Source organism: Telluria sp. ZB2R32, from assembly GCF_059685715.1.
Map to the genome: position 1 here is coordinate 1 of NZ_JCASIG010000004.1, position 230,686 is coordinate 230,686.

At 62.9% G+C, this 230,686-nt stretch carries 179 protein-coding genes, 2 tRNA genes, 2 rRNA genes and 3 pseudogenes (1 of these 186 cut by a window edge); 84 read left to right on the forward strand and 102 right to left on the reverse strand.

The genetic code is table 11. The features are described from left to right. The 6 genes from AC56LG_RS12510 to rrf form a co-directional block, all read right to left on the reverse strand. Positions 1-106: ribosomal RNA gene (locus tag AC56LG_RS12510) — 16S ribosomal RNA — on the reverse strand; the annotation flags it as partial. 460 nt (positions 107-566) lie between these two features. Continuing rightward, complete coding sequence (locus AC56LG_RS12515) at positions 567-2,999, reverse strand: penicillin acylase family protein (protein ID WP_497166421.1); 2,433 nt, start codon at positions 2,997-2,999, stop codon at positions 567-569. Between the two features lie 157 nt (positions 3,000-3,156). Continuing rightward, a complete protein-coding gene (locus AC56LG_RS12520) occupies positions 3,157-3,969 on the reverse strand; it encodes a M48 family metallopeptidase (protein WP_497166422.1) in 813 nt (270 codons plus the stop codon). Next, complete coding sequence (locus AC56LG_RS12525; protein ID WP_497166423.1) at positions 3,966-4,415, reverse strand: YbjQ family protein; 450 nt, start codon at positions 4,413-4,415, stop codon at positions 3,966-3,968. Before AC56LG_RS12525 ends, AC56LG_RS12520 begins: the two co-directional genes overlap by 4 nt. 1 nt (position 4,416) lies before the next feature. Beyond that, positions 4,417-4,725: a YbjQ family protein gene (locus AC56LG_RS12530; RefSeq protein ID WP_197986469.1), complete on the reverse strand. Its 309-nt coding sequence runs from the start codon at positions 4,723-4,725 to the stop codon at positions 4,417-4,419. Between the two features lie 147 nt (positions 4,726-4,872). Then, positions 4,873-4,985, reverse strand: a 5S ribosomal RNA gene (gene rrf, locus AC56LG_RS12535). Between the two features lie 144 nt (positions 4,986-5,129). Between rrf and AC56LG_RS12540 the strand changes: the two genes are divergently transcribed. From AC56LG_RS12540 to AC56LG_RS12590, 11 genes are all read left to right on the forward strand, one after another. Continuing rightward, positions 5,130-6,629 carry a B12-binding domain-containing radical SAM protein gene (locus AC56LG_RS12540; protein WP_497166424.1) on the forward strand — a complete coding sequence of 500 codons (1,500 nt, stop codon included), beginning with the start codon at positions 5,130-5,132 and terminating at the stop codon, positions 6,627-6,629. A gap of 55 nt (positions 6,630-6,684) precedes the next feature. Continuing rightward, entirely contained in the window at positions 6,685-7,821 is a 1,137-nt protein-coding gene (locus AC56LG_RS12545) for an MlaE family ABC transporter permease (protein ID WP_497166425.1), read from the forward strand. Next, a complete protein-coding gene (locus AC56LG_RS12550) occupies positions 7,821-8,714 on the forward strand; it encodes an ABC transporter ATP-binding protein (RefSeq protein ID WP_497166426.1) in 894 nt (297 codons plus the stop codon). Before AC56LG_RS12545 ends, AC56LG_RS12550 begins: the two co-directional genes overlap by 1 nt. Before the next feature lies 1 nt (position 8,715). Continuing rightward, positions 8,716-9,663, forward strand: a complete 948-nt coding sequence (locus AC56LG_RS12555; protein WP_497166427.1) for an MlaD family protein — start codon at positions 8,716-8,718, stop codon at positions 9,661-9,663. 8 nt (positions 9,664-9,671) lie between these two features. Then, positions 9,672-10,298, forward strand: coding sequence for an ABC-type transport auxiliary lipoprotein family protein (locus AC56LG_RS12560; RefSeq protein ID WP_497166428.1), 627 nt, complete (start codon positions 9,672-9,674; stop codon positions 10,296-10,298). Beyond that, positions 10,295-11,455: a VanZ family protein gene (locus tag AC56LG_RS12565; RefSeq protein ID WP_497166429.1), complete on the forward strand. Its 1,161-nt coding sequence runs from the start codon at positions 10,295-10,297 to the stop codon at positions 11,453-11,455. The genes AC56LG_RS12560 and AC56LG_RS12565 overlap by 4 nt, the downstream gene beginning before the upstream one ends. 53 nt (positions 11,456-11,508) lie before the next feature. Beyond that, positions 11,509-11,835, forward strand: coding sequence for a (2Fe-2S) ferredoxin domain-containing protein (locus tag AC56LG_RS12570; protein ID WP_497166430.1), 327 nt, complete (start codon positions 11,509-11,511; stop codon positions 11,833-11,835). A gap of 31 nt (positions 11,836-11,866) precedes the next feature. After that, positions 11,867-12,502 carry an alpha/beta hydrolase gene (locus AC56LG_RS12575; protein WP_497166431.1) on the forward strand — a complete coding sequence of 212 codons (636 nt, stop codon included), beginning with the start codon at positions 11,867-11,869 and terminating at the stop codon, positions 12,500-12,502. Between the two features lie 125 nt (positions 12,503-12,627). Then, positions 12,628-13,773, forward strand: a complete 1,146-nt coding sequence (locus AC56LG_RS12580) for a D-alanyl-D-alanine carboxypeptidase family protein (protein WP_497166432.1) — start codon at positions 12,628-12,630, stop codon at positions 13,771-13,773. A 278-nt stretch (positions 13,774-14,051) separates the two neighbouring features. Continuing rightward, positions 14,052-14,966 (forward strand): aldo/keto reductase, encoded by a 915-nt coding sequence (locus AC56LG_RS12585; protein ID WP_497166433.1) that lies wholly within the window; start codon positions 14,052-14,054, stop codon positions 14,964-14,966. 7 nt (positions 14,967-14,973) lie between these two features. Further along, positions 14,974-15,285 carry a metal-sensitive transcriptional regulator gene (locus AC56LG_RS12590; protein ID WP_497166434.1) on the forward strand — a complete coding sequence of 104 codons (312 nt, stop codon included), beginning with the start codon at positions 14,974-14,976 and terminating at the stop codon, positions 15,283-15,285. A gap of 2 nt (positions 15,286-15,287) precedes the next feature. Here the strand turns inward: AC56LG_RS12590 and pssA are convergent, their stop codons facing one another. Further along, positions 15,288-16,079, reverse strand: coding sequence for a CDP-diacylglycerol--serine O-phosphatidyltransferase (gene pssA, locus AC56LG_RS12595; RefSeq protein WP_192056879.1), 792 nt, complete (start codon positions 16,077-16,079; stop codon positions 15,288-15,290). A 136-nt stretch (positions 16,080-16,215) separates the two neighbouring features. On the opposite strand from pssA, the gene AC56LG_RS12600 reads away from it, so the two are divergent. Then, positions 16,216-17,262 carry a CAP domain-containing protein gene (locus AC56LG_RS12600; RefSeq protein ID WP_497166435.1) on the forward strand — a complete coding sequence of 349 codons (1,047 nt, stop codon included), beginning with the start codon at positions 16,216-16,218 and terminating at the stop codon, positions 17,260-17,262. A gap of 4 nt (positions 17,263-17,266) precedes the next feature. Further along, positions 17,267-17,863 carry an Hpt domain-containing protein gene (locus AC56LG_RS12605; protein ID WP_497166436.1) on the forward strand — a complete coding sequence of 199 codons (597 nt, stop codon included), beginning with the start codon at positions 17,267-17,269 and terminating at the stop codon, positions 17,861-17,863. A 28-nt stretch (positions 17,864-17,891) separates the two neighbouring features. On the opposite strand, the gene AC56LG_RS12610 is transcribed toward AC56LG_RS12605, so the two are convergent. Next, positions 17,892-18,098, reverse strand: coding sequence for a hypothetical protein (locus AC56LG_RS12610; RefSeq protein ID WP_497166437.1), 207 nt, complete (start codon positions 18,096-18,098; stop codon positions 17,892-17,894). Between the two features lie 351 nt (positions 18,099-18,449). After that, positions 18,450-19,028 carry a DUF1439 domain-containing protein gene (locus AC56LG_RS12615; RefSeq protein ID WP_497166438.1) on the reverse strand — a complete coding sequence of 193 codons (579 nt, stop codon included), beginning with the start codon at positions 19,026-19,028 and terminating at the stop codon, positions 18,450-18,452. A 442-nt stretch (positions 19,029-19,470) separates the two neighbouring features. Here AC56LG_RS12615 and AC56LG_RS12620 point away from each other — a divergent pair. Beyond that, positions 19,471-20,049 (forward strand): annotated as a pseudogene (locus tag AC56LG_RS12620) (DUF932 domain-containing protein); the annotation flags it as partial. A 125-nt stretch (positions 20,050-20,174) separates the two neighbouring features. On the opposite strand, the gene AC56LG_RS12625 reads toward AC56LG_RS12620, so the two are convergent. The 15 genes from AC56LG_RS12625 to rpmH all read right to left on the reverse strand — a co-directional run bounded on the left by AC56LG_RS12625 (position 20,175) and on the right by rpmH (position 39,242). Next, positions 20,175-21,272, reverse strand: a complete 1,098-nt coding sequence (locus AC56LG_RS12625) for a hypothetical protein (protein WP_497166439.1) — start codon at positions 21,270-21,272, stop codon at positions 20,175-20,177. Then, a complete protein-coding gene (locus AC56LG_RS12630; RefSeq protein WP_497166440.1) occupies positions 21,265-23,067 on the reverse strand; it encodes an AAA family ATPase in 1,803 nt (600 codons plus the stop codon). The genes AC56LG_RS12625 and AC56LG_RS12630 overlap by 8 nt, the downstream gene beginning before the upstream one ends. Next, positions 23,067-24,992, reverse strand: coding sequence for a restriction endonuclease subunit S (locus AC56LG_RS12635; protein WP_312438509.1), 1,926 nt, complete (start codon positions 24,990-24,992; stop codon positions 23,067-23,069). Before AC56LG_RS12635 ends, AC56LG_RS12630 begins: the two co-directional genes overlap by 1 nt. Then, on the reverse strand, positions 24,989-27,448 hold the full coding sequence (locus AC56LG_RS12640; protein ID WP_497166441.1) for a type I restriction-modification system subunit M: 2,460 nt from the start codon (positions 27,446-27,448) through the stop codon (positions 24,989-24,991). The genes AC56LG_RS12635 and AC56LG_RS12640 overlap by 4 nt, the downstream gene beginning before the upstream one ends. Before the next feature lie 19 nt (positions 27,449-27,467). Then, positions 27,468-30,197: a type I restriction endonuclease subunit R gene (locus AC56LG_RS12645; protein ID WP_497166442.1), complete on the reverse strand. Its 2,730-nt coding sequence runs from the start codon at positions 30,195-30,197 to the stop codon at positions 27,468-27,470. Further along, positions 30,194-30,397: a helix-turn-helix domain-containing protein gene (locus AC56LG_RS12650; protein ID WP_497166443.1), complete on the reverse strand. Its 204-nt coding sequence runs from the start codon at positions 30,395-30,397 to the stop codon at positions 30,194-30,196. The genes AC56LG_RS12645 and AC56LG_RS12650 overlap by 4 nt, the downstream gene beginning before the upstream one ends. A 334-nt stretch (positions 30,398-30,731) precedes the next feature. Beyond that, the gene (locus tag AC56LG_RS12655; protein ID WP_497166444.1) at positions 30,732-31,937 is read right to left on the reverse strand and encodes a YagK/YfjJ domain-containing protein; all 1,206 of its coding nucleotides are present in this window, start codon (positions 31,935-31,937) and stop codon (positions 30,732-30,734) included. Between the two features lie 257 nt (positions 31,938-32,194). After that, positions 32,195-32,524: a helix-turn-helix transcriptional regulator gene (locus AC56LG_RS12660; RefSeq protein WP_497166445.1), complete on the reverse strand. Its 330-nt coding sequence runs from the start codon at positions 32,522-32,524 to the stop codon at positions 32,195-32,197. 67 nt (positions 32,525-32,591) lie between these two features. Beyond that, positions 32,592-33,659, reverse strand: a complete 1,068-nt coding sequence (locus AC56LG_RS12665) for a hypothetical protein (RefSeq protein ID WP_497166446.1) — start codon at positions 33,657-33,659, stop codon at positions 32,592-32,594. Between the two features lie 28 nt (positions 33,660-33,687). Further along, positions 33,688-34,905, reverse strand: a complete 1,218-nt coding sequence (locus tag AC56LG_RS12670) for a tyrosine-type recombinase/integrase (protein ID WP_497166447.1) — start codon at positions 34,903-34,905, stop codon at positions 33,688-33,690. 176 nt (positions 34,906-35,081) lie between these two features. Beyond that, on the reverse strand, positions 35,082-36,461 hold the full coding sequence (gene mnmE, locus AC56LG_RS12675) for a tRNA uridine-5-carboxymethylaminomethyl(34) synthesis GTPase MnmE (RefSeq protein ID WP_497166448.1): 1,380 nt from the start codon (positions 36,459-36,461) through the stop codon (positions 35,082-35,084). A 264-nt stretch (positions 36,462-36,725) separates the two neighbouring features. Further along, positions 36,726-38,399, reverse strand: a complete 1,674-nt coding sequence (gene yidC, locus AC56LG_RS12680) for a membrane protein insertase YidC (protein WP_497166449.1) — start codon at positions 38,397-38,399, stop codon at positions 36,726-36,728. 11 nt (positions 38,400-38,410) lie between these two features. Further along, entirely contained in the window at positions 38,411-38,671 is a 261-nt protein-coding gene (yidD, locus tag AC56LG_RS12685) for a membrane protein insertion efficiency factor YidD (protein WP_192056872.1), read from the reverse strand. Then, a complete protein-coding gene (gene rnpA, locus AC56LG_RS12690; RefSeq protein WP_497166450.1) occupies positions 38,668-39,078 on the reverse strand; it encodes a ribonuclease P protein component in 411 nt (136 codons plus the stop codon). Before rnpA ends, yidD begins: the two co-directional genes overlap by 4 nt. A gap of 29 nt (positions 39,079-39,107) precedes the next feature. After that, the gene (gene rpmH, locus AC56LG_RS12695; RefSeq protein ID WP_040378179.1) at positions 39,108-39,242 is read right to left on the reverse strand and encodes a 50S ribosomal protein L34; all 135 of its coding nucleotides are present in this window, start codon (positions 39,240-39,242) and stop codon (positions 39,108-39,110) included. A 346-nt stretch (positions 39,243-39,588) separates the two neighbouring features. Between rpmH and dnaA the strand changes: the two genes are divergently transcribed. From dnaA to AC56LG_RS12730, 7 genes are all read left to right on the forward strand, one after another. Continuing rightward, positions 39,589-40,977, forward strand: a complete 1,389-nt coding sequence (gene dnaA / locus AC56LG_RS12700) for a chromosomal replication initiator protein DnaA (protein ID WP_192056870.1) — start codon at positions 39,589-39,591, stop codon at positions 40,975-40,977. A gap of 94 nt (positions 40,978-41,071) precedes the next feature. Beyond that, complete coding sequence (gene dnaN / locus AC56LG_RS12705) at positions 41,072-42,178, forward strand: DNA polymerase III subunit beta (RefSeq protein ID WP_192056869.1); 1,107 nt, start codon at positions 41,072-41,074, stop codon at positions 42,176-42,178. Between the two features lie 90 nt (positions 42,179-42,268). Further along, complete coding sequence (gene gyrB, locus AC56LG_RS12710) at positions 42,269-44,770, forward strand: DNA topoisomerase (ATP-hydrolyzing) subunit B (RefSeq protein ID WP_497166451.1); 2,502 nt, start codon at positions 42,269-42,271, stop codon at positions 44,768-44,770. A 507-nt stretch (positions 44,771-45,277) separates the two neighbouring features. Beyond that, positions 45,278-47,185: a hypothetical protein gene (locus tag AC56LG_RS12715; protein ID WP_497166452.1), complete on the forward strand. Its 1,908-nt coding sequence runs from the start codon at positions 45,278-45,280 to the stop codon at positions 47,183-47,185. After that, the gene (locus AC56LG_RS12720; protein WP_497166453.1) at positions 47,182-48,741 is read left to right on the forward strand and encodes a hypothetical protein; all 1,560 of its coding nucleotides are present in this window, start codon (positions 47,182-47,184) and stop codon (positions 48,739-48,741) included. The genes AC56LG_RS12715 and AC56LG_RS12720 overlap by 4 nt, the downstream gene beginning before the upstream one ends. Continuing rightward, positions 48,735-54,152, forward strand: coding sequence for an FtsK/SpoIIIE domain-containing protein (locus AC56LG_RS12725; protein WP_497166454.1), 5,418 nt, complete (start codon positions 48,735-48,737; stop codon positions 54,150-54,152). Before AC56LG_RS12720 ends, AC56LG_RS12725 begins: the two co-directional genes overlap by 7 nt. A gap of 15 nt (positions 54,153-54,167) precedes the next feature. Further along, positions 54,168-56,522, forward strand: a complete 2,355-nt coding sequence (locus AC56LG_RS12730; RefSeq protein WP_497166455.1) for a GmrSD restriction endonuclease domain-containing protein — start codon at positions 54,168-54,170, stop codon at positions 56,520-56,522. Between the two features lie 45 nt (positions 56,523-56,567). Here the strand turns inward: AC56LG_RS12730 and AC56LG_RS12735 are convergent, their stop codons facing one another. The 6 genes from AC56LG_RS12735 to AC56LG_RS12760 all read right to left on the reverse strand — a co-directional run bounded on the left by AC56LG_RS12735 (position 56,568) and on the right by AC56LG_RS12760 (position 65,490). Then, positions 56,568-57,512 carry a hypothetical protein gene (locus tag AC56LG_RS12735; RefSeq protein WP_497166456.1) on the reverse strand — a complete coding sequence of 315 codons (945 nt, stop codon included), beginning with the start codon at positions 57,510-57,512 and terminating at the stop codon, positions 56,568-56,570. 85 nt (positions 57,513-57,597) lie between these two features. Then, complete coding sequence (locus tag AC56LG_RS12740; RefSeq protein WP_497166457.1) at positions 57,598-58,440, reverse strand: phosphoadenosine phosphosulfate reductase domain-containing protein; 843 nt, start codon at positions 58,438-58,440, stop codon at positions 57,598-57,600. After that, positions 58,433-61,768 carry an ATP-binding protein gene (locus AC56LG_RS12745; protein ID WP_497166458.1) on the reverse strand — a complete coding sequence of 1,112 codons (3,336 nt, stop codon included), beginning with the start codon at positions 61,766-61,768 and terminating at the stop codon, positions 58,433-58,435. Before AC56LG_RS12745 ends, AC56LG_RS12740 begins: the two co-directional genes overlap by 8 nt. After that, positions 61,761-62,684, reverse strand: coding sequence for a DUF4007 family protein (locus tag AC56LG_RS12750; RefSeq protein ID WP_497166459.1), 924 nt, complete (start codon positions 62,682-62,684; stop codon positions 61,761-61,763). Before AC56LG_RS12750 ends, AC56LG_RS12745 begins: the two co-directional genes overlap by 8 nt. 265 nt (positions 62,685-62,949) lie before the next feature. After that, positions 62,950-64,236: an MFS transporter gene (locus tag AC56LG_RS12755; protein WP_497166460.1), complete on the reverse strand. Its 1,287-nt coding sequence runs from the start codon at positions 64,234-64,236 to the stop codon at positions 62,950-62,952. Positions 64,237-64,371: 135 nt separating this feature from the next. Beyond that, on the reverse strand, positions 64,372-65,490 hold the full coding sequence (locus AC56LG_RS12760; RefSeq protein WP_497166461.1) for an acyltransferase family protein: 1,119 nt from the start codon (positions 65,488-65,490) through the stop codon (positions 64,372-64,374). Positions 65,491-65,790: 300 nt separating this feature from the next. Between AC56LG_RS12760 and AC56LG_RS12765 the strand changes: the two genes are divergently transcribed. Continuing rightward, positions 65,791-67,482 (forward strand): diguanylate cyclase, encoded by a 1,692-nt coding sequence (locus AC56LG_RS12765; protein ID WP_497166462.1) that lies wholly within the window; start codon positions 65,791-65,793, stop codon positions 67,480-67,482. A gap of 5 nt (positions 67,483-67,487) precedes the next feature. Here AC56LG_RS12765 and AC56LG_RS12770 read toward each other — a convergent pair whose 3' ends face one another. Together AC56LG_RS12770 and AC56LG_RS12775 are read right to left on the reverse strand one after the other, a co-directional pair. Further along, positions 67,488-68,006, reverse strand: a complete 519-nt coding sequence (locus tag AC56LG_RS12770; protein WP_497166463.1) for a hypothetical protein — start codon at positions 68,004-68,006, stop codon at positions 67,488-67,490. Positions 68,007-68,094: 88 nt separating this feature from the next. Continuing rightward, positions 68,095-69,723: an ATP-binding domain-containing protein gene (locus AC56LG_RS12775; protein ID WP_497166464.1), complete on the reverse strand. Its 1,629-nt coding sequence runs from the start codon at positions 69,721-69,723 to the stop codon at positions 68,095-68,097. A 132-nt stretch (positions 69,724-69,855) separates the two neighbouring features. On the opposite strand from AC56LG_RS12775, the gene AC56LG_RS12780 reads away from it, so the two are divergent. The 10 genes from AC56LG_RS12780 to AC56LG_RS12825 all read left to right on the forward strand — a co-directional run bounded on the left by AC56LG_RS12780 (position 69,856) and on the right by AC56LG_RS12825 (position 81,691). Continuing rightward, on the forward strand, positions 69,856-70,317 hold the full coding sequence (locus tag AC56LG_RS12780) for an Rrf2 family transcriptional regulator (protein ID WP_497166465.1): 462 nt from the start codon (positions 69,856-69,858) through the stop codon (positions 70,315-70,317). Further along, positions 70,295-71,209, forward strand: coding sequence for an NAD(P)/FAD-dependent oxidoreductase (locus AC56LG_RS12785; protein WP_497166466.1), 915 nt, complete (start codon positions 70,295-70,297; stop codon positions 71,207-71,209). The genes AC56LG_RS12780 and AC56LG_RS12785 overlap by 23 nt, the downstream gene beginning before the upstream one ends. Before the next feature lie 79 nt (positions 71,210-71,288). Further along, positions 71,289-73,751, forward strand: coding sequence for a PAS domain S-box protein (locus tag AC56LG_RS12790; RefSeq protein WP_497166467.1), 2,463 nt, complete (start codon positions 71,289-71,291; stop codon positions 73,749-73,751). Between the two features lie 115 nt (positions 73,752-73,866). Continuing rightward, positions 73,867-75,738 (forward strand): AI-2E family transporter, encoded by a 1,872-nt coding sequence (locus tag AC56LG_RS12795; RefSeq protein ID WP_497166468.1) that lies wholly within the window; start codon positions 73,867-73,869, stop codon positions 75,736-75,738. 66 nt (positions 75,739-75,804) lie between these two features. Continuing rightward, on the forward strand, positions 75,805-76,446 hold the full coding sequence (locus AC56LG_RS12800) for an HAD hydrolase-like protein (protein WP_497166469.1): 642 nt from the start codon (positions 75,805-75,807) through the stop codon (positions 76,444-76,446). A 214-nt stretch (positions 76,447-76,660) separates the two neighbouring features. Then, on the forward strand, positions 76,661-77,128 hold the full coding sequence (locus AC56LG_RS12805) for a MarR family winged helix-turn-helix transcriptional regulator (RefSeq protein WP_497166470.1): 468 nt from the start codon (positions 76,661-76,663) through the stop codon (positions 77,126-77,128). Further along, the gene (locus tag AC56LG_RS12810) at positions 77,125-79,176 is read left to right on the forward strand and encodes an FUSC family protein (protein WP_497166471.1); all 2,052 of its coding nucleotides are present in this window, start codon (positions 77,125-77,127) and stop codon (positions 79,174-79,176) included. Before AC56LG_RS12805 ends, AC56LG_RS12810 begins: the two co-directional genes overlap by 4 nt. After that, on the forward strand, positions 79,173-79,379 hold the full coding sequence (locus AC56LG_RS12815) for a DUF1656 domain-containing protein (protein ID WP_497166472.1): 207 nt from the start codon (positions 79,173-79,175) through the stop codon (positions 79,377-79,379). Before AC56LG_RS12810 ends, AC56LG_RS12815 begins: the two co-directional genes overlap by 4 nt. Positions 79,380-79,382: 3 nt before the next feature. Further along, positions 79,383-80,267, forward strand: coding sequence for an efflux RND transporter periplasmic adaptor subunit (locus AC56LG_RS12820; protein ID WP_497166895.1), 885 nt, complete (start codon positions 79,383-79,385; stop codon positions 80,265-80,267). Continuing rightward, complete coding sequence (locus tag AC56LG_RS12825) at positions 80,264-81,691, forward strand: efflux transporter outer membrane subunit (RefSeq protein WP_497166473.1); 1,428 nt, start codon at positions 80,264-80,266, stop codon at positions 81,689-81,691. Before AC56LG_RS12820 ends, AC56LG_RS12825 begins: the two co-directional genes overlap by 4 nt. Before the next feature lie 276 nt (positions 81,692-81,967). On the opposite strand, the gene AC56LG_RS12830 is transcribed toward AC56LG_RS12825, so the two are convergent. Genes AC56LG_RS12830 through AC56LG_RS12840 form a run of 3 tightly spaced genes read right to left on the reverse strand, consistent with a single transcriptional unit; the run spans position 81,968 to position 85,735 of the window. Beyond that, positions 81,968-84,178 carry a xanthine dehydrogenase family protein molybdopterin-binding subunit gene (locus tag AC56LG_RS12830; protein WP_497166474.1) on the reverse strand — a complete coding sequence of 737 codons (2,211 nt, stop codon included), beginning with the start codon at positions 84,176-84,178 and terminating at the stop codon, positions 81,968-81,970. Then, on the reverse strand, positions 84,175-85,158 hold the full coding sequence (locus AC56LG_RS12835; protein ID WP_497166475.1) for an FAD binding domain-containing protein: 984 nt from the start codon (positions 85,156-85,158) through the stop codon (positions 84,175-84,177). Before AC56LG_RS12835 ends, AC56LG_RS12830 begins: the two co-directional genes overlap by 4 nt. Positions 85,159-85,168: 10 nt before the next feature. Then, positions 85,169-85,735: a (2Fe-2S)-binding protein gene (locus AC56LG_RS12840; RefSeq protein WP_497166476.1), complete on the reverse strand. Its 567-nt coding sequence runs from the start codon at positions 85,733-85,735 to the stop codon at positions 85,169-85,171. Between the two features lie 173 nt (positions 85,736-85,908). On the opposite strand from AC56LG_RS12840, the gene AC56LG_RS12845 reads away from it, so the two are divergent. Continuing rightward, positions 85,909-86,331, forward strand: a complete 423-nt coding sequence (locus AC56LG_RS12845) for a hypothetical protein (protein ID WP_497166477.1) — start codon at positions 85,909-85,911, stop codon at positions 86,329-86,331. A 103-nt stretch (positions 86,332-86,434) separates the two neighbouring features. On the opposite strand, the gene AC56LG_RS12850 is transcribed toward AC56LG_RS12845, so the two are convergent. The 3 genes and pseudogenes from AC56LG_RS12850 to folE all read right to left on the reverse strand — a co-directional run bounded on the left by AC56LG_RS12850 (position 86,435) and on the right by folE (position 88,184). Continuing rightward, a complete protein-coding gene (locus AC56LG_RS12850) occupies positions 86,435-87,040 on the reverse strand; it encodes a phosphatase PAP2 family protein (RefSeq protein WP_497166478.1) in 606 nt (201 codons plus the stop codon). Positions 87,041-87,270: 230 nt separating this feature from the next. After that, a pseudogene (locus tag AC56LG_RS12855) lies at positions 87,271-87,546 on the reverse strand (transposase); the annotation flags it as partial. Between the two features lie 71 nt (positions 87,547-87,617). Next, the gene (gene folE, locus AC56LG_RS12860) at positions 87,618-88,184 is read right to left on the reverse strand and encodes a GTP cyclohydrolase I FolE (RefSeq protein ID WP_192054621.1); all 567 of its coding nucleotides are present in this window, start codon (positions 88,182-88,184) and stop codon (positions 87,618-87,620) included. Positions 88,185-88,332: 148 nt separating this feature from the next. Between folE and AC56LG_RS12865 the strand changes: the two genes are divergently transcribed. Next, positions 88,333-89,256 carry a hypothetical protein gene (locus tag AC56LG_RS12865; RefSeq protein WP_497166479.1) on the forward strand — a complete coding sequence of 308 codons (924 nt, stop codon included), beginning with the start codon at positions 88,333-88,335 and terminating at the stop codon, positions 89,254-89,256. On the opposite strand, the gene nudC is transcribed toward AC56LG_RS12865, so the two are convergent. Then, positions 89,257-90,075, reverse strand: a complete 819-nt coding sequence (gene nudC, locus AC56LG_RS12870; RefSeq protein ID WP_497166896.1) for an NAD(+) diphosphatase — start codon at positions 90,073-90,075, stop codon at positions 89,257-89,259. A gap of 311 nt (positions 90,076-90,386) precedes the next feature. Here nudC and AC56LG_RS12875 point away from each other — a divergent pair, with 311 nt between their 5' ends. From AC56LG_RS12875 to AC56LG_RS12890, 4 genes are all read left to right on the forward strand, one after another. Next, positions 90,387-91,748 carry a N,N-dimethylformamidase beta subunit family domain-containing protein gene (locus AC56LG_RS12875; protein ID WP_497166480.1) on the forward strand — a complete coding sequence of 454 codons (1,362 nt, stop codon included), beginning with the start codon at positions 90,387-90,389 and terminating at the stop codon, positions 91,746-91,748. Between the two features lie 54 nt (positions 91,749-91,802). Then, positions 91,803-92,855: a glycosyltransferase family 9 protein gene (locus AC56LG_RS12880; protein ID WP_497166481.1), complete on the forward strand. Its 1,053-nt coding sequence runs from the start codon at positions 91,803-91,805 to the stop codon at positions 92,853-92,855. A 454-nt stretch (positions 92,856-93,309) separates the two neighbouring features. Next, entirely contained in the window at positions 93,310-95,094 is a 1,785-nt protein-coding gene (locus AC56LG_RS12885) for a glycoside hydrolase family 2 protein (protein ID WP_497166482.1), read from the forward strand. 139 nt (positions 95,095-95,233) lie between these two features. Further along, on the forward strand, positions 95,234-96,064 hold the full coding sequence (locus AC56LG_RS12890; protein ID WP_497166483.1) for a cupin domain-containing protein: 831 nt from the start codon (positions 95,234-95,236) through the stop codon (positions 96,062-96,064). Between the two features lie 65 nt (positions 96,065-96,129). Here AC56LG_RS12890 and AC56LG_RS12895 read toward each other — a convergent pair whose 3' ends face one another. Further along, complete coding sequence (locus AC56LG_RS12895; protein WP_497166484.1) at positions 96,130-97,305, reverse strand: MFS transporter; 1,176 nt, start codon at positions 97,303-97,305, stop codon at positions 96,130-96,132. A 477-nt stretch (positions 97,306-97,782) separates the two neighbouring features. Here AC56LG_RS12895 and AC56LG_RS12900 point away from each other — a divergent pair, with 477 nt between their 5' ends. Beyond that, complete coding sequence (locus AC56LG_RS12900) at positions 97,783-98,811, forward strand: lysozyme inhibitor LprI family protein (protein ID WP_497166485.1); 1,029 nt, start codon at positions 97,783-97,785, stop codon at positions 98,809-98,811. Here the strand turns inward: AC56LG_RS12900 and AC56LG_RS12905 are convergent, their stop codons facing one another. Both AC56LG_RS12905 and AC56LG_RS12910 read right to left on the reverse strand, forming a co-directional pair. Beyond that, positions 98,812-100,767, reverse strand: coding sequence for a DEAD/DEAH box helicase (locus AC56LG_RS12905; protein WP_497166486.1), 1,956 nt, complete (start codon positions 100,765-100,767; stop codon positions 98,812-98,814). A 2-nt stretch (positions 100,768-100,769) separates the two neighbouring features. Then, positions 100,770-102,566 carry a DEAD/DEAH box helicase gene (locus AC56LG_RS12910; RefSeq protein ID WP_497166487.1) on the reverse strand — a complete coding sequence of 599 codons (1,797 nt, stop codon included), beginning with the start codon at positions 102,564-102,566 and terminating at the stop codon, positions 100,770-100,772. A gap of 150 nt (positions 102,567-102,716) precedes the next feature. On the opposite strand from AC56LG_RS12910, the gene AC56LG_RS12915 reads away from it, so the two are divergent. The 9 genes from AC56LG_RS12915 (at position 102,717) to AC56LG_RS12955 (ending at position 111,042) form a co-directional block, all read left to right on the forward strand. Further along, complete coding sequence (locus AC56LG_RS12915; RefSeq protein WP_497166488.1) at positions 102,717-103,262, forward strand: glutathione peroxidase; 546 nt, start codon at positions 102,717-102,719, stop codon at positions 103,260-103,262. Positions 103,263-103,635: 373 nt separating this feature from the next. Then, positions 103,636-104,544 carry a universal stress protein gene (locus AC56LG_RS12920; protein ID WP_497166489.1) on the forward strand — a complete coding sequence of 303 codons (909 nt, stop codon included), beginning with the start codon at positions 103,636-103,638 and terminating at the stop codon, positions 104,542-104,544. Between the two features lie 5 nt (positions 104,545-104,549). Further along, positions 104,550-107,462, forward strand: a complete 2,913-nt coding sequence (locus tag AC56LG_RS12925) for a monovalent cation/H+ antiporter subunit A (protein ID WP_497166490.1) — start codon at positions 104,550-104,552, stop codon at positions 107,460-107,462. Next, positions 107,462-107,806, forward strand: a complete 345-nt coding sequence (locus AC56LG_RS12930) for a Na+/H+ antiporter subunit C (RefSeq protein ID WP_497166491.1) — start codon at positions 107,462-107,464, stop codon at positions 107,804-107,806. Before AC56LG_RS12925 ends, AC56LG_RS12930 begins: the two co-directional genes overlap by 1 nt. Further along, a complete protein-coding gene (locus AC56LG_RS12935; protein WP_497166492.1) occupies positions 107,803-109,422 on the forward strand; it encodes a monovalent cation/H+ antiporter subunit D in 1,620 nt (539 codons plus the stop codon). The genes AC56LG_RS12930 and AC56LG_RS12935 overlap by 4 nt, the downstream gene beginning before the upstream one ends. Further along, a complete protein-coding gene (locus tag AC56LG_RS12940) occupies positions 109,419-109,949 on the forward strand; it encodes a Na+/H+ antiporter subunit E (protein WP_497166493.1) in 531 nt (176 codons plus the stop codon). Before AC56LG_RS12935 ends, AC56LG_RS12940 begins: the two co-directional genes overlap by 4 nt. Further along, a complete protein-coding gene (locus AC56LG_RS12945; RefSeq protein WP_497166494.1) occupies positions 109,933-110,211 on the forward strand; it encodes a K+/H+ antiporter subunit F in 279 nt (92 codons plus the stop codon). The genes AC56LG_RS12940 and AC56LG_RS12945 overlap by 17 nt, the downstream gene beginning before the upstream one ends. Then, positions 110,208-110,612, forward strand: a complete 405-nt coding sequence (gene mnhG / locus AC56LG_RS12950) for a monovalent cation/H(+) antiporter subunit G (protein ID WP_497166495.1) — start codon at positions 110,208-110,210, stop codon at positions 110,610-110,612. Before AC56LG_RS12945 ends, mnhG begins: the two co-directional genes overlap by 4 nt. 70 nt (positions 110,613-110,682) lie before the next feature. Further along, on the forward strand, positions 110,683-111,042 hold the full coding sequence (locus AC56LG_RS12955) for a DUF1428 domain-containing protein (RefSeq protein ID WP_497166496.1): 360 nt from the start codon (positions 110,683-110,685) through the stop codon (positions 111,040-111,042). Positions 111,043-111,100: 58 nt separating this feature from the next. Here the strand turns inward: AC56LG_RS12955 and ssb are convergent, their stop codons facing one another. Then, positions 111,101-111,604 (reverse strand): single-stranded DNA-binding protein, encoded by a 504-nt coding sequence (gene ssb / locus AC56LG_RS12960; protein WP_497166497.1) that lies wholly within the window; start codon positions 111,602-111,604, stop codon positions 111,101-111,103. A 452-nt stretch (positions 111,605-112,056) separates the two neighbouring features. Between ssb and uvrA the strand changes: the two genes are divergently transcribed. Together uvrA and AC56LG_RS12970 are read left to right on the forward strand one after the other, a co-directional pair. Further along, positions 112,057-114,906: an excinuclease ABC subunit UvrA gene (uvrA, locus tag AC56LG_RS12965; RefSeq protein ID WP_497166498.1), complete on the forward strand. Its 2,850-nt coding sequence runs from the start codon at positions 112,057-112,059 to the stop codon at positions 114,904-114,906. 221 nt (positions 114,907-115,127) lie between these two features. Further along, a complete protein-coding gene (locus AC56LG_RS12970) occupies positions 115,128-115,586 on the forward strand; it encodes a DUF2214 family protein (RefSeq protein ID WP_497166499.1) in 459 nt (152 codons plus the stop codon). 1 nt (position 115,587) lies between these two features. On the opposite strand, the pseudogene AC56LG_RS12975 reads toward AC56LG_RS12970, so the two are convergent. Then, positions 115,588-116,611 (reverse strand): annotated as a pseudogene (locus AC56LG_RS12975) (MerR family transcriptional regulator). Positions 116,612-116,720: 109 nt separating this feature from the next. Between AC56LG_RS12975 and AC56LG_RS12980 the strand changes: the two are divergent. Beyond that, positions 116,721-117,200 (forward strand): P-loop NTPase family protein, encoded by a 480-nt coding sequence (locus tag AC56LG_RS12980; RefSeq protein WP_497166500.1) that lies wholly within the window; start codon positions 116,721-116,723, stop codon positions 117,198-117,200. 3 nt (positions 117,201-117,203) lie between these two features. Here AC56LG_RS12980 and AC56LG_RS12985 read toward each other — a convergent pair whose 3' ends face one another. The 4 genes from AC56LG_RS12985 to AC56LG_RS13000 all read right to left on the reverse strand — a co-directional run bounded on the left by AC56LG_RS12985 (position 117,204) and on the right by AC56LG_RS13000 (position 122,546). Then, a complete protein-coding gene (locus tag AC56LG_RS12985) occupies positions 117,204-117,653 on the reverse strand; it encodes a hypothetical protein (RefSeq protein WP_497166501.1) in 450 nt (149 codons plus the stop codon). 67 nt (positions 117,654-117,720) lie between these two features. Then, a complete protein-coding gene (locus AC56LG_RS12990) occupies positions 117,721-120,126 on the reverse strand; it encodes a CHAT domain-containing protein (RefSeq protein WP_497166502.1) in 2,406 nt (801 codons plus the stop codon). Between the two features lie 122 nt (positions 120,127-120,248). After that, positions 120,249-120,566, reverse strand: a complete 318-nt coding sequence (locus AC56LG_RS12995) for a CU044_2847 family protein (protein WP_497166503.1) — start codon at positions 120,564-120,566, stop codon at positions 120,249-120,251. A 114-nt stretch (positions 120,567-120,680) separates the two neighbouring features. Beyond that, positions 120,681-122,546, reverse strand: a complete 1,866-nt coding sequence (locus tag AC56LG_RS13000; protein WP_497166504.1) for a phosphoenolpyruvate carboxykinase (GTP) — start codon at positions 122,544-122,546, stop codon at positions 120,681-120,683. A gap of 345 nt (positions 122,547-122,891) precedes the next feature. Between AC56LG_RS13000 and AC56LG_RS13005 the strand changes: the two genes are divergently transcribed. Then, a complete protein-coding gene (locus AC56LG_RS13005) occupies positions 122,892-123,884 on the forward strand; it encodes a D-2-hydroxyacid dehydrogenase family protein (protein WP_497166505.1) in 993 nt (330 codons plus the stop codon). Between the two features lie 149 nt (positions 123,885-124,033). Here AC56LG_RS13005 and AC56LG_RS13010 read toward each other — a convergent pair whose 3' ends face one another. Continuing rightward, the gene (locus AC56LG_RS13010) at positions 124,034-124,789 is read right to left on the reverse strand and encodes an L-asparaginase (RefSeq protein ID WP_497166506.1); all 756 of its coding nucleotides are present in this window, start codon (positions 124,787-124,789) and stop codon (positions 124,034-124,036) included. Between the two features lie 137 nt (positions 124,790-124,926). Between AC56LG_RS13010 and AC56LG_RS13015 the strand changes: the two genes are divergently transcribed. After that, on the forward strand, positions 124,927-125,412 hold the full coding sequence (locus AC56LG_RS13015) for an asparaginase domain-containing protein (protein WP_497166507.1): 486 nt from the start codon (positions 124,927-124,929) through the stop codon (positions 125,410-125,412). A gap of 90 nt (positions 125,413-125,502) precedes the next feature. Continuing rightward, positions 125,503-127,104, forward strand: a complete 1,602-nt coding sequence (locus tag AC56LG_RS13020; protein ID WP_497166508.1) for a catalase — start codon at positions 125,503-125,505, stop codon at positions 127,102-127,104. A gap of 319 nt (positions 127,105-127,423) precedes the next feature. On the opposite strand, the gene AC56LG_RS13025 is transcribed toward AC56LG_RS13020, so the two are convergent. The 4 genes from AC56LG_RS13025 to AC56LG_RS13040 form a co-directional block, all read right to left on the reverse strand. Beyond that, positions 127,424-128,320, reverse strand: coding sequence for a recombination-associated protein RdgC (locus tag AC56LG_RS13025; RefSeq protein WP_497166509.1), 897 nt, complete (start codon positions 128,318-128,320; stop codon positions 127,424-127,426). An 86-nt stretch (positions 128,321-128,406) separates the two neighbouring features. Beyond that, positions 128,407-129,483, reverse strand: coding sequence for a DNA polymerase IV (gene dinB / locus AC56LG_RS13030; protein WP_374001179.1), 1,077 nt, complete (start codon positions 129,481-129,483; stop codon positions 128,407-128,409). Positions 129,484-129,799: 316 nt separating this feature from the next. After that, positions 129,800-131,611, reverse strand: a complete 1,812-nt coding sequence (locus tag AC56LG_RS13035; RefSeq protein ID WP_497166510.1) for a S8 family serine peptidase — start codon at positions 131,609-131,611, stop codon at positions 129,800-129,802. 382 nt (positions 131,612-131,993) lie between these two features. Then, a complete protein-coding gene (locus AC56LG_RS13040) occupies positions 131,994-134,216 on the reverse strand; it encodes a TonB-dependent receptor (RefSeq protein WP_497166511.1) in 2,223 nt (740 codons plus the stop codon). A gap of 331 nt (positions 134,217-134,547) precedes the next feature. On the opposite strand from AC56LG_RS13040, the gene AC56LG_RS13045 reads away from it, so the two are divergent. From AC56LG_RS13045 to AC56LG_RS13055, 3 genes are all read left to right on the forward strand, one after another. Continuing rightward, positions 134,548-134,623 (forward strand) — tRNA-Val (locus AC56LG_RS13045). 37 nt (positions 134,624-134,660) lie between these two features. Next, positions 134,661-134,737, forward strand: a tRNA-Asp gene (locus AC56LG_RS13050). A gap of 169 nt (positions 134,738-134,906) precedes the next feature. Next, positions 134,907-137,651, forward strand: a complete 2,745-nt coding sequence (locus AC56LG_RS13055) for a PAS domain-containing hybrid sensor histidine kinase/response regulator (RefSeq protein WP_497166512.1) — start codon at positions 134,907-134,909, stop codon at positions 137,649-137,651. 136 nt (positions 137,652-137,787) lie between these two features. Here the strand turns inward: AC56LG_RS13055 and AC56LG_RS13060 are convergent, their stop codons facing one another. The 7 genes from AC56LG_RS13060 to AC56LG_RS13090 form a co-directional block, all read right to left on the reverse strand. Further along, entirely contained in the window at positions 137,788-138,939 is a 1,152-nt protein-coding gene (locus AC56LG_RS13060; RefSeq protein ID WP_497166513.1) for a GGDEF domain-containing protein, read from the reverse strand. Positions 138,940-139,256: 317 nt separating this feature from the next. Then, on the reverse strand, positions 139,257-141,521 hold the full coding sequence (locus AC56LG_RS13065) for a YgiQ family radical SAM protein (protein ID WP_497166514.1): 2,265 nt from the start codon (positions 141,519-141,521) through the stop codon (positions 139,257-139,259). Positions 141,522-141,612: 91 nt separating this feature from the next. Continuing rightward, positions 141,613-141,897 carry a DUF4404 family protein gene (locus tag AC56LG_RS13070; RefSeq protein WP_497166515.1) on the reverse strand — a complete coding sequence of 95 codons (285 nt, stop codon included), beginning with the start codon at positions 141,895-141,897 and terminating at the stop codon, positions 141,613-141,615. Positions 141,898-141,913: 16 nt separating this feature from the next. Next, the gene (locus AC56LG_RS13075; protein ID WP_497166516.1) at positions 141,914-142,132 is read right to left on the reverse strand and encodes a VF530 family protein; all 219 of its coding nucleotides are present in this window, start codon (positions 142,130-142,132) and stop codon (positions 141,914-141,916) included. A gap of 185 nt (positions 142,133-142,317) precedes the next feature. Next, positions 142,318-144,483, reverse strand: coding sequence for a M3 family metallopeptidase (locus AC56LG_RS13080; RefSeq protein ID WP_497166517.1), 2,166 nt, complete (start codon positions 144,481-144,483; stop codon positions 142,318-142,320). Positions 144,484-144,693: 210 nt separating this feature from the next. Then, positions 144,694-146,817: a M3 family metallopeptidase gene (locus AC56LG_RS13085; protein WP_497166518.1), complete on the reverse strand. Its 2,124-nt coding sequence runs from the start codon at positions 146,815-146,817 to the stop codon at positions 144,694-144,696. A gap of 92 nt (positions 146,818-146,909) precedes the next feature. Then, positions 146,910-149,048: a M3 family metallopeptidase gene (locus tag AC56LG_RS13090; protein WP_497166519.1), complete on the reverse strand. Its 2,139-nt coding sequence runs from the start codon at positions 149,046-149,048 to the stop codon at positions 146,910-146,912. Between the two features lie 233 nt (positions 149,049-149,281). On the opposite strand from AC56LG_RS13090, the gene AC56LG_RS13095 reads away from it, so the two are divergent. From AC56LG_RS13095 to AC56LG_RS13105, 3 genes are all read left to right on the forward strand, one after another. Continuing rightward, the gene (locus AC56LG_RS13095; RefSeq protein ID WP_497166520.1) at positions 149,282-150,169 is read left to right on the forward strand and encodes an alpha/beta hydrolase; all 888 of its coding nucleotides are present in this window, start codon (positions 149,282-149,284) and stop codon (positions 150,167-150,169) included. 101 nt (positions 150,170-150,270) lie between these two features. Next, positions 150,271-150,777 (forward strand): peptide-methionine (S)-S-oxide reductase MsrA, encoded by a 507-nt coding sequence (gene msrA, locus AC56LG_RS13100; protein WP_497166521.1) that lies wholly within the window; start codon positions 150,271-150,273, stop codon positions 150,775-150,777. A gap of 9 nt (positions 150,778-150,786) precedes the next feature. Continuing rightward, the gene (locus AC56LG_RS13105) at positions 150,787-152,097 is read left to right on the forward strand and encodes an FAD-dependent oxidoreductase (protein ID WP_497166522.1); all 1,311 of its coding nucleotides are present in this window, start codon (positions 150,787-150,789) and stop codon (positions 152,095-152,097) included. Positions 152,098-152,204: 107 nt separating this feature from the next. On the opposite strand, the gene AC56LG_RS13110 is transcribed toward AC56LG_RS13105, so the two are convergent. Both AC56LG_RS13110 and AC56LG_RS13115 read right to left on the reverse strand, forming a co-directional pair. After that, on the reverse strand, positions 152,205-152,411 hold the full coding sequence (locus AC56LG_RS13110) for a SlyX family protein (protein ID WP_497166523.1): 207 nt from the start codon (positions 152,409-152,411) through the stop codon (positions 152,205-152,207). 37 nt (positions 152,412-152,448) lie between these two features. Further along, positions 152,449-154,530 (reverse strand): UvrD-helicase domain-containing protein, encoded by a 2,082-nt coding sequence (locus tag AC56LG_RS13115; RefSeq protein ID WP_192054539.1) that lies wholly within the window; start codon positions 154,528-154,530, stop codon positions 152,449-152,451. Between the two features lie 69 nt (positions 154,531-154,599). On the opposite strand from AC56LG_RS13115, the gene modA reads away from it, so the two are divergent. From modA to AC56LG_RS13130, 3 genes are all read left to right on the forward strand, one after another. Next, complete coding sequence (modA, locus tag AC56LG_RS13120; protein ID WP_497166524.1) at positions 154,600-155,382, forward strand: molybdate ABC transporter substrate-binding protein; 783 nt, start codon at positions 154,600-154,602, stop codon at positions 155,380-155,382. After that, entirely contained in the window at positions 155,379-156,077 is a 699-nt protein-coding gene (modB, locus tag AC56LG_RS13125) for a molybdate ABC transporter permease subunit (protein ID WP_497166525.1), read from the forward strand. Before modA ends, modB begins: the two co-directional genes overlap by 4 nt. 63 nt (positions 156,078-156,140) lie before the next feature. After that, positions 156,141-156,626 (forward strand): SRPBCC family protein, encoded by a 486-nt coding sequence (locus tag AC56LG_RS13130; RefSeq protein WP_497166526.1) that lies wholly within the window; start codon positions 156,141-156,143, stop codon positions 156,624-156,626. 162 nt (positions 156,627-156,788) lie between these two features. Here the strand turns inward: AC56LG_RS13130 and AC56LG_RS13135 are convergent, their stop codons facing one another. From AC56LG_RS13135 to hemE, 3 genes are all read right to left on the reverse strand, one after another. Next, positions 156,789-158,228, reverse strand: coding sequence for a dihydrolipoyl dehydrogenase (locus AC56LG_RS13135; protein ID WP_497166527.1), 1,440 nt, complete (start codon positions 158,226-158,228; stop codon positions 156,789-156,791). 42 nt (positions 158,229-158,270) lie between these two features. Then, positions 158,271-160,277 (reverse strand): primosomal protein N', encoded by a 2,007-nt coding sequence (locus AC56LG_RS13140; protein WP_497166528.1) that lies wholly within the window; start codon positions 160,275-160,277, stop codon positions 158,271-158,273. A 569-nt stretch (positions 160,278-160,846) separates the two neighbouring features. Next, complete coding sequence (gene hemE / locus AC56LG_RS13145) at positions 160,847-161,938, reverse strand: uroporphyrinogen decarboxylase (RefSeq protein WP_497166529.1); 1,092 nt, start codon at positions 161,936-161,938, stop codon at positions 160,847-160,849. A 133-nt stretch (positions 161,939-162,071) separates the two neighbouring features. On the opposite strand from hemE, the gene AC56LG_RS13150 reads away from it, so the two are divergent. The 6 genes from AC56LG_RS13150 to AC56LG_RS13175 all read left to right on the forward strand — a co-directional run bounded on the left by AC56LG_RS13150 (position 162,072) and on the right by AC56LG_RS13175 (position 173,600). Next, positions 162,072-164,009 (forward strand): dipeptidyl-peptidase 5, encoded by a 1,938-nt coding sequence (locus AC56LG_RS13150; protein ID WP_497166530.1) that lies wholly within the window; start codon positions 162,072-162,074, stop codon positions 164,007-164,009. A 20-nt stretch (positions 164,010-164,029) separates the two neighbouring features. After that, complete coding sequence (locus AC56LG_RS13155; protein ID WP_497166531.1) at positions 164,030-168,163, forward strand: DEAD/DEAH box helicase; 4,134 nt, start codon at positions 164,030-164,032, stop codon at positions 168,161-168,163. A gap of 160 nt (positions 168,164-168,323) precedes the next feature. After that, on the forward strand, positions 168,324-170,258 hold the full coding sequence (locus tag AC56LG_RS13160) for a DUF885 domain-containing protein (protein ID WP_497166532.1): 1,935 nt from the start codon (positions 168,324-168,326) through the stop codon (positions 170,256-170,258). A gap of 199 nt (positions 170,259-170,457) precedes the next feature. After that, positions 170,458-171,942: an alpha/beta hydrolase gene (locus AC56LG_RS13165; RefSeq protein ID WP_497166533.1), complete on the forward strand. Its 1,485-nt coding sequence runs from the start codon at positions 170,458-170,460 to the stop codon at positions 171,940-171,942. Positions 171,943-172,057: 115 nt separating this feature from the next. Next, the gene (locus AC56LG_RS13170) at positions 172,058-173,338 is read left to right on the forward strand and encodes a ferritin-like domain-containing protein (protein ID WP_497166534.1); all 1,281 of its coding nucleotides are present in this window, start codon (positions 172,058-172,060) and stop codon (positions 173,336-173,338) included. A gap of 19 nt (positions 173,339-173,357) precedes the next feature. Continuing rightward, positions 173,358-173,600, forward strand: coding sequence for an MbcA/ParS/Xre antitoxin family protein (locus AC56LG_RS13175; protein ID WP_497166535.1), 243 nt, complete (start codon positions 173,358-173,360; stop codon positions 173,598-173,600). A gap of 9 nt (positions 173,601-173,609) precedes the next feature. Here the strand turns inward: AC56LG_RS13175 and tatC are convergent, their stop codons facing one another. The 30 genes from tatC to AC56LG_RS13325 all read right to left on the reverse strand — a co-directional run bounded on the left by tatC (position 173,610) and on the right by AC56LG_RS13325 (position 203,808). Beyond that, complete coding sequence (gene tatC, locus AC56LG_RS13180) at positions 173,610-174,365, reverse strand: twin-arginine translocase subunit TatC (protein WP_497166536.1); 756 nt, start codon at positions 174,363-174,365, stop codon at positions 173,610-173,612. Then, complete coding sequence (gene tatB / locus AC56LG_RS13185; protein ID WP_192055719.1) at positions 174,366-174,857, reverse strand: Sec-independent protein translocase protein TatB; 492 nt, start codon at positions 174,855-174,857, stop codon at positions 174,366-174,368. A gap of 15 nt (positions 174,858-174,872) precedes the next feature. Beyond that, positions 174,873-175,121, reverse strand: coding sequence for a Sec-independent protein translocase subunit TatA (tatA, locus tag AC56LG_RS13190; RefSeq protein WP_497166537.1), 249 nt, complete (start codon positions 175,119-175,121; stop codon positions 174,873-174,875). Between the two features lie 116 nt (positions 175,122-175,237). Then, positions 175,238-175,612 (reverse strand): histidine triad nucleotide-binding protein, encoded by a 375-nt coding sequence (locus tag AC56LG_RS13195; protein ID WP_497166538.1) that lies wholly within the window; start codon positions 175,610-175,612, stop codon positions 175,238-175,240. A 99-nt stretch (positions 175,613-175,711) separates the two neighbouring features. Then, complete coding sequence (locus tag AC56LG_RS13200; RefSeq protein WP_497166539.1) at positions 175,712-176,053, reverse strand: phosphoribosyl-ATP diphosphatase; 342 nt, start codon at positions 176,051-176,053, stop codon at positions 175,712-175,714. Further along, positions 176,050-176,478, reverse strand: coding sequence for a phosphoribosyl-AMP cyclohydrolase (gene hisI / locus AC56LG_RS13205; RefSeq protein WP_497166540.1), 429 nt, complete (start codon positions 176,476-176,478; stop codon positions 176,050-176,052). Before hisI ends, AC56LG_RS13200 begins: the two co-directional genes overlap by 4 nt. 2 nt (positions 176,479-176,480) lie before the next feature. Continuing rightward, positions 176,481-177,242, reverse strand: a complete 762-nt coding sequence (gene hisF / locus AC56LG_RS13210; protein ID WP_497166541.1) for an imidazole glycerol phosphate synthase subunit HisF — start codon at positions 177,240-177,242, stop codon at positions 176,481-176,483. A gap of 16 nt (positions 177,243-177,258) precedes the next feature. Beyond that, positions 177,259-178,035, reverse strand: a complete 777-nt coding sequence (gene hisA / locus AC56LG_RS13215; protein WP_192055704.1) for a 1-(5-phosphoribosyl)-5-[(5-phosphoribosylamino)methylideneamino]imidazole-4-carboxamide isomerase — start codon at positions 178,033-178,035, stop codon at positions 177,259-177,261. 48 nt (positions 178,036-178,083) lie between these two features. Continuing rightward, the gene (gene hisH / locus AC56LG_RS13220) at positions 178,084-178,725 is read right to left on the reverse strand and encodes an imidazole glycerol phosphate synthase subunit HisH (RefSeq protein WP_497166542.1); all 642 of its coding nucleotides are present in this window, start codon (positions 178,723-178,725) and stop codon (positions 178,084-178,086) included. A gap of 2 nt (positions 178,726-178,727) precedes the next feature. Then, the gene (gene hisB / locus AC56LG_RS13225) at positions 178,728-179,318 is read right to left on the reverse strand and encodes an imidazoleglycerol-phosphate dehydratase HisB (protein ID WP_305822221.1); all 591 of its coding nucleotides are present in this window, start codon (positions 179,316-179,318) and stop codon (positions 178,728-178,730) included. Positions 179,319-179,346: 28 nt separating this feature from the next. Beyond that, positions 179,347-180,444: a histidinol-phosphate transaminase gene (hisC, locus tag AC56LG_RS13230; protein WP_497166543.1), complete on the reverse strand. Its 1,098-nt coding sequence runs from the start codon at positions 180,442-180,444 to the stop codon at positions 179,347-179,349. After that, positions 180,441-181,286, reverse strand: a complete 846-nt coding sequence (locus tag AC56LG_RS13235) for a DNA-methyltransferase (protein ID WP_497166544.1) — start codon at positions 181,284-181,286, stop codon at positions 180,441-180,443. The genes hisC and AC56LG_RS13235 overlap by 4 nt, the downstream gene beginning before the upstream one ends. Further along, positions 181,283-182,599 carry a histidinol dehydrogenase gene (gene hisD, locus AC56LG_RS13240; protein WP_497166545.1) on the reverse strand — a complete coding sequence of 439 codons (1,317 nt, stop codon included), beginning with the start codon at positions 182,597-182,599 and terminating at the stop codon, positions 181,283-181,285. The genes AC56LG_RS13235 and hisD overlap by 4 nt, the downstream gene beginning before the upstream one ends. A gap of 2 nt (positions 182,600-182,601) precedes the next feature. Then, on the reverse strand, positions 182,602-183,285 hold the full coding sequence (gene hisG / locus AC56LG_RS13245; protein ID WP_497166546.1) for an ATP phosphoribosyltransferase: 684 nt from the start codon (positions 183,283-183,285) through the stop codon (positions 182,602-182,604). Positions 183,286-183,302: 17 nt separating this feature from the next. Then, complete coding sequence (gene murA / locus AC56LG_RS13250; protein ID WP_497166547.1) at positions 183,303-184,553, reverse strand: UDP-N-acetylglucosamine 1-carboxyvinyltransferase; 1,251 nt, start codon at positions 184,551-184,553, stop codon at positions 183,303-183,305. Continuing rightward, entirely contained in the window at positions 184,554-184,790 is a 237-nt protein-coding gene (locus AC56LG_RS13255) for a BolA family protein (RefSeq protein ID WP_056341013.1), read from the reverse strand. Between the two features lie 40 nt (positions 184,791-184,830). After that, the gene (locus tag AC56LG_RS13260; protein WP_497166548.1) at positions 184,831-185,598 is read right to left on the reverse strand and encodes an ABC transporter permease; all 768 of its coding nucleotides are present in this window, start codon (positions 185,596-185,598) and stop codon (positions 184,831-184,833) included. Next, complete coding sequence (locus tag AC56LG_RS13265; protein ID WP_497166549.1) at positions 185,595-186,515, reverse strand: ABC transporter ATP-binding protein; 921 nt, start codon at positions 186,513-186,515, stop codon at positions 185,595-185,597. Before AC56LG_RS13265 ends, AC56LG_RS13260 begins: the two co-directional genes overlap by 4 nt. Before the next feature lie 225 nt (positions 186,516-186,740). Continuing rightward, entirely contained in the window at positions 186,741-187,016 is a 276-nt protein-coding gene (locus tag AC56LG_RS13270; RefSeq protein ID WP_497166550.1) for an STAS domain-containing protein, read from the reverse strand. Positions 187,017-187,018: 2 nt separating this feature from the next. Next, positions 187,019-187,666, reverse strand: coding sequence for an MlaC/ttg2D family ABC transporter substrate-binding protein (locus AC56LG_RS13275; RefSeq protein ID WP_497166551.1), 648 nt, complete (start codon positions 187,664-187,666; stop codon positions 187,019-187,021). Positions 187,667-187,741: 75 nt separating this feature from the next. Next, positions 187,742-188,542, reverse strand: coding sequence for an MlaA family lipoprotein (locus tag AC56LG_RS13280; RefSeq protein ID WP_497166552.1), 801 nt, complete (start codon positions 188,540-188,542; stop codon positions 187,742-187,744). An 11-nt stretch (positions 188,543-188,553) separates the two neighbouring features. Next, positions 188,554-189,027 (reverse strand): outer membrane lipid asymmetry maintenance protein MlaD, encoded by a 474-nt coding sequence (gene mlaD, locus AC56LG_RS13285; protein ID WP_497166553.1) that lies wholly within the window; start codon positions 189,025-189,027, stop codon positions 188,554-188,556. A gap of 67 nt (positions 189,028-189,094) precedes the next feature. Beyond that, positions 189,095-189,877 (reverse strand): lipid asymmetry maintenance ABC transporter permease subunit MlaE, encoded by a 783-nt coding sequence (gene mlaE / locus AC56LG_RS13290; RefSeq protein ID WP_497166554.1) that lies wholly within the window; start codon positions 189,875-189,877, stop codon positions 189,095-189,097. Next, a complete protein-coding gene (locus AC56LG_RS13295) occupies positions 189,874-190,677 on the reverse strand; it encodes an ABC transporter ATP-binding protein (protein ID WP_497166555.1) in 804 nt (267 codons plus the stop codon). The genes mlaE and AC56LG_RS13295 overlap by 4 nt, the downstream gene beginning before the upstream one ends. A gap of 352 nt (positions 190,678-191,029) precedes the next feature. Next, positions 191,030-192,493: a glutamate synthase subunit beta gene (locus AC56LG_RS13300; RefSeq protein WP_497166556.1), complete on the reverse strand. Its 1,464-nt coding sequence runs from the start codon at positions 192,491-192,493 to the stop codon at positions 191,030-191,032. 150 nt (positions 192,494-192,643) lie between these two features. After that, complete coding sequence (locus AC56LG_RS13305) at positions 192,644-197,365, reverse strand: glutamate synthase-related protein (RefSeq protein WP_497166557.1); 4,722 nt, start codon at positions 197,363-197,365, stop codon at positions 192,644-192,646. Positions 197,366-197,594: 229 nt separating this feature from the next. Further along, positions 197,595-198,299: a transposase gene (locus AC56LG_RS13310; RefSeq protein WP_497166558.1), complete on the reverse strand. Its 705-nt coding sequence runs from the start codon at positions 198,297-198,299 to the stop codon at positions 197,595-197,597. 234 nt (positions 198,300-198,533) lie between these two features. Further along, complete coding sequence (locus tag AC56LG_RS13315; protein ID WP_497166559.1) at positions 198,534-199,214, reverse strand: response regulator transcription factor; 681 nt, start codon at positions 199,212-199,214, stop codon at positions 198,534-198,536. A gap of 18 nt (positions 199,215-199,232) precedes the next feature. After that, entirely contained in the window at positions 199,233-200,435 is a 1,203-nt protein-coding gene (locus tag AC56LG_RS13320; protein WP_497166560.1) for a PAS domain-containing sensor histidine kinase, read from the reverse strand. Positions 200,436-200,691: 256 nt separating this feature from the next. Further along, positions 200,692-203,808 carry a DEAD/DEAH box helicase gene (locus tag AC56LG_RS13325; protein ID WP_497166561.1) on the reverse strand — a complete coding sequence of 1,039 codons (3,117 nt, stop codon included), beginning with the start codon at positions 203,806-203,808 and terminating at the stop codon, positions 200,692-200,694. A 214-nt stretch (positions 203,809-204,022) separates the two neighbouring features. Between AC56LG_RS13325 and AC56LG_RS13330 the strand changes: the two genes are divergently transcribed. Further along, entirely contained in the window at positions 204,023-206,377 is a 2,355-nt protein-coding gene (locus AC56LG_RS13330; RefSeq protein ID WP_497166562.1) for a Tex family protein, read from the forward strand. A gap of 2 nt (positions 206,378-206,379) precedes the next feature. Then, the gene (locus tag AC56LG_RS13335) at positions 206,380-206,826 is read left to right on the forward strand and encodes a GNAT family N-acetyltransferase (RefSeq protein ID WP_497166563.1); all 447 of its coding nucleotides are present in this window, start codon (positions 206,380-206,382) and stop codon (positions 206,824-206,826) included. Positions 206,827-207,016: 190 nt separating this feature from the next. Here AC56LG_RS13335 and AC56LG_RS13340 read toward each other — a convergent pair whose 3' ends face one another. Continuing rightward, positions 207,017-207,325, reverse strand: a complete 309-nt coding sequence (locus AC56LG_RS13340; RefSeq protein ID WP_497166564.1) for a hypothetical protein — start codon at positions 207,323-207,325, stop codon at positions 207,017-207,019. Between the two features lie 122 nt (positions 207,326-207,447). Between AC56LG_RS13340 and grxD the strand changes: the two genes are divergently transcribed. After that, positions 207,448-207,765, forward strand: a complete 318-nt coding sequence (gene grxD, locus AC56LG_RS13345) for a Grx4 family monothiol glutaredoxin (RefSeq protein ID WP_497166565.1) — start codon at positions 207,448-207,450, stop codon at positions 207,763-207,765. Continuing rightward, positions 207,758-208,363: a UbiX family flavin prenyltransferase gene (locus AC56LG_RS13350; RefSeq protein ID WP_497166566.1), complete on the forward strand. Its 606-nt coding sequence runs from the start codon at positions 207,758-207,760 to the stop codon at positions 208,361-208,363. Before grxD ends, AC56LG_RS13350 begins: the two co-directional genes overlap by 8 nt. Positions 208,364-208,381: 18 nt before the next feature. Here AC56LG_RS13350 and AC56LG_RS13355 read toward each other — a convergent pair whose 3' ends face one another. The 3 genes from AC56LG_RS13355 to AC56LG_RS13365 form a co-directional block, all read right to left on the reverse strand. Next, positions 208,382-208,552: a hypothetical protein gene (locus AC56LG_RS13355; protein ID WP_192055648.1), complete on the reverse strand. Its 171-nt coding sequence runs from the start codon at positions 208,550-208,552 to the stop codon at positions 208,382-208,384. A 115-nt stretch (positions 208,553-208,667) separates the two neighbouring features. Beyond that, positions 208,668-209,081 carry a hypothetical protein gene (locus AC56LG_RS13360; RefSeq protein WP_497166567.1) on the reverse strand — a complete coding sequence of 138 codons (414 nt, stop codon included), beginning with the start codon at positions 209,079-209,081 and terminating at the stop codon, positions 208,668-208,670. A gap of 285 nt (positions 209,082-209,366) precedes the next feature. After that, positions 209,367-210,419 carry an MBL fold metallo-hydrolase gene (locus tag AC56LG_RS13365; protein ID WP_497166568.1) on the reverse strand — a complete coding sequence of 351 codons (1,053 nt, stop codon included), beginning with the start codon at positions 210,417-210,419 and terminating at the stop codon, positions 209,367-209,369. A gap of 136 nt (positions 210,420-210,555) precedes the next feature. Between AC56LG_RS13365 and AC56LG_RS13370 the strand changes: the two genes are divergently transcribed. From AC56LG_RS13370 to AC56LG_RS13405, 8 genes are all read left to right on the forward strand, one after another. Next, complete coding sequence (locus tag AC56LG_RS13370) at positions 210,556-210,969, forward strand: MerR family transcriptional regulator (protein WP_192055642.1); 414 nt, start codon at positions 210,556-210,558, stop codon at positions 210,967-210,969. Positions 210,970-211,083: 114 nt separating this feature from the next. Beyond that, the gene (locus tag AC56LG_RS13375; protein WP_497166569.1) at positions 211,084-212,268 is read left to right on the forward strand and encodes an isovaleryl-CoA dehydrogenase; all 1,185 of its coding nucleotides are present in this window, start codon (positions 211,084-211,086) and stop codon (positions 212,266-212,268) included. Positions 212,269-212,419: 151 nt separating this feature from the next. After that, complete coding sequence (aceK, locus tag AC56LG_RS13380) at positions 212,420-214,237, forward strand: bifunctional isocitrate dehydrogenase kinase/phosphatase (RefSeq protein WP_497166570.1); 1,818 nt, start codon at positions 212,420-212,422, stop codon at positions 214,235-214,237. Next, entirely contained in the window at positions 214,234-215,433 is a 1,200-nt protein-coding gene (locus tag AC56LG_RS13385) for an acetyl-CoA C-acyltransferase (RefSeq protein WP_497166571.1), read from the forward strand. Before aceK ends, AC56LG_RS13385 begins: the two co-directional genes overlap by 4 nt. A 173-nt stretch (positions 215,434-215,606) precedes the next feature. Continuing rightward, complete coding sequence (locus tag AC56LG_RS13390; protein WP_497166572.1) at positions 215,607-216,275, forward strand: SDR family oxidoreductase; 669 nt, start codon at positions 215,607-215,609, stop codon at positions 216,273-216,275. Between the two features lie 29 nt (positions 216,276-216,304). Beyond that, a complete protein-coding gene (locus AC56LG_RS13395; RefSeq protein WP_497166573.1) occupies positions 216,305-217,432 on the forward strand; it encodes an acyl-CoA dehydrogenase family protein in 1,128 nt (375 codons plus the stop codon). Then, positions 217,432-217,992, forward strand: a complete 561-nt coding sequence (locus AC56LG_RS13400; RefSeq protein WP_497166574.1) for a GNAT family N-acetyltransferase — start codon at positions 217,432-217,434, stop codon at positions 217,990-217,992. The genes AC56LG_RS13395 and AC56LG_RS13400 overlap by 1 nt, the downstream gene beginning before the upstream one ends. An 84-nt stretch (positions 217,993-218,076) precedes the next feature. Further along, positions 218,077-219,138, forward strand: a complete 1,062-nt coding sequence (locus AC56LG_RS13405) for an MORN repeat-containing protein (protein WP_497166575.1) — start codon at positions 218,077-218,079, stop codon at positions 219,136-219,138. An 11-nt stretch (positions 219,139-219,149) separates the two neighbouring features. On the opposite strand, the gene AC56LG_RS13410 is transcribed toward AC56LG_RS13405, so the two are convergent. The 3 genes from AC56LG_RS13410 to AC56LG_RS13420 all read right to left on the reverse strand — a co-directional run bounded on the left by AC56LG_RS13410 (position 219,150) and on the right by AC56LG_RS13420 (position 225,072). Beyond that, complete coding sequence (locus tag AC56LG_RS13410; RefSeq protein ID WP_497166576.1) at positions 219,150-220,223, reverse strand: S66 peptidase family protein; 1,074 nt, start codon at positions 220,221-220,223, stop codon at positions 219,150-219,152. A gap of 93 nt (positions 220,224-220,316) precedes the next feature. Further along, positions 220,317-223,088: a TonB-dependent receptor gene (locus AC56LG_RS13415; protein ID WP_497166577.1), complete on the reverse strand. Its 2,772-nt coding sequence runs from the start codon at positions 223,086-223,088 to the stop codon at positions 220,317-220,319. A 187-nt stretch (positions 223,089-223,275) separates the two neighbouring features. Next, positions 223,276-225,072 carry an ABC transporter substrate-binding protein gene (locus AC56LG_RS13420; protein WP_497166578.1) on the reverse strand — a complete coding sequence of 599 codons (1,797 nt, stop codon included), beginning with the start codon at positions 225,070-225,072 and terminating at the stop codon, positions 223,276-223,278. 229 nt (positions 225,073-225,301) lie between these two features. Here AC56LG_RS13420 and AC56LG_RS13425 point away from each other — a divergent pair, with 229 nt between their 5' ends. The 3 genes from AC56LG_RS13425 to AC56LG_RS13435 form a co-directional block, all read left to right on the forward strand. Beyond that, the gene (locus AC56LG_RS13425; protein ID WP_497166579.1) at positions 225,302-226,540 is read left to right on the forward strand and encodes a nucleoside recognition domain-containing protein; all 1,239 of its coding nucleotides are present in this window, start codon (positions 225,302-225,304) and stop codon (positions 226,538-226,540) included. 9 nt (positions 226,541-226,549) lie between these two features. After that, a complete protein-coding gene (gene dacB, locus AC56LG_RS13430; RefSeq protein ID WP_497166580.1) occupies positions 226,550-228,040 on the forward strand; it encodes a D-alanyl-D-alanine carboxypeptidase/D-alanyl-D-alanine endopeptidase in 1,491 nt (496 codons plus the stop codon). Between the two features lie 487 nt (positions 228,041-228,527). Next, positions 228,528-230,686, forward strand: partial view of a TonB-dependent receptor plug domain-containing protein gene (locus AC56LG_RS13435; RefSeq protein ID WP_497166581.1) — the 5' portion only. It continues 310 nt past the right edge of the window; the window shows 2,159 of its 2,469 coding nt (coding positions 1-2,159); the start codon lies at positions 228,528-228,530; its stop codon lies beyond the right edge, outside the window.

A 230,686-nucleotide genomic window follows, 5' to 3' on the forward strand; every position in this document is an offset into this window, starting at 1 on the left:
ACCCGTTCGCCACTCGCCGCCAGGTTGCCCCGCGCTGCCGTTCGACTTGCATGTGTAAAGCATGCCGCCAGCGTTCAATCTGAGCCAGGATCAAACTCTTCAGTTTAATCTCTGTTTTTGACACTTTCGTGTCACTACCATTGCTGGTAGGTCGCTCACTCAAGATACTGACCGCTACCTCATTGCTGAGATAACGTTAATACTTTTGTGAACATTTGATAATTTAAGTAATCAGCAGAGCTTACGCAACTGCTGGCACCTTCATCAAACGCCCACACTTATCGACTGTTAATTTTTAAAGAACTTATTCGGCACTGCTTTGCTGCGTTCTGCGAATCGTTTTGTTCGTCAGCAGCAGAGAGATGAGATTATGCAGTGTTTCGCGATCTTCGTCAACCTCTTTTTTGCTACACCGCAGTGTTTCGCGGCTACCTGTTGTTGCCTCAACTACTTGATTTCGTTGCCGTTTCAACCGGGCCGCGTAGGCGGAGGCGAATTATAGCGAAGCCCGGCCGCCCTCCGCAAGTGCTTTCTTGCGGCCGGTTTTTTGCCAACCTGACAGCGGCCTAGTCGGCCCTGAGGGTCATCGGCTGGTAGTTCGGGTCGGCCTTGATCTTGTCTTCCGCAAAAGGCAGCAGCGGCCATTCCTTGCGCGAGTAGACGTTGGTCTGGTCGGCGTAGTAAGGCGACTTCGGGTCAGTCGACTGGCCGTAGGCCAGCATGGCCTGGGCTACCGGCCCCTGGTCGTCGAAGCTCACGGTCTGGATATAGCTCTGCCCCCAATGCACGCCGTTATAGCCGGTCGCGCTCAACGGGCTGCGCATGGTGAGCGAATTATAGGAACCGTCGATGTTGCCGATGCCGCCATGCAGCGGGATGCGCACGCCGTTCTTCGTCTCCGTCTGGTAGTCGCCCAGCCTGGCGTCGAAGGCGATTCCCAGGCCCTGCAGCTCGAGGGCGGCACTCTTCAGTGCGGCGAGCATGGCCGGCATGGCGGCCGGCGCGACGCCGTACGGCGTATTCACCGGATCGGCCGGATTGAACGGCACCGCCCATTTGTTCGGTATGGCGGCGGCAGTGTTCCAGAACTCACGGAACAAGACGGCGCCGCGGCTGTCGACGTTCACGCGGCGGTCCCAGGCCGCCAGCGCAGTGCACGCCTGGCGCAGGACGGCGTCGCCGCTGATGCTGCACGCTTGCAGCAGTTCGGGCAGCACCAGCTCGGCCGCATACAGGCGATTGGCGAACGCCAGCACCTGCATCTCCGGCAAGCCGATCTTTTTCGTCTGTATCAACTCCTCGAACTGGCGGAAACCAATACGTGTGCGCAGGCTCTGCTCGACACCGACGCGGCCATACAGCGGCGAGTAGCCGAGCGGCGCCGGGCCGACGAGCAAGGCCCTCGGGTTGTTGAGCCAATAGCTGTCGTTGGAATTACCGACGTAATCGGTGCGGATCGACCACGGCCCGTTCGCAGGCGAATAGATCCCGGCCGGGGCGTTCGCATCCTGGCCCCAGGCGCAGCTGCTGCGCGAACCATCGAACAGCAGCGCCGCCTGCAACAGCAGGCAACCATTGGCGAACTTCTGCGCGCCCATGTGCGGCACCACGCTGGCGTCGGCGAACAGCACGTTGCCGTCGCGGTCGGCGGCCAGGGTGTTCACCCACGGCAGGCCGACCGTCTTGTCGAGCGCGGCCTTGAGCGCCCTAACATTGTTCGCCTTGCCGATCCCCAGCCACTGCTCGAGCATGCGCGTGTTGTTCCGGTTCGGGTCGGCCAATACATAGGCGGCGCTTGCCGTCCAGGTCATGCCCGCTTCCGGCTTGACGATCACGGCGCCCTGCTGGCTGAACCAGAAGGTTTTACTGCGTTTGGTGAGCGTACCGTCGGCCTGCAGCAGGTCGACCGACACCGTTTTGGCGGTCATCTTATTCGGCACGCCGTCATAAAGATAGGTAGTGCCGCTGCTGTCGGCGGGATCGAGCGCCAGGCGGAAGGTCGTAAAATGGATCGCCGTCGTCACCGTATGGCTCCAGGCGATGTCCTTGTTAAAACCGATGACGATCGCCGGGATGCCGCCGATGATCACGCCCATCGCATCATAGGCGCCGGGCACCGTCAGGTGTGCCTGGTAGAAGCGGTCGGCCGAGGTCCACGGATAGTGCGGATTGCCGAGCAACAGGCCGCGCCCGCTGCTGGAGAGCTCCTTGCCGACCGCCAGCGCATTGCTGCCGATCCCTTGCGTATGCAGTTTGTCGAGCCGCGCCAGCAGGAAGGCAGGGTCGAACTTGCGCGCACGCACGGCGGCGAGCGGCGCGCCCGCCACTCGCCCGGCGGCCACGAATTCTTTCGCGAATACCTGGCCAGTTGCGTGCAGCGCCTTTTCCGCCATGATCAGGTACATATCGTCGACCGTGATCGGGCGCACCCATTTGGCGTCCTTGCAGGCGGCCGGGTACAGCCCCGTAAACGCCTTTACGTAACGGTTGTAACCCTCGACATAACCGGCGATGAGTTCGCGCGGCTCGGCGGGGCCGGCGGCGTAGCTGGCGCGCAACTGCTCGATGTCGAGATAGCCCTTGAAGAAAAAGTCGCTGTCTTCGTTGTTCAGGTCCATGAAGCCGCTGGCGGCGCCGTATTCGTCGCCCGTGCGTTGCGGCGCGCGCGCCGCTCCGCCAAAGAATTGCGAGCGTTCGCCGCGCACGGTGAGCACGGTGTCGGCGAACATGCAGACATTGTCCTGCGCATAGGCATAGGCCAGGCCATAGCCAAGGCTGCGGACATCCTTGGCGCGCACGTGCGGCACGCCGTAAGTGGTGCGGGCGACCTCGACGTCGATGCGGGAGGCGGTGGCAACCGGCGGCGGCGCGGTGCCTGTTTTACCGGGATCGTCGTCATCGTTGCTGCTGCAGCCGGCAAGCGCCAGGCTAAACAGTGCGGCAATGCCGGCGCAGCGCAGGGAAGACAATGGATTCGATTGCACTTGCTGACGTTTCATGTGGACGCTTTCTGCGGGATGGCCGCGTGGCGAGATGAAAGAACAAATGACTGCAAGCTGGCACGCAATGCCATCTTAATTGGGAGAACTAGTTTGAACGCCGGGCGATGCCAGGCAAGCTGGCAAGGTTGATGGGTGCGGGGATGATCGGTTCGTATTACCGGATCAAAGGCAATACAGGTCCGGTGCGGTAATCAGCCTTGCGCGCGGCAGCATGGATGGCGTCGATGCGCATCCCCATGGCCGGATGCGACATGAAGTAATGGGAACCGGGCAGCGCGTCCTCGTCCCTGGCGCGCAGCGCTTCGAAGAACTCGGTGGCGCCGCCCACGTGGCCGTAACGGCAGGCGAGCACCTGCAAGGCCAGCATGTCGGCCGCCGATTCACGCGCACGCGAATAGCTGGAGGTGCCCAATTGCTGCACCGGCGCCAGCACGCCCGCCAGCGCCGAGCCGTCGGCGCCGATGAGCGCCGCCAGGCCGACCAGCACCACACCCCGCCCCAGCGCGCGCAGGTGGTCGCGGTGCGCCAGGTGCGCAAGCTCGTGCGCCAGCACGAAGGCCAGGCCGTTTTCCGACTGCACATGCGTGAGCAGCCCGGAAAACACATATATGGTCCCGCCGGGCACCACCATCGCGTTCGGCACGGTCGAGTCGGTGAGGCGCACCGTGGCCGGCCCGGTGAATCCGGCGCAGGGGCGCAGGCTGTCGACCAGGCGCTGCAGGCGGGCGACGCGTTCGCCATCCTTGCCGGAAGGCGGTGGCGCGGCCCTGGCGGCGATGATACGCGTCAGCGACGCCTCGGTTTCCGGCCCCATGCGATCGACCACCGCGTCGACCAGCAAGCCGAGCAGGAAAAAAACCAGCAGCGCCAGCGCCGCCAGCCCGGCCAGCAACAACATGAAATCCTTGAGCGGATGCTCGCGGGTGACGTTGTCGTTGTCCGGAGGCAGCGACGGCGCGTATTTCATGCAACGTAGATGGCGGTGCCGAAGGCCAGCACTTCGACGGCGCCGATGCCGCCCTGCGCGCTTTTCGACAGCGGCACCGTTTCCAGGCGCAGGTTGACGATCTCGTGGGCGCCGCTGCAGCTTTCCTTCAGGCGCAGCACCGCTTCGCGCTTGGCGCGGTCGAGCAGGCTTTCATAGGATTTGACCGGGCCGCCGACAAAAGCGCGCAAGGCAGCCGCCGCGCGCTTGAAATGGTCGACCGAGACGACCACGCTGCCGGTCACGAGTTCGCAGCGCACCGGTGCGCCACCCATGATCGGGAGCTTGCCGGCGGTCGTGGGCAGGTGCAGCAGCGCCTTTTCGCGCGCGTAAATTGAGCGGTAGTGGCGCTTTTCCGCGATCTGGCCGAACACGAAGCCGAGCACGATCGGCACGCCCCAGAACAGCAGCAGGACATACAGTTCCATGTCAGTCGACCGTCACCGCGGTGCCGTACACATAGATCTCGGCGGCGCCCACCGCCACCGACGAGGTGGAGAAACGCACGTTGACGATGGCGTTCGCTCCCATCTGCTGCGCCTGCGCCTGCATGCGCGCGATCGCTTCGGCGCGCGACTCTTCCAGCAATTCGGTATAGCCGCGCAGCTCGCCGCCGACCATGTTCTTCAGGCCGGCCATGATGTCGCGCCCGACGTGCTTGGCGCGCACCGTGCTGCCCGAGGCAATGCCGTGGCTGGCCGTGATGGTCTTGCCGGGAATGATTTCAATATTACTCATCAACATGGTGAATGCCCTCGCTTATCGGAGATGCCATCTAATCATGCCTGAATGATAATTGCAATGAGGAAAGCATAGGACCATGCCACAAATGGACAGGCGAAAAAAAACCCCAGCACACGGGCTGGGGTTTTTCTCTTATAACTAGCCTGACGATAACCTACTTTCACACTGGTTGCAGCACTATCATCGGCGCAAAGTCGTTTCACGGTCCTGTTCGGGATGGGAAGGGGTGGGACCGACTTGCTATGGTCATCAGGCATAACTTGCTGGGATGCTGTTCCACAACTGGGCAACAACTCCCTGAATTCCGGGGCGTATTCTAACAGGCAACTTCCAGCAACGCCAGCACGGATTGCGGCGCCAGCGCGTAAAATGGTCCCTTTGCCCGAACGCTTGCCGCCATGACCATCCTGTTATCGACCCTGAACGCCCGCTATGCCCATGCCTCGCTCGGGCTGCGCTACCTGCTGGCGAACATGGGACCGCTCGGTCCTGCTACGCGGATCCAGGAATTCGTCATCGGCGCCAAGACCACCGAGGTGGTCGAGCGCCTGCTGGCCCAGCACCCGCGCATCATCGGCTTCGGCGTGTATATCTGGAATGTCGAAGAGACGACGCGCATCGTCGCCATGCTCAAACGCGTCGCGCCCGAAGTAAAGATCATCCTGGGCGGTCCGGAAGTGAGTTTCGAGACGAACGAACAGGACATCTGCCGCCTGGCTGATTACGTCGTCACCGGCTGGGGCGACGTCACCTTCCCGCAGCTGTGCGCGCAGATCCTGGATGGCCCGCAGCCGCTGATGAAAATCCACGCCGGCGTGCAGCCGCCGATGGCCGAGATCGCCCTGCCCTACGCTTTATATAACGCCGAGGACATCGCGCACCGCACTTTATATGTGGAAGCCTCGCGCGGCTGCCCGTTCAAATGCGAGTTCTGTCTGTCGTCGCTCGATAAAACCGCCTGGCCGTTCCCGCTCGACGCCTTTCTCGCGCAAATGGAAGATTTATATGTGCGCGGCGCGCGCCTGTTCAAATTCGTCGACCGCACCTTTAATTTGAACGTCAAGACCAGCATGAAAATCATGCAGTTCTTCCTCGACAAACTCGAAGCAAATCCAAATGACCCGGTGTACGCCCACTTCGAACTGGTGCCCGACCACCTGCCGGAGGCATTAAAAGAGATGATCGCGCGCTTTCCGGCCGGCGCGCTGCAGTTCGAGATCGGCATCCAGAGTTTCAATCCCGAGGTACAGGCGCTGGTCAGCCGGCGCCAGGACAATGCCAAGGCGGCCGACAACATCCGCTGGCTGTGCGAACACTCGCAGGCACACCTGCACGTCGACCTGATCGCCGGCCTGCCGGGCGAAGACATCGCCAGCTTCGCGCGCGGCTTCGACCAGCTGGTGGGCCTCGGTGCGCACGAGATCCAGTTCGGCATCTTGAAACGCTTGCGCGGCACGCCGATCATCCGCCACACGGAAGCGTACAAGATGGTGTACGACCCGTACCCGCCCTACACCGTGCTGGCAACGAGCCTGATCGACTTTCCGACCATGCAGCGGCTGGTGCGCTTTGCGCGTTACTGGGACCTGGTGGCCAATTCCGGGCGCTTTGCCAACACCACGCCCGAACTGCTGGGCGTGCGTCCGTTCGAGAACTTCATGGCCTTTGCGGACTGGATTTACGCGAAGACCGACGCCACCCACCGCATCGCGCTCGACCGCCTGGCCAAGCTGGTGGCCGAATGGCTGCAGGTGACGGGGATGGCACGCGAACGCGCGCTGGCGCTGGTGGCGAGCGACTATGCGGGCGGTATCGACGGCGCCAACAAGAAGGACCGCGCCGTCAATACAGCTGCCGTGGCGGCACCGGCAAGGCAGGTCCGCCACCTGGCAGCCTGAACACGCTAGACCCTCCCGGATGGCAGAGACAGCGAAATCCTTTTACACTGCAACAATGCAGATTGAAAATACGCCAACATTAACCATCGATCACCCCGCCGGCGGCGCGGCGCAATCTGTCATGGCGAGCGGGGTCTGGCAGGTGCATGCGCTGAGCCAGAAGGGCATGCTCAAGAAGCTCAACCGCACCCTGCGCGACCTGAAAAAGAAGCCGAACCTCGCCTGGGACCTGACCGGCGTGGCCAGCATCGACCACATCGGCGCCCAGCTGTTCTGGAATGCCTGGGGCAAGAAACGCCCCGCCCAGTTGGCGCTCGACCCGCGCCAGGAAGATCTGTTCAAACGCATCGAGGAAGCCTGCCGCAACACCCTGCCGCGCCAGAAGGTCAGTCCTCTGAACTGGATCATCGTGCTCGGCGCCGGCCTGCTCAGCTTTTTCGAGCACCTGCACGGCTTCATCGAACTGATCGGGCGCCTGGTGCAGGACCTGTGGCGCTTCGTGCGCCGTCCGAACACGGGACCGTGGCGCGAAATCTCGGCGAACATCTATCACTCCGGCTTCCAGGCGCTGGGCATCACGGCGCTGGTCGGCTTCCTGATCGGCGTGGTGCTCTCCTTCCTGTCGGCGCAGCAGCTGCGCCAGTTCGGCGGCGACATCTACCTGGTCGACATCCTCGGCATGAGCGTCGTGCGCGAACTGGGGCCGCTGCTGGCGGCGATCCTGGTGGCGGGCCGCTCGGGCTCCTCGATCACCGCGCAGCTGGGCGTGATGCGCGTGAACGAAGAACTCGACGCGATGCTGGTGATGGGCATCTCGCACGGCTACCGCCTGATCATGCCGAAGGTGGTGGCGCTGGCGATCTCGATGCCCCTGCTGGTGGTCTGGACCGACGCCATGGCCCTGCTCGGCGGCGCAGCCTCGGCCAAGCTGGAACTGGGCCTGTCGTTCCGCTACTTCCTGCAAAAGCTGCCGGATGCGGTGCCGCTGGTGAACTACACGATCGGTTTATTGAAAGGGATGACCTTCGGCATGCTGATCGCGCTGGTGTCCTGCCACTTCGGCCTGCGCATCAAGCCGAATACGGAAAGCCTGGGGCGCGGCACGACGACTTCGGTGGTGACCTCGATCACGGTCGTGATCCTGGCCGACGCCGTGTTTGCGATCATCTTCAGCGGCGTGGGGTTCCGATAATGGCCGATACCAGTCAACGCCGCCAGCAGCTCAACCGCAAGCCGGAAGAAGACGTCGGCCCGCCGGTGGTCGAGATCCGCAACCTGTGGACCAAGTTCGGCAAGACGGTCATCCACCAGGACCTGAACCTCGATATCTATGCGGGCGAGATCCTGTCGATCGTCGGTGGTTCCGGCACCGGCAAGACGGTGCTGCTGCGCCAGATGCTGGGGCTCGAGACGCCGTCGCGCGGCTGCGTGCGCGTGTTCGGCGAAGACATCAGCGAAGCCGGACCGGAGCAGCTGCAGCGCATGCGCAACCACTGGGGCATGCTGTTCCAGCAAGGCGCGCTGTATTCGGCATTGACGGTGTTCGACAACATCGCCCAGCCGATGCGCGAACTGCGCGGCTTGCCGGAAGACGTGATCCGCGACGCGGTATTGCTGAAAATGGAGATGGTGGGCCTGGCCGCGGAACATGCGAATAAAATGCCGTCCGACCTGTCGGGCGGGATGACCAAGCGTGCGGCGCTGGCGCGCGCGCTGGCGCTGGAACCGAGATTGTTGTTCCTGGACGAGCCGACCGCCGGCCTCGACCCCGATGCGTCGGATGCCTTCGTAACGCTGATCCACGCCCTGCACCGGGAACTGAAACTGACCGTAGTGATGGTCACCCACGACCTCGATACGCTGTTTGCGCTGTCCTCGCGCATTGCGGTCCTGGCCGAGAAGCACGTGCTGGCAGTCGGTCCGTCGCGCGACGTGCTGCGGGTCGACCACCCGTTCATCAAACATTTCTTCCTCGGCGGACGCGGGCAGCGGGCACTCGAAGTGCTGGACGAGCGCGATGAGGAACGCGACGAGGATAGCAATGAAGATCCCGTCGGCGCCGCCGAGGAAAGACCAAAGGAGTGACATGGAAAACCGATCTTACGCCCTGATGACAGGCATCTTCACGATTGCCCTCCTGATTGCGACGGTACTCGCCGGCCTCTGGCTGAACCGCGACAAGACCGAACTGTCGCCTTATGAAATCGTCACCACCCAGTCGATTCCCGGCCTGAACCCGCAAGCGACGGTGCGCTACCGCGGCCTCGAAGTGGGCCGGGTCGAGGAAATCGTGTTCGATCCGAAGGTGACCGGCCAGATCCTGATCCGCCTGTCGGTCGAGGAAGGCTCGCCCGTCACCACCACCACCTTTGCCTCGCTCGGCTACCAGGGCGTGACCGGCATCGCCTTCATCCAGCTCGACGACGACCGCACCGGCTCGCCGCTGCTGAAGACCGATCCCGAGCACGTCGGCCGCATCCCGCTGCGTCCGGGCCTGCTCGACCAGCTGGAAAAGCGCGGCCTCGCCATCCTCAACCGCACCGAGCAGATCACGGCGCGCCTGAACAACCTGGTGAACGACGAGAACCAGAAGATCATCCTCGGCGCCTTCGACAACATCGGCAAGGCCGCCGCGGCGTATGGCGAGATCCCGCAAAAACTCGGCCCCACGATCGAGCGCATGCCGCACCTGGTCGACAAGCTCGACCGCAGCTTGACCTCCTTCGACACCTTCGCTTCCAGCGCCACTACTGCGGTGCGCAACTACGACCAGCTGGCGACCAGCCTGCAGGCGCCGGACGGCCCGATCAACCGCCTGAACGGCGCCATCGGCTCGCTGCAGGGCGTAACCAGCGACCTGGAAGCGGAAACGCTGCCGCACCTGACGCGCATGACCGACGAAGCGCGCACGGCGCTGCGTTCGGTGCGCCGCACCGCCGATTCGCTCTCGGACCGCCCGCAAAGCATCCTGTTCGGGAACCCGAACGTCCAACCCGGCCCCGGCGAGCCCGGCTTCGTCGCCCCGACCAAATGAGGACCATCTTGAACACCAACCTGCACCGCATCCTCGGCGCCACCCTCCTTGCCCTTGCCGTCGCGGGATGTGCATCGGGCGGCAAGAACACCGGCGCCAACACCCAGTTCGACTTCGGCCCACTTGGCCCACCTGGCGCACCGACCGCGCCGGTGGCGCAAGCGCCAATGGCGGCGATCATCGTGATGGACGCAACCGGCTCGCCGACCTTCGAAAACGAGCGCATGGTCTACCGCCTGAACTACAACGACCCGCTGCAGGCACGCACCTATGCCAACAGCCGCTGGAGCGCCAACCCGCTGCTGCTGGTCACACAGCGCCTGAAATCGCGCCTGGCGCAGGCGGGCGTCAAAGTGCTGTCGGCCACCGATTCGAGTAACAACATCCCGATCCTGCGCATCGAAGTCGACGATTTTTCACATGCCTTTGCCAGCACGACCGCCAGCGCAGGACAACTGACCCTGCGCGCCTCGCTGTTCAACGGCCACGCCCTGCACGACCAGAAAACGTTTACGCGCGCGACGCCGGCGTCCAGCGCGGATGCGGCCGGCGGCGCGCGCGCGCTGGCAGGCAGCACCGACGCCGTCGCCGCCGACATCATCGGCTGGCTCGCCGCCAACAACCGACCACGATGACCGGACCGCAAGCGCACGGGGATGGGCACGGCGCAGTCAACGAACACGATGCGCCGCGCCGCGGCTCGCCCGTCGCGCGCGCGGCCCTGCTGGCCTACCTGCTGCTGATCGTCTACGCCAGCTGGTATCCGTTCACGGGCTGGCGCAACAATGGCTTGCCATTGTTGTCGTTCATGAACCTGGTCAAGCAGCGCTACTGGACCGGCTTCGACGTGATGGTGAACATCGTCGGCTACGTCCCGCTCGGCATCCTGGTCGTGCTGGCGCTGTATCCACTGGTGCGCGGGGTGTGGGCGACGCTGCTGGCGACGCTGTTCGGCTTCCTCGTCACCGGCACCATGGAGACGGTGCAGAATTTCCTGCCCAGCCGCGTGCCCTCGAACCTCGACCTGCTGACGAATGCGGCCGGCTGCTTCATCGGCGCCTGCATCGGCCCCTTCATGGCGAAAAGCCTGCTCGACCAGGGACGCCTGTACCGCGTCCGCAAGCGCTGGTTCGCGCCGCATGCGAGCCAGGGCCTGGTGCTGCTGGCGCTGTGGCCGCTGGCGCAGATTTATCCGCAAAGTTTCCTGTTCGGCCACGGCCAGGTGCTGCCGATCGTCTCCGGCTGGCTCTCCGCCTGGCTCGAGGAAGACATCGACCTGATCGCCATGCTGCGTCCGGGACCAGCGATGAGCGTCGAGCAGTACTGGCTGTCGGAGACCATCATCACCGCCTGCGGCATGACCGGCGCCGCCCTTACCCTGCTGTGCCTGCTGCGCCGCGGCGCCCCGCGCTACACACTGATGCTGCTGATGCTGGCCGCCGCGCTGGTAATAAAAACGCTGGCCAGTTCGCTGCTGTTCCGGCCCGATAATGCCTTCGTGTGGGTGACGCCGGGCGCCGAGGGCGGCTTCCTGATCGGCCTGATCATGCTGGCCGGCCTTGCCTTTGCGCCGCAGATCGCCCAGCGCCGGCTGGCGGTGGTCACCCTGGTGCTGAGTCTGATCGTGGTGAACACGATTCCCGCGAATCCGTATTTCACGCTGACGCTGCAGGGCTGGGTGCAGGGAAAATTCCTGAATTTTAACGGGGCGGCCCAGTTTTTATCGCTGTTATGGCCGTTTTTCGCGTTGTGGTTCCTGCTGCTGCCATCCCATAAACTGAATCGCCATTGAGAGCGCGTATCATGAGCGCTAATCAGGCAACGATAACGATCATTGGAAACGACATGAGCGACGAAAAACCATTTTACGAACACCACGTCTTCTTCTGCATGAACGAGCGCGAGGGTGAAAACTGCCGCCAGAGCTGCGGCAAGTCCGGCGCCGAAATCGCGCAAAAGCACGCCAAGAAGCGCATCAAGAAGCTCGGCCTGAGCGAGCCGGGCAAGGTGCGCATCAACAAGGCCGGCTGCCTCGAACGCTGCGAAGAGGGCCCGGTGGTCGTCATCTACCCGCAAGGCACCTGGTACACCTATGTCGATACCGACGACATCGACGACATCATCGACACGCATATCGTGGGCGGCCAGGTCGTCGAACGCCTGAAAATCTGATGCATCAAAAACCCGATTCTTTTATCGCACCATGAACAAGTTTTCAAAACGTTTTACCCTGGACGGCCCGGCCGGCAAGATGGAATGCATGCTCGACCTGCCGGAAGGCGCGCCGCGCGGCATCGCCCTGGTGGCGCATCCGCATCCGCTGTATGGCGGCACGATGGAAAACAAGGTGACGCAGACGCTGGCGCGCACCTTCGTCACCCTGGGTTACGCCACCGCGCGCTTCAACTTCCGCGGCGTCGGCCAGTCCGAAGGCGAGCACGACCGTGGCCATGGCGAAGTCGACGACATGGCCTTCATGATGGAACACATGCTGTCCGAGTATCCCGGCCTGCCGGTGGCCTTGTCCGGCTTTTCGTTCGGCACCTTCGTGCAGTCGCAGCTGCACGCACGCCTGGTCAACGAGGGCAAGCCGGACGCCATCGAGCGCATGGTGCTGGTCGGCACCGCCGCAGGTAAATGGCCGCTGCCGAGCGTGCCGGAAGACACGATCCTGATCCACGGCGAGCTCGACGACACCATCACCCTGCAGATGGTGTTCGACTGGGCGCGCCCGCAGGAAATCCCGGTGATCGTGATCCCGGGCGCCGACCACTTCTTCCATAAGCGCCTGAATCCGATCAAGAATCTCGTCCTGCAAATGTGGCGGCGCGACAATTGAATGCGGGACTGGCCAGCCTCTCTGGCCTATAATTAAGCACTTCAATGATTCCATGCCGTTGGGAAACGTCCTGGCGACGTCCCGCGGCATCCGCACCACCCCTGCTGACTTACATTCACATTCCCATGAAAAAACTGATTGCGGCCGTGGCCGCCAGCCTGCTGATGATGTCGGCGGGCGCGCAAACCGTGCCTGCCCCATCCATCGCGGCGAAATCGTGGCTGTTGCTCGACGCCACCAGCGGCCAGGTCATCGCGGCCCAGGATCCGAATGCGCGCATCGAGCCGGCATCGCTGACCAAGATCATGACCGCCTACGTCACCTTCGAGGCCATCCGCGACAAGAAGCTGGCCCTGAACACGATGGTCAACGTCTCGACCCGGGCCTGGAAAGTCGATTCGAGCAGCTCGAAGATGTTCATCGACCCGGCCACCCCGGTCAGCGTGAACGACCTGTTGCACGGCTTGATGGTGCAGTCGGGTAACGACGCCGCCGTCGCCCTGGCCGAAGCCGTTGCCGGCGACGAAGGCACCTTTGTCGTGCTGATGAACCGCGAAGCCCAGCGTATGGGCCTGAAAAACACCAAGTTCGCCAACCCGCACGGCCTGCCGAGCCCGGACAATTATTCGACCACGCAAGATCTCGCCACGCTCGCCACCAACGTGATCCGCGACTTCCCCGAGTTCTACAAGATCGACTCGGTCAAGCAGTTCACCTACAACAAGATCACCCAGCAGAACCGCAACCGCCTGCTGTGGCTGGACCCGACCGTCGACGGCATGAAGACCGGCCACACCGAATCCTCGGGCTACAGCATGATCGCCTCGGCGCGCCGTCCGAACGGCGCCTCGGGCCAGCGCCGCCTGATCTCTGTCGTCTCGGGCGCCAGCTCGGACGCGGTGCGTACCCAGGAAAGCCAGAAGCTGCTGAACTGGGGCTTCCAGAATTTCGATACCGTAAAACTGTATTCGAAGGGCCAGGCGATCGCCACGCCGGAAGTGTGGAAGGGTTCGCAATCGAACGTGAAGATCGGTTTTACCAATGACGTGCTGGTGACGGTACCGAAGGGCGTCGCCGGCAAGCTGAAGCCGGTGCTCGAACGCAAGGACCCACTGGTCGCTCCGCTGCCGCGCAACGGCCGCGTCGGCACCCTGCGCATGATGGTCGACAACAAGCCGCTGCTGGTGCTGCCGGTGGTGGCGCTGGAAGAAGTGCAGGAAGCAAGCATTTTCGGCCGCGCCTGGGATTCGATGCGCTTGATGATCAAATAAGTCGTCGCTGCCCGACACGATGCCCGCCCGGCTTGCGTCCGGCGGGCATTTTACGTAGGTTGGGCGCCCCCGTGCCCACGCGGAAATCTGCCTTGCGTTAGCTCGTCAAGCATCGTTGCGGCAGGCGATGGTCTACGTCGCTCATGATTCATTCGCGGACTGAATGGCGCACACAATATGCCGGCGTCCGCGTGGGCACGGGGCGCCCACCCTACGGTCTGCTCATCCTGGCCGCCACCGCTATAATGTGTTACTTTTCAAGCAAGAAAGCCCCCATTATGACCACCTCCCCCGTCTGTCCACGTGCGCTCACTCGTACTGGTGGCCTCGAACTGTCGCGCATCGTTGCCGGCATGTGGCGCATGGGCGAGTGGGACCTGTCGGTGCAGGGACGCATCGCCTTGATCGAGGAGTGCCTGGCGCTGGGCGTGACCAGTTTCGATCACGCCGACATCTACGGCAATTACGGCGTCGAGGGTCTATTTGGCGAGGCATTGCGCGCCCGGCCCGGGCTGCGCGAGCGGATGGAAATCGTCAGCAAGTCCGGCATCAGGCTGGTGTCGCCGCAGCGGCCCGCGCACACGATCCAGCATTACGACACCAGCCTCAATCACATCGTCGCCTCCTGCGAGGCATCGCTGCGCCAGCTCGGCACCGATTACCTCGACCTGCTGCTGATCCACCGCCCCGATCCGCTGATGGATTTCGACGAAGTCGCCGACGCCTTTACGCGCCTGCAGGCGGCCGGCAAGGTGCGCCACGTGGGGGTATCGAATTTCACGCGCCACCAGTTCGAGTCGCTGAACCGGCGCGTACCGCTGGCCACCAACCAGGTGGAATTTTCGCCGCTGTACACGGCGCCGATGTTCGACGAAACCTTCGATGGCCTGCAAGACCTGGGCATTTCTCCGATGACCTGGTCTCCCTTCGGCGGCGGGCGCCTGTTCAGCGCGACCGATGGGCACAGCGCCGCGCTGCGCGCAACCATCCAGGAGGTGGCCGACCGCCTCGGCCAGTCGTTCACCAGCGTCGTCTTCGCCTGGATCATGATGCTGCCGAGCCGGCCGTTGCCGCTCACCGGCAGCGGCAAGATCGCCTCGATTGCCGCGGCGGTGGCCGCGACCACCTTCACGCTCGAGCGCAGCGACTGGTTCGCGATCCTGCGCGCGGCGCGCGGCCACGAAGTCGCCTGAGGCCGGTATGGCAACCGAGCCGCTCAAGGTCGTCGAGGGCAGCGCGCTGACGGCGCAGCAAAAAAAGGATTTGTTGAACCGGCTGGCGCGCATCGAGGGCCAGTTGCGCGGCGTGCAGAAGCTGATTGCGCTGGCCGCCGAGCCGGCCGACTGCGAAGCGGTGGCCCAGCAGATGGCGGCGGCAAGAAAGGCGCTCGACCGCTCGTTCGTTCAATTGCTGACGGCAACCGTCGTCACCCACAGCGAGGGCGCGGCCGACCTCGACGATGCGCGCGCCGTGGCCGCCCGCCTGGCGGCCCTGCTCGACAAGTTCGCCTAGAACTAGACTTCCTCTTCGTCCGCGTACACGACCGGCGGCGCCACCCCGCGCCAGCCGGTGCGCCAGGCAATGTTCAGCAGCAGCGTGGCGCAGATATACAACAGGAAGAACAGTACGAAAAAGCGCGTCTGCAATATGACGAGGAGCAGTACGGCCACCCCGATCAGGGCTAATATCCCCTTGCTCAGGCGTTGCTTGCTGCTAGGAAACCTTACGGTCGAGACCATCAAGGTGCCGACGGCAACCATCAGCGCCATCACGGCGAATGCTTGCGTATTGTTGACGACCGGATCGGGCCAGGCTACCACGACCGCGGCGACGCAGGCGGCGCCGGCGGTGATCGGCATGCCGACGAAATAGCGCGGATCGGTACGCCCGACCGAGATGTTGAAGCGGGCCAGCCGTAGCGCGCCGCAGGCAACGAAGATGAAGCAGGCCAGGCCACCCATGCGCACGATGGTGGGATGTGCAGCGCTCATCTGGGCAAAACCGTAGCAGTACAGCAGCAAACCCGGCGCGCAGCCGAAATTCATGACGTCCGCGATCGAATCGAGCTGGACGCCGAAGTCGGACTGGGTGTTGGTGGCGCGCGCAACGAAGCCGTCGAGCGCGTCGAAGACACCGGCCAGCACCAGCAGGATGGCGGCAAGGCGGAAGTCGCCCGGCGCGCCGACTTGCGCATTGTCGACGGAGATGACGATGCTGCCGAAGCCGCAGGCGATCGACAGCAGGGTCACGAAACTCGGCAGGGCGAATTTGGCACGCGCGAGGCGCGCTGGGCGGGATCGGTTCAATTCGGGTCCGGGCAGGAAGATAGTGACCCTATTCTACAGTGCGCGTGCGCCCGGTCGCGCACGCTCCCAGCCATCGCGCATGGTCGATTTGCCCTAGAATGTGCCTTTTGGCGTTGATATTGATCAGGAGTAACGGATGAGCGAATTGCTTCGCGCGCGGATGGTACTGGCGGGATGCGTGACCGCCCTGGCCCTGGCAGGCTGTGGTGGCGGTGGCGGCGGCAGCGACCCGGTCGTTACCGCGCCGCCTGTCTCTCCCGGTGCGCCGACAACGCCGGCCGACCCCGGTCCGCTGACGCCGGCGCCGGCGCCGAATCCGACCACGCCCACTGTGCCAGGCGCGCCCGTCGCCACCGGCAATATCGCCGTCGATGGCCGGGAATGGCTCAATTTCCGCCGCGGCCAGATCGGCATGACGACGCTCACGCACAGCACCGTGATCGACATTGCCGCCCAGGGGCACTCCGAGTACCAGCGCGTCAACAACACCATTACCCACGACCAAGTCGCGGGCCGCCAGGGCTTTACGGGCGCGAACGTCGGCGACCGCCTGGCCGCCGCCGGCTACCGTTTCAATACGGCTGCCTCGCGTGCGTTTGGCGAAGTCATTTCCGCCACCAATAACAACTCGGGCCAGTACATGGCCGAAGAACTCATTACGGCGGTCTACCACCGCTTCGTCATCTTCGAGCCGGTATTCAAGGAAATCGGTACCGGCGCGGCCACCACGGCGCAAGGCTACAATTATTTCACGGCCAACTTCACCGCCAACAACGGCTACGGCGCCGGCCTCAGCGGCGGCCAGGTCGCGGTCTGGCCATTCGGTGGCCAGACTGCCGTACCGCGCAACTTCTTCAGCAACACCGAATCGCCCGATCCGGTTCCTGACCGCGACGAGGTCGGCTACCCGATCAGCGTCCATGCCAACATCGACCTCACCATCCGGGTTACGAACTTTACGGTACGCCCGCGCGGCGGCGCCGACCTGCCGGTCCGCCTGCTGAGCAATGCCAACGACAGCCACACCGGGACCTCCTCGGCCGCGATCGTGCCGCTGGCGCCGCTGGCGGCGAACACGACCTACGAGGTCAGTTTTACGGGTTCCACCGCCCAGATCAACTCGGCCGGCACGGTCCTGAGCAACACGCCGGTCACGCGCACCTGGTCGTTCACGACTCGCTGAGCGGATGATCCGGCGCGGCCCTGACCTGCCACCCCTCGTCCACGCGACGCCGGCCCTCGACAGCGAGGCCGGCGTCGAACGCCTGTTGGGCAACCGCGCCCTCTACCTGCGCATCCTTGCACGCTTCGGCAACGATTACCGCGACACCGCCGAGGAGATCCGGCGCGCGCTCGCTGCGCACGACACGGATCTGGCGCAGCGCCTGGCGCACACGCTCAAGGGGGCAGCCGGCATGATCGAGGCGCCGGCCCTGCACGCGGCGGCGCAGGCGCTGGACGACGCCCTGCGCGGCGGCCGGCGCGACCCGGTTCCACTGTTGCTGCAGCTCGAAGCCGCCCTGGCCGCGGTGCTGCGCGCACTTGATGCAATGGAGGTACCAGCAGTGGCAGCGCCACCCGCAGCAGCGCCGGCGCCGGCGCACGCACTGCCCGACCTGCGCGCGATGCTCGAGATCGGCGACGGCGCGGCGGTCGAACTGGTGGTGGCGGCGCACGGCGAACTGCGCGCGCATCTGGGGGAACGGGAATATGCGGCGCTGCGCGCCGCGGTGGAAAATTTCGATTACGAAGGGGCGCTGCTGTTGCTCGGGCGGCCCGGGTAGCGCGCCTCAGGAGAGAGGCGCCGCGTTGTCAGCGCGTAAACTCAGCTTCTTCGTCAAAGGCATCGGTACAGTCTTTACCGCAGAAACGGCGCACGCTGTCGACCGGCTTGTCGCAATACCAGCACGACCCTTTCGGCGGCAGGCTGACGCGCGACGGCCTCGCCTGCACGCTGGCGGCGGGCATCCCATCGGACGCCGCGCCGTTGTCCCTCACACTGTCTTGTATCGTTTCCAAGGTCTACCCCCTACCGGCAATACATCAAGTCGTCAAGCAATATTACTTTAGCGAAATATCCCGAGCATGAGCAAGCGCAATGGGGTGTTTCGGTGCAGCAGCGCTGCCACAGCCGTTCTGGAGGTCCAGTGTGCGCCCAACCCGGCGCTGCCGCAACGTCGCCGTGAATGCCTTTTTGTCGGTGCGGCACGCCTGCAACAGATCGTCACACAGGGGTCCGGTACGCGTAAAAGGCGGTGTCAGCTGCGGAAATCATAGCAGTATCGATCATGCATATTGACACCATTCCAATCGTGCGGCGCGGTTTTTCAGGCGCTTTTGTAACAGGGTGCAAGAGTCGTTCGTCCCGGCTCAGCGTTGCTGTAGCGGTTCCAGCGATACCCGCAAGCCGGTTGCGGTAGTGACGATCCGGGTCGGCACGTACTGCACGCCGGCATAGCGCAACTCGTCCATGCGGAAGCTGTAGACGGGAATATCGAGGACTGCCTGATCAAGTAAACCATTCGCCGCGCGCGACAGCTGGCGGCTTATCGACTCGTCGAGTCCGCTGATACTAAAACGTTCCAGGCGCGGCTCGGCCAGGTACACGCCGTTTTTCGCCTGGTCGATATACAGGCGGCCGGAAAAGGCCAGGCTGCCGGCCAACGGATTGCGCAGGAAGGATTGGGCCACGCTGGCATCCACCGTCAGCGACACGCGGTCGCCCGGCAGTACCGCCAGTTGCGGGCGCGACAGGCGCACGTCGAACAATTCCAGCAGGCGGTTGTCGACCGGGAAGCGGCGGTCGAGGCCGGCCTGCAGTTTTGAAAGCGGCAAGTCGACTTCGCGCGGGCCGAGGATGCTGGCGCAGGAACTCAGGGTTGCGGCGGCAACCAGGCTTGCTGCGGTGAGGAAAACGCGCCGCGCGCGGAAAGGGGTTGGGTCAGCCATGCTTGCTCCTTGAGGTCGGCTCAAGAGTAGCATGCGACGGGATTTTCGTAGGGTGGGCTTCGCCCACGCGGATGCGGCGGATGCATGTCGAGATGTGGCGCAAAGCCTGTGGTGCATGCATGGACGACTTCGGGCCCTTCTACGGTACGCACCGGTACGACCGCGTGGGCTCGCGAGCCCACCCTACATTATTTCGATACAGAATGCAGTAAAGGACTGCGCGCGCCCTAGAAACAAGAAATTTATGTACATTTTTTTTGTTTTGTGTACCTAAGCGTGTACCGAAGACACGATGTGCTCCTGCTAGCTAGTCACTTTTCTCGAGGAAAGGTCACATCAGACGTAAATGTGAAGTGCTGCTCTCTGCCATGGGCATATCCATCGACGCCAATTCTGATGCTATTCCAGCTAGTCCGGGATAAACGAATGAGGTTGAGACCCCATGTGTGCGCCGCCCCTCCCGTATGGGCATTGCAATGACAGCAGTCTACCTCTCCTGATCCACGAGCCTATCGAAATCTGGGCGAAGCAAGCTGGCATGGACTGGCAAATCCGTGAGGCTCCAGTGCGCTTCATGTCGGGCAGCGTCGGCGGTCTCGGCGCAATCGAATCTTTCCCCGAAAACAAAGTGCTGTTCCGCTCCTACACCAACTCGTCGCTATCCGTGGTGAGTCAGCGCTACAAGGTCGTGCAGCCCAGCGAGATTTTCGAGTTCTACCGCGACCTCTCTGCAGTGTCCGGTTTCGAACTTGAAACCGCTGGGATTCTAAAGAGTGGTCGGAAGATTTGGGCGCTTGCACGGACGGGGCGATCGTCCACGCTCAAGGTCAACGACGTTACCAATGCCTATGTGCTCTTGGCGACGGCGTGCGACGGAACGCTGGCAACGACGGCACAGTTCACAAGCATCCGGGTTGTCTGCAACAACACGTTGGCCGTGGCACTGGGCAACAGCAAAGGCGCCGTGAAAGTGCCGCACAATACTTCGTTCGATCATCGACTCAAATCTGCCTGGTTTGGGCAGGGGGCAACGTTGAAAGAAAAGGCGCTCGATCAGGCGCTCCTGATGATTGCCTGACCTGACTTCGTATTTCGGCCTCAAGAGACGCGGCGGTTCACGTTGTGTCCGCCGCTAGATGAGGAAGCTCAGTTTTTTGAAGCTAATTCACTATGCCAAGCTGCGATCCGAGATGGTTCTTGCAAAGCCGCAGCTAAGGCTAGGTGAACTTCGTGGTGCGGCTCATGTGCTGACAGATCTACCTGCCATTGCTGGACATACGACAGAATTTCGACTTGAGTGTGGCGAGCTTGTGCGCCTCTTAGCCGACGTTGCTCCCTACGAAACAACACATCCTGATGTTTGGCATATTCCGCCTTGAATTCGCGGGTCCACCGACTGCTGAGGTTAAGCAGTGCGTCTAGCTTGGCCGCTTTGGACTGATCAGCAGGGGTGGTAGTACCGCACCGCACGGAAAGATCGGGTAGCACGTAGTTCAGTTGCAAGGCCCCGCTGCCCGGACGCAGATAGGGGTGAAACCAATCTGCGAAGCTACCCGCGCTGTGTACATCTTTCTCGCCCTTATTCGCCGTTGAATTGCACTCACCACAGATCGGTAGCAGATTGTCGGCACAGACACTGAGCAAGGGAAATGCACTTTTGGCAATCCAGTGATCGATCTCTGGCGTTTGTCCCAATGGCCCACCGCAGAGAACGCAAACCTCGCGAGCATCTGGGCTGGGATTCAGGCGATGCGCGTCGCGAAATGCCTGAGCAAAGCTCGCATAGGTAACACCACCTGTAGCGACCGCCGCTCCGTTTGGCAGATATGGCAAACCACTTTTCAGGCCTCGCTCGTAGAAAGCCTCCATTAATCCTTTGAAAGCCGCCCAAGCCTGAACAGGGATGACCGGAAGCGTGATTGGCCAGGCCGGTGGGTTTGGCAGAAATTGAGCAGCAACCGAAACAACGGAATTACTCCAGTCAAGCAATGCAGTCTTTTCAGCTGCTGACATATCCGCGATGACCTTTGCTTGATTGAGGCGAGTTTGCTTGCGGCCATAGAGGAAACGCCACAGCCATTCTGCTTCGATTTGGCTTGGCACCCGGGGGGGGGCGAGGTTTATCTGGGTTATATTGGCGCTGGTTGTCGTCGGATCACACAGCCATCTTAGTAAATGGATCTGCAAGTTGAGACAGGCATTGAGCGCTCCACAGCAAAATGGTTGCGAGATAGCCTTAAGCATTGCCACCCCGCCAAGTATTCAGCAAGGTGCGCAGTTCGCTGCGATAGAAGCCCGATCCCATCCGAGCGATCAGTCGTTCGAGATCAGCTATTTCGTTGGGCGTGCCAGTAGCTTGACGCAGCTTGCCTTCGATGAATTCCTGGGCGCGTTTGCCGATGCTGTCATCGGCACCGAACACCGTCATCATCAATGCGCTTGGGTCGGTGGCAAATGTCGGCTCATCCACGCTGCGTACCGTCGAACCCTCTGCTGTCTTTTGCACCATCACGATCTCATCGTTGAAAACATCAGAAAGCACGATGGCCGAGTGAGTGGAGATCAAGACATCGTTGGTCGTGTGACCAATGGCGTCGTCGATGATGTCGACGATCTCGCGCTTCCATTTATCATTGAAATGGGTCTCCGGTTCATCCAGCAGCAGCAAAGCATCCTGCTGACCTTGCAGTAAGTGGAATAACGCCATGCGGCCCAGCACCATCTGCTCGCCGTCCGACATCTCTTCATATCGCAAGACACCAACGTCGTTTGCGCTAATTGCCTCGTCACGCGCAGCTACTGGTGCGCGACGCAAGCGCAACAAAACGTCGTCAAACAATCCGGCCTGCTTTAGGTCAAGTAAGCGGGTGAACAAGTCGAAGGCGCTGGCATCCTTGGCCCCACCCAACAAGGCCCACAAAGCTTCGCCTTGGCTAGTGCAAGTTTGCAGCTCGTCACCGGCGGCTGACAGGAACGACTGTCCTTGCACATCGAAAGGCCCCTTCAAATCAAACATTAGGGTGCGGCGAACTTCTACCGGGTGCGGCTCGGCAATCACCTCGCTCGCGCACAACCACCAATCGTGGGCGGTTTCACAGAGTTTCTGATCCCATTGCGCCGTTTGCAGGCGTGAGCGAAAAGCGACCGAGACCAAGCTGTGCCAGCCGCCACGCTCCAGCAGTTTTTGCAGCGCGTTCTTGTTGTCGGCGCGACGAAGCAGTTTGGCCATCGCTGCATCAGCCTCTGCCCGCAGCGGATAGTCTGCCGTTTCATCAAAGGCCTGCGGCAGCGCCACTGCCAACAGTGCGCATTTCAGCAGCGTGGCATCCAGCAGCACTGGGCGGCGGAAGTGATCCGTTTCCGCGTTGCTTGAACTTATGGCCAGCCGCGGCGTGCCGTCGCCGACCTGCCGAGCCGCTTGCAGGGCATTTTCCTGGGCGGTGGTCCAACCCGCTGGGCGCTCATCGCTTTGTGTGTCATCACCGCCTTCCAGAAAATCGTCAGCATGCTGATTACGGTTCCACACCGAGCGCCAGGGGCGCAGGTCGCCGGTGGTGTACGCCAGTACCGCCGAAGGCAATGCAATCTGTGGCGGCGAGCTGTCACGCAGCGGCCAACTGCCAGCTGCGATCAAGGGCACGAAGCCCGGGACCATTGGAGCATCGCGCTGCCAAAGATGCTCGAAAGTCAGATCAAACATCTGTTGATCTGTATCGTCGGGAAAGGTGTATTTCTCGTGCAACCATAAGCTGGCTTGCTGGCGTTGCCCCGGGCAGTGCAGCAGCAAGGTGCGATGGTTCGGTGTTCCGCGCACGCCCAACTCATACACCAGGCTGACCGGGAACGCCGGCACACGCAGGTCAGCCAGCGCCAAAAACACCTCAGCCACCGCGCGCAGCAGGTTCGATTTCCCGCTGCCATTCACACCCACCACAAAACGGATTGCGCATTCACGCGCCAGCGGTGAGCCGCTGGCGAAGCACACCTTGATGTCAGAGATCGGTGGATAGTTCTGCAGGTGCAAGTAGCGCAGGCGCATTACACGGCCTCCAGATCGACTTGCTGCGCCTCTACTTTGAGCGCGCTGGCGATGTTTTCTTTAAGGTCGTCGAGTGAGGCGTATTGCTGGCCCTGATCCACCAGGTGGGTGAAGTCCATGCCGTCTTCATCTTCGACCAAAATCACCTGGAACATCCCGCTCGCGCCAGCACGCTCAGAAGTCTCGTAATCCAACTGGACTTCAAAATAATAGCGTTGCGGATCTACGCTGGTCGGCAACGCTTTACGCAATGTCTGCACATCGGCCATGCGTGTGAACTCTTCCGGGCGCAGAGGGCGAAAGGCCTTAAGGTAGTCGCGCTCGCCGCTGTTCGTGTCTTGCTTGGGCAAGGTGATTTTGGCGATCAAGCCCAGTGCCGCCAATTGGCTGAGAGCGCGACGAATGCGATTGCCCTGGGATTGGCCAAAGGCTTGCAGCCGATCCGTCACGGCTGAGTCATCGCAGAAGCGGGCGAATACCTCCGGATCTTCCACCAGCAAGGGCTGGCCGCTTTGTTGGCAATACTCGGTGAAGGCCGTCAGCACTTGGCGCTGGAATTCACTGAGCTCGGCGAGCAGCCAGTGGCGCGCTGGGCCTACGGTGAGATCGGCTTGCGCCGTGAGGCTGATTTTGGCGGTGCCGCTAAGCGCGATCTTGGTGCCGCGTTCATGCAATAGGTGGTTGCGAGCTAAGGCTGCTTCAGCTATTTGCCTCGCAGATTTATCCCGCCAAGTCGCCGTTAGCGCCCCAGAAAACGCATCAATACTCAGCTCATTTATTAACTCGTCAAGTAAGCGCTTAGACCTCGCAATGCCGAGTTGAACAACCTGCCATTGCAATAGGAATTCTCGGAATGCCTTTTGTTTCTCTATCGGCGGCACTGGAATCACCATCGCTTTGACCTGATCCGTTGTCAGATTTCGGAATACAGCCCCCACTGCTTGCTGGTCGTTCTTTGCGCGCATAAGATTGAGTGTAAAGGCGACAAATTCGGGCAATAGATCAGCGTTCAAATCGCGTAAGCCTACGAACCCGTCGTGAATGCAGGCATCGTGATTGAGGATGGCAGTCAGTCCTGGGGCACCACTAACTGCCATCACCACAGACTGTGCAGCCATTGGCCGACTTGCCTTGGCGCCTTCGTCCGTCAGCGAATCCGTGGTGGCATTAACCCACAACCCGTCTCGCGTCACATCGGAAACCATCAAACGCGGAACGGGGCCGCCAAAAAGTCTCGGATCGCCTTGTGGCCGTGGCGAGCTGCCGCGAACCAGTTCGGCTACTTGCGAAATCTTGCGAACTTGCCAGCTTCTTTCATTGTTCAGTACGTCCCCGAACAGTGCCCTGTACTGTTCGCGGAGAACGGTGCCCAATGTTTCTTTCGTGGCAACGCGGCTGTGGTCGAAGGCTTCCGCTTGTCGCAGTAAATCAATGATTCGCTGTTGCTCGGGAAGTGTAGGGAGCGGGATCTTTACTCTCGCAAGGAAGTCAGGCGGCACTCGCTGCAAGCCGCCTGTTCCAATAAATGCAGATGCAGCCCGATCACGAAAGGCTTTCTGCCGAATAAAACTGAAAATGTACTCAGGAAGCACGGTCTCGGTCGGACGCAGTACATGAAATTCTGTCGATCCAAAGCCCAAACCATTTTCAAGATTCGATGCAATGGCCGCTTTTCCGTTTTCCATACAAGGCGTGACTTTTGCGAAAAGCACGTCGCGCTCACGGAAACTCGTATAGCCCTTTGCAACTTCAGCAAACGTTCGAGTTTCAGGTTTTATGATGACGCCGCCATACTCATCGACAGCGGACATAGGCACAAAGGTGACAATGGCATCGTCAGTGAGCCGGTCTTCGGAACGTAGCCGAGGGTTGAGCTCGCAAATATCAGTTAAGCGAGCCTGTATCCACGTTTCAGGCAAGCTCATTCCCGCCCCTCCACCATCGCCAGCAGCTTTTCCAAACCTTGGATGATGTCGTGCTCAGTGGTTTTGAGTGTACCGATCAATTCGGCCACGCTCATGTCGCTTTTCAGCTCGGTGAAGTCAAAAGGCTTGTACTGTCCGGCGGACAGGTTCCACTCGCGCGCCTCGATGCAGTCCGGGTCGAGCACGCCGTCCTTGAGCGCGCCTTTCTCGTCGTAGAGCCCCTCGGCCAGCATGGCTTGCACATAAGCCGGGCGCACCAAGCCGTAGGCATCGTGTGAGCCGATAAGCTGGCCATCTGCGCTTTGCCATTCGTCGTTGCGCACCCAGTCGCGCACGGGCACCACCCAGTGCTTGGCCGCTTTGAGGTCGCTTGCCTGATCAATGGCCAGGCTACGCAATGTGACATCAAAGCCGTCGAGTTTGGCGACTTCGCGGGCGACGGCTTCAAGTGCAGCGTTCAGGTCTGCAACCGGTTCATGAATACTGAACTGCACCGTAGGCGCTTGCGTGGCAGCGTGTTTGTGATACGACAGTCCCGCGTTCAGCGCGTCTTTGACCATGTCCTTCCACAGCGGCAGTGCTGGGCCGTCTTCCGCTTCAAAGAAACGCTGTACGTCGCGCGCGGCGCGGTTGAATTCCTGCTGCGGCACTTTGATGGCCTTTTGCCATTCCGCCAGCGCCTTGTCACTGTCCATGTGCTTGACAGCGGTGCCCGCGTCTTTCCACTTCGCCCACACGGGTTGGGTGGAGGCTGCAAAGAACTGAATCACCAAGTTGTAGAGCAGCTGACTCGTGGCGTTGCGCACCTGAATTTCGGCGGCCTTGGGGTCGGCTGGAAGCTCCGGGAACAGCTCGTGGATGCCCCATACGTGACCATCCCACATGCTGGTGTCAGGTAGAGCCGAAAAAGCCTCGCCAGCAGGCGTGAGTTTGTCGGCGGTGTCGCGCAGCAGGGCCTGGCGCCAACGCTCGGCGTGAAAGCTGGGTTGTAGCAGGGTTTTCTCGTTGTGCTGCGCGCCGGTGCGACCGTGCGCAATCCAGGCCTTGAACTTTTCCAGCGAATCCCACAGGTCGTTTTGTTGGCCAGGGCGGGCATTGCGTTTGGCATCTTTCGTGTAGCCGTCTTCATCTACCTCATAGAACCAGACGTGTTCGCTCAGTGGTGCGGCGTTGCTCGGCAGCGTCTGCTTACTGTCGCGGCGCGTGACCTTTCTGAAGATCAGGATGGAGGTCTTGACGCCGGTATAGGGCTGAAAGACACCTCCGGGAAGTGAGATGACGCCTTCTACCACGTGCTCGACAAGCAGCTCACGGCGCAGACGCACGTGGGCATCAGTGTTACCGAACAAAACGCCCTCGGGAATGATCACGGCACAGCGGCCACCAATATCCAGCAGGTCGAGCATCAACCACAGAAAGAGCAACTCGCTCTTGTTGGTGATCGATTCATCCTTCTTCTTTCCGCCACCGCCAACGCGCGGAAACAGCACCGTGTCGGGCTCCAGATCGCCGCTATCGACCGTACCGGTAAAGGGTGGATTGGCGAGCACGAACTGGTAGCTGCCCGGCTCCAATAATTCTTTGAGCTTGGCTTTTCCCTCACGCTTGCTGAGTGAGTCGCCCTGCACCAAGTGTGGATCGGAGACATCGTGTAGCACCAGGTTCATCCAGCCAATGCGTGCCATGGTGCGATCGTTGTCCAGGCCGACAAAGTTGGCACCGTTGTGGATGGCGGCGTATTCCTCTGGCGTCGCGCCAGTGCCATGGATGCGGTGCGGGGTGCCGTCCCATTCCAGTACCAGGTTTTGCTGCGCCGAGTATTTGCGCATCAGGTATTGCTGGGTGCTGAACAGGAAGCCGCCTGTGCCAGCTGCCGGATCGATCACACGCTGGCCAGGCTCGGGATCAAGCAACTCGACCATGAAGCGGATCAGGTGGCGCGGGGTGCGAAACTGACCGTTTTTGCCAGCCGTGGCCATTTCGCTGAGCAGATATTCAAAGGTATCGCCCATGATGTCCTGGGCGGCTGAGCCTTCACCCGCGCGGGCAAACAGCTCGTCGATTTTGTCAATGGCGTCGCTCAGCACCTTGCCCTTGTTGGGGTCGAGCTGAAAGTAGGCATCGGCCATGCGGTTGTTGAGACTAGCGAGCTCCGTGCCGTCGGCACTGGCACCGGTGAAGTGCTTGTCGAGTTCGCGCAACCAGGGAAACACCACTTCGATCAGGTGAGTGGGGTTGGTTTTGTCCTGACGGATGTAGCTCCACTTGCAGGTTTCGAAACCTGCATAAATAGACGGAAAGCCACGCTGCTGGCGCTTGAGGTCTATGTCTTCCAGGCGTTTGAGAAACAACAGGTAGGTAATTTGCTCGACTGCAACCAAGGGGTTGGTGAGTCCGGCAGCCCAGAAGCGATTCCAGAGTTCGTCGACTTTTTTCTTGATATGAGGGGCAAGCATTCAGTGGTGTCCTTGATGTTTAGGCGGCCTCATCCAACAACTGGTTGGTGAGGTTGATAAGTTCGTCGATGTCTTGCGGCGGAAACAGCGTTTCCACTCGACCCACGCGCGAAAGCGGCGGTTCACTGAGTGCGGCGCGGGTAATGCGCCCGTGGCGCACAACAGCGGCTTTTACGGCCCGCAGGAAGTTGAGCTGGTTGGCGCGCAAATAGCTGTGTGCTGCAATGAAAGCGTCGAACGCGGCATTGATGCGCTGCTCGCGGTTGGGCAGATGCGCACCTTCGCAAAGGATGTGCCGCAGAAAGTCAGCCAGCGACGCTGCGGGAACCTCAAAGGCTTTGCGCAAGGTATCTTCGGTGACGAATAGATCAGCCTGGTTAAGTGTGTCGCTGATTCGCTCCAGCTCTTGGTCGCCCAGATGTTCGCCTTGTTTGAGCTTGGCCAATTCGGGAAGCTGGTCAGCCAGTCGGCGGACCAAGGCCTCGACTTGTTCGCGATAACTTTCTGCAAAAGCACCTTCACCCGTGGGGCCGTAAATGATCCAGCTGCGCTGGGTGATGCTGTCCGGTAGGTTGATTTCTACCGTATGGCTTGGTGCCGTGGTGCGATAGCGCATCAGCGGGGCGAATACGGTTTGCAGTGTGGTCAAACGCGCGATATCCAAGTGTTGCCAGAAGCCGGTCGACTGAACCCAGGCTCGTTGTTCGGCCACTCGCTGCACCTGTGGGATATTTTCGGCCAGACTGTTAATCGCCTCGTGAATGCGCTCACTTACTTTGGCCTGTTCGCCGGCATCACCCTTAAGCCAAGCCACGGAGAGACGCTCGCACCAGATGCGAAATTGGAGTTCATCCAGGCCAGCCAATGGGGCAAGTCGCATCAAAGGGGCGATGGTTTGCGACAGGTGTTCAATGGTGCTTTGGCTCGGGGCTGGCCATTGCGCTGCCAGCGCGTCGAGCTCGTCCCAGTGGGGACGTACGTTGATACTGTGGCGGGGCAATGCGTGCAGCATTGCCTGCAGATCGGCGATGGCGGCTTGTGTGCCTTGTTGTTGTGCCTCCAGCAGTTGCCACTTTTCAAGCTGCAATCGGAAAAGGCGAACCGGTAGCGGTTCGCTCGGGTGGTCAACCTCTCCGTCGGGTTTGAGCTTGAAATACGCGAAGTTCTTCCAGTGATCGATGATCAAGAAATCCTTCTTGATCTCGCCGGTCGCTTTGTTGGTATGCAGCCGGGTGCCACGCCCTATCATCTGCCAGAACTTCACCTTACTGAAAACGGGCTTAGCGAAAACCAGGTTTTGGATGGCGGGGACGTCTACGCCGGTGTCGAGCATGTCTACCGAGATGGCAATACGCGGCATGGTGCGGTACTTGAAGTCGTCTAGCGTAGCGTCGGCGCGCTCCATGTGGCTATCGATGATTTCAGCCATGCCTTGGCGCTGCAGCTCTGGATAAAGACGATTGAAGCCCTCGTAAAGCCGCTTGGCGTGGGCATGGCTGACGGCAAAAATGATGGACTTGTGCGGCAGGCCGCGCACATCTTTGCGGCTTTTGTCCATGAACTCTCGCACCATGGCATCGTTAGTGCCTTGATTAATGATGCCCTTTTCAATGTCGCTGCCATCGAAGTTGAGTTCGTCAAGCTCTACTCCCTGATCGCGAGCCATCTGCTTTAAGGGCTCCGGCAGCGCATCGCCCTGAATGCCTTGAAGCTGGAAGTTGGTTTGCGCGTCCAGTACGCGGTAGTTCACCAGGTTTTGGTCGGCAATGGCCTGCTCGTAACTGTAGTAGTAGCTGGGTGCACCGTCACCGCAATCAAATAGTTCGAACGTGTTGTGGTCGATGTAGTCGGTCGGGGTTGCGGTCAACCCAAGCTGAATGGCATCGAAATGATCGAAAATGGCCTTGTAGCGCTGGTATATGGAGCGATGGCTTTCATCCGCCACGATCAGGTCGTAGTACCCTACCGACAGACGTGAGTACACCTGCATCATGCTGGGGTAGGTGGAGAATTGAATACGCGCGCCAGAAGTTTCGCCGGCCTCGATACGGGCGAGACTCTCATTGGGTAGATGGGATTTAAACTCCGATATCGCTTGGCGAACCAATTCCCGCCGGTCTGCTAAAAACAATACACGCTGCACGCGCTTGGAGCGCAACAAGGTATCGACTAGGGCAATGGTTGTTCGTGTTTTTCCGGTGCCAGTGGCCATTACCAGCAAAAACTTTCGCTTGGCCGCATTTACGCCTTCAGTGACACGACGAATCGCTTCATTTTGATAGTCGCGGCCGGCGATTTCAGCGTTGATGGAAACGCCACCCAACGGTTCGGCGAACTGGCGCTGATGCCGCAGTCGTTCCAGATCATCTCGTGTGTAAAAGCCAGAAACCTTTCGGGGCGCGTAGCGTTCGCGATCCCAGAATTGAATTTCTTTGCCATTGGTGAGAAACACGAATGGGTCGGTACCAAATTTGGCTTTTATCGCATCGGCATAGTCGGCAGCCTGGCGTTTTCCGGCAATTTCATCACGAGATGATCGCTTGGCCTCGACTACGGCAATCGGCTTGCCATCTGAACCAAGAAGGACGTAGTCAGCGAACTGCTCACCACCATAGTCGGCCGTGGGCTCTGCCGTCTGTAAGAGAAATTCGTTTACGAGGTTTCGGCGATTTCGGGACCAACCCGCACGAGCCAACTGTGAATCGATAATTTCAATTCGTGTCTGCTTTTCATTACGGCTTGTCGTCATGCGGCGCTATCTCCATCGGCAGGTTCATCCGCTCCGCCATCGCGCACCCATCCATCGACCTCGGATAGCTGGAATTTCCAGAGCCGGCCGATTTTGTGCGCAGGCAGGCCCTTACGTTCACGCCAGCGGTAGACGGTGTCCTTGACCACACCCAGATGTTGGGCCACGCGTTCGGCAGTCACCCACGGCTCAGTGTTCATTGCATTGGCGCTCAGAGATTTGCCTTTAGAATCGTCTTAAATCGTTAAAAGTAGTCTAACAGACTAGCGATTTTTTGGCCATAGATGGACTCTGGGCGGGTGAAGGCAGCAATTTGGTTGTTTTGACAGCCTTTCCACGTACCACTGCGCGAAACATTGAAATATCGTTAAGGCATGTTTAATTGATACTGCCGAGTTTTCTTCCAAAAAACTATCAACCCGGCCAATCATTCTAGAGCCCATTGATAATCTACCAACACCTACATCCTAATGATAAGGAGCTCCTATGTCCATCTGCGGCGATGCCAGGACCTCGACCCTCGAACAAGTCTAGTTAATCGCTAGAATCGCATTCATCTTGATTACTGCTAATACGGTTCACGGCAGGCAGTGTCCCGTGCTTCATTGCATTCTCAAATATGTCGCCCATGTTTTGCAAAGCGCCTTCGTTCTCAACCTTACGACGTGGGCGCCCAACAGTGCTGTTGCGTGGCTTAGCCATCTCGCCCCGACCGTAAACTCGGGCCTTCTCGCTAAGTTTCATTTTCACGTACTGGTCTTTTTTGAAAAAATAGCTAAGGGCGTAAAGCAAATTCGAACGTTTCTCGAAGTCATCGTGCTCGATCATGCCGATGCCAGAACGGAAATATGGACGTTTGTGGGCATGGCAGCTGTGATACGTCCCGCGACCGTCAGTCAGTTCTTGCCAGTACTCTCCGACTTTCATTGCGATGTAGGAATGGTTTTCGACACGAGAGCCATCAAAAAGCATGCAGAAATGAAAATGATAGCCCTTCTGACGGCCATGCTCCAGTTTCCACACGTACCCCACCAAGTTTTTAAAAAGGGCACGACCGCGCCGATTATTCAAAAAACGGTCAAGGTATGCTTGCGCTTCTGTAAGGGTGACTTCATGAGGATGCAACTGTGGATGTATGGCAAAGCCAAAATCAACGCGGATCGCCAGCAGTCTAGACTTACAGTGCTCGAATAGGGCCGCAATGTATTCGCCAACACTCCGGAAATTTCTAACTGCGTTATATTCCTTCGCACTGAGCTTGCGCTTGAACTCAGGGGTCTGACATTCATGGTAAACACGCTGAATCAACTCATTAAAGAGTGTCGCCCCGCTTTTATTATAGTAACTATTGACCTCCGCCGGATCGTCGTACATACCACCGCTCTGGAGGCCCAACGCAAAAACATGCTTGTACGCTACTTCGACGTGCGGGCTGAAAGTTTTATCCTGCTCGTAAAGTGAAACGAAGTGGTTCAGTTGGGGATAGTACTTGGCAAGTTGCCCGCTTTTGATCATTAAATTTCCATTATTCCAGGCACAATGAAATCCGACCTGACCGTTACCTGCACGTTGAGCGAACTCCTCAAACTCAACAAGAAGATTACCCAATCCCTCACAGATGACCGTAGACAATTCACCCTTGGTTTCCTTGATGGCGAGGTTTTCGTCTTGATCGATCTCCTTATAGATGTCACGCACTGAAATTTGTGGCATCGCAAACTGCATGTTTTGCTTCGTCATTTTCGCAAACTAGGTCGCCCTGAAGGCATCCTATCCTCTCTCTAAAATTTCTTAATTCTTAATTAATTCTTAATTGAACTTATATCCAAAATTCCCTAGTTCGGGTTTCGGTGAAAAAAATCGGCGTGTCAACAAAAAATCGCCGATCTAACGTGCAAAACTTACGAGGGAAAATCATCGGAGTTGTGCATACGCTGCCTACGCCTAAGTTGCCTATCACGGCGAATAACACGTAGGCTCGACAAGTAACTGCAAGGTCACTTGCGGCTTGCTCGAATGCGCGATTCGATCCAAGCTTGGACCTCCTCCTCAATCCAGCCGACGCTGGCCGTGGATATGTGGATCTGTACTGGGAATGAACTATCGTAATACGGCGAATTCTTGTCCAGTAAGCTGTACAGCGTGCTGGTGGGAAGGCCCGTGCGCTCCTGGACCTGTTTCCGACGAAGAATCGTCAGTGGGCGTTTGATTTGCTCTGGCATTGCGGCCTCGTTGATTGTTAGAACGAGACCATGATGAAAGAAAACGCGGCGGCAAAAAAGGGGATGGGTATAACCATGTAAGGTTCTACCCATCCCAGTATGCATGACACTTTTTTTGTGTTAGCTGCCGACGCGCGGCACTATTGCTTCATCCTCCTAGAGCGGCGCGCGCTTAGGGGGCCGCAATGGTCCAGGCGGAAACCAAATAGGAATCAGCGATTCGGCACTCCTTGAAAAATTCAATGGCCTCTTCCTTATTGCGATATTTCATCGGTGCGGCAAATTTGTCGTATTTCTCGTCCATTCGGCTGCCCCACGCGGACGCCACAACGACTAACGCTTCGAACGGTGTTGCAATACCGTCACGCACTCTCTTTTTGTGGTCGGCTTGGCGCCAGTACTCAAAAGTCGTCCGTAAAATGAACTCAGCAGCTTGTGCCATATTGCCGGAAAAGACTGGCTTCCCATGCTCGTCCATGACTTTTAAGAGTGAAGCCACTACGTTCTTTGGCTCTGGTTTCTTCCAGTCCCGCTGACGGAAATCCCAGTGTGCCATTGCGGCCTCATGTAGCTTGATGAGCGGAAGAGGCATATGCGCTTCTGGGCGAAAGCCGATATCAAACTCAGGATCGTCGATCTCCGGTGGATGCGGTATAACAGCCGCTAAATCGGAGGCAAGAACTCTCACCATATCGAGTGTGAGGTTAAGCGTCGATGGCTGGAGTTGCCCTTTCAATGAGGGGGCATTCGGGTCCAGACTAACCGAGTAGCACGCGAATAAGCGGCTGAACGGATGATCCAGGTAATCGATGCCAAATACGGTAGTTGTAATTTGAAGGGGGGATGGCTCGACGACGGTAGGATTGCCGTTGGCGTGCAAACGTACGCCTCGGTAGAAAACCTGTTGATAGGCCTCGCCTTGAACAGCAATCGCGTTACAGCTGTTCCGGCTGACCTCAATCATTTCGATCTCAGGTTCATGAACTGCAGTTACGCCGTCCAGATTAAATCGGTTCCGCTTCTGTATGGCAGTAAGTACTGTGTCCGATTCGATGGCAGCAAGTTGCCTATCCGTCGAGAACAGCGTGAAACCCATTGGTATGCGCGCAAAGACCCTGAGGACGCCTTGCGCGGCAAACTGCATCACGTCGTCGACTGGTATGCCTAATGACACGGACGCCTCATGCAGGGTATAAATGGCGCGCTTGAATTTATTGGCCTCGTGAAAGGATTCGCTCATTATCTTGGAATCTTAGCTCTCTAGGAATTCATGCGGCACGGAACAGAGGGGTTACGGTCGTACCGTCCAGTTGAGCCTGGACAAAGTCAGCCCATGCCTGAAGAATGATTTTTCGTTGATCAGCATATTCGGCACGATTGTAGACGCCCTTGATCCCTTGAATTTTGTGGGCGAGAGCACGCTCGATGGCATCGGAAGAGTGGCCCATTTCGTGTAGGTGGGTTGAGGCCGTGCGCCGAAAGTCATGCAGGACAAAGTGCTGCACGTCCAGTGATAGTGCACGTACGGCCTGGTTAAGGGTACTCTTGCTGATGGGCCGGTCGTCGTGGCCTCGCGTGCTTGGGAACACATAGGCCGACGCTCCGGCGCATGACCGAAGCTCACTCAGCATAGCGACGGCCTGGTGAGACAAATAGACACGATGGGGTTTGTCCTTCTTCATTCGGTCGGCTGGGATATCCCATACCGCCAGCTCCAGATCGAACTCATCCCAGCTTGCTTCGGTAAGCTCGGCTTTGCGCACCATCGTAATGAATAACAAATTCAAAGCCAGCTTAAGTGCGTGACGAATGTCCGATGCGTAGATACCTCTCAAGACCTGACCGATCTCAGTAGGAGACAGGACGCGAGTGCGGCTCTCCTCGGTGGCAATAAAACGAGCTACAAGCGCTGCGGCTGGGTTCGTTTCAGCCACTTGCCGAGCGATAGCGAAATCGTACATGCGCCGAAGTACGTTCCTCGTCAACAGGGCCATATTAGGCGCGCCGCGTGACTTGATCCGGTCACATAGTTTCAGAATGTCTATCGGCTTTACCTCGGTCAGTGGCATGTTCCCGAGGACTGGATAGACATCCTTTTGCATGAGGCGGCGCATAGTCGTGACGTAGCTATCTGACTTGCCTTTTACTTGCTCGTCTAGCCACTCTGCGCCAAACGTACCTACGGTATTCTGTTTCGCGGCTTTCTGAGCCTGCATGGCATGCTTTGGAGACTCGCCGCGCGCTACAAGAATCGCCCACTCGTCCCGCCGCTTGCGAGCGTCTGCCAAGCCGATCTCAGGGTAATTGCCAATGGTAAGCGTTGGCTGGCGAACGCCGTGGAGCTGATAGCGATAGCGCCACGCTTTTGTGCCACTAGGCATGATTTCCAAAGTCAGGCCGCCTGAATCGCTCACGCGATAACGCTCGCTCCTGGCCTTAAGCGACTTGATTTTAGTATCAGTTAACGGGGTAGCTTGGCGAGGCATGTACACAGTCCTTTAGGTACACAGTCAAGCGCTTTTGCTCGACCGTGTGCCGAAGTGTGTACCTAAAACGTCGGGATGTCCATGGGAAATTTTGGAATCAATTGGACACTCGAATCGCATTTTACATAGCAGAGACACGATCAATCGGAGCCTATTAGAACCTCTCGGAATCCCAATTATTTTCCGATACAGAAGCGGCTGAAAATCACCCCCAGCAGATCATCGGGTGTGAACTCACCAGTAATGCTCGACAGCTGATCCTGCGCCAACCGCAACTCTTCCGCAAACAGATCAAGCGACTGGTCATCCTGCGCCGCGTGCTGGGCCGCGACGTCGAGGTGCTGGCGCGCCGCACGCAGGGCGATCAGGTGGCGCTCGCGCGCCAGGTACAGCGATTCGCCGGTCTGTTGCCAGCCGGCGATGCGCAGCAGTTCCGCGCGCAACAGGTCGATGCCGAGTTTCTCGTTGGCCGACAAATAAATGTGGGTCGCATCAAGCGCGCCTTCGACCACGGCGCGGTGGCCCGACAGATCGATCTTGTTCCAGATGCGCACCACCGGCACGCCGGCCGGGAAGGCGGCGACGATGGTTTCATCGGCCGCGCTCGGCCCGAGGTTGGCATCGAGCAGGTGCAGGATCACGTCCGCCTTGCCGACCTCGCCCCAGGTGCGCTCGATGCCGATGCGTTCGACGACATCGACTTCTTCATCGAGCGCGCGGATGCCGGCCGTGTCGATGATATGCAGCGGAATCCCTTCGATCTGGATCGTCTCGCTGACCTTGTCGCGCGTGGTGCCGGCGATCGGGGTGACGATCGCCACTTCGGCGCCGGCAAGCGCATTGAGCAGCGAGGATTTGCCGACGTTCGGCTGGCCGACCAGCACGACGTTCAAGCCTTCGCGCAGGAGCGCGCCCTGTGCCGCCTGGCGGAACACGTGTTCGAGCGAATCGATGATGCCGGCCAGCTGACCGCGCGCATTCGATTTTTCGAGAAAATCGATTTCCTCTTCCGGAAAATCGAGGGTCGCTTCGACCAGCATGCGCAAATTGATGGTCTGCTCGACCAGCCGATGCACGACCTGCGAAAAGGCGCCGGACAGGGATTGCGAGGCCGACTTCGCCGCCGCTTCGGTCGAGGCGTCGATCAGGTCGGCCACGGCTTCGGCCTGGGCCAGGTCGAGCTTGTCGTTGAGGTAGGCGCGGCGCGTGAATTCGCCCGGTTCGGCCAGGCGCAGGCCGTGTTCGCGCCCGGCTTCGAGCACGCGAGATAACAGCATCTGCAGCACCACCGGGCCGCCGTGGCCCTGCAGTTCGAGCACGTCCTCGCCGGTATACGAATGCGGCGCCTTGAAATACAGCGCGAGGCCCTGGTCGATGACGCTGCCGTCGTTCGAAGTGAAGGGGATGTAGGTCGCGTGGCGCGGCGCCAACTTGGCGTCCGGGAACAGCGATGCGATCAGCGGGGCAAGCGACTTGCCCGAGGCGCGGACCACGCCGATGCCGCCGCGTCCAGGTGCCGTGGCAATTGCCGCGATGGGTGAGGTATCTAGCTTCATGGGCGAATTGTAGATGATTTATGCGAGACGGCGAGGTGTACCGTAGGGTGGGCACTTGTGTCCACGCGGTCCGCACGATGAGACGTGGCAGCATTGTTCAGGGGCGAGGAAATCGCTCTTCGATGGCGACCAACATACAGCGTCGATACGGTGCCTGATAAACACGTAGACGCGTGGGCTCGGGAGCCCACCCTACAGTGCGCAACAGCAAACAATAAAAAAGCCCGTGCATGCACGGGCTTTGCTGACGTTACGCGAGCGACATTATTTCGCCGGCGTCCCGTACTTCTTGGTGATCACCCACTGCTGCGCGATCGACACCAGGTTGTTCACGACCCAGTACAGCACCAGGCCCGACGGGAAGAAGATGAACATGACCGAGAACGCCAGCGGCATGAACAGCATCATCTTCGCCTGCATCGGATCGGCCGGTTGCGGGTTCAGCTTCGCGGTGACGTACATCGAGATCGCGTACAGCACCGGCAGGATGAACCATGGGTCAGGCTGGGTCAGATCCTGGATCCAGCCGATCCACGGCGCGCCGCGCATCTCGACCGAGGCTTGCAGCACGTAATACAGGGCCAGGAACACCGGCATCTGCACCAGGATCGGCAGGCAGCCGCCCAGCGGGTTGATCTTTTCGGCCTTGTACAGCTCCATGGTGGCTTGCTGCATCTTCATCGGGTCGGCTTTGTAGCGCTCGCGGATCGCCTGCATCTTCGGCGTGACCACGCGCATCTTCGCCATGCTGCGGTAGCCGGCGGCCGACAGCGGGAAGAAGGCCAGCTTGATCAGGATGGTAAAGGCGATGATGGTCCAGCCCCAGTTGCCCAGCAACTGATGGATCTGGTCGATGATCCAGAACAGCGGTTTCGCGATGATCGCGAACATGCCGTAGTCCTTGACCAGTTCCAGGCCCGGGGTGATCTTTTCCAGCGTCTTTTCGTCCTGCGGACCCGAATACAGGCGCGCGGTGTTCGACACGGTCGCGCCCGGCGCCACGGTGCCCAGCGGCTGGACGGTGCCGATCGCGTACAGGTTCGTCGCCAGTTTCTTGGTGAAGATCTCGCGCGCCGTGTTTTCGGTCGGGATGAAGGCCGACACGAAGAAGTGCTGCGAAATCGCCACCCAGCCGCCATTCGACTTGGTTGCGTGCTCGGCTTTGCCCTTTTCGATGTTCTCGAAACTCAGCTTCTGGTACTTCTCGCCCGGAGTCCACAACGTTGGGCCCGTAAAACTCGGGGTGAACCACGAATCGCCTGGCGGCTTGTTGCCGTCGTGCTGCAGCTGCAGGTAGAGCGATGGCTGTACCGGTGCTTGCGTCAGGTTCGAGATGTCGTGGCGCACGTCGATCACATAGTCGCCGCGCTTGAAGGTCAGCGTCTTGGTCAGCTTCACACCACCCTGCTCGGCGTCGAGCACGACTTGCACGGCATTGCCGCCATCGAGCGTACGCAGGCCCGGACGCGCCACGAATGGCGTGTTGTGGTTCGGCAGGACGCCGGCCGGGGTCGAACCGATCAGACCGGTCTGGCCCAGGTAAGTGTTGTTGCCCGAGACGTCGAACAGCACCTGGTTTTTCGTTTTGTCGAAGTGGTCCGGGTATTTCAGCAGCTCGAGGCGGCGGATCACGCCGCCGACGGTGTCGATCTCGGCTTTGACGACGTCGGTGGTGACGGTAATGCGTTCGGCGCGCACCGGAGCGGGTGCAGCCGGCTGGCCTGGCACCGCGCCTGGCGCAGCACCCGGCTGGCCGGCGGCAGCCGGCACGCCGGTGGTGGTGTTCGTGGCTGAATTTGCAGGCGCCTGCGCAACCTTGGCCGGTGGCGTCGGCGCAAACATCGATGGCTTACCGCTCGAAATCATCCAGTTGTTCCACAGGATGACAAGCGAGACGGCGAAGACAATCCACAGAATGGTACGTTTATTGATTTCCATTGAGGTATTGATCAGGAGTGGTTGCAACCGCAAGCGGCTGAGTGGGAATGCTTGTGCCGATTCGGCGGTACCGGATCGACGCCGCCCGCGTTCCAGGGATGGCAGCGGCCGAGGCGGCGCGCGGCCAGCCAGCTGCCGCGCAATGCCCCATGGGTCTGGAGCGCCTCGATGGCGTAGCTGGAACAGGACGGATAAAAGCGGCAATTCTGCCCGAGCATCGGCGACAGCACGAGCCGGTAGGCACGCACGATCCAGATGAGCAGGGTTTTCATGGCGTCGGCGGCGCCGCGAGCGGCCCTGAAGGGCGGCGCGGACGTTGCGAGGCGAGCAGGCGCGACAGCTCGGCATGCAGCAGGCGTTTCAAGGCGCTGTTGGTCGCCGGCCCGGCCTTGGTATTCACCGGACGCGCCAGGCGGACGATGCAGTCGACGGCCTGGATCTCGTTCGTGCGGAACAGTTCACGCGTGATGCGCTTGATGGTATTGCGGGTGACAGCGCGCGGCGCGAAACGCTTGGCCGCGACAATGCCCAGCCGCGCATGGGGCAGCGGGCTGGGACGTGTGTACAACACGAAATGCGCGGATTTTTGCGCTGGCCGCAAACGAAAAACGGATGAAAACTCATCCGTTTTTAAAATGCGCCGAGCGCGCGCGAAGTCGTGCGAACCTTCGCCTGTCATGGCCGACCGCAGGAAAGCAGGCGAAAGGCTTAGACAGCCAGACGCTTGCGGCCCTTGGCGCGGCGTGCGTTCAGGACCTGGCGGCCACCACGGGTAGCCATACGTGCGCGGAAGCCGTGCGTGCGCTTGCGACGAACGACGGAAGGTTGGTAAGTACGTTTCATGGTGGTCTCGCTTAAAGCAAAATAGGATGCAAAATCGGGTCTGACGTCTTTCGTCAGGAATCGGCGCCAATGACAGTTCGCAGTCTTGAAGTTTGCGTCACGCCACAGCTAAGTCCGTGCATTTCTCAACCATAAAACTGTTGGCTGACAGGCGGGCGGACAGGGAACCCTGAATTAGACTCGATTTGGTGGCCGGCTGTCAAGGCAGCTGTTGTTTCCTGCTGTCGATTGACGCTTGGATAACTTCGTCTTTATCCCCAGCCTCGCTGAAAAATCTGGGGCAACCTGTGGATAACTAGCGCGGAGACGGGTAAAATAGCGTGTTACGTTTCACTAAGCCGCACACATGGAAAATTTCTGGCAGACCGCCTCCGCGCAACTGGAGCTCGAGCTGACGCCGCAACAATACAGCGCGTGGATCAAACCGCTCGTCGCCCTCGACTACGAGGACGGCAAGCTGCGCATTGCTGCGCCCAACCGCTTCAAGCTCGACTGGGTGAAGTCGCAGTTCGCCAACCGCATCACGGCCCTGGCCTGCCAGTATTGGGAAGCCCCGGTCGAGGTGCAGTTCGTGCTCGACCCGCGCCTGAACATGAAAAAGCCGGACGCCGTGCGCCCTGCCCCGACCAGCCAGGTCGAGCCGGGCCAGCTGCGCCCGTCTGCGCCCGCCGAGCCACAGCAGAACCTGAACATCGCCAATTCGCCCAAGCGCGAGCAGAGCCGCATCAACCCGGACCTGACGTTCGACAGCTTCGTCACCGGTAAGGCCAACCAGTTGGCGCGCGCCGCCGCGATCCAGGTAGCGAACAACCCGGGCGTCTCGTACAACCCGCTGTTCTTCTACGGCGGCGTCGGCCTGGGTAAGACCCACTTGATCCACGCGATCGGCAATCAGGTGATGGTCGACAACCCGGGCGCGCGCATCCGCTACATCCACGCCGAGCAGTACGTGCGCGACGTCGTCACCGCCTATCAACGCAAAGGCTTCGACGACTTCAAGCATTACTACCACTCGCTCGACATGCTGCTGATCGACGATATTCAATTCTTCGGCGGCAAGAGCCGCACGCAGGAAGAGTTCTTCTATGCCTTCGAGGCGCTGATCGCGGCGAAGAAGCAGATCATCATCACCTCGGATACTTATCCGAAAGAGATCACCGGCATGGACGACCGCCTGATCTCGCGCTTCGATTCCGGCCTGACGGTCGCGATCGAACCGCCGGAACTGGAAATGCGGGTGGCGATCCTGCTGAAAAAGGCGCAATCCGAAGGCGTGGTGCTGTCGGACGACGTCGCGTTCTTCGTCGCAAAACACCTGCGCTCGAACGTGCGCGAGCTGGAAGGCGCGCTGCGCAAGATCCTGGCCTACTCGCGTTTCCACGGCAAGGACATCACGATCGACATCGTCAAGGAAGCCCTGAAGGATTTATTGTCGGTGCAGAACCGCCAGATTTCGGTGGAAAACATCCAGAAGACGGTCGCCGACTTCTTCAACATCAAGGTCGCCGACATGTACTCGAAGCGGCGCCCGGCGAACATCGCCCGCCCGCGCCAAATCGCCATGTACCTGGCGAAAGAGTTGACCCAGAAGAGCCTGCCGGAAATCGGCGAACTCTTCGGCGGCCGCGACCACACCACCGTGCTGCACGCGGTACGCAAGATCGCCGGCGACCGCCAGAAAAACGCCGAGTGCAACCACGAGTTGCACGTGCTGGAACAGACCCTGAAGGGCTGACCGGACGGCAGCTTGCCGGGGGTAGCAATTACCCTCGGCAATAGGCAAAATAGCAGCAGTACTATTTCAGCAAACAACCCCTCTGAGGACAACTATGCAATTGGTCAAAACCACCCGAGATACCCTTCTCCGGCCACTGCAGATCGTGAGCGGTATTGTCGAGCGTCGGCACACCATGCCGATTCTGGCCAATATCCTCATCCGCAAGGACGGCGAAAGCGTCTCTTTCCTGTCGACCGACACCGAAGTGCAGATCACCACGCTGGCGAACATCGGTTCCGGCGACGACATCACCGGCACCACGGTCGCCGCCCGCAAGCTGCTCGACATCCTGCGCGCGCTGCCGGAATCCGGCGACGTCACCATGACGCTGGCCAACAAACGCCTGACAGTACAGAGCGGCAAGTCGCGCTTCGCGCTGCAGACCCTGGCCGCCGAGGAATTCCCGACCGTCTCGGTCGCGGACACCTACAACGCCAGCGTCACCCTGCCGCAAAAGACGCTGAAGCACCTGTTCAACATGGTGCACTTCGCGATGGCCCAGCAAGACATCCGCTACTACCTGAACGGCTTGCTGCTGGTGCTGGACGGTAACAAGGTGATCGCGGTCGCCACCGACGGCCACCGCCTTGCTTTCTGCCAGGTCGAGGCCGAGCAGGAATTCACGCGCCAGGAAGTCATCATCCCGCGCAAGACCATCATCGAACTGCAGAGATTGCTCGAAGAAAGCGACGAAACCGTCCAGCTCGACATCGCCGCCTCGCAAGTGAAACTGACCTTCGCCGACATCGAACTGGTGTCGAAGCTGGTCGAGGGCAAGTTCCCCGACTACACCCGCGTGATCCCGAAGGGCTATAAGAACGACTTCACGATCAGCCGCGACGAGCTGCTGCGTTCGTTGCAGCGCGCCGCCATCATGACCAGCGATAAGTTCAAGGGCGTGCGCTGCATTATCACCCCGGGCAGCATGAAGATCAGCTCGACCAATGCCGACCAGGAAGAAGCGGTCGAAGAACTCGAGATCGACTACGGCGGCGACCAGATCGACATCGGTTTCAACGTCACGTACCTGCTCGACGTGCTGAACAACCTGAAGTGCGACCAGGTGAACATCGCCCTGGGCGACTCGAATTCGTCGGCCCTGATCTCGATTCCCGACAATGGCGACTTTAAATATGTCGTCATGCCGATGCGCATCTAACTAGTACGCATCGCGGCGCTGCCTCTTGTTTAATCAAGAGGCACCCCGAACTGAGCAGTCTGAATACACAGTTTTTTGAGAAAGCAGTCCATGTCCGATAACACCAACGAAATGCCCCAATCGCCGATGCAGTCGGACGAATACGGCGCCGCCTCGATTCAAATTCTGGAAGGCCTGGAAGCGGTGCGCAAGCGCCCGGGCATGTACATTGGCGATACCTCGGACGGCACCGGCCTGCACCACCTCGTCTTCGAGGTGCTCGATAATTCGATCGACGAATCGCTGGCCGGCTATTGCACCGAAATCCATGTGACCATCCACGCCGACAATTCGATTTCGATCGCCGACAACGGCCGCGGCATCCCGACCGGCGTCAAGATGGACGACAAGCACGAGCCGAAGCGCTCGGCCACTGAAATCGCCCTGACCGAACTGCACGCCGGCGGCAAGTTCAACCAGAACTCCTATAAAGTGTCGGGCGGCCTGCACGGCGTCGGCGTGTCCTGCGTAAATGCGTTGTCGAAGCTGCTGCGCGTGACCGTGCGCCAAAAAGGCAAAGTGCACCAGATGGAATTCGTGCGCGGCGTTCCGCAGAACCGCGAAATCGAGATCGTCGACGGTTTTGAAGTTTCCCCGATCAAGGTGATCGGCGAAACGGACAAGCGCGGCACCGAAGTGCACTTCTGGGCCGACGAAGAAATTTTTACCACCGTCGAATTCCATTACGAGATCCTGAGTAAACGTATCCGCGAACTCTCGTTCCTGAACAACGGCGTCAACATCAAGCTGAGCGACCACCGCACCGGCAAGGAAGAAGTGTTCGCCTTCGAAGGCGGCACCCGTGGCTTCGTCGAATACATCAACAAGACCAAGAGCGTGCTGCACCCGACCGTGTTCCAGGCCACCGGCGACCGCATGTCCGAGCACGGCACGAATATCTCGGTTGACGTCTCGATGCAATGGAACGATGCCTACAACGAGCAGGTGCTCTGCTTCACCAATAACATCCCGCAGCGCGACGGCGGCACCCACCTGACCGGCCTGCGTGCGGCGATGACGCGCGTGATCAACAAATACATCGACGAGAACGATTTCGCCAAGAAGGCGAAAGTCGAAATCTCGGGCGACGACATGCGCGAGGGCCTCACCTGCGTGCTGTCTGTCAAGGTGCCGGAACCGAAATTCTCGTCGCAGACCAAGGACAAGCTGGTGTCGTCGGAAGTGCGCGGCCCGGTCGAGGAAATCGTGGCTAAAACGCTCACCGACTTCCTCAACGAAAAGCCGAACGACGCCAAAATCATCTGCGGCAAGATCGTCGAAGCCGCCCGTGCCCGCGAAGCCGCCCGCAAGGCGCGCGACCTCACCCGCCGCAAGGGCGTGATGGACGGCCTCGGTTTGTCGTCGAAACTGGCCGACTGCCAGGAACGCGACCCGGCGCTGGCCGAACTGTACATCGTCGAGGGTGACTCGGCAGGCGGTTCCGCCAAGCAGGGCCGCGACCGCAAGTTCCAGGCGATTTTGCCGCTGCGCGGCAAGGTGCTGAACGTGGAAAAGGCGCGTTTCGAAAAGATGCTGTCGTCGGAACAGATCACGACCCTGATCGCCACGCTCGGCACCTCGATCGGCCCGGACGAATTCAACGTGGATAAACTGCGTTACCACCGCATCATCATCATGACTGACGCCGACGTCGACGGCGCCCACATCCGTACCCTGCTGCTGACGCTGTTCTACCGCCAGATGCCGCAGCTGGTCGAGCGCGGCCACATCTACATTGCCCAGCCGCCGCTGTACAAAGTAAAAGCCGGCCGCGACGAGCGCTATTTAAAAGACGACGTTGAGGAAGCGAGCTACATGATGATGGTGGCGCTCAACACCGCCTCGCTGATCCCGCGCGAAGGCGCCAATCCGATCACCGGCGAAGCCCTGGCCGAACTGGTGCGCCAGTACAACCTGGCCAACGCCATCATGATGCGCCTGACGCGCGTGATCGACCGCGCCGCGCTGACCGCCATCATGGGCGGCGTCACGCTCGACATGATGACGCTCGACGCCGCCGAGGCCTCGGCCAAGGCGATGGAAGCAGCGATCAACGACCCGGCCGTCAGGGTGGTCGTGCGTTCGGACGAACTGAGCGACAAGCACGCGCTGCGCATCGAGCGCATGCGCCACGGTAACGTCTACGTCACCTCCATCGATGCCGACTTCGTGCTCAGCAACGACTACGCCGTACTGGCAAATGCCGCCGCCACCTTCCAGGGCCTGATGGGCGAAGGCGCCATCATGCGCCGCGGCGAAGGCGAGAAGATGAAGGAATTCGCCGTGCGCGAATTCCACGAAGCGATGATCTGGCTGCGCGAAGAAGCCGAACGCGGCGTGTCGAAGCAGCGATATAAAGGTCTGGGCGAGATGAATCCGGAACAGCTGTGGGAAACCACGATGGATCCGACCGTGCGCCGTTTGCTGAAGGTGCAGATCGAGGATGCGATTGCGGCGGATCAGATCTTTACGACGCTGATGGGGGATGAGGTAGAGCCGCGCAGGAACTTTATTGAGTCGAATGCGCTGCAGGCGGGGAATATTGACGTTTAGAGTGCACTTGTTGGACAATAGATAAAGTTAAAACGTCGTTAGATAAAAGAGCCAACCTATCAAGGTTGGCTTTTTTTTGCACACTCGTTTCACTACTACCCTCCCAAATTTCCCCAATAGCTTAAACAAGCCAAAACAACAGTCAAGGTTGTCGATAACCCTGCAAAATTTCACAATTGCAATTTTTGATGGTAGGATAACTTCAAGCTAATTATGTCCGTATTAATATCTGATAACCCAGACATCGCGGTAATAGCGCCATATCGGGACCAGTTACCAAAAAAAAAGGACATCAAATTGCAATATTTTTAAAAAGCTAACGGTTTGGCAGCTTCTGCAAAACATCGTTAGCGGACAATTGCAATAAAGCCCGCGTCATTACTGAGGTTTATAAAATTTCAAGCCAGATGCTCTCAACGTCAAATTGGTTACTCTGCACACTCGGCATGTTCAAGTCCGAAGAGTAGAGGTGCGGCGGGGCAAATGATATCAAAATGGGGATGTAAAATGACAAATGCCAGCCCGCATGGCCAAGGGGACGGCGGAGCACCGCCTGCCAGCGTTTGGGTGCGCTTTCTGCGTAGCTACGGCCCGACGCCGCAAAACCTGACGATGTTTGACGAATACGTGTCTGGTGCGCTTCGCAGAGCCAACGTCCAGCCGATCAGCTTGTCGACGCCGCTTCTTGAAGACATGGTCAAACATATTGAGTCTAAGGTACCGGGCTCGATGCTGATCGCCGGCACCGCAGGCGATGGCAAGACCTATCACTGCCGGGCTCTTTGGACTCGCCTGGGCGGCGATCCCAAGTCTTGGGCCGCCAAAGGAAATGTCAAGGAGCTACGGCTGGCCGATGGCCGCTTGGCCACCTTTATCAAAGATCTCTCCGAATTTAATGGCCAGGAAAGCGATCAACCGCTCCAGCGCTTTGAAAAGTCAGTGCTCGGCGGCGATGACTCTGAAATCGTGATCCTAGCAGCCAACCATGGCCAAGTACTTGACCGCCTGCGCGACCTGGGAAAACGACAAGGCGGCAGACATCCGCTTCGCACGCCGTTGCAAGAGTGCTTTCTGCAAGCCGGTCCGGCACCTGATCGCCTAGCGGTGTTCGACCTTAGTCGCACGACTACCCGCAAAACCTTTGAAGAGGTCGCGAAAGCGGTGGCGGGGCATCCGCAATGGGACGGTTGTTCTAATTGCTTTTTGAATTCCAACGGAAGGATCTGCCCAATCGACGAGAATCGCCGACGATTGTTCGGCGCGGCCGACGGCGGGCAGCTTGCTGGTCGTTTGGGCGACCTAATAGAGATAGCACGCCTCAACGGCATGCATCTGCCGGTGCGCGACTTGCTTGCCCTCTGCTCAAACATGATCCTCGGGTATTCCGACGCAAAGGGTGCGAAGGAGAACCTTATGACTTGCGCCGATGTGGCAAAGATCCAAGAGGCGGGCAACGTCAGTAAGGCCAGCATCTATGCCAATGCCTTCGGAGCAAACCTGCCCAAACGCAGAGCTGCTGACCGCCCTGTCTTCAAGGCCATGATGGGCTTTGGCGTCGGTGAGGAGACCACCAATGGGGCCGATGGCCTGCTGGTCTACGGCAAGGACGATTCGAGACTGCAGGCTGACTTCGCGCGCCTAATAGCTAGCGACCCTATCTATGGAGCCACGGCGAACTACCTGGTGGCCCAAGATGATTACCTAGAAGGCCACGAGGGAGCGAGGCTCGACGGCGGTGCGGCCGAGTTCATGGAGATGCTCGAAGACCAGCGTCGCAGGCTCTACTTCACGCTGCCTAAGGACGAACCCGGATACTCGCGCTGGGCCATGACAGTCTTCCGTTACGCAGGCGAATACCTTGAGCTCATCGATACGTTAGTGAACAAGACTGCCCAGGTTAACGAGGCTGTCCGCGGCCGGATCGTGAGAGGCCTGAATCGTGTTTTGACAGGACTCCTCTTAGAGAACGCCGACCGGATCTTCATCGCAAGTTCCGGCGGATTTACACAGAGTCGTGTAAGCGTGCTTTGCGACTACGATACCTCCGCACGCCGGCAAAGCGGTACAGGTATGGCCATCAAGCTCAATGCAATGACTGGCCGCCCCTTCTTGGAAGTTTTGCTTGCTCCGGGAGCGGCTAATGGAGTGATCTTCGATCTTACGCCCATCCGCTACGAGTTCCTTGCTCGCGTCGCGGACGGCGCGCTTCCAGCAAGCTTCTCCAACGAATGTCTTGAAGACCTTTTGGCCTTCAAGGCCAAGCTGCTGCGCAAGGCAGAGACGGTTCGCAGGGAGGCCATCGCCGATGACGACGAGGTTGGCGGGGAAGACTCGTCCATGACCCTTAACTTCATCGACATCGAACCCGGGGGACGCGGCATGACTCGCCCTGTGAATGTGAAAGTTTCAGCATGAGTAAAATCATCAAACGTCCAAAAATCGACCGGGTCGATTTCTGCGTCGACGAGAACATTTGGGGACATCGACTCTACGACGAGCAACTTCCGCATTTGACGGTTCTTGAATTTCTCGGCGTACTAGGGTCCAACCTAGACAAGCCTTTGCGACCCCACGAGGGCCTGAGCGGCGCCATCAAGTTCAAACCACAGCGTCAAATACGGCTACGTGGACTGCTCTTCAATAATCCCTATGTGGAGTCCATCGCTGGAAGTAAGCTCTCGGACGAGGAGAAGTGGCGCCAATGGTTCGATAAGTTTGAGCAAGGAAAAACGGGTAATGGAGACGGGGCCAGCGATGTAGCCTATCTGCGCCAATCTTTCAGCAGCTTCGATGATTTCGCAAAAGCGATCGAACTGCTCCGTTCATCTTCTTTCGAGTTCCATAGCAACAAGCGCTGGAGCTCGAAGTTTGTCTTCCCTTTTGGACCGGACGCGCTCTATGAAGATTTGGAGATCGACTCGAAAGGCAACATGAGCAATGACCGGCGATTTTTCGCGCGGTCTGGCGAACTGCTCTATCTGATGCTCTCCCGAGCCAAGCGCGGTGCCGAACTCGGCGATTTACTTGCCAATCAAATGTTCGAGCGATCAGCACCGATGAATCGGCTAGCCCGAGCGCTCCAGGGTACGCCCCAGTCTCCAGAGGATCCTCGCGTTTCTGGCTACCTGCCAGAAGCGTCGAGCCCACGCTTCGACCAAATTTGCGAAGACTGGCTGGCAATTCTGTCCAGAGACATGCCGGTCTATGACGCGCTTGAGCATCTGATCGCGATCACTGGTCTCCATATGCTTCTCTACTTCCTCGAACGAGCCAAGAAAACCGCCGGCAATGACGAGCCTGTCGAGTTTGTCTGCGAGATAGTTTCCAAAGACGGCCGCAAGGTGCGAGCTCTTTCCGGCGATAGCTATCTTGCTAATCAAGGCCTTTCCGAAAAAGCGATCCGAGCCCACGTCGAATCGATTCGAAACGAAAAGACCTGGATCGATGCGGATTCCGCTGAGTTTCCCGAAGCCGAGCGCATGAAGCTTTTGTATGAGGCCTTCCAGTGGCCACGCGTGGGAGGCAGTGAAGAAGACGACTATTCCGGCCAAAGCCCTGACCAGTTGGTCTCTAAGCTCGTCGAACTGGCATTGCCCCGACATGGCCAACACGTAGGGAAAATCCATGCATCATGGTCGCGTGCAATAGGCCTGAGCTCTCGTCGGCTTTCGCGACGGTATCGGTATGCACCTAATGACCGATTGCTTAAATCTATCGTCATCGCGGTCGTTGGTGACCGAATGCAGTTTGACGAATTCTTGGTAGAAGCTAAGCGCCGCTATGGCTTGGTAATCGGCGATGCCGAAGGTGTTCACCTCGTAGAGGCAAAGTCTATCGACCAGGGGGAACTCAGCGAGAACCGCGACAATCTAGAGGCCCGGCTTGTTGGCCTTGGTCTGGTGCGCCGGCTCTCAGATTCCTGCTCATTTGTTGAAAACCCGTTCTTTTCTGAAGTGGAGGCTGCATGCTGACCGACCGCATCATCGGGCGAGTTGGCGCGGAGATCCTCTCCAAGCGCCTTGCCAACCCAGCCCAAGCGGGCGACTCCGTTGCGCTCTTCCGACTCGACAAGCTATCGGCCAGCCAGATCGCCGCCGTGGCACGCTCGGTCATGGGCAAGCCGGACCTAGTCGCGCGTATGGATCTGATGATTCCAGAGGCTTTGGTAGCAGGTCAGGGCTTGCCGTCAGAGCTCTTGATCCAGCAGAACGCAGGCTACGTGCGCAACAACGCTGAGACGGAAAAGGAAGCGATTCTCACCGCCAGCGGTAGTGAGCAGAACCTTTCGGACACGCTCGCTCACGTCACGCCCATTGGCGCCAAGGAACTGAGGATCGATCCCCAACCTTGGGTCGACGCTGCATTGCACACCGGCGGGATTACGCTGGTGGCGGAGGACAGGGCTGTATTCCAAGCCGCGCTCGGCGGCCTGCTAAATGCATCCGAGCTCTCTCTAGTGCAGCTTGGCGACTTCTGCTCGGAGATCATTGAAGCCATCGCCACTAGAGGTCTCCCTATCCGCGACGCGGTCGGGTATGCGTTGCCAAGGGCTGGTCTTCCCAGGGATAGTGGGTATTTCTCCAATGCAAAGACTTTTGGGACCACGCGCGGAGCTTGGCAAAAGGCCTTTGCTAAGCTCATTTCGCAACGCGCGCCGCTACTCAAAAAACTCCGCCAAAACGGCCAGCCACTAGATCCTGATGAATTGGTTGAGCGCATCGACGCCAATGCCGCCGAGATCGCCGAAGGTGCGCGCCAAGCCTTGAAAGCCTTCGCATCGGCTCCGGTGGGCGATCAAGAAGCTGCAGCTTCTCTCGCGCAGTTCGAGTGGGAATCCGAAGGGGTATATCTCGCGTTCGACAAACCCAAGGAAAAACAACAAGGCTTGGCAGAGACAACCTTGCGCTTCTTCGACCATGACTGCGACGAAGACAACGCGTTGGAGCCTGAGGGCCGCAAACTCCTGGAAGACCTGAAGTCGCGCGAGCGGCGAGCTGACTTCACGCCCGAGGATGAAGAATTCTTCGCCACCCATCGCCGGTTTTTGGAGCTCGACTCCAAGCTGCTATCGCGGTGGGAGAAGGCGCTGTTTGGAAAGCCGATTGAATGCAACGACTTCTTCGATGGATTCGCTCGAGTAGTTAACAACCTCCACGCTGGACTTGAGGACTCCGAAGGCGAGCGCATACTTCGCTTTACCGTCAACAAGGGGCGGACTGAATGGCGCGAGCGGTTCAATCATGACGCAGGCAGTTTCTTTTCCGCGATGTATCGCGGCATCCGCGACCTGATGGGCGCCAAGGTGCAGTGGAAGGTCACGCGCATGACTACTGCAGACCTTCCAGACCCGCTGTTCGATTTCGAGCGCTACATCGCAAGGGAACGCGAGATCGCCACGAGCCGGAACAAGAAGCTTAAAGCAAATTCATCGCTCGCGCGCCTCGCATTGCAGATCAAATTCGATGTTGAACTTTTAAAAATCAAGGGCGATACCGAGACTCGCATCAATAAGACGCAACTGCTTTGGAGCTACAAACCTACTACCATTGGCCTGTCCATGGTAGCGGATATGCGCCGACTATTGGACAAGGGAGCGGTCGGCTGCACTGAGGTCCCACGTCGGCTGGTAAGCAAAAAAGGCGGGGTTCAAAACGTCTCACTTCTCGACACCGGCACCCTGGAAGCCACTTACTCCACTGACGCGGGTTCCCTTGTTCCTGCCGCCAACAAACTCCGTAGCTTCCGCCAAGAGATCAAGAGTCGGATCAAGGAACTGACTGACGACGGCCGCTTGACGCCTCCTCAACGCGAAGAGGTTCGAGGCGCCTGGGATAAGTTCGAAGGGGACTATATCCAGGCGCTGGACGACTTCGTCAACAGCGGCCTCCATGGGGAAGCGGTGATGCGCCAGGCTGAATCCTTTGCCGCGCTGCTGGACACCTTGATGGCCCACGCGCGTGGCGACCTTTGCCGGTCGCGTTTGGTGTCTGAGGTCCTGTCGGTGGGCACGACCCGCGTGGCCGGTGACAACCCCGCGCTAATCATACCGCCTTGGCATCCTGAACGCATGAAGGCATTGGCGGTAAAGTCCCGCCGCGTAGCGGGCTTCGCCACTCATTTGCTATCCAGCGGAAGCATACTTTATGGAGATCGCGAGATCTTCATGCGCGAGCTTTCGGACGAAATCGCCCATCCCTTCTACCCAGAGATAGCAGTCCTCAACAATGGCGGGTCCCCCAAGCTAGTCAGCGAAAGCAGCACGGTTAACGGCTACAGCCTTTTGGAGGCCCCGGTTCGCGGCGATGAAGACGCCATGACCGACGTTGATCCAGCCGCTGCGGCCAAGCAGGCGCGCGAACTCTTGGAGCGTTACGTCGGCCTGCAGCCTCATGAGGCCGCCAACCTCAGTGTCGTGCTCTACAACGCCGACGCGGCCGAGTTGCCGCTGGCGACCGTGCGCGAGCTTTCCTCCATTCAGGAGGACGGCAAGTTTCAGTGCAGTGTGTCCGTTCGGCATGCCGACCAGGCGAAACTTCGCAGCGTCTATGGAGAACTGGTCAACAAGGTCGGTGATGATCCTGACCTGCCGATGGTCAGCGAAACCAGCGACAACTTCATCTCAAAGCTGCGTATCGCAGTCACTCCAATCTCGTCGACTCCCAGCGAAAGCGCTCAGGGCTTCAAAGCTTTCGACGTGGCCTTCCTGCATGACGTGGTCGCCCGCTCCGCGAAGGTGGAATGGCTACCCGTAGCTTGGACCAACGACCGGCCTAGCCTGGAGCACGCGCCTTCGCGTTGGTCCTACCGCAGTGTCTCAGGCGAGGACGAACTCAAGTCCACTACGTTCCTGACCTGCCCTTGGCAAACGGCCTCGGGATGGTCCTACGTAACCGCTGTCTCTGCCGTCTGTAATCAGAAGGACGCGACAGTCGACAAGCGATTGTTGCCGGCACGCCGCATTTCCCTGCAAAGCCAGGAACTAGCTGCATTGATCAATGACGCACACAACCTTGCAGAATGGGTCGCCACTTACGACGAGCTATTAGACAAGCGCCAGCTTCAACACAACAACATTACGGTTGTCAGGTATCGCCGTGGCTCCACTAACGGCCGCAACATGATTGTGAGTTCGACTTCCGAGCTGCGGCTGCTTAGCGTGCTTGTCCGGCGTCGTCTTGATGAGCTGAAGCTACAACTTACCTCGGATGAGGTCAATGATGCCGCCGAGAAGGCCAAACGCGATGCTCTGTCAATTTCCGGCGACATCGTTTTGCGCGCGGCGAAACGCGGCGTTTCTGCGGGCGAAATGATCGGCCTAGTCCTCAGCCGCCATCTACTCGCGGATGAGTTCAAGGCTCTCGCCAGCGGGGGGCAAGCCTTGACGGCATACTTCCTTCTCGACGACTACGCAAGCTGGCTTTCTCAACCTGAGAGCCGCATCGCTGACATTCTGGCGCTTAATGTCGAGGAGAAGGAGGATACGATCCGAGTAGTCATTTCGATCGTCGAATCGAAGTATGTGAGCGCCGATGGAATAGCCGCAGCACGCCGCAGTTCGAAAGATCAGCTTCTAACCACGCTGGGCCTGTTCCGTGAGGCCCTCTTTGGCGATCCTGGCCGGCTTGATCGAGATGTGTGGCTGGCCCGCCTAGCCGACATGCTCATCGACGCAGATATTCCTCCAGGGATGACGGGTTTGATGGAGCGCGCTCGCTCGAAGCTTCGAGAAGGGGAAGTGGAGATTTCACTTCGCGGCTATTCGCAGATCTACGTCCACACCTCGGACGCTGGCTCGGCGTCTGCCTCCGAGCAAGATCTTCTCTTGGATGAGAGTGGCGTCAAGGCTTGGCAGGAGGTTTTCGATCGCGTTGATCTCAAGAAGCTAGTCGAGGCATACGCCAAAGGAACAGGCAGTATTGAAGCTCGCGCGGCTCTCGGTGCGTACGAAACCTGGTCCGGCCATAGCTTCAAGAAGCCAGCACCTCGCGTGCCCTGGCTCGCGGCCATGGGCCAGCTCGCGAACGGGGGCGATGAAACTGGGGTGAAAGCCAAGGAAGTCGAGGAAGTCGAGGAAGTTCAAACCATAGACGACACCGGCTCAGATGCGCAAGAGCCTTCGATTCCTACGCAAAGCTCAGCCCAAACCAGCGACGCGTCACCATCTTTGACCTTGGTTCCGGCGTTAGCGCCATCGGCGCCAAACAGCTTTGGGCCTTCTCTGTCCGCGCTTGTCGCTTCAAAGTTCGCTGGCGGCACGCAAGCCGACGCCGAGCGGGAGGAATGGGCACAGGAGTTGACTAAGAAGCTCAAGGCCGCGCTCAACAGCTACGGGCTGCAGGCCGTGATCCTTGGGACGCGGTTGACTCCTAATGGCTGCCTAGTGCGCCTGGCAGGCTCCGACCGGCTTCGCGTCGAGGACATCGAGAACAAGCGCACACAGCTTTTGACCACGCATGCGATCAACCTCGTCACGGTTCAGCCAAAACCTGGCGAAATCGTGGTGACGGTTGCTGGCGCCAAGCGGCAAGCCGTGTCGCTTTGGGAGTTGTGGTCCCGCCGCGAGCTAAATCGCAATGTCGCCGGCATCAACACATCCTTCCTCTTGGGTCTACAAGAGATTAACGGCGCGCTGCTGTATCTGAACCTCGGCGCTGAGTTCGGTGGGCTCTTATCTCATGAGCCGCATTCGCTGGTGGCCGGCGCCACGGGCAGCGGCAAATCGGTACTGATCCAGGCATTAATTCTGGACATTGCCGCGACGAACTCCAAGGATTTAGCACAGCTCATCTTGATCGATCCCAAGATGGGCGTCGACTACGCCCCATTGGCTGACTTGCCGCACATGCGCGATGAGATTGTCACCACGAAGGAGAAAGCGAGCGAGGTGCTTGAAGCCTTGGTCCAGGAGATGGAAGATCGCTACCGAGCGTTCGCCAAGGCGCGTGCGCGCGACCTGCCCACCTATAACTCAAAGGTTCCGGCCGCGGAGCACCTACCCATGGTTTTCCTAATTCATGATGAGTTCGCGGACTGGATGCTTGACGACGCCTACAAGGGCGCTGTAGGGGCAGCCGTGCAACGCTTGGGTGTAAAGGCGCGCGCGGCAGGCATTCACCTGATCTTCGCCGCCCAGCGTCCCGACAAGGACGTGATGCCGATGCAGCTTCGAGAGAACCTGGGTAACCGTCTGATCTTGAAGGTCTCTAGCGAGGCGACTTCCAAGATCGCGCTAGATCGTCCTGGCGCCGAGCTGCTGCTTGGCCGAGGACATCTAGCCGCTAAGCTCAACGGTGAGCAAGGATTAGTCTTTGCGCAAGCCTCGTTCCTGTCCGACCAGGACATTGAAGCGGCCGTGGCCGCTATCCGAGCAGATAACCATTAATTAAGGGAAATTCTTGTGGCACAGCCATTCAAACACGATGCAGCCAGCTTGCTCGACTTCTTTTCACAGAGCGGGCGCGGCTTCTACGTCCCCTACTATCAACGCAATTACTCGTGGGACGAAGAGAACGCCACGAAGCTGATCGAAGACATTTTCTCCAGCATCAAGCGCACGCTTACCAAGCCAGAGAACAGCATCTTCCTTGGCACGGTTATCCTGCACGACGAGAAGAACGTGCAAACTGGCGTCCACTCGGACACGCCAAATCTCTTGACCAAGGTCGCAAACGTCGTCGATGGTCAGCAGCGCATTACCTCTATCGCGATGCTGGCGTGTGTGATCGCAGAGCAGATCTCCCAGACCGTGCCCAAACTCAAGGCTTTAGCCGGCTCAGCGACGGAGTTCGATGCGTTGGCGACCGAGTTGACTGATGAGCTTCCTAACATCCGAAAGTTCTTCTCGGTTGAGATCACTAAGACCGGCGCCCAGCCGGCGCTGAAGCCGAAGATCATCCGGGCGGGTGACGTGTCGGCGAACCCTGTGTCCGATCAGTGGACGCTAAGCGGCCCTATCGACAATTTCTATCGCTCCAATACGTCGAGCTTTTTGTCGAGGTTCATCGCCGGCATTTCTATCGACGCGATCCCAACCGATGAGCGAGTGGGGTCCGTGCTGAGGGTCTTCCAAGAGACGATTAGCGAAAAGGTTCAGGCGGCCGACGCGGTCCTCGCCATCGGCCTGTTGTCGGCAAACAGCGTCGTCGATGGAAGCCTGTTCAGTTTCATGGCTTATCCGCCCACCTGGTCGAATATCAGCTCTCTGGCGCCGGACGAGCAATCCGTTTATTGCGGCGGAATGTTGCTGCTGGCGGTATGCGCTTTTTTGAAGAATTCGTGTCACCTCGTGGTAATCGAGTGCCTGGATCTAGGATTGGCTTTCGACATGTTCCAGTCGCTGAACGCCACGGGCACACCTCTAACCGCTTTCGAAGTGTTCAAGCCGCAGGTAGTCAAAGCGTGGGGCACCGGCTACTCGACGGCGATTAAGCCGCAAGTCGACCGCATCGAGAAGGTGTTTGAGACCGAGAGCAATTCGTCGGACAAGGAAGAGCTGACGGATAAGGTGATCGTGTCCTCAGCCTTGGTTTTCAATGGGATGGAACGCAGCCGAAGGTTCAGCGAGGAACGCGACTGGCTGACAGATACGCTTGACTGGTCGTTAGCTGCTGGCGTGCCGACTCAGAAGTCGGTCGACTTCGTCACGACCATCGCAGACCAGGCCGAGTATTTCCTGACCTTCGTGAAGCCTCGGAGGTCGCCGAAAAATTCGAACACGTTCGGCCTCTGCGATCGCTTGATGCTCTTGGGGCTGTCGCAGCAGCAAGCTGACCGCGCAGGACTGTGTGTCTTCTATCTCAAAGACGCAGGCCATCAATTCTCGCATGCCGTGCTAAGCGTGTTTTATTCCAAGTTACTTCGCTCGCAATTGAACGCGGCGAACAAGGCTACCGCAGCGGCTGAGTTCGTAGCTGTGTGCGAGGCGACTGCCGCCTTTTTCACGCTCTACATGGGTGCGCAGCAAGGACGTTTTCCTGATTCAGACTATCGAGCGCTGTTCCAGTTAACTGCAGGGAATATCTCTTTTGCCAACGGGGCGGCCAACCAATCCGCGTCGTTCGTCAAGGCGGCATTTCGGCAGGCTTTGGAAAATCAAAAGATCTATGATGCTTTCAACGCAATCGCAGCTCGGCAGATCTGGGTGGACCTGGCCAAAGAGAATGCCTGGTATTCACGCAAGGCAGTTTGCCGGTTCGCGCTGTTTGTTTCGGCTAATGACGCCGCGCCGGATCTCACCGCTGGCAACGAAGGGTTTTTCACTGACGGCATGGCTAACTCGGCCGATCTGCTGAACTGCCGCGTATGGCACATGACGAGCTACGAAGTGATCGAACACGTGGCTACACGTGATCAGCCATCGACGATCAAATTCCCGGCTCACTTTGACGCCACTATCTACCCAGGCAACTATTCGATTGTCGATAAGCTCGGCAACCTGACCCTGCTGTCCACGGCGGTGAACTCCTCGATCTACTCGGAATGGCCGGACAAAGTTTTCTACTACTGGAACCTGACCATGCCGGGATCGACGGCGGCTGGCCCAAGTGGAACCGCTCTGGCCGCTGCACTAGGCATCGGCAGTGTTCCACCCGCACTATCAACATTGGTCGCCGCGTCGAACTACCAGTCGCACTTGGCGCCCCTCGCATTTCGTGGGCAAGGTGGTCAACATTGGGATGCCGCGTTCATTGCGCGGCGATCCGAACACCTGTGCCAACGGGTCTTCGACAAGCTTGACGCCTGGCTACGATAGCTGCTTTGGATCTGGCGCAGTCCAGTCCGTCTAATGGCAACCGCGCTAGGACCGGGTCGGTCCTAGCCGGTATGTGACGACTTCAATGTCTTCTTCATCGTCATCGTCATCGTCATCGTCATCGTCGTAGCGATAATGGTCTTGGTGGAAAGCGAAATCGCTTTGCTGATGAAGATTTAGGACGTACTCAAGAGTGCACCTTTCTTTAAAGTGGTCGAATTCTTTGCCCCAACCTTGTATGGAGATGTAGTCGTCGGATTCGAAGCCTGGGCTGAACCAACGGAAGATTGTCTGCGTGTATAGGGCAGTGACTCGGCAAGCATGATTGAGCATGAGGATCAATTTCTCACTGTCCTCGTAGCCACCATAGTCCGCCGGTGGTCCCAAGGGAAATGTTCCGTGCGCCACATGGTTTCGAAGGTTGCGCACGAGTTGAAGCGCATATGTAGGGAACTTTTCCGCGCCGGTTGCTATGCCTCCTACTGATGCGTTGTGCTCGGCCTTGTATCGATTAAATAGGCTGATGAAGTTGGCGCAGTGGTGTTCGAACTCTTGTGGGGCGGCCTGAGCCCCCATTCGTTCGAAAAGGTCATCGAGAAGCGCCACGGCCCGCATGCTGCTGGCTCGTTTGAGATCTTTTTTGGTCACGCCCTTTGCAGCCGCTAACGGAGTGTAGAGGTGATCGACGAAGCGATATGCCTCTTCTAGGCCATTACAGACGAATATAAACCGCGTGAGCGCAGTGGCGTGGTTTGTGTAGTGTTCCGAATGTGCGTCGATGTTGTCAGCAACTGTGCTGCAGTAGAGGCCTGCTTCGGAGGGTTCGAACTTCCAGGTGTTGACTTCGACCTTTTCGAGCTGAGCGGCCAACTTGAACCAATCTCCGATCGTCTCGGTTCGGATGGCCGCTGTGCCATGCTCGCTCTCGTAGGTTGAGGTATTCCCAAGGTAGCTCGCGGCGAGACCTAACTCGATCAAATGCTCGGACACCCGCCGAGTCCTAAAGCAAATGGGGCAGAGGTGAGAAGGGACTGCTTTAGGATCGTTCGCTCTCATTTGCTCCTCGCCTTCTAGGCTACTTGTGACATACAACGCAAGAGCCGTTGCCCTCGTCGACCCCATAGATGTCGTCGATGTCGTCCGGGCTCGCTTTCACCGGCCGTAGCGGATTGATGGGGATGGCCTTGCGCATGCGGGCGCGACGAATATCGTATTCTGACTGGATCGCCGCTACGCGTTCAGGCTGTTCCATGTCACTGAGCGATTCGCCTTTGGACCAGGTGAAGGGTGAGCCATGCTCTAAGGCGTCTTTTTCAAGAGCCTTGGCAGCCTCATAGGCCTCGGGGTGCTGTACGCGCAGCCTTACCCATTCGATCTTCTGCTGAAAGAAGCAGAACGTACATCCGCTGCGCGACCTCCACTCGTAATACTTGGGATAGCCGACACCGGAGTTTTCAAGAATGTCGATCACACCAACTTTATCGATGCCTGCCTCTCGGAAAGGCAACTTGACGAAAAGGTTGTCGGCTTTGGCCGCGTAGCCCTCACGGTAATCCTCATCGGCGCGGATGGCTACATAGGAGGTGACTTTGTCGCCTGCTGCAAGCATAGGCCTCACCCAGCTTTCGAAGGGGGCTAGCTTCAACTGGCGGGTGCACCAGCGGGTGTTCGGATTGGGCAGGAAGTGGTTGTATTGACGCAACCAAAACGTAAAGTCGCGGTCAGGGTTCAGCCTTAGGATAGGCTTGCCGAGCCGACCCTCGAGCTTCCCGAGGAATTCGTAGACCTCGGGAAGCTCTTCTCCGGTGTCGGTAAAGAAATATTCAATGTCGAGCTCGGGATGATGCTCGCGCATGTAGACGGCCAGCGCCGCGCTGTCCTTACCGCCAGAAATTCCCAGAACGTGTCGCTCAGCCATTGGCCGTCTCCTTGTCTATAAATGCCAACTTCATGCTGGCCTTAGCCAGGATCGCCAGCAATACATCAGTCTCCAGTCCTTGTCCCTCAAGCATCGAGGCGACCTCATGGGCCTTAGCCTCCACTGTTTGGCGATGGCGATCCGATATTGCAAACGAGCGCGAGATCATCTTGGTGTTTGAGCCAGCGCCGATGACCACGGCAATGGCTTCGCTGTGGGCCTGCCGGCCTTGCACGGCCACGAAGGCCTCAGCCTCGCGGAAGCGCCGCGCGGATTTCGTAAGCTCCAAGATCGCCGCGTCGATATGGCGATCGACCCAGTCACGCGGGGGCCTCTCGGCGGCCATGCTCAGGATACTTTCGAGCGAGGTTCGCGAGCCATCGAAATTGGCGAGACGCGTGGCAAAGCCATCCATTTGCAGATCGCCCGAGATGCCAGAGACCGAGCACGCGCGCGCTCGTAACCTATCGAGATCATCGCGACTCGCGTCGAGCGCGGAAAGCATCTTGGCTTCCACTTCCGCGAGCATCTTACCGTAGGCACCGGCGAGCTCTTGCAACGGCGCGCGCAGCGCATTCACGTATGACTTTCCGTCGGCTGCGCTCAAGAGCGAAGCTAGGTCGACGAATAAGACTTTGTGCGGGTCGTTGGCCTTAAGGAGCATGTCGCGCATGTCTTTGGCTGTCTGCCCCAGCCGCGACGTGCGTCGGGCCCATTCAGGCAAGTTGAATACCATCGCTACTAAGCCGCGGGCTGCTTCAAGTGGATCGGCCGCGCCAGTGCTTTCACCAATCTCAGCCAGGAGCTCGGATATGCCTTCGAGGATTCGGCTTTTGTCCTCATCGATGGCCACCCAACGCAGCAAGAAGCGGTCAGGGTCTTGCAGGCACTCGTCGATGTCGAAGTCGGTAAGCCGCGGAACGAACATTCCATCCTTGTAGACAGCGATGTTTGCCTTGTGGGCGAGCAGGAAGGCTGTGAGGACTACCGGCTGAATACCCCGCTTCATTCCGAAGGGCGGCGCGCTCCACAGCGCGTAGATTTCGTGCGCGCCCACGCGAGCGTTGACGTCGGAGAAGAGGACGCGGGTAGCGTCCCATAGCGGCGTGAAGCCCTCAGCGAAACCATCGCCAGGGGGCATGCAACGCCATGCACCTGAAGCGTCTTGGCGATGAAGCCCCGTGCTTTTGAGCAGCGTCTCGTAGAGGCCGCGCTCAGCTGGAAAGCCTTCGAACCCTAGAGCCTCTTGGGCTTCAGCGTTGATCATCGCGTGCAGCAGATCGCGGCGGGCCTTCACACTGTTGCTCGACACACTGTCGCGGTTAACCAACTCGCTCCACACTGGGAGCGAATGCTCGAAAAGGTCGTCGGCAAGCAGGGATGCCTCAGGGGAGAGCTTCTCTCCTGGTTCTACGATCTGGTGCTCACCCTTGTGCCACTTTGCTCGCGACACTGCAGCTTGCAGTTGGTCCTCAAGGTCGGCCCGCGTCGCCGCCAACCGCGCGTAAACCTCGCGACGGGCGACAGCATCACCAGAAAGTTCATGCCTCTCCTTGACTTGCTCCAACGCTACCAGCTCAGCAGCGAGCTCGGTAATCCGAACATGGTTGGTGGGGATACCCACCATCACAGGCCAAGGACGAAGCTTTGAGCAGTCCGCCGCTCGAAGGCTTGCAGTCCGCTGGCTCATACCCTTGCTCGGAAGAGCCAAAATGAACGCGCCAAACTCGCCCTTTTTAGGTTGGAAGTTAGCGGCAATTTTTTCGGCCTGCTCAATGCTGCAAAGCGAGAGCTCCATCCAGCGCATGGTGCCCGTCTCGTGATAATGACGCTTGGCCACTACTGGATGCAGGCCCATGAGCTGCGCGAGCCAAGCGTAATCGATCCCCGGCGAAGAAGCCAAGGCTTGGGCGATGGCCGCATCGATGTCGAAGTCACTGCCCTCGAATACCGACCAAGCGCCGGTGTAGCTCTTAAATAGCACAACCTTAAGCGAGCTAAGCTTTTCCAGCGCAGCGTCGAGTTCCTCGCGCGTCTTGTCGTAGAAAAGGGAGTTAATCACAGCGGAGTCAGCCGCCAGGCCGGAACCGTTGCGGAAGAGATCGATGACTGCAATGTTTTTAATCAGCGACACGAGCAACGCGTCGCCCGTCTTGGCCTCGGCACGCTCGACCGCTTCAACGGCCTGGGACCAGCGATGCCCATCGGGGGAAGCAAGGATCGCCGGCTCCAAGTTTGATCGCAAATAGTCCCAGTAATCGCTCGGACGATACCAACTCGCATCGCTCTTGAGCGTCGAGTTCAGATAAGAACGGAAGCCATGCGGCTCTACTGACGACAAGAAGCCAAACGTACTACGCTCGTTTTGTCCAAACTGTCGCTTGGAAATCGGGCCCAGTAGCGCGGCCATGGCCGGGTGCAACGGCCAGCAAGCTTCAAGGGCTTGGGCAAAGTCCTGCCCCACCGCAGGACGGCGCGAACGGATCGCCTCGGCGATGGTCTTCGAAGCGTCGCGCATCCAATGCGGGCGCTCCCTGGTCTCGATCGCTCGGCCAATGAGCTCGACGACTTCGTCGCTTGCGGCCACGAAAGGGAGGTCGACGTAGCGCCCTTGGATCTTTGCCCAGTCGTCGCGGGTGTCGATGCCCAGGCGGGCCGAGTACTGCGCGAAGGACTGGTGCAGCACACCAACGACCACCAAACGGCCTTCAGAACGAGCAGCGGCCTCGGCAAGCTCTTGAAAGAAGTAGACATCGTCACCAGAGCCCAGGGCGGAGGCCTCTAAGAACTTGCCCATCTCGTCGATGATGACTAGCACGCCGTCATGCGGGCGCCTTTTTGCCTCTTCAAGCAACTCGGCGATTAGCGATTGGGCATTCGGCTTGCTGCGGCCGTCGGCAGTCTTGCTCTGCGCACGGCGCAGCGCGACATGAAGCTCCGTTACAACGCTGCCACGTCGGCCTACGGTCGGAACCAGTAGCCAGCCTGTTTGGACCGGAAATGCTTTGTCGAAAGCAGGCTTGGAGTCTAAATGTAAGACTTCGCGTGCTTTCGCTCGAAGATTCTTGTCTGCGTGCAAAACACTTGCCAACGCGACGGCTAACGAGCTCTTGCCCCCGCCGAATGGGCCAGTCCAGGTGAAGGATCGTTGGTTCGTACTGAAGAGCTGCTTACACATGCCATCGACTACGGAAGACGCAGTTGCATGGCAAATATAACCAGCAAGAGCGTCGGCGCGACCGATATCGGCGTCGACGCGGATGGAACGCTGGTATTGGCGCGAAATCTGGACGTTGTCCGAAAGCGCCTCTCGCTTCTTGTCAGTCATATGCACGCCTGATCATATTTTTTAAGTCTTCCTTGGACAGATCCTTGCGGTGAATTTGGCGAAGGCCGGCTGAATCGGTCCATTCGACCTTGCGTCCCGTGAAGTCTGATAAAGAAATTAGTCTTTGGGCGATCGACTCCTCGTCGAGCTTGAAGACCCGTCCTGGCGAACCCTCCGCGTAAGCTACGGTTTCGAATGCCAGCGAACTTTGCCCCTCAGCTTCTCGATTCCAGAAGTCGACTAAGGCATAAGCGAAGATGCCGTTGTGCAGCGAGGCCTTCGGACCGCGCCGAAAAGCGTATTGGCCTTTGTGGACCTCTTGCAACAGGCCCAACTCGCCTAAGAGCGGCTCAGCGAAATCCTCAGGAGAGCCGCCGGCGGCACGCGGCGCGTAACCGCGGAGACACGTCTCCAAGTCGCGTGAGATAGTGGAGGTCGACAGCCGATGCTTCGGGTCGAGCTCGCGCGCATAGCGGGCTAAAGGTTCTTCTAATTCTTGGCGAGTAAAGGTTGGGGCTGTCACATGGTTGAACAGCCAATGCCAAGTCGTTGAACGGAAACACCGGCCTGCGAGCTGCCAATGGGCAAGCCAAGCCGTTGATGGGCTTTCAGCGTAAGGATCGAGCCCGCCGTCACTTAGGATCTCCTTAGCAAGGCCGCGGATGCGGAAACTGTCGCCATCCTCGAACATTACGCCGCAAGCCAAGGCCCAATGACGGATTGATGCCACCATATTCTTGCCAACGCCAAAATCTGCAATAGACTTCTCGTGGGAAAAAGTTGATTTACGGATCAATCCACCATTGTCGGCTTGGTCGAATAGCTTCTTTAACCACATTTGACGCAAGGGAAACGTTTCGTGGCCCGAAAAATGGACGGACGTTTTTCGACTAAGTTTAGGTATGGCATCTTTCATAGTCACAGTTTAACCCGAACTGGTGGATTCCGCCAGTTCAGGCTCCTCAAAATACTGTAAAAATATACAGTATTCTAAGGTTAGGAATGTTGATGCGCTGCTTCATAGCCTATTCGTTTGTTCACAAACTTCGTCAACCGCTGGCTTAATTGAAAGAAATTTTAAAAGCCTTTTAAATCAATGACTAAGCTTAAATTTTATTGTTGACCGACAGATCTTTAGGCATCGCAATAAGAACTAGCTCTTGAGATTTGATTTTTTGCTCTCAATTTTCCTCTGGAATCGAGTCAGTCACTAGGAAGTGATAGCACATCGCACTCATGAAGGCGATGCCGGCGCCCGTCAACAAAGCTGGCACGAAAGACCAGGCCTGCGCGATATAGCCGGTAAGGATAGGGGCTAGCGCGCCGCCGAGAAAGCCGCCAAAATTCTGAAGAGCACCTAGCGACGCGATACGGCTACGCGGCGCCACTGCGGTCACCAGCGACCACGAGCACGCCGACGAGGCGTTCGCGAGGAAGATCACAATCGAGATGCAGGCCACGGCGACGGTATTGCTTTCGACCAGCGCCGCCGGAATCGTGAACGCCACCATGCCGAGCATGGACACCACTACCGCCCTGCGCCGGCTGGCGACTGGTGACGCCGCATGCCGGGTGACCCGATCGGACGCCCAGCCGGCAACCAGGGCACCGGCAAATCCGCACAAGAAGGGGATCGAGGCCGCGAAGCCAGCCTGCGCCAATTCCATATGGCGCTGAGTGCGCAGATAGCCCGGCAGCCAGGTCAAATACACCCAGTTCAGATAAACCGAGCCGAAAAAGCCGAGCAGCATCCCCCAGGTCGCGCGATACCAGAACAGCGCGCGCCAGGAGGCAAAACTCGTCGCCGGCGCCGTGCCGACCGCCTGCCCTTCGTCGAGGTAAGCGCGTTCAGCCTCCGACATCTGGGCGCGGACCGGATCGCGATATAGGCTAACCCAGATGAGCGCCGCGACCAGGCCGAGCGCGCCCGTCATGAAGAAGGCCCAGTGCCAGCTGGTCGCCAGGATCAGGGGTGTCAGGATCAGCGGTGCGAGCGCGACACCGAGCGGCGATGCCGAGTTGTAGACGCCCGTCGGGGTGCCGCGTGCACGTAGCGGGAACCAGTTGCTCACGACGCGCGCCGCTGCCGGAAACTGCGGCGCCTCTCCGATCCCGAGCACGATGCGTGCGACCACGAACCAGCCGAAGCTGGCGGCGAGCCCGCCTGCCGCCTGCGCCACCGACCAGATCACCAAGCCGGCGCCGAGCAGCCAGCGTGGGCCGATCTTGTCGACCAGGGCGCCGACCGGCAGCTGGCACAGCGCGTAGCTCCAGGAAAAAGCGGATAGCAGCAAGCCCATCTGGCCGAGCGAGAGGCCGAGATCGGTGCGGATGTATTCGTTGGCGACGGCCAGGGTGGCGCGGTCGAGGTAGTTGATGACGCCGGTGAGGACCAGCAAGACAAGGGCGATCGTCTGGCGGTGGCGAATGCGTGGGGGGGTCGTGTCGTGGAGCGAAGGTACGTTCATTTCAGGATGCTACCAAATGAACGTTAATGAGATGAAAGTTTTCTGGCGTATCTACATAAATAGTGCGCTTCACGCGCTACACCTAACTCTTGTGAATCCTCGACGATTGAGGCGCTGAGAGCCGTCCCATTCCAATCAGCGCACGACGACGCCTTTTTGCGTAAGCCCGTCGAATGTGCGAACTGGCTGCGATCTACTTGCTGTGCCCACAATTCGCCCCAACGGCGCTTCCACCCAGCGATAGAACATCGCACCGCCCGCCAAACTGGCCATCCAGGCAACCAAAGTCCCAACCGCCTGCCACGCCGCATCTACCGGCACAAACCGCGTCACCGCCGCATTCACCACCAGGCACACCGGAAAGTGCACGAGAAAAATCGAATACGAATTCTTCCCCAGCCAGTTCGCCAGCGCCCATCCGGCAGTCGAACCAACGTTGACTCGCCCCAGCAGCATCAACACGCATGCCACACTCAGCGCCACCGCAATCCTGCTCCTGAAATCGAGCATCAAAGCCCCCAGCGCCGGCACCGCTATCATCAGGAACAGCAGCACCACCGCACGCGGCCGACGCGCCGGGTCGCTTGCCCACCATGCGAGCATGCCCAGGCCGTAGCTGCCGAAGAAATACGGCGCCCATACATCCCAGTCTGCATCGCGGTTGAAATACAACAGCGAGGAAACCACCACCACCGTCATGACGACCGGCGCCAGCCATGGCCGCTGCCGGCCGCCGGACAAGCGGCCACACAGCCATAGCAACAGCACGGCACCCGCATATAACTGGAAATCGATCGCAACATACCACGCGCCGGCCGACAGGGATTCGTAGCCGAGCACGCTGTGCAGCAACAGCACGTGCGCCGCCAGCTGGGACAGGCTCGGCGCGGCAGAGATCGATTCGTGCGTCATCCACATGGACGCAATCGAGGAAGCAACGGCCGCGAGCAGGGTGGCGGCAATGAACGGCGGCGCCAGCTTGGCGTAGCGCCGCCACATGCTGCCGAGCGGGTTGTTTGATCGGGCCGCCCCATCCGGTGCCAGCGATTTGGCGGCGAGAAAGCCGCCGATGACGAGGAAAATTTGCACGGCGATGCGCGCGTCGCCCGCGAGCCAGTCGAACAGGGCCGGTGCCAGTGGCCGCGCGTGGTCTGCCATCGGCCCGTAGAACGCCAGGTGGTGCAGCACGATCAGCTGCGCGGCGACTGCCTTGAGCAAGTTGATCAGAACGAATTGTGTCTTGCCTGCTTCCATCGACTTCCCATGCCAACAACATCTGCCACTGTGCTTCCGACCCTACCGAAGCAACGCTTGCTGGATATTGCCGACCGGGCGCCATCTTAGCGGAGCATGACGAACGATTACCACGCATTACACAGTTTGAAACATTTCATCCAAATGCGGGGCGGACGACAGTAAAAGAGACAGCGGAGAAATTTGACGAAATCTGCTGGGGTTTACATGTGGTAACCTAGCGCCTCCCGATGTCCTCCCTTTGTCCCTGTGCACAGGCAGCGTGAGCCGACGATCCACGCCTGCCACCAGCTGCATTCCATGAAATTCGAAACCAAGATCAAGGTCGCCGCCGGTGCGATCATCCTCGTCATGTCGACCGTGGCGGCGCTGCCGATGATCGTCAACCGCCAGGTGACGACCGTGATGGCCGAACTGCGCAGCGCCTCGAATGTCGAGCGCCTGCAGCTGACCCTGCTCGACATGCTGCTCAATGCGGAAACGGCACAGCGCGGCTTTGTCGTCACCGGCGACGAGCGCTTCCTCGACCCCTACCACGCAGCCGTGAACGGCATTCCGACCACCCTCGAGGCGCTGCGCAGGGAGATGGCGGACCCGCAGGAGGCGGCGCGCTTTGCCGTCATCGAGCGCGCCAGCAGCGCCAAGATGCAGACGGTGGCGCGCACCATCGAACTGCGCCGCACGCAGGGCATTGCGCCGACGGCCAGCTACATGGCGGCCGGCGCCGGCAAGGTGCAGATGGACCAGTTGCGCGCGCTGATCGCCAGGGAGCTCGCCGTCTATGCCCAGCGCCGTACCGACCTGGGCAACCAGCTGCTGGCGACGTCCAATTCGGCGGCCACGGCCAGCCTGGTGGCGACACTGACCAACATCCTGTTCCTGGCCGGCGTGCTGGTCGCGGCCATGCGCGTGCTGCGCCAGCGTAATGCGGCCGAGCACAAGGCCAAGGCGGCGGCGCTCGAGACCCAGCAGACCAACGAACGGATCTCGCTGCAGAACGACCTGCTGTTCCGTAGCGCCGACCTGATGCATTCGCTGGAGCTGGCCGAATCGAGCGACGAGGCGGCCGGGGTCATCGCCAGCTATCTGCCGCGCCTGCTGCCGAACCTGTCGGGCAGCCTGTATTTGTACAACAATTCGCGCGACATCCTCGAACGCAAGGCCGGCTGGGGCAGCGTCGCGGGCGAGCCGGAGATTATCGAGGCGCTCGACTGCTGGGCGCTGCGGCGCGGCAGTGCCCATGTCTACGCCGGCGGCGACGGCGGCCTGGCCTGCCGCCACGTGACCAACCCCGACACGGACCGCCTGTGCCTGCCGCTGGTGACCCAGGGCGACGTGATCGGCTGCCTGAGCGTCACCGGCAGCGGCCTGGTGCACGGCGCCGAGGACCAGCGCGCCTGGATCAATCAGCTGGCCGAGCAGCTCGGGCTGGCGCTGTCGAACGTGAGACTACGTGTCTCACTCCGGCAGCAGTCGATCATCGATCCGCTGACCCAGCTCTACAACCGGCGTTACCTGGACGAGGTGCTCAAGCGCGAACTGGCGCGGGCCGACCGCAATGGCACGCCGGTGAGCGTGCTGGTGCTCGACCTCGACCATTTCAAGCGCATCAACGACACCTATGGGCACGAGGCCGGCGACGCCATCCTGCGCAAGGTGGCGCTCACACTGCGCGAAAACATCCGCTCCTGCGACGTGGCCTGCCGCATGGGCGGCGAAGAGATGGTGGTGCTGCTGCCCGAATGCGGCACCGACAATGCCTTGAAACGCGCGGATGCCTTGCGCCTGGCGATTGCCGGCGACGATGTCCTGCACGCGGGCCAGCGCATCGGCGCGACGGCCTCGATCGGCATCGCCACCTACCCGGGGCATGGCACCAACATGCGCACGCTGGTGCACGCGGCCGACCTGGCGCTGTACGAGGCCAAACACGGCGGGCGCAATTGCGTGCGGGTGGCGCAGGGCGAAAGTCAGGGCATGGCACAAGGCTGACGCTGCTACAGCAGGTAGCGGTCCACTCCGACGATGGCCGATACGGCGAGCGAAGCGGTCAGGTAGCACAGCACATGGTCCTTCCAGCCCAGCCCCAGGCGCCGGCTGCCCCTGGCCGCGAGGAAGATCAGTCCCGCCGCCACCAGTAGCGGCAAGGTCCACTTGCCGAGGCCGAGATACATACCGAGGCGCGCTTCGTCGTTCGGGTGCATCACGCTGACGAGCGCGGCTACCGCGCGCATGAACGCCGCCGCATACAGGAAGGCAAAGGCTGTGATGGAGGCGCTGCGCTTGACTACCACCCAGGCGACGATACCCTGCACGATGGTCACCACCGGTCCGGCGGCGTCGGCCAGTGCGCGTTGCCAGTCCGCTGCGCCGGGCGCATAGCGCACGATGTTCAACCCGAAGCGCGGGTCCATGCCGAGCGCCGCGGCCATCAGCCAGTGGGCACCCTCATGCACCAGGTTGGTGATGAGGAAAACGAGGGCGAACCACAGGTAGAACGGCGCTTTGAGTGTCATCGGGTGGCCAGGTTGAACAGCGGTCGGAAGCGCTGTATGGACAATGCCGGCCCAATGTACTGTATTTTTGGAAAGTTTTCTACCGCTTCTACATCCGGTCCAGCAACTGCAAGGACGCCCGATCGCTCATCACCAGCACCAGTTTCAGCCTTGCCCGCGTCATCCCCACGAACAGCTTGCGCAGCACCGTCTCCGTCATCTCCTCGAAATCGATCTCGGTAAAAATCAGCGCCGGCGCCGATTGTCCCTTGAAACGGTAGACCGATTCCGCCAGCAACCCGCCCTCGCGGAACACCGGGTTGCCGAACAGGTCGTACGCGCCTGTGAACGATTTCAGCGTATGCGCGTCGCTCAGTTTATCGAGGTTGAGGATCGCCGACTTCTCGCGCCCGCGGAAGGAACACAGCGCAATGTCGTGGCGGCCGAAGCCGGCGGCCAGGCAGGAGGTGACGGCGCGCCGGGTCTGGGCCAGCATGGCCTCGACGTCGCCTTCGGGATAGGTCAGTTCCTCGATGTCCGCGCCCTTGAAGGGGCTGCCCGCTTCCACCGGTTCGCGCGCGGCGCCGATCGATTTGAGCATCTGCACGATCTGGCGCGGGCTGCGGTAGTTGGTGTCGGAATGGAGTTTTACCCAGCCCGGCAGGGTCACCATCTGCTTGCCGTACAAATTCTGGTCGGGGTCCTCGAGCCAGATGGCGCGGCCGTCCGGCTTGACCATGCCGAGCACGATGTCGCGCCAGCTGGTCGAGAAATCCTGGCCTTCGTCGACGATCAGCACGTCGTACTGCCAGGTTTCGGGCAGCGCCACTTCGGCCAGCGCGGTTTCGATGTCGTTCCAGACCGCGGGCGAGCCGTAGTCGGGGGTCTTGTCCTGGGCGCGCATCCAGGCGTCGCACAGCATGTGGAAGGTGGAGACGCGCCCGCCCGGCGGCACCAGTCGCTCGATGTGGTCGGCCAGCGGGCGGTTGAAGCAGACGTACAGCGGGCGCAGGCCGGCGTCGAGCGCGGCCTGGTATTCGGCCAGCGCCAGTTGCGTCTTGCCGCTGCCGGCGGTGCCGACCACGCGCAGGCGGAATGGCGCGAACTCGAGCCGGCGCGCCCAGGTGGCCAGGCCGCCGGAGAGGCGCGTCACCATTTTGGTGGCCGAGCCGATCATCGAGCTGGGGTCGGGGCGCAGGCTGAGGGTATCGCCGAGGAAGCGGGTCACCTTGTCGAAGTCCTCGGTTTTATCGGTGATCGGCAGCGCTTCGCGGATGATGCGGCCGATGCGGCCCTTGTTGGTGGCGTCGATGATGTGGCTGGGGTCGATGCCGGCCAGGTGCGGGTCGCGCACGGTGTAGTCGGGGCAGTACAGCAGGTAGTCGATCGACAGTTCGCCGTTGTAGCGGCGCGTGAGCCCCTCGATCGTGTGCAGGATGTGGGCGTGGATTTTACGGGGTTTGCCCTGGAAGTTCTTCAGCAGGCCGTCGCGGGTTTCGTTGAGGAAGCCGGCGACCTGCTCGATCAGCAGCATGCGGCCGTTGGGGGCGAGGACAATGAAATCGACGTCGCCGTACACCGAGTAGCCATTCTCGACATTGGTCCAGTGGACGCCGTGGTAGATGTGGTACGGCGTGTCGGACAGGCGCTGCTCGAGCAGGGACAGGGTTTCGATCTCGCGTGCGGCATTTCCGGTGACGGACATCTCGCGCCAGCCGGCAGGATGGATTTGGGCCATGGATCGACGCTTCGCAGAGGATGAAGATGTCAAGATTGTAATGCTGTTCGACGGAAGGAAACACACCATTGAAACGTGGACGCAGATGAAGCTCCCGTGCACGTTGCGTAGTTTTGTACTATCATAAGTTACATGAGACGCGATTCCCGACTTTCCTCGATCCTGCACCTGCTACTGCACATGGCCCACAGCGCGCGCCCGCTCACTTCGGAGGAGCTGGCCGGCTTCCTGCAGACGAATCCCGTGCTGGTGCGGCGCACGCTGGCCGGCCTGCGCGAGCGCGGCTATGTCGGCTCCGGCAAGGGCCATGGCGGCGGCTGGGTCGTCACGGCGGATTTACAGCAGGTATCGCTGCGCGACATCTACGAGGCGGTCGGCGCGCCGACCGTGTTCGCGATGGGGAACCGGGTCGACCATCCCGAATGCCTGGTCGAGAAGGTGGTGAACCAGTCGCTGGCGAGCGCCTTCGACGAAGCCGAGGCGTTATTGATCAAGCGCCTGGGCGACGTCTCGCTGTTTGAACTGTCCGAACGCTTCAATGCGCAATATGCGCAGCACCTGGGGGAACACCATGCACACCACAACGACACCTGAATTCGACGCCATCGTCATCGGCGGCAGCTATGCCGGCCTGTCGGCCGCCACCCAGCTGGCGCGCGCCCGTCGCCGCGTGCTGGTGATCGATGCCGGCCAGCGCCGCAACCGCTTTGCCCACGCCTCGCACGGCTTCCTGACCCAGGACGGTACCGAGGCCGCCGTCATCGCCGCCACTGCGCGCAGCCAGCTATTGAAATATCCGAACGTGCGCTGGATCGCCGGCACGGCAGCGCAGGCACAGGCGCAGGGCGACGGCTTTGTCGTCACGCTGGCCGACGGCACGGTCTGCACGGGCCGGCGCCTGGTGCTGGCCACCGGCGTGCGCGACGAACTGCCGCCGGTCGACGGCTTGCAGGAACGCTGGGGCCGCAGCGTGTTCCACTGCCCGTATTGTCACGGCTACGAACTCAATGCCGGCGCCATCGGCGTGCTGGCGGTCGGGCCGCTGTCGATGCACCACGCGCTGATGTTGCCGGACTGGGGCACGGTGACCTTCTTCCTGAACGGCGCCTTTGAGCCGGATGCGGCGCAGCTGGCGGCGCTCCATGGGCGCGGCGTCACGCTCGAACGCACGGCCATTGCCCGCATCGAAGGCGAGGCCGACGTGGCGCTGGCCGACGGCCGCGTACTGCCGATGGCGGGCCTGTTCGTCGCTCCGCGGATGCATGCGGCCAGCCCGATCGCGGCGCAACTCGGCTGTGCGTTCGAGGACGGCCCGATGGGTGCCTTTGTGCAGACCGACGTCATGAAAGCGAGCAGCGTGCCCGGCGTGTTCTGCTGCGGAGATATGGCGCGCGCCGCCGGGAATGTCGCCCTGGCCGTGGCCGACGGCGCGATGGCCGGCGTGGCGGCGCACCGCTCCTTGATCCCGGCGCTGCAGGCGGCCTGAGGCAGACACACAACATAAAGCACCGGCGCCGGGGTGGCCGGGCTAGAATCGTGGTCTTTCCACCACCGGCGCACACACGATGACGTCCCAACAGGCAGGCTTGACTTTCGGCGGACTGAAACAAGTGCTGGCCGATGCGGTACGCGGCGCTTCGTACGACGTCATCCTGCAAAGCCTGCTCGACGAGGCGCGGCGCCTGATCGACCAGGACAGCTGGGCCTCGGTCTACCTGATGGACGAGACGGCGAACCAATTGGTCCTGGCCGCCGCGGCTGGCATCCCGACAGAACTGACGACGGCGCTGGTGCGGCTGCCGGTCGACCCGGCCGGCCCGCCCTGCGGACGCGCGGCGCACGCGGGCCGCATCGTCATCGTCGAAGACCTGCGCGGCGAGCCGCTGATGGGCCCCTACCTCGCCATCGCCGAGGCGCACGGCATCCGTTCCTGCTGGTCGTTCCCGCTGCATGCGCCGGGCGGAAAAATCCTCGGCACGCTCGCCTTTTTCCATGCCAACCGGCTGGCGCCGGGCGCCGACCTGAAAGGCGAGATCGGTTACTTTACCGACCTGCTGGCCCTGCTCACCGAGCGCCACCTGCGCGAACAGGAAAACCAGGCGCGACATGACGATGCCGCGCGCGAACTGGCGGCCATGGCCGACGATTCCAGACGCCGGTACCGCCTGTACGAAACCGTTCTCTCGAATACGCCGGACCTGGCCTATGTGTTCGACCTCGAGCACCGTTTTACCTATGCCAACGCGGCGGTGCTGCAAATGTGGGGCAGGACCTTCGAGGAAGCGGTCGGCAAGAACTGCCTGGAATTGGGGTATGAACCCTGGCACGCGGCCATGCACGGCCGCGAGATCGAGCAAGTCAAGGCGAGCAAGGCGCCGATCCGCGGCGAAGTGCCGTTCGACGGTACCGGCGGGCGGCGCATCTACGACTACATCTTCGTGCCCATTCTCGGGCCCGATGGCGAAGTCGAGGCGGTGGCCGGCACCACGCGCGACGTCACCGAGCGCAAGCGCTTCGAGGAAGAGCTGAAGGACAGCGAGCTGCGTTTCCGCACCATCACCAACGCCATGCCGCAGATGGTGTGGACGGCGCAACCCGACGGCATCATCGATTACCACAGCGAGCAGTTTTATCGGTATGCCGGCCTGCCCGACGGCAGCGCCGAAGGGGCGCAATGGGCCGAGACCCTGCTCCATCCGGACGACCGGGCCGCAGGCCTGGCATGCTGGGCGCACAGCGTGGCGACCGGCGAACCCTACGAAACCACTTACCGCACGCGCCACCACTCGGGCGAATACCGCTGGATCCTGGCGCGCGGCCTGCCGCTGCGCAACGAGAGCGGCGAGATCGTCAAATGGCTCGGCACCGACACCGACATCCATGCGGCCAAGCTGAACGAAGAGGCGCTGCAGGAAGCGAACCACCGCAAGGATGAGTTCCTGGCGATGCTGGCGCACGAACTGCGCAACCCGCTGGCGCCGATCAGCGCCGCCGCCCAGGTGCTGCGCCTGGCGCCGAACAACCCGGACAAGGTGCGCCAGTACAGCGAGGTGATCTCGCGCCAGGTCAGCCACATGACGACGCTGGTCAACGATTTACTCGACGTCTCGCGCGTCACACGCGGCATGGTGCAGCTGGAAAAGGCGCCGGTCGACGTCAAAGCCGTGGTCACCAGCGCCGCCGAACAGGTGCACCCATTGGTCGAAGCCGGTAAGCATACGCTGGCGCTGCAGCTCGGTTCGGCGCCGGCAAGCGTGCTGGGCGACCGCGCGCGCCTGATCCAGGTGACCGCCAACCTGCTGGCGAACGCCGCCAAGTACACGCCGCCGGGCGGGCGCATCACGCTGGCGCTCGACGTCGCCGACGGTGTCGTCCGGATTGCGGTGACGGACAACGGCAACGGCATCGAACCGGCCCTGCTGCCGCATGTGTTCGACCTGTTCGTGCAGGGCAAGCGCACGCCGGACCGGGCCCAGGGCGGCCTGGGACTGGGGCTGGCGCTAGTCAAAAACATCGTCGGCATGCATGGCGGACAAGTGGCCGCGCACAGCGCCGGGCCCGGCCAGGGCAGTACGTTTACGGTGGCGCTGCCGGCCATTGCCCCGCCGGCGCGTCCGACCGCGCCGGCGCCGGCGGCCGACCTCCAGCAAGCGGGCCGCGCGCTGCGCATCATGCTGGTCGACGACAACGTCGATGCCGCCGCCACCCTGTCCGCCCTGCTGGCCGCCGCCGGCCACACCGTGCAGGCGATCAACGATCCGCGCGACGCGGTCGGCGCGGCGCTGGCGCAGCCGCCGGACGTGTTCATCCTCGACATCGGCATGCCGCTGATCGACGGCCACGCGCTGGCGCGCCAGCTGCGCGCGCAGCCTGCGCTGGCGCAGGCGCTGTATGTGGCGCTGACCGGCTACGGCCAGAGCAGCGACCATGAATCCTCGCGCCAGGCCGGTTTCGATTGCCATTTCGTGAAACCGGTCGAGGCGGCGCGCCTGTTGGCCACCCTTGCCTCACAAGCCGGCACCACCTGATCGCCGGGTCGCCGGCCGCCAGGATTGCCATTGATGCTAGACTGCTGGCGCCGGCAATCCCACGCCGGCGTCACACCGTTACCACGCACAGCACTGCCGGAGTGTTAAACCCCCGATGCGCGAATCAAGCCTGTTGAACAACCTGACCGCCAATTCGGTCGTCACCGCCTCCTGCTTCCTCGGCCTGCTGTATTTCGGGCGCGACATCCTCGAACCGCTGGCGCTGGCGACCATCCTGAGCCTGGTGCTGGCGCCGCTGATCCGCTCGCTGCGCCGCATCGGCCTGCCGCGCCTGCCGGCGACGCTGCTGTCGGTGCTGCTGGCCGGTACCTGCGTGGTCGGCGTCGGCACCATCCTCGCGTTTCAACTGGTGGCGGTGACGCGCGACCTGCCCGAATACCGCGCCGCCATTCGTTCCAAGATCGAGCGCGTGCGCGAAATCACCGAGCGCCCGTTCGCGCGCCTGGAAGCGGAACTCAGTGCCGTGGCGCCGCAGTCTCCCCTGCCGCCGCTGCCGCCGGTCACGGTGCGGCGCGGCACGCTCACCACCGGCGCCAATCAACCGCTGCCGGTGGAGATCCGCGCCCCGCGCGCCACCACCCGCGACACCCTGGCGCGCCTGTTCGCGCTGGCCTGGGGGCCGATCGGCGAGACCGGCCTGGTGCTGGTGCTGCTGATTTTCATCCTGCTCGAGCACGAATCGCTGCGCGACCGCGTGATCCGCCTGGCCGGCCAGGCCGAGATCAGCCGCACGGTGCGCGCCCTGTCCGATGCGACGCGCGGCGTGTCGCGCTTCTTCCTGTCGCAGTTCGTCGTGAATTTGACGTTCGGCGCGCTGGTCGGGGTGCTGCTATGGGCCTTCGGGGTGCCGCACGCGGTGCTGTGGGGAGCCTTGTCCGGCCTGCTGCGCTTCGTTCCCTATGTCGGCATCATGGTGGCGGGCGTGCTGATCGCGATTTTCGTGGCCGCCATCGACCCCGGCTGGTCCATGGCCCTGTCCTGCCTGGCGCTGTTCGTTTGCCTGGAACTGGTGGTGGCGCACGTGGTCGAGCCGAAGGTGTATGGCCACAGCTCGGGCCTGTCGCCGCTGGCGGTGATCGTCTCGGCGCTGTTCTGGGGTGCGATGTGGGGGCCGGTCGGGCTGCTGCTGTCCACGCCATTGACGCTGTGCCTGGTGGTGGCCGGGCGCCACGTGCGCGCGCTGGAACCGGTGACGATCCTGCTCGGCGACGTGCCCAACGTGAACGTGGCCCAGCGCTTCTACCAGCGCGTGCTGGCCGGTGAGACACACAGTATCATTTCCGACGCGCGCAGCTACCTCGACCGCCACAGCTTCGCGCGCTATTGCGACCAGATCCTGTTGCCGGGGATTTCGATGGCCGCCGCCGAACAGCGCAGCGGCCAGCTCGAAACGGCGCAGGCAGCCCACATCCGCAGCACGATTGCCGACGTCGCCGCGACACTGACGCCGGTCTCGAGCGCACCGATGAGAAAGCGCCGGCGCGGGCGGGTGTCGCTGCTCGACGCCAACGTCGGCGCCCACCTGCGCCAGATGCGCGAAGCACGCCTGGGACGCTGGCAGGGCTCGCTCGACGTGCCCTCGCACTCGATCGTGCTGTGCGCCGGCCTCGGCACCGAGCGCGACGACCTGCTGACCGAATTGCTGGTGCGCGCCCTGCGCGAACTCGACGTCGACGCGCGCAGCGTCGTGATCGGCGCCGACCAGGATACGCCGGGCCCGGACAAGGCCGACCTGGTCTCGACCGTGTTCCTGATCTATCCGGTCGAATCGATGCTGGAAGAGTGGCAGCGCGTGGCCGACGAGTTGCGCGCGGGCTTGCCGAACGCGTTACTCGTGACGATCCGCCTGCCCTTCGGCGAGAACGCCGCCAACCAGGCGGTGGTGCAGGAACACGTCGACATGGTGCTGCGCTCGTTCGAGGAAAGCCTGGCCTTCGTCGTGCCCGAGCGCGCCGACCAGGCGTGAGGCGCGACACGAAATGCGGGGCACCGGTACGCGGGTCATGACCGTGCTTGTGTATCATCGGCGGGCATGAGCTACCGTCTTGCCATCTTCGACTTCGACGGCACCCTGGCCGACTCGTTTCCGTTCCTGCTCAGCGTGTTCAACCGGATCGCCGACGAGCACGGCTTTCGCCGCATCGACCTGAGCCAGGTCGACCGCCTGCGCCACTACGACACGCGCGCGATGATGCGCCACGTCGGCATGCCCGCCTGGAAACTGCCGCTGGCCGCCGCCAGTTTCAAATCCCTGATGCGCGAGAATGCCGGGCAGGTGCGCCTGTTTCCGCAGGTCGATACCGTCTTGCGCGAACTGGCGCTGTGCGACATCAAACTGACCATCGTCTCCTCCAACGCCGAGGACAACGTGCGCCGGGTGCTGGGGCCGGAACTGGCGCCGCTGATCAGCCAGTACGAATGCGGGATGTCGATCTTCGGCAAGACCGCGCGCATCCGCAAGGTGGTGAAACGGGCGGCGGTGGCGCCGGCGGCGGCGCTCTACATCGGCGACCAGGCCACCGACGCCGAGGCCGCGCGCAAGGCCGGCGTGGCCTTTGCGGCCGTGCACTGGGGCTTTGCGCCGATCGAGGTGCTGCGCAAGGTGGAACCGGAACACGAGTTCGATTTGCCGGCCTCGCTGGCGGCGATTGCGACCTTGCAAGCGAAGCAATAACCGTAGGGTGGGCTCCGCCCACGCGGTTCACCGGTTGATCTGCCGCGGCTTATCACACACCCCCTCCACAATGATCACCCCGCCGTTATGGCGGACGCGTTGCGGTATGCATCCGCACGACCGCGTGGGCCGAGCCCACCCTACGAAACCCGCGTTCCAGCAAGAATTTACTTCGCATGCTAAACTTTCATAATCAAACTAAAAGCCGGACCTCATGGACGCCTTCGACCAGACCCTGATCCAATTGACCGCCACGCTGACCCACGCTTCGCGCGCCTATAAATCGATGGCGGACAAGGTGGCGTCGCAGTACAGCCTGTCGCAGGCGACGGCGCTGCCAGTGCTGATCCTCGGCCGCCTCGGCCAGGATGGCGTGCGTCCCGGCGTGCTGGCCGATGCCCTCGGGCTGGAGCCGTCGTCGCTGGTGCGCGTGATCGACCTGCTGATCGAAAATGGCCTCGTCGAACGCCACGACGATCCGCAAGACCGCCGCGCCAAGCTGCTGCAGCTGACCGAAGACGGCAAGACCCGCGCCACCCAGATGGAAGCGGCGCTGATCCCCTTCCGCCGCAGCGTGTTCGACGGCCTGGCCCCGGCCGACATCGACGCCTGCCTGCGCGTGCTGACCCACGTGCAGGCGCAGATCGGCAAACCGGAGTCCACCGGAGAGAAATCGGCGTGACCTTGTTTTCGAAAAACGAGGCGCTGTTCTCGCTTAAAAGTTTTGCGGCAGCGATGCTCGCGCTCTATCTGTCGATGCGCATCGGACTGCCGCGCCCCTTCTGGGCGCTGATGACGGCGTATATCGTCGCCGCCCCCTTCGCCGGCCCGACGCGCTCGAAAGCGGTCTACCGCTTCGGCGGCACCCTGCTGGGCGCGCTGGCCACGGTGATCCTCGTGCCGCTGTTTGCGAACTCTCCCGAGCTGCTGTCGCTGGCGCTGGCCTTGTGGGTCGGCGCCTGCCTGTACGTCTCGCTGCTCGACCGCACGCCGCGTTCCTACGTGCTGATGCTGGCGGGCTACACGGCCGGGCTGATCGCCTTCCCGGCCGTGAACGACCCCGGCACCATCTTCGATATCGCGCTGGCGCGGGTCGAGGAGATCCTGCTCGGGATTACCTGCGCCACCGTGGTCCACTCGCTGTTCTTCCCGCAAGGCTTCGGTCCGGTGCTGCTGGCGCGCCTCGACCACGCGCTGCGCGACGCGCAAAGCTGGATCGCCGACGCGCTGGCGCCGGCGGGAACGGCGAATGCCCCGCTCGACCGGCGCAAGCTGGCCGGCGACATCACGGAACTGCGCATGATGGCGGTGCACATTCCCTTCGATACCTCGCACCTGCGCTGGACCGCGCACGCCATCCATGCGCTGCAGGAGCGACTCGCCGCGATGGTGCCGCTGCTGTCCGCGATCGAAGACCGCCTGAAGGCCTTGCGCGGCCTCGGTGCGAACGATGCGTCGGCGCGCTGGCGTGCGCTGCTGGGCGACATCACCGCCTGGACCGGCACCCGCAAGGGAGAGTCGCCATCGGTCACGCCCGCCACCCTGCGCGCCGCCATCGATGCGCTGACGCCGGCGCCGGCGCGCCACGCCGACTGGCGTGACCTCCTGCAGATCAACCTGGGCGCGCGCCTGCGCGCGCTGGTCGACGTCTGCGTCGACACGCAAGCGCTGCGCACCCATATCGGCGCCGGTACCGCCGGCACGCTGCCGCCGGCGGCCTACGACCTGCCGGCCGTGAAACCGCAGGCGCTGCACCTGGACCGCGGCATGGCGCTGGTCTCGGCCGCCGCCGCGGTGATCGCCACCCTGGCCGGCTGCGCGTTCTGGATTGGCACCGGCTGGCCGGCCGGCGCGGCGGTGCCGATGATGGCGGCCGTGATGTCCTGCTTCTTCGCCACCCAGGACGACCCGGTGCCTTTTATTAAGGGCTTCCTGGTGTGGACGATTTATTCGGTGCCTTTGTCCGCCTTTTATCTGCTGGCGGTGCTGCCGGCGGTCCATAGCTTCGAAATGCTGATGCTGGCCTGCGCGCCCGCCTTCCTGGTGCTCGGCGTGCTGATCGCGCGCCCGGCCACATTCGGCCGTGCCATGCCCTTCATGTTCGGCATCGCCGGCACGCTGGCGCTGCAGGACACGAATACGGCCGATGCCGCCTCCTTCATCAATTCCACGCTGGCGCAGCTGGCGGGTCTGGCGCTGGCGGTGCTGGTGATCGGCGTGTTCCGCAGCGTCGGCGCCGGCTGGACCGCACGGCGCCTGCTGCGCGCCGGCTGGGGGGAACTGGCGCAGATCGGCGACGGTCGCAATGTGCCCTCGGTGGCGGCATTCTCGGCGCGCATGGTCGACCGCATCGCCCTGCTGACCCCGCGCCTGGCGCAGGCCGGCGCCCAGCAGGATCTGCAGGCGGCCGACGCCCTGGTCGACCTGCGCATCGGCCTGAACATGACCCAGTTGCTGGCCGTGCGCGCGGAACTCGGCCGCAGCCAGGCCGCGCTGTGGGCGCTGCTGGAACATTTATCGCAGCACTTCGCAGCGCGTCCGCGTGTGGACGCGATCGAGGACGAACACTTGCTGGCCTCGATCGACAACGCCCTGCGCTCGGTCAGCGCGGTGGCCGCGTCAAGCGCGCGGCGCGATGCGCTGGCGGCGCTGGCCGGCATCCGGCGCGACCTGTTCCCGCAGGCGGCCCCCTACGAACCCTCTCCCCTTCTTGACATGGAGATCCGATGATCGGCGAAGTCAGCCTCTACGGCATTTATTTTCCACCGCTGTTATTGCTGGCCCTGCTCGCATTCGGGGTCTCGCGCCTGTGCAGCAAGCTGCTCGCGCTCACCGGCTTTTACCGCCACGTGTGGCATCCGGCGCTGTTCGATTTTTCGCTGTTCGTGATGGTGCTGGGCAGCCTGGTTTTTATTGGATCCAACTGGTTTTAAATGATGAACTTCTCTCCTAAAGCAATCGGCCGCGTCGGCATCACCATGCTCGCCGCCGCCGGCGCCATCTATGCCGGCTGGCAGCTGTGGCGCCACTACGAAATCGAACCCTGGACCCGCGATGGCCGCGTCAAAGCGTACGTGGTGCAGGTCGCGCCCGACGTCACCGGACAGGTCACGAAAGTCTTCGTGCACGACAACCAGCAGGTGAACGCCGGCGACGTCCTGTTCGAAGTCGACCGCGCGCGCTTCGAGCTGGCCCTGCGCCAGGCGCAAGCCGCAGAACAGGCGGCGCAGGCCGCGCTGAACCAGGCCCAGCGCGAAGCGCGCCGCAACGTCCAGCTGGAAGACCTGGTGGCGCAGGAAACGCGCGAACAGGGCCAGTCGCGCGTCGAACAGGCGCGCGCGGCGCTGGCGCAGGCCATCGTCAACCGCGACACGGCGCGCCTGAACCTGGAGCGCACGCGTGTGGTGTCGGTGGTCAGCGGCTCGGTCACGAACCTGGACCTGCGCGCCGGCGCCTACGTCAGCGCCAGCCATCCGGTGATGGCGCTGGTCGACCGCGGCTCGTTCTATGTCGAGGGTTATTTCGAAGAGACCAAGCTGGCGGCGATCCACCTGGGCGATCCGGTGGCCGTTTCGCTGATGGGCGCGAACAAGAAGCTCACCGGCCACGTCGAGAGCTTTGCCGAGGGGATTTCGGACCGCGACCGCAGCACCGGCACCAACATGCTGCCGAACATTAATCCGACCTTCAACTGGGTGCGCCTGGCGCAGCGCATTCCGGTGCGCGTCGCGCTCGATCCGGTGCCGCAGGACGTGCGCCTGGTGGCGGGGCAGACGGCGACGGTGCAGGTGCTGCCCAATACCGGGAAGAAGACGTCATGATGCGCCGTTCCTTTACCCTGGCGGCGCTGCCGCTGTTGCTGGCCGCCTGCGGCACCGTGGTCGGCCCGGATTACCGCGTGCCGCAGGAAGCCGCCGTGCAGCGGCCGGATGCCGCCGCGCCTTTCCTTGGCGCCGCCTCAAAACCGTTCAGCCAGCAGCCGCTGCCGGCGCAGTGGTGGCGCCTGTACCGCGACAGCACGCTCGACGGCCTGGTCGAACAGGCGTTCACGGCCAACACCGACCTGCGCGTCGCATCGGCCAACCTGGCGCGCGCCCGTGCCGTGCTGGCCGAAGCCGAGCAGTTCAAGCGGCCCGCGGTCGACGTCTCGGCCGCGCCTGCGTTTGGCCATGCGGCGGGCGCCGCCAGCGGCATCCATCACACGCTGCCCGACCACGCCAGCTACGACGCCGGCCTGCACGTATCGTATCAACTCGATTTGTTCGGCAAGCTGGCGCGCGCGGTCGAGGCGGCGGATGCCGACACCCAGGCGGCGCAGGCGGCGAGCGACCTGGCGCGCGTGACGGTCGCCGCCGAAACCACGCGCGCCTATGCCGAAGCCTGTTCGGCCGGCCAGCAGATCGCGATCGCGCGCCAGTCGGTGGCCTTGCAGGACCGGTTCGTGCAGTCGACCGCCCAGCGCGTCAAACTCGGGCGCGGGACGGCGCTCGACAACAGCCGCGCGCTGGCCCAGCGCGATCAGCTGCGCGCCGCCGTGCCGCCGCTGGAAGCCCAGCGCCGCAGCGCCCTCTACCGGCTGGCGCTGCTGACCGGCGAGACGCCGTCGCACTTTCCGCAAGCGGTGGCCGGTTGTGAACGCGCGCCGCAACTGGCCAGCGCGATCCCCGTCGGCGACGGCGCCGCCCTGCTGCGCCGCCGTCCCGACATCCGCCAGGCCGAGCGCCTACTAGCCGCCAGCAGCGCGCGCATCGGTGTCGCCACGGGCGAACTGTATCCTCAGATCAGCCTCGGCCTGTCGGCGGGCAGCACCGGTTCCTTGTCCGGCTTCGGCGAAGGCAATACGTTTCGCTACAGCCTGGGTCCGCTCATATCCTGGTCGCTGCCGTCGACCGGCACGGCGCGCATGCACATCGCCCAGGCCGAAGCGGGTACGGCGGCAGCGCTGGCGCGTTTCGACGGCGTCGTGCTGAACGCGCTGCGCGAGACCGAGACGGCGCTGAGCAACTACGCGCGCGAGCTCGACCGGAATGCGGCCCTCAAGGCGGCACGCGACCAGAGCGCGACCGCGTCGCAGCAGGCGACCAAGCTATATCGCTTCGGGCGTACCGATTTCCTGACGACGCTCGACGCCGAGCGCACGCTGGCATCGAGCGAGGCGGCGGTGTCGGCGTCGAATGCGGCGCTGGCGGCCGATCAGGTGGCGCTGTTCCTGGCGCTGGGTGGCGGCTGGGAGCAGCCCCTGTAGGGTGGGCGCCCCTGTGCCCACGCGGACATAGGCACAGAGGTAGCGTGTGCAACGATACCTGTAAGGTGGGCGGATCTTCCGCCCACGCGTTCAACAAACAGCCGCGGGTCGAAGCAGGTGCTTGTCTCTGCTCGCCAATCCGCGTGGGCACGGGGCGCCCACCCTACGAACAGCACGGTGCGTTCAAAAATTTCGACGGGCCGACGTGCGTTGAACGCGTGGGCGGGGACCCGCCCACCTTACGTCCCTGCTCTCAACGTTTCGACCTGCACACCATCACAACAATTTATCGAGCGTAATCGGCAAGTCCCGCACCCGCTTCCCGGTCGCATGGAACACGGCATTCGCCACCGCCGCGGCGACGCCGGTGATGCCGATCTCGCCGATCCCTTTCGCACCCAGCGGATTGACGTGGGGATCGTCTTCTTCCACCACCTCGACCTCGATGCGGCCGATGTCGGCATGCACCGGTATGTGGTACTCGGCCAGGTTGCCATTCACCGCCCGCCCGTTGCGCGCGTCGAACACGGTTTCCTCGAACAGCGCCATGCCGAGTCCGCCGACGATGCCGCCCATCAGCTGGCTGTGAGCGGTCTTCTCGTTCATCAGCTTGCCGACGCCATACACCCCGACCACGCGCGCCACGCGCACGGTGCCGAGCAACGCGTCGACGTGGACTTCGACGAACACCGCGCCAAACGCATGCATCGAATAATGTTGACTGGTGTCGCCGGGGTCGGCGCCCGCCATCACCTCGACCGGGCCGCTGCCGTGGCGAGATACGATCGCCGCCATCGTTTCCCGTTTGGCCGGATCGGCGCGCAGGAACAGTTCGCCATTCTGCACCTCGACATCCTCGGCCAGCGCGCCGAACAGCGGAGACTGTTCATCGGCCAGCGCGATGCCGATCAGTTTCAGGCGCAGCGCGTACCCTGCCGCCAGCACCGCCGGGCCGACGCTGGCCACCGTCGTCGAGCCGCCCGACACGGGCGCTTCCGGCAGTTTCGAATTACCCAGCTCAAAATTGACCTGCGCCACCGGCACGCCCAGCGCATCGGCGGCGATCTGCGTCATGACGGTGTACGTCCCGGTGCCGAGATCCTGCGTACTCGAGCGGAACACGGCGCTGCCGTCTGGGTGGATGGTAGCGGATGCCTTGCCCTGCGAACGGTTGGTCGGATAGGTCGCCGTCGCCATCCCGAGGCCGACCAGCTTGTCGCCCTCGGCCATCGAGCGCGGTTGCGGGTTGCGCCGGCTCCAGCCGAAACGCGCGGCGCCGGCCTCATAACACTGGCGCAGCGATTTGCTGGAGAATGGCAAATCCTTGCCGGGGTCGCGCTCGGTGTAGTTTTGCAGGCGCAGTTCCAGCGGGTCGATGCCGAGTTCATACGCCAGTTCGTCCATCGACGACTCCAGCGCGAACGAACCCGAGGCCTCGCCCGGGGCGCGCATGAAGGTCGGGGTGCCGAGGTTCATGCGCGCCAGCCGGTGCGTGGTTTCCTGGTTCGGGCTCGCGTACATCATGCGCGTCATCAGGCCGCTCGGCTCGATCCAGTCCTCGATCATCGAGGTGTAGGCGATGGTGTCGTGGGCGCTGGCGGTCAGGCGGCCGTCAAGCATGGCGGCCAGGCGCATGCGCTGGTCGGTGACCGGGCGCTGGCCGACCGGCCCGAACATCTGGGTGCGGTCGAGCACCAGTTTCACCGGCCGGTCCACCATTTTCGCCGCCATCGCGCACAGCACCACGTGCGACCACACCGACCCCTTGCAGCCGAAACCGCCGCCGACATACGGGCACAGCACGGTCACGTTTTCCGGATCGATACCGAGCGTGCCGGACACCGTCTTCTGCACGCCCTTCATGTACTGGGTCGAGTCGTACAGGGTCAGGTGCTCTCCATCCCAGGCGGCGATGGTCGCATGCGGCTCGATCGGATTGTGGTGTTCGACCGGGGTGCTGTAGGTGATGTCGATACTGGTGCTGCCCGCGAGCAGGCCCGCCTGCAGATCGCCGCGCTGGGTATCCGGCTTTTGCGTCAGCACCTTTTCCGGCTGGTGCACGTACTGCTTGGCGACCTCGAAATCGAGGCGCGCCGCCGTCGTCTCGTAGTCGATGCGCAGGCGGCTTGCCGCCTCGCGCGCGGCCTCGAAGGTCTCGGCCACGACCACCGCCACCGGCTGGTTGTTGTAGTGGACGTCGGCATCCTGCAGCAGCGACAGCACGCGCCCGATCGGGGGCGACACTTTACCGGCCTCCGTTTCGCGCGGCAGCTGCAGCACGTTTTCGTGGGTCATGACCAGCAGCACGCCTGGTACCGCTTCGGCCGCGTGCGTGTCGATCCGGCTGATGCGACCGCTCGGGACGGTGCTGGTGACGAGAAAGGCGTGGGCCAGGCCGGCGACCGGATGCTCGGCCGAATAGCGCGCACTGCCGCTGACCTTGGCCCAGCCGTCGGTACGGTTGATGGGAGCGCCGATGTTCTTCATGCCAGTCCTCCTGCGGTGCGCACTGCGCGCACGATCGCGCGCTGCGCCAGTTCGACCTTGAATGCGTTGTGCGGGAATGCCTGGGCGCTGGCCACGGCAGCCGCCGCGGCTTGGCGGATGAGGTCATCGTCCAGTGCCCGCCCGCGTAATACCTCTTCCGCCTCGACTGCACGCCAGGGCTTATGGGCGACGCCGCCCAGCACCAGGCGCAGGTCGCGCACGGCGCCGTCCTGCAGATCGAGCGCCGCCGCCACCGACACCAGCGCAAAGGCATAGCTGGCGCGGTCGCGCACTTTCAGATAATGCGAGCGGGCGAAGGTGGCGGGCGGCAGGTCGATCGCCGTGATCAGTTCGCCCGGCGCGATGACCGTATCGAACTGCGGTTCATCGCCCGGCAGGCGGTGGAACTCAGCGACCGGGAGCACGCGCTCGCCGTCGGGTCCGGCCAGGCGCACGCTGGCGCCCAACGCCACCAGCGCCACCGCCATGTCCGACGGGTTGGTGGCGATGCAGGACGGGCTGGCGCCGAGGATGGCGTGGATGCGGTTGAAACCGCCCAGCGCCGCGCAGCCGCTGCCCGGCTCGCGCTTGTTGCACTGTTTGAAATTCGGATCGGTGAAGTAGTAGCAGCGCGTGCGCTGCAGCAGGTTGCCGCCGACGGTTGCCATGTTGCGTAGCTGGGCCGAGGCGCCGTTCAGGATCGCTTCCGACAGCACCCGGTACGGTGCGCGCACCAGCGGGTGGTTCGCCGCCGCCGTGTTGCTCGCCATGGCGCCGATGCGCACGCCGCCGTCGGGCAACTGCTCGATGCCGTTCAGCGCGATGCGGCTGACGTCGACCAGGCGTGTCGGCTGTTCGACTCCGCTTTTGTACAGATCGAGCAGGTTGGTGCCGCCGCCGATGAATTTGCTGCCAGGGACACTTCCCAGTTCGATGGCATGGGCGACGTCGCGCGCCCGTTCGTAGGATATCGAATGCACGGCGTCTCCTTCAGGTTCCGGCGGCGACGCGGATCGCCGCCACGATGTTCTGGTAGGCGCCGCAGCGGCACAGGTTGCCGCTCATGCGCTCGCGGATCTCGTCGTCGGTCAGAGCGAGCGGCCGTTCGCCTTGCGTGATGCCGCTGGCCTGGCCGTCGGCGATCTCGCGCAGCAGCGCCACGGTCGAACAGATCTGGCCCGGCGTGCAATAACCGCACTGGAAACCGTCGTGGTCCATGAAGGCGGCCTGCACCGGATGCGGCGCGCCGTCCTGGCCCAGCCCTTCGATGGTGGTGATCTCGCGGCCGTCGTGCATGACGGCCAGGGTCAGGCAGGAATTGATGCGCTGGCCGTCGACCAGCACGGTGCAGGCGCCGCACTGGCCGCGGTCGCACCCCTTTTTGGTACCGGTCAGGGCCAGCCGCTCGCGCAGGGCGTCGAGCAGGCTGACGCGCGGTTCGATCAGCAACTGGTGCTCGGCGCCGTTGATGCGCAGCGTCAGCGGCTGGGGAGGAACAAAGGATGGCGCCATGGGTGCCATGGAAGTTGCCACTGCGGGCTGGTCGTCGTCTGGCATGATCTCGCTCGTGTCGGGTAAAAGACAGGATCTTGATCATCGCCGAATTCAAAATAACGCGGAGTTCGGGAGGCGGACACGCTCTCCGCCGGCAGAGTTGCGCACCAGGAAAGCCACGTTCTATACTGCCTCCCGGGCCGGCAACTGTCGCGCCGCAACCTGGAAACCAACGCATGCGCCTACCTCATCTGCTCGCTTCCCTGCTCGCGCCCTTGCTGCTCGCCGGCTGCGTCGACGACTCGGCCACGTATTACATCGACGGCAACCAGCACGCGCTGACGGTGCGCGCGCTGCAGGAATATTTCTGGAGCAAAGAGGTCACGCTCGACCTGCTGGCCTCGCGCATGCCCGATTGCCAGCGCCGCATCCCGCTCGGCGCGCTGCCGAAGGCGGACGTGGAAATCGAGTTATTTGAGTCCGGAGAAAACGTCTATACGCTGCGCGCCGGCGACGCGGCCTGGCGCGTCGAGACCGCAACGTGCAGCGAGCTGGAAGCGCCGGAACAGGTGACGGGCAAGCCGCTCGGCCTGTATCACCTGGATGAGAACAACAAGCTGGTCTTTGAAAATGCGGAGCCGGAAGCGCCGCCAAAATAAATCTGAGCGTTCGACAAGAGCCTCAGGGCAAGGCGCATCGTCGAAGACAGTACGCTAGTACGGCAAGACGATGCAACGCAGCCATGAGGGTCTTGTCGGGCGCTCAGGGCCTTAGCCAGCCGCGGGCGATGGGAGCCGCCAGCACACGGCGGTAGACAGCCTGCATCGTTGTCACCAGCAGCGCCGCCAGCGCTTCGCCGGCACGGGTGGTCACGAAGGCGGCGGCCAGGCTGGAGACGACCAGGGCGCCGACCATGTCCAGCGGCCAGTGCACCCCGAGGAACACGCGCGCCCAGGCCACCACCACGGCCAATGCCAGCAAACCCAGCCCGCAACGGCGCGCCTCGCGCAGGCGGCTCAGCGCCAATGCCAGTGCCACCGAAAACATGCTGGTCCCGTGATCGCTCGGGAACGAACTGTCCGGCGCATGGTGCAGGAAGTTCTGGCCGATCTCGAGCATGAAGGGGCGCGGATGGAACCATACCAACCCGATCAGCTTACTCATCGTCAGCGCCACCAGGGCCGCCAGCAAGGCGCGTACGGCCGCTTCGCGCTGCCCGGCGCCATGGGACCACATCAGCACCAGGCCGATCGGCACCACCAGGATGATCCATTCGGCGGCGAAGATCGCCGCATGCAGGCGCCAGCCGGCCAGCCCGGGAGCGGCATTGATCAGGGAAAACAGGAAAAGGTTCAGGTGGTCGAACATGGCGCTGGGATAAAAGGATGACAATCCTCCCAGCGTAGCTCAGCAGTTAGCACGCACGATTCGAAATCGCAACAGATTGTGACAAGACGCTGCGCGAGTCGACGGATTATTGTGAAAGATCAGCCGCCATCACTGCCGCGCCTGAACTTTTTGCCCTAGTGTCGTACAAACGCGTCGCATCCTCAGCGCGGCCGCAATAGCCGATGCAGCTGCGCCATCTCCACATCGCGCCCCAGCTTGTCGAGGGTTTGTTCGAGCAGCGTGCGCTCGCCGTCGCGCAGCATGGTCCACTGCGTAAAATATTCGTGCACGGTGCGCCAGGGCGGAAAGTCGCGCGGCAGGCTGCGCCAGGCCGCCCCCGTATGCAGGAAGTACAGCACCGCGCAGTACACGTCGTAGAGGTCGTGCTTGCGCGGACGCGTCTTGCGGCGCGCCGCCTCGAGCATGTCGCGCACGAGCGCGAATTGCTCGCGCCCGATGTCGCTGGGGAATTCGGGCCTGGCCATGTGGTTCTCCCCAAATTAGCTTTGAGGGGAAGTTCCTGAACAGGTTCCCGAGGAGGCTTACTGCTGGTCGTTTAATCCCGTGCGAGCGCCAGGAATTCCGTGCGCAGCGCCAGGTTCGGCTGCAGTTCGCCCAGCATGCACGAGGTGATCGTTTCCTCGCCTTGCGTGCGGATGCCGCGGCTTTCCATGCACATGTGGCGGCATTTCACGACCACGCCGACCGCCTTCGGTTCCAGCACTTCCATCAGCGCATTCGCGATCTGCATCGTCATGCGTTCCTGCACCTGCAGGCGCTTGGAAAAGATGTCGACCAGGCGCGTCAGCTTCGACAGGCCGACGATTTTTCCGTTCGGCAGGTAGCCAACAGTCGCCTTGCCGAAGAACGGCGCCAGGTGGTGCTCGCAATGGCTGTAGACCGGGATGCCGCGCACCACGATCAATTCGTTGTACTGCTCGGCGCCATCTTCGAACGCTTTCAGTACCGAGACCGGATCCTGGCCGTAACCGGAGGTCCAGTGTTTCCAGGCTTTACTTACGCGTGCCGGCGTTTCATGCAGGCCGGGACGGTCCGGATCTTCACCGAGGCTGGCCAGCAGCCGGCGCCAGTCGTTTTCGGTGAATGCTTCTTTGTCAGACATGGGGGAAACCTTAAAAATACGATTGCCGTCAGTATATAGAAAACGGGCCGATGGCACCGACGCCTGCCCTTTTCTTGAGCAAACCAGACTCGGCTGTTGCAGGGATGCGCTAGCGTCGATTTGTTGATCAACGCGACGGAGGCGGCCTATGTTCGGAAGCTCGGTACTGGAACTGGCAATCGGTTTGACGTTTTGTTACGGGACGGTGGCGCTGATCGTCGCCACCGTGCAGGAAGCGCTGGCGGCGGCCTTCCGCCTGCGTGCCAACACCCTGCTGGCGGGGATCAAAAGCATGCTCAACGATCCGCGCTTCACCGCGCTGGCGCAGATGGTGTACGCGCACCCGCTGGTCAATCCGCACAGCGACGGCAGGACGGCCGACGAGCGCAACCTGGCGACCCGGCCATCCTACATCGAACCGGCCTACTTCGCGATCGCACTGATCGACAGCATTCAGCACGTCCCCGGCAACTTTGCGCGCCTGGGCGCCGACATCGACGCGGTGGCCGACCCGCAGGTGCGGCGCGCTCTGCAGGGCTTATATACGCGCGCCGGCGGCGACCTCGAACGCTTCCAGGCCCTGATTGCCGGCTGGTTCGACAATGCGATGCAGCGCCTGTCGGGCAGCTATAAACGCAAGCAGTTGCTGATCTCGTTCCTGATCTCGCTGCTGCTGGCGATCCTGTTCAACATCGACAGCATCGCCCTGTTCCGCACCCTGTGGCAGCAGCCGCAACTGGCCGCCCACATCGGCGCCGCCCCGACCGTCCTCGACGCCGAAACGCTGCGCCAGCTGTGGGCGCTGCCGATCGGCTGGACCAGCTTTCCGCCCGTGCTCGACACCGCCTTCGCGCTGCAGGCGGCCGGCTGGATCGTGACCGCCTCGACCACCCTGTTCGGCGCGCCGTTCTGGTTCGACCTGTTGCAGCGCGCGGTGCAGTTGCGCAGCACCGGCACCCGTCCCGATGCCGCTGCTCCGGTCCAGGTGCAGGTGGCGGCATCGAGCAGCGGCAGCATGCCCGCGGCAATCGAGGTGCGTACGACGCCGGCGCTGCCGGCGGTGACGAACTGACTATCTTCCCGGTGGCCGGTGCGCGTCGACCAGCACGCTTGAAACTGAAATGTGCGGCACGCGTTCCGGCCATTCGTCGTTCGGGCCGAACCAGCGCGCTTCGGCGATTTCCGTCGGGTCGACGCGGATTTCTCCACCTGCATAGTCCGCCGTAAAGGCGATCATCAGCGAATGCGGGAAGGGCCAGGACTGGCTCGCGAAATACTGCAGGTTCGTCACCTGCAGCCCCACCTCTTCATACACCTCGCGGTGGATCGCTTCCTCGATCGATTCTCCCGCTTCCAGGAATCCGGCCAGCGGCGTGAAGCGTTTAGCGGGCGACGCCACGTGCATTGCCATCAGGTAGGCGTCGCCCTTGCGGATCAAGACCATCATCGCTGGAGAAATACGCGGGTAGGCCAGGTGGCCGCAATGGGCGCACTTGAAACTGCGCTCGTGCGCCACGCGCGCCATCGGCTGGCCGCAAGCGCCGCAGAAGCGGTGCGTGCGCGCCCATTCAGCGATCTGCGCCGCGCGCCCGGCCAGGCCCAGCATCGATTCGTCGAAATCCCCGAATAGCGAGCGCAGGCCGCGCCAGGCATAGCCCTGCGGCAGTTCCTCGCTTTCCAGCCAGCCGGCCTGGCAGTAGCGCTCGCCCAGCAGACCGACCGGCTGCACGTTGGCCGGGTTCAGTCCCAGCGCGGCCAGGGTGGCGGCGTCGGGCAATGCCGGGTCGGCTTCGCGCAGCAGCAGCCGTCCGCCGTGGAAGATGAAGCTGAGCGGGTCGGCATGGTCTTGCGGCGCCATCAGCGGCGTGAAGGTCGAGGGCGTTTTCAGCATGGTCGGGTCGTCGGTAAAAATCGGTGCCCCATCATACCGCGCGTGGCGCCGCTGTGTTCGGTGCACGCCATCTCCTGTACTGCTGACCCTGGCACATTTCCTCAGACCGTTTTTAGCGTCCGAGGTTTCCTGATTCTTCATTCCATCCAACCTGCGTCAGCCGCGTTTGGCGTGCCGAACTAACGGCAACTCATCCTGCTCAAAGATGGACGTATTGCTGCGCCAGATCAGGAGGAGACGATGGAGTTGATACCCGTCACGGAGCGCCGCCAGCTCATGCGGTACATGCGTCCGCCTGCCGCGGAGGCAGCATGATCCGCGCCTATCCCGGCCGCGCCAGCGTGCTGCCCGGCGAACGCCTGGTGCTGCGCGTGGCCACCGACAGCGCGCGCTTTCGCGTGCACTTCTATCGCTGGCACGATGGCTTCGAGGCCATGCACAGCTCGTCCTGGCAAGCCGGCGAACGTGCGCGCGAACGCGGCGCCGGCGACGACTGGGACTGGCCGCCCTACGAATTTCCCGTGCCGTCCCACTGGCGTTCCGGCGTCTACATCGCCCATTTCGAAGAAGCCGAAGGCAAGCGCCCGCTGTCGCTCGCGCTTGCTTCGTCCGCCGCCCTGTTCGTGGTGCGCGGCCGGCGCCATGGCGGCATGCTGTATAAACTGCCGCTCTCGACCTGGCACGCCTACAACCTCAGTGGCGGCGGCTGCTTCCAGCGCAATCCGCCGGCCTCGAACGACCCGCCCGGTTCGCGCGTGTCCCTGCAGCGGCCCGGCGGCGGCATCGGCGGCCCGGCCTGGGGCGCGCCCGACCATTACGACACCGCCACCCGACGCCACAGCTTCGCCCACTGGGATGCGCGCTTCATTCGCTGGCTGGCGCGCCAGGGCTATACCCCGGAATTCTGCACCGACCTCGACATCGACGCCGATCCCGGCCTGGCGCTGCGCTACCGGCTGCTGGTGGCGGCCGGGAACGATGAATACTGGACGGCGCCGGCGCGCGCCGCGGTCGAAGATTTCATTGCCGCCGGCGGAAATGCGGCCTGGTTTGCCGCCCGGCTGTGCTGGTGGCGCGTGCACCTGGTCGACGGCCGCTTCCTGGTCTGCCACCAGGGTGGCGCACGCGCCGCATATGCCCATGACCGCTGGTGGCCGATGCACGGCGCCGGGCAGCCCGAAGACCGTCTCGGCGGCGTCAGCCACCGCCACGGCGGCAGCTGGCGCGACGGCCCGCGCCAGACCGGGGGCTTCATCGTCCAACAGCCGGAGCATTGGGTGTTCGCCGGCACGGGTTTACGCCGCGGCGCCGCTTTTGGCGCCGATACCTGGCCGCCGCTGGCCGGCTATGCCTGCGACGGCGTGCCGCTCGACAGCTTCGAACGCACGGGTGGACGCGCGCTGCTGTCGGCCTGGGCGGATGAAGACGGCACGCCCGACGGCTACCAGCTGCTGGCCGCCTGTCCGCTCGATTGCCGCTGGCAGGAGCTGCCGGCGCGTGCCCGCCATGCGGCCGGCGAAGGCGTGCACGCGGCGGCGCTCGGCCTGTTCGAACGCGGCGGCACCGTCTTCGCCGCCGGGACCAGCGACTGGGCGCAGGTACTGGCCGACGGCCGCGACCGCACGGTCGAGCGCATCACCCGCAATGTTCTCGACCGCCTGCTGCGGCATTGAACCGCGCTTTTCGCCATGACCACCAACTTGCGACCGCATCCCAAGGAGGAAACCGTGTCCCGGCGTCCGCTCCTGCACCGACTCGAGGTCGACTCCGTCGTCGTGTTCCGCGCGCTGCACCTGGGCGACATGCTGTGCGCCGTGCCGGCCCTGCGCGCGCTGCGCGCTTCGCTGCCCAAAGCCCGCATCACGCTCGTCGGCCTGCCCTGGGCGCGCCAGTTCGCGCGCCGTTTTCATCACTACATCGACGACTTCGTACCCTTTCCCGGCCATCCGCTGCTGCCCGAACAGGAGACGCGCCACGACGAGCTGACGCCCTTCTATGCCGGCCTGTGCACGCGCGGCTTCACGCTGGCGCTGCAGTTGCACGGCAATGGCGTGGTTACCAACGAGATCGTGGCCGGCTTCGGCGCCCGGGCGATGGCCGGCTACTGCGCCGGCAAGGCGGTCAGCACCGAGCGCACGGTGCTGTTCCCGTATCCGGAAGTCGGGGCCGAGCCCGACCGCCTGCTGCGCCTGGTCGAACGGCTGGGCGCCAGCGCCGCCGGCGATTACCTCGAATTCCCGCTGGCGCCGGAAGACCGGCAAGAGCTCGAGGCGAGCGGCATCGCCGCCGGCCTCGTCCCCGGCAATTACATCTGCGTCCATCCGGGCGCAAAGAAGCGTGACCGGCGCTGGCCGCCGCAGCGCTTCGCCGAAGTGGCCGACCGCCTGGCCGCCGAATTCGGCGTCGGCGTCGTGCTCACCGGGACCGCCGACGACGCCGAGCTGGTGGGCGAAACGGCAAGCCACATGCAGGCACGCGCGGTGAATGCGGCCGCGCCGATCTCGATCGGCGCGCTGGCGGCGCTGATGAAAAATGCGCGCCTGCTGCTCTGCAACGACACCGGCGTGTCGCACGTCGCCGCTGGCCTGCGCCTGAAAAGCGTGGTCATTTTCAGCCGCGCCGACATCGCACGCTGGGCGCCGCTCGACCGCGACAAGCACCGCTGCATCTGGGACCCGGATGCGCAGCGTTCCGCGGCGGTGCTGCAGCATGCGCGGGCGCTGCTGGCGGGGACAGATCCGAACCGGCAGCGCCGGGCGGGGTTGTGGCCGTATTTTTGATGTTGATGTGCAGCCGTAGGTGGAGCTGTTGCTTGTCGCGTTATTAGTATGGTTGATCCGCATGGGCACGAGTGCCCATCTTACGGACACGTTATCGATGAGGGGGTTGCGGGAGCTTTGCCACGAACGGTGACCGTAGAGGTTGTGAAAAAATTGTCAGGGCAAGGGATACGGCCGCCCGGCGCCGAGTCGAAGACAGTACGAGGGTACGGCGAGACGAGGCAACGCAGCCATGGCGATTTTTTCACAACCTCGTAGGGTGGGCTCCGCCCACGCGGATCAACCATACCGATAACGCGACAGGCAACAGCCCCACAAAAACCCGATGCCCCCCTCTAAAAATACTTGTCGCACGCCGGCGACATCGCGCGATTTTCCGGCACTTCGGGCGTAGACTTTTCTTCAAAGCGCACACCAACAGCAGTCCCCGCCACCACCACGTTTCACCCACATCATGCGCAATCTTGACACCCCCAGCACGCCCCATCCGCGTCCGCAGATGGTACGTCCGCAGTGGGCCAGCCTCGACGGCTGGTGGGAGTTCGCCTTCGACGATGCCAACGCCGGCTTGTCCGAGCGCTGGTTCGACGGCCGCGAACTGCCCCAGCGGATCCTGGTCCCCTTCCCCTATCAATCCACGACGTCCGGCATCGGCAGCCGCGAGATCCACGAAATCATGTGGTACAGCCGCAGCGTCGACATTCCTCCGGACTGGAACAGCGGCGCCCTGCTGCTGCACTTCGGCGCCGTCGACTACCGCGCCGACGTCTGGGTCAATGGCCGCGTGGCGGGCCGCAACCGCGGCGGCCACGTGCCCTTCTCGTTCGACATCGCGCCATATTTAAAACCGGGTACCAACCGCATCACGGTGCGCGTGGAAGACCGCCAGGACCCGTACCAGCCGCGCGGCAAGCAGTCGTCGTCCGGCACGCCGGTGCGCATCTATTACTACTGCACCAGCGGGATCTGGCAGAACGTCTGGCTCGAACCGGTCGCCGCCCTGCGCATCGACTACCTGCGCATCCTCGAAGCGAAGCCCGACGGCACCCTGGCGCTGAACGTGCACCTGCACGGCCCGTCGCGCGACTGGGAAGCCGAACTCGACGTGCTCGACGGCCTCGATTCGGAGACGATCTGCGTCCAGGCGCGCAGCGAAAGCCGCGGCGCCGTGCTGCGCCTGCAGGTGCAGGTGCCCGATCCGCGCCCGTGGTCGCCGCATGACCCGCACCTGTACAAATTGCGGGTGCGCCTGCTGCACCGCGGGCAGATGGTCGACAGCGTCGAATCGTATGCCGGCCTGCGCTCGATCGAACTCAAGGACGGCTGGTTCCACCTGAACGGCGAGCGCATGTTCCTGCTGATGGCGCTCGACCAGGGCTACTGGCCCGACACGCTGCTGGCCGCGCCGAACGACGAAGCCTTGCGCGACGACGTCGCCTGGGCCAAGCGTTTCGGCTTCAACGGCGTGCGCAAGCACCAGAAGATCGAACACGAGCGCTGGCTGTACTGGTGCGACCGGCTCGGCCTGATGGTGTGGGAAGAAATGCCGAACGCGCGCTCCTGGTCCGAGGAATCGGAAGAACGGCTCGAGATCGAGTGGCTGCGCGCCGTGATGCGCGACGCGAACCACCCGGCGATCGTGGCCTGGGTGCCGGTGGTGGAAAGCTTCGGCTTTCCGGAACTGGTGCGCCACCCGCACCAGCACGATTTCCTCGAACGGATGGTGGCGCGCACGCGCCTGGTCGATGCGACCCGTCCCGTCATCGACAACGACGGCTGGCAGCACACGGACGTCACCGACGTCTGCACCATCCACGATTACTCGCACCCGGTCGAGAAGCTGCTGGAACGCTATGCCGGCACCCTGCAGACCGGCCTGCCGCCGCCGGCCACCTGGGTCAAGGGCCGCAACCTGTTCCTGGAAGGGACCCAGTACCGCGGCCAGCCGATCGTGTTTTCGGAAGTCGGCGGCTACCTGATGGCGCCCGACCGGCCCGAGCGGCGGCGCGACCGTTTATATGACCATTACGGCAACGTGCAGGACGAGGACGAACTGGCGCAGCGCTATTGCCGCCTGATGGAGGGTCTCGCCTCGCTGCCCTTCCTTGCCGGGCTGTGCTACACCCAGCTGACCGACGTCGAGCACGAACAGAACGGCCTGTTGACGGCCGCACGCGTGCCGCGCCTGCCGCCGGAACAGGTCGCCGCGTTGCACCGCCGGCTGTGGCCAAACGCGTAGACCGGCCATGGGCCGGGATTCGTCAACTCGAGCAGTGGAATGATCGGTTTGGCAACGACTCTCAACAATTTCGTCAATTCGCTTCCTAAAAAATAGCAGATCGTCCAGAATAGGCTGCCTATCCTCACACATGGAGCTTATGGACAAGATCTCGTCGCTGGTCGGCCGCTACTCGTTTCGTGCCCGTGTCTTTTTCAATGGGGTGTTTTGCGAGTCGAATACTTTTGCCGAGAATAAATCGGCCGGGCAGCTGCACCTGGTGCGCAAGGGCCCGGTCGTGTTCCGCCACGAGGGTGCGCCGCCGCTGCGGATCGACCAGCCGGCGATGGTGTTTTATCCGCGCGGCACGGCCCATGTACTGGAGGTGCCCGACGGCGCCAGCGCTACCCTGCTGTGCGCCCACATCTGCTTCGAGGATGGCGGGGATAACCCGCTGGCGCGCGCCCTGCCCGCCTGCCTGTACCTGCCGCTGGCCGGCATGCCGGCGCTCGGGCACACGCTGGAGCTGCTGTTTGCCGAAGCGGCCGGCAAGGAGCAGGGGCGCGACGTCATCCTCGACCGCCTGTGCGACGTGCTGATGATCCAGGTGCTGCGCCACGAATTCGAAACCGGCACCCTGTCGATCGGTTTACTGGCCGGCCTGGCCGACCGCCAGCTGGCGCCGGCACTGGGAGCGATCCACGCGCGCCCGCATGAACCCTGGCAGCTGGAGACGCTGGCGCGCGAAGCCTGCATGTCGCGCGCGCGCTTTACGGAGCATTTCAGGAACGTGGTTGGCATGCCGCCCGGCGAATACCTGACGCGCTGGCGCATCGGCATCGCACAGAATTTATTAAGGAAGGGAATGCCGGTGAAGGTGGTCAGCAGCCAGGCCGGCTACACCAGTGCGCCGGCATTCACGCGGGCGTTCACGGCATTGGTTGGCGTGTCGCCACGGCAGTGGCTGAAGGAGAGCGTGCCGGCCATGTGACCGGTACGGTGAAATGAACGACGCCGGCAAGCGCCGGCGTCGGAAACAACGGGATTACGCAGGGATTACTTCAGCAAACGGGTACGGCTGGCAACGAAGGCGATCAACAGCGACAGGCCGCCCACATAACCGATCGCCATTTGCATGCCGACGTGGTGGGCGATGGCGCCGATCACCGGCGGGCCCATCAGGGTGCCGCTGTAGGCCATGCTGGCGACACCGGCCAGGGCGACCGGGCCCTGGGCGCCGGCGGCGCTGAACACGAACGGGAACAGCAGCGACAGGCCGAGACCGGCGACCGCGAAGCCGGCCAGTGCGACATAGGCGTTCGGCGACAGCACGGCGAAGAACAGGCCGGCGCTCGACACCAGCGCGCCGGTGGTGACCAGGCGCTGGGCGCCGAAGCGTGCTTTCAGTTTGTCGCCGACCAGGCGCGACATGAGCATCATCGCCGAGAAGCAGGTCAGGGCCAACGGCGCCAGGCCGTCGGTCGCGCCGAAGTGTTCTTTCAAGAACACGCCGCTCCAGTCGGCGATGCTGCCTTCCGACATCGAACCGAGGAAACCCAGCAGGCCCAGCAGTGCCATCGGACCGCGCGGCAGTGCGAACTTCTTCTTTTCGACCTTCTCGACCGCGTCATCGGCGTCGAGCATGCTGTAGGCGCCGTACAGGGCCAGGGCCAGCGGAATGGCGACCATCACGAAGTGGGTGGCAGGGGCGATTTTCAGGCTGCCCATCAGGCTGCCCAGGGTGGCGCCGACCAGGCCGCCGGCGCAAGCCAGGCCGTGCAGCATCGACATTTCCGATTTGCCGGTCTGCTTTTCGCGCTTCGAAGCGGCGGCGTTCATGGCCACGTCGTAGGTGCTGGCGGTGATGCCGAGCATCAGCACGGCCATCATCAGGCGCGACACGGTCGGCGCCATGCCGATCGACACCAGCACGCCCAGCAGGGCCAGGCCGGAGATCAACAGCGATTTACGAGCACCGAAACGGCCCATCAGGAACGACGAAATCGGGAACGACAGCAGCGCGCCGACGCCGCCGCACAGCAGCACCATCGACAGGGCCGAGTGCAACACGTGCACGCGCTCGGCCAGGGCCGGGATGCGGCCGGCCCACGAGCCCATGATCACGCCGAACAGGGCGAACATGATGGGCAGCGCATATTGTTGTGCCTGGGCGAGAACCGAGCTGCGCGACGACAGGATCGGGGCGGGGACAGCGGTAACAGAGGTGTGCATTATTTCTAAACCGAGAAATGTAAGCCTGAGCTTCAGTGCTGTCCGAGAGGCTCCACTCTTCGGAACAGCGTCGGAACGTTGGCGTCTTTGCGACTGCTCTGCCGTTCGTAACTGGCTGCTAACAGGGGGGTAAAGTACAAACGCCAACCGTATGTTGGTTGGCGTCAAGAAGTGATGGGTGGCAATTCTACGCAAACGAAACGCGTTTTTGTTTTCCGTACGGAAAAAATTTATGCCCGTTGCGTGGTGTTCACAGTCGAACTAACAAGTAGTTGATAGAGGTGTACGAGCTATTTGCGGACATGCATGGAAATCGCGTTAAAGCCGTTACGGAGTGTAAATTTTCTTGTTGCGAGAGAGCGGCACGACGCAATTCGACTGCCACCCGGCGAAATACAATTGCGCCACCTCACCACTGGCGGCATCCGCCCACGGTAGCGTTAAAGATTCCAACAGGAAACTTTTGAGGAGAACGCAATGCCCCGTGCGATTTGGCCGTTTTTACTTACGAGCTTGCTCGGCATCGCTGCCCAGGCTGCGCCTTATCCGAACGTGTATGGTTCGCCGCCGGAAGTGCTGCGCAGTAGCGACTGGTACCGCCAATGCCTGCGCGTCAAACACGAACAACCGCGGCAGATGGTTGATACCAGGGTCAGCGCAGGCACACGCTGCGACGCCTCCGCCCTGTACTACGACACCCTGAATCATCCGGAAGCGAATAAAGCCGACTGGCAGCGCGTGCACGCCTGCGCCGTGCGCACGGAGGCGCATGGCGTGCTGATGATGCTGTATGCGAACGGCGCCAGCGGCGTTCCGCAGTTCGACCTGGCGTTAAAGCATGCCTGCAGCATCCAGAGTCCGGTCGACGAGATGCGCAGTCGGGTCGAGCACGTCCGGCGCCGCGCCAGCGGCGACGACCGCGCGGCGATCGACGTCTGCGACGATGCCAGCACCGACATGCGCAGCCGCTGCGCGGCGGTGCGCGAACGCCAGCGCGACAAATCGCGCAGCAACCAGCTGGCGGCGCTGGCGCAAGGCTGGCATGCCAAGGAACAGCTGGGCCTGGAGATGGCGACCAAGGCCGCCCATTACTTTGCCCAGCACCGGGTCGATTACGAAACCGATGCCGGCAGCAGCGCCACGCGCACGCTGCAGCTCGACGTCCAGGCGGCCGAACTCGACCAGTTCGCCGACGACGTGCTCGCGGCCGAGGCGGGCAAGGCGCCGCGCTTCACCGAAGCCGAGTTCGACAGCCTGGAACAGAAGATGAACGCGATCTACCGCCAGTTCATGCTGAACCGTCCGGCCAGCAGCTCGTATCTCGGCACGATCCGCAAGAGCGGCGTCGAAAAGGCGCAGCGTGCCTGGCTGGCCTACCGCGATGCGATGGAATTGTATGGGTCGATCCGCCACCCGCAGGTGCCCGGTTCCGGCTGGCGCGCCCAGCTCACCGCGCGCCGTTTAAAACAGCTCACGGAGCTCGACAACGCCGCGGCCGGCCGGTAGTCACGGCGGCGCCCGGAACAGCGGCAGCACGTCGGCCGGCACGTCGTCGGTGCTGAGCATCACCAGGCGGTGGCTGGCGCGGGTCATCGCCATGTACAGCTTGCGGGCATCGGCTTCGCGCGCGCCACCCTCCACACCTTCGCCTGCCGTCAGCAGGCTTTCCATCCCCAGCAGGAACACGGCGCCGCCTTCGAGGCCGGTCGCCGTTTCCAGGTTCGCCAGGCGCAGGTAGTCGGGACCGTAGCCGGCGGGCGGCTGCTTTTTATCCTTGTTCAGCCACCAGACGCGGTTGGCGCCGAGCGCGGCGCATAGTCGCTGGTACAGCAGCAGTTTAGGCGTGTCGCTGCCGTAGATGACGAGGAAGCTCGACAGCGGCAAGCCATGCCGTTCGACCAGCGCCACGATCTCGTTGATGGCGCGGTCGACCGCATCCTGCGGCGTATCGACGCGCAGCAGGATCGGCGCGGCGCCCTCCTCCATATCGGTAAAATCCGGTTCCAGGTAATGCTCGGGATCGGCCTGCACGGCGCGCGCCAACAAGGTGCCGGCGCTGTGCAGGATCGCCTGCGTGGTGCGGTATGAACGCAGCAGTTTTTTGGTGCGCCCGGCCACGTCGAGCCCGGCGTTGCGCCAGCTGAGGCGGCTCTTCATGAAACCCTGGTTCGGGTCGGCGCACAGGAACAGGCGTCCCTGCGGGCGCAGTGCCAGTTTCACCGTATGGAACCAGGAAGGCGCAAAGAACTGCGCTTCGTCGACCAGGATGTGTTCGTAGCGCTCCAGGGCGCCGTGCGCGGGTGCGCGGCAGACCTCATAGGCGACCGCGCTCCACATGCGCAAGCCGTCGGCGTGCAGCGCCGTGGTGACCGCCTCGAACAGGTTCCAGGTGTCGTGGCGCTCTTTGGCGCGCAGCGAAAAACCGCGGCCGGCGCGGCTGGTGTCCATGTATTCGGCTTCGCTCGTGACCAGCATCTCGTTGAGGAAATCGAATTCCTCGATCAGTTGGCGTTCCCCCAGTTTCAGGTCCGGCCAGCCCCCGCGCAGGCGAGCAACCAGCTGTGGCAGGTATGCCGGGTCAGGCGGCATCGCCAGCGGCGCATGGAACAGGCGGCGCCACTGGCGGTGGATCCAGGCGGAATAGGTCGTGATCTCGAGATTGGCCGGCACGCGGCCGTGCGCGCGGTGCAGGCGTTCGCGGATGTCGGCCACGATCGGCGTGTTGTGGATCAGGACCAGCACACGCTCGCGCGGGTGCATCTCGGCCAGCAGCAAGGCGCGGCTCAAGGCAATCAAGGTCTTGCCGCTGCCGGCGACGCCGTTCACCAGGCGCACGCTGAGGTCGGTGGCGACCTGGGCCTGCTCGTCGGGCAGTTCCAGATCGAGCTTGCTGGCCCATTCCTGCTGCGGATCGAGGAACAGCGCCAGGCTGGCGCCATTGCTGCGCCTGAAACGCTTGCGCGCCGCGGTCGGCAGCGGAATGCCGGACTCGGGAAAGAAGCGCGTGCGCAGCGCCTCTTCCTCGTCAGCGGCAAGGGGCCGCTGCAATGCCGCCAGCCGCGCCGCGCCTTCGGCAAAGCGTTCGCGCGCCAGCAGGTGCAGGTTGGCGACGTCGAGCTGGCCTGCGAATGCGGTGGCTTGCGCGTCGGTGCAACTCCACAGCACCAGCAGCAGCGGCAGCGCGTCTGGCAGCGCGGCGCGCCATGCCCGCAACTGGGCGTCGAAGGCGGCGCGCGTTTCGCTGGCGAACAGTTGATTGGCATCGAGTCCGTCGAAAGGCGTGTCGACCACGGCCAGCGCCAGCCAGCCGCGGTCGGCGTGTTCGATGAACAGGTCCGGCGCCGCGGCCTCGTCGCGCAGGGGCTTGCGGACGATGTAAGCGTCGTCCAGACCATTCAGCACGCGCCGCTGCTGCAGCTGGCGGCCGCTCGCGCGCGTCCATTCGGGAATGAAGAGGGCCACCGTCAGAACTCGATGCGGCGCGCCGCCGCCAGCAGGCTGCGGTACAGGCGCAGGTTGTGCGCGGTGCGCGCGTCGTTGGCCCCGAACTGCGGCGGTAGCTCGGGCCCGATGATCACCAGCTTGGTCATCGCCCGCGTCACCGACACATTCAGACGCTCGGGCTGGAAGAAGAAGTCGGCGATCGCCGCCAGGAAGCGCAGGTCGCCGGCGGCCAGCGTCAGGATGACCAGTTCGCGCTCCTGGCCCTGCATCCGCTCGACCGTATCGGCGACGATGGCGCGCGCCGTGTGCCAGCCGAACCGGTCCGCCAGGGCATTCCTCACCGTGCGCCCATGCGCGCGAAACGGCGTGACGATGCCGATCTCGTGCGGCGCCAGGCCGCCCTCCAGCGCCGCGCCGCACAGGCCCGCCACCAGCTGCGCATCCTCATGGTTGCGGCTGCGCGCGCTGTCGTCCAGGGTCGGAATGAAGACCAGGCTGGCCGCGTCGCGCAGGGCGGCGTCGTAGGGGTCGCCATCCTCGCGCGGCTGCAGGAACAATCTGCGCTCGCGGTTGGGACCGGCCGCAAGCAGGCGCTTGCCGTAAAACGAGCGGCTCGGCCAGGCCGCCAGTTCAGCGTTCAGGCGGTAGGTATCGGTCAGCATCACGCTGTCGACATTATGAAAAGTCAGCTTGGCGAAGATCGAGCCGGGCAGTTCGTCCAGCACCGAGCGCGCCAGCAGCACCGGCGGCAGCTGCTTCTGGTCGCCGATGAAGACGAAGCGGGCGCCGCGCCGCATCGCCATCAGGGCCAGCGGCAGCGTCACCTGGCTCGCTTCGTCGAACAGCACGGTATCGAACTCGCAGTTTTCCAACCCCTTGCCGCAGGTGGCGAAGGGCGTGGCGCCGACCACGTAGCCGCCTTCCAGCGGCCGTCCATGCCATTCGGCGAAGCTGGCGGCCAGCGTCACGCCGGGGAGCAAGCCGTCGACCTGGGTCAGGCGCCCGATCTTGGCCACGCGCACGCCCTGGCCCGCGACTTCCTGCGCGATCTTGTTGAGCGCATTGTTGATCGCCATGTGGGTGTGCGAGGTGACCAGCACCCGCTCGCCGCGCTCGACCAGCAGGCGCACGGCCAGGGCCAGCACCCGCGTTTTACCCGTACCGGGCGGCCCCTGGATGCAGGCGACCTGCTCGGCGGCGACGATTTTACCGACCGCCTCGGCCTGGGCCGCGTTCAGGCCCTTGTCGAGGGCGATCGCTTCGGCCTCTTCGAAATCGCGCGGGTCGAAATCGTTACTGATGTGGCCTTCCAGCAGCGGCATCAGGCAGCGGTGCGCGCGCGAGGGAGGATTTGCCTGGCCGATGTCGTCGAGCGCTTCCTTGTAAAACTTGGTGAGGTCGAAATCGTCGGGGTCGGCATAGCAGGGCAGATCGGCGGCCTCCTTGACCACCCGCGCCGCCTGGTTGATGCGTAGCAGCCAGCGCCCCTCTTCTTCCGCCTCGAAAACGGCGCCGCGCGCCAGCATCAGGTTCAAGGGCGAGCCGTCGTGCAGGCAGACCAGGTCTCCCTCGCGAAAGCGCGATTCGCCGCCGCCCGTCCAGGCCCAGGCCGTGCCCTTCTCGGGACCGGCCTCGATGCGCAGGAAGCGCTGGCACAGGCCCTTGGCCAGACGGTCGGGCAAGGGCTGGCGCCAGACCTCGACCAGTTTTTCCTGCGCCGCCTCGCGTTCGCGCGCGACGAACTCGCGCAAGCCGTCGAGCAGCCGCGCCTGGCGGCGCGCGCGTTCGGCATTGGCGTTGTTCGGTTCCTGCGTCATGGGGCGGCTCGTCTTTTCACAGCATGGCTTATAAGGGGCGGGAACGGCGCCGTCAAGCACGGCCGCGTGACGGCAGTTTTTGGTCCCCGCCAGCATGCTCGCGCGCGGCGCGGTAGGATATCCATTTACGCAACCAGGAGGACAGACCCCATGAGCACACTCTTCGACATCCCGCTGCACCGCCTCGAAGGCCAGGACGCCACGTTGGGCGAGTACCAGGGCAAGGTCATGTTGATCGTCAACGTCGCCTCGCAATGCGGCTTGACGCCGCAATACGCCGGCCTGGAAAAACTGTTCGAGCAGTATGAAGCACGCGGCCTGGTGGTGCTCGGTTTTCCCTGCAACGATTTTGGCGCCCAGGAACCTGGCAGCGAAGCGGAGATCGCCGATTTTTGCCAGCGCAACTACGGCGTGCGCTTCCCGATGTTCGAAAAGGTGGAAGTCAACCGCGAGGCGCGCCATCCCCTGTACCGCGAACTGATCGCCGCCCAGCCGCAGGCGCGCCAGGCCGAAGGCAGCACGTTCGGCGACAAGCTGGCCCAGCACGGCCTGAGCCCGAAGAACCCGTCGGACGTGATGTGGAACTTCGAAAAATTCCTGGTCGGCCGCGACGGGCAAGTGCTCGCCCGTTTCGCGCCGGACGTAAAGCCGGACGATCCGGCGCTGGTGGCGGCGATCGAGGCGGCGCTGGGCTGATTCAGGATCGTAGGGTGGGCGGCTCCACCGTTTCAGTTACGGCCCAGAAGCGTTTGCGCCGCCCACGCGTTCAACCAGCCGGTGATTTGTCGCGACGTTTCAAAATGTGGTTGAACGCGTGGGGGGCGTTCAGGCAACGGGCAATCACGCGCCAGGGTGCAGCCGCCCACCTTACGGGTCCGATCATTCATTCTCGGCGAGATTTGTCTTAACTACTGACATCAGTTCACGGACTGTTGCAGTGCCTCGTAATGCCGGCCCCTGCCTTAAAACCAGCTTAATGGACAGTTTTGCCCGGCTAATGCGTTGCAGTCTTTGCCACAAACCCGTTAAAGTAGACCGGGTTTGAGTCCTGAACCTGGTGGAGGCACGCGTGAACCACAGCATTGATGCGGCAGAGCCACGAAAATTGCTGCTCGCAACCGACCTGAGCGCGCATTGCGACCGCGCGCTCGAGCGCGCCCGGCTGCTGGCCGCCGAATGGCAGGCCGAGCTGGCCATATTGACCGTGCACGAAGGACCGGACGTACCGGCCGAAGTCATCGGCTGGCTCGATGGCGACCGCGAGCAGCACGGCGCCGAAGCGGCGGCGCAGCGCGCGCTGCTGCGCGATTTCGAGGGCAATGGCATCAACCCCAGCCTGCACCTGGCCGACGGTCCCGTGGCCGACGCCATCCCGGCCGCCGCCGCACGCCTGCGCAGCACCCTGGTCGTCAGCGGCAGCGCGCGCGCCGAAACGCTGGGCCACCTGCTGCTTGGCTCGACCGTCGAACGCCTGGCGCGCACGCTGACGCAACCTTTATTGGTGGTGCGCCAGCGCGCCCGTACGCCTTACCGGCGCATCCTGGTGCCGACCGATTTTTCCGCCGCCTCGCGCCTCGCGCTGGAAACCGCCTTTTCACTTTTCCCCGACTGCGCCATTACGCTGTTCCACGCCCGGCAGGGCGGGACGGAAGCGCTGGCCGGCCAGACGGGCGCCGCGCCCGCACGCGATGAATGCGCGCGCTTTCTCGATGGCTGCCGCCTGCCTCCTGGCGCGCGTGCCCGGCTCGAGGTCGTGATCGCCGCCGGCAGCCTCGATTCGCTGCTGGCGCGCCATGTGCAGGAACACGCGATCGAACTGGCCGTGATCGGACTGCACGAACAGCCCGGCGTGCTGCGGGTACTGATGGGCAGCACGGCCGAACGCCTGCTGCGCGGCCTGGCCTGCGACACGATGGTGGTGCGCGCGGCCGATGATGATGACGATGCAGTCGGGGCTTCCCCGCCACGACCGGGATGATGCCAATGCTGTCGCCGCCACTGTCCCTGATTGTCCTCCTCCCCTTCCTCGGCGCCCTGGTCGCCGCCTGCATGCCGACCGGCTCGCGCAACCGCCCGGCGGCGGTGGCCGGCGCCGCCACCCTGGCCGCACTGGCGCTGGCGATCAGCGCCTTCAACACGGTCGGCAACGGCGAGGTCCTGCGCGAACGCCACGACTGGCTGCCCGACTTCGGCCTGAACCTCGCCCTGCGCATGGATGGCCTGGCCTGGGTGTTCACCGTGATGGTGCTCGGCATCGGCTTGCTGGTGCTGCTGTATGCGCGCTACTACATGTCGCGGCGCGACCCGGTGGCGCGCTTCTTCGCCTACATGCTGGCCTTTATGGGTTCGATGCTGGGCGTGGTCCTGTCCGGCAACCTGATCCAGCTGGTGATCTTCTGGGAACTCACCAGCGTCACTTCGTTCCTCCTGATCGGCTACTGGCAGCACCGCAACGACGCCCGCCGCGGCGCGCGCATGGCGTTTACGGTAACCACCGTCGGCGGCCTGTGCCTGCTGGCCGGCGTGCTGATGCTGGGCCATATCGTCGGCAGCTACGACCTCGACGCCGTGCTCGAGGCCGGCGGACGAGTGCGCGCCCACGCCTGGTACCTGCCGACCCTGGTCCTGATCGCGCTGGGGGCGCTGACCAAGAGCGCGCAATTCCCCTTCCACTTCTGGCTTCCGCACGCGATGGCGGCGCCGACCCCGGTATCGGCCTTTCTGCACTCGGCGACGATGGTCAAGGCCGGCGTCTTCCTGCTGATCCGCTTGTGGCCGGCCTTGTCCGGCACCGACGAATGGACCTGGATCCTCGGCACCGCCGGCGTCTGCACCCTGCTGATCGGCTCCTTCTACGCCATCTTTCAGAACGACATGAAGGGCTTGCTGGCCTATTCAACCATCAGCCACCTCGGCCTGATCGTCACCCTGCTCAGCATCGGTTCTCCCTTGTCGGTGGTGGCGGCGGTGTTCCACACGATGAACCATGCGGTGTTCAAGGCCTCGCTGTTCATGGCGGTCGGCATCATCGACCACGAGACCGGCACGCGCGACATGCGCCTGTTGCGCGGCCTGGGCAAGGCGATGCCATTTACCGCTGCACTGGCGATCGTCGCCAGCGCCGCCATGGCCGGCGTCCCGCTGCTGAACGGTTTCCTGTCGAAAGAGATGTTCTTCGCCGAGACCATGCAGGTCGGCGGCACCGAAGACTGGTCGATGTCGTATGCGGCGGTCGCCATGGGCGTGTTCAGCGTGGCCTATTCGCTGCGCTTCATCAGCGTCTTCTTCGGCCCGGCGGCCACCGATTTGCCGCAGCAGCCGCACGAGCCGCCGCGCTGGATGCGCTTCCCGGTCGAATGCCTGGTGGTGCTGTGCATCGCCGTGGGCGTGATGCCCGAGCGCGCCGTCGGCGAGGTGCTGGGTGTGGCGGCGCAGTCGGTGCTAGGCGCGGCCCTGCCCGAATACGACCTCGGCATCTGGCACGGCTTCAATCTGCCGCTGATGATGAGCATTGCCGCGCTGGCCGGCGGCTTGCTGTTCTACGTCGTCTTGCGGCGCTATGCCGACCTGGCCGAACGCGAGCGGGTGCCGGTGCTGCACCGCCTGAACGGCGCCCAGGCCTACGAAAACGTGATGCTGGCGCTGACCCAGAGCGCCGTCTGGCTGCTGCGCTGGGGCGGCACCCGGCGCCTGCAATTGCAGCTGCTGGTGCTGGTCGCGGCGATGGTCGCCGTGCCGCTGCTGGTGGTCGACCCGCTGCCGGCCATGCCGCCGCTGCGCGTGACCGACCTCGATCCGCTGTTCGCGCTGCTGTGGGTGATCGGCGCCGGCTGCGCGCTGGGCGCGGCGCAGCAGGCGAAATACCACCGCCTGGTCGCCCTGATCCTGGCCGGCGGCACCGGCGTCGTCACGAGCCTGACCTTCTTGTGGATGTCGGCGCCCGACCTGGCGCTGACCCAGCTGATGGTCGAAACCGTCACCACCGTGCTGATCCTGCTCGGCCTGCGCTGGCTGCCGCCGCGCTTCCCGCCCGCCGGCCTGGCCCCACGCATCCCGCTCGGCAGCTGGCTGCGCCGTGGGCGCGACGGCACCATCGCCGTCGCCGGCGGCCTCGGCATGGCCGCCGCCACCTACGCCCTGCTCGCCACCGAGGCGCCGGCCACCATCAGCGATTTCTTCGTCGTGCACGCCCTGCCCGAAGGCGGCGGCGCGAACGTGGTGAACGTACTGCTGGTCGACTTCCGCGGCTTCGACACGATGGGAGAGATCACGGTGCTGTCGATCGTCGCGCTGACCGTGTATGCGCTGCTACGCCGCTTCCGCCCGGCGCCGGAAAGCATCGCCATCCCGGTGCAGCAGGCCAGCGACGTCGACCCGGCCGTGAGCCAGAGCCCTGCGCAACAAGCCAGCACCGGCTACCTGATGATCCCGGCCGTCTACCTGCGCTTCCTGCTGCCTTTCATGGGCATCATCGCCGTCTACTTCTTCATGCGCGGCCATAACCTGCCGGGCGGCGGTTTTGTGGCGGGACTGATCTTCGCCACCGCCATCATCGTCCAGTACATGGTGGCCGGCACCGACTGGGTCGAATCGCATTTGCGCCTGCGCCCGCACCGCTGGATCGCCTGGGGCCTGGTCACCGCCTGCGTCACCGGCCTCGGTGCCTGGCTGTTCGGCTACCCCTTCCTCACCAGCCATACCGCCCACCTCGACCTGCCGCTGCTGGGGCAGATCCACGTGCCGAGCGCCTTCGTGTTCGACCTGGGCGTATTCCTGGTGGTGGTCGGCACCACCATGCTGATCCTGGTCGCGCTGGCGCACCAGTCGCTGCGCAGCCACCGCGCCCCACCCGGGGCCGGCCGTAGCGCCCTGCCCCCAACCAAGGAGATTGCCTGATGGAGCTCGTGTCTTCGCTCGCCATCGGCATCGTGTTCGGCGCCGGCATCTGGCTGCTGCTGCGCCCGCGCAGTTTCCAGGTGCTGACCGGCCTGATGCTGATGTCGTATGCCGTCAACCTGTTCATTTTCATCATGGGCCGCGTCTGGCTCGACGAGCCGCCGCTGACCCCGGCCGGCACCATCCCCGATCCGCGCCTGCTGGCCGACCCGTTGCCACAGGCGCTGGTGCTGACCGCGATCGTGATCGGCTTTGCCACCACGGCGCTGTACCTGGTGGTGATGATCGGCGCGCGCGGCCTGACCGGCACCGACCACGTCGATGGCGAGGAGCCTGAGGTATGAGGCCTGAACACCTTGTCATGTTGCCGATCCTGCTGCCGCTCTTGGTCGGCGCGGTGCTGGTGCCGCTGACCCAGGGCCGCCACCGCTTTAAATTCGCGCTCAGCTATGCCTCGGTGCTGGGCTTGCTGGGTACGGCTTGCGCCTTGATGGCGAATGCCGACGGCGGCGCCTGGCCCGACGGCATCGGCGTCTACCTGGCCGCCAACTGGGCCGCGCCCTTCGGCATCGCCCTGGTGGCCGACCGTTTATCCGCCCTGATGCTGCTGCTGACCGCGGTGCTGGCCCTCGCTTCCCTGCACTTCGCGATGCAGCGCTGGAGCCGGATCGGCGTGCATTTTCACTCGCTGTTCCAGTTCCTGCTGATGGGGATCAACGGCGCCTTCCTGACCCACGACCTGTTCAATCTGTTCGTGTTCTTCGAAGTAATGCTGGCCGCCTCCTACGGCCTGGTGTTGCACGGGTATAACGCCGAGCGCCTGCGCGCCAGCATGCAGTACATCGCGGTCAACCTGGCCGCCGCCCTGATGTTCCTGATCGGCACCGCGCTGATCTACGCCACCACCGGCACCCTCAACATGGCCGACCTCGCCGTGCGCATCGCCGCCATGACGGCCGACCAGGTAGGCCTGCTGAAAGTCGGCGTCGCCGTGCTGGCGCTTGCCTTCCTTGTAAAAGGCGCGATGTGGCCGCTCGGCTTCTGGCTGCCCACCACCTATGCCGCCGCCTCTCCCCCGGTGGCGGCGATGCTGGTGCTGATGACCAAGGTCGGCGCCTACGTCATCCTGCGCCTGTGGCTGCTGCTGTTCGGAGAACAGGCCGGGCTAGCCGCCGGCTTCGGCTACGACGCCCTGGTCTGGGGCGGGATGGCGACCATCGTCTTCGGCGCCGCCGGCATGCTCTCGACCGACACCGCCGGGCGCATGGCCGGCTACAGCGCCATCGTCTCGTCCGGCACCCTGCTGGCGGTGATCGGCTATGGCCAGCCTTCGCTGGTGACGGCCGGCCTCTATTACCTGATCGGCTCGACGCTGGCGGTAGCCGCCTTCCTGCTGCTGATCGAACTGATCGACCGCATCCGCACCCCCGGCGCGGCGATGCTGGCGCTGACGATGGAAGCCTGGGCGGTCGAAGATACCCCCGAGGAACCGCGCGGCAAGGGCGTGCCGGCGGTCATGGCTTTCCTCTCGCTGGCATTCGTCGCCTGCGCCCTGATGATCGCCGGCCTGCCGCCGCTGTCCGGCTTCGTCGCCAAGTTCGGCATGTTCCACGCGCTGCTGAACCCGGAACCCGGCAGCGGCGCCATCGGCGCCACCGGTTTTACCTTGATCGCGCTGGTGATCGTCTCCGGACTGATCGCCATCATCTCGATGCTGCGCTTCGGCGTGCGCACCTTCTGGGCCGCCGAGATCGTCACGCCGCCGCGCCTGCAGCTGTCGGAAGTGGCGCCGATCACGGCGCTGCTGTTGCTGTCGCTGGCGATGACGGTACAGGCGCGCCCGCTGTTCGATTACCTGGGCCGCGCCAGCGCCGACCTGCACGATGCAGGCAAGTACGCGCGCCGGGTGCTGCTGCAGCCGCCGGTGCCGGGTCCTGCCACGCAGGGGGTGGCGCCATGACGCATTGGCTATCCCGTTGGCTGCCTTATCCCTGGGTCTCCTTGACGCTGTGCGCACTGTGGCTGCTGCTGAACCAGGCCTTCGACCTTGCCAGCATCCTGCTCGGCGCCATCCTCGGCATCGCGCTGCCCTTGCTGCTGCGCGGCTTGCAGCCGTTCGGCTATCCGCGCCTGCATGCGCCGCTGACGCTGCTGCGTTTACTGGGCATGGCCTCGGTCGAGATCGTCCGCTCCTGCTTCAACGTCTGCCGCATCATCCTGTTCGCGAATCACGCGGCCGTCAAATCGGAATTCATCCGCATCCCGCTGACGATGCGCGATCCCTACGGCCTGGCCATGCTGTCCTGCCTGATCAACATGACGCCGGGCACGGTCTGGGTCGAGATCCTGCCCGAGAGGTATGAACTGTCGTTGCACGTGTTCGACCTGCACGACGAACAATGGTGGATCGACACCATCAAGACGCGCTACGAGCGCCCCCTGATCGACATCTTTGAACCCAGGAGCACCCATGGCGACCCTGCTTGAACTCTCGATCGGCTACGCGCTGGTCTGCGTACTGGTGGCGATGCTGCTGTGCGCGCTGCGCCTGCTGATCGGCCCCTCGGCCCACGACCGCGTGCTGGCCCTCGACACCCTGTGGATGGCGGGCATGCTGCTGGCGCTGGTGCTCGGCATCCGCTTCGGCACGCAAGTGTATTTCGAGGTGGCGGTGCTGATCGCGCTGGTCGGCTTCGTCTCGACGGTCGCCATGGCGAAATTCCTGATGCGCGGGGAGATCATCGAATGACGGGCATCGCCGAACTCCCGGACTGGGCCGCATTGGTGGTGGCGCTGCTGTTGTTCATCGGCGCTTCCATCATCCTGATCGGCGCCCTCGGCCTGCTGCGCCTGCGTACCTTTTATCAACGCATCCACGGCCCGGCGATCACGATCACGCTCGGCGCCGGTTGCATCCTGATCGCCTCGATGGTCTACTTCACGGTGGCGCAAGCGCGCCTGGTCGTGCACGAGGTGATCATCGCCGCGTTTCTGCTGATGACGGCGCCGGTGGTGTCGATGCTGATCATGCGCGCCGCCGTCTACCGCGACCTGCGTGCGCGCAAGCACGACGCCGGCGCCACCGCGGGCGGGGTGTACACGATCGTGGAGGCGGAAACGCCGGCCAGTCCGGCGCCGGGCAAGGACTAGTATCAAACTCAGGACGGATATTCAGCGCTTCATCGAGGTCTCACCTGTACTCAACCTTAAGGAGAGCATCATGGCCTACGTCGATGGTTTTGTGATTCCGGTTCCCAAGAACAAGCTCGATGCCTACCTGGAGATGGCGCGCCAGGCAGCCACGATCTGGCGCGACCACGGCGCCATCGAATTTCGCGAATGCGTCGCCGACGACGTCAAGCCGGGGCAACTGACCTCGTTTCCCCAGAGCGTGCAACTGAAGGAAGACGAAGTCGTGATTTTTTCCTGGATCATCTATGAATCGCGCGCCAAACGCGACGAGGCCAACGACAAGGTCATGAACGACCCGCGCATGACCGAATTCATGAAGCCGGAGAACATTCCATTCGACGGCAAGCGCATGATTTATGGCGGCTTCGAGATGATGGTCGACAAATAGGCGTAAAAAAACCCGCGACTTGCGTTGCGGGTTTTTTGATTACGCGACAGCCCGTCACTCAGAACGGAATGTCGTCATCCATATCCGAGAAGTTCGGCGCCGGACGCTGTGGCTGTGGACGTGCTGCCGGGGCCGGAGGCGCCTGGCGCGGTGCCTGGCGCTGTGGTGGCGCATCGTAGCCGCCGCCATCGTCCATGCCCATGCCGCCGGCGTCGCCGCCCATGCCGGCGCGGCCGCCCAGCATCTGCATGTTTTCAGCGACGATGTCGGTTGCGTAGCGCTCGATGCCGTCCTTGTCCGTGTACTTGCGGGTCTGCAGGCGGCCTTCGACGTAGACCGACGAACCCTTTTTCAGGTACTGGCCGACGATCTCGGCCAGGCGGCCGAAGAACGAGATGCGGTGCCATTCGGTCAGCTCTTTCTGCTCGCCGGTGTTGCGGTCCTTCGACTTGAACGAGGTGGCGACCGCGATGTTCGCGATGGCGTCGCCGCTCGGCATGTAGCGGATTTCCGGATCGCGGCCGAGGTTGCCGACGATGATGACCTTGTTGACTGATGCCATTGTGTTACTCCTTCAGGATGATGTAAGCCCTGGCTCTGCACTCTGCCTAAGCGCCAAGGAACTGTGTGCTTCAACCCGATATTATGGGGCCGCGGCGCCGGTTTCAAAAGAAGATTTTGTTGGCCTCAGTCAGCCTTTGGGACGGCGAAAAACACCCGAATCGTTGTCGTCCATGGCAGCCGGGCACGACCAAAAATATTTTCGGATTCTGAACTGTTTGCCATTGAAGCGCGCCGCAAACGGCCCACTTATGACGGACCGAGGTATTGTCGACTTCCACGCGCGTGTCACCTTGGCATGGCAACTTGCCATCGCTGGTACACCCGAGTACTGGATGAATGTACAGCCGCAACAAAAACGCGCTAAACTAGCAGATTCCCCCTCGATTGGCCCGCCAACGCGACAGTATCGTGCGCGGCCCCGCAAAACTTATTGAAAGCCTGCCAAAATTAATGGAAGAAATTCGTATTCGTGGTGCCCGCACTCACAATCTCAAAAACATCAATCTCGATCTGCCGCGTAACAAGCTGATCGTCATTACGGGCCTGTCGGGTTCGGGTAAATCTTCGCTCGCGTTCGACACCCTGTATGCCGAAGGCCAGCGCCGCTATGTCGAATCGCTGTCGGCCTACGCGCGCCAGTTCCTGCAATTGATGGAAAAGCCGGACGTCGACCTGATCGAAGGCTTGTCGCCGGCAATCTCCATCGAGCAGAAGGCGACCTCGCACAACCCGCGTTCGACCGTCGGCACCGTCACCGAGATCCACGATTACCTGCGCCTGCTATACGCGCGCGTCGGCACGCCCTACTGCCCGCAGCACCCGCACGAGCCACTGGCGGCCCAGACCGTGTCGCAGATGGTCGACGCCGTGCTGGCCATGCCGGAAGGCACCAAGCTGATGATCCTGGCGCCGGTCGTGGCCGGCCGCAAGGGCGAGCACAGCGACCTGTTCGCAGGCATGCAGGCCCAGGGTTTTGTGCGTTTCCGCATCCAGAGCGGCGTCAATCCAGCCAGGATCTACGAGATCGACGAACTGCCGAAGCTGAAGAAAACCGAAAAGCATTCGATCGACGTCGTCATCGACCGCATCAAGGTGAATCCGGAGATCAAGCAGCGCGTGGCCGAGAGTTTTGAAACGGCATTGCGCCTGGCCGATGGCCGCGCCGTCGCCTACGAGATGGACACCGAGCAGTCGACCGTGTTCTCGAACAAGTTCGCCTGTAACGTCTGCGGCTATTCGCTGCAGGAACTCGAGCCGCGCCTGTTCTCGTTCAACAACCCGATGGGCGCCTGCTCGGAATGCGATGGCCTCGGCCACATCGAGTTCTTCGATCCGAAGCGGATCGTCGCCTTCCCGAACCTGTCGCTGGCCTCGGGCGCCGTCAAAGGCTGGGATCGCCGCAACCAGTTCTATTTCCAGATGCTGTCGAACCTGGCGGACCATTACGAGTTCGACCTGGATAAACCGTTCGAGCAGCTGCCGAAAAGCGCGCAGGATGCGGTCCTGTTCGGTTCCGGCAAATCGTCGATCCCGTTTACCTATGTGAACGAGCGCGGCCGCACCGTGATTCGCGAGCATACCTTCGAGGGTGTGGTGAACAACCTGCAGCGGCGCTACCGCGAAACCGATTCGATGGCGGTAAAGGAAGAGCTGGCGAAATTCATCAACGAAAAGAAGTGTCCTGCCTGCGACGGTGCGCGCCTGCGCACCGAAGCGCGTTTCGTGAAGATCGGCCAGGGCGCCCAGCAGCGCGCGATTTATGAGGTGTCGGACAAGCCGCTGCGCGATACGCTGGACTTCTTCGAGACGCTGGAACTGACCGGCGCCAAAAAGGAAATCGCCGAGCGCGTCATCAAGGAAATCACGGCGCGCCTGAAATTCCTGAACAACGTCGGCCTCGATTACCTGTCGCTCGACCGCAGCGCCGATACCCTGTCGGGCGGCGAAGCGCAGCGGATTCGCCTGGCGTCGCAGATCGGTTCGGGCCTGACCGGCGTGATGTACGTGCTCGACGAGCCGTCGATCGGCCTGCACCAGCGCGATAACGACCGCCTGATCGCGACCCTGAAGCACCTGCGCGACATCGGCAACAGCGTGCTCGTCGTCGAGCACGACGAAGATGCGATCCGCACCGCCGACTACATCGTCGACATGGGTCCGGGCGCCGGTGTGCACGGCGGCCAGATCATCGCCGAAGGCACGCTCGACGAGATCATGGCCAACGAGCACTCGGTCACCGCCCAGTACCTCGACGGCCGCCGCAAGATCGTGGTGCCGAAGAAGAGAACGCCCTCGAACCCGGAACGCCAGCTGGTCATCACCAACGCCACCGGCAACAATCTGAAAGGCGAGACGCTGCGCCTGCCGGTCGGGCTGATGACCTGCATTACCGGGGTTTCGGGTTCGGGTAAATCGACGCTGATCAACGACACGCTGTATCCGGCCCTGTCGCGCCACCTGTACGGCTCGCAGACGGAACCGGCGCCGCACGACGCGATCTTCGGCCTGGAACACTTCGACAAGGTGATCTCGGTCGACCAGGCGCCGATCGGCCGCACCCCGCGCTCGAACCCGGCGACCTACACCGGCCTGTTCACGCCGATCCGCGATTTGTTCGCGACGGTGCCGACGGCCAAGGAACGCGGTTATTCGGCCGGACGCTTCTCGTTCAACGTCAAGGGCGGACGCTGCGAAGCGTGCCAGGGCGATGGCGTGATCAAGGTCGAGATGCACTTCCTGCCGGACGTCTACGTGCCGTGCGACGTCTGCCACGGCAAGCGCTACAACCGCGAAACGCTGGAAGTGCACTACAAGGGCAAGAGCATCACCGAAGTGCTGGAGATGACGGTCGAGGACGCGCACGAATTCTTCAAGCCGGTACCGGTGATTGCGCGCAAACTCCAGACCCTGCTCGACGTCGGCCTCGGCTACATCAAGCTGGGCCAGAGCGCGACGACCTTGTCGGGCGGCGAGGCGCAGCGTGTGAAACTGTCGCTGGAACTGTCGAAGCGCGATACGGGCCGTACCCTGTACATCCTGGACGAGCCGACTACCGGCTTGCACTTTGCCGACATCGACCTGCTGCTCAAAGTCATCCACCGCCTGCGCGACCAGGGCAATACGCTGGCGATCATCGAGCACAACCTCGACGTGATCAAGACGGCGGACTGGATCGTCGACCTGGGGCCGGAAGGCGGCGCCGGCGGCGGCAAGATTGTCGCTACCGGGTCGCCGGAAGAAGTGGCGGAAAATCCGGCCAGCGTAACGGGCAAGTACCTGGGGCCGCTGCTGAAACAGTAAACAGGAACGCTTGAGATGATGAAAAGGCAGAGCTGCGGCTCTGCCTTTTTGCTTTTGGGTTTGTGATTTTCGTAGGGTGGACTTCGTCCACGCGGTGATACGCAACGGCTCCGTCATCGTGCTCGACGATCTCGCCGCCACGTATCACCGCGTGGGCAGAGCCCACCCTACAACTTCGACATGCGCTACAGTGAACACACCTCCACCGTCCAGCAGCCGCCATGACCGACCTTGCCCTCGCCATCGTCCACCACCTGATCGTGTTCGGCCTCGCCGCCGTACTGGCCGCCGAACTGGCGCTGATGCGCCCGGCCGCCATGTCGCCGCCCACCGTGAAACTGCTGGGGCGTTTCGATGCCGCCTACGGCATGCTGGCGCTGGCGATTCTTGCCGTCGGTTTCGTACGCGTCTGGTACGGCGCCAAGGGGCCGGATTTCTACCTGCACAACCACGCCTTCTGGGGCAAGATCGCCGCCTTTGCCGTGGTCGGCCTGCTCTCGATCAAGCCGACCCTGCGCATCGCCGCCTGGCAAAAGGCTTTACAGGCGGATGCCGCCTTCATGCCGCCGGCCGACGAAATCGGCAAGCTGCGCCGGCTGCTGCTGATCGAGATCCACGTGTTCGCGCTGATCCCGATCTTTGCCGCGGCGATGGCGCGTGGCGTCGGCTACGGGGGTTAACTCAGGCGCGCTGCAGGGATTGCATGGCCGCCCGCATGAAGCCGATCATGCGTTCGTCCACCATGCCCGGCTGCTTCAGTTCCGGCTCGTTCTCGAGTGCCTGGCGGATTTTGTGCTGGGTCGCCGGATGGTCGCCGGCGTAGGAGCGGAACAGGTCGAACCAGTCGCGCGCCAGCGCCTGCGCCTCCAGCGAATCCGGCGCGCATCCCGCGTCCATGGCTGTGCGCACGCGCGCCAGCAGCGGCGGCCATTCGGCATTGCGCTTGCCGAGATTGGCGCGCACGAACGCCATCTCATCGGCATCGAGATATCGTTCGTAGACCGCCAACTGGTTCTCTTGCGTCGCCGCCAGAATGAAAGCCATGACCTGTGAGTTGACGCCGGTGCGTTCCTGCACGGCGGGTTCCTGTTCGTGCATCGTGTTCAACTTCGCGAACAGGACCGGATTGGCATTCGTGTCGCGCGCCACGGTAGCCATCCAGCGTTTGGCCAGCGCGCGCGCCCTGGCGTCGGTCGGGCTGGTGCCGGCATCCATCAAGGCACGCACCTCGGTCACCAGCGCCTGCCACTCGACTTCGACTTGTTCTGCTTCCGTGTACAGCGGCAATTGCTGAAGTTCTTGCTGCGTAAAATATTTGTCGTACATCGTCATGTGCTCCAGAGTAGTCAGCCAGTCGGCCGGATCCGGTTGCCGCCCTTTGTCGAGCTGCCCTTGCAGGCGCAGCAGCCGATTGCGCAAGGCATCCGCCTGCGCGATCTGCTGCGTCAGCATGGCGATCTGGCGCTCGACCAGATCGGCCAGCGGCAGTTCCGGTCCGGATAGATAGGTTCCGATGTCGGCCAGCGCCATCCCGAACCTGCGCAGCGCCAGCATGCGGTGCAGCCGGGCGATGTCAGCGTCGTGATAGAGCCGGTAGCCGGCGTCGGAACGCGCCGAAGGAGACAGGAGTCCGATGGCGTCGTAATGGAGCCGTGCGCACCGTCAAACCGGTGCGTTTTGCCAACTCTCCAATTTTCAACAGCATCGTGTTCCCTTTCTTTTCATGCGTGCAGCCATCCTGGCGCCTGACGCTGCGTGAGGGTCAAGCACGACGTTAAAACGGCTAATATTAATACTTCAAGGAAATGGAGGCGATGATGCGATGTCTTATCATGGGCAACTCGGGTTCGGGTAAATCGTACCGGGCCAGGGCGCTGGCGGCGCGGCACGGCTCGGTTCACCTCGACCTGGACACGATCGTCTGGGAACCGGGGCTGGTTGCCGTACCACGCCGTGCCGAGGCGGTGCGGACCGACCTGCTCGCCTTTGTGAATACCCATCCGGCCTGGGTGGCGGAAGGCTGCTATGGCGACCTGATCGCGATGGCGCTGCCGTATTGTTCGGAACTGGTGTTCATGAATCCGGGCCGCGCCGTCTGCCTGGACAACAACCGCAAGCGCCCTTGGGAACCGCACAAGTATGCATCGATGGAAGCCCAGCAGAGCAAGCTGGATTTTTTGCTGGAATGGGTGGGCGGCTACTACGAGCGCGACGATGCGATGTCGTATACGTGCCACCGGCGCCTGTTCGATGGTTTTGATGGGAACAAGAGCGAAGTCACGGCCCTGGACTAAGGCCTATTGCGCGGCTGCCGCCCTGGGACGCACGTCCAGCCAGACGCAGGTGGCGGTGCAGACAAAACCGGCGCCGGCGATATCGCTGGCGTTATACGCCCATTGCCCCAGGTTGCCCTGATGGGTGACCTGGCACAGGCCCTGGGGTGGCAGGCGCACCGACGACAGGAAGCAGGCGTCGGCGCCGGCGGAATCGGGAATTTGTTTCCACAGGCCGTTGGTGGATTCTTTCAGCGAGGCGTGGTGTATTTTGCTGGTCACCAGTTCGATCTGCTCGGCCACTTGCTGCGGCAATTGCTTGAGGTTTTTTTCGGCCTCCTGCCTGGCGCGCGCCTCCGCGGCAACCAAACCCTGCACACAATTGATTGCCGACTGTACGTCGCCGATGGTCTTGATCGAGTCGATTCGCTCGCTGCAATTTTGCGCTGCGGCGCCGCTTGCCCACCCTGTCAATGAGCACGCCAATGAGCATGCCAGCATAGGGGCCTTCGCACGGGAGTTCATTGGCAACCTCGCAGTGTCATTTATTATTGAACAGACAGGCAGCATCGCGCTCGCTGGGGATCGGGCTCTTGCAGTTGAGAGCCGCCGCGGCCGGCGCCTGCTTCGGTTTCTGCTGGGTTTTACGCGCTGACGCAACAGGCTGCTTGCGCTTGGCGACCGGCGGTGTTGTCTGCGCATCCGCGACTGTCTCGACCTGGCCGCCTGCACCGTCGGCGCTGCGCGTGGCCGCATCGCGCGTTATGAGGGGCGCAGGCTCGCGGATGGGCGCCGGCGTGATCTCTGGCGTGGCCGGCACCGGCCCGGCCACCGATGCCGGCGGAGGCGTTGCCGGCGTTGGTGCGATCGCCGCTGGCGCGCTGTCGCGTGCGGGAAAGATATAGCTTTTGCCGATCGTCGCGCCCAGCACGGCAACCAGCAAGCCAGCAGCCAGCCCGGGCACGAGGAAGTGCCTGGCAGGTGGAGGTTGTCCCCAGTTCTTGTCCGGCGCCGGTGCGGTAGTTTGATGCAAGGTCGCGGGTTTGGCGGGGCTGGGCGCATCCACCTCGGGTTCCAGGATAAATACCGGGACGAACTCCTCCGGCGGGACTGGCGGCGCGCTGTCCGGCTCGGGCATGGGTTCCTTCCTGGGCGATGCTGCGTGTTTCTTGACCTGCAGCCTGGGCCGGGCGCTGCTCTCCGCCGGACGCCCTTTCGGCCTGGACGGCGCCGTGGGTTCGCCCATCCGGTTCCCGGGCGCGGCGGCTTGCTCGGCCGGGGTAGAAGCCGGCGCCGGCCTGGACGGCGCACTGAACTCCCATACCTGGGCCTTCGGTGCGCTGTCCGGACTGGCCGGATGCGGCGGCGGCATCGGCGCGGTAGGCTCCCCCAGCGATACGTGCGGCAGGATATTCGGCACGGTCCGGTCCGGCGCCTGCGCCGGCGGCATGGCCGGCGTTTCCGCGTGCGTTTCCGGCCTGGTGGGTTGTGCGACCGGCTCCGGCGCCGGCGTGAATGGCGGCTCGATCGGTTCCGGCGCCATCTTGACCGTTACATCCTGCCCGGCATTCGCTTCCGGCCCAGGTTCCGGCCCAGGTTCCGGCTGCATGGGTGCCTGGATCGTCTTGGCGGCGTTCTGCCCGACCGGTTCCGGTGCCGCTGCCGGCAGCGGCTTGCTCTCCCTGACCCGCGAAGTGCGCGGCTTTTTACTTTTTTCGGACTGGCCAGCGGGCTGAAGCGGCAACAGGTTCGGCGCCTCCGGGATTCCCTTTGCCTTCTTGCGCTCGCCCAGGCTCGGCTCGATGCGGGCCAGGGGTGCACTCGCCTTGCCGTGGGTCTCCTGCGAATCCTTCCACTCGATCGGCTTGGCCGCCGGTTGAAACAGCTGTCCGCTGAGCGCGCGCATGTAGAGCACCGGCGTGCCCCATTCGATGGGGTGGCCATTGCCCTGCATGCGCAGCCGCGCTTCGGTGAGGGAGGCGTCGACCGCGCCGATCTCGACCAGATCCCGGTAAAAATAGCGGGTGAAAATCAGGGCGGCGTCGTCCGTGATGGAAGCTTGCATCGCCACCACGGCCGGCACGCCCTGCCTCAAAAAACCCTGCGCCAGGCCGGAAAAGGGAACGTCCTGCGTGATGGCGCCGGAACAGGCGTTCAACACGATCAGGCGCGGCAGCGCGCCGCTGGGAAAGGCGGAACGCAAGTGGGTCGCCTCCATTTCCAGGCCCTTGCCCGATTCCTGCTCGAGCACCAGCGCCCCCGGTATGCCGTGTCCGACGAAGTGAAAAATATGGGCGCCGAAATGGCGCAGCGAATCGCGCAGATTGTCGAAGGTGCAGCGCCCCGGCACCCGGCGCAGCTCCAGCTGGCCGGCGCTGATCGAGGGTTCCAGCGCGTGGCGCAGGATGTCCCACTCGCGCGCGATGTCGAGCCGTGGGTGATCGGTCGGCGAGGACAAGGCCACCAGGATGCGCAAGGGACCTTCCACGGTGATCGGCGGAATCGGTTGCGCGACCGGCAGATAGCGTACCAGCGGAGTGTGTTCCCGGACCGCCAGGAATTCCCGGCTTTCGGTGTCGAACAGGAATTCCCACGGCCGCACATGCAGTTCGCTGTCTTCAGGCAAGCGCAGGCGCACACGCAAGCCTTTGCCGGCGCGCGACGACGAATCGAGCGACGAGCGGAACAGGTGTTCGATATCGCCCGAAAACACCGCCTCGAACAGCTTGCCGCCGAAGTCCTGGATCGTGTTCGCCCTGCTCGAGCGGCCGCGCTGGCGCAGTCCGCCATAGATTTCCGCGAGCAGGACGCCCTCTTCGTCGGCATTGAAAGGCCACTTGACGTCGATGAACGGGCAATCGCCCTGGGGGGATTCCAGCACCCGCGCGCACAGCCGGTCGCTTCCTTTCGGACTGATGATTTCCAGGTCGAAGTTCTGATAAATCATTCCAGCTCCAGGGTAAGCAGAGCACGGTGTACATGCGGGCATGGGTTCGCGTGCCAGGGGACCACTCGCTTAGACAGCAGAACGGGCCGAACGTGCGGCCTGAATCGCATGGCAGGTCGCTTTTAGACCGGTTTCCACTGCAGCCGGATGCTGAGGCTTCCCTCCCCCTTGCCTTTCGCGATGTAGACGCCGAGCTCAGCCTCGAATTTCAACCCGAACTCCACCTCGACTAGACCCGGTGCGACCTTTAGTTCGCTGCAGGCTGCCGCCACCGCCTCGGCAACCGGACGGATCACCGCCAGCGCATCCGGCAAGGACTGGTCGATTTTTTCCGTCACCCTGGCCAGCGCGGCGCCACGGACGACGCTCCCGGTCACGGCATCCTGCGACTCGACCAATACCCTGCCGTTTGGCACATTGAACGCGATAAGCTTATTCATGGCATTTTCTCGCTTCAAATGAAAAAAGGGATAGGCGGCTGCCTATCCCTTTCCTGCGTATGCGATTGTTTTAGTACAACCGTCGTCTCCTCACCTACTCTTCACTTGCCCTATTTAGCCCAGGCGGCGTTCCAGTTCCTGCTTGTGCGCCACCAGTTCTTGCGGCAGGCGGTGCGCCAGCTTCTCGAACAGTTCGGTATGCAATTTCAACTCTTCGCGCCAGGCATCCTGGTCGATCGAGGTGATCTGCTTGAACTGCTCTTCGCTGAACTCGACGCCTTCCCAGTTCAGGTCGCCGTGATTCGGCGAGGTGCCGAACAGGTGCTGCACGCCGCCGTCGGCCTGGCCCGCGGTGCGTTCCAGGATCCATTTCAGGACGCGCATGTTGTCGCCATAGCCTGGCCACACGAAGTTGCCCGACTCGTCGGTACGGAACCAGTTGACGCAGAAGATCTTCGGCAGTGCGGCGCCACCCTTGGCTTCGACTTTTTTACCCAAATCCAGCCAGTGCTGGAAGTACTCGCTCATGTTGTAGCCGATGAACGGCAGCATCGCGAACGGATCGCGGCGCACGACGCCCATCTGGCCGGCGGCGGCGGCGGTGGTTTCCGAACCCATGGTCGCGGCCATGTACACGCCTTCGACCCAGCTATTCGCTTCGGTGACCAGCGGCACGGTGGTCGAGCGGCGGCCGCCGAAAATGAAGGCCGAGATCGGCACGCCGGCCGGATCGTCCCAGGCCGGGTCGATCACCGGGTTCTGGGTCGCGGCAACGGTGAAGCGCGCGTTCGGGTGGGCAGCCTTGGTGCCCGAGGCCGGGGTCCAGTCCTTACCCTGCCAGTCGATCAGGTGCGCAGGCGCTTCTTTGGTCATGCCTTCCCACCAGACGTCGCCGTCGTCGGTCAGCGCGACGTTGGTGAAGATGACGTTTTCGCGCAGCGACGACATGCAGTTCGAATTGGTCTTGTCGTTGGTGCCCGGGGCGACGCCGAAGTAACCCGCTTCCGGGTTGATGGCGTACAGCTTGCCGTCGGCGCCCGGCTTGATCCAGGCGATGTCGTCGCCGATGGTCGTCACTTTCCAGCCGTTGAACGAGGTCGGCGGGATCAGCATGGCGAAGTTGGTCTTGCCGCAAGCCGAAGGGAAGGCGGCGGCGACGTATTGCTTGTCGCCTTGCGGCGACTCGACGCCCAGGATCAGCATGTGTTCGGCCAGCCAGCCAGTGCCGCCGGCTTGGGCTTCCTGGTAACCCATGTTCGAGGCGATGCGCAGCGCGAAGCATTTTTTACCCAGCAGCGCATTGCCGCCGTAGCCCGAACCGAAGGACCAGATTTCGCGGGTTTCCGGATAGTGGACGATGTATTTGGTGGCATTGCACGGCCAGGCCACGTCTTGCTGGCCGGCGGCCAGCGGCATGCCGACGCTGTGCACGCACGGGACGAAGTCACCGTCGGCGCCCAGCACGTCGTACACGGCCTTGCCCATGCGCGTCATGATGCGCATGTTGACGGCGACATACGGCGAATCGGACAGTTCGACGCCGATGTGGGCGATCGGCGAACCCAGCGGGCCCATCGAGAACGGCACCACGTACAGCGTGCGGCCCGCCATGCAGCCGTCGAACAGGCCGTTCAGGGTGGTGCGCATTTCGGCCGGGTCGGTCCAGTTGTTGGTCGGGCCGGCCTGCTCTTTCGTCGCCGAGCAGATATAGGTGCGGTCTTCGACGCGCGCCACGTCCGACGGGTCGGACTGGGCCAGGTAGGAATTCGGGCGCAGTGCCGGATTCAGGCGCTTCATGGTGCCGGCTTCGACCATCTGTGCGCACAGGCGGTCGTACTCTTCTTCGGAGCCGTCGCACCAGTAGATGGCGTCAGGCTTCGTCAGGGCGGCAATGTCTGCCACCCAATTGATGAGCTTCTGGTGTTTGACGTGGGCTGGAACGTTCAGGGCGGCGACACCGCTCATCACGGGCTGGTTCATGTTACCTCCAACAATTAAGAATTCTGTATGGTCCCGCACAGCAGGACCGTCGCAGGTATCCGGGACTGGACGATGCGTCCCTGGCGCCAGCAGAGCGGCGGTACGGCGGTCGTGTCGGCAGCCTCATGCTGAGGCGATGGAACGGTCGGTGAAGCTTGGGCTGTTATACACTTCGGTGCTGTCAAACCCTTAATAATCGGCCGATTGTACACCCCTCGATCCGGGTTTCAAGCGCTGCGAATCGAAAAATGTAGGAAAAATAGTCGACTAAAGTAGTGGGCTACTCTGATTCGCCGCGAACGCGTTATTCCTTTACGTGCTCATCAATAACTTCGCTCAACTCCGATGAAAATTGCCATTCTCGACGACTACCAGAACGCCGTGTCGGGTCTCGACTGTTACAAAATATTGGACGGTCACGCCGTCAAAGTGTTCAACAATTCTGCACGCGGCCTCGGCCAGCTGGCGATCCGGCTGGCGCCCTTCGAGGTGCTGGTGCTGATCCGCGAAAGGACCAGCCTGCCCGCCGCCTTGCTGAACAAACTGCCGAACCTGAAACTGATTGCGCAAACGGGCAAGGTCAGCGGCCACGTCGACGTTGCCGCCGCCACCGCGCGCGGCATCGCGATTGCCGAGGGAACGGGTTCGCCGGTCGCGCCCGCCGAACTGACCTGGGCACTGATCATGGCGGCCAGCCGCAAGATCGTGCCGTACGCGAATAACTTGAAGGACGGCGTCTGGCAGACGGCTTCCGTAAATCCCCAGCTCAACGGCCTGGGAAGGGTGCTGCGCAGCCGCACGCTGGCGATCTGGGGCTACGGCAAGATCGGCAAGCTGCTGGCCGGCTATGGATGCGCGTTCGGGATGCGGGTGCTGGTCTGGGGCAGCGATGCCAGCCGCGCGGCGGCGCTGGCCGATGGCATGGAAGCCGCCACCTCGCGCGAAGAATTCTTTGCCGAGGCCGACGTACTGAGCCTGCATCTGCGGCTGGCGGAGGCCACCCGCGGCATCGTCACCGCGGCCGACCTGGCGCGCATGAAGCCGGACGCGTTATTCGTGAACACCAGCCGTGCGGAACTGGTCGAAGTCGGGGCACTGGAAGCGGCGCTGCAGGCCGGACGGCCGGGGATGGCGGCACTCGACGTGTTTACGGAAGAGCCGCTGCCGGCCGACGCGCCCCTGCTGCGCATGCCGACCGTGCTGGCGACGCCGCACCTGGGGTATGTCGAGCAGGATAGTTACGAGATGTATTTCAGGGCGGCATTCGAGAACATCGCCAATTTCGCGGCGGGCAAGCCGACGAATATATTACATCCGGAAGCGCTGAATAAACCGTAGAGGTTGTGAAAAAATTGTCAGGGCAAGGGATACGGCCGCCCGGCGCCGAGTCGAAGACAGTACGAGTGTACGGCGAGACGAGGCAACGCAGCCATGGCGATTTTTTCACAACCTCGTAGGGTGGGCATGCCCACCGCACAACAGCGCGATCAACCCAGCTCCGGCTCGCCCGTCAGATTGATCTTCCGCGCCGGCATCACATACGACTTCGTCCACAAGCCGGCCCAGCCCGGCGGCCAGCCGACGTCCGGCCCCGCATACGCCGGCAAGCCGGCGCGCACCGCCACCACCGGTACCGGCGGCGCTTCGATCAGGCCGCCGCCTGTCGGCCGCTCGAGGTTCAGGCTGTACATGTAGCCCGGCAGCAGCGCGTCGCAGGTGGCGGCAAACCAGGCCGTGTGGTCGTCGTCGCGGCCGAGCGCTTGCGCCAGTCCCTGCGGATCGAATTTGGCCAGCGCGTGGATCAGCTCTTCGGTGGTGGCGCCGGGAGAGTCTCCCCATCCCATCACCGGATTGTTGTTGTACTCGGCGCCGGAACCATACCAGCCTTCGCGCCAGGAACGCTGCATCCAGTTGCGCTGGCCCGTAAACAAATGCCAGCGCCAGTGCAGGCCGGACGGTTTCGGCCACGCGTACAAATATAGTTTTTGATAACCGGCCTGGTGCAGGGCGCGCACGACCGCCATCAGGCGCGCATGCGGCATGCGGTCGGGCGGTGCGCGTCGAAATAAAATGGGTTCGCCATCGGCATGCTGGACTTCGTCGCTCGACAGGTTCAGGTCGAGCGTGCGCGCTTCGTTGCCGAAGCGGGCGGAAATCCAGCCGGTCAGCAGGTTGACGTGGGTGATCACGCCATACCCGCGATGGCGGTGAAAAATAACGGTTCCTGGAGCAACGGCTTTCATGGAATTCTGTGGGGCTTGCTGGAAAAAAAGATCAGTCTACTCATCCGATCCGGTCGATTCTAGCGCAGTCACATCTGGATACACCACGGTTTGGCGCTATGATGGTCCACCTTTTTTTACTGCGTGTATAAACCGATATGACTTTACGCCTCATCGCCACCGGCGGCACCTTCGACAAACATTACAATGAACTGACCGGGGTCCTCGGCTTTTCCGAAAGCCATTTGCCCGCGGTGATCGGCCGCGCGCGCCTGACGATTCCCGTCGAACTGCAACTGCTGCCGCTGCTCGATTCGCTCGACATGCAGGATGCCGACCGCCAGCGCGTGCTGGAAGCCTGCCAGGCCGCCACCGAGGATGCCATCGTCATCGTCCACGGCACCGACACCATGCCGCAAACAGCCGCCGTACTCGGCGCGGCCAACCTGGGTAAAACGATCGTGCTGACCGGCGCCATGATCCCCTACGAAATCGCCAATTCCGACGCCCTGTTCAACCTCGGTTTCGCTTGCGGTGTGGCGCAAACGCTGGCGCCCGGCGTGTATGTCGGCATGAACGGGCAAGTGTTCGCCTGGGACAATGTGACGAAGAACCGCGCCGCCGGCGTGTTCCAGCCGCTGTAAGCGCTTAACTTTCCTGGGGGCAGCAGCGCGCTGCCCTTCGGTGGAACTTCCTATACTTTTCTCTCCCGTGAACAGAGAGGAGAGTTTCCCATGTCTGACCGTCCCATCCTGACGACGCGCCAAGGCCACCCCGTACGCGACAACCAATCGCTGCGCTCCGTCGGCGAGCGCGGTCCTGCCACGCTCGAAAACTACCAGTTCATCGAGAAGATCACCCATTTCGATCGCGAGCGCATCCCCGAGCGCGTCGTGCATGCGCGCGGCACCGGCGCCCATGGTTATTTCGAAGCCTATGGCAAGATCGGCGACGAACCGGCGAGCAAGTACACCCGCGCCAAAGTCCTGACCGAAGTCGGCGTGCAGACGCCGACCTTCGTGCGCTTTTCGACCGTTATCGGCGGCAAGGAGTCGCCTGAAACGGCGCGCGACCCGCGCGGCTTCGCCGTCAAGCTGAAAACGGTCGAAGGCAACTGGGACCTGGTCGGCAACAATTTAAAGGTGTTCTTCATCCGCGATGCGATCAAATTTCCGGACATGATCCACGCCTTCAAGCCCGATCCGGTCACCAACCAGCAAGAGCCGTGGCGTTTTTATGACTTCGTCGCCAATTCGCCGGAAGCGCTGCACATGGTCACCTGGGTGAAGAGCCCATGGGGCATCCCGGCCAATTACCGCGAGATGGAAGGTTCCGGCGTCAACACCTATAAATTGGTGAACGACGAAGGCGTCGCCCACCTGGTGCGCTTCCATTGGCAGCCGCGCCAGGGTGTGCGCAACCTGACCGCCGCGCAGGCCGCCGAGATCCAGGCGCGCGACACCAGCCACGCCACGCGCGACCTCTACGAAGCGATCGAGCGCGGCGACTATCCGGAGTGGGAGTTCTGCATCCAGATCATGGCCGACGGCGAGCATCCCGAACTCGACTTCGATCCGCTCGACGACACCAAGCGCTGGCCCGAAGACCAGTTCCCGCTGCTGCCGGCGGGCCGCATGGTGCTCGACCGTAATCCGGAAAACGTGTTCGCCGAAACCGAACAGTCGGCCTTCGGCACCGGCGTGCTGGTCGACGGCATCGATTTTTCCGACGACAAGATGCTGCAAGGCCGTACCCTGTCGTACTCCGATACCCAGCGCTACCGCGTCGGTCCCAACTACCTGCAACTGCCGATCAACGCGCCGCAAGAGCGGGCCCGCCCGCGCACCAACCAGCGCGACGGCCAGATGACGTATTACGTGGACGACAGCGGCGAAAACCGCCACATCAACTACGAGCCGAGCCTGCTGGGCGGCACGCAGGAGGCACCGAAGCCGGCGCGCGACTACCATCAATACGTCGAGGGCCACCTGGGCCGCTACCAGACCACCAGCACCCGCAGCGACTACAAGCAGGCGGGCGACCGTTACCGGACCTTCGAGGATTGGGAGCGCGACGAATTGGTGAACAATGTCGGCGGCGATTTGAAGCAATGTCCGGAAGTGGTGCAGCTGCGCATGGTGTGGCACCTGTGGCATTGCGACGAGGACTACGGCCGCCGCGTGGCCGAGATCGCCGGTGTCGACCTCGAACGGGCCAAGGCGTTGCCGCCGTTGCCGGGCAAGCCGGCGCCACATGAGGATCGCCAGGGCGCGACCTACACCGACGGCAAGGGCGAGGAACCGGCCACCAGCGACGAGGTGGCCAGCGCGAAGTAAGGGCACAGCAAAACGGACCCGGGCGGGTCCGTTTTTACGTCGATCACAAGGTGGCCTTCGAGCTTGACCCGTAGGGTGGGCGGGTTCCCCGCCCACGCGTTCAACGACCGGTCGATTAGTCGCAATCCTGTAGGGTGGGCGCCCCGAGCCCACGAGAACCAGTGAGCAGCGTTAGCGCCGAATGGTGCCAACAATGTTCAACTTTCCGCGTGGGCAGGGGCACCCACCCTACGACCATTGTGATTGATCAACGGTCTGTTGAACGCGTGGGCAAGGAACTTGCCCACCCTACGTCCCTCCGGCAGGTGCAGCAGGCTGATTACGCCTTGGCCTCGCCGCCCAGCGCCTCGACCACGTCGGTCAGCATCTTGGCCAATTCTCCAGTCATCAGCATCATGTCGTTGTCGAAACGTTCGTCGTCGCTGTGGGTGACGGCGCCGCCTTCGTTGATCACGTCGAGCGGTTTGATGCCCTTGATCGCCAGCGATTCGGTCAGCACGAAGCTGACGCGGCTGTTCCAGGTCATGGCCAGGCGCGTGCACTGTTTACCGGCGGCGATGTGGCGGCGGATGTCGTCCGGTTCGAGCGAGTGTTTGACGTAACGCACGGCGGCGCGGCTTTCGCCGGTGGCGCGCAGTTCCGTGTCCTGGTCGATCGTGAAGTTGTACGGCGCCTCGTCCGCTTCCAGCCAGCCGGTCATCACGGCGACCGGCGAACGCTGCACGCGCAGCGATTCGAGCGGCATGCGGTCCACGCCCTTGAGCAGCAGTTTCACGACGTCGTCGGCCTTGGCCGGGCTGGCGGCATCGACCACTAACCAGCCGTTGACCGGGTCGATCCAGGTGAAGGTGTTGCTGCGGATCGTGAATGCGCGCGGCAGCAGTTCGTCGGCCACGCGTTCCTTCAATTCTTTCATCGCCTTTTTACCTGGCGGGAAACCCTGCTGCTCTTCCATCTCGGCCGCCCTGGCCTTGGCGACCTGGTTGATCACCGAGCTCGGCAGCAGTTTCTTTTCGGTGCCCAGCATCATCAGCATCTGCTTGTTGACGACGTGGACCAGACCACCGTTCGGACGCGGCGCATCCCAGCCCTGGCGCAGCAATTCGTTGCTGTTCGCGGGCGTAAACGCCATCGGCGCGAGCGCCGCTTCCATCTGTTCAGGCGTAAAGGCCCATGGTGCGGGCAGGCGGTAAATCTGAAGATTCTTGAACCACATAGTTGCTTTCTGTTGTCTCAGTATTTCAGGGGAACGACATTCTACACGCTGATCTCGCCGCATTTTCACACGGCAACAAGAACGTTTTAATGTGTTGTGTGTTCGTCAAACAGGCTCAATTGTTCGACGTGTTCGGTGTCGCCCAGGCGCACGCCGACGCCCAGCAGGCGCACGGGGCGGCTGGCGCGCAGCCAGCCGGTTTCCATGAGCCGGGCAAAGGTCGGTATGTGTGGCGCATAGCCAACGCACTCGACGGTGGTTTGCTGGAAGTCCGAAAATTTGATTTTCACGAATAACTTGTTGATGAATTTTTCGGCACCGGCACGCTTGATACGGCCCAGCAGGTGTTCGTATAGATCGGGCAGCAGCGCCAGGCAGGCGGAGAGGTCCGGCAGGTCGTTGGTATAGGTTTCCTCGGTGCTGATCGATTTGCGCTCGCGCTCGACGTTGACTTCGCGGTTGTCGATGCCGCGGCATAAATCGTGCAGGCGCGCACCGAAGCTGCCGAAGTGGTGCTGCAGCTCCTGCATGGTCCAGCTGCGCAGGTCGCCGCAGGTCTGCACGCCCAGCTTGTTCAGTTTGGCGGCCGTGACCTTGCCGACGCCATGCAGCTTTTTCACTGGGAGCGCCGCCACGAAGGCATCGACCTCGTCCGGCCGCACCAGGAACAGGCCGTCCGGCTTGTTCCAGTCGCTGGCAATTTTGGCGACAAATTTGTTCGGCGCCACGCCGGCCGAAGCGGTGATGCCGACGGTCTCGAAGATGCGCCGCCGGATTTCCTGGGCGATCAGGGTCGCACTGCCCTTGCAGTGCGGCGAATTCGTGACGTCGAGATAGGCCTCGTCGAGCGACAGCGGTTCGACCAGGTCCGTGTAGTCGGCGTAGATCTCCATGATCTGGCGCGAGGCGATGCGGTATTTTTCCATCGCCGTCGGAATGACCAGCAGCTCCGGGCACAGTTTCATTGCCTGCGCGGTGGCCATCGCCGAATGGATGCCATAGCGGCGCGCCTCGTAATTGCAGGTCGCCACCACGCCGCGCTGGTCGGGACGGCCGCCGACGGCGAGCGGACGCCCGCGCAGCGACGGATCGTCGCGCATCTCGACCGACGCATAAAAGCAGTCGCAATCGCAATGGATGATTTTACGTGCGGGGGCGTTCACTCTGGCGGCGGCGGGGCCGACTACTGTAAGTCCGTACAGTATCTCGTCAATTGGGATTCCGTGCAAGAGGAGGTCATCGATGGTCGTTGGCTGCTGTGCACCGTAGGATCACAGGATGAACAGAGGCGCCCTCGCTATACGCCAGCGACATCGGACTATCGTGACATTAAGTGATTTGCGTGAGTCGTATCCGCATGGGCACAAGTGCCCACCCTACGGTGCACCGCCGACACGGGGTATGAAATGGTATCGATAAGCAAAAAAAACGCGCGGCAAGCCGCGCGTCTTCGACCTTGCTACTCAACCAGTAAAAGAATTACCAGTTCAATTTCAGCGTGTACTTGCCATTGGTCGAACCGGTGCCGCCGCTGTAATACTTGACGCGCACATAGCGTGCGGCCGTGGCGGTGGTGGTGTTCGAGACCGAGGCGGTGTCGGTGGCACCGGCGCCGTTCTCGCTCAGGGCCAGCTGGGTACCGGCGCTGTTGTAGATGTAGACGTCGTAGTCGGCGCTCGACAGGCCCGGCGTCATCGATGCCTGCAGCGTCTTGCCGGCCGGCAGCTGAACAACAAAATAGTCGCTGTCGGTCGAGGCGCTCATGCTGCCGTTGACGGTGGTGCCGGTGGTGCTGATGGCGTTCGCGGTGGCAATCGTGTTGTTCGACTCGGTTTCCGCGATCGTCGGGCCGACCGGCGTCGAGGTCGTGGCCGAAGCGACTGCCGCGGCCGCGTCGACGATGCCGGTGCCGCACTGCGAGCAGGTGCCGGGGAAGGCGCGCGCGGTGCTTTTCAGTTTCGACTCGATCTGGTCCGGGGTCAGCGCGCTGTTACGAGCGAGCATCAGTGCGGCCACGCCGGCGACGTGCGGGGTCGCCATCGAGGTGCCCTGGTAGCCGGCGTAGTTGTCGGCGCCAGGCGCGCTGGTGCCGGCGTTCAGGGTCGAGATGATGTAGCCGTTGGCATCGCCGCCTGGCGCGGCGACGTCGACCACGCTGCCGTAGTTCGAGTACGGAGCGCGGGCGCCGTTGCGGTTGGTGGCGGCAACAGTCACGACGCCGGAACAGTTGGCCGGGTTCGAGTTACTCGCGTTCATGTTCTCGTTACCGGCCGCGACGATGACGACGGTGCCGCGCGAACGGGCGCTGTTGATGGCATTCTGCGTGGTGGTGCCGCAGGCGCCGCCGCCGCCGAGCGACATGTTGATGACCTTCGCCGCGTTGGCATTGGCCGGCACGCCGGAGACGGTGCCGCCCGAGGCCCAGATGATGGCGTCGGCAATGTCGGAGGTGTAGCCGCCGCACTTGCCGAGCACGCGCACCGGCACGACCTTGGCGTTGTATGCCACGCCGGCCACGCCCAGGCTGTTGTTGGTCTTGGCGGCGATGGTGCCGGCCACGTGGGTGCCGTGCCAGCTCGAACCCGATGCCGGTTCGCCGGCGGCGCACTCGTTGGCGGCGGTCCAGTCGCCCGGATCGGACGGGTCGGCGTCGCGCGCATTGCCGTCGTTGCCGATGGTGGCGTCGGAAATGAAGTCATAGCCGCCGACGTACTGGCCGGACAGGTCGGCATGCGGACGGATGCCGGTGTCGATCACGGCCACTTTTACGCCGGTACCGGTCGACAGGTCCCAGGCTGCCGGCAGGCGCAGGCCGCCAGTGGTTTCCGTGTAATGCCACTGCTGGGCATACATCGGATCGTTGGCCGTGGCCATCTTCTTCATGATGCGGTCGGGCTCGGCGTATTCGATCGAGGGGTCGCGCGCCATCAGTTCCTGCGCCAGCGCTTCGGCATCCTTGAGCGACACCTTGCGGTCGATCTTGAAGACGTGGGCGCCGGTGGCGGTCGAACGCAGCGCCTGCATGCGCAGGCCCAGCTGCTGGCCGGCGCGGTCGGCGATGGCCTGGCGCGCGGACGTCATCGCGGTCGCCACGCGGGCCTGGGCGCCGCCGACGTTGGCGTCCTTGTACTTCACGATCAGGCGGTCGGTGTTGAGGATGTACTGTGGGGTGCTTGCGCCCTGGAATTCAGGAATGGCGCCGGCGGCGGCTGCACCGAACGAACCGGTGGCGATGGAGACTGCTACAACGACTTTCAACAAACATGGGTACATCAAATGCGTCGACTTCATGTTGAGCCCTTAGTGTGTAGTTTTCCGTCGAGGCAATATGCCTCGGTTTATGATCTTCGGAAATCCGAAGTGCCCTCGACAGGCGGCTCAGAAAATGTACGCCTGAGTAAAAATGCATGCAGGGAATTTCCAATCGAATGAGGCTAATTTGCAACATTTTGTATGGCTGATTTAACAAAAACATCGTTTATTTGCAAATATCGTATGTACGCCAAATTAGATATGGCCTGATTTGATATCATCGTTACAACAATCGTTACTTTGCTTATAATGCAAGGCTTTTGATGCTGCAGCGCACACAAAAAAAGGCCGCGCGGGGCGCGGCCTTACAAATTACACATCTTCGTTTAACAGTTAACTGTGTTTTGTCAGCTGACTGTGATTAAAAATTACCTTTGAATTGCACGCCCCAGGTGCGCGGTTCGTTGGTAAAACCGGTCAGGTTATTGAAATCGATGGCGCCCGTGATGCGGCGCTCATCGAGGATGTTGCGGCCGAAGATGGCCGCTTCATACTTGCCGCCCGCCCAGTTGTAGCCCAGGCGTAGGCCGCCTTCGGTCAGGGGCTTGCCGGTGAACTCGGCCGCTTCGTACAGGAAGAAATTGACCTTGCTGCGGTACGACCAGTCGGTGAACACGAACACTTCGCCGTCGGCCACCGGCATGCTCCAGCGCGCGGTGGCGTTGGCAATCCAGCGCGGCGCCTGCGGCAGCATGTTGCCGTCGATGACGACGCGGTTCGCCGCGTTGATCGGGTCGGTCACCGTGCAGGAACCGCAGCGGTTCACCGACAGGCTGGGGTCGCGGATTTCCGTGAAGTTGTAGCTGGTCCCGGCCGTCACCCGCAGCGCCGGGCTGATCGCCGCCTCGACGTCGAGCTCGACCCCGCGGCCCTTGGTTTTATCGGCATTGATCAGGCGGTTGACGTTCGAATTGCCGCCCACCACCGTCAGCTGCTGGTCCTTGACCGTGTAGTCGTAGACCGAGAAGGCAACGCGGCCGCGGCGCTCGAACAGGTCGGCTTTGACGCCGGCCTCGACCGAAGTGATCGTTTCGGCGTCGGCCACCGTGATCGGCACCGCGGCCGACGCAGCGGCGATACTCGGCGCGCGGAAGCCGGTGGCGACGCGGCCATACACGTTCACGGTCGGGCTCAGTTTATACGTGCCGGACAGGTCCCAGCTGACCTTGGACTTGCTGGTGCCGAGCGCGGTGGCGCCGGTTTGCGCGACGTTTTCGTTGACGACGGTGCGGAAATCCTTTTTGTCCTTCGTGTAGCGCAGGCCGCCGCGCAGGTCGAACACGTCCGACACCTTGTAGGTGGCCGAGCCGAACAGCGCCCAGGCGGTATTGTCCTGGCGGCTGAACAGGCGCGAGGTGCGCGCGCCGGTGGTGCTATTGAAATTGTCGCTGCCGCCGGTGCCCGATTCGTCGAACCAGTACACGCCGGCCTGCCAGTTCAGCGGCGTCGCGTATTCGGATTCGATGCGCACTTCCTGGCTGTACTGCTTCAGGTCGACGATGTGGCTGCCGGTCTCGACCTGGAACGGAATGAAGCCGGGGCCGGCCGGGATGCCGCCGTCGATGTCGCCGCGGCTGTTGTAGTTGGAAATGTTCTCGTAGCCGGTGACCGAATACAGCTTGTGGTCGCCCAGGTCCCAACTCAGGCGCACGCTGCCGCCGCGGGTCGTCAAATCCTGGTAGTTCTGGGCATTCGTGACGATGCGGTCGAGATCGAGGCCGGCGACGATGGCGTTCGTGCCCGGGCGGATCAGGTTGGCGCGGAACAGGCGCGCGCTGCCGCTGGTGCTGCGCTGGTGCAGGTTGAACAGCGCGCTGAAGGGGCCGCTCGGCTTGTACAGGAACTGGATGCGCTCGGCGTGCTCGTTGTAGCCGTCGAGGTCTTCACGGCGCTGGGTCTGCGCCAGGTCGGCGTAATTCTCGACGTAGTCGTCGCGGTGCTGGCGCAGGGTCGAGAAGCGCATTGCCCATTCGTTCGACAGCGGCACGTTGACGGCGCCGTCGACATTAATCGTGTTGTGGGTCGCGACCGAGGCGTTGTAGTAACCCTCGACCCGTTTCAGGTTCGGCTTTTCGGATTCGAATTTGACGACGCCGGCCGGGGTATTGCGGCCGAACAGGGTACCCTGCGGCCCGCGCAGCACTTCGACGTTCTGCAGGTCGAAGATGGGGAAACCCTTCAGGATCGGGTTTTCCTGCACCACGTCGTCATAGATCAGCGAGACCGGCTGCGAGGCAAACGTGTTGAAGTCGGTGTTGCCGTAGCCGCGGATATAAAAGCGCGGGAAGGTGCGGCCGTTCGACGATTCCACGTTCAGGCTCGGCAGTTTGCCGGCCAGCACGCGGATGTCCTCGCCGCCCGAGACCAGTACGTCGAGCTTTTCGCCGCGCAGGGCCGTCACCGCCAGCGGCACATCGCGGATGTTTTCGCTGCGGCGCTGGGCGGTGACCGTCACGGTTTGCAGTTCGCCGGCGGCCGGGGTTTGCTCCTGGGCGTGGACCGGGCCCGCCGGCAGGAGGGCGCCGAGCGCCAGCATGGCGTGCGCCTGCACGACGCGTTTGTGCATCTTGGACATCTTCATCATGTTATTTTTCCTTGAAGTTGAAAAACCGTGACGTCCGCTAGTTCCTCCATTGCCGGCGGTGATCCCGCCTGCGGCACCTGCATCTTGCCGATGTCTAAAGGTTGCCACTGCTACAAGGCGCTATTGTTGGGGGTGGCTGCCTTGCAAGGCAAGCGGCGGCAAGTGGGTCGGACCGAATAACAACAGTTGCTTGATGGCGGGATGCAAAGGCTCGAAAAGAGGATTTTGCATATTTTCATAAAAACTCTTGCACATTCGGGAACCCGTACGCTATGATTCGGGCCTCTTCAGACGCAGTGACAAGCGTCAGACAGACAGAATACGGTGAGCCGGGCGCTTAGCTCAGTTGGTAGAGCGGATCCCTTACAAGGATTAGGTCGGGAGTTCGAGCCTCTCAGCGCCCACCAAGCTTCTGTTTGAAACGAGGAACCGATCAGTAAAAACGGAGCGGTAGTTCAGTTGGTTAGAATACCGGCCTGTCACGCCGGGGGTCGCGGGTTCGAGCCCCGTCCGCTCCGCCAGCATCAAGGAAAAAGGGTCCGATTCGTCGGGCCCTTTTTCTTTTTCTGCGTCCTTTTTATTTATCTTCCATCGGCGTTACCGAACGAACAGTCAACCATTGCCGCGCATGGTATTGGTTATCTTTGCAGCACTCATTTCGCCAAGTCGGCAAACGTATTCGGACTCGCCATGCAGCACGACCAAGATACCGCCTCCCCGATCGACACCAATGCCCTCGGCCTGCAACTGTTCGAAAGCAGCCCGGACTGCGTGAAATTGCTGAGCAGCGAAGGCAAGGTGCTGGCGATGAACAGGAATGGCATGCGCGCCATGGAGATCGACGACTTCGATCTTTTCTCGGGCACCGCCTGGCGCGGGTTCTGGCCGCAGGAAAGCCAGGATGCGATCGACGCGGCGCTCGCGCTGGCGCATGCCGGCGGCACCGGCAAAGTCAAGGCGTTCTGCCCGACCGCCAAGGGATCGCCGCGCTGGTGGGAAGTGGTCGTCACCGCCGTGTACGCGGAGAATGGCCAGGTGCAAAGCCTGCTGGCGGTTTCGCGCGACGTCACCGCGGCGCACGAGGCCGACATCCAGCGCGAACGCCTGCTCAAGGAACTGCAGGCGGCCAACGCGCGCATGACCGACATCTTCCGCCAGGCACCCGCCTTCATGTGCGTGCTGGGCAGCCCCGATCACGTGTTTGAGCTGATCAATGACCGTTACCTCCAGCTGGTCGGTAACCGCGACCTGATCGGCCAGACCGTGCGCGCGGCGCTGCCGGAAGTCGATGGCCAGGGCTTCATCGAATTGCTTGACCAGGTCTACCGCAGCGGCGAACCGTTTTCCGGCACCGACATGCCCATCATGCTGCAGCGCCATGCCGGTGCCGCCATGGAACAACGTTTCATCGACCTGGTCTTCACCGCCCTGCGCGATGCCGACGGCGCGATCACAGGCGTGCTCGTGCATGGCGTCGACCAGACCGAACGCAAGCTGAACGAGCTCCGGCTGTATGAAAGCCGCGAGCGTTTCGCGCAACTCGTCGGCCAGGCCGCCACCGGCGTGGTCGAAATGGACCAGCAAGGCCGCATCACCCTCGTCAACCAGAAGTACTGCGCCATGCTCGGCCGCAGCGAGGCCGAGCTGATCGGCATGGGCGTGGCCGACGTCACGGCCCCCGATTCGCTGGAGGCGACGCTGGCGGGCGTCGCCGGCCTGATGGCCGGCGGGCCCGGCTTCGTCATCGACAAGCACTACCTGCACAAGGACGGCACGCTCGTGCCGGCCACCAGCAGCGTCAACGCGCTGCGCGGTCCGGACGGCGAATTCCAGGGCCTGGTCGCCATCGTGCTCGACACCAGCGCCACGCACCAGGCCGCGGAAAAACTGCGCGCCAGCGAAGAACGCTACCGCACCCTGTTCGAATCGATGGACCAGGGTTTCGCCGTCATCGAGATGCTGTTCGACGACGCCGGTGTGCCCGTCGACTACCTGTTCCTGGAAATGAACGCCATGTTCGAGCGCCAGACGGGCCTGGTCGACGCCACCGGCAAAAGCGCACGCCAACTGGTGCCCGCTCTCGACCGCTTCTGGTTCGATACCTACGGCCGCGTCGCGCTCACCGGCGAGGCGGTACGCTTCGAGAACGAAGCGGCGGCGATGGGGCGCTGGTTCGACGTCTACGCGACGCGCATGGGCGGCGCCGACAGCCGCAAGGTGGCGCTGCTGTTTACCGATATCTCGGCGCGCAAGCGCAACGAAGAGCAATTGCGCCGCCTGGCCGCCGACCTGTCGGATGCCGACCGCCGCAAGACCGAATTCCTGGCCACGCTCGCGCACGAGCTGCGCAACCCGCTGGCGCCGATCCGCAGCGGTCTCGGCGTCATGCGCCTGTCGGGCGACAACCCCACCGCCGTGCGCAAGGTGCGCGACATGATGGAGCGGCAAGTCGGCCACATGGTGCACCTGATCGACGACCTGCTCGACGTCGCCCGCATCAGCGGCGGCAAGCTCGAACTGAAACGCGAGCGCGCCGACCTGCGGCGCGTGCTGGGCAGCGCCGTGGAAACCAGCGCGCCCCTGATCGATGCCGCGCGCCACCAGTTGCATGTGGTCATGCCCGAGACGGCGCTGGTCGTCGACGCCGACGTGACCCGCATCGCGCAGGTGGTGGCGAACCTGCTCAACAACGCCGCCAAGTACACCCCGGCGGGCGGGCGCATCGACCTGTCGCTGCGCGCCGAGGACGGCATGGCGGTGATCGTCGTGACCGACACCGGCGTCGGCATTCCGGCCGATTCGCTCGACAGCGTGTTCGACATGTTCAAGCAGGTCGACCGCCACATGGAACGCGCCCAGGGGGGCCTCGGCATCGGGCTGTCGCTGGTGCGGCGCCTGGTCGAGATGCACGGCGGCGCCGTCAGCGCGGCCAGCGCCGGCGCCGGTCGCGGCAGCACCTTCGAGGTGCGCCTGCCGCTGGCCGGCGCAGACGCGCCGCCCGATGCGCGCCATGCGCCGCGCCAGGACGGGGACACGGTGCCGGCGGCCGGGACGCAAGCCATCCGCATCCTGGTGGTCGACGACAACGTCGACGCGGCGCTGACGCTGTCGATGATCCTCGAAGCCGGCGGCCACCTGACCCGCGTCGCCCACGACGGCATCGCCGCCCTCGCCGTGGCGCGGGAATTTTTGCCGCAGATCGCCTTTCTCGACATCGGCATGCCCGGCCTGAACGGCTATGAAACCGCCAGCGCCATGCGCCGCACGCCTGGACTGGAAAACGTCACGCTGGTGGCCCTGACCGGCTGGGGAACGGAGAGCGACCGCCTGCGTTCGAGCGATGCCGGGTTCGACCACCATCTGACCAAGCCGGCGCAGCTGAGCGCAGTGCAGGATTTGTTGAACAGCCTCGCGCACGCGGGGAATGGAGAATAAGTGCTTGTGTAGGGTGGGCCGGGCCACGAAAGGCTCCGTCCACGCGATGCAAAGCGTGCGGACTACGTGCAGCGTTTCGACCGGGAACCGTGCGTAACGCGTGGACGAAGTCCACCCTACGGAACGACAGCTGTTCTTACGCCCGGCGCAGACCGGTGCTACTCACTTCCACCCGGTTGCGGCCATTCCTCTTGGCCTCATACAGGGCATGATCGGCGCGCGCGAGCGCGGCCGGCAGGTCTTCGCCGGGATCGAGCACGACCACGCCGATGCTGACCGTCATCATGTAGTCGTTGCCGCAGGTGAGCAGGCGCGTCGCGGCCACGCCCTGGCGCAGGCGTTCGGCGGCATGCAGCGCGCCGTCTTGGCCGGTGCCCGGCAGCGCCAGCGCAAACTCTTCTCCACCGAGGCGGCCCAGGATATCGTGCTCGCGCAGCGCCGCATTACAGGTCGCGGCAAATTTGACGAGTGCCTCGTCGCCGGTGGCATGGCCGAAGCGGTCGTTGAGCTGTTTGAAATGGTCGATGTCGAGCATCAGCAGCGCGATCGGCTGTTGCTGGCGCAGGGCCAGCAGGCGCGCCGCCTCGGCGCGGGCAAAAAAGGCGCGCCGGTTCAGCAGGCCGGTCAGGTCGTCGGTGGTGGCCAGGCGCTCCATGCGCGCGTCGTCGCGCTGCTTGCTCATCAAAATAAAACCGAAGCCGTTGACGATCAGGAGCAGGTAGCCCGCGACATATCCTGTCAGCATATTCCCATCCGAAACGGGCAAGCCGATGATGCTCAGCGCGGCAAAATGGACCAGCGTCGCACCACAGGTGATGTCGGTGACGCCGATCAGGCGCTGCAAGGCGGTTGCATCGGGAAGGCGCGAACGCACCAGCAGGAAGCCGGTCGTGAACGCACCTCCCCCTAGCAGCAGCGACACGTAGGCAACCAGGTCCTCGTACGCCATGCCGGCCAGCGGCGAAGCCCAGGCCAGCAACAGACCGAGGCCGGCCGCCGGAACCAAGCGGCGCTGCAAACTGAAATAGCCGAAAAAGCGCATGTAGGCTGCCGCCTCAAGCGTAAGGCCGATTACCCAACCCGCCGATTCGACAGCGACCAGCAATGGCAGGCCGGCCTGCGGCCGCGCCCATGCCAATAACTGCGTCAGGCCGAAGACCGTGCGCGCCAGCATCCACGTCCGCAGTCCGGCGCTGGCAGTGCTGCTGCGCATGTAAACCAGGATCAGCACGGCAAACGCAATGTTGCCAATGCCGACTGCCAGCATGTAATTATGAAGATCAATCACCAAGAATTCCTTGTGGGCGGACTGCCGCCAGGCATAGGAGCCGGCTTGTTATTCAATCGAACTGGGCGATCAAATTATTATTAAGCAGTTAATATCTATTTCCCAAAAGAATTATCTTACCTCGTTTCGTCAAATAGCTTCACATGCCTGAGGTATTTAGTGGATGTCCTCAGGACAGAAACAACACAAGCGTATAAGGCCGACAATGTTACGTCGCCAATGTGCAACAACATGATGCTATTTAACAAAAAGCCGGCCCGTGCATTGCTGCAGGGGCCGGCTTTTTTGCCGAACTTGACGATGGGCTGCGCATCCTGTTACTTGCGCGGACCCTTCGGCTTGGTCTTGATGGTCGACAAGATCGACGGCCGTGCACGCTCGGGTGCGGCCACCGTTGCGCGTCCGCCACCCGCCGCAGCCCGCTGTTCCGGCTTGCGTTTCACGGCCGCGATCTGGTGCGGCGCCGGTGCCGGCATGCCGCCCTGGCGCTTGCGGTCGCCGACCTGCGGCGCCCCGCCCTCTTCCGACGGATGCCAGGCCGGCACCAGGTGGCGCTCGCCATTGCCGATCAGGTCGCCACGACCCATTTTGACCAGGGTCTCGCGCAGGATCGGCCAGTTTTCCGGATGGTGGTAGCGCAGGAAGGCCTTATGGGCCTTGCGCATCTTGCCGCTGCGCGCCGTTTCCACGACTTCCGAATCTTCCGTCACCTTCTTCAACGGATTCTTGCGGGTGTGGTACATCGTCGTCGCCATCGCCATCGGCGTCGGCGTGAAGGTCTGCACCTGGTCGAGCTTAAAATTGTTCTTCTTCAGCCACAGGGCCAGGTTCAGCATGTCCTCGTCGGTCGAGCCCGGATGGGCAGCGATGAAGTAGGGGATCAGGTACTGCTTCTTGCCGGCCTCGATCGAATATTTTTCGAACATGCGCTTGAACTCGTCGTAGGCGCCGATGCCTGGCTTCATCATCTTCGAGAGCGTGCCCTGCTCCGTGTGTTCCGGCGCGATTTTCAGCAAGCCGCCGACGTGGTGCGTCACCAGTTCTTTTACATACTCGGGCGAGCGCACGGCGAGGTCGTAGCGCAGGCCGGAACCGATCAGGATTTTTTTCACACCCGGGATCGCGCGCGCCTTGCGGTACAGCTGGATCAGCTTGCTGTGGTCGGTACCGAGGTTGCTGCAGATGGTCGGGTACACGCACGACAGGCGGCGGCACGATTCCTCGATGCTCTTCTCTTTGCAGGCGAGGCGGTACATGTTCGCCGTCGGCCCGCCGAGGTCGGTAATGGTGCCGGCAAAGTTTTTCGTCGTGTCGCGGATCAGTTCGATCTCGCGCAGGATCGACGGCTCCGAACGGCTCTGGATGATGCGCCCCTCGTGCTCGGTAATCGAGCAGAAGGTGCAGCCGCCGAAGCAGCCGCGCATGATGTTGACCGAATAGCGGATCATTTCCCAGGCCGGGATATGCGCCTTGCCATAGCTCGGGTGCGGATTGCGCGCATACGGCAAATCGTAGACGTTGTCCATCTCGTCCATGGCGAGCGGCAGCGGCGGCGCGTTCAGCCAGACGTCGCGGTCGCCGTGCGACTGCACCAGCGCGCGCGCATTGCCCGGGTTCGATTCCAGGTGGAACACGCGCGAGGCATGCGCGTACATCACCGGGTCTTCGCTGACGGTCTCGAAACTCGGCAACCGCACGACAGTCTTCATTGCCTTTTCGCGGGCGGCGGCCTGGCGCTGCTCGCGCGTCATGATGATCACCGGTTTGACTTCGGGTTCCGGCGCGGCATTGTCCAGCGCGCAAGCCTTGGGATCTTCCAGTGCCATCGCGTACGGGTTCGGCTGCCTGTCGATGCGGCCCGGCACGTCCACGCGGGTGGAATTGTGCACGCTCCACTCCTCGTCCGGGAGCCAGCCCGGCTGCACCAGGAAGGCGGTGCCGCGGATATCGCGGATTTCCTTGATCGATTCGCCGGCCGCGATGCGGCGCGTCACCTCGACCAGGGCGCGCTCGGCGTTACCGAAGATCAGCAGATCGGCCTTCGATTCGAACAGCACCGAGCGGCGCACTTTATCGGACCAGTAATCGTAATGGGCGATGCGGCGCAGCGAGGCCTCGATCGAGCCGATCACCACCGGCACGCCCGGATAAGCTTCGCGCACGCGCTGGGCGTAGACGGTCACCGCGCGGTCGGGGCGCTTATTCGGCTCGGCATTCGGCGTATACGCGTCGTCGGAACGGATTTTACGATCGGCCGTGTAGCGGTTGACCATCGAGTCCATGTTGCCGGCGGTGATGCCCCAATACAGATTCGGCTTGCCCAGCGCGCGGAACGGCTCCGCCGAGTGCCAGTCGGGCTGGCTGATGATGCCGACCCGGTAGCCCTGCGCTTCCAGCAGGCGCCCGACCAGGGCCATGCCGAAGCTCGGATGGTCGATGTAGGCATCGCCGGTAACGAGGATCACGTCGCACGAATCCCAGCCCAGCGCCTCCATTTCGGCGCGGGTCATCGGGAGGAAAGGCGCGGCAGGTGCGCGACTGGAGCGCTTTGGAACGCTCGCGAAAAGATTGGTTGGGGTCATTGGCCGACATTTTACCGGAAAACGGTTTTGGCGGCTGCTGCCCCTTCAAGAAATTGCTTACATTTCAATGACTTGTGGCTGAGTAGCGACTTCAGATACCCATACTGGAAAGGATATTGCCGAGTTCGCGCAGGGCCGAAGACACGTTCGGGTGGCGTGCATCGAAGCGCGCGCTCAGCTCCTGGGTGCGCGAGCCGAGGCCATAGGTGTTGGCGTCGAGGTCGGCATCGGCGCGGCGCTCGAGCACCTGCTTGATGTCGCCGTCGAGCTGGCGCAGCAGCATTTGCAGCTCTTCGTCGACCGCATCGGTTTCGGCGAGGCTGCGGTGCAGCGTTTTCAGGTGCGCCTTCAGGTTCGAATCGTTCTCGTTCAGCATCTCGGGTCTCCTCTCTCTACTGCGGGTTCGTGAAGCGGGTGGCGAGGTACAAGGCCTCGACCTGCTCGCGCGCCCACGGGGTGCGGCGCAAAAACTTCAGGCTCGACTTGATGCTCGGGTCTTTTTGAAAACAATTGATGTCGATCCGGCGCCCAAGTCCTTCCCAGCCGTAGTGCTCGACGAGGCGGGTTAACAGGGATTCTAAAGTAATACCGTTCAGGGATTGAACACTCATCGCTTGCTTTGTTTTCGAAGTGGGATCAGGGACATTTTATACGGGTGTGCGCGGGCACGAAAAACGCGTGGAGTCAGGACTCCACCCTACGAATACCACTGACCGTAGGGTGGAGTCCCGACTCCACGCGGTGCAACATCAACATATACGCGACGGTGCAATTAACGCACCGTCGCCGGATCAACTTACTGCCCCGTCAACCCGCGACGCTCGAGCAACGGCTGCACCTGCGCATCTCTCCCGCTGAAATTGCGGTACATCTGCATCGCATCGAGCGTGCCGCCGCGCGACAGCAGGGTCTTGCGGAAATGGTCGCCGTTCTTGCGCGTCAAGCCGCCATGCTCCTTGAACCAGTTGACGGTGTCGGCGTCGAGCTTCTCGGCCCACAGGTAGCCGTAGTAGCCGGCCGAATAGCCGCCCGAGAACGTGTGCGAGAAATAGGTGGTGCGGTAACGCGGCGGCACCAGCGCCAGGTCGACGCCGGCCTTTTTCAGCGCCTCGGCCTCGAAGGCGAGCACGTCGGTCGGGATCTGGCCTGGCGACAGCTGGTGCCAGGCCTGGTCGAGCAGCGAAGCGGCCAGGTATTCGGTGGTGCGGAAACCTTCGTTGAACTGCTGCGACGCCTGCACCTTATCCAGCAATTCCTTCGGCATCGGCGCGCCGGTCTGGTAATGCTTCGCATAGTTGGCCAGCACTTCCGGCCAGGCCATCCACATCTCGTTCACTTGCGACGGGAACTCGACGTAGTCGCGCGGCACGCGTGCCAGGCGCGGGTATTTGACTTCCGAGAACATGCTGTGCAGCGCATGGCCGAATTCGTGGAAGGTGGTGCGCACCTCGTCGTAGGTCAGCAGGGTCGGCTCGCCGGCGGCCGGCTTGGCGATGTTCAGGTTGTTGGCGATGACCGGCTTGGTGCCGAGCAGCTTGCTCTGCGCCACCCAGGCATTGGCCCAGGCGCCGCCGCGCTTGTTCGAACGCGCATACGGATCGAAGGTGAAGATCGCCAGCTGCGAACCGTCGGCATCGAACACGTCGAACACGCGCACGTCTTCGTTATAGGCCGGCAGGTCCTTGCGTTCCTTGAACGTGATGCCGAATTCCTTGGTGGCGGCGAAGAAGACCCCATCCTGCAGCACGCGGTTCAGTTCGAAATACGGACGCAGCTGGCCAGCGTCGAAGGCATAGCGCTGGGCGCGCACCTTGTCGCTGTAGAAGGCCCAGTCGTGGGCGGCGGCCTGGAAGCCGCCTTTCTCCATATCGATCGCTTTCTGGATCTCGGCCGCTTCCTTCTTCGCGTTGTTCACGGCCGGCCTGGCGAATTCGGCCAGCAGGCTGTTGACCGCTTTCGTGTTCTTCGCGGTCTGTTCTTCCAGGTTGTAGGCGGCGTAGTTCGGATAGCCCAGCAGGACGGCGCGCTCGGCACGCAGCCTGGCGATCTGCAGCACAACGCCCTTGTTGTCGAATTCGCCGCCGCGCGAACCGCGCGCCAGCGACGCGGCCAGCAGCTTTTCGCGGGTGGCGCGGTTGGTCAGTACCGACAGACCGGCTTGCTGGCTCGTGTTCACGACGGGAACCGCGAACTTGCCGTCCAGGCCGCGCTTCTTCGCTTCCGCCGCGGCGGCGTCGATCTGTTTATCGGTCATGCCGGTCAGCTCGGCACGGGTGTCGACGACCAGGGCCGAGGCGTTCGCTTCCTTCAGCACGTTCTGGGCAAATTGCGTCTGCAGGGCGGCCAGCTGGCCGTTGTAGGCCTTCAGCTTCCCCTTGTCGGCCTCGGACAGCCTGGCGCCGGCGCGCACGAAATCGGTGTGGTAGCGCTCGAGCAGGTAGCTCGATTCGGCGTCGAGTTTGAGCTTGCTGCGCTTGTCGTACAGCGCCTTGATGCGCGCGTACAGCTTCGGGTTCAGGCGGATCGCATCGTTATGGGCGGCCAGCTGCGGCGACAGTTCCTTCTGCAGCGCCTGCAGGGTGTCGTTGGTGTAGGAACCGGACAGGGTACCGAACACGGCCTGCACGCGGTCGAGCAGCCTGCCCGAACGCTCCATGGCGACGATGGTGTTGTCGAAGGTCGGCGCCGCCTTGTTGTTGGCGATCGCTTCCATCTCGGCCGCTTCCTGGCGCATGCCTTCCGCGAAGGCCGGCGCGAAGTGCTCGTTCCTGATCTTGTCCCAGGCCGGGTAGTTGAAAGGCAGCGTGCTCGGTTGGGCGAACGGGTTCGACGCGTCGAACGGGGCGGCTGCTGGGGCGTTCTGGGCGCTCTGGACGGTCGGGGCCGGCGTGGTGGTCTGGGCATGCGCCATGCTGGCGACGGCGAGGCTGACGGCGGCCAGCAGGATGTGGGAGCGGTTCATGGGGTCTCGTTTTAATGTTGTTGCGGAAGTGCGCGGGAAAAGGTAGAGGTTGGCGCTGTGCTGCATTCCGCGTGGGCTCGGAGAGCCCACCCTACGGTGCACCACTGTCCATTGCAAGTTCCAGGTACGGTGGCGTAACGTAGGGTGGGCACCCGTGCCCACGCGTGAACGCTGGTCAGTGTTGGCACAATCACGACCAGCAAAGCCGGATCAGTTGGCGGTCAGGCCACGGCGTTCGAGCAGCGGGCCGATTTCCGGATCGCGGCCGCGGAAGGCGCGGTACATCTCGGTTGCGTCCATGGTGCCGCCTTTCGACAGCACCATCTGGCGGAAGCGCTCGCCGTTCTTGCGTTGCAGGCCGCCGTTTTCCTTGAACCACTCGCCGGCGTCGGCGTCGAGACGCTCGGCCCACAGGTAGCTGTAGTAGCCGGCCGAATAGCCGCCCGAGAACGCGTGAGAAAAATAGGTCGAGCTGTAGCGCGGCGGGACCGGGCCGACATCGAGGCCGGCTTCCTTCAAGGCCTGCGCTTCGAAGCTTTTCACGTCCGTTGGAATCGCCTTGGAGCCGATCTGGTGCCATTTCTGGTCGAGCACCGCGGCGGCCAGGTATTCGGTGGTGCGGTAGCCCTCGTTGAAGCGCTGCGAGGCGCGCAATTTATCCAGCAGTTCCTTCGGCATCGGCACGCCGGTCTGGTAGTGCTTGGCATAGTTGGCCAGCACTTCCGGCCAGGCCATCCACATCTCGTACACCTGCGACGGCAGTTCGACGTAATCGCGCGGCACGCTGGTGCCCGAGAAGCGCGGGTACTTCACGTTCGAGAACCAGCCATGGGTGCCATGGCCGAATTCGTGGAAAGTGGTGCGCACTTCGTCCCAGCTCAGCAAAGTCGGCTCGCCGGCGGCCGGTTTCGCCAGGTTCAGGTTGTTGGTGATGACCGGCTTGTGGCCGAGCAGCGTGCTCTGGGTGACCAGGGCGCTCATCCAGGCGCCGCCGCGCTTGTTCGGGCGTGCGTACGGGTCCATCACGAAGATGGCGAGGTGCTTGCCGTCTTCCTCGAACACGTCGTACACGCGCACGTCGGCATCGTAGGTCGGCAAGTCCTTGCGCTCCTTGAAAGTGATGCCCCACAGCTGGTTCGCGGCGAAGAAGGCGCCGTTCAGGACATTGTTGAACTCAAAATAGGGTTTGAGCTGATTCGCGTCGAACGCGTACTTGGCGGCGCGCACCTTGTCGCTGTAGTAGTTCCAGTCGTAGGCGGCGACCTGGAAGCCGCCCTTCTCGGCATCGATCACGGCCTGGATCTCGGCCGCTTCCTTCTTGACGTTGCGTACCGCCGGCACCGTCAGGTCGGCCAGCAGCTTGTTGACGGCGGCCGTGTCCTTGGCGGTCTGGTCTTCCAGCGAGTACGCCGCGTGGCTGTCGTAGCCGAGCAGTTCGGCGCGTTCGGCGCGCAGCTTCGCCAGTTTCAGCACGGCGTCGCGGTTGTCGAACTCGCCACCACGCGCACCGCGCACCAGCGACACGTTCAGCAGCTTTTCGCGGGTGGCGCGGTTGGTCAGCAGCGACAGCGGCGCCTGCTGGGTGGTGTTCACGACCGGGATCACGAACTTGCCGTCCAGGCCGCGCTTCTTCGCCTCGATCGCGGCGGCGGCGATCGCCTTTTCCGGCAGGCCGGCCAGCTCTGCGCGCGTGTCGACGACAAACGCCGAGGCATTCACTTCTTTCAGTACGTTCTGGCTGAACGCGGTCTGCAACGCGGCCAGCTGGCCGTTGTAGGCGCGCAGCTTCTGTTTATCGGCTTCCGACAACTGGGCGCCGGCGCGCACGAAGTCCTTGTTGTAGCGCTCGATCAGGAAGGCCGATTCGGCGTCCAGCTTCAGTGTGTCGCGCTTGTCGTACAGCGCCTTGATGCGCGCGTACAGCTTCGGATTCAGGCGGATGGCGTCGCCATGGGCGGCCAGCTTCGGCGCCAGTTCCTTGTCCAGCGCCTGCAGCGTGTCGTTGGTGTAGGAACCGATCAGGGTCGAGAACACCGACTGCACGCGGGTCAGCAACTGGCCTGAGCGCTCCATCGCGACGATCGTGTTGTCGAAGGTCGGCGCCGCCTTGTCGTTGGCGATTTTTTCGATTTCCGCCGCCTGCTGGCGCATGCCCTCGGCGAACGCCGGCGCAAAGTGCTCGTTCTTGATCTTGTCGAAGGCGGGATAGCCGTATTGCAGGGTGCTGGGCTTGGCGAAGGGATTCGAGGCGGCGAGCATGGAGGCAGGGGCGGCATAGGCCAGGTTGGCGACGGCGCAGGCAGCGCCGACGAGCAGGACGGTAGGACGGGTCATGAAGTCTCGGTTAGTTTTAGAGGTAGTTATTGGGTCTACGTAGGGTAGGCATGCCCACCGGAACGGTGATGATCGTTGGCGTTAACGACGAATCAATTCGCCGTCAACCCGCGCCGTTCCAGCAGCGGCTCGATCACCGGATCGCGCCCGCGGAAATCGCGGAACAGGTTCATCGCCTCGGTGGTCCCGCCGCGCGAGAGCAGGGTCTTGCGGAAGTGGTCGCCGTTCTTGCGCGACAGGCCGCCATTCTCGGTGAACCACTGCACCGTGTCGGCATCGAGCTTTTCGCTCCACAGGTAGGCGTAGTAGCCGGCCGAATAGCCGCCGTTCATCGAGTGCGAGAAATAGGTGGTGCGGTAGCGCGGCGGCACCGGCGCGAAGTCGACACCGGCTTCCTTCAATGCCTGCGCCTCGAAGGCCAGCACGTCGCTCGGGATCTGGTTAGGTGTCAGCTGGTGCCAGCGCTGGTCGATCAGCGACGCCGCCAGGTACTCGCTGGTCATGAAGCCCTGGTTGAATTTTTTCGAGGCGACGACCTTGTCCAGCAGTTCCTTCGGCATCGGCGCGCCGGTCTTGTGGTGCCTGGCATAGTTCGCCAGCACCTCGGGCCAGATCGCCCACATCTCGTTGACCTGCGACGGATATTCCACAAAATCGCGCGGCACGTTGGTGCCCGAGAAGTGCGGGTATTTCACGTTCGAGAACATGCCGTGCAGCGCGTGGCCGAACTCGTGGAAGGCGGTGCGCACTTCGTCGTAGGTCAGCAGGGTCGGCTCGCCGCTTGGGGGCTTGGGCACGTTCAGGTGGTTGCCGACCACCGGATGGCGGCCCAGCAGGTGCGACTGCGACACGTATTCGTTCATCCAGGCGCCGCCCTGCTTGTTCGAGCGCGCGTACGGGTCGAAGATGAAGATCGCCAGCTGCTTGCCGTCGGCGTCGATCACGTCGAAGGTGCGCACGTCCGGATCGTAGACCGGCAAATCCTTGCGCTCCTTGAAGGTGATGCCGTATTCCCTGGTGGCGGCGAAGAACACGCCGTTCACCAGCACGTTGTTCAATTCAAAATACGGGCGCAGCTGGTTTTCGTCGAAGTTGTACTGGGCAGCGCGCACCTTGTCGGTGTAATAGGCCCAGTCGTGGGCGGCGATTTTAAAACCACCTTTTTCGGCGTCGACGATCTTCTGCATCTCGGCCGCTTCTTTGCGCGCATTACCGATCGCCGGTTTCGCCAGTTCGGCCAGCAGCTTGTTCACGGCGGCCGGATTTTGCGCGGTTTCCAGTTCCTGCGAATAGGCGGCGTAGTTCGGGTAGCCGAGCAGGGTCGCGCGTTCGGCGCGCAATTTGACCAGTTTCAGCACCAGTTCACGTGTGTCGAATTCGCCGCCGCGCGCACCGCGGTTCATCGACGCCGCCTGCAGGCGCTCGCGCACTGACCGATCCTTCAAGCTTGCGAGCGGCGCCTGGATGGTTGTGTTGGCGATGCCGATCACGTACTTGCCGTCCAGGCCGCGCTTTTTCGCTTCGGCGGCGGCGGCGCTGATCTCGGCATCCGACATGCCGGCCAGTTCGGCACGGGTATTCACCACCAGCGCCGACGCATTCGCTTCCTTCAGCACGCGCTGCGAGAAGTCCGATTGCAGGGAGGCGATCTGGCCGTTGTAGCGCTTCAGCTTTTCCTTGTCGGCGGCGGACAGCTTGGCGCCGGCGCGCACGAATTCCTTGTAGTAGCGCTCGAGCAGAAACCTCGATTCGGCATCCAGCCCCAGCTGGTCGCGCTTGTCGTGCAGCGTCTCGATGCGCTTGAACAGCTTCGGGTTCAGGTAGACGGCATCGTTGTGCGCGGCCAGCCTGGGCGACATCTCGCGGTCGACGGCGTCCAGGCGGTCATTCGTGTTGGCGGTCTGCAGGTTCGAGAACACCGCCGAGACGCGCGCCAGCATTTGCCCCGAGCGTTCCATCGCGACGATCGTGTTGTCGAACGTCGGCGCCTTCGGGTTGTTGGCGATCGCGGCGACTTCGCGCAGCTGCTCGCGCATGCCGGCGGCGTAGGCCGGCAGGAAGTGCTCGTCCTTGATCTTGTCGAAGGCCGGGTAATTGAACGGCAGCGCACTCGGCTTGGCGAAGGGGTTGGAGGCATCGAGCACCGTGCCCGATCCGGCGGGTGCGGCGGCAAAGGCGGTGCCGGCAAAGGCCAGGCTGGCTGCGATGATGAGCATTTGTGGACGGTTCATGGTCTCTCTCACGGACACGAATAAGGCTGCCCGCGGGATCGCCGCCGACAGGTGCGCGCCAGATCATAGCAGGCTTACAGTCGTGTCGGTACGGTGAAACAATGGCATACAAACCTGTATAGACAATACGCCGTGGATTCATGCCGCAGCCGGCGCTGCACGGCAGCCGCCGGGGTGAGTTATCGTAGAATCAAGGACAGCAATCTCATGCGCCACCATCCCGGAGCGACCATTTGAAAACCACAGTCCTTGGATTTGCCCTGCTCGTGTCGGCAATCGGCGCGCAGGCGCAGGCGCCCTACACGCTCGACAACACCGATGTACGCGACCTGCGCGCCGCCGGCCTGAAGCGCGACTACCAGCTGTTCGTCGCCCTGCCCGACTCCTACCGCGACAGCACCCGGACCTACCCGGTGGTGTTCGTCACCGATGCGAACTACGCCTTTCCGCTGGTGCGCAGCATTGCGCAGCGGCTGAGCAGGCACGCCGGCATGGAAGAGACGATCGTGGTCGGCCTGTCGTACGCCAGGGGCGATACCGGCGTCTACAGCCGCCGGCGCGATTACACGCCGACGGTGCCGCGCAAGCACGATTACCGCTCTGACATGGCGGGACGTCCGCTCGCGTTCGGTGAAGCGCCGGCGTATGCGCGCTTCATTGCGCGCGACGTGTTCCCGCTGGTCGCCAGGCACTACCGCGCCGACATGCGGCGCAAATTCTTTGTCGGCCATTCCTACGGCAGCCTGCTCGGCCTGCAGATCCTGTTCACGGAACCGCGCATGTTCGAGCATTACATCCTGGGTAGCCCCTCGCTGTGGTACGACGCCGGCGTGATGTTCGACCGGCTGGAAGCGTATGGCGAGCGCCACCGCGACCTGCCGGCCAGCGTCTTCTTCGGCATCGGCAGCCGCGAGACGCTGGCGCCGGGGAAGAAGCGCTCGCGTGCCGAGGAAGACGCCGACATGGTGGCCGACCTGCGCGAGTTCGACGCAGCCCTCAAGGCGCACCGCTATCCGGGCCTGCGTACGCAAACCAAAGTGTTTGCGGACGAGGACCATGCGAGCGTGTTCCCGCTGGTGGTCACGCATGGTTTGCGGGCGGCGCTGCCGGCGAAAAAATAGGGGCGTGCGCATTGAATATGCAGGAGCCGCTACCATGTCGCTACTATGTTGTAATCGCGCCGCACCTGCCGCGGCCCTTCACCTTACTGAAAGAATCCACAATGACCATGCAAACCGAAACCGCCATCCTGGCCGGCGGCTGCTTCTGGGGTATGCAGGCGCTGTTGCGCCGCCAGGACGGCGTGCTGTCCACCCGCGTCGGCTATAGCGGCGGCGACGTCCCCAACGCGACCTACCGCAACCATGGCACCCACGCCGAAGCCCTCGAAGTCGTGTTCGACCCTGCCCGCATCAGCTACCGCCAGATCCTGGAATTCTTCTTCCAGATTCACGACCCGAGTACCCCCAACCGCCAGGGCAACGACCTTGGCATGAGCTACCGCTCCGCCATTTTTTACCTCAACGACGAGCAAAAGCGCGTGGCCGAGGACACCATCGCCGACGTCGACGCGTCCGGCCTGTGGCCCGGCAAGGTCGTGACCGAGCTCGCGCCCGCGGGCCCGTTCTGGGAAGCCGAGCCGGAGCACCAGGATTACCTGGAACGGATCCCGAACGGCTACACCTGCCACTTCGTACGGCCGGACTGGAAGCTGCCGCAGCGGGGCTGATCCGGTTGCATGCCGGTGCTGCCGATTTTCCGTTCTTCGTATGATGCGATCGTCGTCGGCAGCGGTCCGGGCGGCGCCGCCACGGCGCGCGAACTGGCCCGGTCCGGCATGCGCGTGCTGGTGCTGGAACAGGGCGGCGCCGATCCGCTGAAGGGCACCGTCACGCAGATGGCGGCGATGGCGGCGGTGCCCGGCAAGGGCGCCTACCTGCACCGCGACGCTTCGCTGCTGGTGGCCGGCATCACGGCGGGCGGCAGCTCGGCCATCAATTTCGCCACCGCCGCGCCACCGCCTGCGGCGCTGTTCGCGCGCTACGGCATCGATCTCGAACCGGCGCTGGCGCAACTGCACGCGGAACTGCCACTGGCGCCCCTGCCCGACGACCTGGTCGGGCCGATGGCGGCGCGCATGATGGCGGCGGCGCATTCTCTTTCCCTCGACTGGCGCAAGCTCGACAAGATGATCCGCCCCGACGCCTGCCGCGCCGGCTGCTGGCGCTGCGTGTACGGCTGCCCATTCGGCGCCAAGTGGACGGCGCGCGATTTTCTCGACGAAGCCTGTTGTCACGGTGCGCAACTGGTCGAGCGCGCCCGTGTGCTGCGGGTGCTGGTGCAGGAGGGCCGCGCCGCCGGTGTGGAAGTTGAGGTGGGCGGCACCCTGCGCAGCATCGCCGCACCGGTCGTCGTGCTCGCCGGCGGTGGCCTCGGCAGCCCGCGCCTGCTGCACCGCTCCGGCCTGGGGCCGCGCGACTCCGCTTTCTTTAGCGATCCGGTGGTGGCGGTGATGGGCAGTGTCGACGATATCGACGGCGGCGCCGAAGTGCCGATGGCGGCCGGGCTGCACCTGCATGACGAGGGGGTGGCGCTGGCCGATTTGACGCTGCCGAAACCGATGTACCAGGCCTTTGCGCTGCAGGTCGGCCGCGTCGACCGCCTGTTTGCGCATGGCCGCACGCTGTCGATGATGGTCAAGATCCGCGACGCCATCGGCGGCCGCATCGGGCCACGCTGGGCCGACAAGACGCTGCAGGACAGCGACCGGCGCAAATTGCAGCACGGGGTCGGGATGGCGACGGCGATCCTGCGCGCGGCGGGCGCGCATCACATTTTCAAATCGTGGCATTTCGCCGCGCATCCGGGCGGCAGCGTGCGCATCGGAGCAGGGGTGGATGCGGATTTGCAGACGCCGACGCAGGGATTGTTCGTGTGCGATGCGTCGGTGATTCCCGAGCCGTGGGGCTTGCCGCCGACCTTGACGTTACTGTGCCTGGGCAAGCGGCTGGGTAGCTGGCTTACCGCGATACGTAGGGTGGAGTCCTGACTCCACGCGTGCAGCGTATGCAAGTCGACATGCATTTCGATTCAGCAGGCGTGGTACCGGGTGGAGTCGGGACTCCACCCTACGGTTCACGACATTCGAGCAGCGGCTCAATAATGCGGCGGCCGCTCGTTGACCGGATTCTGCCGCCCCACCTCGCGCATCGTCCGTAAATGTTCGCCCAGTTGCTGCACCATCGCTTCCAGCTGGTCGATGCGGCGCGCCTGCTGGTAGACGGTCTGGTTCAGCGAGTCGACCAGGTCTTCCATGTGCGCCAGCTTGATTTCGATATCGACAAAACGGTCTTCGTGTTCCACGGTGCTTCCCTGCGCAGTTGTTACATTAAACCGGACATTATGACAGCAGCTTGCCGGCATCCGGCTTCGGCGTATTCAGCAAGGCCTTCAGACTGGCCAGCCGGTCCTTCGGACTGATCACCTCCGCTTCCGTCGGCACCGCGATGCCCTCGTCGAGCGCCATCTCCTTGATGAAGCGCGACGGGTCGCAGTGCACCAGTTCGCCGGCGCGCTTTCTCTTCTTGCACCAGCTGACGTGCAGGGTGCGCTGGGCGCGCGTGATACCGACGTACATCAATCGTCGTTCTTCCTGGATGCGCGCGGCGATCTTTTCGATCGGGTCGTCCGGGTCGCCCTTGTGCGGCAGGATGCCCTCTTCCACGCCGACCAGGAACACGTGCGGATACTCCAGTCCCTTGGAGGCGTGCAGGGTCGACATGCGCACCGCGTCCTGCTCTTCGTCCTGCCCCTCCAGCATCGACATCAGCGCCACCATCTGCGTCAGCTCCAGCAAATTCTTTTCTTCGCCGGTGCCGTCGCGCCCGCCGTTGCCGCGTTCCTTCAGCCAGTTGGTAAACTCCATCACGTTCTGCCATTTGGCTTGCGCCGCGCGGTCGTCGAAATTCTCGTACAGATAGTGCTCGTAATTCATCTCCTTCATCATGTCGTCCAATACCTCGGCGGCGTTTTCTCCGCTGCCCGAGGGTCCCGGACGGCTGGCGCGCGATTCGAGGTCGTTGATGAAATGGCAGAAATCGCGCAGCGGATGCAGCTGGCGGTCGGCCAGCTTGCCCTCGATGCCGCCTTTTAAAGCTGCTTCGAACAGCGAGCAATTCCACTGCTTCGAGAATTCGCCCAGCACTTCCAGCGTCGCCATGCCGACCCCACGTTTCGGCGTAGTGACGGCGCGGATGAAGGCCGGATCGTCGCCCTCGTTGGCGATCAGGCGCAGGTAGGCGATGATGTCCTTGATTTCGGCCTTGTCGAAAAAGCTCTGGCCGCCGGAAATCGTGTACGGGATGCGCTCCTTGCGCAGCGCCTGCTCGATGATGCGCGCCTGGTGGTTACCGCGGTACAGGATCGCGTAATCGGTCCACTTGTTCTTGCGCTGGAAATGGTCGGACGAAATCATGATCGCGACCTGGTCGGCTTCCTGCTCGTCGCTCTGCATTCCCAGCACTTTGATGGGTTCGCCCAGCCCGTGTTCCGACCACAGCGATTTTTCGAACAGCTTCGGGTTGTTGCCGATGACGGCATTCGCCGCCTGCAGGATGCGCGTGGTCGAGCGGTAGTTCTGCTCGAGTTTAATCACGCGCAGGTCGGGGAAATCGGTCTGCAGCGTTTTGATGTTTTCGACCGAGGCGCCGCGCCAGGCGTAGATTGCCTGGTCGTCGTCGCCCACTGCAGTGAACATCGGCTTTTTACCCAGGCCCGTCACCAGGAGTTTTACCAGCTCGTATTGGCAGGTATTCGTGTCCTGGTATTCGTCCATCAGCAGGTAGCGCAGCTTTCTCTGCCAGCGGTCGCGGATCGGCTCGTTGTTCCGGAACAGTTCCACCGGCAGGCGAATCAGGTCGTCGAAATCGACCGCCTGGTAGGCGGCCAGCGTCGCCACATAACTGCGGTAGATGCGCCCGGCCTGGGCTTCGTCCTCGTCTTTCGCTTCGCGGATCGCATCTTCCGGATCGACCAGGCCGTTCTTCCACAGCGAAATCGCATTCTGGATGCGGCGGATTTCCTGTTTATCGGTGGTGAGGCCGAGGTCGGACACGATCGTGTAGCAATCGTCGCTGTCCATGATCGAAAAGCGGTCTTTTAATCCGACGCCGGCCGCTTCCTGGCGCAGAATTTTCACGCCCAGCGAGTGGAAAGTAGAGACCGTCAATTGCTTGGCCTGCTTCGGCTGTTTCAACAGCTTGGCGATGCGCTCCTGCATTTCGAGCGCGGCTTTATTGGTAAACGTCAGCGCGGCGATCGTGCGCGGATCGTAGCCGCGGTCTTCGATCATGTAGGCGATCTTTTGTGTGATCACGCGCGTCTTGCCCGAACCGGCGCCGGCCAGCACCAGGCAGGGGCCGTCCAGGTAAAGCGCGGCTTCGCTTTGCGGCCCGTTCAGGCCGAACTTTGGTGCATTGGACATAGGAAATATTCTTGAAGGCAGCCGAGCATTGTAGCGAAGCGCGCTGCACCCCGCGCTACAATGATCAGCATGAAAAAATTGCTATTACTTGCTGTGGGAACCATGCTGGCGGGGATGTTCACCATGCCGGCGCAGGCACGCCCGCTGCTGGTCGCTGCCGCCAGCGATCTCGGCTATTGTATCGACGAACTCGTCGGCGCGTACCGGAAAACCGCGCCCGACGTCGAGCCGAAGGTCTCGCTTGGCGCATCCGGCAACTTTTTTGCACAAATCCGCAACGGCGCGCCTTTCGAGGTGTTTTTATCCGCCGACATGGACTATCCGCGCGAACTCGGCAAGCTCGGCGTGGCCGACGGCAAGACGCTGGCGCCGTATGCGGTCGGCCGCATCGCCGTCTGGTCGCTCGATCCGCGCATCGACCCGGCGCGTGGCCTGGCTGCCCTGGTGAGCGACGCGCGCATCACGCGCGTGGCGATCGCCAACCCGGTCACGGCGCCCTACGGCCGCGCAGCGAGAGCGGCACTCGAACGCGACGGACTGTGGCAAGCGCTGCAGCCAAAACTCGTGATCGGCGAAAACATCGCCCAGACCGCCCAGTTCGTCCAGACCGGCAATGCGCAAGCCGGCATCGTCTCGTTCGCTACCCTGCACGCGCCCAAATTGCAAGGCGTCGGCCGTTACGCGCTGGTGCCGGCAACGGGGCTGGCGCCGATCGAGCAAGGGGCGATCGTCACCAAAGCCGGCGCCGCCAATCCGCACGCGGCCGGCTTCGTGCGCTTCCTGGCCTCGAAAGAAGCACGCGCCATCCTCGCACGCAACGGTTTCAGTTTGCCCGCAGGCGCGGCCGAATGACCGATTGGCAGTTCCCGCCCGAACTGTGGGATGCGATCGGCCTGACGCTGCGCCTGGCCGCCGTTACCTCGGTCGTGCTGCTGATCGTCGGCATTCCGCTGGCCAATTGGCTCAACAACAGCAAGATGCGTGGCATCATTTTTATCGAAACCCTGGTCAGCCTGCCGATCGTGCTGCCGCCAACCGTCATCGGCTTTTATTTGCTGATGCTGATGGCGCCGCAGCAGCCGGTGGGCGCGGCCTGGATGTCGGTGTTCGGCCATCCATTGCCCTTCTCCTTTGCCGGACTGGTGGCCGGCTCCGTGCTGTACAGCCTGCCGTTCGCGGTGCAACCCTTCCAGGCTGCGTTTCGCGGGGTCGGGCGAGATTTGGTGCAGTCAGCGCTGGCGCTCGGTTTAACCAAGCGGCAAACCTTCCGGGCGATCGTGCTGCCATTGTCGAAACACGGGATCTTGACCGGGGTGTCGCTCAGCTTTGCGCACACGATGGGCGAATTCGGCGTGGTGCTGATGTTGGGCGGGAATATCCCGGGACAGACGCGGGTGGCGTCGATTGCGCTCTACGATGAAGCGCAGAAGTTGAATTATGCGACGGCGCACGCATATGCCCTGGTATTGCTGGCGATTTCGTTCGCCATCCTGATCGGCATCGCCTTCCTGCAGCGTCGCCAGAACGCGATCCTGCTATCGAATTAGCCAATATATCGGCTACCATCGCCCCTTCGGCGCCGCTGCGCCATCCAACACGAGCACGACACGATGAAATTTGAACACCTGATTGAAATTAACGACCCGATGAACCCGTTATTGGACACGCTGACGCGCGAGCAGGTCTGGCGCGGCCTGGTGATCCGCGCCGAGTCGCCGAAACTGTTCATTCCACACCTGGACGAATGCGACATCAGCGGGCGCGAAGCCGGCAGCTTCAAACGCCGCCTGCGCTATGGCGAGCTGGTGGTGGAAGACACGGTGTTTTTGAGCCCGCTGCAGGAAGTGCGCTACGAAGTCCCGGCCCAGGGAGAGATCAGCGCCTCCACCCTGGTCATGACGATCGAAGCCCCGACCGAGGCGATGCTGCACGTACGCTTTCAGTACGACGACGGCAAGCCGGAATCGCTCGACCAGGCCAGCAAGATGTATGACGAATTCAAGAAGTCGGCGTACCAGGAAGCCGACATTGACACGGTGCGTATCCTGCGCCAGATGGCGGGGCAAGGCAAACTCGATGCGAGTTATTTGAATTGATTGGCGTGCCGGGCCGGGTGACACGGCGCGGCAATGCATGGGGTGAATCCGCGTGGGCGGAGCCCACCCTACGTATAGAAGACATCACCGGTGCGGCCGAGTCGGGTTTTGTAGGGTGGGCTCCGCCCACGCGGTTCACCGTTTGATCAATGGCGGCGTCCCTTACGTCCCCGGCTCCGAATCCGCCGCATCCGTATGGTTCGTCCCCTTCGCCAGGTTCGCCGCCAGGTCGCGCAGCGCCGTGCGCACGCCCTCTTCGATCACCGGATGATAGAACGGCATGTCGAGCATTTGCGGCACCGTCAGGTGTGCCTGCACCGCCCAGGCCAGCAGGTGCGCGATGTGTTCGCAGCGCGGCCCGATCATCTCGGCGCCGAGGAAGCGGCACGAACCGTACTCGGCATACACGCGCAGCATCCCCTTGTTCTGCAACATCACGCGGCTGCGGCCCTGGTTCTCGAACGACACCTGGCCGATGGCGAATTTCGGCCGGCCGCCCTCGCACAGCGTTTTATAACTTTTGCCAAGGGTGGCGATGTTCGGTTCCGTAAACGCGATGCCGAGCGGCGTACGGCGCAAGCCCGGACGGACGTCCGGATAGCGGCCGGCATTCTCGCCGGCGATCTTGCCGTGGTCGGCCGCTTCGGCCAGCAGCGGCAACTCGTTATTCGCGTCGCCGGCAATGAAAATGTGGCTCGATCCGCATTGCATCGTGCGGCTGTCGAATTCCGGCACGCCGTTTGCTTGTAACGCCAGCCCGGTCGTCTCCAGGCCCATGCCGTGCACGTTCGGCGTGCGCCCGGTGGCCAGCAGCACGACCTCGAAGGATTCACTGGTCTCCTTGCCGAGCGCGTCGCGCGTGGTGAGCAAAATGCCATCGCTCTGTTCCTCGCCGCGCACGACTTCGGTCTGGAAGTGCAGGTCGAGTTCCCCCGTCAGCGTGCGCCTGGCCGCGTGCAGCACTTCCGGGTCGCTGAGCTGGGCGACGCTGCCGCCGCGCGCGAAGATGCGCACCTTGACGCCCAGGCGCGTCAAGGCCTGGCCGAGTTCCAGCCCGATCACGCCCGAACCGATCACCGCCGCCGAGCCTGGTAAATCGTCCCAATAAAACACGTCGTCGCTGGTGGCGATGCGCGGCCCGGCCCCTTTTAACTGCGGCAGGATCACGGGGGTCGAGCCGGTGGCGATCACGATGCGCGCCGCTTCGATCTCGGTATGGTCGTCGATTTGCAGCGTGTGCGGGCCAGTAAAACGGGCATGGCCGCGGATGCGGTCCTGTTCCGGAAAACTCTCGACGCTTTCCAGCACGAAGCCGACGAAGCGGTCGCGTTCCTTGCGCACGCGTTCCATCACGGCGCGCCCGTCGATGCGTTTTTCGCCCGGATGCACGCCGAAGGCGGGCGCCACGTCCAGCATGTGCGCCGCGTCGGCGGCGGCGATCAGCAGTTTGCTCGGCATGCAGCCGACCCGCGCGCAGGTGGTGCCGTAGTACCCGCCTTCGATCACGACGGTTCTCGCCCCTTGCGCATGCGCCGCGCGGTAGGCCGACATGCCCGCGGTGCCGGTGCCGATGACGGCGACGTCGACTTTCAATGTTTTCATGCTGTTCTCTCCATGGTTCCGAAACGATACGCCGTTTCGGCCTTAAATGTCGAGCGGGTCCACTTCCAGCGACCAGCGCACCCGGCTTTTCAACGCGCGCAGCAGAGATAACCACTCTTTCAAGAACGCCTGCAGCGCCGGGCGCGAAGGCGATTCCACCAGCAGCTGGGCGCGGTCGACGTTGTACACGCGGGTCATCGTCATCGGGATCGGATCGTTGATGGTGATGGCATCCGTCGGCAGCAAATCGCGGGCTTCTTCGAGAAAGGCAATGGCGGTGGCCAGCTCCGGCGCCTCGGCGCGCAGCAGCGCCTGGTACATGTAGGGCGGCAGCGCGGCCTGGTGGCGCTCTTCCAGCAGGTTCATGGCGAAGCGGTCGTAGTCGTGGCGCACCACGGCCGCATACAGCGGATGCTGGGCGTAGCGCGTCTGGATCAGCACCTCGGAGGCCAGGCCGGCGCGGCCGGCGCGGCCGGCCACCTGCATCAGCTGCGCGAACAGGCGCTCGCTGGCCCGATAGTCCTGCGAAAACAGGGCGGTGTCGGGATTGAGGATGCCGACCAGGGTCAGCTTTTTGAAATCGTGGCCCTTGGCGACCATTTGCGTGCCGATCAGGATGTCGACTTCGCCGCGGTGCACGGTATCGAAGGCTTCCTGGGCGCTGCCCTTTTTACGGGTCGAATCGGCGTCGATGCGCAGGATGCGCGCGTCGGGGAACATCGCGGCCAGACCTTCTTCGAAGCGCTGGGTGCCGCGTCCGAGCGGTTGCAGGTCGACGTTGCCGCAGGTCGGGCAATGGCGCGGGATGCGCAGCTCCAGGCTGCAGTGGTGGCAGCGCAGCCGGTGCTCGGGTTTATGCAGCACCATGAACGAGGTGCAGCGCGTGCAGTTGCTGATCCAGCCGCAGGCTTCGCAGGTGATCACCGGTGCATAGCCGCGCCGGTTCAAAAACAGCAGCGACTGCTCGCCGCGTTCCAGGCGCTGGCGCAGCGCGGCCAGCAGGCCGCCCGTCAGGCCGTCCTTCGGCTTGTCGCGTTCCATGTCGAGCAGGCGCACAGTGGGCAGCACGGCGTCGCGCACGGCGCGTTCGCGCAGTTCCAGCTTGCGGTAGCGGCCGGTAAAGGCGTGGTGCCAGCTTTCCAGCGAAGGCGTGGCCGAGCCGAGCACGATCGGAATGCCCAGCTGGCGCGCGCGCCAGACGGCCAGGTCGCGCGCCGAATAGCGCAAGCCTTCCTGCTGTTTGTACGACGGGTCGTGTTCTTCGTCGATGACGATCAGCTGCAGGTGCGGCAAGGACGCCAGGATGGCCAGGCGCGTGCCGAGCACGATGCGCGCTTGCCCCTGGTGGGCGGCGAGCCAGTGCAGCATGCGCTCGCCCTCGGACAGGCTGCTGTGCAGGGTGGCCAGCATCAGGCCCGGGAAGCGCGCGCGGATATTCCCTTCCAGTTGCGGCGTCAGGTTGATCTCGGGGACCAGGATCAGGATCTGCGCCTGCGGGTCGCGCGCCAGCACCTGGGCGCAGGCTTGCAGATACACCTCGGTCTTGCCGCTGCCGGTGACGCCGTACAGCAGCAGCGGCGTGAAGCCCTGTGCGCCACCGATGGCGTCGGCCGCTTCCCCCTGCTCGTCGTTCAGGGGCGGCATGCCGACCGGGGCAGGATCGCCCGGCGGCGGCAGCTTCGCCATTTTTTTCAGGGCGCGGTCGAGCGCGACGGTGCTCGGCACGCGCAGGTTTTTCGGTACGCCGGGCAGCGCCACCTCGCCCAGTGGACGCTGGTAATAGTCGGCTGCGAAGCCGGCCAGCGCCAGCCATTGCGGCGACAAGGGAGACAATTGGCTGCGCACGGCGAGCGCATTTTTCAGTTTATCGGCCGGGACCTCGGTTTCCTGCGCGATCTCGACGATCAGCCCCATTACTTCGCGCCGTCCAAAGCTGACCAGCGCCAGCTGGCCGACTTCGGGCGTTGTACCCTCCTCATGCGGCCAGCCGTAATCGAACAGGCTGTTGAGGGGGGTATCGATTGCAATTCTTAGGATGCAGTGCGCCAATGTCGAACCTGTAGAAAGCCTGTGGAAAACTTTGTGGAGAATGAACTGCTTGACCGGTGGAGAAGTTTACGTTAAGTCAAATGATGTACGGATCAGCCAAAATCAAGATCGAATAAACCATTTATATTCAATGACTTGCGAATGTGGAAGTAGTCCACAGCAACTCGCTTCCTGCAGTGCAACGATTGTGTATAACTACCTTTTTCTTTGTGTAAATGCTTGAGTAACATGAACATTTAAACAAGACTCTGCGATGCCATACGTAAGTACTTGTCAAAGCAGGAGTTTTTATGGCTGATCCAGACGGCCTGTGCATAACTTTGTGAACAAGGACCGGGAAACTGCGATTTCTCTGGCGGAAGACTAGCTTCCGCGTGGTTATGTGCATTTGGATTTAAAGATAAATCCCAGCAATTTCAACCACTTATGATTTCCCCGGCACCAGTGCACCTGTCCACAGGATGGAATCTGATGCTTTCACAACATGTGAACAAGTGTAGTATTCTATGCATCGCGGGTGCCTTTGACGGGGTAAACACAACTGCCGCAGCGCAGCATCGGGAACAGCTTCAGGCAGCGATGCCCTGGCGTTGCCGGCGGCTGAAGTCATGCACCGCTTCGACCATCGCCGTGACCGATTCCGGCGGCGTGAATTGCGAAATGCCGTGCCCCAGGTTGAAGACGTGGCCGGAACCCGCCGTCGGCGCACCATACGCCGTCAAGGAGCGTTCCACCTCCGCGCGGATCTGTTCCGGCGCGGCGAACAGGATGGCGGGATCGAGGTTGCCCTGCAGGGCGACGCGGTCGCCCACCAGCGCGCGCGCGCGGCCCAGGTTCACGGTCCAGTCGAGGCCGAGCGCATCGGCGCCGCAGTTCGCCATTTCGTCGAGCCAGATGCCGCCGCCCTTGGTGAACACGATCGCCGGGATGCGTACGCCATCCTTTTCGCGCTGCAGCTGCTGCAGCACGCGCTCCATGTAGCGCAGCGAGAATTCCTGGTAGGCGCCGTCGGCCAGCGCACCGCCCCAGGAGTCGAAGATCATCACCGCTTGGGCGCCGGCGTCGATCTGGGCGTTCAGGTAGCGCGCCACCGCGGTGGCGTTGATGTCCAGGATCCGGTGCATCAGGTCGGGGCGCGCGTACAGCATCTTTTTGATGGTGTGGAATTCGCGCGATCCCTGTCCCTCGACCATGTAGCAGGCCAGCGTCCAGGGGCTGCCGGAAAAGCCGATCAGCGGCACCCGGCCATTGATCTCGGTGCGAATTTGCGTGACGGCCTTGAAGACATAGTCGAGCGATTCCATATCCGGTACGTTCAGGGCCAGCACATCGGCCTCGCTGCGCAGCGGACGCTCGAATTTCGGCCCCTCTCCTTCGGCGAAATACAGGCCCAGGCCCATCGCATCGGGGACGGTCAGGATGTCCGAGAACAGGATCGAGGCGTCCAGCGGATAGCGGTCGAGCGGCTGCAGCGTTACCTCGGTCGCGTAATCCGGATTCTTTGCCAGGCCCAGGAACGAGCCGGCGCGCGCGCGCGTGGCGCGGTATTCCGGCAGGTAGCGCCCCGCCTGCCGCATCAGCCACACGGGCGTGTACTCGGTCGGCTGGCGCAGCAGCGCGCGCAGGAAGGTGTCGTTCTTGAGCGGGGCAAATTGTGGCATGGCTGACAATGGTGGACGTCGGAGGACGGCTATTATCGCATCCATTGCCGCCCTCTGCGACAGGGCACGAACAGCGCCCACCGGCGCCGGCTCTTATAATGCAGTTCCACTTTCATACGCTAGATTAACCACCATGACCGAGCCGACCCGCAAGCAGGCCGCCCCCAGCGGCACCTGGACTTCCCCGATCAGCGCCGCTGTCGTCGCGGCCGGTGCCGTGCCGCTGTCGCAGATCGCGCTCGACGGGCGCGACGTGCTGTGGCTGGCGGGCCGCGCCAGCGAAGCGGGCCGCACCACGCTGCAGCGCCTGCGCGCCGGCGCCACGACCGAGGTGACACCCGCGCCATTCAACGTGCGCACCCGCGTGCACGAATACGGCGGCGGCGCCTATGCCGTCGATGGCGCCACGGTCTGGTTCTCGCACTTCGCCGACAATCATTTGTACATGGTCGAGGACGGCGCCGAACCGGTCGTCGTCACGCGCGAGGAAGCCGTGCGCTACGCCGACTTCGTGCCCGACCGCGCACGCAACCGCCTGGTCGCCGTGCGCGAAGACCACCTGGCCGGCGAAGCCTATCCGGTCAATACCATCTGTGCGGTCGGCTTCGATGGCGTCGAGACCATCCTGGTCGACGGCAACGATTTCTATGCGGCGCCGCGCCTGTCTCCCGATGGCCGCCAGCTGGCCTGGCTGTGCTGGGACCATCCGCGCATGCCGTGGCAGGGTACCGAACTGTGGGTGGCCGACATCGCCGCCGACGGGTCGCTGGTCGACGGGCGCCTGGTCGCCGGCGGCCTGGACGAGTCGATCTGCCAGCCCGAATGGTCGCCCGGCGGCTTGCTGCATTTCGTCTCGGACCGCAGCGGCTGGTGGAACCTGTATCGCTTCGAAGGCGGGGTCGTGCATCCGCTGTGCCCGCGCGAAGCCGAGTTCGGCGGGCCGCAGTGGAACTTCGGCGGCTCGATGTACGGTTTCCGCTCGGACGACGAAATCGTCTGCACCTATATCGAGGACGGCATCAGCCGCCTGGGGCGCCTGGCCACACGCGGCTGCAACCTCGAACCGATCGACACGCCCTACCAGGAAATCAAGGAATTGCGCGTCTCTCCCGATGCGGTGCTGGTGCTGGCCGGCTCGCCGACGATCGCGCTGGAACTGGCCCTGATCGACCCGGAGAGCGGCCAACGTAGCGTGCTGGTGCAATCGATCGCCGACTTGCCGGAGTCGGCATATCTGTCGGTCCCGCACAGCATCCGCTACCCGAGCATGGGGGGCCGCAGCGCCTATGCGTTCTACTATGCGCCGGCGAATGGCGGCTTCGAACTCCCGGCCGGCGAATTGCCGCCGCTGATCGTCATCGGCCATGGCGGCCCGACCAGCATGGCGACCAGTACATTAAAACTGGCGACGCAATTCTGGACCAGCCGTGGCTTCGCCGTGCTCGACGTGAACTATGGCGGCAGCTCGGGCTTCGGGCGCATCTACCGCGACCTGCTGAAAGGCCAGTGGGGCGTCATCGACGTCGAGGATTGCGTGGCCGGCGCGCGCCACCTGGCCGAACAAGGCGTGGTCGACCCCGAACGCCTGCTGATCCGCGGCAGCAGCGCCGGCGGCCTGACCACGCTGAACGCCCTCACCTTCCACGACGTTTTTAAAGCCGGCGCCAGCTATTACGGCGTATCGGACCTGGCCGGGCTCGACGCCGACTCGCACAAGTTCGAATCGCACTACAACGAATACCTGATCGCGCCCAAGGCGCAGGCGCAAGCCGTCTACCGCGAACGCTCGCCGATCCACCATACCGATGCCTTGACGCGGCCGATGATCTTCTTCCAGGGGCTGGACGACAAGGTGGTGCCGCCGCAGCAGTCGGAGACGATGGTCGACGCCCTGCGCGCGCGCGGCGTGCCGGTGGCTTACCTGACGCTCGAGGGCGAGGGTCACGGCTTCCGGAAGGCCGAGAGCGTGGTGCGCACGCTGGAAGCGGAACTGGCGTTCTACTTGCGCGTGTTCGGCATCGCCCTGCCCGCAGAGCTTCCGCGCCTGGAGATCGAGAATTTAGCTGCATGAGTGGCTACATGAGTGACTGCATGAGCGACGCGTCCCTGCTATATCGGTTCGAGCAGTGCTCGGCGGTCCCGAAGACCATCCTCGCCGTGCTGGCCCTCGCCGGCGAGCCGCTTGGCCGCACGCGCCTGGGCGAGCAGCTCGACGCGCTCAGCGTGGTCGATTCGGACCAGCACCTTGCCGATTGCCTGGCCATACTCGCCGAGGGCGGCCTGACCAGCATGGTCACCGGGCGCGGCACCGTCGTCAAACCCGAGATCGCCTGGCCCGCGATCGACTTCCTGTTGCGTAGCGGGCGTTTCAATGAAATGCGCGAGATCTACGACGTGTTCAATCCGCTGCGGCGTGACTGGCAGGGGGTCCCGGTGCTGCGCAGCTATCGCCAGGGGGTGGCGCTGCTGCGCATGGCATTGATCGGCGGCGACGGCCCGAAATCGGTCGCGCCGCTGTTGGGCGCCTGCCTGCGCTGCCATGAAGCGGCCTACCTGCATCCGCTGGTCGACATCTGCGCGCGCCCGTTCGAGCCGGACCTGATCGATCGCATCAATCCGGCGCTGCGCGACGAGGTGCTGGCGGTGTTGATCAACCACGCCCAGCGCGAGCCTGCGATGGCGCCGGCGATCCGCGCCTATACCGAAGCCTACGTGGCGCAGGGCCACGCATCGATGGAATTGCGGGTCGCCCTGGCCGAGCACCTGATCCTGTGCGGCCGCCTCGATGATGCCGCCACGCTGCTGCAAGACCTGGACGATTCCGCCGCGCTGTTCTACCGCAGCGTGCTGCTGCTCCTGCGCGACCACATCGACGAGGCGCTGGCCGGCTTCGACGCGGCCTTGAAACAGCTGCGGCGCGAAACGGGCCGGCGCAAACAGGTCTTCGCCGGCATCGGTGGCCACCTGTACGTGGCGGCGCTGCTGCGCCGTGGCGACGCCAAACATCAAAAAGCGGTCGACAGTTATCTCGACAGCGCCACGCGCGCCGTGCAAAGCCACGACACGGCGGTATATCAACAACTGAGCATGCTGCGCCAGATCCGCGGCGGCACGGTCGACGCCGAAGTCCTGCCCTCACGGAATTGGGAAACAGCGCTGCAACCGGTCATGTTCCGCGCGCTGCTGCACTGGTGGCTCGGCATGCCGCAGTTGTCAAGCCAGCGCGCGCGCCTGGAAGAAGCGCTGGCGCAGTCGGAAGCCGCCGGTTTCGATTTCATCAGCAGCCAGCTGGCCGCCATCCTCGGCCAGCTCGGGGCCGTACACCACGAACAGCGCGCCATCGCCCTGCGCCAGCAGCATCGCTTCACCGACATGACCCACTGGTTCGAGCGCGAGCAGCCGTGGGAGCGCCAGCTGAACGCCCTCATCAACCTGCAGCCGGCGGTGAACGTCGAGGTCGTCAAGGAGTCGCGCCTGGTCTGGCTGATCCGCTACGACGAGCACCTGGGCGTGCAGGAACTGGAACCGCGCGAACAGAAACGCGACGCGCAAGGCGCCTGGAGCCGCGGCCGCCCGATGGGGCTGAAGCGCCTGACCGAAGACGCGGCCACGCTCGACTTCCTGACGGCCCAGGATGTGCTGGCAGTGTCGAACATCGGCGCCTCGCGCCAGTACTACGGCAGCGGCCTGCGCTACGAATTCGACATCGGCAAGACGCTGGCAGCCCTGATCGGGCACCCGCTGCTGTTCTGGTTCGATGCGCCCGGCACCCGGGTCGAGCTGCTGCCGGGCGAACCGGAACTGCTGGTGAAAGCGGCGCGCGAGCACGTGACGATGTCGCTGCGCCCGCCGGTGAATGAAGCCAGCGGCGACGTGGTCGTCGCGCGCGAAACGCCGACCCGCCTGCGCGTGGTGCGCGTGCGCGACGAGCACCGCCGCATCGGCGCGATTGTCGGCGAAGCGCTGGTGGTGCCATTGGAGGCCGAGGTGCGCGTGCTGCAGGCGATCGGCGCGATCTCGTCGATCGTCACGGTGCAGTCGGACATCGGCGCCAGCGCCGCCGACATCGAGCGTATCGCCGCCGATGCGCGCTTGCACGTGCATCTGCTGCCATACCAGCACGGCTTGCGCATGCGCATCCTGGTGCGCCCGCTGCCGAATAGCGGCGCCTATTACGCGCCCGGCAGCGGCGCCGAGCGCGTGATCGCCGATTTCAATGGCATCCGCACCGAAGCGAAGCGCGACCTGAATGCCGAACGCGAAGCCGAGCGCCAGCTGGTCGGCGCCTGTCGCGCGCTGGAAGGGGCCGAGGAAGAGCACGGCGAATGGCTGCTCGGCCAGCCGATCCAATGCCTGGAACTGGTGAGCGAACTGCAGGAATGCGATCCGGCACAGGTGGTGATCGCCTGGCCCGAGGGCGAGCCGTTCCGTGTGAGTAAAAAGGTGGCTTCCGAATCCGTACGCGTCAGCATCAAGCGCGATAAAGACTGGTTCGCGGCGAATGGCGACGTCGCCATCGACGAAGGCCGCGTGATGGATTTACGGGCCCTGCTCGACAAGGTGCGCAGCAGCGAGGGACGTTTCGTGGCGCTGGGCGACAACCAGTTCCTGGCATTGACCAACGAACTGCACCGGCGCCTGCTCGACGTCGCCGCGTTCACCGATGCCGACGGCGAAGTCTTGCGCGTGCATCCGCTGGCCAGCTTCGCGCTGGAAGAACTGGCGCTGGGCGCCGGCGGCGTCGAGGCCGACAAAGCCTGGCGCGCGCACATCAAGAAGATGGCGGACACCGCGGCCTACACGCCGCAGCTGCCGTCGACCTTGCAGGCCGAACTGCGCGATTATCAGAGAGAGGGTTTCGACTGGCTGGCGCGCCTGGCGCACTGGGGAGTCGGCGCCTGCCTGGCCGACGACATGGGCCTCGGTAAGACCCTGCAGGCGCTGGCGCTGATGCTGCTGCGGGCGCCGAACGGCCCGACACTGGTGGTGGCGCCGACCTCGGTCTGCACCAACTGGATCGCCGAAGCCGCACGCTTCGCGCCGACGTTAAAGATCAAACTGTTCGGGCCGGGCGAGCGCGCGCCGATGATCGAGGACGCGGGCGCCTTTGACGTGATCGTCGCCAGCTATGGCTTGCTGCAGCTGGAAGCGCCGCTGTTCGCCAGGAAGCGCTGGCATACGATCGTGATGGACGAGGCGCAATCGTTCAAGAACGCGGCCACGCGCCGCTCGCAGGCGGTGATGGCGCTGCAGGGCGACTTCAAAATGGTGGCCACCGGCACGCCGCTGGAAAACCACTTGGGAGAGTTGTGGAACCTGTTCCGCTTCATCAATCCGGGCTTGCTCGGCACGGCCGACCAGTTCCAGTTGCGCTTTGCCGGCCCGATCGAAAAAGCCCAGGACAAACGTGCCGAAAGCGCGGCGCGCGCACGTTTGAAACGCCTGACGCAGCCGTTCATCTTGCGCAGGACGAAAAGCCAGGTGCTGACCGAACTGCCGCCGCGTACCGAGATCGTGCTGCCGGTCGAACTCAGCGCGGAGGAGACAGCGCTGTACGAATCGCTGCGCCGTGAAGCGCTCGATAAACTGGCCTCGCTGGAAGCGCCGCAAAGCCAGAAGTCGATCGCGATCCTGGCCGAGATGATGCGCTTGCGCCGCGCCTGCTGCAATCCGGCGCTGGTGGCGCCCGGCCTCGGTATCCCGAGCAGCAAGCTGGCCACCTTTGCGCATCTGCTCGATGGCTTGCTCGAGAACCGCCACAAGGTGCTGGTGTTCAGCCAGTTCGTCGACCATCTGTCCCTGATCCGCAAGCACCTCGATGCGCGCGGCATCCGCTACCAGTACCTCGACGGTTCGACGCCGATGCAGGAACGGAAAAAGCGCGTGGATGCCTTCCAGGCCGGAGAGGGAGATCTGTTCCTGATCAGCCTGAAGGCGGGCGGGGTCGGCATCAACCTCACCGCTGCCGACTATGTGATCCACATGGACCCGTGGTGGAATCCGGCGGTGGAAGACCAGGCCTCGGACCGCGCCCACCGCATGGGGCAGCAGCGGCCGGTGACGATCTACCGGCTGGTGGCGAGACATACCATCGAAGAGGGCATCGTCGACCTGCACCGCCACAAGCGCGACCTGGCCGACAGCCTGCTCGAAGGTGGCGACCTGTCGGCGCGCATGGCGCCGAACGAGATGCTGGCCATGCTGCAGCAGGGGCTCAGTGGCTGACTGAGTGGCTGAAGCACCAGGCGCTACTCTACATTTGTTACAAACCGGGAGAGGCAGGGCGCGCCGAAAAAATGCTAATCTGGCGCGCTGCCGCGGCTGCTGTTCTCTAAAAAAGCAGTCGCGGGCTCACCCGACATCTCCATCTTTACGGGCCGAACACATGATCAAAACGAAACTCGCGCTGGCAGCCATGATCGCCAGCCTCGCGCTGGCGCCCGCCAGCGCCAAGCAAACGGGCAGCTCGAAGCCGAAGGCGGCCAAGGTCGTCAAGTCCAAAGCATCGGCGAAACGCGCCGCCGCTCCTGCCGCAAAGGGCAAGGCGTCCAAGGGCAAACCGGTCAAGGGCAAGGCTGCTGCCGCTGTCGTCGCTACCGGCGCCGCGGTCGCAGCGGCGCCGGCCCAGGCTGCGCCGTCGAACGAAAAGCGCCTCGATCGCCGCGCCGATAGCCTCAGCATGCAGTACCTGACCGCCCTGTGGCGCGTCGATCCGGAAGGGGGTATCGCGGTCGGCAAGTTCGACGCCGCCGCCAACCTGACGATCCCGGACGCCGCGACGCGCGCCAAAAAGCTCGCCTTTGCCGACGAGTGGCTCGACAAATTCCGCAAGATCGATTCGCGCCAGCTGTCGCCGCGCCAGCGCACCGACCTGGCGCTCCTGATCAACAAGCTCGAGAACGACCGCTGGCGTTTGACGACGCTGCGCGAGTTCGAATGGAACCCGGCGCAGTACAACATCGCGCAGCCGCTCGACCTGATCCTGAATACCGACTACGCCGCAAAGCCGCAGCGCCTGCGCACGATCCTGAAACGCCTCGACAACGTGCCAGCCTATTACCAGGCGGCGCAGGCGTCGATCATGAATCCGACGCGCGAGCACACGCAGCTGGCCATCTCGCAGGCGCCGGGCACGCTGGTGGTGCTGGCCGACCTCGGCCTGGCCGCACAAGGCTCGATCCTGAACGCGCGCGAAAAGGCGTTGTTCGCCCAGCGCATCGCCGAAGCCGGCAGCGCGGTGCTTGGCTATGTCGACTTCCTCACCAACCTGGAAAAGACGCAGGCGGCGAGCGGCAAGGCGCGTCCGTTCCGGCTCGGCAAAGCCCTGTACGAACAGAAGTTCGCGCTCGAGATCCAGTCGGCCAGCAGCGCCGAGCAAACCTACCGCAAGGCGCTGGCCGCGCGCGAAGAACTGCTCACGCGCATGAACGCGATCGCCGACGAACTGTGGCCGCGCTACATGGCCGATACCCGCAAGCCGAACGACCGCTTCCAGAAGATCGGCCTGCTGATCGACCGTCTATCAAACCGCCACGTCGCGCGCGAAAACTTCTTCCCCGAGATCCGTCGCCAGATCCCCCAGTTGCAGGACTGGGTGATCAAGAACGATTTATTAACGCTCGACCCCGATAAACCGCTGGAAGTGCGCGAAACGCCGCTGTACCAGCGCGGTGTGGCCGGCGCCAGCATCGACGCGCCCGGCCCTTACCGGCCGAAGGACAAGACCTATTACAACGTGACGCCGCTGGATGGCTTATCGAACGAGCAGGCCGAGAGCAGCCTGCGCGAGTACAACGAATGGATCCTGCAAATTCTGAACATCCACGAAGCGATCCCTGGCCACTACGCGCAACTGGTGCACGCCAACCGCTCGCCGTCGCTGGTCAAATCGCTGTTCGGGAATGGCGCGATGGTCGAAGGCTGGGCCGTCTACGGCGAGCGCATGATGCTCGAATCGGGCTATGGCGGCAATGCGCCCGAGATGTGGCTGATGTACTCGAAGTGGAATCTGCGCAGCGTCACCAACACCATCCTCGACTACTCGGTGCACGTGAACGGCATGGGGCGCGAGGAGGCGCTCGACCTGTTGACGCGCCAGGCCTTCCAGACGCGCCAGGAAGCCGTCGAAAAATGGCGCCGCGTGCAGCTGTCGTCGGTGCAGCTGACCAGTTATTTCAGCGGCTATGCCGAGATCATGGAATTGCGCGAGCAGCGCCGCCAGGCGCTGGGCGACCGTTTTAATCAGAAGCAGTTCCATGACCAGTTCCTCAGCTATGGCAATGCACCCGTGAAAATGATTGCGGAGCTGATGCGCGATTGATGTGCGATTGATGCGCGCGTAACGACAGCAAAAACCGGAGCTTTGCCTCCGGTTTTTTTTTACGCCATGCCATGCAAGCGTTGCAGTCCGGTCACGCAATCATGCTTCGCTTACATTGTTCCGTATTTAACTCTAGAATGAAAACCACCACGCGGACCCTGGTTTCGCTGTGCAAAACAATATTTATGGAGACAAATCGATGAACAAGCAGCTCAGCATTTTTGCATCATGCCGCTTCCTTCCACCGCTGCTGGCGACGCTCGCCCTGTCCGCCTGCGGCGGCAGCGACGACACGCCGGCGCGCGCACCGCAGGCGACCGTAACACCGGTCCCCGTCGCGGTCGTACCCGAATCGACCCGCGCCCAGGATGCACGCACCTTCTCGGTGGTGCAGACGGCAACCACCTTCGCCGCCCTCGCAGGCAGCCCCGAGACCGACCGCTGGGCGGGCGTCCTCAACAATGCCAGTTACCAGATCGAGGTGCCGAGGAACTGGAACGGCATGCTGGTGATGTATGCGCACGGCTATGCGGGCGAAGGCCCGAACCTGTCGGTATCTCCGCCGGCGATCCGGCGCCACCTGCTGAGCCAGGGCTATGCCTGGGCGGCGTCGAGCTACAGCAAGAATTACTATGACGTGCGCGCCGGCGTGGAAGACACCAATGCGCTGGCGCTCGCCTTTGTCGGCATCGCGGCCCAGAACGGCCGCACCCTGGCCGCGCCATTCAAAACCTATATCACCGGCGTGTCGATGGGGGGGCATATCTCGGCCGCCGCCGTGGACGAGGAAAACATCGCCACCGCCGTCAACCGTATCCGCTACAACGGCGCCGTGCCGATGTGCGGCGTGCTGGGCGACACCGAACTGTTCGATTATTTCGCCGCCTACCAGACGGCCGCGATGCAGGAAGCCGGCATGCCGGCGACCAGCTGGCCGGTGGCGAACTGGGCGACCATTGGCCCGCAGGTGCAGGCGAAAATGTTCACTACCTTCCCGAGCGTCACCGCGCCGACCACGGAAGCCATGCGTCTGAAGCAGATCGTCCAGAACCTGACCGGCGGCCCGCGTCCGCTGTTCGACTACGCCTACGCCAGCCCGTTGCAAGCGACCGTCTGGGGCACCTTCGGGCGCGACGGCAAGGTCAACGGCATCCTCAACGAAGACCTGGTGTCGACCCGCGACATCGTCTACCAGCTCGACGGCGATCCGGCCCTGAGCGCCGCGGAGCAGGCGTATAACGCATCGATCTACCGCGTTCAGGGTTCAGCGGAGGCGAACCGCCTGCGCCGCGACGGCCTGCGCTGGATTCCGAAGACGAACGCCCAGATCAAGGTGCCGGTGGTGACGATCCACACCCTGGGCGATATGTACGTGCCATTTAAAATGGAGCAGATCTATAAACGCCGCGCCGACGCGCTCGGGACCGCGAACCTGCTGGTGCAGCGCGCGATCCGCGGCATCAGCCACTGCGATTTCACGATCGCCGAGCAGGTCGCCGCTTTCGAGGCGATGGTGAAATGGGAACAGCAAGGCGTGAAGCCGGAAGGCGACGACGTCTTGAGCCCGGCGGTGGTGGCCGATCCGAAGTACGGCTGCAAGTTCACCAACAACACGCCATCCGAGGGAGACAGCGCCACGCTGCTGAACACGCGCCGCTCGCTGCCGCAGTGCACCGGCTCGTAAGCGCGCGCGGTTGAATGAAAGCCGGCCGGCATACGTCGGCCGGCTTTTTTCATGGCCGCCGGTTGAACGCGTGGACTCGCGCAGCCGCACACCCCGCTTCCGGTATAGTGACCGCATGAACCTCCCTACGCCAACCGACCAGCACGAAGTACGCGTCAACGACCGCGAACAGCTGATTTATCTGCTGACCGAAGCGGCCGAGATCGAACACGGCCTGATGTGCACCTACCTGTACGCCGGCTGGAGCCTGAAGCAATCCGTGGACGAAGGCGTGACGCCGGCCCAGCTCGAAGCAATTGCACGCTGGCGCAAGGAGATCCGCAGCGTCGCCATGGAAGAGATGGCGCACCTGGCCACCGTCAACAACCTCCTGATGAGCATCGGCTCGCCGCCGCACTTCCGGCGCCAGAATTTTCCGGTGCCGGCGGGATATCACCCGGCCAGCCTGGTGGTGCGCCTGGCGCCCCTGAACCGCGACACCCTCGCCCACTTCGTCTACCTGGAACGCCCCGAGGGCATGGAGATGGCGCAGGCGCGCGGCTTCGAATCGGCCGTCGCCTATGAACGCCGCCCGTACGCGACCCGGCTCACGCCCACGGCGGAAGACTACGACACGGTCGGCCACCTGTACCGCGGCATCGGCCAGGGGTTTCGCCATCTGGCCGAGCGCCTGGGCGAGCGCGCCCTGTTCGTGGGCGGCGCCGAGGCGCAACTGGGACCGGCCATCATGGCCCTGCCCGGCCTGGCCACGGTCACCGATCTGAAGAGCGCACTGCAGGCGATCGACGTGATCGTCGAACAGGGAGAGGGCGGCCGCCACGACAGCGAGGAATCGCACTATACGCGCTTCGTGGCAATGGCAGGCGAATACGACGCTTTCCTGCGCGCCGATCCCGGCTTCGTGCCGCACCGCCCCGTTGCCGCCGACCCGCTGATGTTCGCGCCGATCGGCGCCGCAGCGGGCTGCCACGTCAACGCCCGCGACAGCGCGCGCGTGCTCGACCTGGCGAACGCCACTTACGGCCTCATGCTGCGCCTGCTGGCGAGCGGCACCGGTACCGCCCAGGGCACGGCGGCGCGGCGTGGGGAGATCGACGGCGCCGTCGGCCTGATGCATGTGCTGAACGCGCTCGCCGTGCTGCTGACGACCCTGCCGGCAGGCGCCGCGCCGACCCCGCACGCGGGGATGAATTTCCATTTGCCGCGCAGCGGACTGGCCCTACCGCAGGCGGGCGCCGGCGCGGCGCTGCTGGCCGAACGCGCGCATGAACTCGCGCTCGGGATCGACGCGCTGGCCACATCGGTGCCGGGCCTCGATGCAAAACTGGCCGCACCATTGCGCGAAGTGGCGGCAGCGCTGACCGTGCCTGCGCCGCACAACCCATCATCCTTTTGACCTTTGCAACGGATTTACCATGACCCAGGACGCCCCACTCACCCCTGATTCACTCACCGCGCTGCGCGAACGCTTCGACCAGCAATCGCGCAAGGCGCAGTCGTATTACGCGCTCATGCACGAGGCACGGCGCGTGCTGGGCAGCGACGATGCCGCCAGCAACTGGATGGAGACGCCGCTGGTGGCGTTCGAGGGCAAGACGCCGGCGCAACTGGTGGCCGAAGGCCGCGAACACGCCCTGCTGGAACATATTCGCGCGTGAAGCAGGTCCTTACGCCGGCTCTTCCGGCGCCTGCGTCATCTTGACGAACATCGGCGCGACCAGCAAACCCAGTTCGAACAGCAGGCACATCGGAATGGCCAGCGCCAGCTGGCTGACCACGTCCGGGGGCGTGACGATGGCGGCGATGACGAAGGCGCCGACGATCAGGTAGGGGCGGATCGATTTCAATTTTTCGATGCTGACGATCCCCATGCGCACCAGGATCACGACCACCACCGGCACCTCGAAGGTGGCGCCAAAGGCGAGGCACATCGACATCACGAAATCGAGGTAGTTTTCGATGTCGGGCATGACCGCGATCGAGGATGGCGCGAAGGCGGCAATGAAGTGGAAGACGCGCCCGAACACGAAGAAATAGCAGAACGCGACGCCGCCGATGAACAGCAGCGAGGACGAGATCACCAGCGGCAGCACCAGGCGTTTTTCGTGGGCGTACAGGCCAGGCGCGACGAAGGCCCACATCTGGTAGAACACCCACGGCAGCGCCACGATCAGCGCCACCATCAGGGTCACCTTCATCGGCACCAGGAAGGGCGCGACGACGCCGGTGGCGATCATTTGCGCACCCGGCGGCAGCGATGCGATCATCGGCATCGCGAGGAAGTCATAGATTTCCTTCGGCCCCGGCCAGACGAACAGCCCGATGCAGACGATCGCCACGCCGATGATGGCCTTGACCAGGCGGTCGCGCAGTTCGACGAGGTGGGAGATGAAGGTTTCTTCGACTGGCGCTTCGTCTGTCATTTAAAAGAATGAGGAATTGGATTTGGTACCGGGCCGGAACTTGCGCACGCGCGCGGCGCCCGACAATACCCGGGTCTTGCTGCCGGTGCGGTGCTTGTACCAGGCCGGCACGGCGGAACTGCGCACCAGCTTCTTGCGGCGGAAATCTTTCGCCTTGCGCTCGAGGTTATCCATGCTGGCGATCGGCGCGGGCGCGCTCGGCTGGATGTCGCCGCGCCAGGCGGCTTCGACTTCCTGCACGCTGCTCGACAAGTGGTGCTCGACGTCCGACTGGAATTCGGCGGCGCTGTCGGCCACTTCCTTTTGCAGGTTGCGCAGCTCGTCGAGCTGGATCTCGCGGCTGACCTCGGACTTGACGTCGTGCAGGTAGCGCTGGGCGCGACCGTACAGGGTGCCGGCCATGCGCGCCACCTTCGGCAGCTTTTCAGGGCCGATCACGATCAGCGCCACCACACCGATGATGGCGATCTTCGACAGTCCCAGGTCGATCATACGGCGCCGACCGGATTACGAACGGTGCTTTTCGCGGGTCTCGACGTCGATCGTCGATTTGTCCGCAACCTGGCTCGGGTGGACCGGCGGCGGCGTCGTGGTCGTGGTCGTGGTCGTCTTGTCCTCTTCGCCCTTCACGCCATCTTTAAAACCTTTGACGGCCTTGCCGATGTCGGAGCCGACGTTGCCCAGCTTCTTGGTGCCGAACAGCAGCACCACCACGACCAGCACGATTACCCAGTGCCAAATGCTCATCGAACCCATTTTGATCTCCTCAGTGGGCGCATGCGCCCGCAATCATTGAAGCGTAGTTGAAACATACTGCGCCAGTATAAGCGATGCAGGCGCTCCCGACGCTTAGTAGCAGCTTAGTAAAAGTGTCAGGTACCCAGGCCGCGCCACGGGCGCGCGCCGCCATACACGTGCATGTGCAGGTGATACACTTCCTGCCCGCCATTCGGACCGCTGTTGATCAGGGTTTTGAAGCCGCCGCCCGCCTTGCCGTCGGCGCCGCGCGTCACCGCCACGCCGTGTTCGGCGGCCAGCTTCGGCGCCAGCGCCAGCATCTTGCCGAGCACGGCCGTGTGTTCGTCGGTCACGTCGGACAGGGTGTCGACGTGCTGCTTCGGGATCACCAGCAGGTGCACGGGTGCCGCCGGGTTGATGTCCTTGAAGGCCAGCACCTCGTCGTCTTCATACACAACTTGCGCCGGGATCTGCTTGGCAGCAATCTTGCAAAAAATGCAGTTATCCATCTCGTCTCCAGTTTCCGTTGCTGCGGCCATTAAAAACGCCGGGCAATCCGAACGATCTTATATGAAAACAATGACGCCGCAATGACGTCATGCGTTCCATCAATCTTCTTGACGCGACGCTTTTTCGGCGAGGCCGGACAAGCCTTCGCGCCGCGCCAGTTCGTCGACCACCTGTTGCGGCGTCAGGTCGAATTTGGCCAGCAGCACCATCGAATGGAACCACAGGTCGGCCACTTCGTACACCAGTTTCGAAGCGTCGCCCGAGACACGCGCGTCTTTCGCCGCCATCACGGTCTCGGTCGCTTCCTCTCCGATTTTTTTCAGGATCGCGTCGTCGCCCTTGGCGAACAGCTTGGCGACATACGAGGTCGCCGGGTCGCCGCCGTTTTCCAGCTTGCGCGATTCGATCGTTTGCGCCACGCGCGCCAGGGTCATGCTCATGGAGTCTTCTTCGTATTCGTGTAAATCGTTTCCGGATCCTGCAGCACCGGGTCCACCGCCTGCCAGTCTTCACCGTCGAATTTCTGGAAGAAGCAGGAATGGCGCCCGGTGTGGCAAGCGATGCCGCCAGCCTGTTCGATCTTGAGCAGCACCACGTCTTCGTCGCAATCGAGGCGCATTTCCAGCACCTTTTGCGTGTGGCCCGATTCCTCTCCCTTGTGCCACAGCTTTTTGCGCGAGCGGCTCCAGTACACGGCTTCGCCCAGTTCCACCGTGCGCGCCAGGGCGTCGCGGTTCATCCAGGCGAACATCAATATGTCGCCGGTGGACGCTTCCTGGGCGATCACCGGCACCAGGCCGTTTTCGTCCCAGCGCACTTTTTTCAGCCATTTCGCGTTGGCGGCGCTTGTCGTCGAATGCGGCATGATCATTCCAGGCGCATCGGGATGCCACGCTCGGCCATGAAGCGCTTGGCTTCGCCGACCGTGTGCTGCCCGTAGTGGAAAATGGAAGCGGCGAGGACCGCATCGGCATGGCCGTCGAGTACGCCGTCGGCCAGGTCTTGCAGCCCGCCGACACCCCCCGAAGCGATCACCGGGATGCCGACCGCATCCGACACGGCGCGCGTCAGGCCGAGGTCGAAGCCGGACTTGGTACCGTCGCGGTCCATGCTGGTCAACAGCAGTTCGCCGGCGCCCAGCTGTTCGAGCCGCATGGCCCACTCGACGGCGTCCATGCCGGCGGGATTGCGGCCGCCATGGGTAAACACTTCCCACTTGCCGGGAGATACCTGCTTGGCGTCGATCGCGACCACGATGCACTGCGAGCCGTGCTTCTGGGCGGCGTCGAACACCAGTTGCGGGTTCTGCACGGCCGAGGTGTTCATGCTGACCTTGTCGGCGCCGGCATTCAGCAGGCGGCGCACGTCTTCGACCTTGCGCACGCCGCCGCCGACGGTCAGGGGAATGAAGACGGTCGAGGCGACCGCTTCGATGATGTGCAGGATCAGGTCGCGGTTGTCGGAGGACGCCGTGATGTCCAGAAAAGTGATTTCGTCGGCGCCCTGGCCGTCGTAGCGGCGTGCGATTTCGACCGGATCGCCGGCGTCGCGCAGTTCGGTGAAATTGACGCCCTTGACGACGCGCCCGCCGGTCACGTCGAGGCAGGGGATGATGCGTTTTGCCAGCATAGTTTTACCGGGCCGCTCAGGCCTGTTCGCCCTCGGTCAGTTCGTCGGCGCGCGCCTGGGCCGAGGCCAGGTCGATCGTGCCTTCGTAGATCGAACGGCCGCAAATGACGCCCTCGATGCCTTCGTCCTGCACCGCGCACAGTGCCTCGACGTCGGCCAGGTTGTGCAGGCCGCCGGAAGCGATGATCGGGATGCGCACCGCCTGCGCCAGGCGCACGGTCGCTTCGATGTTGATACCGCCCATCATGCCGTCGCGGCCGATGTCCGTATAAATGATCGATTCGACGCCGTAGCCCTCGAATTTCTGCGCCAGGTCGATTACTTCGTGGCCCGACATCTTGCTCCAGCCGTCGGTGGCGACTTTACCGTCTTTCGCATCCAGGCCGACGATGATCGAGCCGGGGAAGGCGCCGCAGGCGTCGTGCAGGAAGCCGGGATTTTTCACGGCGGCGGTGCCGACGATGATGTAGGTGATGCCGTCGTCGAGGTAGCGCTCGATGGTGTCGAGGTCGCGGATGCCGCCGCCCAGCTGGACCGGGATCTCGTCGATGCCGTTTTCTTCGGCGAATTCCTGCACCACCTGCAGGATCGACTTGATGGCCGGCTCGTTCTTCGGCTTGCCGGCAAAGGCGCCGTTCAGGTCGACCAGGTGCAGGCGGCGCGCGCCTTTTTGCAGCCAATGCAGGGCCATTTCGGCGGGGTCTTCGGAGAAGACGGTGGCGAGGTCCATATCGCCCTGTTGGAGGCGAACGCAGTGACCGTCTTTCAGGTCGATGGCGGGGATCAGCAGCATGGTCGTTGTCGGTTAAGTAGGAAGAACGGTGGAGTGAGCGTAAAGGATTTACGGATTCCAGTGGATGAAATTGCGGTACAGGCGCAGCCCGGCGGCTGCACTTTTTTCGGGGTGGAACTGGGTGGCGACGATGTTATCGCGCGCGACGGCGCAGGTGTAGGCGCCACCGTAGTCGGCTTCGCCGATGGTGTCGCCCGCGACTTCGGGCGCGACGTAATAGCTGTGCACGAAATAAAAATAGCTGCCGTCGGCGACGCCGTCCCACAGCGGGTGGGCGCGCGTCTGCTGGACGCGGTTCCAGCCCATCTGCGGCACCTTGAAGCGCGAGCCGTCCGATTGCAATTTTCCATCCAATTGAAACCGTACGACCTTGCCCGGCAACAGGCCCAGGCCGGGCGTGCCGTCGTTCTCTTCGCTCTCGTCGAACAGCATCTGTTCGCCGACGCAGACGCCCATGGTCGGGCGCGTCTTCATCGCCCGCAGCAGGGCGTCCTGGCCGCCCGATTCGCGCAGGCTGCGCATGCAGTCGCGCATCGCGCCCTGCCCCGGCAGCACGATGCGGTCGGCGGCGTCGATGTCGTCCGGCTGGTGCGAGACCAGGATGTCGGCTTCCGGCGCGGCCGTGCGCAGCGCCTGCACTACCGAGCGCAGGTTGCCCATGCCGTCGATCACCACGATCTTGTTGGCCATGATTACAGGCTGCCTTTGGTCGAAGGGATGATGCCGGCGGCGCGCTCGTCGAGCGTGGTCGCCATGCGTAGCGCGCGTCCGAACGCCTTGAACACTGTCTCGCACTGGTGGTGCGCATTCACGCCGCGCAGGTTATCGATGTGCAGGGTGACGCCGGCGTGGTTCACGAAGCCGCGGAAGAACTCGCCGGTGAGGTCGACGTCGAAGGTGCCGATCATGGCGCGCGTCCAGGGGATGTGCATCTCCAGGCCAGGCCGGCCGGAGAAATCGATGACCACGCGCGACAGCGCTTCGTCGAGCGGCACGTAGGAGTGGCCATAGCGGGTCATGCCCTTCTTGTCGCCGACCGCTTTGGCGATCGCCATGCCGAGCGTGATGCCGGTGTCCTCGACCGTGTGGTGGGCATCAATGTGCAGGTCACCCACGGCCTCGACTTCCAGGTCGATCATGCCATGGCGCGCGATCTGGTCGAGCATGTGGTCGAGGAAGGGCACGCCGGTGTTCAGTTTCTGGCGGCCGGTGCCGTCGAGATTGAGCGATACGCGGATTTGCGTTTCGTTGGTGTTGCGGGTGATGTCTGCAGTGCGGGTCATGAAAAGGTGCTCGTCGGTTCGAGGCGGCTTACGCTTGCGCGAGCGCGGCCTTGAGGGCATTCAGGAATGCGGAATTTTCTTCCGGGGTGCTGACCGTCACACGGATGCAATTGGCCAGCGATCCATGCATTTTACTCAAATTTCTAATCAGGACCTTCGCCTCGAAGAGTTTTGCACAAACGGCGGCCGCATCCGGCACCCGCAGCGAGATGAAATTCGCTGCCGATGGAAATACTTCGACCCCCGGCAGCGCCGCCAGTTCGGCCGCCAGGCGGGCGCGCTCGTCGTTGATGCTGGCCGCTTGGGCGTCGAGCACCTCGACGTGGTCGAGCACGAACTCGGCCGCCACCTGGGTCAGCACGTTGACGTTATACGGCGGGCGCACCTTCTCGAACTCGGCCAGCAGCTGCGGCGCCGCCGTCATGTAGCCCAAGCGAATGCCGGCCAGGCCCAGCTTGGACACGGTGCGCATCACGACCAGGTTCTCGAAGTCGCCGAGCCGGTCCATGAAGGTTTGACGGGCGAACGGCTGGTAGGCTTCGTCCAGGACAACCAGGCCATGCTCGCCCTGCGCCTGCAGGATCGCTTCGATGTCCTCGGTCGCGAACAGGTTGCCGGTCGGGTTGTTCGGGTAGGCCAGGAACACGACGGCCGGCTGGTGCAGGGCGATCGCTTTCAGCATGGCGTCCATGTCGAGCGAGAAGTCCTTGGTCAAGGGCACGCCGACGAAATCGGCGCCCGCGAACTGGGCCGAGCGCGAATACATGACAAAGGCCGGCACCGGCGCCAGGATGGTGGCGCGCCGCTTCTGGTTGGCGACGGTGGTGGCGACGATCTGGATCAGCTCGTCCGACCCGTTGCCGAGCATGACGTCGTAGCCGGCCGGGATGCCGAGCTTGCCGATCACCTGTTCCTTCAGCGTGGCGTAGGTGCCGGTCGGATAGCGGTTCAGTACGGCGTCGGCCAGGCGCTGGCCCAGTTCCTCGCGCAACGCACGCGGCAGTTCATACGGGTTTTCCATCGCATCGAGCTTGATGTAGCCGCTCGCATCGGGCACCACGTAGGCGCCGATGGCGCGGATGTCTTCGCGGATGACGTTGGCGATCAGGTTGTCGATTGAACTCATGCTTGTTCCTCGGTGGTGGCACTGGCGGCGCGGATGACTGCCTTGGCGGCGCGCGCGATGCTCTTGCGTTGTTTGATGGTGGGGCTCGGTGCCGGCGCGGCCAGGCGCGCTTCGATGATGGCGCAGTAATCAGGATTTAATTCAAATCCGGCGTACTGGCGCTGCAGATTGCGGGCGGCGATCGCCGTGGTGCCGCTGCCCATGAAGGGATCGAGCACGACGCCGCCGGGCGGGCAGGACGCCTTGATCATGCGTTCGATGATTTCCAACGGCTTCTGGGTAGGATGGTCCGCGCGCTCCGGATGCTCGCGGTGCAGGCGCGACACGCTCCACAGGTCTTTCGGGTTGTAGCCGACCTCGAGCCACTTGGCGCCGACGAAAATCGAACGCGAACGCGCCTTTTTCGTCGCCGCGTCATACGGAATGCGCACCGCGTCGAGATCGAAGTAATAGTCTTTGCGGTTGACGAAAAAGCCGATGGTGTCGTGTACTGAGCTAAAACTGCGCACGCTGCCGCCCATCGAGGGCACGCGCCGGTCCCAGATGATCTCGTTCATCATCGTCATGCGCTTTTTCAGCATGACGAAGATCTCCGGCGCGAAGCGCCAGGTGAGGAAGATGTACAGGCTGCCATTGGGTTTTAATTTCGGCAGCGCGGCGTCGATCCACTCCCCGGTCCAGGCGAGATAGGCTTCGACGCTTTGCTGGTCGGAGCCGTTGCCGTAATCCTTGCCGAGGTTGTAGGGCGGGTCGGTCAGGATCAGGTCAACGGCACCATCGGGGATGCGCGCCAGGCCCGCCAGCGCATCCTCGCAGAATACCCGGTTGACCCAGTCCGTCATGACTGTGTTTTCAGACGCAGTTCTGCGCTGCGTGCGTGCGCCTGCAGTCCCTCGCCATACGCCAGTTCGGCCGCGACTTTACCGAGCGTCTGGGCGCCCGCCTCGCTCACCTGCAGGATCGACGAACGCTTCTGGAAATCGTAGACACCCAGCGGCGACGAAAAACGCGCCGTGCGCGAGGTCGGCAGCACGTGGTTCGGGCCACAACAGTAATCTCCCAGCGCTTCCGACGAAAAGCGTCCCAGGAACATGGCGCCGGCGTGGCGGATTTGCTCGGCCCACTGCTGCGGGTGTTCGGCCGAGATTTCCAGGTGCTCGGCGGCGATGTCGTTGGCGATCGCGCAGGCTTCCGCCATGTCGCGCACTTTGATCAATGCGCCGCGGTCGCCCAGCGAGGTGGTGATGGTTTGCGCGCGCGGCATGGTCGGCAGCAGCTTGTGGATGCTGGCCTCGACCTGCGCGATGTAGTCGGCGTCCGGGCACAGCATGATCGCCTGCGCCAGTTCGTCGTGTTCGGCCTGCGAGAACAGGTCCATCGCCACCCAGTCGGGGTCGGTCGTGCCGTCGCACAGCACCAGGATCTCGGACGGTCCGGCGATCATGTCGATGCCGACCGTGCCGAACACGCGGCGCTTGGCGGCGGCGACATAGGCGTTGCCGGGACCGACGATCTTGTCGACCGCGGGGATGGTCTCGGTGCCGTAGGCCAGTGCGGCCACGGCCTGGGCGCCGCCGATGGTGATCACGCGCGTGACGCCGGCAATCGCGGCGGCGGCCAGCACCATCTGGTTTTTGACGCCGTCCGGGGTCGGCACCACCATCACGATGTCCTTGACGCCGGCCACCTGCGCGGGAATCGCATTCATCAGCACCGACGAGGGATACGCCGCCTTGCCGCCGGGGACGTAGATGCCGACGCGGTCGAGCGGCGTCACGCGCTGGCCGAGGAGCGTGCCATCCGCTTCGGTATATGTAAAACCGTTGAGTTCCTGCTTCTGGCGCTCATGAAAAACGCGGATGCGTTCGGCGGCCGTTTGCAATGCGTCGCGCTGGGCCTGCGGCAGCCCAGCCAGCGCGGCGTCCAGTTCGTCCTGCGCCAGGTCGAAGGCAGCCATGCTGGAAGCACTGACGCGGTCGAAACGGTTGGTGTATTCCAGCACGGCGGCGTCGCCGCGTGCCTTTACGTCGCGCAGGATGTTACCGACGGCCGCTTCGATCGCATCGTCGGTGTCGGCCTCGAAGGCGAGCAGCGTATGCAGCTCCTGCTTGAAACCGTCGTGGGTGGAGTCGAGTTTGCGGATCTGTACAGCCATGGTCAGCCTTGTTGCAGTGATTGTTTGGAAGCGCGCTCGAACGCTTCGATGATGGGTTGCAGGCGCTCGCGTTTCAGCTTCAATGCCGCCTGGTTCACGACCAGGCGCGAGGAGATCTCCATGATCTTCTCGACTTCGACCAGGTTGTTTGCACGCAGCGTGTTGCCGGTCGAGACCACGTCGACGATGGCGTCCGACAGCCCGACCAAGGGCGCCAGTTCCATCGAGCCGTACAGTTTGATGAGGTCGACGTGCACGCCTTTATTCGCGAAGTGCTGGCGCGCGGTGTCGACGAACTTGGTCGCCACGCGCAGGCGCGCACCCTGGCGCACCGCGGTCTCGTAATCGAAGCCGGCATTCACCGCCACCGACATGCGGCAGCAGGCGATGTTCAGGTCGACCGGTTGATACAGCCCCTCGCCGCCGTGCTCCATCAGTACGTCCTTGCCGGCCACGCCGAAGTCGGCCGCGCCGTACTGCACGTAGGTCGGCACGTCGCTGGCGCGCACGATCAGCACGCGCACAGCCGGATCGTTGGTCGCCAGGATCAGTTTGCGGGAGGTCTCCGGATTTTCGGTGACGCTGATGCCGGCCGCTTCCAGCAGCGGCAGCGTGTCTTCGAAAATCCGGCCTTTTGACAGCGCCAGGATCAAGCCCTGGTCCGTCGATTGGGTTGCGATGCTCATGGTTTGACTATCTTCGATTACTTGATGCGCACGATGTCGGCGCCGACGCGCGACAGTTTCACTTCCATGCGGTCGTAGCCGCGGTCGAGGTGATAGATGCGGTCGATCAGGGTGGTACCCTCGGCCGCCATGGCGGCGATCACCAGCGAGGCCGAGGCGCGCAGGTCGGTCGCCATCACGGGCGCACCGACCAGGCGGTCGACGCCTTTTATAAATGCGGTATTCCCCTCGGTGGAGATGAAGGCGCCGAGGCGGTTCATCTCTTGCACGTGCATGAAGCGGTTCTCGAAAATCGTCTCGGTCACGCGGCTCGGACCGGCGGCGATGGTGTTCACCGCCATGAACTGGGCCTGCATGTCGGTCGGGAAGCCCGGGTATTCGGTGGTGCGGAACGACACCGGATGCGGGCGGCTATCCATGCGCGCGCGGATGGTGTCCGTGCCCACGTCCATCTGCAGGCCGACTTCGCGCAGTTTATCGAGTGCGACGTCAAAAATATCGGTGCGGGTGTTGGTCAGCACGATGTCGCCGCCAGTGGCCGCCACTGCGCAGAGAAAAGTCGCCGCTTCGATGCGGTCGGAGATCACCGCGTGCTTGGCGCCATGCAGTTCGCTCACGCCCTGGATCACCAGGCGGTCGGTGCCGATGCCCTCGATTTTCGCGCCCATGGCGACCAGCAGGTTCGCCAGATCGGTCACTTCCGGCTCGCGCGCGGCGTTTTCGAGGATGGTCTCGCCTTCGGCCAGGGTCGCGGCCATCAGCAAGTTCTCGGTGCCGGTGACCGTGATCATGTCGGTCAGGATGCGCGCGCCTTTCAGCTTCTTCGCTTTCGCGTAGATGTAGCCGCCTTCGATCGTGATCTCGGCGCCCATCGCCCGTAAACCCTTGATGTGCTGGTCGACCGGACGCGAACCGATCGCGCAGCCGCCCGGCAAGGAGACCTTGGCTTCGCCGAAGCGCGCCAGCAGCGGCCCCAGCACCAGGATCGAGGCGCGCATGGTTTTCACCAGTTCATAGGGCGCTTCCAGGCTGGTGATGTTGGCGCCGTTCAGGGTGACGTTTTCGTCGTCCTGGTTCACGGTGAGACCGGTCTGGGCCAGCAGTTTCAGGATGGTCTTGACGTCGTGCAGGCGCGGCACGTTCGACAATTCGACGTCGCCGCTGGTGAGCAGGCCGGCGCACAGGATCGGCAGCGCCGCATTCTTGGCGCCGGAGACCGCGATCTCGCCGTTCAGGCGCTTGCCGCCGACAATTTGAAGCTTGTCCATTTAGCCTCCGTATTCTTCGGGCGTCAGCGTCTTCATCGACAGCGCATGGATTTCTTCGCGCATGCGGTCGCCCAGCGCCGCATACACCAGCTGATGGCGCTGGATAGGACGCTTGCCGGCAAAGGCAGGCGAGACGATCAGGGCCGAGAAGTGACGTCCATCGCCTTCGACCTGTAAATGGGTGCATTGCAGGCCGTTTTCGATGTAGCTGTGGATCAGTTCTGGAGTGGTCGACACGATAATTCCTGGATAAATGTTATACGGTTCAGTGGCGGACTCAGTGGCGTAACTTATAACCGCCGCGCAGCAGGTTGATCGCCACTGCCGCGAGCACCGCGAAGAAGGCGCACACGATGGCAAGGCTGGTCCACGGCGAGATATCGGACTGGCCGAAGAAGCCGTGGCGGAACCCGTCAATCATATAAAAGAACGGGTTGAAATGCGAGACCGCCTGCCAGAAGCCGGGTAAGGAGTGGATCGAATAGAACACGCCTGCCAGGAACGTGGCCGGCATGATCAGGAAATTCTGGAACGCGGCCAGCTGGTCGAATTTATCGGCCCAGATACCGGCGATCACGCCCAGCGTGCCGAGAATGGCCGCGCCCATGACGGCGAACACGATGATCCACAGCGGCGCGGCAAAGCTCAGGTGCGCGAACCAGGCGGTAATCGCAAACACGCCGGCGCCGACCGCCAGGCCGCGCACCACCGATGCCGACACATACGCCAGCAGGATTTCCCAGTGCGACAGCGGCGGCAGCAAAATGAACACCAGGTTGCCGGTGATTTTCGACTGGATCAGCGAGGACGAGGAATTGGCGAAGGCATTTTGCAGCACGCTCATCATCACCAGGCCCGGCACCAGGAAGGCGGTGTACGACACGCCCGGATAGACTTCGACCCGCCCTTCGAGCACATGGCCGAAGATCAGCAAGTACAGCATGGCCGTCAGGATCGGCGCGGCAATCGTCTGCGTCGCCACTTTCCAGAAGCGCAGCATCTCTTTGTAAAACAGGGTGCGAAAACCCACAGATACGACACTCACAGGGCGCCCTTTTCCATGATCTGGATAAAAATGTCTTCGAGGTCAGCCTGCTGCAGCTGCATCTCGTCGATGACCGCCCCCGATTCGCGCAGGCGCGACAGGATCGGCTCGACTTCCGAATAATCGTTCACGCGCAGGCTGTATTTGTTTCCACTGCCATTCCCGTGTTCGTCGTGCGACACGAGGTGGCGCAGGTCGGCCGGCAAGGCGCCACTTTTCAGGTGCACGATCAGTTGCGAACCCGACACCCGGCGCAGCAATGCGCTCATCGTATCGAGCGCGACCACTTGCCCGGATTTGAGCATGGCCACGCGCTGGCACATGGCTTGCGCTTCTTCCAGGTAATGGGTGGTCAGCACGACCGTGTGCCCGCCTTCGCGGTTCAGGCGCGAGATGAATTTCCACAGGGTCTGGCGGAGTTCGACGTCGACACCGGCGGTCGGCTCGTCCAACACGATGACCGGCGGTTTATGGACCAGCGCCTGGGCGACCAGCACGCGCCGCTTCATGCCGCCCGACAAGGCGCGCATGTTGACATCGGCTTTATTGGTGAGGTCGAGATTGTCCATGACCTCGTCGATCCACTTGTCGTTGTTCTTGATGCCGAAATAGCCCGACTGCAGACGCAGCGTTTCGCGCACGGTGAAAAACGGATCGAACACCAATTCCTGCGGCACCACGCCGAGTTTTCGTCTCGCTTCGCGGAAATCGGTGACGACGTCGTGGCCGTGGATTTGCACGCTACCGACGTCGGGCCGGATCAGGCCGGCGATGGTGGAGATCAGGGTGGTCTTGCCGGCGCCATTCGGGCCGAGCAGGCCGAAGAACTCGCCTTGTTCGATCGTCAGGGAAACGCCTTTCAAGGCCTTGAAACCCTTGTAGCTCTTCTCGACGCTGTTAATCTGGATCGCTGTCATTGTTCTTTGGAGTGGCTGCGGCACAGGCGTGCGCAATCCGGGCGGGGAAACGACCCATTATAGGGGAAATCGCAAATACAAGAGCCTGGCGGCATTGAGGAGGGAATTGCGGGGTACGTAGGGCGGACATGCAGGCCGAGAACGCCGCGTCATCGGCGGCGGTAAAAGGGATACGGCGCGTTCCATGGAAAAACGCCGCGGGCACACGTATGGGCGAGCCGGGAATTACGACCGGGCCAGCACGTCCTCGAGCCCGTACAACTGCGTCAGGGCATCGATATTGCCCGGCACATTGATAAACGTGAGCTGTTGCCCGGCGTCGCGGGCGCGACGTTGCCAGGCCAGCAGCAGGGCCACGCCGGACGAGTCGGCGGCGCGCACGCCGCCCAGGTCGAAGACGGTCTCGCCGGCCTGGATCGCGGCGACACCCTGCTCCAGGGCCGCTTGCGCGGTCTCGAAGGTCAGGGCGTCGAGCGACAACATCGGATTTGCTTCGGCCATGTTTATTTTGGCGCCTTCAGCGGCTTGTTCGCCAGTTGCTTGTTGCGGTCGGCCAGCTTCGTGATCAGGCCATCGATGCCGGACTTGTTGATCTCGGCGGCAAACGTGCCTTTATAGGTCTCGACCAGCCACGCGCCCAGCACGTTGATGTCGTAGATCTTCCAGCCCTGGTCGCCCTTGGCCAGGCGGTAGTTCAGGGTGATCGGCTCGCCGCGCGAGACGTTCACCTGCGAACGCACTTCGACGTCGGTGTCGGTCGGCTGCGAACGCATCGGCTTGAATTCGATGGTTTCGTTCTTGATCTGCGACAGCGCGCCCGAGTAAGTGTAGACCAGCAACGTGCGGAATTCTTCCGACAGGCGCTTTTGCTGTTCCGGGGTGGCCTGGCGCCAGAAGCGGCCGGCTGCCTGGGCCGTCATCTTGTCGGCGTCGACATACGGCAGGATCTTGGAGTTCACCAGTTCCATGATCTTGTTGCGGTTGCCGGCCTGGATGTCCTTGTCGGCCTTGACGGTATCGATGACGTCGGCGCTGATGCGTTTGACCAGCACGTCCGGTGCCTCGTTGGTGGCCGGGGCCGGGGCGGCGATGACGCTAGTGGCAAAGACCAGGGTTGCGGCGGTGGCGATGAGTTGGGCGATTGGTTTCATATGCTCTCTTTTCTGTCGGTTGCGGGAGGTCGGGCCGCGCGCCGCGTCATGCGGCGCGCCGGCTTCCTACTATCATTACTTCCGCTGCATGTCGGTCGACGGGGTCGATGGCGCGGCCGGGGCTGCCGGTGAAGGCACCACCTGGGTGTTCGCCGCCGGCGCATCCTGCTCGGCATCGTTGGATCGTTGGGACTCGCCGTCGAACACCTGGCTCTGGCGGCGCTGCATGTAACCGTCCCGGATGAAATCGTAACGGTCGAGTGCAGCTTCCTCGAACAGGTTCGATGCTTCCAGCAAGGAAGCGCGCTGGTCGATCACGCGTACGCCTGTGCCGATGTTGCGCCAGTTGTGCGGATCCTTGTATTTCCAAGGATCGGCCCAGCGGTCGGCCGGCAAGGCAGCGGTGTCACGGATCGTAGATGGGCCCAATAACGGCAACATCAAGAAGGGACCCGAAGGAACGCCCCAATATCCCAGCGTTTGTCCAAAATCTTCGTTGTGCTTTTGCAGGCCGGCTTCGGAAGCGATATCCAGGATGCCGAGAATGCCGAAGGTCGAATTCAGTGCAACGCGCATGAAATCGGTTGCGCCCGCTTCGCCCTTGCCTTGCAGGAAATTATTTGCGGAGCTCCAAACGTCCGACAAATTCCCGAAGAAATTACCTACACCCGTCTGCACAAAGCCCGGCAACACGTTTTTATAGGCGGTTGCCGCCGGTTTCAAGGCCACGCGGTCGACCGTATCGTTGAATGCGAAGCTTGCGCGATTAAACTTTTCCAGCGGATCTTGCGGATTGCTCGGGGTGGCACAGCCGGCCAGAACGGCGCAGGCGGCAATCGCCAGTGCCAGGCTGGACAGACGCGGCAGGGCTTTCATTTTGTTGCTGTTCATTCGCTGCCTTCCTTTCCTTCGGCCGCCTTGCTGTAGATGAACTGATTGATCAGGTCTTCCAGCACGGTGGCCGATTGCGTACGGTTGATTCGATCGCCGTCGACGAGGTTTTTGGTCTCGCCGCCCGGTTCGATGCCAATGTATTGCTCGCCCAGCAGACCCGCGGTCAAAATCTTGAGCGACGAATCTTTCGGAAACTTGTAGTTCGGATCCAGATCGAGGCTGACCATCGCCTGGAAGGTTGTATCGTCGAATGTAATGTCGCCGACCCGGCCGACCACGACACCGGCGCTCTTGACCGGCGCCTGTGGCTTCAATCCACCAATGTTGTCGAACTTGCCGACGACGGTATAGGTCTCGGCAAACGAAAGCGAGCTCATGTTCCCTGCCTGCAGCGCCAGGAACAACACGGCGGCAGCGCCCAGCAGGACAAACAATCCAACCCAGACATCGATGATTTTACGGTGCATAGTAATTCCTAGTATCTCGGCCGTATGTGCGCGGCCAAACGAAACGATTTATTGATTATTAATTTAGTTATTGCGTAAACATCAGGGCGGTCATCACGAAATCCAGCCCCAGCACCAGCAGCGAGGCGATGACGACCGTGCGCGTGGTGGCGCGCGCCACGTCGGCCGGGGTCGGTTTCACGTGGTAACCCTGGAACACGGCGGTAAAGGTGACCGCAATGCCGAACACGAAACTTTTGATGACGCTGCTGACCACGTCGCGGTTGACGTCGACACCGGCCTGCATCTGCGACCAGAACGCGCCTTCGTCCAGGCTCAGCATCTTGACGGCGACCAGGTAGCTGCCGATGATGCCGACGGCGGAGAAGACGGCGGCCAGCACCGGCATGGCGATCACGCCACCCCAGAAACGGGGCGCCAGCACGCGCTGCACCGGATTCACGGCCATCATTTCCATGGCCGACAATTGCTCGCCGGCTTTCATCAGGCCGATTTCGGCGGTGAGCGAGGTACCGGCGCGGCCGGCGAACAGCAAGGCGGTGACGACCGGACCCAGTTCACGGATCAGAGATAAAGCCGTAAGCGAACCGAGCTTTTCCTCGGCGCCGAACTGGATCAGATTCACATAGAACTGCAAGCCCAGCACCAGGCCGACGAACAGGCCGGAAACGATCGTGATGACGAGCGAATAGTTACCGATAAAATGAATCTGCTCGGAAATCAGGCTTGGACGGCGCCAGGCGCCCGGCGAAAAACGCAGCAGGTTGAAAAACGCGCGCGTGGCAAAGCCGAGGCTTTCGATCGATTCGCGCACGGTGGCGCCGGCGCTTTCAAAGAAACGCAGGATCATCGCTTCACTCCCAGACCCAGGTCGTCGGCCAGCGACTTACCTGGATAATGGAAGGGCACCGGACCGTCCGGTTCGGCATTCACGAACTGTTTCACGTACGGGTCTTTCGACACGCGCAGCTCGGCCGGCGTACCTTCGGCAACGATCTTGCCGGCCGACATGAAGTAGACGTAGTCGGCGATGGCAAAGGTTTCGTTGACATCGTGCGAGACCAGGATCGAGGTGGATCCCAGCGCGTCGTTCAGGTTGCGGATCAGGTTCGCAGTGAGACCCATCGAGATCGGATCGAGGCCGGCAAAGGGTTCGTCGTACATGATCAGTTCCGGGTCGAGCGCGATCGCGCGCGCGACGGCGACGCGGCGCGCCATGCCGCCGGAAATCTCGCCCGGCTTCAGTTTGGAAGCGTTGCGCAGGCCGACAGCGTTCAACTTCATCAGCACCAAGTCGCGGATCAGCTCTTCCGACAAGTCGGTATGCTCGCGCAGCGGGAAAGCGACGTTGTCGAAAATGGTGAGATCGGTAAACAGGGCCCCAAACTGGAACAGCATGCCCATGCGCCGGCGCAGGCGATACAGCCCCTCGGTACGTAGTTCATGCACCACTTCGCCGCCCACCCGAACGGCGCCGCGCTGTGGACGGATCTGGCCGCCGATCAGGCGCAGGACCGTGGTCTTGCCGCAACCGGAACCACCCATCACGGCAATGAGCTTGCCGCGCGGGAAATCCATGCGCAGGTTCGACAGGATCTTGCGATCGCCATAAGCGAACTCGAGATCACGTATTTCTACAAGGTTAGACACAGGGGGATAGTCGGATTTGGGAATCTCGTATTGTAGTGCAGAAACGGCAAGGGCTGCTTGCGACACCCCCGTTTCACTCCCCCTTCCGACGTATGGCTACAACACTAATAACCTAAAAGTCAGCTATTTCATTCCGCAAGTCATTGTTTTTGTTGATATATGCATATAAGACAACGTTGTAATTTGTTGATGCTTATTAACATTTCTCTACAGCAGCACAAGTTCTGATTTTGTAGAACTGTAGGGTGGGTTCTCGAACCCACGCGGTGCAACACTCGCATATCGAAAATATTATTCGACCACGAAGCGCTTTACCGCGTGGGCACGAGTGCGGAGCGCCGCCCGGCCCACCCTACCGTGGCAGGACCGATGAACCCATCAGGAACTCATCCACCGAACGCGCACACTGCCGCCCTTCGCGAATCGCCCACACCACCAGCGACTGGCCGCGGCGCATGTCTCCCGCCACGAACACTTTCGGTACCGAAGTCTGATAGCAAGCCTCGCCCTCGGTCGTGGCGCGGGCATTCCCGCGCGCATCCTTGACAACGCCGAACGCGTCCAGCACCTGCTGCACCGGCGAGACAAAACCCATGGCCAGGAACACGAGATCGGCCTTCATTTCGAATTCGCTGTCCGGCACTTCGATCATCTTGCCGTCCTTCCACTCGACGCGGCAGGCAATCAGCTTTTCCAGTTTGCCGTTCTTGCCTTCGAAACGTTTCGTCGCCACGGCGAAATCGCGCTCGCAGCCTTCTTCGTGCGAGGACGAAGTGCGCAGCTTGGTCGGCCAGTAAGGCCAGACCAGCGGCTTGTTTTCGTGTTCCGGCGGCATCGGCATCAGTTCGAACTGGGTCACCGTGGTGGCGCCATGGCGGTTCGAGGTGCCGACACAGTCGGAACCGGTATCGCCGCCACCGATCACGACCACGTGTTTACCAGTCGCCTTGATCTGGTCCTTCAATTTATCGCCGGCGTTCACGCGGTTTTGCTGGGGCAGGAAATCCATGGCGAAATGCACGCCCTTCAGTTCGCGTCCCGGCACCGGCAAATCGCGCGGCTGCTCGGCGCCGCCAGCCATGACGACCGCGTCGAATTCGGCTTGCAGGTCTTCCGGGAAGATCGTGTCGCGCGCCATGTTGCTGACCGTGGCCGGGAAATCCTTGCCGATCAAGACGCTGGTGCGGAAGACCACGCCCTCGGCCTGCATTTGTTCAATGCGGCGGTCAATCAGCCCTTTTTCCATTTTAAAATCGGGAATGCCGTAGCGCAGCAGGCCGCCGATGCGGTCGCTCTTTTCGAACACCGTCACGGCGTGGCCGGCGCGCGCCAGCTGCTGGGCTGCAGCCAGGCCGGCGGGACCGGAACCGACCACCGCCACCTTCTTGCCGGTTTTAATAGAGGCTGGCTGCGGCACCACATAGCCGTGTTCGAAGGCGGTGTCGGCGATTTTGCGCTCGATCGACTTGATGCCGACCGGCTCGTCGTTGATGCCGAGGGTACAGGCCGATTCGCAGGGCGCCGGGCAGATGCGGCCGGTCACTTCCGGGAAATTATTGGTCGAGTGCAGGTTCTCGATCGCCGCGCGGTAATTGTTGTGATACACCAGGTCGTTCCAGTCGGGGATCTGGTTGTTCACCGGGCAGCCCGTGTTACAGAACGGGATGCCGCAGTCCATGCAGCGCGCGCCCTGCACCTTGGCTTGGCCGTCGGTCAGGGTGACGACGAATTCCTTGTAGTTCTTGACGCGCGCGGCGGGGTCCAGGTGATCTTCTTCCTGGCGTTGAAATTCCATGAAGCCGGTGATTTTGCCCACGTTTTTATCCTTTGCTTGTCGGTGACTGACACCGGTCGTTTCTTGATGCAGCGTGGCTGCGCGACAGTTCGTTGAACGCGTGGGCGGAGGATCCGCCCACCCTACGGGTCTGCTCGCATGCAATTGGTCGTTGCGAGCAGCGCAGTACGCTTACGCCGCGAGCTCGATCTTGTCGTTCGCTTCTTCCATGCTGCTGTTATGCATTTCTTCCAGCGCGCGCTTGTAGTCGGTCGGGAAGACTTTGACGAACTTGCCGCGGCTGTTGGCCCAGTCGTCCAGCAAATTGCGGGCGCGGGTGCTGCCGGTATACTTGAAATGGCGTTCGATCAGGCGGCGCAGGATGGTCTCATCGGACTCGCGCTCGGTGTCGCGGCTTTGGCTGTGCCAGCCGGCGATATCTCCCTGCTCCTTGGTCGAGACTACGCGCTCCAGGTTGACCATGGTCGTGTTGCAGCGCGCGGCGAACTCGTCCTTTGGATCGTAGACATAGGCCACGCCGCCCGACATGCCGGCCGCGAAATTGCGTCCGGTCTCGCCCAGCACCACGACCGTGCCGCCGGTCATGTATTCGCAGCCATGGTCGCCGCAGCCCTCCACTACCGTGGTCGCACCCGAGTTGCGCACCGCAAAGCGTTCGCCGGCCACGCCATTGAAGAAAGCCTCTCCGGAAATCGCGCCATACAGCACGGTGTTGCCGACGATGATGTTGTCCACCGCCCAGCCGCGGAATTCCGTGTTCGGGCGCACGATCACGCGCCCGCCGGATAAGCCCTTGCCGACGTAGTCGTTGCCTTCGCCGACCAGGTCGAGCGTGATGCCGGCGGCCAGGAAGGCGGCCGCCGATTGCCCGGCCGTGCCTTGCAGCTGGATGTGGATGGTGTCGTCGGGCAAACCGGCGTGGCCGTAACGCTTGGCCACTTCGCCCGACAGCATGGTGCCGACCGTGCGATTCACGTTGCGCACCGGCGAAATGAAGGAAACGCGCTCTCCCTTTTCCAGCGCCGCTTTCGCCTGCGTGATCAATTTATGGTCGAGCGCGCGGTCGAGGCCGTGGTCTTGCGCATCGCTGTGGAACAGGTTGCGCGGGGCGTCGGTCTTCGGCTGATAGAAAATGTTCGAGAAATCCAGGCCCTGCGCCTTCCAGTGCGTGATCGCCTTCGATTTATCGAGCAAATCGGCGCGGCCGATCAGTTCGTCATACGTGCGGATGCCGAGCTGGGCCATCAATTGACGCGCCTCCTCGGCAACGAAGAAGAAGTAATTCACCACGTGTTCCGGCTTGCCCTGGAACTTGGCGCGCAGCACCGGGTCCTGCGTGGCCACGCCGACCGGGCAAGTGTTCAGGTGGCATTTTCTCATCATGATGCAGCCTTCGACCACCAGCGGCGCCGTGGCGAAACCGATTTCGTCGGCGCCGAGCATGGCGGCGATCACGACGTCGCGGCCGGTCTTCATCTGGCCGTCGGCCTGCACGCGGATGCGGCTCCTCAGCCCGTTCAACACCAGCGTCTGCTGCGTTTCGGCGAGACCCAGCTCCCACGGCGTACCCGCATGTTTCACGGACGACAGCGGCGAGGCGCCGGTGCCGCCGTCGTGGCCGGCGACGACCACGTGGTCGGCCTTGGCTTTCGAGACGCCGGCGGCAACGGTGCCGATGCCCACTTCCGACACCAGTTTGACGGAGATCGAGGCGTTCGGATTGGCGTTTTTCAGGTCGTGGATCAGCTGCGCCAGGTCTTCGATCGAATAGATGTCGTGGTGCGGCGGCGGCGAAATCAGGCCGACGCCAGGCACCGAGAAGCGCAGCGAAGCGATGTACTCGGAGACCTTGTGACCCGGCAGCTGACCGCCTTCACCCGGTTTTGCGCCCTGCGCCATCTTGATCTGGATCTGGTCGGCCGAACTCAGGTACTCGGCGGTGACGCCGAAACGGCCCGAAGCCACTTGCTTGATCTTCGAGCGCAGCGAATCGCCGTCTTCCAGCGGAATGTCGACCGCCACCCGATCGGCGCCGATCACGGACGCCAGCGTCTCGCCCTTGCTGATCTTGATGCCCTTGAACTCGTTCAGGTAGCGACGTGGATCTTCGCCGCCTTCACCCGTATTGCTCTTGCCGCCGATGCGGTTCATGGCGATCGCCAGGGTGGCATGCGCTTCGGTCGAAATCGAGCCGAGCGACATGGCGCCGGTAGCAAAACGCTTGACGATCTCTTTGGCCGGCTCGACCTCGCCCAGCGGAATCGCTTTCGACGGATCGATCTTGAACTCGAACAGGCCGCGCAGCGTCAGGTGACGGCGTCCCTGTTCGTTGATCAGCTGGGCGTATTCTTTATATGTATTGAAATTGTTGGCGCGCGTGGAATGCTGCAGCTTCGCGATCGCGTCCGGCGTCCACATGTGGTCTTCGCCGCGCACGCGGAAGGCGTATTCGCCGCCCGTATCGAGGGCATGCGCCAGCAGCGGATCGCTACCGAACGCCAGACCGTGCAGGCGCAGCGCTTCTTCGGCGACTTCGAACAGGCCGATGCCTTCCACCGTCGACGAGGTGCCGCGGAAGTATTTGTCGACCAGCGATTTATTCAGGCCAACGGCTTCGAAGATCTGCGCGCCACAGTAGGACATGTAGGTCGAGATGCCCATCTTCGACATTACCTTCATGAGGCCCTTGCCGATTGCCTTGGTGTAGTTGTAGCAGGCGGCGTTCGGGTCCATTTCGTGCGGCAGGTGCTGGGCCAGGTCGGCCAGGGTTTCCAGCGCCAGGTACGGGTGCACGGCTTCGGCGCCATAACCGGCCAGCAAGGCGAAATGGTGGGTTTCGCGCGCCGAACCGGTTTCCACCACCAGGCCGGTGGAGGCGCGCAGGCCGCGCATCACCAGGTGCTGGTGGATGGTGGACGTTGCCAGCAATGCCGGAATCGCGACCACGTCGCTCGACACCGCACGGTCCGAGACGATCAGGATGTTGTGGCCCGATTTCACGGCGTCGACCGCTTCCGCGCAGAGCGAGGCCAGCGACGCTTCGATACCTTCCTTGCCCCAGGCGACCGGATAGCAAATGTTCAATTCATACGATTTGAACTTGCCGCCGGTATGGCTGCTGATGTTGCGCAGGCGCGCCATGTCATCGAAACCGAGCACCGGCTGCGACACCTCGAGACGCATCGGCGGATTGACGTTATTCGTGTCGAGCAGGTTCGGCTTGGGACCGATGAACGACACCAGCGACATCACCATGCTTTCGCGGATCGGATCGATCGGCGGGTTCGTCACTTGCGCAAACAATTGTTTGAAATAATTGTACAAAGGCTTGAGCTTGTTCGACATCACCGCCAGCGGCGAATCGTTGCCCATTGAACCGGTCGCTTCTTCAGCCAGCACCGCCATCGGCGCCATCAGGAATTTCAGATCTTCCTGGGTATAGCCGAAGGCTTGCTGGCGATCCAGCAGTGTGATCGCCGCTTTTTCGCCCTGGGCCGGCGTATCCTTTAACCTGCTTTGGGCCAGCTGCGATTCACTCAGCTTGATTTCATTGAGCTTGATGCGCACCGACTTGATCCAGGCTTTATAGGGCTTGGCATTCGAGAAGGTGTCTTTCAACTCTTTATCGTCGATAATGCGGCCGGCTTCCAGGTCGATCAGGAACATCTTGCCGGGCTGCAGGCGCCATTTTTTGACGATGCGCGATTCCGGGATCGGCAGCACGCCCGATTCGGACGCCATGATCACCAGGTCGTCTTCGGTGACGACATAGCGCGCCGGACGCAAGCCGTTGCGGTCCAGGGTGCCGCCGATGTGGCGGCCATCGGTAAACGCCATCGCCGCCGGGCCGTCCCACGGCTCCATCATCGCCGCGTGGTATTCATAGAAAGCCTTGCGGTTCTCGTCCATCGACGGATGGTTTTCCCAGGCTTCGGGAATCATCATCATCATCGCCTGGGCGACCGGGTAACCGGCCATCACCAGCAATTCGAGCGCATTGTCGAAGCAGGCGGTATCGGACTGGCCCTCGTAAATCAGCGGGAACAGTTTATGCAGATCGTCGCCCAGCACGGCCGATTTCATCATGCCTTCGCGCGCGCGGGTCCAGTTGAAATTGCCTTTGACGGTATTGATTTCGCCGTTGTGGGCGATCAGGCGGTACGGGTGGGCCAATGGCCATTCCGGGAAGGTATTCGTCGAAAAACGCTGGTGCACCAGCGCGAGCGCGGAAACGCAGCGCGGATCCTGCAAATCCTTGTAATAGACACCGACCTGGTCGGCCAGCAGCAAGCCCTTGTAGACGATGGTGCGCGCCGACATCGACGGCACGAAGAATTCCTTGCCGTGCAAGAGTTTCAGCGCCTGGATTGCGTGGCCCGAGGATTTGCGGATCACGTACAACTTACGTTCGAGCGCATCGGTGACCATGATGTCCGGGCCGCGGCCGATGAAAATCTGGCGAATGACCGGTTCCTTGGCCTTGACGGTGGGCGACATCGGCATCGCTTCGTCGACCGGCACATTGCGCCAGCCGAGGACCACTTGTCCTTCGATGCGCACGGCGCGCTCGATTTCCTGTTCGCAGGCGATGCGCGAGGCATGTTCCTTCGGCAGGAACACCATGCCGACGCCGTACTCTCCGGGTGGGGGCAGCTCGACGCCCTGTTTGGCCATCTCGTCGCGGAAATACTGGTCGGGGATCTGGATCAGGATACCGGCACCATCGCCCATCAGCGGGTCGGCGCCGACGGCGCCGCGGTGGTCCAGGTTCTTCAGGATCAACAGCCCCTGATCGATGATGGAATGGCTTTTGTTGCCTTTGATGTGGGCAATAAAACCGACGCCGCAGGCATCGTGTTCATTGGCGGGATCGTATAAACCTTGGGCAATCATGCGGGACTCTCCACAACTTTAATCAGGGGTGAAGGCCGAGAATAGTGCAACGCAACAAAGACAGCAAGGGGAACAATGAGGGTCGGAGTCGAATTAAATCAGTGATCCATTACCTGATGCTTAAATGGGGACAGGTCTAATCGGCGGGACAACTGGTTTTATTGCGTTGTGAAAATTCGATTTGAGGCGACCTCGGCAGCAGAAAATTGCTGCCGTTGACTTTGTGTAGTTAGGTAGCGTCGGCGGGCGGCGTCTTGAACGGACGCCCACGCTTGGCCGGCAGGATGCGGCGCTGGGTCTGGCGTTCGAGGGCAACTTTAAAAGCTTGCGTGCCGAGCGGCTGGCCTTTCTGGACGGCGCCGGCGATCTGCGCCAGTTCGTCCGGACCGATGCCCTGCCCGACCAAGTCGATGTAGGCCGCCTCGCGCTGGAACGGGGTATTGCCCAGCTCCCAGAAGCGGGCGTGGTCGGTGATCACGGGATCGGCATGCATGCCGGCATGGTGGCGGTAGCTCGACCAGGCATACGCGCCCGGCTCGCCCGTTTCTCCTTCGCGCAGCGGCGCCAGTTCGATGAAGCGGCAGCACATCAGGAAGTGGGCATCGGTCGCGACGACGGCGGTGCGGAAGCGCCCCTCGAACAGGCCGCCGGCGCGGCCATATTTGCCGTTGTACCAGGGCACGTAGAAACGGCCGAGCTTTTGCATCATTGCCGCCAGGCCTTCTTCCGTCTCGGGCGTGGCCAGCAGGTGCAAATGGGTCGGTAATAAAGCGTAGGCGTGGATGGCGACGCGATAGAAACGGGCCGCTTCGGCCAGCCAGCCAAGGAAGCGTTCGTAGTCTGCCGGTTCACGGAAGATCAGTTGGCGGTCGTTGCCGCGCTGGAGGATGTGGTGCGGTTGCTTGGGAAGGATGAGGCGGGGTTGGCGGGCCATGATGGGGGGGTAATTAAGCGCTGAGCGGCCATTCTAGCGCGGCGACAGCACCATGTCCCCGATTTATTTCAGGAGGTACGTTCTCAGCAGTTACCCTGTCCCGCATTGTAGGGTGGGCACTTGTGCCCACGCGGTGCAACGCGTGCGAATCGAAAACGCGTTTCGACCATCACCCGTGGTACCGCGTGGGCGAAGCCCACCCTACGGACACGATCGATCCCACGGTAACGCGCATTATGCGAGCGTGAACCCGGCGGAGAGACTATATCCTTCGCCGTATGCACTACGCAGCGGCAACTCCTGGCCCAGCACCGTCCGCGTCTTCTTGCGCAGGCGATACACCAGCATGTCGACGCGGCGGCTGGCATCCGGATCGTCGCCGCCCATGCCGGCCACGATCGTCGCGCGCGGTACCGGGCGGGTGTTGATCGTCAGCAGGTGCAGGAAATTAAATTCCTTTTCGGTCAGATCGATCACCTTGCCCATCAGTTCGAGCTGGCGTGCGCTGACGCGTAGCGTCCATTTCACCGGCGCCGGCGCCGGTTCGCTCGGGCGCACGCGCCGGCCCAGCGCCTCGATGTGCGCCGCCAGTTCCGGAAACTTGATCGGTTTCGTCAGGTAATGGTCGGCGCCCAGCTGCAGGCCGAGGATGCGGTTGTCGAAGGCGACGCGTCCGGTCAGCACCAGCAGACCAATCTCGGGGTAGAGCTGGCGCATGCGCGGGATCACCGTAAAACCGTCTTCGTCGGGCAAGCCGAGGTCGAGCACCACGACGGCGGCCGGGGTGCGCGTCAGCGCCGCCCACATTTCTCCGGCGGAGGTGGCGATGGTGACGTCATGCTCGAGTTCGCGCAGGAAATCGGCCATGTCGCCGGCGTAATCGCCGTTGTCTTCCACAATCAGTATCTGCGTCATGGTGTGCGATCTTGTTGATTAGATGTTGCCAGATGGTGGCAGGGCCATTGCCGTCGCCGTTGTACTGGCAGTTGTATCGACAGGCGCCGGATTATCGGGGCTGGCTGCCTGGCGCGCAAGCTGCCTGGCGCCGGCAACCGGCAGCCAGATGCGAAATTCGGCGCCGCCGCCTTGCGGGGTGACCAGGCTCAGCACGCCGCCATGCACTTCGACGATCGAACGCGCCATGTACAGCCCCAGGCCGCTGCCCGGCATGCCGGCGGCGTTGGCGCCGCGATAAAACTTGTCGAACACTTGTCCCTGCTCGTCCTGGGCCACGCCGGGACCATGGTCGCGCACGGTCAGCTCGAGGCCGCTGGCCGCCAGGCGCCCGCCCAGCTCGACCGGTGAAGTCGGCGGCGAATAGGCGATGGCATTGTCGATCAGGACCTTCAACGCCAACCGTAATCCTTCCGGCTCGCAGCGCAGGGTCGGCGGCAGCTCGCGCGTCTTGATGCTGGCCACCCGTCCGGCGGCGCGCAATTGCTCCAGGCCCTCTTCCAGCAAGGCGCGCGGCGCCAGCGAAGTCGGCTGCCGGGTGCTGCCGATGCCGGCCATGCGCTCGGGCGACAGGTAGTCGTCGAGCATGGCGATCAGGCGGTCGGTGGCGACGGCGATCTTGCGGTAGCGCGCACGGGTCGCCTCATCGGCGTGGGCGCAGGTTGCTTCCAGGCGCTGGATGGCGCCGTCGATGGTCGACAGCGGGGTGCGGAATTCGTGGTTCAGCATGCTGGCGAAGCGTTTTTGTTCGGCTTCGCGCAGTCGCCGCGGCGACAGGTCGCGTACCAGGCCGACCAGCGCCTGCGGCCGGCCGGCGCCGTCGCACAGCACCGACGAGATGATCTCGACCGGTACCGGATAGCCGTGCGCGCCCTGGAATTCGGCTTCGCGCACCAGGCGCAGGCGGCTGCGGTCGCCTGCACCCAGGCGGCGCATGCGTTCCGGCAAACCGGCGCACAAGGCTGCCAGCGGGCCGTCTTCTCCGGGCCGCAAACCGGCCGCGACTTCGTCGGGAGTGTAGCCCACCAGTTGTTCGATGGCGGGGCTGACATAGCGCAGCTGGCCGCTGGCGCAATCGATGCTGAAGGCGATGTCGCCGCCGATTTCGGCGATGACACGGAATTGCTCGGCCAACGCCACAGCGGCGCTGCTGGAACCGTCGTTGCTGGCGCTGGCGTTCATCGAGCACACCTTCCAAATATAGAAAAAATCAATGGGCCGGAATGCAAGCCGCAAAGGAGTATATCGCCGTGCCACCCCTTCTGTATAGATAAGCGTTGCAGCACTGGCAATTGATTAAAACTGCCGCAATTACAATGATGTTAAATATTTTTTAATATATGGCGATGTTGGCCGAATTCTATTCACGCGGCATACACCCGGCCGGTGAACGAAAAAAAGGCCCGCACGCGGCGGGCCTGGTGGCGGTCCAAACAACTTACTGTTCGTCGAGCGGTGCGAAGATTGCCTGCAGATCTTCCTGGGTGAGCGCCATTTTCTGCGATTCGCCCTCGGCCAGGATTGAATTGGCCAGTTCCGATTTCTTTTGCTGCAGCAGCTGGATCTTTTCTTCCAGCGTGCCTTTTGCAATCAGTTTATAGACGAACACCGGCTTGTCCTGGCCGATGCGCCAGGCGCGGTCGGTGGCCTGGTTTTCCGCCGCCGGATTCCACCACGGGTCGTAGTGGATGACGGTATCGGCCGCGGTCAGGTTCAAGCCGACGCCGCCAGCCTTGAGACTGATCAGGAAGATCGGCACCGCGCCCTGCTGGAAGGCAGCCACTTGCGCCGAGCGGTCGCGCGTTTCTCCGGTGAGGATCGCGTAGCGGATGCCGCGCGCCGCCAGTTCTTCTTCGATCAGCGCCAGCATGCTGGTGAATTGCGAGAACACCAGGATTTTGCGGCCCTCTTCCAGTAAATCGTCGACCATCTGCATCAGGTCGGTCAATTTGGCGGAAATCGCGGCCGTGTTCTTTTTCGACGGCATCGCTTTGACGAGACGCGGATCGCAGCAGACCTGGCGCAATTTCAACAAGGCTTCCAGGATCACGATCTGGCTGCGCGCCACGCCCTTGCGATCGATTTCCTCGCGCACCTTCTTGTCCATTGCCAGGCGCACGGTTTCGTACAGGTCGCGCTGGGGGCCGGTCAATTCGACGCGGCGTACCATTTCCGTTTTCTGCGGCAATTCTTTCGCGACGTTGTCTTTCGTGCGGCGCAGCAGGAAGGGACGGATGCGGCGATTCAGCAAGGCGCGCCGTACCGGATCGTCCTGGCGTTCGATCGGGTGGCGGAATTGCGTATTAAAGCCCTTTTCTTCGCCCAGCAGGCCCGGCAGCAGGAAGTGGAATTGCGACCACAACTCTCCCAGGTGGTTTTCCAGCGGGGTGCCGGTCAGGCACAGGCGGTGTTTTGCATCGAGCGAGCCGGCCGTCTGCGCCGCTTTCGAGCGGGTGTTCTTGATGTAGTGCGATTCATCCAGGATCACCAGGTGGTAATGGTGCTCGCGCAGCTTTTCTTCGTCGCGCGGCAGCAAGGCGTAGGTGGTCAGCACGATGTCGGCTTGCTCGATCTGATCGAACATGTCCACGCGCTCCTTGCCCTGCAGCAGCAGCACTTTCAGGCTCGGGGCGAAGCGCGCAGCTTCTTCCTGCCAGTTCGTCATCAGGCTCGTTGGCGCGATCACCAGGGCCGGGCTGGTCAGGCGGCCGGCTTCCTTTTCGGTCAAAATGTGCGCCAGCGTCTGCACAGTTTTACCGAGACCCATGTCGTCGGCCAATATGCCGGCCAAATCATACTCGCGCAGGAACTGCATCCACGACAGGCCGTCGAGCTGGTAGTCGCGCAGCGTTGCCTGCAGGCCGGCCGGCGCCGCCACCTTTTTGACGGAACCGAACTGGCTCAGTTTGCGGCCGGTTTCGCGCAGCTGCTCGCCGCCGAACCAGCGCATCTCGACGCCGCGCGCCAGCTCTTCCAGCCGGCTCGCATCCAGCGTCGACAGGCGTACGCGGCTCTTGATCTTGTCGTTGAAATACAGCTCGCCCAGCGTCGCCAGGATCGGTTTTACACGCGCCCATGGCAGGGCGACGCGCAAGCCTTCGGGCAGGGTCGCCAGCATCTGGTCGGTTTCGCCATGGGCGGCCAATACGGCCGGATCGAAGTCGGTCGGCGCGTTGCGGATCAGCTGCACCAGCACCGGCAGCAACGGCACGCGCTTGCGGTTGACGACGATGCCCAGTTCCAGTTCGAACCAGGCTTTGCCGGCTTCTTCCGGCTCGTCGATCTCGGCATACCAGTCTTCGACCGGCACCACGTCGTAGCGGTATTTGTTCGATTTTTGCAGGTGCCAGTCGGCATCGAGCAGGGTATCGAGGTCGTTTTCGGCAAAGCGCAGCCAGTGCGCCTGGCTGTCCAGCTGCACCGCGCCGGCCACCGCCGACAAGGGCGTGGTCGCCGGCTTGCGGAAACCGAGTTCGGTCAGGGTGTCGAGTGCCGCGGCTTCTGCCGCCACATCGCGCTCGATGATTTCGGTGACGTCGCCGATTTGGCGCACCACGCGCTGCGACGGATCGAAGGAAACGCGCTGGCCGTCGTAATCGAACGACAGCACGGCGAAATCGTGCCAGCGCTGGGTACCGGTGTCGGCCAGCGCCACCGAATCGAGCAGCAGGAAGGGTTGCGGTTTGACGTCGGTGCGCAAGCGCTGGGTCAGCGGCTGCGGCAGCGGCATCAATTCCTGCAAGCCGTGGGCCAGCAGCAGTTGCGAGACGCGCTTTTTATCGTTGCCCATCAGGACCGGGGCTTGCGCCACCAGCGCCTGCAGTTCGGCCAGCGAAATGTCGACGCCGCCCCGGTTCAGGTTCAGGGGGCCGCAGGACAGGTTGTCGATATACCACGGCGGATCGGTCGGCAGCATGTAGTCGATCAGGTCCGCTCCGGGGTGGGTGGCGCCGTTGGCCGGTTCCACCGACCAGCCGAGCTTGGCGGCGCGGCCTTCGTCGCGCCAGGCGAGGTTCGCTTGCCGGGTCGGGCCGCCCTGCAGCGGATAGACCAGGCCATTCGCCATGTCCGCCCACGAGTTTGCCCACAGCAGTTTACCCTGGCGCAGCAGCAGGTCGAGCAGGATGGCGCCCACTTTACCCTTCGGTTCGGTGGCGCTGGTGCTTTGCGAGGAACCGCTGCGCATCGCGATAAAGAACCGCACCAGGTCTTCGTCCTCGCCTTCAAGGTAGGCGGGCGGCGCGGACAACAGCGAAAAGACTTCGTTCACGGGACTGGCGGCGGCCACTTCGCCGTTCGGGCGCAGGCGCGCCTTGCACAGGCAGATGGCGACGTGACGCCCGCCGCTGGTAGGCGCCATGACGTAGACGAACTTGTACTGGACGGCCTTGGGATCGGCCACTTCGGCGGTCAGCTTCGGCTGCGGATGCGCCGCCGCCTCTACCCGTTGCAACCAGGTCGCCACCGGTGCGGGCAATGCGGGCGCGCGTGCCGGCGTCGCGCGCGGTGCCGGGGCATCGTTCGCGTGTTCGCGTGGGAAATCAACTGTGTGCATTGGGTCCTTGAACCTGTATGAAAAAAAACAACAAACGCCATTATCTCTCATACGGGCACTTCAGTTTTGTTCGGAATCGCACCTTGCCGAGAAATCTTTACAAAACGAAACCCGTAGAAGCTCAAGGTTTCGCACGTTCGGCGGGCACTGTCAAGACTGGCGCTTCGCGCGCGTTTGCGTAACACTGCCCGCCTGACCCACAGATTGTTTGCCCATGCTGCCTTCCATCGAACAACGCCTCGCCATCGAACTGGCCGCCAAGCCGGCGCAGGTTGCCGCCGCCATCGCCCTGCTCGACGAGGGCGCCACCGTCCCCTTCATCGCCCGCTACCGCAAGGAAGCGACTGGCGGCCTCGACGACATTCAATTGCGCCTGCTGGAAGAGCGCCTGCGCTACCTGCGCGAACTGGAAGACCGCAGGAGCGCCATCATCGCGTCGATCACCGAGCAGAACAAGATGACGCCGGAACTGCTGCAGTCGATCGCGCTGGCCGAAGACAAAACCCGGCTCGAGGACCTGTACCTGCCGTATAAACAGAAGCGCCGCACCAAGGCGCAGATCGCGGTCGAAGCCGGCTTGTCGCCGCTGGCCGACGATTTACTGGCCGACCCTTCCCGCAATCCGGAAGAAGAAGCCGCACGGTATGTGCGCGAAGCATTCACGAATGCCGATGGCGTGAGCAATCCGGGCGTGCCGGACACGAAAGCGGCGCTCGACGGCGCGCGCCAGATCCTGATGGAACGCTTCGCCGAAGACGCGACGCTGCTGCAGTCCTTGCGCGAATACGTGCAGGAACACGGCGTGGTCGAATCGAAGGTCGTCGCCGGCAAGCAGGAAGAGGGAGAAAAATTCGCCGATTACTTCGATTATTCGGAACCCCTGGCAACCGTCCCCTCGCACCGCGCGCTGGCGCTGATGCGCGGACGCCGCGAAGGCATCCTCGACGTCGTGCTGCGCCTCGACACCGAGGCGGAAAAGCCGAAATGGGATGCGCCGCACAACCCGTGCGAAAGCCGCATCGCCGCCCGCTTCGGCATCAAGGCTGCCGGCCGTCCGGCCGACAAATGGCTGCTCGACACCGCGCGCTGGACCTGGCGCGTAAAAAGCTTCATGTACATCGAGACCGAACTGATGGGCGCGCTGCGCGACAAGGCGGAACTCGATGCGATCAACGTCTTCGCGCGCAACCTGAAGTCCTTGTTGCTGGCTGCCCCGGCCGGCCAGCGCGCCACCATGGGCCTCGATCCAGGCTTGCGCACGGGAGTAAAAGTGGCGGTGGTCGACGCCACCGGCAAAGTCGTCGACACGGCGACGATCTACCCGCACCAGCCGAGAAATGACTGGGACGGTGCGCTGCACGTGCTGGGCCAGCTGGCTGCAAAGCACAATGTGTCGCTGATCTCGATCGGCAACGGTACCGCTTCGCGCGAGACCGATAAACTGGCGCAGGATCTGATTAAAGCCCGGCCGGAATTGAAACTCACGAAAATCGTCGTCTCGGAAGCGGGCGCCTCGGTGTATTCGGCTTCCGAATTCGCGTCGCGCGAATTGCCGGACCTGGACGTGTCGATCCGCGGCGCGGTGTCGATCGCGCGGCGCCTGCAAGACCCATTGGCCGAACTGGTGAAAATCGATCCGAAGTCGATCGGCGTTGGCCAGTACCAGCACGACGTGTCGCAGACCCAGCTGGCGCGCTCGCTCGACGCCGTGGTCGAGGATTGCGTGAACGCGGTCGGGGTGGATGTGAACACGGCGTCGGCGCCGCTGCTGGCGCGCGTGTCGGGCCTGTCGTCGAGCGTGGCCCAGAGCATCGTCAGCTACCGCGACATGAAGGGCGCGTTCCCTTCGCGTGCGGCATTGAAAGCGGTGCCGCGCCTGGGCGATAAAACCTTCGAACAGGCAGCCGGCTTCTTGCGCGTGATGGGCGGCGAAAATCCGCTCGACGCTTCGGCGGTGCACCCGGAATCGTATCCGGTGGTGCAAAAGATCCTGGCGGACGTCAAACGCGACATGCGCGCCGTGGTCGGCGACAGTGGCCTCATCAAAAGCCTGAATCCGGCCAAGTACGCGGACGACAAATTCGGCGTGCCGACCGTGACCGACATTTTAAAAGAGCTGGAAAAGCCGGGCCGTGACCCGCGCCCCGAATTCACCACCGCGACGTTCAAGGAAGGCGTGGAAGAGATCAGCGACCTGCGTCCGGACATGATCCTCGAAGGCGTGGTCACCAACGTGGCCGCGTTCGGCGCCTTCGTCGACATCGGTGTGCACCAGGATGGCCTGGTGCATATCTCGGCGCTGTCGAATACGTTTGTCAAAGATCCGCATACGGTGGTGAAAGCGGGCCAGGTGGTGAAAGTCAAGGTGCTGGAAGTCGATCCGAAACGCAAGCGCATCGCGCTGACGATGCGCCTGACGGATGCGGCGCCGCAGCCGGGAGCGCAGCCGCAGCAGCGTGCCGACCGCGAAGACCGCAAGCGCGTGGCCCAGCATGGGCGCCAGGAACGCCCGGCCGACAAGGATGCGGGCGGCGCGATGGCGGCGGCGTTTGCCAAGCTCCGTAAATAAGCATGACCTGCCTCCCCGCCGACCCCGACAGCGCGGAGGCGCAGGTCTTGCTCGGTGAACTCGACGCCGCGCTGGCCGCCCTCTGCGGCGACAGCGGCGCGGCGTCGTTCGCTGGCGCCGACGTGCGCGGGCCGGGCGCCGTCTTCCTGGTGGCGCGCGATGCCGCCGGCGTGGCGCTCGGGTGCGGCGCCCTGCGCCCGCTGGCGCCAGGCGTGGCGGAACTCAAGCGCATGTATGCGCGTCCGGGCAGCGGCGCCGGACCGGGTTTACTAGCCGCGCTCGAAGTGCAGGCACTGGCTTTCGGTTATCGCGCGCTGTGGCTGTCGACGCGACGGGTCAATTCAAAAGCGCTGGCATTTTATGGCCGCCATGGCTATCTGCCGATCGACCCGTATGGCAAGTACGTGGGCCGCGCCGAATCGGCTTGCCTCGGCAAGCGCCTGAGCTAAGCGCAAGCCGATGGCGTACCGTAGGGTGGGCACTTGTGCCCACGCAGTCGTGCCGATGCATACCGTAACGCTTCCGCGCAGCCCCACACACGGACGTCCCGGTGAGGCCGTTATCGTTCAAGCAGTGACCGCGTGGGCACAAGTGCCCACCCTACGAGGTTGTTTCAGGCGGCGAATGCATTCACAACAATCACCCAAAAAACTGCGCCATCTCCGGCACGCGTTTCACCAGGATGCCGAACACGTACAACGCCAGGCAGGCCAGTCCGATCTTGTTCATGCGCGCGCGGCTCATCCCCGGCTGGCCGGTCTTCTTGATGTACAGGGCGTCGCGCAGCAGCACGGCGGCGTAGATCGTCAGCGCCAAACCGGTGATGATGACGCCAGTACCATCGCCGCGCAGGCCGCTGACGATGTCGTAGATGCCGACAAAGCCGAGCACGACAGTCAGTACGAGGTTGAATGCGGCGGACGGCGCAGCCTTGGGAGCTTGTTGCATGGGATTCCTGGATTGTTGGTACAAGTGAAACCAGCCGATCATACCGCAGGCGGCGATGCACCGTCGCGGTCGATTTCTTATAGAATGACGCCATCTCCCCATTTCTCACCGAAGGCAAGCACATGAGCGACGTTCAAACCTGGATCAAAGACACCGTGACCAATACCCCGGTCGTGCTGTTCATGAAGGGCACCGCACAATTCCCGCAATGCGGCTTTTCCGGCCGCGCCATCCAGATCCTGAAAGCCTGCGGCGTCGATAACATCGCCACCGTCAACGTGCTGGAAGATCCGGAAGTGCGCCAGGGCATCAAGGACTATTCGAACTGGCCAACCGTTCCACAGCTGTACGTCAACGGCGAATTCATCGGCGGCACCGACATCATGAACGAGATGTACGCGTCGGGCGAACTGCAGGCACTGTTCCCGAAAAATGCCTGATCAACGGCCGCGCCGGATCGTCGTCGGCATCACCGGCGCGACCGGCGCGGTGTATGGCGTGCGCCTGCTCGCACGCCTGCGCGCAGTACCCGGTGTCGAAACCCATCTGGTGGTGTCCGATGCCGCCTCCCTGACCCTGCACCAGGAAGTCGGCATGCAGCGGCGCGACGTCGAGGCCTTGGCCGACGTCGTCCATAAAAACCGCGAAATTGGTGCTTCGATTGCCAGCGGGTCGTTCCAGACCGACGGCATGGTGATTGCGCCCTGCTCGATGAAAACCCTGGCGGCGGTGGCCTACGGCCTGGCCGACAACTTGGTGGCACGCGCGGCCGATGTCATCCTCAAGGAACGGCGCCGTCTGGTATTGATGGTGCGCGAAACGCCGCTGAACCTGGCGCACTTGCGCAACATGACGGCGGTGACGGAGATGGGCGGAATTGTCTTCCCGCCACTGCCGAGCTTTTATCATCGCCCGGCCAGCATCGACGAGATGGTCGACCATACGCTCGACCGGGTGCTTGATTTAATGGGCGTCGAGAATGCCGCTGCGCCGCGCTGGTCCGGCATGCGGGGCACGCCGGAGTCGCCGTCGACCTAGGCAGGCGCCAGGCGCTCGTTAGCGCTTGTAATGGTCGCTGTCGCCGGCCTTCTTCAACTCCCTTGCCTCTTCCAGCATCCGACGCTGGGCGATGCGCTTGCGCATCACCTCGGCATGGCGCGCGGCCGTCATCGGCGGCGCGGTCATGAGTTCTTTCAGCTGGGCAGTGTTCATGTAATTGCTTTTCATTGGCGCACGATCCTCGGCTGTGGGAAGTCGATTATGCGCCAACGCCGGCAATTTGTACTGCACGACTCGGAAGAAAATTTGTAAGAGGAAACGCAGTCGTAACGAAGGCGCGGGCTTACTTTTGCGGGGCCGGGTGGTTCAGGCGCACCAGCATACGGATGAACTCGCGCGCCAGCTGGCGATGGTGTTCGTCGAGGCGCTGCAGGTCGGCGATCAGCTTGACGTCGGCCGATTCGAAACGGGCGCTGGCGCCGCCCTCGGCTTGCGCACCAGGGGCCTCGGCGCCGCCAAAGCGCAGCCAGTCGGCGGGCACGCCCAGCCATTGCGCAATCATGCGCAGCTTTTCCTGGGTCGGGATGGCTTCGCCGACCAGCCATTTACGGGCTGCATGGACCGTAATCGGACGGCCTTCGAAGCGAATGTTAAATTCGCGGGCCAGTCGGGTCGGACTATCCGGGGAATAATGTGCGTTTTTCAGCGCTTGCTGGAGACGCTCACTAAAGCTCTCCCGTTCGTTCGTGGAATTCATGATGGCACTATTTCATGCTCGACCACAAATGTCAGTCAATGGCATGTCAATACCATGTGTAACATTTATCGGGGCGAAGACTTAACAAAGAAGTGGAAATTGAAGAGCAATATCGCGCAAAGGCGCATCATGCCATAAAATTTCCGAGCTGCATGAATGTATCTTATTTGTATCCGTAAGGAAACAATAGTTGTGTCGTGTGCGCGACACGCGTTTTCGGCTGCAGGGCCGTTGCACAGGATCAGGTAGGGCAGAATGCCTCAGGCGGATCCGGCGAAGAACCGTTCAGGTGAGGTGGAACCGGAGCACGCCATCGGTGCCGGTTACACGCTTTAACATACCATCATTCCAAAGTTTGTGCAGGTGCGCGAGTGCTTCGCCCAGGGCAAAGCTGAGCTGGTGGGCGTCGAGCGCGCGGCGGAACATGATCGGCACGATGTCCATGGCGCTGACCGGCGCGCGGCAGGCTTCCTGCACTTCGGCCAAGCGCGCCACATGGTGTGCGCGCAGTTGCTCGATGCGGGTATGCAGGCCCTGGAAAGGTTTGCCGTGCGAGGGCAGCACCAGCACGTCCGCCGGCAAACCGGCGAACTTGTCGAGGGAATCGAGGTATTGCTGCAGCGGGTTGCCTTCCGGTTCGACCGCGAACACGGACACGTTGGTCGAAATGCGCGGCAACACCATGTCGCCTGAGATCAGGATATTCAATTCTTCCGAATACAGCGAAGTGTGTTCCGGCGAGTGCCCAAAACCGGTAATCACGCGCCAACGCACGTTGCCGATGGCGACAGTTTGCCCATCCTGCAAGCGTGTATACGCGTCGGGCACGCTCGGCACCAGCGACGGATAGTAATTGCGGCGGCTGCGCATCTGCTCGAGCATGGCGGGGTCGCGCAAGCCGTGGCGCTCGAAGTGGGGAATCGCCGAAGGGCCATCGACGCCCGGCAAGGCGGCCGCCATCATGCGTGCGAAGCCGAATTCGCCGGCCGTCAGCCAGAACGGCGCCGCAAACCGTGCGCATAGCCAGCCGGACAGGCCGACGTGATCCGGATGGCAATGGGTTGCCAGCACGCGCAGCACGGGCGCGTCCGCCATCGGACCAGCGAAAAGCTGTTCCCAGTTGGCGCGGGTGACGTCATTCGCCACGCCGCAATCGATGACGGTGTAGCCGCGCTGCCCGTCTCGCTCGTCGTCCAACAGCCACAGGTTGATGTGGTCGAGCGCGAACGGCAGCCCCATGCGCAGCCAGCCGAGCCCGGTCGCCACCGCGCGCACGCTGCCCGGGGCAGGCAATTCATCGCCAAACGGATAATGCAACTGGGCTTCGAGCGGATTCATGGTCGACAATCTTTCGTGGTTATGCAATGCGGGCGCGCTACAATGTGTTGACGTTGACGTAAACGGAAACACCGGACAGGAATTTTAAGCGATTCCACGTTTTGCCACTTTCAGCCGCACGAAGTACTCTACGGAAATGCCTACGACCTACACCATCGCCGAACTGGCGCGCGAATTCGACATCACTGCGCGCGCGATCCGCTTCTACGAAGACCAGGGCCTGTTAAGCCCCAGCCGCGAGGGCGTAGGCGGACGCAACCGCGTCTATACGCCGCGCGACCGCACCCGTCTAAAACTGACGCTGCGCGGCAAGCGCCTCGGCCTGACACTGTCGGAAATCAAGAGCATCGTCGACATGTACGAGTCGCCGAAGGATACCGTCGCCCAGATCGACCGCTTCCTCGGCATCCTGGCGCACCAGCGCGAAACGCTCGAGCAGCAACGCGCCGACATCGAAATGGCACTGGAAGAAATTTCCGCGCATGAAGAAGAATGCCGGCGCCTGCTGGCCGACAGCGCCACGCCGACCGGCGCCAGCGAAGCCGCCTGATTTTACGGCCAGCTAGGCGGCTCGCTTTACCCTCTACTTGACGTTTACGTTAACGTCACACGCGAGTATCATGCGAACTGCCATTTACCATTCCCCGCTCACCGAGAGGACGACATGCTGCATCTTCCAGGCTTGACCTTTGACCATGGCGAAGACATCGCCGCGCTGCGCGAAGCTGTCCAACAGTTCGCAGCGAGCGAAATCGCCCCACGTGCGGCCGAGATCGACCGCACCGACCAGTTCCCGATGGATTTGTGGAAGAAGATGGGCGAACTGGGCCTGCTCGGCATCACCGTCAGCGAGGAATACGGCGGCGCCAACATGGGCTACCTGGCGCACATCGTCGCCATGGAAGAAATCTCGCGCGCTTCGGCCTCGGTCGGCCTGTCGTACGGCGCCCATTCGAACCTGTGCGTGAACCAGATCAAACGCAATGGCACCGAAGAACAAAAACAGAAATACCTGCCGAAACTGATCTCGGGCGAACACATCGGCGCATTGGCCATGTCCGAGCCGAACGCCGGTTCCGACGTGGTCAGCATGAAGCTGAAAGCCGAATTGCGCGGCGACCGTTATGTATTGAACGGCACCAAGATGTGGATCACCAACGGTCCCGACGCCGATACCCTGGTCGTGTATGCGAAGACCGACCTGGAAGCGGGCCCGCGCGGCATGACCGCCTTCCTGATCGAAAAAGGTTATAAGGGTTTTTCGATCGCGCAGAAACTGGACAAGTTGGGCATGCGCGGCTCGCACACCGGCGAACTGGTCTTCCAGGATTGCGAAGTGCCGGTCGAGAACGTGCTCGGCGGCGTCGGCAAGGGTGTGAACGTGCTGATGTCGGGCCTCGATTTCGAGCGCACCGTGCTGTCCGGCGGCCCGCTCGGCATCATGGCGGCGTGCATGGATTCGGTCGTGCCCTATATTCACGAGCGCAAGCAGTTCGGCCAGGCGATCGGCGAATTCCAGCTCATGCAGGGCAAGGTAGCGGACATGTATTCGACCATGATGGCATGCCGCGCCTACGTATATGCGGTGGGCCAGGCCTGCGACCGCGCGACCTCGCCCGAACAGGTGCGCGCCCTGCGCAAGGACGCCGCCGGCGCCATTTTGTACAGCGCCGAAAAGGCAACCTGGATGGCCGGCGAGGCGATCCAGACCCTGGGCGGCAACGGTTATATCAACGAGTATCCGGTCGGTCGTCTCTGGCGCGATGCGAAGCTCTACGAAATCGGCGCTGGCACCAGCGAAATCCGCCGCATGCTGATCGGGCGTGAATTGTTTAACGAGACGATGTAATCGATAACGGGCAAGCATCGTAGGGTGGGCGCCCTGTGCCCACGCGGACCGTCGCGCCGTGTTGGCCACATTGAAGGCCGCATGGTATTCCGGCATTCGCGTGGGCACGGGGCGCCCACCCTACACACCAGACCCTGGCGCGAGACGAACGATGACCCAAGCGTTCCCCAAACTGCTGTCTTCCCGGATCGCATTCGACATCGCGCGCAGTATCCTCGACGGGTTCGACAAACATTATCGCCTGTTCCGCAGCGCCAGCCAGGCCGCGAAACGCCATTTCGAAATGGCCCACTGGGAAGTCGCCCAGCGCGCCGCGCGCGAGCGCATCGATTACTATGACCAGCGCGTGCAGGAAGCCGTGCGCGCCCTGGAAGATGCATACGCGCCCGAGGACCTGGCCGACCACGTCTGGCGCGAAATCAAGCTGCACTATATTGGCCTGCTGTCCGGCCACAAGCAGCCGGAACTGGCCGAAACGTTTTTCAATTCGGTCAGCTGCCACATCCTGCACCGCACCTATTACCACAACGATTTCCTGTTCGTGCGCCCGGTGATTTCGACCGAATACATCGAGACCGACGAACTGCTGCCGACCTACCGCGTGTATTACCCGGCCGCCGACGGCTTGCGCTTTGCATTACAGCGCATCGTCACCAATTTTCAATTGGCCTGCCCCTTTGCCGCGCTCGAGCGCGACGTCGCCCTGGTCGAAGCGCGCATGCGCGAAGCTTTTGGATTGCACGAGGCCGAGCCGAACCAGCAATTCCAGGTCTTGTCCAATCTGTTCTTCCGGAACAAAGGCGCGTATATCGTCGGCCGTGCGGTCAATGGCGCGCGCGAGTATCCGTTCGTGATTCCGGTCCTGCACGACGGGCGCGGCGCGCTTGTGCTCGACACGGTGCTGACCGATCCGGAACAGATTGCGATCCTGTTCTCGTTTACGCGCGCCTATTTTTTGGTCGACATGGAAGTGCCGTCGGCCTATGTGCAATTCCTGCGCGCGCTGCTGCCGCGCAAACCGAAAAGCGAGATCTATACGCTGCTCGGCCTGCAAAAACAGGGCAAGACCCTGTTTTATCGCGATTACCTGCAGCATTTAAAACATAGCTCGGACCGTTTTCAGAGCGCACCCGGCATTCGCGGCCTGGTGATGCTGGTCTTCGAACTGCCCTCCTTCCCGTATGTCTTCAAGGTGATCAAGGATTTCTATCCGCCGCCGAAGGAGACGACGCGCGCCCAGGTGAAGGAAAAATACCTGTTAGTAAAACACCACGACCGGGTCGGACGCATGGCCGATACGCTCGAATATTCGAACGTCGCCTTTCCGCTGGCGCGCTTCAGTGAAGAATTGCTGGCCGAATTGCAGCGGCACGCGCCTTCGCTGGTCGAGATCGAAGGCGAGCGCATCATCGTCAAGCACCTGTATATCGAGCGCCGCATGGTGCCGCTGAACATGTACCTGGCCGCGGCCGAACAGGCCGGCGACGTGGAGCGTCTCGAACACGGCGTGCGCGAATACGGGAATGCGATCCGCGACCTGGTCGCCGCGAATATTTTTCCCGGCGATATGCTGTATAAAAATTTCGGCGTGACGCGCCAGGGCCGCGTCGTGTTCTACGATTACGACGAGATCGACTATCTTACCGATTGCGTGTTCCGCGATATTCCGGCGGCGCGCAACGAGGAAGAGGAAATGGCGGCCGAACCCTGGTACCCGATCGGCAAACACGACGTCTTTCCCGAACAATTCGGCCGTTTCCTCCTTGGAAATGCCAAGATCCGCCACCATTTTCTGCACTACCACGCCGACCTGTTGACGCGCACCTGGTGGCAGGCGCACAAGGACCGCATCCTGGCGGGCGAGCTGGTCGACATTTATCCTTATCCGCAGCAGATCCGTTTTCACCACCCGATCACCACCCCCGGCGCCATCGAACAGGCGCCATCCCTTTTGGAGAACCAACAATGAATGATCCAGTCGTTATCGTCGGCGCCGCCCGTACCCCGATGGGCGCCTTCCAGGGCGATTTTTCCTCGAAAACGGCGAGCGACCTCGGTGCGGTGGCAATCCAGGCCGCGGTCGAGCGCGCCGGCGTCGATCCACAAACCGTGGAGCACGTCTATTTCGGTAACTGCCTGATGGCGGGACAAGGCCAGGCGCCGGCACGCCAGGCGCTCATCAAAGCCGGCTTGCCGCTGTCGACCGGCGCCGTCACCCTGTCGAAAATGTGCGGCTCGGCCATGCAGGCCGCCATCTTCGCCCACGACCAGCTCGTCGCCGGCAGCGCCGACATCGTCGTCGCCGGCGGCATGGAATCGATGACCAACGCGCCCTACCTGATCCCGAAGGCACGCGGCGGCTACCGCATCGGCCACGCGCCGATGTTCGACCACATGATGTATGACGGTTTAGAGGACGCCTACTCGCGCAACGAAAAAACCGGAGAGGGCCGCTCGATGGGCACCTTTGCCGAAGAGTGCGTCGCCACGTACCAGTTCTCGCGCGAAGACCAGGACAATTTCGCGATCACTTCCGTGAAACGCGCGCAGGCCGCCAACAACGACGGCTCCTTCGACTGGGAAATCGCCCCGGTATCGGTCGCTACCCGTACCGGCGAACTGCTGGTCGAAAAGGATGAGGGCCCGCTGAAGGCGAAGATCGACAAGATCCCGTCGCTGAAACCCGCATTCAAGAAGGAAGGCACCGTCACCGCCGCCTCGTCGTCGTCGATCAACGACGGCGCCGCGGCCCTGGTCATGATGCGCGAATCGAAGGCGAAGGAACTCGGCCTCACCCCGATCGCCCGCGTGATCGGCCACGCCACCCACGCGCAGGAACCGAACCTGTTCACCACCGCCCCGATCGGCGCGATGCACAAGCTCTTTAAAAAGACCGGCTGGATGGCGAACGACGTCGACCTGTTCGAGATCAACGAAGCCTTTGCCGCCGTGCCGATGGCCGCCATGCGCGACCTCGAGATCCCGCACGACAAGGTCAACATCCACGGCGGCGCCTGCGCCTTGGGCCACCCGATCGGCGCCTCGGGCGCGCGCATCATCGTCACCCTGCTGGGCGCCCTGAAAAAGACCGGCGGCAAGCGCGGCGTGGCATCGCTGTGCATTGGCGGCGGCGAAGCGACCGCGATGGCGATCGAGATGGTATAAGTTACAAGGTCTCCGGAGCGTTTCGACCCGGAGATTTTGTAACGCGGGCATGCCCGCCCTACGGTGCACCACCGCCGCATGAATAAATCGGAACGGTGGCATAACGTAGGGCGGGCATGCCCGCGTTTCGTGCCCCAAACAACCGCAACATCATTCCTGCCGGAGCTGACACCATGCCTACCGCTTTAATCCTCGGCGCCTCGCGCGGCATCGGCCACGAACTGGTGCGTCAATACCGTCTTGATGGCTGGCGCGTGATCGCCACCGCGCGCAAGAAGCAAGACCTCGACGAACTCGCCCGACTGGGCGCCGAGCCGCACGAACTCGACGTCACGGATGCCGACGCCATCGCCGGCCTTGGCTGGAAACTCGACGACGAAAAGATCGACACCGCCTGGCTGGTGGCCGGCCTGTATGGCCCGCGCCACGACGGCTTTCCGACCCAGGACGATTTCGACGCCGTGATGCACACCAACGTGCTGGCGGCGATGCGCCTGCTGCCGATCGTCGCGCCGCTGGTCGCGTCCACCCGCGGCAAGCTCGGCGTGCTGTCCTCGCGCATGGGCTCCATCGGCAGCCGCACCGGCACCGGCGGTTCGCTCTACCGCGCCAGCAAGGCGGCGCTGAACTCGGTGCTGCGCGACACCGCCCTCACCTTCGGCCCGCAAGGCGCCACCTGCGTCGCTTTTCATCCTGGCTGGGTCCAGACCGACATGGGCGGAGAAAACGCGGCGATCAGCGTCGAACACAGCGTGCGCGACCTGCGCGCCACCCTGGCCGGGGCCACGGCGCAGGCCAACGGCACTTTCCTGAACCACGACGGCGATCCGATTCCCTGGTAAGCCGCTCCCACGACCACAAACGAGACACCATGATCCTGACCGAAGAACACCAGATGATCCGCGACGCCCTGCGCAGCTTTGCCCAGGAACGCCTGGCGCCGCAAGCGGCGCGCTGGGACAAGGAACACTATTTTCCGAAAGCCGAACTGAAGGAACTGGCGCAGCTGGGCGCCTTTGGCGTGGCCGTGCCCGAAGCGTACGGCGGCGCCGGCCTCGACTACGTGTCGCTGGCGCTGGTGCTGGAAGAGATCGCGGCCGGCGACGGCGGCATCTCGACCATCATCTCGGTCAACAACTGCCCGGTCTGCAGCATCGCCATGATGTATGCGAACGACGAACAAAAAGAACGCTTCCTGCGCCCGCTGGCGCAAGGAGCCATGCTGGGCGCCTTTGCGCTGACCGAGCCGCACACCGGCAGCGACGCCGCCGCGCTGCGCACCACGGCGGTCCGTGACGGCGACGACTACGTCATCAATGGCACCAAACAATTCATCACCAGCGGCAAGTACGGCGACGTCGCCATCGTCATGGCGGTCACCGACAAGGCGGCCGGTAAAAAAGGCATCAGCGCGTTCTGGGTGCCGGTCGACACCCCCGGCTACATCGTCGCCGGTCTCGAACAGAAGATGGGCCAGCATTCCTCGGACACGGCGCAGATCGTGTTCGAGAATTGCCGCGTGCCGGCGCGTAACCTGATCGGCGAAGAGGGGATGGGCTACAAGATTGCCCTGTCCGGCCTGGAAGGCGGCCGCATCGGCATCGCTTCGCAATCGGTCGGCATGGCACGCGCCGCCTTCGAGGCGGCCCTCAGCTATGCCAAGGAACGCGAGAGCTTCGGCAAGGCCATCTTCGAACATCAGTCGGTGCAGTTCCGCCTGTCGGAAATGGCGATGCAGATCGAAGCGGCGCGCCAGCTGATCCTGCATGCGGCATCCATGAAAGATGCCGGGTTGCCCTGCCTGAAAGAAGCGGCGATGGCGAAGCTGTTCGCTTCCGAGATGGCCGAGCGCGTCGTCTCGAACGCGATGCAGGTATTCGGCGGCTATGGCTACGTGGCCGACTTCCCGATCGAACGCATCTACCGCGACGTGCGCGTCTGCCAGATCTACGAGGGCACCAGCGACATCCAGAAGCTGTTGATCGCGCGGGCGCTGTAATGGACGAGCGGCGCACGGAGACGGCGGCGGGCATCCACCCGGTGCAACGCGCCGACCTCCCTGCCCTGTTCGTCTACCTCGACGACCACCTGCGCGATAACGGCCGCGACGGCACGGCGCTGTTCCAGCCGATGACGCGCGCCGAGTCCGGCTTCCCGGTCGACAAGCGCGCCGGCTTCGTGACCGGCATGACCGCGCCGGTGGGCGAGCCGGGCTGGCGCCGCGCCTGGTTCGCGCTCGATGCGCAAGGCCTGATCTGCGGCCATGCCGACCTGCGCGCGCGGCCGGAACGGGCGGCGCGCCACCGCTGCCTGCTCGGCATGGGCGTGCACCGCGATCATCGCCGCCACGGCCTGGGCGCCCGGCTGCTGGCCACGGCGCTGGCCTGGGCGCGCGCGCAAGGGAATATCGATTGGGTCGACCTGGAGGTCATCGCCAGCAACCTGCCCGCGCGCCGCCTGTACCAGCGCAGCGGTTTCGTGGTGGCCGGCGAGCTGCCCGACCTGTTCCGCATTGATGGCGAGCAGATCGGCTACGTGTACATGACGCACAGGATCTGAGGCCGGTATTGCTTTACTTGCAACGCAGGACGGTAGCATAATGATGCATTCAAGCATTATTTTGCCTCCTTATCCGGTCTCGCCATGCACATCCACTCCCGTCTTTTCTGTGTCCTCCTCGCTGCAGCAGCAGCGCCTGCCCTGGCCGCCGAGCCGGCCTGGCTTGGCGCCGCCGATTGCCGCATCTTCCCGATCAAGCCGGCGCCTGCCGGTGAAGTGAGCTGGACCGGTGGCTGCGTTGACGGCTACGCCAGCGGTAAAGGGACACTCGCCTGGACCGTACCCAAGTTTGGCAAGTCGACGCTCGACGGGACGCTGGTGCGCGGCGAAGTCAGCGGTGAAGCGGTCCTCAAGTCTGGCGGCACTATCTATGAAGGCATGACCTGGTACGGAGCGCCGCACGGTCAGGGCTACCTCCAGGCCGAAGGCTGGGGCTGGTACGAAGGTGAATTCGCCGGCGGCGTGCCGCATGGCAAAGGGACCCACCTGGCGCTCGACCGCTCGCGCTACACGGGCGACTGGGTCGAAGGCAGGCGCCACGGCCGGGGAGAAGCGACGTTTGCCACCGGCGGCAGCTACAGCGGCGAGTGGAAGAATGACGTCTTCGACGGCCAGGGCGCCATCGTCTACGCCGGCGCCGGCCACAAGTACGAAGGGCTGTTCCACGAAGGCCGCGTCGCCGGCCTGCCCGCAGCGGAGGTCGAGAAAGGCATTTACCATACCACTGGCGGCGTGAGGTGGAGTCCTACTCGCAACGAAGGCACCACTTCGTCGCTGCCCCTGAACGCACGCTGGGATGCGCTGACGCCGGGCCAGCAAAACGTCGTCCGCGCGGGCTATGCGGCGCTCGAAGCCGGCGACGAGCCACCGTTTCCGGCCAAGGGCCAGGGTCCCCTGTTCGATACGGTGCAGCGCATGAACTATACCTTCGGCCTGGTCAAGGGCAAGCTGCTCGTATACGTGCTGGTCGGCAAGGATGGCAAGCCGCTCAGCGTGACGGCCTTCGGCGCGCCCACCGCCACCTTCGTACGTGCATTGACGACGCAGATGATGCTGGAGCAATTCAAGCCGGCGCTGTGCAGGGGCAAGCCCTGCGACATGGTGTACCCGCTCCTCCACAGTTTTTCAGTCAGCGACGACACCTGAAGGGCACGGCCTCAGCTGACCGCCGGCTCCAGCAGCGTCACCGTCTGCCGCTCGGTATCGAGCGTGGCGCGAATCCCCATCGGAATCGTGAACTGGTCGCGGATGTGCCCGATCGAATAGCCGCTCACGGCCGGCACCGACAGCGGCTGCAGGTGGATGTCCAGCGTCTGGTCGAGGGTCAGCGACATGTCTTCGTGCTCCGGTCCGCAGTCTTCGCAGATGCCGACCATCACCCCGGCTGCCTTGTTCAGCCCGGCCGCCAGATCGAGCTGGGTCAGCCAGCGGTCGATCCGGTACGGCGCCTCGTTGACTTCTTCCAGGAACAGGATGCTGTCCTTGACGTCTGCCGCATACGGCGTGCCGGCCAGCGCCGCGACCAGGCTCAGGTTGCCGCCCATGAGCGGTCCGGTCGCCACGCCGCCGTGCACGGTGCGCAGTGCGAAATGCGGCTTTTCCAGCGCACGCCGGCTGTTTTCCAGCGCCATCGGGATCGTGTAGCGCGGCTGCGGATCGGACAGGACCGCCATCATGTGCTCGACCGCATAATCGGTCATGGTCGACGAGGCGACCGGCCCGTGGAAGGTCACCAGGCCGGCGTGCCTGTGGATCGCCAGGTGCAGCGCGGTGATGTCCGAATAGCCCAATAAAATCTTCGGGTTGGCGCGGATCAGGTCGAAATCGAGGTGCGCGAGGAGTGAAATACAGCCGGAACCGCCGCGGATCGGCCAGATCATTTTGATGTCGGGATCGCCGAACATCGCGTGCAGGTCGGCCAATCTCTGCGGCACGCTGCCGCCGTAGTTGCCGTACACCGCGCGCAGCGAGGCGCCTTCGCGCACGCGCAGCCCGAGCGCCTCGATGTTGCGGCGCGCCTTGGCGATCGATTTTTCGGTGGCGTAGCCGCCCGGCGCGATCAGGGCGACGGTGTCGCCCGGCTGCAGGCGCGGCGGTTTGATCAGCTTGTGCATGGGAGGACGGGAAGAGCGGCGCGTGCGCGTTGCGCCCAGGGTGGCGCCCGGCAGCAGCGCGGCGCCGGCCAGCAGGGTACAAAAGGCGCGCCTGCCGGGATGCGGGCTAGGAGGCATGGTGAAATCGTGGTGGACGCATGGGACGAACCATAAAAAAACTGCCGGCCCGACGCGCATGCGCCCAGCCGGCAGCCTTGGTCATCGCTTCGATCAGAAGAACTTGTGCTTCAGGGTCAGCGAGTACGAACGGCCACGTGGATCGGCCACGCGCGGATCCCAGCCGGCGCCGACGACTTCGTCGACGTTGTGCGCGGTGAACGGCGGGTCGCGGTCGAACAGGTTCTGGACACCGAAGGTGATCGACGTGTTCTTGAAGCCGGTATAGGTCGTCGACAAGCCGAAGCGGGTGTAGCTCGACACGTCCGGATCGAAGCCCGGCGGCGGCGCGCCGATGCCCTTGTTCGGCACCTGGTCTTTATAACCACTGGCGAAGTACTGGCTCAGCATGCCGCTCCAGTCGCCGCGGCTGACCGACAGCGTGGCGCTGTGCTTCCAGCGCAGGTACAGGTCGCGCGTAAAGAATTTACCCACGTATTCCTTGTACTCCTGGCCGGCCAGTTCGGCGAACTTGAAGCTTTGCGTCCAGGTGCCGTCGAGCGCGGCGCTCCACTTGACGTCGCTCACCCTGCCGTCGCCACGCAGGCCGAGGTCGGCGCCGCGCGTCTTGGCGCCGCCGGCATTGATCCAGCCCGAACGCACGTACTCGATGGTGCCGACGCCGCTGCCGTTGGCCGGGTTGCGGATCACGTTTTCGGCCAGCGCGGGCTGGTTCGCCAGGATGATCTGCGGCGTGCGGTTCAGGATCTTGTCCTGGGTATTGATGATCCAGTAGTCGAGCGAGGCCGAGAAGCCGCGCACCGGCTCGACCACCACGCCCAGCGTGCCCTGCTTCGAGGTTTCCGGACGCAGCGACGAATTGCCGCCGGCCTTGAAGTCGAGGCGCGCGATCGCGCAGTATTCCGGATTGCCCGGGTTCAGCGGGCAGCCGATCGGGTCGATCGTGCCGTTCGGCAGTTCGCCGTCGAGCGAGGCCGAATACAGCTGGGTGAAGCTCGGCGCCAGAAAGCCTTTATTGGCCGACCCACGGAACAGCAGCCAGCTGGCCGGCTGGTAGCGGAAGGCGACCTTCGGATTGGTGGTGGCGCCGATCACGCTGTAGTCGTCGCGGCGCACGGCCAATTGCACTTCCAGGTCTTTCACCACCGGCACGATCATTTCGGCATACACGGCCTTGATGTCGCGCGAGGCTTTCTTCAGCGCAGCATTGCCCGGCGCCTGCCAGACGATGGTGGCGTCGGCATCCTGGCCATATTCATAGCCTTCGCGGCGCAGGTCGAAACCGACGGCGGCGGCGACAGCGCCGGCCGGCAGGTTGAACACTTCGCCCGACACCGAGCCGTCGAGCTGGGTCAGCGTGGTGCGGCCATGCTGCAAATCGCCGCGGAACTTGGTCGACTCGATCAGCGCCATCGCATCGGCCGTCTGCGTTTGTCCCGGCGCCAGCCACGGGTTGATGCGGCCGGTGCCGAGCGCCTGGTACATCGGCGTGGTGTAGGCATAGCCATCGTTGAGCGTGGTTTGCGTCTTGCTCAGCGCGCGCGACAGGCCGAGCTTGTAGTCCCAGCGGTCGAGCGTGCCCTCGAGGCCGACCAGCAGGCGCGCGCTCTCGGTGGTGTTGTCCATCTCGCGGTTGCCGAAATCGGTGGCGCGCCATTTATAGATGATCGGTTTCGTGCGGTCGAAGCTCGACACGTACTGCGACAGGTCCTGGTAGTACGGGCCGCCGACCGGATAGGCGCTGTTGGTTGCCAGCGAGGTCGAGATCTGCATCGGGGTCAGGATCGACGTTACCTTCGAGCGTGAAGCCATGCCTTCGACGAACAGGCGGTGACCCGGCGCGATCTGGAACGAACCACGCGCGATCGCATTGGCGCGCTCGGCCGGCGGCATCATGACGTAGTCGGCGCCATAGTCATACGCGCACGAGAAACGCGTGCGCGTGACCGGCGTGACGTCGGTCCAGAGCTGGCTCTGGTACTGCGACATGTAGGGAATCGAATCGCACTTGTTCTGGAAGCTCAGCAGGTTCGCTTGCAGGTAGCGCGTAGCGTCGCCCGGCACCGTGAAGTTGGCGCCGAGGGCGGTATTCGCGCCGGTCAGCTGGTTCGCATACGGCGTGCCGGTGGTATCCGGCGACAGGCCGCGCGATGGCTGGAAACCATTCGCAAAGTCGCGCTGGTGCGAATGCAGCATGTCGTTCTTGTCGACGGTGACGGCCGCCATCACGTTGAAGCGGTCGTTCTCGAGGTCGCCATGGCCGGCCAGCAAGGTCGCGCGGCGGGTGGTGCCGCCGCCGGCTTCGGTGGCATTCACGGTGGCCGAGGCTTCGACGCCCTGGTAGTTGGTGCGCAAGATGAAGTTCACCACGCCGCCGACGGCGTCGGTACCGTAGATGGCGGAGGCGCCATCTTTCAGGATTTCGACGCGCGAAATGGCCGAGAGCGGGATCGAATTCAGGTCGACCGCCTTGCCGCTGCCGCCGTGGGTGGCGATGCGGCGGCCGTTGAGCAGCACCAGCGTGCTGTTCGGGCCGAGGCCGCGCAGCGAGGCGAACGAGGCGCCGCCGCTGACGCGGTCGGCGTCGGCGCCGAACACGTTGTTACCCGAGGTCATGTTGTCGGCGCCGGTGCCATTCGCCGAGATGGTGCGTACCAGCTCCTCGGTGGTGGTGATGCCCTGCTTTTCGATTTGCTCGTAGCTGATCACCTGCACCGGCAGCGCGCCTTCCTTGGCGATCCGCTTGATGCTCGAACCGGTCACCTCCACGCGCGCCATCGGGGTATTCGGTTGCAGCTGCTGGGCTAGCGCCGGGCTTGCCACGCCGATCAGGGCAATCAGATGGGCCAGTTTCTTTAACTTCACGCGTCTCTCCTAAGGTTTCCGTCTACGTTCAACAGGGCGGCACAATGTCTGCTGGGTCATCGTAATGTCATGGCATTACGTTATGTTGTCGTGCCGAGCCTACGCCCGGCATGGTGGGCCAGCCAATGAAATAACTGGCGGGAAGTATAACTAAGAGGAATATTTATAAGAGGAAATCTCTCGCTTTCTAACGCGGCTGCCCGGACAAGCGTGCCCTTTGCGCAACATCCACATCCAGATAACGCCAGGACGTGAAAGCGACTGGGTGACGCTTGTAGTTTTTTAGCCACGGATGGCGAATATCGGCCGACACCGCGTGGGTCAGCGGCACCCAGGGGTTGTAGGCGTGGATCAGCTGGTTCATCTCGAAGTACAAACGTTGCCGCGCCGGGCCATCGGTCAGTGCGCGCGCCTGTTCATAGCGGACGTTATAGGCGGGCAAATTAAAGCGGGCGTAATTGGCGCGGCCGGCGTTGGGGCCGTACAGCAACTGATAAAAATTGTCGCCGTCGGGGAAGTCGGCGATCCAGTTACTCTCGAACATCGTCACCTTGCCCAGGCGCGACGCCTTGATGATTTCCGTCTTTTTATCGGACTTGAAGACCACGCGCAGCCCGATCGAATTCAGGCATTTGCGCCACAGCTCATCGCGCAGGCGGCCGCCGACCGTCGCTTCGCTGTGCATGGTGAGCGTCAGGGGCTTGCCGTCGGGCGCGCGCCGGAATCCCTCGCTATCGCGCTGGCCGTAGCCATGGCGGTCGAGTAAAGCGTTGGCGAGGGCCGGGTCGTAGGGCACCGGGCTGCGGTAGGTCGGGTCGTAACCGAGCACGTTCGGCGGCAGCGGCGATTCGGCCTTGATCGCAAAGCCCTTTTTTAACAGCGCGATGTCTTCGGTACTGTTGTAGGCCAGAGCAATCGCGCGGCGCAGGGCGATCCGGTTCTGGGTATAGCCGCCCAGGACCGGGTCGTTCATGTTCATCCACATGTAATAGGTCTGCAGCACCGGGAAGCGCGACAGCTGCATGCCGCGTTTCCTTAGCTCCGGTTTCAGCCCGCCGTCGCGGATTACCATGTCGGTCATCGATTCGGGCACTTGCTCGAGGTAGTCGTATTCGCTGTTCAGGAAGCCGAGCATGCGGCCCTGGAATTCCTCGGCAATTTTTACCTCGACGCGGTCGACGCGCGGCAGGCGCTTGCCCTGCAAGGCGGCGGCGATCGCCCTGTCTTCGGCGTTGTTATTTGGTGTTGCGTCGAACACGGCCGTCGAATACGGATTGGCCAGCAGCACGATGCGGTCGCTTCTCTTCCACTCGCCAATCATGAAGGGGCCGCTGCCGACCGGGTGGTTCCCTGCCTGGCCCGGATACGCCTCGATCACTTCGCGCGCCACCACGCCGGAGGCCGGCGTCGCCAGATAAAACAGAAAATTGTTGTCGGGTTCCTTCAGGCGCATGCGCAGGGTGTAGCGGTCGAGCGCTTGCAGGCCGGGGATCGGCGTGTCATGGCTGAAGGTCTTCTTGAGCGCTTCGTCCCCTTCGAGCTTGCCGTCGAACATGTACGACCAGGGCGATTTGATGGCCGGGTCGTACAGGCGCCGGATGCTGTAGACGTAATCCTGCGCCGTCACCTCGCGCTTTACTCCCTTGAAGGCGGGGTCGGGCGTGAAATGGATGCCGGGACGGATGCGGAAGGTATAGGTACGGCCGTCGGCGCTGACTTCGGGCATGGCCGTGGCCGTGTTCGGCTGCAGTTTGACCGGACGCGCCAGGTAGTCGTAACGCAGCAGCGGGTCAAACAGATTTTCCAGCAGAGATAACGTGGCGATGTCCGAGGCGGCGGCGGGATCGAGGCCGGTTTCGCTGGTGGACAGGAACATGTGCAGCACTTTGCCGCCGCCTTGCGGGGCCACGGCCGGGGCGGAAACGGCGGCGCTGGCGGCGCCGGCAGCAAGCAGCAAACTGAAAAACGCGGCGCGAAGGGTCATGGAGTCGGTCCTGGTTGAGCGTTGCGTATGATAGGCGCGCAGCCTGGCGCAAGCAAATCCCAGCCCGCGATCATAACTTTTCTGCATGGCGCGGCTGCATTCTTTCATCCTTGCACCTTGCTCTGCGCCTATACTCTCCGCTGCACAATCGTGCGCATTTGCCGTGACTTCGTCTGCGGCTTGAACTGGGGGCGTCAAGCATGACCCCGCCCGCTTATCGGACTGACCCATGGCATTGAATTACATCTGGACTGGTTTCTTCCTCGTCGGCTTCGTCGCAGCACTTGCCCAATGGCTGTTTCTGGGTGACAGCGAAATCTTCAAACGCGTCATCGACGGCACCTTCAGCTCGGCCAAGATGGCGGTGATGGATATCGCCCTGCCCCTGGCCGGCGTGATGACGCTCTGGCTCGGCATCATGAACATCGGCGAAAAAGCCGGCGCCATCAACCTGTTTGCACGCATCATTGCGCCCTTCTTTTCGCGCATCTTTCCCGGCGTGCCGCGCGAGCATCCGGCCAATGGCCACATGGTCATGAATTTTTCGGCGAATATCCTCGGACTCGACAATGCCGCCACCCCGTTCGGCCTGAAGGCGATGGAAAGCCTGCAAACGCTCAATCCGCGCAAGGATGAGGCGAGCGATGCCCAGATCATGTTCCTGGTGATCCAGACCTCCGGGTTGACCGTGATTCCGCTGGCGATCATGGCCCAGCGCGCCATCCTCGGCGCCGCCAACCCGGCCGATATCTTCATTCCGACCCTGATCGCCACCTTCTGCTCGACCTTCACCGGCATCGTCGCCGTCAGCCTGCGCCAGCGCATCAACCTGCTCGATCCGGTCGTGTTCGGCTGGATCGGCGGCCTGACGGCGATCATCGGCGCCCTCGTGTTTTATCTCACCAATTATCTGGCGAAATCGGAAATCGAACTGGTGTCGGTGGTGGCCGCCAACCTGATCCTGTTTTCGATCATCGCCGCCTTCATGGTCGCGGCGCTGCGCAAGGGCGTCAACGTCTTCGAAGCCTTTATCGAGGGCGCCAAGGGCGGCATCGAGACCTCGCTGAAAATCATTCCCTACCTGGTCGGCATGCTGGTCGCCATCAGCGTGGTGCGCAATTCCGGCATCCTCGGCCTGATCGTCAGCGGCTTCAGTTGGGTGTTCACCCAGCTGGGGCTGCCGACCGATTTCGTCGGCGCCCTCCCCACTGCACTGATGAAACCGCTGTCGGGCAGCGGCTCGCGCGCGATGATGATCGACGCCATGACGACCTATGGCGTCGATTCCTTTGTCGGGCGCCTGGCCTCGATCCTGCAGGGCGCGGCCGACACCACCTTCTATATCGTGGCCCTCTACTTCGGCTCGGTCGGCATCCGCAAGAGCCGCTACGCCATCGGCTATGGCTTGCTGGCCGACCTGGCGGGCGTGATCGCCGCCATTTTCGTCGCTTACCTCTTCTTCGGTTAAAGGATGCGCATGCTTCGTCACCTGACCCTCGCCGCCGTCCTCCTCGCCTGCCTGCCGCAGCAGCAGGCCCTGGCCCAGTTGCCGGAACCGGTGGCGCAGTTGCTGGCGCTGAACGGCATGACGCCGGACGCCCTCAGCGCGCTGGTGCTGCGCGGCGACCAGGTCGTCGTGGCGCACCTGGCCGAGCGCCCGATGCAGCCGGCCTCGACCATGAAGCTGGTGACGACGCTGGTCAGCCTGGAACAGCTGGGGCCGGTATTTCGCGGACGCACCGAATTGCTGACCAATGGCGAACTGGATAATAAAGGCGTGCTGCAAGGCGACCTGGTGCTGCGCGGTGGCGCCGACGCCGACTTCTCGGGCGAGGTACTCGTCAACATGCTGCGCGCGCTGCAGTATGCGGGCATCAAACGGATTGCCGGCAACCTGGTGCTGGACCGCAGCCTGTTCCAGCCGGCGCGCACGGACGTCGGCGTGCCGCCCTTCGACGAGTCGCCCGAGGCGTATTACAACGTCATTCCCGACGCACTGCTGGTCAACAAGAACATGCTGCAGCTCGACATGCGCTCGACCGACAAGCGCTTGCGGCTGGAGATGCAGCCGGCGCTGGCCGGGGTGACCGTGACCTCGAACATGACCCTGGTCGACGCCGATTGCGCCAGCTGGGAAAGCGGCTGGAAGCTGCCGCAGACGGTGCGCACGGCAGACGGCATCAAGCTCGTGCTGCAAGGGACCTATCCGAAAAACTGCGCGCGCAGCAACAGCATCAACGTGCTCGAGCGCGACGACTACATCGACGGCCTGTTCCGCCTGACCTGGAAGCAGCTGGGCGGCAAGTTGACGGGCAAGACAGTCACCGGCACCGCGCCATTCGATGCGCGCCTGCTGGCCGAGCACCGTGCGCGCGCCCTGCCGGAAGTCGTGCGCGATACCAACAAACCCTCGGACAATGCACTGGCACGCACTCTGTTCCTCAGCCTGGGCGCGTTGGAAGCGGACCCGCTGCTGGGCAGCCGCCCGCTGCCGCCCGTGCCGGACCAGACCACGTATACGCGTGCCGACGGCGCCATCCGCAGCTGGATGCGCGCGCATGCGATCGACGACAGCGGTTTTGTCATCGAAAACGGTTCCGGCCTGTCGCGCATCGAACGCATCAGCCCGTTGCAGATGGGCGCCTTGCTGCGCGCCGGCTTGCGCAGCAACTGGGCGCCGGAATTTTTGGCCAGCATGCCGATCGCGGCGATGGACGGCACCATGCGCCGGCGCCTGAACGGCAGCCCGGCCGCGGGCCGCGCGCGTTTGAAAACCGGGACGCTGCGCAACGTGGTCGCCGTGGCCGGCTATGTGCCCGATGCGAACGGCGTGCAACACGTGGTGGTGGCGATGGTCAACGACGAGCGCGCTGGCGACGGGCGGGGGCGCGCCGTGGTCGATGCGCTGGTGGATTGGGTGGCGAAGTCGGGAATAGTAGCGCCGGCGGCGGTGGCCGTTCAACCGTAAATTATTTGACACTGTTGGCCGCGGCGTACCGTAGGGTGGACTCCTGAGTCCACGCGTTCACCGTTCGATTTGTGTTAACTCAACCGTGGTGGCGACGCTCCGATGGGTATTTTGGCAGTAGCAGTAGCAGTGGCTAGAGGCGCAAGCGTCATGCCAGCGCCGTACCGCGTGGACTCGGGAGTCCACCCTACGCCCTTCGAATGAGGTGCCGATCGGCTGGCAGCACGACGTTGGCAGCCTTCCCCGTTGAAATTCCACTCGAAATTGCACGCTTTGCGGAAGCTCAACCAATCGAGCTTACTGCCTTTTCTCTCCCTCCGTCCACAATCTTGCTTCGGTGACACGAAAATACAACGCTCATGCTAGGCGCGTTGTATGGACATCGGCCAATTGTTAATATGAATTGTACGCATGGAAACATATCCACGCGTTATAGGTTTGTATTGCCGAGTGATCCGCATTTTCGAATATTAAGAAAAGAGAAAACATGACGAGACCTGCTGCCTGCCATCCTTTCCGCCAAACCCTGCTTGCGACCGCCTTGCTGGCCGTACTCTATCCAGCCAGCGCACAGGACACCGCCTCCGGCACCGGTACTGGCACCAGCGGCGCCGACGACAATCCGGCCCGCGTCGTCGTGCTCGGTTCGCGTTCGAGCGCCAAGACCGCGCTCGATACCGCGGCGCCCGTAGGGCTGATCAATGCGAAGGACATGCAGACCGCCGGTCCGCTGGAACTCGGTAAACTGCTGCAGACGCTCGATCCGTCGTTCAATTTCTCGACCACTTTTATCAGCGACGGCACCGACATCATCCGCCCGGCCACCCTGCGCGGCCTCGGTCCTGACCAGCTGCTGGTGCTGGTCAACGGCAAGCGCCGCCACCAGCAGGCGCTGGTCAATGTCCAGCAAACCATCGGCCGCGGCTCGGCCGGCACCGACATCAATGCCATTCCGATGTCGGCCATCAGCCACATCGAAGTGCTGCGCGACGGCGCCGCCGCCCAGTACGGGTCGGATGCGATCGCCGGCGTGATCAACATCGTATTGAAATCGCAGGTCAAGGAAACGCAGGTCAGCAGCTCGATCGGCACCACCTCCGAGGGCGATGGCGACATGATCTCGGCCAGCGCCAACACCGGGTTCGTGATCGGCGACGGCGGTTTTGTCAACCTGTCGGCCGAAGGACGGCGCCGCAACGAGACCAACCGGGCCGGGGTCGACAGCGCCCGCGTCGATCCGCCGCGCGTGACCCAGCGCATCGGCGACAGCCTGGCCAAGGATGCCTTCCTGTGGGTGAATGCCGGCTTGCCGATCGACAAGGACCGCGAATTCTATGCCTTCGGCGGCGTGTCGAAACGTACCGGCGACTCGGCCGGCTTTTACCGCACTGCCGACGACGCCCGCAACGTGCCCGCGGTCTACCCCAACGGTTTTCTCCCGAACATCATCACCACGGTAAAAGATGCGTCGTTCGCCGTCGGCTACCGCCACGCGCTGCCGAATGACTGGAAGTTCGACGCCAGCGTGAACCATGGGCGCAGCCAGCTTGCCTTCCACGAGCGCGAGTCGATCAACGTCAGCTACTGGTACGAACCGCGCCCGGGCGGCGGTATCTATGCCGAATCGCCTTTGGAAGCAGATACCGGCACCCTGAAATTCAACCAGACCACGGTCAATGCCGACCTGCGCGGCCCGATCGACCTGGGCGGGCGCAAGGTGTCGCTGGCGGTGGGCTTCGAATACCGCACCGACAACTACAAGATCGAAGCCGGCGACCCGGTCTCGTACCAGTACGGCCGCACCAACAATCCAGCCATCGTGATCCGCGACCAGGCCGGCGGCATCGCCGCCTCGGGCGCGCAGGGATTCCCCGGCTATACGCCGTCCACCGAAGTCGACGACGGCCGCCACAACATCGCCCTCTACATCGACGCCGAACACAACCTCACCGAGCAGCTGCTGGTGGCCGGCGCGGTGCGCTACGAGCGGTATTCCGACTTCGGCAGCACCACCACCGGTAAGCTGTCGATGCGCTACGACCCGTCGCGCACGGTCGGCCTGCGCGGCAGCATCTCGACCGGTTTCCGCGCACCCTCGGTGCAGCAAAAATTCTACAGCTCGGTGTCCACGAACCTGAACGCGGCCGGGGTGCTGACCGAAACCCTGACCGCGCGCGAAGGCAGCGCCGTCACGCGCGCCTTCGGCATCGCGCCGCTGAAGGAAGAGACCTCGAAAAACGCCAGCATCGGCATCGTGCTGCGCCCGATGCAAAATTTCTCGGTCACCGCCGACCTGTACCGCATCGACATCGACGACCGCATCGTCTTCTCGAGCAATATCGCGCCCGAAGCGGGCGCCGGCCCGATCCGCGCCATCCTCGATCCGTTGCGCGTCGGCCAGGCGCAATTCTTCACGAATGCGATCGACACCAGCACCGACGGTTTCGATCTCGTGGCCGAGCACACCACGCGCTGGCCCGGTTCGACCCTGGTGCTGTCGGGCCAGCTCGGTTTCAACAAGACCGAGGTCAAGGCGCGGCGCTCGCAGTCGCCGGTCCTGAGCGGCGCCCAACTGTTCGACGACACGCAAGTGACGCTGATCGAACGCGGCCAGCCGCGCCAGCACCATGTGATTGCCGCCGACTA

Excerpts from the sequence above, each read along its gene's own strand:
- AC56LG_RS12515 (WP_497166421.1), bottom strand. The coding sequence starts at position 2,999 with ATGAAACGTCAGCAAGTGCAATCGAATCCATTGTCTTCCCTGCGCTGC.
- AC56LG_RS12520 (WP_497166422.1), bottom strand. The coding sequence starts at position 3,969 with ATGAAATACGCGCCGTCGCTGCCTCCGGACAACGACAACGTCACCCGC.
- AC56LG_RS12525 (WP_497166423.1), bottom strand. The coding sequence starts at position 4,415 with ATGGAACTGTATGTCCTGCTGCTGTTCTGGGGCGTGCCGATCGTGCTC.
- AC56LG_RS12530 (WP_197986469.1), bottom strand. The coding sequence starts at position 4,725 with ATGAGTAATATTGAAATCATTCCCGGCAAGACCATCACGGCCAGCCAC.
- AC56LG_RS12540 (WP_497166424.1), top strand. The coding sequence starts at position 5,130 with ATGACCATCCTGTTATCGACCCTGAACGCCCGCTATGCCCATGCCTCG.
- AC56LG_RS12545 (WP_497166425.1), top strand. The coding sequence starts at position 6,685 with ATGCAGATTGAAAATACGCCAACATTAACCATCGATCACCCCGCCGGC.
- AC56LG_RS12550 (WP_497166426.1), top strand. The coding sequence starts at position 7,821 with ATGGCCGATACCAGTCAACGCCGCCAGCAGCTCAACCGCAAGCCGGAA.
- AC56LG_RS12555 (WP_497166427.1), top strand. The coding sequence starts at position 8,716 with ATGGAAAACCGATCTTACGCCCTGATGACAGGCATCTTCACGATTGCC.
- AC56LG_RS12565 (WP_497166429.1), top strand. The coding sequence starts at position 10,295 with ATGACCGGACCGCAAGCGCACGGGGATGGGCACGGCGCAGTCAACGAA.
- AC56LG_RS12570 (WP_497166430.1), top strand. The coding sequence starts at position 11,509 with ATGAGCGACGAAAAACCATTTTACGAACACCACGTCTTCTTCTGCATG.
- AC56LG_RS12575 (WP_497166431.1), top strand. The coding sequence starts at position 11,867 with ATGAACAAGTTTTCAAAACGTTTTACCCTGGACGGCCCGGCCGGCAAG.
- AC56LG_RS12580 (WP_497166432.1), top strand. The coding sequence starts at position 12,628 with ATGAAAAAACTGATTGCGGCCGTGGCCGCCAGCCTGCTGATGATGTCG.
- AC56LG_RS12585 (WP_497166433.1), top strand. The coding sequence starts at position 14,052 with ATGACCACCTCCCCCGTCTGTCCACGTGCGCTCACTCGTACTGGTGGC.
- AC56LG_RS12590 (WP_497166434.1), top strand. The coding sequence starts at position 14,974 with ATGGCAACCGAGCCGCTCAAGGTCGTCGAGGGCAGCGCGCTGACGGCG.
- AC56LG_RS12600 (WP_497166435.1), top strand. The coding sequence starts at position 16,216 with ATGAGCGAATTGCTTCGCGCGCGGATGGTACTGGCGGGATGCGTGACC.
- AC56LG_RS12605 (WP_497166436.1), top strand. The coding sequence starts at position 17,267 with ATGATCCGGCGCGGCCCTGACCTGCCACCCCTCGTCCACGCGACGCCG.
- AC56LG_RS12615 (WP_497166438.1), bottom strand. The coding sequence starts at position 19,028 with ATGGCTGACCCAACCCCTTTCCGCGCGCGGCGCGTTTTCCTCACCGCA.
- AC56LG_RS12625 (WP_497166439.1), bottom strand. The coding sequence starts at position 21,272 with ATGCTTAAGGCTATCTCGCAACCATTTTGCTGTGGAGCGCTCAATGCC.
- AC56LG_RS12630 (WP_497166440.1), bottom strand. The coding sequence starts at position 23,067 with ATGCGCCTGCGCTACTTGCACCTGCAGAACTATCCACCGATCTCTGAC.
- AC56LG_RS12635 (WP_312438509.1), bottom strand. The coding sequence starts at position 24,992 with ATGAGCTTGCCTGAAACGTGGATACAGGCTCGCTTAACTGATATTTGC.
- AC56LG_RS12640 (WP_497166441.1), bottom strand. The coding sequence starts at position 27,448 with ATGCTTGCCCCTCATATCAAGAAAAAAGTCGACGAACTCTGGAATCGC.
- AC56LG_RS12645 (WP_497166442.1), bottom strand. The coding sequence starts at position 30,197 with ATGACGACAAGCCGTAATGAAAAGCAGACACGAATTGAAATTATCGAT.
- AC56LG_RS12650 (WP_497166443.1), bottom strand. The coding sequence starts at position 30,397 with ATGAACACTGAGCCGTGGGTGACTGCCGAACGCGTGGCCCAACATCTG.
- AC56LG_RS12655 (WP_497166444.1), bottom strand. The coding sequence starts at position 31,937 with ATGACGAAGCAAAACATGCAGTTTGCGATGCCACAAATTTCAGTGCGT.
- AC56LG_RS12660 (WP_497166445.1), bottom strand. The coding sequence starts at position 32,524 with ATGCATACTGGGATGGGTAGAACCTTACATGGTTATACCCATCCCCTT.
- AC56LG_RS12665 (WP_497166446.1), bottom strand. The coding sequence starts at position 33,659 with ATGAGCGAATCCTTTCACGAGGCCAATAAATTCAAGCGCGCCATTTAT.
- AC56LG_RS12670 (WP_497166447.1), bottom strand. The coding sequence starts at position 34,905 with ATGCCTCGCCAAGCTACCCCGTTAACTGATACTAAAATCAAGTCGCTT.
- mnmE (WP_497166448.1), bottom strand. The coding sequence starts at position 36,461 with ATGAAGCTAGATACCTCACCCATCGCGGCAATTGCCACGGCACCTGGA.
- yidC (WP_497166449.1), bottom strand. The coding sequence starts at position 38,399 with ATGGAAATCAATAAACGTACCATTCTGTGGATTGTCTTCGCCGTCTCG.
- yidD (WP_192056872.1), bottom strand. The coding sequence starts at position 38,671 with ATGAAAACCCTGCTCATCTGGATCGTGCGTGCCTACCGGCTCGTGCTG.
- rnpA (WP_497166450.1), bottom strand. The coding sequence starts at position 39,078 with ATGACAGGCGAAGGTTCGCACGACTTCGCGCGCGCTCGGCGCATTTTA.
- rpmH (WP_040378179.1), bottom strand. The coding sequence starts at position 39,242 with ATGAAACGTACTTACCAACCTTCCGTCGTTCGTCGCAAGCGCACGCAC.
- dnaA (WP_192056870.1), top strand. The coding sequence starts at position 39,589 with ATGGAAAATTTCTGGCAGACCGCCTCCGCGCAACTGGAGCTCGAGCTG.
- dnaN (WP_192056869.1), top strand. The coding sequence starts at position 41,072 with ATGCAATTGGTCAAAACCACCCGAGATACCCTTCTCCGGCCACTGCAG.
- gyrB (WP_497166451.1), top strand. The coding sequence starts at position 42,269 with ATGTCCGATAACACCAACGAAATGCCCCAATCGCCGATGCAGTCGGAC.
- AC56LG_RS12715 (WP_497166452.1), top strand. The coding sequence starts at position 45,278 with ATGACAAATGCCAGCCCGCATGGCCAAGGGGACGGCGGAGCACCGCCT.
- AC56LG_RS12720 (WP_497166453.1), top strand. The coding sequence starts at position 47,182 with ATGAGTAAAATCATCAAACGTCCAAAAATCGACCGGGTCGATTTCTGC.
- AC56LG_RS12725 (WP_497166454.1), top strand. The coding sequence starts at position 48,735 with ATGCTGACCGACCGCATCATCGGGCGAGTTGGCGCGGAGATCCTCTCC.
- AC56LG_RS12740 (WP_497166457.1), bottom strand. The coding sequence starts at position 58,440 with ATGGCTGAGCGACACGTTCTGGGAATTTCTGGCGGTAAGGACAGCGCG.
- AC56LG_RS12745 (WP_497166458.1), bottom strand. The coding sequence starts at position 61,768 with ATGACTGACAAGAAGCGAGAGGCGCTTTCGGACAACGTCCAGATTTCG.
- AC56LG_RS12750 (WP_497166459.1), bottom strand. The coding sequence starts at position 62,684 with ATGAAAGATGCCATACCTAAACTTAGTCGAAAAACGTCCGTCCATTTT.
- AC56LG_RS12755 (WP_497166460.1), bottom strand. The coding sequence starts at position 64,236 with ATGAACGTACCTTCGCTCCACGACACGACCCCCCCACGCATTCGCCAC.
- AC56LG_RS12760 (WP_497166461.1), bottom strand. The coding sequence starts at position 65,490 with ATGGAAGCAGGCAAGACACAATTCGTTCTGATCAACTTGCTCAAGGCA.
- AC56LG_RS12765 (WP_497166462.1), top strand. The coding sequence starts at position 65,791 with ATGAAATTCGAAACCAAGATCAAGGTCGCCGCCGGTGCGATCATCCTC.
- AC56LG_RS12770 (WP_497166463.1), bottom strand. The coding sequence starts at position 68,006 with ATGACACTCAAAGCGCCGTTCTACCTGTGGTTCGCCCTCGTTTTCCTC.
- AC56LG_RS12775 (WP_497166464.1), bottom strand. The coding sequence starts at position 69,723 with ATGGCCCAAATCCATCCTGCCGGCTGGCGCGAGATGTCCGTCACCGGA.
- AC56LG_RS12780 (WP_497166465.1), top strand. The coding sequence starts at position 69,856 with ATGAGACGCGATTCCCGACTTTCCTCGATCCTGCACCTGCTACTGCAC.
- AC56LG_RS12785 (WP_497166466.1), top strand. The coding sequence starts at position 70,295 with ATGCACACCACAACGACACCTGAATTCGACGCCATCGTCATCGGCGGC.
- AC56LG_RS12790 (WP_497166467.1), top strand. The coding sequence starts at position 71,289 with ATGACGTCCCAACAGGCAGGCTTGACTTTCGGCGGACTGAAACAAGTG.
- AC56LG_RS12795 (WP_497166468.1), top strand. The coding sequence starts at position 73,867 with ATGCGCGAATCAAGCCTGTTGAACAACCTGACCGCCAATTCGGTCGTC.
- AC56LG_RS12800 (WP_497166469.1), top strand. The coding sequence starts at position 75,805 with ATGAGCTACCGTCTTGCCATCTTCGACTTCGACGGCACCCTGGCCGAC.
- AC56LG_RS12805 (WP_497166470.1), top strand. The coding sequence starts at position 76,661 with ATGGACGCCTTCGACCAGACCCTGATCCAATTGACCGCCACGCTGACC.
- AC56LG_RS12815 (WP_497166472.1), top strand. The coding sequence starts at position 79,173 with ATGATCGGCGAAGTCAGCCTCTACGGCATTTATTTTCCACCGCTGTTA.
- AC56LG_RS12820 (WP_497166895.1), top strand. The coding sequence starts at position 79,383 with ATGAACTTCTCTCCTAAAGCAATCGGCCGCGTCGGCATCACCATGCTC.
- AC56LG_RS12825 (WP_497166473.1), top strand. The coding sequence starts at position 80,264 with ATGATGCGCCGTTCCTTTACCCTGGCGGCGCTGCCGCTGTTGCTGGCC.
- AC56LG_RS12830 (WP_497166474.1), bottom strand. The coding sequence starts at position 84,178 with ATGAAGAACATCGGCGCTCCCATCAACCGTACCGACGGCTGGGCCAAG.
- AC56LG_RS12840 (WP_497166476.1), bottom strand. The coding sequence starts at position 85,735 with ATGCCAGACGACGACCAGCCCGCAGTGGCAACTTCCATGGCACCCATG.
- AC56LG_RS12845 (WP_497166477.1), top strand. The coding sequence starts at position 85,909 with ATGCGCCTACCTCATCTGCTCGCTTCCCTGCTCGCGCCCTTGCTGCTC.
- AC56LG_RS12850 (WP_497166478.1), bottom strand. The coding sequence starts at position 87,040 with ATGTTCGACCACCTGAACCTTTTCCTGTTTTCCCTGATCAATGCCGCT.
- folE (WP_192054621.1), bottom strand. The coding sequence starts at position 88,184 with ATGTCTGACAAAGAAGCATTCACCGAAAACGACTGGCGCCGGCTGCTG.
- AC56LG_RS12865 (WP_497166479.1), top strand. The coding sequence starts at position 88,333 with ATGTTCGGAAGCTCGGTACTGGAACTGGCAATCGGTTTGACGTTTTGT.
- nudC (WP_497166896.1), bottom strand. The coding sequence starts at position 90,075 with ATGCTGAAAACGCCCTCGACCTTCACGCCGCTGATGGCGCCGCAAGAC.
- AC56LG_RS12875 (WP_497166480.1), top strand. The coding sequence starts at position 90,387 with ATGATCCGCGCCTATCCCGGCCGCGCCAGCGTGCTGCCCGGCGAACGC.
- AC56LG_RS12885 (WP_497166482.1), top strand. The coding sequence starts at position 93,310 with ATGCGCAATCTTGACACCCCCAGCACGCCCCATCCGCGTCCGCAGATG.
- AC56LG_RS12890 (WP_497166483.1), top strand. The coding sequence starts at position 95,234 with ATGGACAAGATCTCGTCGCTGGTCGGCCGCTACTCGTTTCGTGCCCGT.
- AC56LG_RS12895 (WP_497166484.1), bottom strand. The coding sequence starts at position 97,305 with ATGCACACCTCTGTTACCGCTGTCCCCGCCCCGATCCTGTCGTCGCGC.
- AC56LG_RS12900 (WP_497166485.1), top strand. The coding sequence starts at position 97,783 with ATGCCCCGTGCGATTTGGCCGTTTTTACTTACGAGCTTGCTCGGCATC.
- AC56LG_RS12910 (WP_497166487.1), bottom strand. The coding sequence starts at position 102,566 with ATGACGCAGGAACCGAACAACGCCAATGCCGAACGCGCGCGCCGCCAG.
- AC56LG_RS12915 (WP_497166488.1), top strand. The coding sequence starts at position 102,717 with ATGAGCACACTCTTCGACATCCCGCTGCACCGCCTCGAAGGCCAGGAC.
- AC56LG_RS12925 (WP_497166490.1), top strand. The coding sequence starts at position 104,550 with ATGCTGTCGCCGCCACTGTCCCTGATTGTCCTCCTCCCCTTCCTCGGC.
- AC56LG_RS12930 (WP_497166491.1), top strand. The coding sequence starts at position 107,462 with ATGGAGCTCGTGTCTTCGCTCGCCATCGGCATCGTGTTCGGCGCCGGC.
- AC56LG_RS12935 (WP_497166492.1), top strand. The coding sequence starts at position 107,803 with ATGAGGCCTGAACACCTTGTCATGTTGCCGATCCTGCTGCCGCTCTTG.
- AC56LG_RS12940 (WP_497166493.1), top strand. The coding sequence starts at position 109,419 with ATGACGCATTGGCTATCCCGTTGGCTGCCTTATCCCTGGGTCTCCTTG.
- AC56LG_RS12945 (WP_497166494.1), top strand. The coding sequence starts at position 109,933 with ATGGCGACCCTGCTTGAACTCTCGATCGGCTACGCGCTGGTCTGCGTA.
- mnhG (WP_497166495.1), top strand. The coding sequence starts at position 110,208 with ATGACGGGCATCGCCGAACTCCCGGACTGGGCCGCATTGGTGGTGGCG.
- AC56LG_RS12955 (WP_497166496.1), top strand. The coding sequence starts at position 110,683 with ATGGCCTACGTCGATGGTTTTGTGATTCCGGTTCCCAAGAACAAGCTC.
- ssb (WP_497166497.1), bottom strand. The coding sequence starts at position 111,604 with ATGGCATCAGTCAACAAGGTCATCATCGTCGGCAACCTCGGCCGCGAT.
- uvrA (WP_497166498.1), top strand. The coding sequence starts at position 112,057 with ATGGAAGAAATTCGTATTCGTGGTGCCCGCACTCACAATCTCAAAAAC.
- AC56LG_RS12970 (WP_497166499.1), top strand. The coding sequence starts at position 115,128 with ATGACCGACCTTGCCCTCGCCATCGTCCACCACCTGATCGTGTTCGGC.
- AC56LG_RS12980 (WP_497166500.1), top strand. The coding sequence starts at position 116,721 with ATGATGCGATGTCTTATCATGGGCAACTCGGGTTCGGGTAAATCGTAC.
- AC56LG_RS12990 (WP_497166502.1), bottom strand. The coding sequence starts at position 120,126 with ATGATTTATCAGAACTTCGACCTGGAAATCATCAGTCCGAAAGGAAGC.
- AC56LG_RS12995 (WP_497166503.1), bottom strand. The coding sequence starts at position 120,566 with ATGAATAAGCTTATCGCGTTCAATGTGCCAAACGGCAGGGTATTGGTC.
- AC56LG_RS13000 (WP_497166504.1), bottom strand. The coding sequence starts at position 122,546 with ATGAACCAGCCCGTGATGAGCGGTGTCGCCGCCCTGAACGTTCCAGCC.
- AC56LG_RS13005 (WP_497166505.1), top strand. The coding sequence starts at position 122,892 with ATGAAAATTGCCATTCTCGACGACTACCAGAACGCCGTGTCGGGTCTC.
- AC56LG_RS13010 (WP_497166506.1), bottom strand. The coding sequence starts at position 124,789 with ATGAAAGCCGTTGCTCCAGGAACCGTTATTTTTCACCGCCATCGCGGG.
- AC56LG_RS13015 (WP_497166507.1), top strand. The coding sequence starts at position 124,927 with ATGACTTTACGCCTCATCGCCACCGGCGGCACCTTCGACAAACATTAC.
- AC56LG_RS13020 (WP_497166508.1), top strand. The coding sequence starts at position 125,503 with ATGTCTGACCGTCCCATCCTGACGACGCGCCAAGGCCACCCCGTACGC.
- AC56LG_RS13025 (WP_497166509.1), bottom strand. The coding sequence starts at position 128,320 with ATGTGGTTCAAGAATCTTCAGATTTACCGCCTGCCCGCACCATGGGCC.
- AC56LG_RS13035 (WP_497166510.1), bottom strand. The coding sequence starts at position 131,611 with ATGAAGTCGACGCATTTGATGTACCCATGTTTGTTGAAAGTCGTTGTA.
- AC56LG_RS13040 (WP_497166511.1), bottom strand. The coding sequence starts at position 134,216 with ATGATGAAGATGTCCAAGATGCACAAACGCGTCGTGCAGGCGCACGCC.
- AC56LG_RS13055 (WP_497166512.1), top strand. The coding sequence starts at position 134,907 with ATGCAGCACGACCAAGATACCGCCTCCCCGATCGACACCAATGCCCTC.
- AC56LG_RS13065 (WP_497166514.1), bottom strand. The coding sequence starts at position 141,521 with ATGACCCCAACCAATCTTTTCGCGAGCGTTCCAAAGCGCTCCAGTCGC.
- AC56LG_RS13070 (WP_497166515.1), bottom strand. The coding sequence starts at position 141,897 with ATGCTGAACGAGAACGATTCGAACCTGAAGGCGCACCTGAAAACGCTG.
- AC56LG_RS13075 (WP_497166516.1), bottom strand. The coding sequence starts at position 142,132 with ATGAGTGTTCAATCCCTGAACGGTATTACTTTAGAATCCCTGTTAACC.
- AC56LG_RS13080 (WP_497166517.1), bottom strand. The coding sequence starts at position 144,483 with ATGAACCGCTCCCACATCCTGCTGGCCGCCGTCAGCCTCGCCGTCGCC.
- AC56LG_RS13085 (WP_497166518.1), bottom strand. The coding sequence starts at position 146,817 with ATGACCCGTCCTACCGTCCTGCTCGTCGGCGCTGCCTGCGCCGTCGCC.
- AC56LG_RS13090 (WP_497166519.1), bottom strand. The coding sequence starts at position 149,048 with ATGAACCGTCCACAAATGCTCATCATCGCAGCCAGCCTGGCCTTTGCC.
- msrA (WP_497166521.1), top strand. The coding sequence starts at position 150,271 with ATGACCATGCAAACCGAAACCGCCATCCTGGCCGGCGGCTGCTTCTGG.
- AC56LG_RS13105 (WP_497166522.1), top strand. The coding sequence starts at position 150,787 with ATGCCGGTGCTGCCGATTTTCCGTTCTTCGTATGATGCGATCGTCGTC.
- AC56LG_RS13115 (WP_192054539.1), bottom strand. The coding sequence starts at position 154,530 with ATGTCCAATGCACCAAAGTTCGGCCTGAACGGGCCGCAAAGCGAAGCC.
- modA (WP_497166524.1), top strand. The coding sequence starts at position 154,600 with ATGAAAAAATTGCTATTACTTGCTGTGGGAACCATGCTGGCGGGGATG.
- modB (WP_497166525.1), top strand. The coding sequence starts at position 155,379 with ATGACCGATTGGCAGTTCCCGCCCGAACTGTGGGATGCGATCGGCCTG.
- AC56LG_RS13130 (WP_497166526.1), top strand. The coding sequence starts at position 156,141 with ATGAAATTTGAACACCTGATTGAAATTAACGACCCGATGAACCCGTTA.
- AC56LG_RS13135 (WP_497166527.1), bottom strand. The coding sequence starts at position 158,228 with ATGAAAACATTGAAAGTCGACGTCGCCGTCATCGGCACCGGCACCGCG.
- hemE (WP_497166529.1), bottom strand. The coding sequence starts at position 161,938 with ATGCCACAATTTGCCCCGCTCAAGAACGACACCTTCCTGCGCGCGCTG.
- AC56LG_RS13150 (WP_497166530.1), top strand. The coding sequence starts at position 162,072 with ATGACCGAGCCGACCCGCAAGCAGGCCGCCCCCAGCGGCACCTGGACT.
- AC56LG_RS13155 (WP_497166531.1), top strand. The coding sequence starts at position 164,030 with ATGAGCGACGCGTCCCTGCTATATCGGTTCGAGCAGTGCTCGGCGGTC.
- AC56LG_RS13160 (WP_497166532.1), top strand. The coding sequence starts at position 168,324 with ATGATCAAAACGAAACTCGCGCTGGCAGCCATGATCGCCAGCCTCGCG.
- AC56LG_RS13165 (WP_497166533.1), top strand. The coding sequence starts at position 170,458 with ATGAACAAGCAGCTCAGCATTTTTGCATCATGCCGCTTCCTTCCACCG.
- AC56LG_RS13170 (WP_497166534.1), top strand. The coding sequence starts at position 172,058 with ATGAACCTCCCTACGCCAACCGACCAGCACGAAGTACGCGTCAACGAC.
- AC56LG_RS13175 (WP_497166535.1), top strand. The coding sequence starts at position 173,358 with ATGACCCAGGACGCCCCACTCACCCCTGATTCACTCACCGCGCTGCGC.
- tatC (WP_497166536.1), bottom strand. The coding sequence starts at position 174,365 with ATGACAGACGAAGCGCCAGTCGAAGAAACCTTCATCTCCCACCTCGTC.
- tatB (WP_192055719.1), bottom strand. The coding sequence starts at position 174,857 with ATGATCGACCTGGGACTGTCGAAGATCGCCATCATCGGTGTGGTGGCG.
- tatA (WP_497166537.1), bottom strand. The coding sequence starts at position 175,121 with ATGGGTTCGATGAGCATTTGGCACTGGGTAATCGTGCTGGTCGTGGTG.
- AC56LG_RS13195 (WP_497166538.1), bottom strand. The coding sequence starts at position 175,612 with ATGGATAACTGCATTTTTTGCAAGATTGCTGCCAAGCAGATCCCGGCG.
- AC56LG_RS13200 (WP_497166539.1), bottom strand. The coding sequence starts at position 176,053 with ATGAGCATGACCCTGGCGCGCGTGGCGCAAACGATCGAATCGCGCAAG.
- hisI (WP_497166540.1), bottom strand. The coding sequence starts at position 176,478 with ATGCCGCATTCGACGACAAGCGCCGCCAACGCGAAATGGCTGAAAAAA.
- hisF (WP_497166541.1), bottom strand. The coding sequence starts at position 177,242 with ATGCTGGCAAAACGCATCATCCCCTGCCTCGACGTGACCGGCGGGCGC.
- hisA (WP_192055704.1), bottom strand. The coding sequence starts at position 178,035 with ATGCTGCTGATCCCCGCCATCGACCTGAAAGACGGTCACTGCGTTCGC.
- hisH (WP_497166542.1), bottom strand. The coding sequence starts at position 178,725 with ATGGCCAACAAGATCGTGGTGATCGACGGCATGGGCAACCTGCGCTCG.
- hisB (WP_305822221.1), bottom strand. The coding sequence starts at position 179,318 with ATGACCCGCACTGCAGACATCACCCGCAACACCAACGAAACGCAAATC.
- hisC (WP_497166543.1), bottom strand. The coding sequence starts at position 180,444 with ATGAGTTCAATCGACAACCTGATCGCCAACGTCATCCGCGAAGACATC.
- AC56LG_RS13235 (WP_497166544.1), bottom strand. The coding sequence starts at position 181,286 with ATGACGGACTGGGTCAACCGGGTATTCTGCGAGGATGCGCTGGCGGGC.
- hisD (WP_497166545.1), bottom strand. The coding sequence starts at position 182,599 with ATGGCTGTACAGATCCGCAAACTCGACTCCACCCACGACGGTTTCAAG.
- hisG (WP_497166546.1), bottom strand. The coding sequence starts at position 183,285 with ATGAGCATCGCAACCCAATCGACGGACCAGGGCTTGATCCTGGCGCTG.
- murA (WP_497166547.1), bottom strand. The coding sequence starts at position 184,553 with ATGGACAAGCTTCAAATTGTCGGCGGCAAGCGCCTGAACGGCGAGATC.
- AC56LG_RS13265 (WP_497166549.1), bottom strand. The coding sequence starts at position 186,515 with ATGACAGCGATCCAGATTAACAGCGTCGAGAAGAGCTACAAGGGTTTC.
- AC56LG_RS13270 (WP_497166550.1), bottom strand. The coding sequence starts at position 187,016 with ATGGCCGAAGCAAATCCGATGTTGTCGCTCGACGCCCTGACCTTCGAG.
- AC56LG_RS13275 (WP_497166551.1), bottom strand. The coding sequence starts at position 187,666 with ATGAAACCAATCGCCCAACTCATCGCCACCGCCGCAACCCTGGTCTTT.
- AC56LG_RS13280 (WP_497166552.1), bottom strand. The coding sequence starts at position 188,542 with ATGAAAGCCCTGCCGCGTCTGTCCAGCCTGGCACTGGCGATTGCCGCC.
- mlaD (WP_497166553.1), bottom strand. The coding sequence starts at position 189,027 with ATGCACCGTAAAATCATCGATGTCTGGGTTGGATTGTTTGTCCTGCTG.
- mlaE (WP_497166554.1), bottom strand. The coding sequence starts at position 189,877 with ATGATCCTGCGTTTCTTTGAAAGCGCCGGCGCCACCGTGCGCGAATCG.
- AC56LG_RS13305 (WP_497166557.1), bottom strand. The coding sequence starts at position 197,365 with ATGATTGCCCAAGGTTTATACGATCCCGCCAATGAACACGATGCCTGC.
- AC56LG_RS13310 (WP_497166558.1), bottom strand. The coding sequence starts at position 198,299 with ATGGCCCGCCAACCCCGCCTCATCCTTCCCAAGCAACCGCACCACATC.
- AC56LG_RS13315 (WP_497166559.1), bottom strand. The coding sequence starts at position 199,214 with ATGACGCAGATACTGATTGTGGAAGACAACGGCGATTACGCCGGCGAC.
- AC56LG_RS13320 (WP_497166560.1), bottom strand. The coding sequence starts at position 200,435 with ATGAACGCCAGCGCCAGCAACGACGGTTCCAGCAGCGCCGCTGTGGCG.
- AC56LG_RS13325 (WP_497166561.1), bottom strand. The coding sequence starts at position 203,808 with ATGCACACAGTTGATTTCCCACGCGAACACGCGAACGATGCCCCGGCA.
- AC56LG_RS13330 (WP_497166562.1), top strand. The coding sequence starts at position 204,023 with ATGCTGCCTTCCATCGAACAACGCCTCGCCATCGAACTGGCCGCCAAG.
- AC56LG_RS13335 (WP_497166563.1), top strand. The coding sequence starts at position 206,380 with ATGACCTGCCTCCCCGCCGACCCCGACAGCGCGGAGGCGCAGGTCTTG.
- AC56LG_RS13340 (WP_497166564.1), bottom strand. The coding sequence starts at position 207,325 with ATGCAACAAGCTCCCAAGGCTGCGCCGTCCGCCGCATTCAACCTCGTA.
- grxD (WP_497166565.1), top strand. The coding sequence starts at position 207,448 with ATGAGCGACGTTCAAACCTGGATCAAAGACACCGTGACCAATACCCCG.
- AC56LG_RS13350 (WP_497166566.1), top strand. The coding sequence starts at position 207,758 with ATGCCTGATCAACGGCCGCGCCGGATCGTCGTCGGCATCACCGGCGCG.
- AC56LG_RS13355 (WP_192055648.1), bottom strand. The coding sequence starts at position 208,552 with ATGAAAAGCAATTACATGAACACTGCCCAGCTGAAAGAACTCATGACC.
- AC56LG_RS13360 (WP_497166567.1), bottom strand. The coding sequence starts at position 209,081 with ATGAATTCCACGAACGAACGGGAGAGCTTTAGTGAGCGTCTCCAGCAA.
- AC56LG_RS13365 (WP_497166568.1), bottom strand. The coding sequence starts at position 210,419 with ATGAATCCGCTCGAAGCCCAGTTGCATTATCCGTTTGGCGATGAATTG.
- AC56LG_RS13370 (WP_192055642.1), top strand. The coding sequence starts at position 210,556 with ATGCCTACGACCTACACCATCGCCGAACTGGCGCGCGAATTCGACATC.
- AC56LG_RS13375 (WP_497166569.1), top strand. The coding sequence starts at position 211,084 with ATGCTGCATCTTCCAGGCTTGACCTTTGACCATGGCGAAGACATCGCC.
- aceK (WP_497166570.1), top strand. The coding sequence starts at position 212,420 with ATGACCCAAGCGTTCCCCAAACTGCTGTCTTCCCGGATCGCATTCGAC.
- AC56LG_RS13385 (WP_497166571.1), top strand. The coding sequence starts at position 214,234 with ATGAATGATCCAGTCGTTATCGTCGGCGCCGCCCGTACCCCGATGGGC.
- AC56LG_RS13390 (WP_497166572.1), top strand. The coding sequence starts at position 215,607 with ATGCCTACCGCTTTAATCCTCGGCGCCTCGCGCGGCATCGGCCACGAA.
- AC56LG_RS13395 (WP_497166573.1), top strand. The coding sequence starts at position 216,305 with ATGATCCTGACCGAAGAACACCAGATGATCCGCGACGCCCTGCGCAGC.
- AC56LG_RS13400 (WP_497166574.1), top strand. The coding sequence starts at position 217,432 with ATGGACGAGCGGCGCACGGAGACGGCGGCGGGCATCCACCCGGTGCAA.
- AC56LG_RS13405 (WP_497166575.1), top strand. The coding sequence starts at position 218,077 with ATGCACATCCACTCCCGTCTTTTCTGTGTCCTCCTCGCTGCAGCAGCA.
- AC56LG_RS13410 (WP_497166576.1), bottom strand. The coding sequence starts at position 220,223 with ATGCCTCCTAGCCCGCATCCCGGCAGGCGCGCCTTTTGTACCCTGCTG.
- AC56LG_RS13420 (WP_497166578.1), bottom strand. The coding sequence starts at position 225,072 with ATGACCCTTCGCGCCGCGTTTTTCAGTTTGCTGCTTGCTGCCGGCGCC.
- AC56LG_RS13425 (WP_497166579.1), top strand. The coding sequence starts at position 225,302 with ATGGCATTGAATTACATCTGGACTGGTTTCTTCCTCGTCGGCTTCGTC.
- dacB (WP_497166580.1), top strand. The coding sequence starts at position 226,550 with ATGCTTCGTCACCTGACCCTCGCCGCCGTCCTCCTCGCCTGCCTGCCG.